The organism is Nostoc sp. GT001, assembly GCF_030382115.1.
Taxonomy (GTDB): domain Bacteria; phylum Cyanobacteriota; class Cyanobacteriia; order Cyanobacteriales; family Nostocaceae; genus Nostoc.
In genome coordinates this window covers 1,011,886-1,242,571 of the sequence record NZ_JAUDRJ010000003.1, presented here as the reverse complement: position 1 = coordinate 1,242,571, position 230,686 = coordinate 1,011,886, and the positions used below count along the sequence as shown (strand labels likewise).

Annotated in this window: 154 protein-coding genes, 1 other RNA gene and 8 pseudogenes (1 of these 163 cut by a window edge); 93 read left to right on the top strand and 70 right to left on the bottom strand. The window is 41.6% G+C overall.

Going from position 1 to position 230,686, the window contains the following annotated elements; translation table 11 throughout:
- Nucleotides 1–146 precede the first annotated feature (146 nt).
- The 3 genes from QUD05_RS08080 to QUD05_RS08070 all read left to right on the top strand — a co-directional run bounded on the left by QUD05_RS08080 (nucleotide 147) and on the right by QUD05_RS08070 (nucleotide 5,663).
- Nucleotides 147–644: a hydrogenase maturation protease gene (locus tag QUD05_RS08080; RefSeq protein WP_289799916.1), complete on the top strand. Its 498-nt coding sequence runs from the start codon at nucleotides 147–149 to the stop codon at nucleotides 642–644.
- A gap of 294 nt (nucleotides 645–938) precedes the next feature.
- Nucleotides 939–4,583, top strand: a complete 3,645-nt coding sequence (gene nifJ, locus QUD05_RS08075) for a pyruvate:ferredoxin (flavodoxin) oxidoreductase (protein WP_289795610.1) — start codon at nucleotides 939–941, stop codon at nucleotides 4,581–4,583.
- Nucleotides 4,584–4,631: 48 nt separating this feature from the next.
- A complete protein-coding gene (locus tag QUD05_RS08070) occupies nucleotides 4,632–5,663 on the top strand; it encodes a dihydroorotate dehydrogenase-like protein (protein ID WP_289795609.1) in 1,032 nt (343 codons plus the stop codon).
- Between the two features lie 66 nt (nucleotides 5,664–5,729).
- Here QUD05_RS08070 and QUD05_RS08065 read toward each other — a convergent pair whose 3' ends face one another.
- Both QUD05_RS08065 and QUD05_RS08060 read right to left on the bottom strand, forming a co-directional pair.
- Entirely contained in the window at nucleotides 5,730–6,656 is a 927-nt protein-coding gene (locus QUD05_RS08065) for a carbohydrate ABC transporter permease (RefSeq protein WP_289795608.1), read from the bottom strand.
- Between the two features lie 48 nt (nucleotides 6,657–6,704).
- Nucleotides 6,705–7,396, bottom strand: a protein-coding gene (locus QUD05_RS08060; protein ID WP_289794349.1) for an IS1 family transposase whose coding sequence is annotated in 2 segments (ribosomal slippage) — nucleotides 6,705–7,072 and nucleotides 7,072–7,396 — 693 coding nt in all. Because the reading frame shifts where the segments join, the coding sequence is not laid out codon by codon here.
- Nucleotides 7,397–7,587: 191 nt separating this feature from the next.
- Here QUD05_RS08060 and QUD05_RS08055 point away from each other — a divergent pair.
- The 3 genes and pseudogenes from QUD05_RS08055 (at nucleotide 7,588) to rtcA (ending at nucleotide 10,952) form a co-directional block, all read left to right on the top strand.
- The gene (locus QUD05_RS08055) at nucleotides 7,588–8,250 is read left to right on the top strand and encodes a GIY-YIG nuclease family protein (protein WP_289795607.1); all 663 of its coding nucleotides are present in this window, start codon (nucleotides 7,588–7,590) and stop codon (nucleotides 8,248–8,250) included.
- A gap of 162 nt (nucleotides 8,251–8,412) precedes the next feature.
- Nucleotides 8,413–9,759 (top strand): FAD-binding oxidoreductase, encoded by a 1,347-nt coding sequence (locus QUD05_RS08050; protein WP_289795606.1) that lies wholly within the window; start codon nucleotides 8,413–8,415, stop codon nucleotides 9,757–9,759.
- Nucleotides 9,760–9,904: 145 nt separating this feature from the next.
- A pseudogene (gene rtcA, locus QUD05_RS08045) lies at nucleotides 9,905–10,952 on the top strand (RNA 3'-terminal phosphate cyclase).
- Nucleotides 10,953–10,986: 34 nt separating this feature from the next.
- On the opposite strand, the pseudogene QUD05_RS08040 reads toward rtcA, so the two are convergent.
- Nucleotides 10,987–11,247: pseudogene (locus tag QUD05_RS08040) on the bottom strand (XisI protein); the annotation flags it as partial.
- 717 nt (nucleotides 11,248–11,964) lie between these two features.
- On the opposite strand from QUD05_RS08040, the gene QUD05_RS34325 reads away from it, so the two are divergent.
- The 4 genes from QUD05_RS34325 (at nucleotide 11,965) to QUD05_RS08025 (ending at nucleotide 20,851) form a co-directional block, all read left to right on the top strand.
- Nucleotides 11,965–12,300 (top strand): hypothetical protein, encoded by a 336-nt coding sequence (locus QUD05_RS34325; RefSeq protein WP_502911388.1) that lies wholly within the window; start codon nucleotides 11,965–11,967, stop codon nucleotides 12,298–12,300.
- Complete coding sequence (locus QUD05_RS08035) at nucleotides 12,261–15,839, top strand: ATP-binding protein (protein WP_502911387.1); 3,579 nt, start codon at nucleotides 12,261–12,263, stop codon at nucleotides 15,837–15,839. Before QUD05_RS34325 ends, QUD05_RS08035 begins: the two co-directional genes overlap by 40 nt.
- Before the next feature lie 779 nt (nucleotides 15,840–16,618).
- Nucleotides 16,619–18,838: an EAL domain-containing protein gene (locus QUD05_RS08030; protein ID WP_289795605.1), complete on the top strand. Its 2,220-nt coding sequence runs from the start codon at nucleotides 16,619–16,621 to the stop codon at nucleotides 18,836–18,838.
- A gap of 429 nt (nucleotides 18,839–19,267) precedes the next feature.
- Complete coding sequence (locus tag QUD05_RS08025) at nucleotides 19,268–20,851, top strand: mechanosensitive ion channel family protein (RefSeq protein WP_289795604.1); 1,584 nt, start codon at nucleotides 19,268–19,270, stop codon at nucleotides 20,849–20,851.
- Nucleotides 20,852–21,417: 566 nt separating this feature from the next.
- On the opposite strand, the gene QUD05_RS08020 is transcribed toward QUD05_RS08025, so the two are convergent.
- On the bottom strand, nucleotides 21,418–22,359 hold the full coding sequence (locus QUD05_RS08020) for an N-acetylmuramoyl-L-alanine amidase (protein ID WP_289795603.1): 942 nt from the start codon (nucleotides 22,357–22,359) through the stop codon (nucleotides 21,418–21,420).
- A gap of 582 nt (nucleotides 22,360–22,941) precedes the next feature.
- Here QUD05_RS08020 and QUD05_RS34320 point away from each other — a divergent pair.
- The 6 genes from QUD05_RS34320 (at nucleotide 22,942) to QUD05_RS07995 (ending at nucleotide 35,489) form a co-directional block, all read left to right on the top strand.
- Complete coding sequence (locus tag QUD05_RS34320; RefSeq protein ID WP_502911386.1) at nucleotides 22,942–23,760, top strand: DUF3479 domain-containing protein; 819 nt, start codon at nucleotides 22,942–22,944, stop codon at nucleotides 23,758–23,760.
- A complete protein-coding gene (locus QUD05_RS08015) occupies nucleotides 23,747–26,650 on the top strand; it encodes a cobaltochelatase subunit CobN (RefSeq protein WP_502911385.1) in 2,904 nt (967 codons plus the stop codon). Before QUD05_RS34320 ends, QUD05_RS08015 begins: the two co-directional genes overlap by 14 nt.
- 362 nt (nucleotides 26,651–27,012) lie before the next feature.
- The gene (locus QUD05_RS08010) at nucleotides 27,013–27,774 is read left to right on the top strand and encodes a hypothetical protein (RefSeq protein ID WP_289795602.1); all 762 of its coding nucleotides are present in this window, start codon (nucleotides 27,013–27,015) and stop codon (nucleotides 27,772–27,774) included.
- A 132-nt stretch (nucleotides 27,775–27,906) separates the two neighbouring features.
- Nucleotides 27,907–28,170, top strand: coding sequence for a PIN domain-containing protein (locus QUD05_RS08005; RefSeq protein WP_289799915.1), 264 nt, complete (start codon nucleotides 27,907–27,909; stop codon nucleotides 28,168–28,170).
- Nucleotides 28,154–28,378 (top strand): hypothetical protein, encoded by a 225-nt coding sequence (locus tag QUD05_RS08000; RefSeq protein ID WP_289799914.1) that lies wholly within the window; start codon nucleotides 28,154–28,156, stop codon nucleotides 28,376–28,378. Before QUD05_RS08005 ends, QUD05_RS08000 begins: the two co-directional genes overlap by 17 nt.
- A gap of 451 nt (nucleotides 28,379–28,829) precedes the next feature.
- On the top strand, nucleotides 28,830–35,489 hold the full coding sequence (locus tag QUD05_RS07995) for a hybrid sensor histidine kinase/response regulator (protein WP_289795601.1): 6,660 nt from the start codon (nucleotides 28,830–28,832) through the stop codon (nucleotides 35,487–35,489).
- On the opposite strand, the gene QUD05_RS07990 is transcribed toward QUD05_RS07995, so the two are convergent.
- From QUD05_RS07990 to QUD05_RS07980, 3 genes are all read right to left on the bottom strand, one after another.
- The gene (locus tag QUD05_RS07990; RefSeq protein WP_099101018.1) at nucleotides 35,478–35,717 is read right to left on the bottom strand and encodes a hypothetical protein; all 240 of its coding nucleotides are present in this window, start codon (nucleotides 35,715–35,717) and stop codon (nucleotides 35,478–35,480) included. The two genes, QUD05_RS07995 and QUD05_RS07990, sit on opposite strands and share 12 nt — an antisense overlap.
- On the bottom strand, nucleotides 35,710–35,922 hold the full coding sequence (locus tag QUD05_RS07985) for a hypothetical protein (RefSeq protein ID WP_289795600.1): 213 nt from the start codon (nucleotides 35,920–35,922) through the stop codon (nucleotides 35,710–35,712). The genes QUD05_RS07990 and QUD05_RS07985 overlap by 8 nt, the downstream gene beginning before the upstream one ends.
- A gap of 137 nt (nucleotides 35,923–36,059) precedes the next feature.
- A complete protein-coding gene (locus QUD05_RS07980; RefSeq protein ID WP_289795599.1) occupies nucleotides 36,060–43,172 on the bottom strand; it encodes an AAA family ATPase in 7,113 nt (2,370 codons plus the stop codon).
- 182 nt (nucleotides 43,173–43,354) lie between these two features.
- Here QUD05_RS07980 and QUD05_RS07975 point away from each other — a divergent pair, with 182 nt between their 5' ends.
- From QUD05_RS07975 to pstS, 3 genes and pseudogenes are all read left to right on the top strand, one after another.
- The gene (locus QUD05_RS07975; RefSeq protein WP_289795598.1) at nucleotides 43,355–44,095 is read left to right on the top strand and encodes a cytochrome c biogenesis protein CcdA; all 741 of its coding nucleotides are present in this window, start codon (nucleotides 43,355–43,357) and stop codon (nucleotides 44,093–44,095) included.
- 30 nt (nucleotides 44,096–44,125) lie between these two features.
- Entirely contained in the window at nucleotides 44,126–45,523 is a 1,398-nt protein-coding gene (locus QUD05_RS07970) for a cytochrome c biogenesis protein (RefSeq protein ID WP_289795597.1), read from the top strand.
- A 229-nt stretch (nucleotides 45,524–45,752) separates the two neighbouring features.
- A pseudogene (gene pstS, locus QUD05_RS07965) lies at nucleotides 45,753–46,833 on the top strand (phosphate ABC transporter substrate-binding protein PstS).
- 37 nt (nucleotides 46,834–46,870) lie between these two features.
- Here pstS and queF read toward each other — a convergent pair.
- The 5 genes from queF to QUD05_RS07940 form a co-directional block, all read right to left on the bottom strand.
- Entirely contained in the window at nucleotides 46,871–47,251 is a 381-nt protein-coding gene (gene queF / locus QUD05_RS07960) for a preQ(1) synthase (protein ID WP_194046690.1), read from the bottom strand.
- 128 nt (nucleotides 47,252–47,379) lie between these two features.
- A complete protein-coding gene (locus QUD05_RS07955; RefSeq protein WP_289795596.1) occupies nucleotides 47,380–47,781 on the bottom strand; it encodes a hypothetical protein in 402 nt (133 codons plus the stop codon).
- A 157-nt stretch (nucleotides 47,782–47,938) separates the two neighbouring features.
- The gene (locus QUD05_RS07950; protein WP_289795595.1) at nucleotides 47,939–48,325 is read right to left on the bottom strand and encodes a phasin family protein; all 387 of its coding nucleotides are present in this window, start codon (nucleotides 48,323–48,325) and stop codon (nucleotides 47,939–47,941) included.
- 25 nt (nucleotides 48,326–48,350) lie between these two features.
- Nucleotides 48,351–48,447: signal recognition particle sRNA small type (gene ffs, locus QUD05_RS07945), an RNA gene on the bottom strand.
- Nucleotides 48,448–48,484: 37 nt separating this feature from the next.
- Nucleotides 48,485–48,751, bottom strand: coding sequence for a YciI family protein (locus QUD05_RS07940; protein ID WP_289795594.1), 267 nt, complete (start codon nucleotides 48,749–48,751; stop codon nucleotides 48,485–48,487).
- A 203-nt stretch (nucleotides 48,752–48,954) separates the two neighbouring features.
- On the opposite strand from QUD05_RS07940, the gene QUD05_RS07935 reads away from it, so the two are divergent.
- Entirely contained in the window at nucleotides 48,955–49,506 is a 552-nt protein-coding gene (locus QUD05_RS07935) for a 2'-5' RNA ligase family protein (RefSeq protein ID WP_289795593.1), read from the top strand.
- Between the two features lie 385 nt (nucleotides 49,507–49,891).
- Entirely contained in the window at nucleotides 49,892–50,716 is an 825-nt protein-coding gene (locus QUD05_RS07930) for a peptidoglycan-binding domain-containing protein (RefSeq protein ID WP_289795592.1), read from the top strand.
- A gap of 287 nt (nucleotides 50,717–51,003) precedes the next feature.
- On the opposite strand, the gene cobO is transcribed toward QUD05_RS07930, so the two are convergent.
- The 3 genes from cobO to QUD05_RS07915 form a co-directional block, all read right to left on the bottom strand.
- Nucleotides 51,004–51,681 (bottom strand): cob(I)yrinic acid a,c-diamide adenosyltransferase, encoded by a 678-nt coding sequence (cobO, locus tag QUD05_RS07925; RefSeq protein ID WP_289795591.1) that lies wholly within the window; start codon nucleotides 51,679–51,681, stop codon nucleotides 51,004–51,006.
- A 355-nt stretch (nucleotides 51,682–52,036) separates the two neighbouring features.
- The gene (locus tag QUD05_RS07920; protein ID WP_289795590.1) at nucleotides 52,037–52,480 is read right to left on the bottom strand and encodes a GFA family protein; all 444 of its coding nucleotides are present in this window, start codon (nucleotides 52,478–52,480) and stop codon (nucleotides 52,037–52,039) included.
- Between the two features lie 138 nt (nucleotides 52,481–52,618).
- The gene (locus tag QUD05_RS07915; RefSeq protein WP_289795589.1) at nucleotides 52,619–53,887 is read right to left on the bottom strand and encodes a plasmid pRiA4b ORF-3 family protein; all 1,269 of its coding nucleotides are present in this window, start codon (nucleotides 53,885–53,887) and stop codon (nucleotides 52,619–52,621) included.
- Between the two features lie 193 nt (nucleotides 53,888–54,080).
- Here QUD05_RS07915 and QUD05_RS07910 point away from each other — a divergent pair, with 193 nt between their 5' ends.
- From QUD05_RS07910 to QUD05_RS07900, 3 genes are all read left to right on the top strand, one after another.
- Nucleotides 54,081–54,617: a nucleotidyltransferase family protein gene (locus tag QUD05_RS07910; protein WP_289795588.1), complete on the top strand. Its 537-nt coding sequence runs from the start codon at nucleotides 54,081–54,083 to the stop codon at nucleotides 54,615–54,617.
- Nucleotides 54,618–54,802: 185 nt separating this feature from the next.
- Entirely contained in the window at nucleotides 54,803–60,229 is a 5,427-nt protein-coding gene (locus QUD05_RS07905; protein WP_289795587.1) for a trifunctional serine/threonine-protein kinase/ATP-binding protein/sensor histidine kinase, read from the top strand.
- Nucleotides 60,230–60,661: 432 nt separating this feature from the next.
- Nucleotides 60,662–61,324 carry a nuclear transport factor 2 family protein gene (locus QUD05_RS07900; protein WP_099102184.1) on the top strand — a complete coding sequence of 221 codons (663 nt, stop codon included), beginning with the start codon at nucleotides 60,662–60,664 and terminating at the stop codon, nucleotides 61,322–61,324.
- A gap of 148 nt (nucleotides 61,325–61,472) precedes the next feature.
- Here the strand turns inward: QUD05_RS07900 and QUD05_RS07895 are convergent, their stop codons facing one another.
- Nucleotides 61,473–61,889: a (2Fe-2S) ferredoxin domain-containing protein gene (locus QUD05_RS07895; RefSeq protein ID WP_289795586.1), complete on the bottom strand. Its 417-nt coding sequence runs from the start codon at nucleotides 61,887–61,889 to the stop codon at nucleotides 61,473–61,475.
- A 203-nt stretch (nucleotides 61,890–62,092) separates the two neighbouring features.
- Between QUD05_RS07895 and QUD05_RS07890 the strand changes: the two genes are divergently transcribed.
- Both QUD05_RS07890 and QUD05_RS07885 read left to right on the top strand, forming a co-directional pair.
- Nucleotides 62,093–62,485: a carboxymuconolactone decarboxylase family protein gene (locus QUD05_RS07890; protein ID WP_289795585.1), complete on the top strand. Its 393-nt coding sequence runs from the start codon at nucleotides 62,093–62,095 to the stop codon at nucleotides 62,483–62,485.
- A gap of 55 nt (nucleotides 62,486–62,540) precedes the next feature.
- Nucleotides 62,541–63,356: an alpha/beta fold hydrolase gene (locus QUD05_RS07885; RefSeq protein WP_289795584.1), complete on the top strand. Its 816-nt coding sequence runs from the start codon at nucleotides 62,541–62,543 to the stop codon at nucleotides 63,354–63,356.
- Between the two features lie 3 nt (nucleotides 63,357–63,359).
- Here the strand turns inward: QUD05_RS07885 and QUD05_RS07880 are convergent, their stop codons facing one another.
- A complete protein-coding gene (locus QUD05_RS07880; RefSeq protein ID WP_289795583.1) occupies nucleotides 63,360–64,925 on the bottom strand; it encodes a hydantoinase B/oxoprolinase family protein in 1,566 nt (521 codons plus the stop codon).
- Between the two features lie 55 nt (nucleotides 64,926–64,980).
- Between QUD05_RS07880 and QUD05_RS07875 the strand changes: the two genes are divergently transcribed.
- Nucleotides 64,981–65,463, top strand: coding sequence for a GNAT family N-acetyltransferase (locus tag QUD05_RS07875; protein WP_289795582.1), 483 nt, complete (start codon nucleotides 64,981–64,983; stop codon nucleotides 65,461–65,463).
- A 5-nt stretch (nucleotides 65,464–65,468) separates the two neighbouring features.
- Here the strand turns inward: QUD05_RS07875 and QUD05_RS07870 are convergent, their stop codons facing one another.
- The 4 genes from QUD05_RS07870 to QUD05_RS07855 form a co-directional block, all read right to left on the bottom strand.
- Nucleotides 65,469–67,559: a hydantoinase/oxoprolinase family protein gene (locus QUD05_RS07870; RefSeq protein WP_289795581.1), complete on the bottom strand. Its 2,091-nt coding sequence runs from the start codon at nucleotides 67,557–67,559 to the stop codon at nucleotides 65,469–65,471.
- Between the two features lie 60 nt (nucleotides 67,560–67,619).
- Nucleotides 67,620–70,913 carry a leucine-rich repeat protein gene (locus tag QUD05_RS07865; RefSeq protein ID WP_289795580.1) on the bottom strand — a complete coding sequence of 1,098 codons (3,294 nt, stop codon included), beginning with the start codon at nucleotides 70,911–70,913 and terminating at the stop codon, nucleotides 67,620–67,622.
- Between the two features lie 152 nt (nucleotides 70,914–71,065).
- On the bottom strand, nucleotides 71,066–73,903 hold the full coding sequence (locus QUD05_RS07860) for an ATP-binding protein (RefSeq protein ID WP_289795579.1): 2,838 nt from the start codon (nucleotides 73,901–73,903) through the stop codon (nucleotides 71,066–71,068).
- Between the two features lie 519 nt (nucleotides 73,904–74,422).
- On the bottom strand, nucleotides 74,423–76,675 hold the full coding sequence (locus QUD05_RS07855) for a glycoside hydrolase family 65 protein (RefSeq protein WP_289795578.1): 2,253 nt from the start codon (nucleotides 76,673–76,675) through the stop codon (nucleotides 74,423–74,425).
- 433 nt (nucleotides 76,676–77,108) lie between these two features.
- Between QUD05_RS07855 and QUD05_RS07850 the strand changes: the two are divergent.
- A pseudogene (locus QUD05_RS07850) lies at nucleotides 77,109–77,297 on the top strand (zinc ribbon domain-containing protein); the annotation flags it as partial.
- Between the two features lie 157 nt (nucleotides 77,298–77,454).
- Nucleotides 77,455–80,091 (top strand): sensor histidine kinase, encoded by a 2,637-nt coding sequence (locus QUD05_RS07845; protein WP_289795577.1) that lies wholly within the window; start codon nucleotides 77,455–77,457, stop codon nucleotides 80,089–80,091.
- A 118-nt stretch (nucleotides 80,092–80,209) separates the two neighbouring features.
- On the opposite strand, the gene QUD05_RS07840 is transcribed toward QUD05_RS07845, so the two are convergent.
- The 6 genes from QUD05_RS07840 to QUD05_RS07815 form a co-directional block, all read right to left on the bottom strand.
- Nucleotides 80,210–80,371: a hypothetical protein gene (locus tag QUD05_RS07840; protein ID WP_289794484.1), complete on the bottom strand. Its 162-nt coding sequence runs from the start codon at nucleotides 80,369–80,371 to the stop codon at nucleotides 80,210–80,212.
- 195 nt (nucleotides 80,372–80,566) lie between these two features.
- Nucleotides 80,567–80,848: a hypothetical protein gene (locus tag QUD05_RS07835; protein WP_289795576.1), complete on the bottom strand. Its 282-nt coding sequence runs from the start codon at nucleotides 80,846–80,848 to the stop codon at nucleotides 80,567–80,569.
- A 119-nt stretch (nucleotides 80,849–80,967) separates the two neighbouring features.
- Nucleotides 80,968–81,375 (bottom strand): transposase family protein, encoded by a 408-nt coding sequence (locus QUD05_RS07830; RefSeq protein ID WP_289795575.1) that lies wholly within the window; start codon nucleotides 81,373–81,375, stop codon nucleotides 80,968–80,970.
- Nucleotides 81,376–81,574: 199 nt separating this feature from the next.
- Nucleotides 81,575–82,276, bottom strand: coding sequence for a helix-hairpin-helix domain-containing protein (locus QUD05_RS07825; protein WP_289795574.1), 702 nt, complete (start codon nucleotides 82,274–82,276; stop codon nucleotides 81,575–81,577).
- A gap of 24 nt (nucleotides 82,277–82,300) precedes the next feature.
- Nucleotides 82,301–82,642: an NINE protein gene (locus QUD05_RS07820; protein WP_289795573.1), complete on the bottom strand. Its 342-nt coding sequence runs from the start codon at nucleotides 82,640–82,642 to the stop codon at nucleotides 82,301–82,303.
- Nucleotides 82,643–83,421: 779 nt separating this feature from the next.
- Complete coding sequence (locus QUD05_RS07815; RefSeq protein ID WP_289795572.1) at nucleotides 83,422–83,817, bottom strand: hypothetical protein; 396 nt, start codon at nucleotides 83,815–83,817, stop codon at nucleotides 83,422–83,424.
- Between the two features lie 953 nt (nucleotides 83,818–84,770).
- Here QUD05_RS07815 and QUD05_RS07810 point away from each other — a divergent pair.
- The 7 genes from QUD05_RS07810 (at nucleotide 84,771) to QUD05_RS07780 (ending at nucleotide 94,984) form a co-directional block, all read left to right on the top strand.
- Nucleotides 84,771–85,085, top strand: a complete 315-nt coding sequence (locus tag QUD05_RS07810) for a hypothetical protein (RefSeq protein ID WP_289795571.1) — start codon at nucleotides 84,771–84,773, stop codon at nucleotides 85,083–85,085.
- A gap of 430 nt (nucleotides 85,086–85,515) precedes the next feature.
- Nucleotides 85,516–86,868 (top strand): histidine phosphatase family protein, encoded by a 1,353-nt coding sequence (locus tag QUD05_RS07805; RefSeq protein ID WP_289795570.1) that lies wholly within the window; start codon nucleotides 85,516–85,518, stop codon nucleotides 86,866–86,868.
- Between the two features lie 160 nt (nucleotides 86,869–87,028).
- Complete coding sequence (locus tag QUD05_RS07800; protein ID WP_289795569.1) at nucleotides 87,029–88,333, top strand: dihydroorotase; 1,305 nt, start codon at nucleotides 87,029–87,031, stop codon at nucleotides 88,331–88,333.
- Nucleotides 88,334–88,575: 242 nt separating this feature from the next.
- On the top strand, nucleotides 88,576–92,541 hold the full coding sequence (locus QUD05_RS07795; protein ID WP_289795568.1) for a PAS domain S-box protein: 3,966 nt from the start codon (nucleotides 88,576–88,578) through the stop codon (nucleotides 92,539–92,541).
- Between the two features lie 24 nt (nucleotides 92,542–92,565).
- Nucleotides 92,566–93,579, top strand: coding sequence for a response regulator (locus tag QUD05_RS07790; RefSeq protein ID WP_289795567.1), 1,014 nt, complete (start codon nucleotides 92,566–92,568; stop codon nucleotides 93,577–93,579).
- A 12-nt stretch (nucleotides 93,580–93,591) separates the two neighbouring features.
- A complete protein-coding gene (locus QUD05_RS07785) occupies nucleotides 93,592–94,671 on the top strand; it encodes a hybrid sensor histidine kinase/response regulator (protein WP_289795566.1) in 1,080 nt (359 codons plus the stop codon).
- 121 nt (nucleotides 94,672–94,792) lie between these two features.
- Nucleotides 94,793–94,984: a hypothetical protein gene (locus QUD05_RS07780; RefSeq protein WP_289795565.1), complete on the top strand. Its 192-nt coding sequence runs from the start codon at nucleotides 94,793–94,795 to the stop codon at nucleotides 94,982–94,984.
- Nucleotides 94,985–95,077: 93 nt separating this feature from the next.
- Here QUD05_RS07780 and QUD05_RS34315 read toward each other — a convergent pair whose 3' ends face one another.
- Entirely contained in the window at nucleotides 95,078–95,314 is a 237-nt protein-coding gene (locus QUD05_RS34315) for a DUF8820 family protein (protein ID WP_502911384.1), read from the bottom strand.
- A 683-nt stretch (nucleotides 95,315–95,997) separates the two neighbouring features.
- On the opposite strand from QUD05_RS34315, the gene topA reads away from it, so the two are divergent.
- From topA to QUD05_RS07755, 5 genes are all read left to right on the top strand, one after another.
- Nucleotides 95,998–98,649 carry a type I DNA topoisomerase gene (gene topA / locus QUD05_RS07775; protein ID WP_289795564.1) on the top strand — a complete coding sequence of 884 codons (2,652 nt, stop codon included), beginning with the start codon at nucleotides 95,998–96,000 and terminating at the stop codon, nucleotides 98,647–98,649.
- 402 nt (nucleotides 98,650–99,051) lie between these two features.
- Nucleotides 99,052–99,192, top strand: coding sequence for a hypothetical protein (locus QUD05_RS07770; RefSeq protein WP_012410890.1), 141 nt, complete (start codon nucleotides 99,052–99,054; stop codon nucleotides 99,190–99,192).
- Complete coding sequence (aroQ, locus tag QUD05_RS07765; protein ID WP_289795563.1) at nucleotides 99,167–99,664, top strand: type II 3-dehydroquinate dehydratase; 498 nt, start codon at nucleotides 99,167–99,169, stop codon at nucleotides 99,662–99,664. Before QUD05_RS07770 ends, aroQ begins: the two co-directional genes overlap by 26 nt.
- 79 nt (nucleotides 99,665–99,743) lie before the next feature.
- The gene (locus QUD05_RS07760) at nucleotides 99,744–100,688 is read left to right on the top strand and encodes an ADP-ribosylglycohydrolase family protein (RefSeq protein ID WP_289795562.1); all 945 of its coding nucleotides are present in this window, start codon (nucleotides 99,744–99,746) and stop codon (nucleotides 100,686–100,688) included.
- Between the two features lie 227 nt (nucleotides 100,689–100,915).
- Nucleotides 100,916–103,609, top strand: coding sequence for an HD family phosphohydrolase (locus QUD05_RS07755; RefSeq protein WP_289795561.1), 2,694 nt, complete (start codon nucleotides 100,916–100,918; stop codon nucleotides 103,607–103,609).
- A 5-nt stretch (nucleotides 103,610–103,614) separates the two neighbouring features.
- Here QUD05_RS07755 and QUD05_RS07750 read toward each other — a convergent pair whose 3' ends face one another.
- The 5 genes from QUD05_RS07750 to QUD05_RS07730 all read right to left on the bottom strand — a co-directional run bounded on the left by QUD05_RS07750 (nucleotide 103,615) and on the right by QUD05_RS07730 (nucleotide 105,879).
- Entirely contained in the window at nucleotides 103,615–103,950 is a 336-nt protein-coding gene (locus QUD05_RS07750) for a hypothetical protein (RefSeq protein ID WP_289795560.1), read from the bottom strand.
- 30 nt (nucleotides 103,951–103,980) lie between these two features.
- The gene (locus tag QUD05_RS07745) at nucleotides 103,981–104,151 is read right to left on the bottom strand and encodes a hypothetical protein (protein WP_289795559.1); all 171 of its coding nucleotides are present in this window, start codon (nucleotides 104,149–104,151) and stop codon (nucleotides 103,981–103,983) included.
- Nucleotides 104,152–104,462: 311 nt separating this feature from the next.
- Nucleotides 104,463–104,912 (bottom strand): DUF2442 domain-containing protein, encoded by a 450-nt coding sequence (locus QUD05_RS07740; RefSeq protein ID WP_289795558.1) that lies wholly within the window; start codon nucleotides 104,910–104,912, stop codon nucleotides 104,463–104,465.
- On the bottom strand, nucleotides 104,905–105,147 hold the full coding sequence (locus QUD05_RS07735; protein WP_289795557.1) for a DUF4160 domain-containing protein: 243 nt from the start codon (nucleotides 105,145–105,147) through the stop codon (nucleotides 104,905–104,907). The genes QUD05_RS07740 and QUD05_RS07735 overlap by 8 nt, the downstream gene beginning before the upstream one ends.
- Before the next feature lie 75 nt (nucleotides 105,148–105,222).
- Nucleotides 105,223–105,879 carry a TetR/AcrR family transcriptional regulator gene (locus QUD05_RS07730; RefSeq protein ID WP_289795556.1) on the bottom strand — a complete coding sequence of 219 codons (657 nt, stop codon included), beginning with the start codon at nucleotides 105,877–105,879 and terminating at the stop codon, nucleotides 105,223–105,225.
- Between the two features lie 333 nt (nucleotides 105,880–106,212).
- Between QUD05_RS07730 and QUD05_RS07725 the strand changes: the two genes are divergently transcribed.
- The 3 genes from QUD05_RS07725 to QUD05_RS07715 all read left to right on the top strand — a co-directional run bounded on the left by QUD05_RS07725 (nucleotide 106,213) and on the right by QUD05_RS07715 (nucleotide 109,325).
- The gene (locus tag QUD05_RS07725; protein WP_289795555.1) at nucleotides 106,213–107,166 is read left to right on the top strand and encodes a Rieske 2Fe-2S domain-containing protein; all 954 of its coding nucleotides are present in this window, start codon (nucleotides 106,213–106,215) and stop codon (nucleotides 107,164–107,166) included.
- A 70-nt stretch (nucleotides 107,167–107,236) separates the two neighbouring features.
- Nucleotides 107,237–108,592: a cytochrome P450 gene (locus tag QUD05_RS07720; protein ID WP_289795554.1), complete on the top strand. Its 1,356-nt coding sequence runs from the start codon at nucleotides 107,237–107,239 to the stop codon at nucleotides 108,590–108,592.
- Nucleotides 108,593–108,728: 136 nt separating this feature from the next.
- The gene (locus QUD05_RS07715) at nucleotides 108,729–109,325 is read left to right on the top strand and encodes a Uma2 family endonuclease (RefSeq protein WP_289795553.1); all 597 of its coding nucleotides are present in this window, start codon (nucleotides 108,729–108,731) and stop codon (nucleotides 109,323–109,325) included.
- A 73-nt stretch (nucleotides 109,326–109,398) separates the two neighbouring features.
- Here the strand turns inward: QUD05_RS07715 and QUD05_RS07710 are convergent, their stop codons facing one another.
- From QUD05_RS07710 to QUD05_RS07700, 3 genes are all read right to left on the bottom strand, one after another.
- Nucleotides 109,399–110,634 carry a DUF445 domain-containing protein gene (locus QUD05_RS07710; protein WP_289795552.1) on the bottom strand — a complete coding sequence of 412 codons (1,236 nt, stop codon included), beginning with the start codon at nucleotides 110,632–110,634 and terminating at the stop codon, nucleotides 109,399–109,401.
- A 152-nt stretch (nucleotides 110,635–110,786) separates the two neighbouring features.
- Entirely contained in the window at nucleotides 110,787–111,491 is a 705-nt protein-coding gene (gene ubiE, locus QUD05_RS07705; RefSeq protein WP_289795551.1) for a bifunctional demethylmenaquinone methyltransferase/2-methoxy-6-polyprenyl-1,4-benzoquinol methylase UbiE, read from the bottom strand.
- An 82-nt stretch (nucleotides 111,492–111,573) separates the two neighbouring features.
- Nucleotides 111,574–112,518: a response regulator gene (locus QUD05_RS07700; protein WP_289795550.1), complete on the bottom strand. Its 945-nt coding sequence runs from the start codon at nucleotides 112,516–112,518 to the stop codon at nucleotides 111,574–111,576.
- Nucleotides 112,519–112,826: 308 nt separating this feature from the next.
- Between QUD05_RS07700 and QUD05_RS07695 the strand changes: the two genes are divergently transcribed.
- The 12 genes from QUD05_RS07695 (at nucleotide 112,827) to QUD05_RS07640 (ending at nucleotide 126,863) form a co-directional block, all read left to right on the top strand.
- The gene (locus tag QUD05_RS07695) at nucleotides 112,827–113,915 is read left to right on the top strand and encodes a RuBisCO accumulation factor 1 (protein ID WP_289795549.1); all 1,089 of its coding nucleotides are present in this window, start codon (nucleotides 112,827–112,829) and stop codon (nucleotides 113,913–113,915) included.
- A gap of 475 nt (nucleotides 113,916–114,390) precedes the next feature.
- Nucleotides 114,391–115,164: an aquaporin Z gene (gene aqpZ / locus QUD05_RS07690; protein WP_289795548.1), complete on the top strand. Its 774-nt coding sequence runs from the start codon at nucleotides 114,391–114,393 to the stop codon at nucleotides 115,162–115,164.
- A 481-nt stretch (nucleotides 115,165–115,645) separates the two neighbouring features.
- Nucleotides 115,646–116,104 carry a MarR family winged helix-turn-helix transcriptional regulator gene (locus QUD05_RS07685; RefSeq protein ID WP_289795547.1) on the top strand — a complete coding sequence of 153 codons (459 nt, stop codon included), beginning with the start codon at nucleotides 115,646–115,648 and terminating at the stop codon, nucleotides 116,102–116,104.
- A gap of 52 nt (nucleotides 116,105–116,156) precedes the next feature.
- Nucleotides 116,157–117,494: an SCP2 sterol-binding domain-containing protein gene (locus tag QUD05_RS07680; RefSeq protein WP_289795546.1), complete on the top strand. Its 1,338-nt coding sequence runs from the start codon at nucleotides 116,157–116,159 to the stop codon at nucleotides 117,492–117,494.
- Between the two features lie 549 nt (nucleotides 117,495–118,043).
- Nucleotides 118,044–120,503 (top strand): ATP-dependent helicase, encoded by a 2,460-nt coding sequence (locus QUD05_RS07675; RefSeq protein WP_289795545.1) that lies wholly within the window; start codon nucleotides 118,044–118,046, stop codon nucleotides 120,501–120,503.
- A 331-nt stretch (nucleotides 120,504–120,834) separates the two neighbouring features.
- Nucleotides 120,835–121,557 carry a DUF8738 domain-containing protein gene (locus QUD05_RS07670; RefSeq protein ID WP_289795544.1) on the top strand — a complete coding sequence of 241 codons (723 nt, stop codon included), beginning with the start codon at nucleotides 120,835–120,837 and terminating at the stop codon, nucleotides 121,555–121,557.
- Nucleotides 121,558–121,792: 235 nt separating this feature from the next.
- Nucleotides 121,793–121,990: a 50S ribosomal protein L35 gene (gene rpmI / locus QUD05_RS07665; RefSeq protein ID WP_289795543.1), complete on the top strand. Its 198-nt coding sequence runs from the start codon at nucleotides 121,793–121,795 to the stop codon at nucleotides 121,988–121,990.
- Nucleotides 121,991–122,009: 19 nt separating this feature from the next.
- A complete protein-coding gene (gene rplT / locus QUD05_RS07660) occupies nucleotides 122,010–122,366 on the top strand; it encodes a 50S ribosomal protein L20 (RefSeq protein ID WP_289795542.1) in 357 nt (118 codons plus the stop codon).
- Nucleotides 122,367–122,378: 12 nt separating this feature from the next.
- Nucleotides 122,379–123,194, top strand: coding sequence for a transporter substrate-binding domain-containing protein (locus QUD05_RS07655; protein WP_289795541.1), 816 nt, complete (start codon nucleotides 122,379–122,381; stop codon nucleotides 123,192–123,194).
- Between the two features lie 76 nt (nucleotides 123,195–123,270).
- Nucleotides 123,271–123,795: a tetratricopeptide repeat protein gene (locus QUD05_RS07650; RefSeq protein WP_289795540.1), complete on the top strand. Its 525-nt coding sequence runs from the start codon at nucleotides 123,271–123,273 to the stop codon at nucleotides 123,793–123,795.
- Between the two features lie 174 nt (nucleotides 123,796–123,969).
- Nucleotides 123,970–125,952 (top strand): primary-amine oxidase, encoded by a 1,983-nt coding sequence (locus QUD05_RS07645; RefSeq protein ID WP_289795539.1) that lies wholly within the window; start codon nucleotides 123,970–123,972, stop codon nucleotides 125,950–125,952.
- Nucleotides 125,953–126,293: 341 nt separating this feature from the next.
- Nucleotides 126,294–126,863 (top strand): peptidylprolyl isomerase, encoded by a 570-nt coding sequence (locus QUD05_RS07640; RefSeq protein ID WP_289795538.1) that lies wholly within the window; start codon nucleotides 126,294–126,296, stop codon nucleotides 126,861–126,863.
- A 460-nt stretch (nucleotides 126,864–127,323) separates the two neighbouring features.
- Here the strand turns inward: QUD05_RS07640 and mutS are convergent, their stop codons facing one another.
- The 3 genes from mutS to dnaA all read right to left on the bottom strand — a co-directional run bounded on the left by mutS (nucleotide 127,324) and on the right by dnaA (nucleotide 132,586).
- Nucleotides 127,324–129,942: a DNA mismatch repair protein MutS gene (gene mutS, locus QUD05_RS07635; RefSeq protein ID WP_289795537.1), complete on the bottom strand. Its 2,619-nt coding sequence runs from the start codon at nucleotides 129,940–129,942 to the stop codon at nucleotides 127,324–127,326.
- Nucleotides 129,943–130,193: 251 nt separating this feature from the next.
- The gene (locus QUD05_RS07630; protein WP_289795536.1) at nucleotides 130,194–130,649 is read right to left on the bottom strand and encodes a tellurite resistance TerB family protein; all 456 of its coding nucleotides are present in this window, start codon (nucleotides 130,647–130,649) and stop codon (nucleotides 130,194–130,196) included.
- A gap of 554 nt (nucleotides 130,650–131,203) precedes the next feature.
- Nucleotides 131,204–132,586 (bottom strand): chromosomal replication initiator protein DnaA, encoded by a 1,383-nt coding sequence (gene dnaA, locus QUD05_RS07625; RefSeq protein WP_289795535.1) that lies wholly within the window; start codon nucleotides 132,584–132,586, stop codon nucleotides 131,204–131,206.
- 169 nt (nucleotides 132,587–132,755) lie between these two features.
- On the opposite strand from dnaA, the gene QUD05_RS07620 reads away from it, so the two are divergent.
- Nucleotides 132,756–133,997 (top strand): HhoA/HhoB/HtrA family serine endopeptidase, encoded by a 1,242-nt coding sequence (locus QUD05_RS07620; RefSeq protein ID WP_289795534.1) that lies wholly within the window; start codon nucleotides 132,756–132,758, stop codon nucleotides 133,995–133,997.
- A 91-nt stretch (nucleotides 133,998–134,088) separates the two neighbouring features.
- A complete protein-coding gene (gene def / locus QUD05_RS07615) occupies nucleotides 134,089–134,619 on the top strand; it encodes a peptide deformylase (protein ID WP_289795533.1) in 531 nt (176 codons plus the stop codon).
- Nucleotides 134,620–134,688: 69 nt separating this feature from the next.
- Here the strand turns inward: def and QUD05_RS07610 are convergent, their stop codons facing one another.
- Complete coding sequence (locus QUD05_RS07610) at nucleotides 134,689–136,380, bottom strand: NAD-binding protein (RefSeq protein ID WP_289795532.1); 1,692 nt, start codon at nucleotides 136,378–136,380, stop codon at nucleotides 134,689–134,691.
- Nucleotides 136,381–136,673: 293 nt separating this feature from the next.
- Between QUD05_RS07610 and QUD05_RS07605 the strand changes: the two genes are divergently transcribed.
- Nucleotides 136,674–137,774: a D-alanine--D-alanine ligase family protein gene (locus tag QUD05_RS07605; protein ID WP_289795531.1), complete on the top strand. Its 1,101-nt coding sequence runs from the start codon at nucleotides 136,674–136,676 to the stop codon at nucleotides 137,772–137,774.
- 356 nt (nucleotides 137,775–138,130) lie between these two features.
- Nucleotides 138,131–138,625, top strand: coding sequence for a hypothetical protein (locus QUD05_RS07600; protein WP_289795530.1), 495 nt, complete (start codon nucleotides 138,131–138,133; stop codon nucleotides 138,623–138,625).
- 763 nt (nucleotides 138,626–139,388) lie between these two features.
- On the opposite strand, the gene QUD05_RS07595 is transcribed toward QUD05_RS07600, so the two are convergent.
- The 3 genes from QUD05_RS07595 to QUD05_RS07585 form a co-directional block, all read right to left on the bottom strand.
- On the bottom strand, nucleotides 139,389–140,321 hold the full coding sequence (locus tag QUD05_RS07595; protein WP_289795529.1) for an alpha/beta fold hydrolase: 933 nt from the start codon (nucleotides 140,319–140,321) through the stop codon (nucleotides 139,389–139,391).
- 19 nt (nucleotides 140,322–140,340) lie between these two features.
- Nucleotides 140,341–140,847: a DUF4112 domain-containing protein gene (locus QUD05_RS07590; protein WP_289795528.1), complete on the bottom strand. Its 507-nt coding sequence runs from the start codon at nucleotides 140,845–140,847 to the stop codon at nucleotides 140,341–140,343.
- A gap of 80 nt (nucleotides 140,848–140,927) precedes the next feature.
- Nucleotides 140,928–141,833 carry a YihY/virulence factor BrkB family protein gene (locus QUD05_RS07585; protein ID WP_289795527.1) on the bottom strand — a complete coding sequence of 302 codons (906 nt, stop codon included), beginning with the start codon at nucleotides 141,831–141,833 and terminating at the stop codon, nucleotides 140,928–140,930.
- Between the two features lie 132 nt (nucleotides 141,834–141,965).
- Between QUD05_RS07585 and QUD05_RS07580 the strand changes: the two genes are divergently transcribed.
- Nucleotides 141,966–142,466: a hypothetical protein gene (locus tag QUD05_RS07580; protein ID WP_289795526.1), complete on the top strand. Its 501-nt coding sequence runs from the start codon at nucleotides 141,966–141,968 to the stop codon at nucleotides 142,464–142,466.
- 43 nt (nucleotides 142,467–142,509) lie between these two features.
- Here QUD05_RS07580 and thrC (QUD05_RS07575) read toward each other — a convergent pair.
- Nucleotides 142,510–143,602 (bottom strand): annotated as a pseudogene (gene thrC / locus QUD05_RS07575) (threonine synthase).
- A gap of 905 nt (nucleotides 143,603–144,507) precedes the next feature.
- Here thrC (QUD05_RS07575) and QUD05_RS07570 point away from each other — a divergent pair.
- On the top strand, nucleotides 144,508–144,702 hold the full coding sequence (locus QUD05_RS07570; RefSeq protein ID WP_194041136.1) for a hypothetical protein: 195 nt from the start codon (nucleotides 144,508–144,510) through the stop codon (nucleotides 144,700–144,702).
- Nucleotides 144,703–144,870: 168 nt separating this feature from the next.
- Here the strand turns inward: QUD05_RS07570 and QUD05_RS07565 are convergent, their stop codons facing one another.
- The gene (locus tag QUD05_RS07565; RefSeq protein ID WP_289795525.1) at nucleotides 144,871–147,228 is read right to left on the bottom strand and encodes a hypothetical protein; all 2,358 of its coding nucleotides are present in this window, start codon (nucleotides 147,226–147,228) and stop codon (nucleotides 144,871–144,873) included.
- A gap of 255 nt (nucleotides 147,229–147,483) precedes the next feature.
- Here QUD05_RS07565 and QUD05_RS07560 point away from each other — a divergent pair.
- From QUD05_RS07560 to QUD05_RS07545, 4 genes and pseudogenes are all read left to right on the top strand, one after another.
- A pseudogene (locus QUD05_RS07560) lies at nucleotides 147,484–149,151 on the top strand (iron uptake porin).
- 890 nt (nucleotides 149,152–150,041) lie between these two features.
- Nucleotides 150,042–152,327, top strand: a complete 2,286-nt coding sequence (locus tag QUD05_RS07555) for a sensor histidine kinase (RefSeq protein ID WP_289795524.1) — start codon at nucleotides 150,042–150,044, stop codon at nucleotides 152,325–152,327.
- The gene (locus tag QUD05_RS07550) at nucleotides 152,311–152,715 is read left to right on the top strand and encodes a response regulator (RefSeq protein WP_289795523.1); all 405 of its coding nucleotides are present in this window, start codon (nucleotides 152,311–152,313) and stop codon (nucleotides 152,713–152,715) included. Before QUD05_RS07555 ends, QUD05_RS07550 begins: the two co-directional genes overlap by 17 nt.
- A 149-nt stretch (nucleotides 152,716–152,864) precedes the next feature.
- Nucleotides 152,865–155,804: a S8 family serine peptidase gene (locus QUD05_RS07545; RefSeq protein WP_289795522.1), complete on the top strand. Its 2,940-nt coding sequence runs from the start codon at nucleotides 152,865–152,867 to the stop codon at nucleotides 155,802–155,804.
- 219 nt (nucleotides 155,805–156,023) lie between these two features.
- Here QUD05_RS07545 and QUD05_RS07540 read toward each other — a convergent pair whose 3' ends face one another.
- Together QUD05_RS07540 and thrC (QUD05_RS07535) are read right to left on the bottom strand one after the other, a co-directional pair.
- Nucleotides 156,024–156,299 (bottom strand): ubiquitin-like small modifier protein 1, encoded by a 276-nt coding sequence (locus QUD05_RS07540; RefSeq protein WP_289795521.1) that lies wholly within the window; start codon nucleotides 156,297–156,299, stop codon nucleotides 156,024–156,026.
- An 89-nt stretch (nucleotides 156,300–156,388) separates the two neighbouring features.
- Nucleotides 156,389–157,699 carry a threonine synthase gene (gene thrC / locus QUD05_RS07535; protein WP_289795520.1) on the bottom strand — a complete coding sequence of 437 codons (1,311 nt, stop codon included), beginning with the start codon at nucleotides 157,697–157,699 and terminating at the stop codon, nucleotides 156,389–156,391.
- 828 nt (nucleotides 157,700–158,527) lie between these two features.
- On the opposite strand from thrC (QUD05_RS07535), the gene QUD05_RS07530 reads away from it, so the two are divergent.
- From QUD05_RS07530 to QUD05_RS07505, 6 genes are all read left to right on the top strand, one after another.
- Entirely contained in the window at nucleotides 158,528–161,068 is a 2,541-nt protein-coding gene (locus tag QUD05_RS07530) for a beta strand repeat-containing protein (RefSeq protein WP_289795519.1), read from the top strand.
- A 171-nt stretch (nucleotides 161,069–161,239) separates the two neighbouring features.
- Nucleotides 161,240–161,803: a hypothetical protein gene (locus tag QUD05_RS07525; RefSeq protein ID WP_289795518.1), complete on the top strand. Its 564-nt coding sequence runs from the start codon at nucleotides 161,240–161,242 to the stop codon at nucleotides 161,801–161,803.
- Nucleotides 161,804–162,072: 269 nt separating this feature from the next.
- Nucleotides 162,073–163,509 carry a hypothetical protein gene (locus QUD05_RS07520; RefSeq protein ID WP_289799913.1) on the top strand — a complete coding sequence of 479 codons (1,437 nt, stop codon included), beginning with the start codon at nucleotides 162,073–162,075 and terminating at the stop codon, nucleotides 163,507–163,509.
- A complete protein-coding gene (locus tag QUD05_RS07515) occupies nucleotides 163,506–167,375 on the top strand; it encodes an Ig-like domain-containing protein (protein ID WP_289795517.1) in 3,870 nt (1,289 codons plus the stop codon). Before QUD05_RS07520 ends, QUD05_RS07515 begins: the two co-directional genes overlap by 4 nt.
- A 3-nt stretch (nucleotides 167,376–167,378) precedes the next feature.
- Nucleotides 167,379–167,570, top strand: coding sequence for a hypothetical protein (locus QUD05_RS07510; protein WP_289795516.1), 192 nt, complete (start codon nucleotides 167,379–167,381; stop codon nucleotides 167,568–167,570).
- The gene (locus tag QUD05_RS07505; protein ID WP_289795515.1) at nucleotides 167,567–170,533 is read left to right on the top strand and encodes a lamin tail domain-containing protein; all 2,967 of its coding nucleotides are present in this window, start codon (nucleotides 167,567–167,569) and stop codon (nucleotides 170,531–170,533) included. Before QUD05_RS07510 ends, QUD05_RS07505 begins: the two co-directional genes overlap by 4 nt.
- Nucleotides 170,534–170,645: 112 nt before the next feature.
- Here QUD05_RS07505 and QUD05_RS07500 read toward each other — a convergent pair whose 3' ends face one another.
- Nucleotides 170,646–172,370, bottom strand: coding sequence for a hypothetical protein (locus QUD05_RS07500; protein WP_289795514.1), 1,725 nt, complete (start codon nucleotides 172,368–172,370; stop codon nucleotides 170,646–170,648).
- 84 nt (nucleotides 172,371–172,454) lie between these two features.
- Here QUD05_RS07500 and QUD05_RS34310 point away from each other — a divergent pair.
- Together QUD05_RS34310 and QUD05_RS07495 are read left to right on the top strand one after the other, a co-directional pair.
- Nucleotides 172,455–172,547 (top strand): annotated as a pseudogene (locus tag QUD05_RS34310) (IS982 family transposase); the annotation flags it as partial.
- Between the two features lie 148 nt (nucleotides 172,548–172,695).
- Entirely contained in the window at nucleotides 172,696–173,685 is a 990-nt protein-coding gene (locus QUD05_RS07495) for a DUF1350 family protein (RefSeq protein ID WP_289799912.1), read from the top strand.
- A 236-nt stretch (nucleotides 173,686–173,921) separates the two neighbouring features.
- On the opposite strand, the gene QUD05_RS07490 is transcribed toward QUD05_RS07495, so the two are convergent.
- The gene (locus QUD05_RS07490) at nucleotides 173,922–175,028 is read right to left on the bottom strand and encodes a mevalonate kinase family protein (RefSeq protein WP_289795513.1); all 1,107 of its coding nucleotides are present in this window, start codon (nucleotides 175,026–175,028) and stop codon (nucleotides 173,922–173,924) included.
- Between the two features lie 384 nt (nucleotides 175,029–175,412).
- Here QUD05_RS07490 and QUD05_RS07485 point away from each other — a divergent pair, with 384 nt between their 5' ends.
- The gene (locus QUD05_RS07485; protein WP_289795512.1) at nucleotides 175,413–175,832 is read left to right on the top strand and encodes a hypothetical protein; all 420 of its coding nucleotides are present in this window, start codon (nucleotides 175,413–175,415) and stop codon (nucleotides 175,830–175,832) included.
- A gap of 246 nt (nucleotides 175,833–176,078) precedes the next feature.
- On the opposite strand, the gene argC is transcribed toward QUD05_RS07485, so the two are convergent.
- Entirely contained in the window at nucleotides 176,079–177,053 is a 975-nt protein-coding gene (gene argC, locus QUD05_RS07480; protein WP_289795511.1) for an N-acetyl-gamma-glutamyl-phosphate reductase, read from the bottom strand.
- A gap of 263 nt (nucleotides 177,054–177,316) precedes the next feature.
- Complete coding sequence (glpK, locus tag QUD05_RS07475; RefSeq protein ID WP_289799911.1) at nucleotides 177,317–178,852, bottom strand: glycerol kinase GlpK; 1,536 nt, start codon at nucleotides 178,850–178,852, stop codon at nucleotides 177,317–177,319.
- A 643-nt stretch (nucleotides 178,853–179,495) separates the two neighbouring features.
- On the opposite strand from glpK, the gene QUD05_RS07470 reads away from it, so the two are divergent.
- Nucleotides 179,496–180,185 (top strand): CPBP family intramembrane glutamic endopeptidase, encoded by a 690-nt coding sequence (locus QUD05_RS07470; RefSeq protein ID WP_289795510.1) that lies wholly within the window; start codon nucleotides 179,496–179,498, stop codon nucleotides 180,183–180,185.
- A gap of 28 nt (nucleotides 180,186–180,213) precedes the next feature.
- Here QUD05_RS07470 and QUD05_RS07465 read toward each other — a convergent pair whose 3' ends face one another.
- The 4 genes from QUD05_RS07465 to QUD05_RS07450 all read right to left on the bottom strand — a co-directional run bounded on the left by QUD05_RS07465 (nucleotide 180,214) and on the right by QUD05_RS07450 (nucleotide 189,503).
- The gene (locus QUD05_RS07465; RefSeq protein ID WP_289795509.1) at nucleotides 180,214–181,401 is read right to left on the bottom strand and encodes a PAS domain S-box protein; all 1,188 of its coding nucleotides are present in this window, start codon (nucleotides 181,399–181,401) and stop codon (nucleotides 180,214–180,216) included.
- A 1,391-nt stretch (nucleotides 181,402–182,792) separates the two neighbouring features.
- Entirely contained in the window at nucleotides 182,793–184,085 is a 1,293-nt protein-coding gene (locus QUD05_RS07460) for a thioredoxin domain-containing protein (protein WP_289795508.1), read from the bottom strand.
- A gap of 249 nt (nucleotides 184,086–184,334) precedes the next feature.
- Nucleotides 184,335–186,152, bottom strand: a complete 1,818-nt coding sequence (locus QUD05_RS07455) for a tetratricopeptide repeat protein (protein WP_289795507.1) — start codon at nucleotides 186,150–186,152, stop codon at nucleotides 184,335–184,337.
- A 183-nt stretch (nucleotides 186,153–186,335) separates the two neighbouring features.
- Nucleotides 186,336–189,503 (bottom strand): plasmid replication protein, CyRepA1 family, encoded by a 3,168-nt coding sequence (locus QUD05_RS07450; RefSeq protein ID WP_289795506.1) that lies wholly within the window; start codon nucleotides 189,501–189,503, stop codon nucleotides 186,336–186,338.
- Nucleotides 189,504–190,142: 639 nt separating this feature from the next.
- On the opposite strand from QUD05_RS07450, the gene QUD05_RS07445 reads away from it, so the two are divergent.
- The 3 genes from QUD05_RS07445 (at nucleotide 190,143) to QUD05_RS07435 (ending at nucleotide 192,343) form a co-directional block, all read left to right on the top strand.
- A complete protein-coding gene (locus tag QUD05_RS07445; protein WP_289795505.1) occupies nucleotides 190,143–190,565 on the top strand; it encodes a hypothetical protein in 423 nt (140 codons plus the stop codon).
- Between the two features lie 677 nt (nucleotides 190,566–191,242).
- On the top strand, nucleotides 191,243–192,058 hold the full coding sequence (locus QUD05_RS07440) for a hypothetical protein (protein ID WP_289795504.1): 816 nt from the start codon (nucleotides 191,243–191,245) through the stop codon (nucleotides 192,056–192,058).
- 126 nt (nucleotides 192,059–192,184) lie between these two features.
- Nucleotides 192,185–192,343 carry a hypothetical protein gene (locus QUD05_RS07435; protein WP_289795503.1) on the top strand — a complete coding sequence of 53 codons (159 nt, stop codon included), beginning with the start codon at nucleotides 192,185–192,187 and terminating at the stop codon, nucleotides 192,341–192,343.
- Between the two features lie 160 nt (nucleotides 192,344–192,503).
- Here QUD05_RS07435 and bchB read toward each other — a convergent pair whose 3' ends face one another.
- From bchB to QUD05_RS07420, 3 genes are all read right to left on the bottom strand, one after another.
- On the bottom strand, nucleotides 192,504–194,030 hold the full coding sequence (gene bchB, locus QUD05_RS07430) for a ferredoxin:protochlorophyllide reductase (ATP-dependent) subunit B (RefSeq protein ID WP_179073504.1): 1,527 nt from the start codon (nucleotides 194,028–194,030) through the stop codon (nucleotides 192,504–192,506).
- An 804-nt stretch (nucleotides 194,031–194,834) separates the two neighbouring features.
- A complete protein-coding gene (locus tag QUD05_RS07425; protein WP_289795502.1) occupies nucleotides 194,835–196,739 on the bottom strand; it encodes an aminotransferase class I/II-fold pyridoxal phosphate-dependent enzyme in 1,905 nt (634 codons plus the stop codon).
- 138 nt (nucleotides 196,740–196,877) lie between these two features.
- Nucleotides 196,878–197,996 carry a mechanosensitive ion channel family protein gene (locus QUD05_RS07420; RefSeq protein WP_289795501.1) on the bottom strand — a complete coding sequence of 373 codons (1,119 nt, stop codon included), beginning with the start codon at nucleotides 197,994–197,996 and terminating at the stop codon, nucleotides 196,878–196,880.
- Between the two features lie 404 nt (nucleotides 197,997–198,400).
- On the opposite strand from QUD05_RS07420, the gene QUD05_RS07415 reads away from it, so the two are divergent.
- Entirely contained in the window at nucleotides 198,401–199,795 is a 1,395-nt protein-coding gene (locus QUD05_RS07415) for an IS4 family transposase (protein WP_289794868.1), read from the top strand.
- Here the strand turns inward: QUD05_RS07415 and QUD05_RS07410 are convergent.
- The 5 genes from QUD05_RS07410 to QUD05_RS07390 all read right to left on the bottom strand — a co-directional run bounded on the left by QUD05_RS07410 (nucleotide 199,779) and on the right by QUD05_RS07390 (nucleotide 204,076).
- Complete coding sequence (locus tag QUD05_RS07410) at nucleotides 199,779–199,955, bottom strand: hypothetical protein (protein WP_289795500.1); 177 nt, start codon at nucleotides 199,953–199,955, stop codon at nucleotides 199,779–199,781. The two genes, QUD05_RS07415 and QUD05_RS07410, sit on opposite strands and share 17 nt — an antisense overlap.
- Before the next feature lie 208 nt (nucleotides 199,956–200,163).
- The gene (gene egtD, locus QUD05_RS07405; protein ID WP_289795499.1) at nucleotides 200,164–201,138 is read right to left on the bottom strand and encodes an L-histidine N(alpha)-methyltransferase; all 975 of its coding nucleotides are present in this window, start codon (nucleotides 201,136–201,138) and stop codon (nucleotides 200,164–200,166) included.
- Nucleotides 201,139–201,187: 49 nt separating this feature from the next.
- Nucleotides 201,188–202,003 (bottom strand): formylglycine-generating enzyme family protein, encoded by an 816-nt coding sequence (locus QUD05_RS07400; protein ID WP_289799910.1) that lies wholly within the window; start codon nucleotides 202,001–202,003, stop codon nucleotides 201,188–201,190.
- Between the two features lie 12 nt (nucleotides 202,004–202,015).
- Nucleotides 202,016–203,356, bottom strand: coding sequence for a transposase (locus QUD05_RS07395; RefSeq protein ID WP_289794346.1), 1,341 nt, complete (start codon nucleotides 203,354–203,356; stop codon nucleotides 202,016–202,018).
- Nucleotides 203,357–203,440: 84 nt separating this feature from the next.
- Nucleotides 203,441–204,076 (bottom strand): sulfatase-like hydrolase/transferase, encoded by a 636-nt coding sequence (locus tag QUD05_RS07390; RefSeq protein WP_289795498.1) that lies wholly within the window; start codon nucleotides 204,074–204,076, stop codon nucleotides 203,441–203,443.
- Between the two features lie 473 nt (nucleotides 204,077–204,549).
- Between QUD05_RS07390 and QUD05_RS07385 the strand changes: the two genes are divergently transcribed.
- On the top strand, nucleotides 204,550–205,251 hold the full coding sequence (locus QUD05_RS07385; protein ID WP_289795497.1) for a hypothetical protein: 702 nt from the start codon (nucleotides 204,550–204,552) through the stop codon (nucleotides 205,249–205,251).
- Complete coding sequence (locus QUD05_RS07380; protein WP_354666170.1) at nucleotides 205,151–205,537, top strand: helix-turn-helix domain-containing protein; 387 nt, start codon at nucleotides 205,151–205,153, stop codon at nucleotides 205,535–205,537. The genes QUD05_RS07385 and QUD05_RS07380 overlap by 101 nt, the downstream gene beginning before the upstream one ends.
- Nucleotides 205,538–205,599: 62 nt before the next feature.
- On the opposite strand, the gene QUD05_RS07375 is transcribed toward QUD05_RS07380, so the two are convergent.
- From QUD05_RS07375 to QUD05_RS07355, 5 genes are all read right to left on the bottom strand, one after another.
- Nucleotides 205,600–205,908, bottom strand: a complete 309-nt coding sequence (locus tag QUD05_RS07375; RefSeq protein ID WP_289795496.1) for a hypothetical protein — start codon at nucleotides 205,906–205,908, stop codon at nucleotides 205,600–205,602.
- A gap of 494 nt (nucleotides 205,909–206,402) precedes the next feature.
- The gene (locus QUD05_RS07370; protein ID WP_289795495.1) at nucleotides 206,403–206,780 is read right to left on the bottom strand and encodes a C6orf136 family protein; all 378 of its coding nucleotides are present in this window, start codon (nucleotides 206,778–206,780) and stop codon (nucleotides 206,403–206,405) included.
- Between the two features lie 53 nt (nucleotides 206,781–206,833).
- Nucleotides 206,834–207,397 carry a hypothetical protein gene (locus QUD05_RS07365; protein WP_289795494.1) on the bottom strand — a complete coding sequence of 188 codons (564 nt, stop codon included), beginning with the start codon at nucleotides 207,395–207,397 and terminating at the stop codon, nucleotides 206,834–206,836.
- 270 nt (nucleotides 207,398–207,667) lie between these two features.
- Nucleotides 207,668–208,342, bottom strand: coding sequence for a HupE/UreJ family protein (locus tag QUD05_RS07360; RefSeq protein ID WP_289795493.1), 675 nt, complete (start codon nucleotides 208,340–208,342; stop codon nucleotides 207,668–207,670).
- A 240-nt stretch (nucleotides 208,343–208,582) separates the two neighbouring features.
- Complete coding sequence (locus tag QUD05_RS07355; RefSeq protein ID WP_289795492.1) at nucleotides 208,583–209,317, bottom strand: SGNH/GDSL hydrolase family protein; 735 nt, start codon at nucleotides 209,315–209,317, stop codon at nucleotides 208,583–208,585.
- Between the two features lie 730 nt (nucleotides 209,318–210,047).
- Here QUD05_RS07355 and QUD05_RS07350 point away from each other — a divergent pair.
- The 4 genes from QUD05_RS07350 to QUD05_RS07335 all read left to right on the top strand — a co-directional run bounded on the left by QUD05_RS07350 (nucleotide 210,048) and on the right by QUD05_RS07335 (nucleotide 217,154).
- Nucleotides 210,048–211,433 (top strand): hypothetical protein, encoded by a 1,386-nt coding sequence (locus QUD05_RS07350; RefSeq protein ID WP_289795491.1) that lies wholly within the window; start codon nucleotides 210,048–210,050, stop codon nucleotides 211,431–211,433.
- A 582-nt stretch (nucleotides 211,434–212,015) separates the two neighbouring features.
- Nucleotides 212,016–212,297 carry a hypothetical protein gene (locus tag QUD05_RS07345; protein ID WP_094350381.1) on the top strand — a complete coding sequence of 94 codons (282 nt, stop codon included), beginning with the start codon at nucleotides 212,016–212,018 and terminating at the stop codon, nucleotides 212,295–212,297.
- Between the two features lie 104 nt (nucleotides 212,298–212,401).
- Nucleotides 212,402–213,574, top strand: a complete 1,173-nt coding sequence (locus QUD05_RS07340) for a TRC40/GET3/ArsA family transport-energizing ATPase (RefSeq protein ID WP_289795490.1) — start codon at nucleotides 212,402–212,404, stop codon at nucleotides 213,572–213,574.
- Between the two features lie 271 nt (nucleotides 213,575–213,845).
- A complete protein-coding gene (locus tag QUD05_RS07335; RefSeq protein WP_289795489.1) occupies nucleotides 213,846–217,154 on the top strand; it encodes a GAF domain-containing protein in 3,309 nt (1,102 codons plus the stop codon).
- Between the two features lie 772 nt (nucleotides 217,155–217,926).
- Here the strand turns inward: QUD05_RS07335 and dnaN are convergent.
- Nucleotides 217,927–219,069, bottom strand: a pseudogene (gene dnaN, locus QUD05_RS07330) (DNA polymerase III subunit beta); the annotation flags it as partial.
- Nucleotides 219,070–219,594: 525 nt separating this feature from the next.
- Nucleotides 219,595–220,797 (bottom strand): FAD-dependent oxidoreductase, encoded by a 1,203-nt coding sequence (locus tag QUD05_RS07325; protein ID WP_289795488.1) that lies wholly within the window; start codon nucleotides 220,795–220,797, stop codon nucleotides 219,595–219,597.
- A gap of 268 nt (nucleotides 220,798–221,065) precedes the next feature.
- Here QUD05_RS07325 and QUD05_RS07320 point away from each other — a divergent pair, with 268 nt between their 5' ends.
- From QUD05_RS07320 to QUD05_RS07290, 7 genes are all read left to right on the top strand, one after another.
- Nucleotides 221,066–221,776, top strand: a complete 711-nt coding sequence (locus QUD05_RS07320) for a pentapeptide repeat-containing protein (protein ID WP_289795487.1) — start codon at nucleotides 221,066–221,068, stop codon at nucleotides 221,774–221,776.
- 239 nt (nucleotides 221,777–222,015) lie between these two features.
- Nucleotides 222,016–223,491, top strand: coding sequence for a pentapeptide repeat-containing protein (locus QUD05_RS07315; protein ID WP_289795486.1), 1,476 nt, complete (start codon nucleotides 222,016–222,018; stop codon nucleotides 223,489–223,491).
- Between the two features lie 487 nt (nucleotides 223,492–223,978).
- Entirely contained in the window at nucleotides 223,979–224,218 is a 240-nt protein-coding gene (locus QUD05_RS07310) for a helix-turn-helix domain-containing protein (protein WP_289795485.1), read from the top strand.
- 4 nt (nucleotides 224,219–224,222) lie between these two features.
- On the top strand, nucleotides 224,223–227,357 hold the full coding sequence (locus QUD05_RS07305; protein ID WP_289795484.1) for a PAS domain S-box protein: 3,135 nt from the start codon (nucleotides 224,223–224,225) through the stop codon (nucleotides 227,355–227,357).
- Entirely contained in the window at nucleotides 227,354–227,830 is a 477-nt protein-coding gene (locus QUD05_RS07300) for a response regulator (RefSeq protein ID WP_289795483.1), read from the top strand. Before QUD05_RS07305 ends, QUD05_RS07300 begins: the two co-directional genes overlap by 4 nt.
- Entirely contained in the window at nucleotides 227,830–229,797 is a 1,968-nt protein-coding gene (locus tag QUD05_RS07295; protein ID WP_289795482.1) for a hybrid sensor histidine kinase/response regulator, read from the top strand. Before QUD05_RS07300 ends, QUD05_RS07295 begins: the two co-directional genes overlap by 1 nt.
- Nucleotides 229,798–230,371: 574 nt before the next feature.
- Nucleotides 230,372–230,686 carry the 5' end (the start) of a pentapeptide repeat-containing protein gene (locus QUD05_RS07290; protein WP_289795481.1) on the top strand. It continues 912 nt past the right edge of the window, so only the first 315 of its 1,227 coding nucleotides appear in the window; its start codon is at nucleotides 230,372–230,374; its stop codon lies off the right edge, out of view.

Sequence of the window (230,686 nt, the reverse complement as noted above, 5' to 3'; positions counted from 1 at the left end):
CAATAACTCTACTACATCGGCCCTCTCTCCTCATCCTCTTATTTTGGCTAAGGTATTGACAACTAAAAAGTATGTGTAATGTGATGGGCTACGCAGAGGCGATGTCTACGACGGTAACAGAGCGTTGGTCATTAAGCGTAGCCGAAATGAGCCGAAGTGCTGGCTACGCCTACGCAATTGGTTACGGTAACGAGTTGCGTAGTGATGATGGCATTGGTCCACGAGTAGCTAGGGCGTTGCAGCTATCGAATGTGAAATCTATTGCTGTCCACCAACTCACCCCCGAACTTGCCCAAGCGTTGGCTAATAGTGATTTGGCAGTATTTATTGATGCTTGTTTAGCGTCCGAAAATTCCCAGGTGCAAGTACAATCGCTCTTACCTAACTCTTCCAATGTTATCGCTGGACATACAGTCGATCCGCGATCGCTTCTAGCTCTAACTCAAGCTATATACGGTTATTGTCCGCCAGCTTGGTGGGTGACAATACCAGGAGAAAACTTTGAATTAGGTGAGAATCTATCACCTCTTGCTGAACAAGGAATAGAGATAGCAATTGATCAAATAAACCACTTAATCAAAACCGCGAGGAAAGAATTATGCATGAAGTTGGCAAAATCTAGAAAATTTCCTGCTGCGGATTGAAAAGGAAGAACCACTGCGATCGCATATTCAAAGTCTCAAAGTTTCTTGGCTCGATCCCTTTATATCATGTCCGCTTGATTACTTAACTAAACCCCAAGAACCCCACCCCGCCAAAGCTGCGCTTTGTCTCCCCTCTCCGCTTGCGGGGAGGGGTGCAATGACTGTGGAAATCATAACTAATTATGCGGACATGATATTAGTTCTTCACAAGTTTCTCAACTCCTTATTCTAATGTCAAAAGTAGGTTCAGGTTAATCATTACTAGCCCTTAGAGACTTTCGCAGGTGCAAGAAGATGCAGGACAAAACATTTGCAACCATAGACGGCAATGAGGCTGTTGCTCAAATTGTCTATCGACTGAATGAGGTTATTGCAATTTACCCAATTACTCCTTCTTCACCGATGGCTGAGTGGGCCGATGCTTGGGCTAGTGAGGGTAAACCCAATATTTGGGGTACTGTTCCCTCGGTAGTACAGATGCAGAGTGAAGGAGGTGTGGCTGGTGCTGTACATGGTGCTTTGCAAACTGGTTCACTGACAACCACATTTACAGCATCGCAGGGATTATTGTTGATGATCCCCAATATGTACAAGATTGCTGGAGAATTAATACCTACAGTATTTCATATTGCCGCGCGATCGCTAGCCGCGCAAGCTCTCTCTATTTTCGGCGACCACAGCGATGTCATGGCGGCGCGTGGTACTGGTTTTGCTATGTTGTGTGCCGCATCAGTGCAAGAAGCACAAGATTTTGCATTGATAGCAACACGAGCAACCCTAGAATCACGGATACCCTTTCTGCACTTTTTTGATGGCTTTCGTACCTCCCACGAAATTAACAAAGTAGAAACTTTAACAGAAGATGACCTGCGAGAATTCATTCCCGATGAATTAGTATTCGCTCATCGGTCACGCGCCCTCACTCCCGACAAACCAGTTTTGCGCGGTACAACACAAAACCCTGATGTCTACTTCCAAGCCAGGGAAACTGTCAATCCTTACTATCTAGCTTGTCCAGACATCACTCAGAAAGTCATGGATGAATTTGCCGCCATGACTGGGCGACAGTACCAACTATTTGAATACCACGGCGACCCAGCAGCCGAACGAGTTATTGTGCTGATGGGTTCCGGTTGCGAAGCTGTACATGAAACAGTAGATTACCTCAACGCCCGTGGTGAGAAAGTCGGCGTTTTGAAAGCAAGACTATATCGCCCATTTGATGCTATGCGATTTGTCGCCGCCTTGCCAGAAACTATCCGTACCATCGCAGTTTTAGACCGCACCAAAGAGCCAGGCGCATCTGGTGAGCCATTGTATTTGGATGTAGTCGCTGCTATCCATGAAGCATGGGAGCAGGGGAGCAGGGGAGTAGAGGAGAAATTAGAGTTAAATTCCCCCCTGCCCCTCTGCCCCTCTGCCCCTCCGCCCAAAATTCTTGGTGGTCGCTACGGTTTATCTTCCAAAGAATTCACACCAGCGATGATTAAAGCCATTTTTGATAATCTGGCTACGGCTGAACCAAAAAATCATTTTACTATCGGTATTAACGATGATGTCACCCACACCAGCTTGAATTATGATCCTGACTTTAGCATTGAACCAGACAATATAATAAGAGCTATTTTTTATGGTTTGGGTGCTGATGGTACAGTCGGTGCTAATAAAAACTCAATCAAAATTATTGGAGAAGAAACAAACAATTACGCTCAAGGCTATTTTGTTTACGATTCCAAGAAATCAGGTTCGGTCACAGTTTCTCATCTACGCTTTGGTTCACAACCGATTCGCTCGACCTATTTAATCAGTAAAGCTAACTTTGTTGCCTGTCATCAATGGGAATTTATTGAAAAATTTCCGATATTGAAAGACATCATATCAGATGGTACATTTTTGGTAAATTCTCCTTATGAAAAGGATGAAGTTTGGGATCATCTGCCGCCATCAGTACAAGAGCAAATTATCGAAAAGCATCTGAAATTTTATGTAATTAATGCCTATAAAGTCGCTCATCAAGCAGGCATGGTAGGAAGAATCAACACAGTAATGCAGGTTTGTTTCTTCGCCTTATCAGGTGTATTGCCACGAGAAAAAGCAATCGCCTACATCAAAAACTCCATCCGCAAGACTTATAGCAAGAAGGGCGACGAAATTGTGCAGATGAACATCAAAGCGGTAGATACTACATTGGATAATTTGTATGAGGTAGAGAATAGGGAATTGGGAACTTGTACTGAGCGCAGTCGAGGTATAGGGAATGGGAAAGAAAAACAATCTTCAATTCCTGATGCTGCACCTGCTTTTGTCCATGATGTTTTAAGTAAAATGATTGCCCGTCAAGGAGATGAACTGCCAGTTAGTGCTTTACCAGCAGACGGTACTTATCCTACAGGTACAGCAAAATGGGAAAAGCGTAATATTGCCCAAGAAATACCCGTTTGGGATACAGATGTCTGCATTCAGTGTGGTAAGTGCGTGATGGTGTGTCCTCACAGTGTCATCCGCAGTAAGGTTTACGAACCGCAGCAGTTAGAAAACGCACCATCAACGTTTAAGAGTGCCAATGCCAAAGACCACGATTGGACAGGTTTGAAATATACTATCCAAGTGGCAGCAGAAGATTGTACTGGCTGCGGTATTTGCGTAGATGTTTGTCCGGCGAAGAATAAATCAGAACTACGCCGTAAAGCGATTAACATGGAACCGCAATTACTATTACGGGAACCAGAACGGGAAAATTGGGATTTCTTTTTGAATATTCCCAATCCAGATAGAAGTCATCTGAAACTGACTCATATTAACCAGCAGCAAATGCAGGAGCCATTGTTTGAATTTTCTGGGGCTTGCGCTGGGTGTGGCGAGACACCTTATATTAAATTAGCAACACAGTTGTTTGGCGATCGCATGATTGTCGCCAACGCCACTGGTTGTTCTTCTATTTATGGCGGGAATTTACCCACTACCCCCTGGACGCACAATACCGAAGGACGCGGCCCAGCTTGGTCAAATTCGTTATTTGAAGATAACGCTGAATTTGGACTTGGTTTTCGCATTTCGATTGATAAGCAAGCAGAATTTGCCGCTGAATTACTCAAACAACTAACCACAGATGTGGGTGAAGAACTGGTAAATGGTATCCTCAATGCCGAACAAAAAGATGAAGCTGATATTTGGGAACAACGCGAACGAATTGTTATCCTGAAGCAACAGTTAGAAACAATTATCAGTAGTCAATCACCACTGACAAACAAAGCAAAGCAACTCTTAAGTATTGCTGATTACTTAATAAAAAAGAGTGTCTGGATTATCGGTGGTGATGGCTGGGGTTATGATATTGGATTTGGTGGACTAGATCACGTCTTAGCCAGTGGACACAACGTTAATATTCTCATTCTTGATACTGAGGTTTATTCTAATACGGGTGGACAAATGTCTAAAGCCACACCCAAAGCAGCTGTAGCCAAATTTGCGTCTGGGGGTAAAGTTGCACCTAAAAAAGACTTGGGTTTAATGGCGATGACTTACGGCAATGTCTATATTGCCAGCGTCGCAATGGGCGCACGGGATGAACACACTCTTAAGGCATTCCTAGAAGCTGAGGCTTATGAAGGACCATCGCTAATTATTGCCTACAGCCATTGTATTGCCCACGGTATCAACATGAGTACAGCAATGCAGAATCAAAAAGCTGCTGTCGATTCAGGTCAATGGTTACTGTATCGATTTAATCCAGACCGCATCAAACAAGGAGAAAACCCACTACAACTTGATTCACGCACACCAAAGTTACCGCTAGAGCAATATATGTATCTAGAAAATCGCTTCAAAATGTTGACTAAGAGTAACGAAGAAGTAGCACAGCAGTTACTTAAAGAAGCTCAAGCAGATGTGAAAACCCGTTGGCAAATGTATGAATATTTGGCAGCACGGCAACTATAGAATGCTGACTTAGTACTCAGAACTTAGCACTTTTTTATCGAGGTTGTTATGGATTTGACTACAACTTATTTGGGGATGAAATTGCGATCGCCTCTTGTTCCCTCTGCATCACCTCTCTCTGAGGATATTGATAACATTCAGCGAATGGAAGACGCAGGTGCAGCAGCAGTGGTGATGCATTCACTATTTGAGGAACAGTTGCACTTAGAACGTTATGAACTCCATCATCACCTCACTCACGGTACTGAAAGTTTTCCTGAAGCCTTGACTTACTTCCCTGATTCAATCAACTTTCGGGTGGGGCCAGAAACTTATTTAGAGCATATCTACAAAGCCAAGCAGAAGGTAGGCATTCCGATTATTGCCAGTCTCAATGGCTCATCCGTTGGTGGATGGACAAACTATGCCAAACAAATTCAGCAAGCGGGAGCAGACGCACTCGAATTGAATATTTACTATGTTCCTACCGATATGGAACTAACGAGTAATGAAATTGAGCAGACTTATATTGATATTCTTCGTGCAGTTAAAGCAGCAGTAATTATCCCTGTAGCAGTCAAACTCAGCCCCTATTTTACCAATATGGCAAATATGGCAAAACGTTTGAATGAGGCGGGTGCTGATGCTTTGGTACTATTTAACCGCTTTTACCAGCCGGATATTAACCTCAATCTCCTCGATGTTGAACCCAATGTGCTGTTAAGTACACCGCAATCAATGCGATTACCTCTGCGATGGATTGCGATTCTCTATGGTTGCATTCATGCTGATTTGGCTGCAACTAGCGGTATTCATCGGGGCGATGATGCTTTAAAAATGCTCATGGCTGGTGCCAAGATTACGATGCTTTGCTCGGTACTGCTACGACATGGGATCAACCAGATTCGAGTCATTGAGCAGGAAATGCGCGAATGGATGCAACAACACGAATACGAATCAGTACAACAAATGCAAGGAAGTATGAGTCAAAAGCATTGCCCAAATCCTAGCGCCTTTGAACGTGCCCAGTATATGCGCTCTCTTAGCACCTATAAACCTGAATGGAAAGCCGATCATGACACATCGTATTACTTTGGTTAGAGCAAACAAAAAAGTTATCGAATCGGATGATTTTTCTAAATTTAATATATTTAAATTAAGTCTATATTAAATTGTGATATCATCACCTTGCTGATTAATAGTTAATCGCAAAACTGACAATCCTAAAATTATCAAAAATAGCACCAGACCAATCGTGCAAGCATAGCTAATTTCCAAGTTATTAAAGGCTTGCTCATATAAATAATAAACAATCGTCTTCGAGCTACTGAGTGGGCCTCCTTGAGTCATAATGTAGACTTCTTCAAAGACTTTGGTCGCAGAAATAGCCGAAATTACCGCCACTAGTGCTAGATATGGCTTCATTAAAGGTATGGTAATATCCCAATGTTTGCTGATACCATCAGAGCCATCAATGGCTGCGGCTTCGTACACATCAGCGGGAATTGATTGCAACCCTGCTAAATAAATCACCATGTAGTAGCCTAATCCTTTCCACACGGTGACAGCCATGACACTGGCAAGAGAAATTGGTACAATGCCTAAGATTTTTGCTGGGCTAGTTAGCCAAGGAATACCTTCTGGAAAAAGACCTAAAGCTTTAAATAACTGATTCAGTAATCCGTTTTCTGCATACAGCCATTTCCAAGCTATTCCCGCAACCACCATTGAAATTACCACTGGAGTGTAGTACGCTGCTCTAAACCAATTCATTCCCCGCAATTTCTGATTTACCAAAATTGCCAGTACTAAGGGAGCAATTACTAAAATTGGTACTACACCTACAAGATATAAAAAAGTGTTTTCCAAGGTTTTCCAAAAAACTGCATCCTTCCAAAGCTTGAGAAAGTTGGCTAAACCTATCCATTGTGGCGGCTGGGCAATGTCTTCATAACTGGTAAAACTGAGGTAAAAGGCTTGCAGTGCAGGCCAAAAGACAGTTAACCCTAAAAGAACTAGGGCGGGTAATAAAAATAAATAAGGGGTAAGCCGTTGTTTAATGAACATCCAATTTTTAGGTATCAATTGATTCATAAGAAGTTTAATAGTTGTTTTTGCGGCGTTGCATAATGGCGGTATGAATCATACTGAAACTGGAACATCCCAAAACTTGAGATAGTGAAGTAGCAATCGAATCGAGTATTTCAGCATTTGTGCTGATTTGGAATAACATAGCGTTTTTCGATGCAATCGAGCGAGATAGTGGCGCAACCGGGTGTTTTCCCCCTCAACTCGTGTCATGTAAGTCTTGCTCACAATCTGGTCGCCCTCTGGAATAAAGCCTGGATAGACCAACCATCCATCCGTGACATAGAAATAGCACTGCCAAGTACCTACAATATCCCATAACGGTCGAAAAGTTTCGGCGCTATGGTCGCCCAAAACCCACGCTAAAATACCTTGTGTGAAGTGGTTCACTGCTGTCCAAAGCCAAACTTTGTTTTTTTTGAGCCGACGAACGTTTCTAGTTCATCGAGTTCGCCAACTTCTGGAATTGTCTCTGGATCATAAACATCAGGTAGCAGTTCTCCTACAAGTTTTACCCAAGTAATCAATGTCGTGTGATGCACACCTTTGACCCGTTCAATGCCACGAAATCCCATACCATTAACGTACATTTTCAGGCATTCCCGTTTCACTTCATCACTGTATCCTTGAGGTGGTTCGTACCGATCAATAAATTGGCGATCGCAATTACAGCAAATGTGATTCTGTTTACCTCTTTTATTTCCGTTCTTACGGATATGAGACGACCCACAACGCGGACATTCCATCCAGTTTTACCTCAATTCATACCGCCATTATGCAACGCCGTTTTTGCTTTGTCAGAATAAGAATTTGGAGATGTGAGTAGATTTAAGCTTCAATATTTTAAGGGCATTATTTGCTTGTGTAAGCATTGGCGTCGCCTCTCATAGAGAAGTTCGTCGTAGACATCGCTAATTAATAACTCGGAGAAACTGCAATGGAAACTCAGCACAATCCGCCAATTGAACATCAAAATGTCCCCATAAACCACCGTGGACTGCATGATTTTTTGTATAGTTCTGACAACGAACACACCGCCATTGAGGTGAGTATAACTCCTGAACTGGCAAACAATGGTACTGAAATCATTGAGTTTGAGGCTTGGAGTGTAGCTGCTCAGAACGCTAAAATTGCCGGAGTTTACGCAGTATTAGATGCAGAACGCCGCACGCAGTACATTGGCTATTCTCGGAATGTGTTGCTTTCCTTAAACAGCCATCTTCGCCAAAATGGCGAGCAAAGGTGTGCTTTTGTACGTGTGCAAGCATTCAAATTTCCCAAACGTCAAGAAATGGAAGATTTGCGAGATGCGTGGATAGCAGAACTCGAAAGTATGCCACCTGGTAATGCAAATGATGGCGGAATGTGGGCTAGTACGGTAGGTGAAGCGACTAAGGCGGTAATGTCAGAAGCCCAACTTCAAGCCTACGAGGAGAAAAAGCTAAAACTGCGGAAAGCAATGGCTGATACAACTCTTTCTAAAGAGTTAGAAACAATAGATGCGAGTGAAGCCGAACGTCAGCGTCAACTTGAAGCTGCTGTGAAAAACGATGACTGGAGTGTAATTATTGACGCACAGACAGAGGAAACTAAGTATTGATTTTTGTCTGCTTTGCGCTATCTGACTTTTTGAGTAAGTGGCATGAAAGTTCTGTGAAAGATGAGAGGATTTTAAAACGCAGAGGGGCGCTGAGGGAAGCGCAAAGGTTCGCAGAGGAGTGAATTCTTTGCGTTCCTCTGCGTTAAAAAATAAGGTATTGATATGATGACAAAATTAGACGCTCTGATTAATTCTCTAGAAGGCATAGAAATTATTACCGACTCTATCCAAGTCGCAAAATTATCCCAGGATTATCACACTTTTAGCCCTGTGTTAGTGTCGAAATTAGAGGGAAAAGTTGGGGATATCGTAGTGCGTCCCGCTAATGAAGCAGAGGTTTTAAAAGTTGCAGCTGCCTGTGCAAAACATCGTATACCTGTAACTGTGCGAGGTGCGGGAACTGGGAATTATGGGCAATGTGTACCGTTGCATGGTGGCGTAATTTTAGATATGACGCGGTTGCAAGAGATTCTTTGGGTAAAACCGGGAGTGGCGCGGGTAGAAGCTGGGGTGAAGTTGGCAGCTTTGGATAAAAAAACACGAGAAATCGGCTGGGAAATCCGTATGGCTCCTTCTACATACCGCACAGCGACAATTGGCGGATTTATTGCTGGGGGAAGTGGGGGTATTGGCTCGATTCAATATGGGTTACTAGGCGATCGCGGTAATATCTTAGCATTGCGAGTGATCACTGTAGAAGATGAACCCCGTGCGATCGCATTACGCGGCGATGATGTCCAAAAGGTAAATCATGCTTGGGGAATTAATGGCATCATCACTGAAGTGGAAATTCCTTTAGGGCCAGCTTATCCTTGGGCAGAAGTCATTGTCACCTTTGACGACTTTATGACAGCAGCAAAGTTTGGTCAGGCAATTGGCAATGCTGATGGCATGATTAAGAAGTTGATTTCTGTTTTTGCATCCCCAATTTCCCAATATTTTCACGCAGTACAAGAGTATATTCCTGAAGGAACTCACTCAGTATTTTTGATAATTTCTGAACCAAGTTTGGAATTCTTACCGACTTTGGTGCAGCAATACGGCGGCCAGATTACATATAAAAAATCAGCTGAGGAAGCAGCCAAAGGTACACATTTAGCAGAATTTAGCTGGAACCACACTACCTTGCTTGCCCGGAGTGTAGATGCTGGTATTACATACTTACAGAGTCTCTTTCCTAATGATGGCAATTTGCAATTAGTAGAGCAGATGTATAATTACTTCGGTGATGAGGTAATGATGCATTTAGAATTTTTTCGGGTGAATGGTGTCGTAGTTCCTGGCGCTTTGCAACTTGTGCGTTACACCACAGAAGAACGCCTCAATGAAATTATCCGCTATCACGAAGAACAGGGTGTGAGTATTGCCAATCCTCATACGTATATTATTGAAGACGGCGGTAGAAAAGTTATCGATCCTGAAAAGTTAAAATTTAAAGAAATAGTCGATCCTTATGGGTTGATGAACCCCGGTAAAAGCAAGGTTATTCAATTCCATACTCAAAATTAGCAAACTACAGAAACACATATCAGAAATTTCTCTGTATATTTGTGTAACTTAGCTCCAAAAAGCTAGTTGCTGGGCGTTTATAATTTGTGGTTTGATTTTAAGAGCCGTGGGGATAACCCAAAATCCAACATTCCAATAATCGCCCATGATTGAAATTGACGGTTCCTACGGAGAGGGAGGCGGACAAGTTCTTCGCACTTCCTTAAGTCTAGCCGCCATTACCGGCGAACCCATACGAATTACAGGCATTCGCGCTGGACGCAAAAAGCCAGGATTAGCAGCACAACATTTAACAGCAGTTCGGGCGGCGGCGAGAATTTGTAATGCCCAACTACGGGGTGATGCTTTGGGTTCAATGCTGCTGGAATTCATCCCAGGTAGTGCTGTGCAAGCTGGAATTTATACCTTTGATGTTAGTAAAGCACAACAAGGTGGTTCTGCGGGTGCGATCGCTCTAGTTCTTCAAACAATTCTCTTACCTTTGGCATTAGCATCTGGCAATTCCCTGGTGACACTAAAGGGTGGAACTCATGTGAACTTTAGCCCGACAGCGACGTACATTGAGCAAGTTTATCTGCCTATACTGCAACGCATGGGTGTAGAAGCCCAAGTCAAGTTAGGCGCTTGGGGGTGGTATCCCCAAGGTGGGGGTGAGGTAGAGTTACAGGTAGATGGCGGTGGTAAACTCGGTGGGATCGACTTGTTGGAACGGGGCGATTTACAACAGGTGCGAGGACTAGCAGTGGTGACGGAATTGCCTTCCCATATTCCGCAACGGATGGCGAATCGTGCGGAGAATTTGTTACGGTCAGCCCATTTAAAAGTTGCTGTACAGACTTTACGAGAAAGAGGTGTAGCACCTGGGGCGGGTATTTTTTTAACTGCTGAGTATCAGAATAGCTTAACTGGCTTTGGTGGATTTGGGCGTTTGCGATTGTCGGCGGAAACAGTTGCAGAGATTGCTTGTCAGCAACTGCTTGAGTTTCATTACACGGGCGCACCAGTGGATGAACATTTAGCAGATCAGTTATTATTGCTTAGCTGCTTTAGCTTCGCAAGAAAGTCATTATCGGGTGGCTGAAGTGAGTAGGCATTTGACGACGAATGCAGCAGTTATTGAACAGTTTGGGCTAGCGCAAATTATGGTAGATGAAGCTGAAAAAATAGTGTCAGTAAAGAGTTTGACTAGATAAAATAAGTATGTATATTTACTAACTCTTATGTGCTTCAACTAGCAGCAAAGTCAGTAAATTTTCGTTTGTATGGGGCTTTAAAAGCCAAAACTATATCTTGTTTAGGAACTCCAGCTTCTACTAATTCATTCGCCACTCCGATTTCGGTTCCATCGCGTTCGATCCAAATTTTGGCATCTTTAATTTCTACATAAATAATACAACCAAATATTCGCGTTAGCTCTTGCCAACCAATGTTCATAACTTGATAGCGATCGCGTTCAGTATCAAATAACAATTTGACTTCTGTCTGACTATTTGAGCGATTTTTGGCATGACTTTATTATGAAATATATCTTTAGCTGGCATACATATATTAAATTTATTTAACCACTACTCATACCATAAAGCGATCGCTGAGGAATATTTAGGACTTGGATAAAACCAAGTCTAGTTTTGAAATGCTTATTTTATGAACAGAGTTTTTATATTTGCGTACTCAAATAAATTTAGTAACTATTTTATATTTTTCAGTCTGATTTTATACTTAATTATTTTGCCTACTTAAATTTGAAATGATGATGTATCAAAAAAATATCTTACATCAGGTAATGTAAATTGATTTTTACTGCTTGTGAGAAATGCGGGTGGCTAACCTAAGCGTTTTTTTCTCACTTGTGAGAAATTCAGGAAGTCCCGTTTGCTTGACTTACAGCGTGCCAAACGCTTGTTTTATAGAGACTGTCTCCTGCCTTTCTTCGGAGATGTCTAATAATAATCGCCCTTGGTAGCTTGAAATATCGATGATATAAAGGAGACAATAAAAATAGCCAAAGTAAAAACTTGCCCCGAAAAGGCAATTTCAATGCTTTGAAAAGTCACAGCAAAGTTGACATCTCAAGCTGTATACGCTTTTGAATATCCTTTAAAATGACTGTTTAGAAGCGTCAAGGTCTAATTTATAGAGGATTTCTCCTAAAAGACAACCACCGATGTAGCCTGTAACCAACACATGACCAATCGAGAGGAATTAATGAAGAACGAGTCAACGTTAGCAAGCAATGCCAACGTAAATTTCCTGATCGGTGGAGGTGAAATGGGGGCTAGGATGCGAGAATACGATTGGTCAAAAACATCCCTTGGCCCGACACAGCAGTGGCCGCAGAGTTTGAAGACTGCTGTGCGAATTGTGCTAACTTGCCGTCAACCCATGTTTGTTTGGTGGGGTGAGGAACTAATTAACCTTTACAATGACGCTTATAAAACTATTATCGGCGGCAAACATCCAGCAGCGCTTGGACAGCAGGCTTCCTACGTGTGGCGGGAAATATGGGATCAGGTTGGGCTCGCGCCGAATCAGCAATGCTGAAGAATGAGGGTACTTACGACGAAGCGCTACTGCTAATTATGGAGCGCAACGGCTACCCAGAAGAAACCTATTATACTTTTTCATATAGCCCGGTTCCTAATGACCAAGGCGACACAGGTGGGATCATCTGCGCTAACACAGAGGACACGCAGCGAATTATCAGCGAGCGTCAATTGGCACTGTTGCGCGAACTAGCGGCGAGGACAGCAGACGCGCGGACATTTGATGAAGCCTGTACGCTAAGTGCGAGTTGCCTGGAGAGCAACCCTTACGATCTCCCTTTCGCAATGATTTATCTGGTCGATCCCGATAAGCAGGAAGTTTTTCTGGCTGGAACGTGCCGCATTGAGCAAAACCACGTAGCAGTTCCAGAAACAGTTTCTCTTGATGCTGATGGGGTTTGGCCCTTTGCGGAAGTGATCGGAACACATCAAGCCAAACTGATTTCCGATTTGGAAATGTCTTTTGATAGTCTACCTTGTGGCGTTTGGCAGCGATCGCCCCATCAAGCGATCGCAGTACCCATTGCTGCATCCGGTCAAACTGGAAAAGCTGGGATATTAATCGCTGGTTTGAACCCCTTCAGGCTATTCGATGACAATTATCAAGGATTCATCGATTTAGTTGCGGCTCAAATTGCCGCCAGTATCGCTAACGCCCAAGCTTACGAGGAAGAACGCAAACGCGCTGAAGCCTTGGCAGAAATCGATCGCGCCAAAACCGTCTTTTTCAGCAACGTCAGCCACGAGTTCCGTACCCCACTTACTTTAATGTTGGGGCCATTAGAAGACACCTTAACCAATTGTGCCACCCTGCTTCCAGCCAAAGAACGAGAGCAGTTAGAAATGGTGCAACGCAACGGACTTCGGCTGCTGAAACTGGTCAATAGCTTGCTAGATTTTTCACGTATTGAAGCCGGAAGGGTTCAAGCCTCTTATGAACCCACCAACCTTGCCACCTTCACAGCAGAACTAGCTAGTGTCTTTCGTTCGGCGGTAGAACGGGCAGGGATGCAGTTATCAGTTAATTGTCCTTCCCTGCCAGCACCAGTGTATGTAGATCGAGAGATGTGGGAAAAAATTGTTCTTAACCTGCTCTCGAATGCCTTTAAGTTCACGATGGCTGGAGAAATTGCGGTCAGTTTACAGTGGTCAAATGACCGTATCGAGTTTGCAGTCAAAGACACAGGAATCGGTATTCCAGCCGCAGAAATCCCCCACCTTTTTGAACGATTCCACCGCGTCAAAGGGGCGCAAGGACGAACTTTTGAAGGGTCAGGAATTGGATTATCACTGGTGCAAGAATTGGTGCAAATGCATGGTGGAACAGTTGATGTTACCAGTCTTCTCGGAGTAGGCAGTTGCTTTACTGTGTCAATTCCAACAGGATACGCTCATTTACCTCCAGACCGGATTAGTGCCCCGCGAACTTTAGCTTCAACTGCATTAGGTGCAACACCTTATTTAGAAGAAGCCCTGCGGTGGCTACCGGAAGAAGCAGGGGAGCAGGGGAGCAGGGGAGCAGGGGAGAAGGAAGTATTTTCCCTTCTGCCTCTGTGCCCTTCTGCTCCTTCTGCTCGGATTCTTTTGGCTGACGACAACGCAGATATGCGCGATTATGTTAAGCGGCTATTAAGTCAGCAATATGAAGTGGAATCAGTGCCAGACGGTTTAGCTGCTTTGGATTCTGCTCGTGAGCGTGTTCCAGACTTGGTACTGACAGATGTGATGATGCCTGGATTAGATGGCTTTGGACTGCTGCAAGCATTACGAGCCGATCCGCAGACGCAAAAAGTTCCCATCATTCTGTTGTCAGCACGGGCAGGGGAAGAGGCACGGGTGGAAGGGTTAGAAGCGGGAGCCGATGATTATCTGATTAAACCTTTCTCTGCCCGTGAATTGTTGGCGCGAGTAGAAGCAGCCTTAAAAATGGCTCGTCTTCGCCAAGAGGCAATGGAACGCGAGCAAGGGTTGCGAATTGAAGCTGAGGTCGCCAAAGCACACCTAGAGACTGTTATCGCTGGTATTCAAGACCAGTTCTTTGTGTTGGATCGAGAGTGGCGTTATAGCTTTGTCAATGAACAGGTAGCCGAAATTGTTGGCATCCCCAAGGAAGAGTTGCTAGGTAAGAGATTTTGGGAAGTTTTTCCCGATATGGTTAAAAGCGAGTTTGATACCCAGGTTCATCAGGCGATCGCCCAAAACACCGTTGTTCAGTTTGAATACTTTTATCCAGCTTGGCAGCGCTGGTTTGAGAACCGCGTCTACCCTTTTGCTGAAGGGGTAAGCATTTTTGTTACAGACATTAGCGATCGCAAAGCCGCAGAAGCCGAACGTGATCGCCTCCTGGAACTTGAGCAAGTTGCCAGAACTGAAGCCGAAAGAGCCAACCGAATTAAAGATGAGTTTCTGGCGGTACTTTCCCATGAATTGCGATCGCCTCTCAATCCGATTCTTGGTTGGGCGAAACTCTTGCAGACTCGTGAATTTGACGCCGCAGGGCTGAAGAAAGCGATCGCAACTATCGAGCGGAATGCTCAATTACAAGCTCAACTAATTGAAGATTTGCTTGATGTCTCTCGGATCTTACAAGGCAAGCTCAACCTGAAGATGTTACCTGTCAATCTAGTACTTGTGATTGAGGCGGGATTGGAAACAGTCCGTTTGGCAGCAGAAGCTAAAAATATTCAAATTCAGACGATGCTGGATGCTTCTTTCGGGCAGGTTTTGGGTGATTCTGGTCGTTTACAACAAGTTATTTGGAATCTCTTATCGAATGCCGTTAAATTCACTCCTGAAGGAGGAAAAATTGATATTCAACTAGAGTTCGTTGACGCTCAAGCTCAGATTACCGTCAGCGACACAGGTAAGGGAATCAGCTCTGAGTTTCTGCCTTATGTGTTTGAATATTTTCGTCAGGCTGATGGCACGACAACCCGAAAATTTGGTGGATTGGGGTTAGGGTTAGCAATTGTGCGACATTTGATCGAATTACATGGTGGTACGATTCAGGCAGAAAGTTTAGGTGAAGGGCAAGGAGCTATTTTTCGAGTTAGGCTACCACTAATTAAAAAAGATTTAACCCCAAAACAAGATATAGATGTTGCTGCATTAAATCCTTCTCCTCCGGCTGAAATTCTGGCAGGTATCCAAATCTTAGTTGTAGATGATGACGATGATACCCGTGACTTCCACACATTTGTACTAGAACAGGCTGGAGCAATGGTGACAGCAGTGACATCAGCAAAAGAAGCATTACAAATTTTGGCACAGTCAGAACCAGATATGCTGCTCAGTGATATTGGGATGCCAGATATGGATGGCTATATGCTGATGCGCCAAGTTAAAGCATTGCAGGTAAACCAAGCCAAACAAATTCCGGCGATCGCTTTAACCGCTTATGCCGGAGAAATCAATCAGCAACAAGCACTGGAATCAGGGTTTCAAAAGCATCTGTCCAAACCCGTCGAACCAGAGGAATTAATTAAGGAAATTGCAACTCTAATTGCTAGAAGTGGGCATGTCTATAGCGTTTCCTAATCACATGAGGTACATCTTAGCCTCCCTCCTCGCTTGCCTACGGTGTACACACAAGTCTATATCTTTCTTTATTAATGAATCTCGCACTGTGTTTTGATCCCGCCTCGGAATGAATTCCGAGTCTCATAGCCCAAGTCCACTGAAAGTGGACTGAATGAATTATTTAGTCCACTTTCAGTGGAGTTTCGCTATCAGCCCAGAACTTCAGTTCTGGGCGGGATATGGGTGGGCGTGACAGTTTCACTGTAGAGGATTTTTCGACTTGTGTGTACACCGTAGCTCGAAGAGCGGGGAGGGGTTCTTGTACCTCACTCAACCGAGAACCGCTATAAGTATAGGGGAGCCAATTTCCAATTCCCTCTCCCAAAATTGGGAGAGGGATTTAGGATGAAAGCTCATTGATTCATGGCTTAGTTTATTGACTTTTTTCAAAGATTTTGTTGTTTATTTAGGCAGATTGATTCTTAAAAAAGATATATTTACTCTGAATTAATCTAGCTAAAAGCTGTTCTTAATCTGGCTAATTTTGCCTTTTTTTGTAACTTAAATTGTTGAGCAAACTCCTTATTTGGTTGTTTAATTGCACAAAATATGTCGGCAATTACTTGAGTCCTCAGTATAAATTTTAGTATGTGCTGCTAAGTTGCTTACTCATCTACATTATTCGGTTTATTTAAATCATCAAATCTTTATGTATTTGAAGTATAGTTTATCTTTTACAGTAAAAATAGTGGGAATAATAGAATAAATCGGATTGAGCAAATTCAAATTATTTAGCTATGAGCCAAATATGTCCTATCTCCAAAACCTGTGCTTGTCGCAATATTGCACGCTGCCGGACTAAGGAAGCAGGTAGGCTCTTTCTCTGGTTCCCCGTTTCACATACCCTGATAAAAGTCATCTCCTACCTACAGCAGTTTTCCCTTAAGTATGAACTGATGCACGAGCGACCAGGTTTGAGTTTGGAGTGTAAACCCGGACAGTCTCTAGAAATTGCTCGTAATCTGGCCAAACTACTTGCACCAAGAGAATTAAAAGAGACGCAAGTTCTTTTCATGCAAGGCACTATCCAACCTCAACTCCATGATTTTAGTGACATAGCCTCATTACAACGCTTCATTAAGTTAAACCAATCAGATTGGTTAATTGATATGCTGGCAACAGAACGATTCACCAGTTACTTTCAACCAATTGTTTCAATTAACGATACATCGCAAATTTTTGGATATGAATCGCTCTTGCGCGGTCTGGATGAAGAAGGCAATTTAGTACTACCGACATCTATTCTGGAGTTAGCAACTGAAGCCGGACTTCTACCACAACTCGACCAAGTTGCTCGACTCAGCACAATCACTCAATTCAGCCGCCATCAAGTGAATGGTCACATCTTTATCAATTTTACACCAACGTCACTTTATGACCCAGCTTTTTGCCTACGTAGTACGGTAGAGGCTATTGATACTGCTGGAATTCCCCACGATCGCGTTGTTTTTGAAGTTGTAGAATCAGACAATCCTCAAGATTTAGCCCACCTCAAGGCAGTGCTTCAATACTACCGGAGTGAAGGGTTTTTAATCGCTCTTGATGACCTTGGCTCTGGCTATTCCAGCCTAAACTTGCTGCATCAGTTACGTCCAGACTTTATCAAGCTGGATATGGAGTTAATTCGAGATGTGCATCAAGACCTTTACAAAGCTTCGATTACCGAGAAGCTTTTAGAGATTACTCAAAAGTTAAATATTCAAACTGTTGCTGAAGGAATTGAGTGCATTGAGGAACTGAACTGGCTGCGAGAAAGAGGTGCAAATTTTGCTCAAGGCTATTTGATTGCTAAACCCAGTGCAGCGCCTGTGACTACAACCCCTTACTTTGAGCAAATCTTGTTAACTGTAGCATCGGCACACTCTCAGGAAGTTGAGCAGCGTGTCCAACACCAAAGCGAGTCTGAGCGAATTGTTGCGGCTGTAACGCAGCGCATTCGCCAATCATTGGAGTTAGACGAGATTTTGCAAACCACAGCAGCCGAAGTGCGACAACTGTTTGAGGTAGACCGAGTGCTGATTTACCAGTTTGAGCCAGACTGGAGTGGATTAGTCGCTGTAGAATCCTTAGCAGCAGGGTGTATGTCGATTTTTGGATTTCACGTCATGGACACGTGCTTTAAATCCACGCGTGCAGCTTACTATCAACAAGGTAACACCAGAGCGATCGCAGACATTGAAAATGCAGGTCTATCACCGTGTCATATTGACCTCCTTAGAAGTCTGCAAATTCGGGCAAACCTTGTCGTACCAATTTTGCAGCAAGAGCGTTTGTGGGGATTATTGATTGCTCACCAATGCCGTCAGCCCAGACAATGGCAGCAATCGGAGATTAACTTGTTTAACCAGTTAGCAGGTCAAGCTGCGATCGCTATTCAGCAATCAGAACTTTACCATCAATTACAACAAGCAAACCAGGAATTACAGCGCCTTGCCTGTTCCGATGGTCTAACCCAAGTGGGAAATCGACGCTGCTTTGATGACACGTTAAACACGCAGTGGCAATGGTTGGCACGAGAGCAAAGTTCGCTATCTTTGATTTTGTGTGATGTCGATTACTTTAAGCTTTACAACGATACGCATGGACATCTGGCAGGAGATGATGCACTCAGACAGGTTGCTAAGGCAATCTCTCAAACAGTTAAACACCCCGCTGATTTAGTGGCTCGTTATGGTGGAGAAGAGTTTGCAGTCATTTTGCCGAATACTGATATCGAAGGGGCCATTGCAGTTGCAAGAGATATTCAGATCAATGTTAGTGCATTACAAATGCCTCATCCCCATTCTCAGGTCAGTGAATTCATTACCCTAAGTCTTGGTGTGGCAACCATCACTCCTCATAGCCAATTATCTCCTGCAACCTTAATTGCTGCTGCTGACCAAGGACTCTACCAGGCAAAAGCACAAGGGAGAAATTGTGTGGTACAGATGGATTGTAAGAATGCTGATGCTAAATAATCCTCAGCGATCCTAAATGAGTTGTGAAAATGCGCGATGTCCAGATCCCCGACTTCTTCAAGAAGTCGGGGATCTAATTTTTCACGAATGATTTAGGATTGCTATATCAGCATCGCTTAAGTAAAGCGGCATCAATAATTAAAGGTTTGTAGTGAGATCAAATGAGGGCTGAAGCCCTCTCTTCGAGACGCTACGCGAATACTAAAAAATAATATCAAGATTTTTTACATTACTTAATTTACTTCAATTTATTCTCACTTACTTAGAGTTGGTGAAGATAAAACCAAAAGTGAATATGTGAATAAAATGTTAATGGCTTGACAAGTTATGATTATATGAAATAATAATCATCTATGTATAGAAATACCTTGATGCTATCAATATATTTTCATATACAACTGTTAAATTAATTCAGTTTTATGCTTATATATGAATGTATTAATTATTTTGGCTGAAGTCAGCCTGATAATCTTTATTTTTCTATTGCTGAACTGGGTTTTCAGCAAATTATTCAAGCTATTTACTAAAACCTTTATACCTAAAAGCGACAATAGAAGTATCAAAACCCTCCGCCGAAATATCACAGGGTTATTGTTACTTGCTTGTGTGGTGTCGTGCATTCTGATTGTGGGTGCTAATGGTTATCTAGTTTATCGGGGCGAAAACCTTCAGCAATACACACTCTTGTTGATTGAGCGTATCCCATCAGGATTTTGGGTGACACTAGGAATTGGCATAGCTCAGAGTATTGGCACTTTGATTTTAGCGGCGATCGCTCTGAAATTTCTCAAATATTGGCTGAAGGTAGCCAGCACTCGTACGAAGAACTTAGAAAAAAATACTGCTGACGATGAAAGTATTGATGCTTTCTTTAACGCCTTCCATGACAGAATCAGCAGTGGAATTTGGCTGTGGACTACCATCTTGTGTGCCCAGTTTCTCAAATTGCCAGCAACGGTTTCGGAATATTTGTACATTGCGTTGCGAATCTATCTAATAATTGCCGTTGGCTTGCTTATACTCAAAGCAGTTGCTGCGATCGTTGATAGCCTAGATGCTCTCAGCATCAGATACTCCAATCCCGATAACCTGCTCAGATTTTACGATCGCCTCCGACACCTGATACCTTTTTTCAAGCGCTGCTTGGAACTTGTGATTTATGTCTGCATGGCAACATTGGTAATTCAGCAGGTGCAGTTAATAGCTAATATCGCAACTTTTGGCCCGCGAATGATCAAGATAATCGGTATCATCTTCATTAGTCGCGTGTTGTTTGAGGTCGTTTACTTACTGATTGAAGAGGTGCTGTTCAAAGAGCAGAATCTAACTGATATTCAAACAAGTAGACGCCTGACCCTCGTTCCTCTGTTTCGTAGTTTCTTACAATACTTAATTTACTTTGGTGCTACAGTTTTCATTCTCTATGCCCTGAGTATCGATCCAACTCCTATACTTGCGGGTGCTGGTATTGTCGGCATCGCTGTAGGTTTAGGGGCACAAACACTAATTAATGATATTGTCTGCGGCTTCTTTATTTTGTTTGAAAATTACTACTTAGTAGGTGACTATATTGAAGCTGGGAAAGTTGAAGAGAAAGTTGTCGAAGGTATTGTCGAGGCCATTGAACTCAGAACCACTCGTATTAGACATCCTAATGGTCAATTGCAGATTATTCGCAATGGCGATATTGGCTCAATTACTAATTACTCCAAACAGTATATTTTTGCAGTAGTAGAAGTTGGTGTGCCTTATGATTCCAACTTAGCCCATGTGTACAAAGTCATAGAGGAATCGGGACAGCAGTTAAAAGCAGACTACCCAGATGTACTCGAAGCCACACAAGTGGATGGAGTTGAAAGCCTGGGAGAGTCTAACTTGTTGCTGCGGACATTGACGAAAGTAAAGCCAGGAAAGCATCTTCAGATTCAGCGCGTTCTTCGGAAGCTTTTTACGAATGCACTGCTGCGGGAAGGAATTGTAATTACCGTGCGCGCTGAAAGTGCCGAAGGTTAATTTGGCACTTTCTTTTATACATTAGATTAGGCAAATTTATAGTTATTAATATGATATAGAAAATAAATTTTAAGCCTAGTTAAAATGTGTTGATTTATACAAAAAATCAGTAATGATTGTTATAGGCTTGAAAAGCCCTTTACTTTTATACTTTGGCGAAACTTCACCGCCAAAAAAGCACCAGAGCGATAGGAAATTACTTGTTACCAAATGCGATTGATACTCATCAAATGCAAATCTGGTTAAGTTGAACAGATTCTTGTCAGCAGAATAGGTGATTTCCTACGCCCTGCTTATTTCTTTTAATTATTTTAGCTCAATGGCTTGAAGCGATATCAATGTTATCTTAAATGCTTTGGCAGTTTGTGCATTTGCCAAAGATGTTATGAACAAAATATGGTTGTAAGTTGCTAAAATTAACCCCTTCACTTATTAATTAGGCAAAACAGTTCTGTTAGCGGTAGTGGTGCGTTTAGCCCATTTTCAGTTCTGAGTAAAAAAGTCAGATTCCCAACTTCTTTACTCAGCACTACTACCCCAGTCTTTAGTCTCTAGTCCTCATCAGCCTAACCAATTAATTTCTGCCAGCTAGCAGGCCCGATAATGCCATCGGCATCTAAACCATTTTGCTTTTGAAAGTTTTTAACTACAACCTCTGTTTGCGGCCCGTAGACGCCATCATTCTCAACACCTAAACGGTATTGTAAGTATCTGACAACTGCACCACCAGCATGGTTTGGTCTGATAATTCGTTTTGCCAAAATTAGATTTATGGCATTCCATGTAGTTGCGTCAGCAATTCCAGTCGGCTTAACTCCGACAATAGTCTGAAATTTTTCTACGGCAGATTTGGTGTTAGCCCCCGTGAAGCCATCTTCCACTAAAGCCTTACTATTTCTATCGGTTATTTTTAGTCTATTTAAGGATTTTTGCAGTCTGAGAATAGTCGCATCTATATTCTCCTCTTCATCTGGTACAGGGTTAATAGGGGCACTTGGCAGTTTACCAGTTAAACCTTTGACAATTGCATTAGCCATTGCTTCAGGATTAAAAAGATTCATATCTTTTTGCGAATCGAGGAAGCAACATTCTATCAAGATAGCAGGCATATCTGTATTTTTCAGAACAAACAAGTGGGAACCACTCTTAACGCCGCGATTAAAAAATCCTAACTTGACGATTTCATCTAATACAGGTTTAGCGATTTTTCTCCCATTTTCGCTAGTTGCAAATACTTCTGTGCCATTAGCTTGCTTGTTAAAAGCATTAAAATGAATCGAGACAAAAATATCTACTTTACTGGCATTAGCTGTAGAGCATCTTTTTGAGAGTGAGTCACGGACTGTATTAGCACTACTTGGTCTACATACTACGACTTCATTTCCTAAAGCTCTTAATTTGGCTATAACTCTATTACCTACATCTATAGTTAAATTATCCTCGAATTTAATACCTCTAGCTCCTGTATCTGGTGGACAATTGTGCCCGCTATCAATTCCAAATTTCATGATTTCATCCTCAATTTACTCGTTTTTACACTAGTTCAAAACTCTTCTAATTATAGAGACAAAGCTTGGATAATAATTTTTTTGAATTACTGGTTAGCAATATCCGTCTTCTTTTAAGCATGACCACGCTGTTAGACCAAATAAATTTTTGTGCGAAACTGAACAGTAAATTATATGTGATAAAATCCACTAATTCAAAGGTATATTGTAACCAAAAACACAACCATTATAATTTATCAATATCGGGAATAACCAGTTAATTTTTGCAATAAATTGAAATGCAGCAATTGCCTTCATGATTCAGATAATAACGCTTTGTAAAAGTGGAAAGCCATGAGAAATATACTTAGTTAGATGCCCAAATCTCTAAACAGAACACACCTCTTGATGCGACTGTGGGCTTATAAAGTCTTCAGAGGCACGAGGGAGAAGGCAGAAAGAACCACGCTTAAAGGCAGTGGTGATAGTGAAGTTCTAACTCCTTCAAGGAACTACTGACCGGAATCTGTGGGTAGATATTTAACAATCAGCCTGAAAGCACGTTTAAAATTTAAGTAAAGAAATATTTCGTAGCTTACAGGCATGAAACGCATCGTCTTGATTGCTGGGTTTGAATCATTCAACGCTGACTTGTACAGAAAAGCAGCCTTTTTGGCTAACTCTCGCTGTCCTGAGTTGGATATTCGGGTATTTAGTGATCGCGATCTTACCAGCATTCGCACCGAGGTAGAAGCAGCACTTGATAACGCTGATGTGTTTTTTGGTAGCCTACTATTTGATTATGACCAAGTTGTGTGGTTGCGCGATCGCATTTCCCAAATTCCCATCCGTCTAGTCTTTGAATCAGCCTTGGAATTGATGAGTTTAACCAAATTGGGTGATTTTGCCATTGGCGACAAACCCAAAGGAATGCCCAAACCAGTTAAATTCATCCTCGACAAATTTAGCAACGGACGAGAAGAAGATAAACTCGCTGGTTACATCAGCTTCTTAAAAATTGGCCCCAAACTACTAAAATACGTCCCAGTGCAAAAAGTCCAAGACTTACGCAACTGGTTAATTATCTATGGTTACTGGAATGCTGGCGGTTCAGAAAACGTCGCTTCATTATTCTGGACACTAGCAGAAAAATACTTAAATTTAAAAGTCGGCGACATTCCCCCGCTAATTGAAACCCCCAACATCGGATTACTCCACCCCGACTATCAAGGGTTTTTTGAATCGCCAAAAGCATACTTAGAATGGTATCTTGTGGGGCAGTCGTCTCGCCTGCCATTGTCAAAGGGCGCGCAAGATGCCCACCCCACAAAACCTATTGTGGGTATTTTACTTTACAGAAAACACGTCATCACCAAACAACCCTACATTCCCCAACTAATTCGCAGTTTTGAAAAAGCTTGACTTAACTCCTTTGCCCATCTTCATCAACGGCGTAGAAGGACACGTAGCGGTACGAGATTTAATGACAACCGACCATGAAATTCAGCAACGACAACTAGGTAATATAGAAACTCCCTCACTATCTAGTGAAGCAGTTAAAGTAGATGCGATCGTCTCTACAATTGGCTTTCCTCTGGTGGGTGGCCCTGCTGGTTCAATGGAAGCTGGCCGTCAAATAGAAGTAGCAAAACGCATCCTCACTGCCAAAAATGTACCTTATATTGTTGCCGCACCATTATTAATTCAAGATATTTCCTCGTGGACGCGTCAAGGTATCGGCGGATTGCAAAGTGTAGTATTGTACGCCTTACCAGAATTGGATGGGGCTATTGATACCGTTCCCCTTGGTGGTTTGGTAGGCGAAAATATTTATCTAGTTCCCGAACGGGTGCAGCGATTAATTGGTAGGGTAAAAACTTGGGTGAGTTTGCGGCAAAAAACTGCATCTGAACGCAAAATTGCCATCATTTTATATGGGTTTCCTCCAGGTTATGGTGCTGTAGGCACAGCTGCATTATTAAATGTGCCGCGTAGTTTGCTGAAGTTTCTCCACGCACTTAAAGAACAAGGTTACACCGTGGGAGATTTACCAGATGATGGCGAAGAATTGATTCGCTCTTTAAAAGAGGCGGATGAATCTAATCCTCTTGTGGGGTGGGCATCTTGCCCGCCCCTAGAGAAAGATGCCCACCCCACAAGAAGCGTTAATGTTCGCACTCTAGAAAAATGGCTGGGATATTTGCAAACTTCCCGCATCGAAAAACAATGGAAATCTCTGACGGGAACTGGTATTAAAACCTATGGCGATGATTTTCAGATTGGTGGCGTGCAATTAGGCAATGTCTGGATAGGTGTACAACCACCTTTGGGTATACAAGGCGACCCGATGCGCTTAATGTTTGAACGAGATTTAACACCACATCCGCAATATGCTGCTTACTATAAATGGTTGCAAAATGAGTTTCAAGCTGATGCTGTAGTTCATTTTGGAATGCATGGGACGGTGGAATGGTTGCCTGGTTCTCCGTTGGGTAATACGGGTTATTCTTGGTCGGATATCCTGTTAGGAAATTTGCCTAATCTATATATATATGCTGCGAATAATCCGTCTGAATCGATGTTGGCAAAACGTCGCGGTTATGGTGTGTTGATTTCTCATAATGTACCGCCTTATGGTCGTGCAGGTTTATATAAGGAATTGGTGGCGTTGCGTGATTTGATTTCGGAGTATCGTAAAGATCCACAAAAGAATTATGTTTTGAAGGAAGGGATTTGTAAAAAAATTGTGGACTCTGGTTTGGATGCAGATTGTCCGTTTGAGGATGCTAAACGGTTGGGTATTGCGTTTACTCCCGAAAATGTGCGGATGTTTAGCAGTCATGCTTTTGATGATTATTTGGTGGAGTTGTATGGATATTTACAGGTTTTAGAAAATCGGTTGTTTTCTTCGGGGTTGCATACTTTGGGGGAAGCACCAAATGAAGAGGAATTGGCTTCTTATTTGGAGGCATATTTTGGGGAGGATGAAGGAGAAAGAGAAGAAGAAAAACTAATCAAAGACTTGTTGATGCAATCTACGGATGAGTTAACGAATTTGTTAAGGGGGTTGAATGGGGAATATATTCCGCCTGCGCCTGGTGGAGATTTGTTGCGGGATGGCGTTGGTGTGCTACCGACTGGGAGGAATATTCATGCTTTAGATCCTTATCGGATGCCTTCACCTGCGGCGTATGAACGGGGACGGGAAATTGCTCAAAAAATTATCGCCCAGCATTTGGATGAATATGGTAAATATCCTGAAACGGTGGCGGTGATGCTTTGGGGATTGGATGCAATTAAAACTAAGGGCGAATCTTTGGGGATTCTGTTGGAATTGGTGGGGGCTGAACCTGTTAAGGAAGGAACTGGTAGGGTTGTTCGTTATGAGTTGAAGCCGTTGGCTGAGGTTGGACATCCCCGCGTTGATGTGTTGGGTAATTTATCTGGGATTTTCCGGGATAGTTTTGTAAATATCATCGAATTGTTGGATGATTTATTTCAACGGGCGGCTGATGCTGATGAACCGGAAGATCGGAATTTTATTAGGAAACACGCTTTGGCTTTAAAAGCCCAAGGTGTGGAAAATGCCTCGGCGAGATTGTTTTCTAACCCGGCGGGTGATTTTGGTTCTTTGGTGAATGATAGAGTGGTTGATGGTAACTGGGAATCTGGTGAAGAGTTAGGCAATACTTGGCAAAGTCGCAACGTGTTTAGCTATGGGAGAGAAGATAAAGGTCAAGCTAGACCAGAAGTTTTGAATACGTTGTTAAAAACTAGCGATCGCATTGTCCAAGAAATCGATTCGGTAGAATATGGTTTAACGGATATTCAAGAATATTACGCCAATACTGGCGGTTTGAAAAAGGCGGCAGAAAAACAAGGCGGTAAGAAGGTTACAACCAGCTTTGTAGAAAGTTTCTCGAAAGATACTACACCCCGCAAGTTAGATGATTTGCTTAGAATGGAGTATCGCACCAAGTTGGTAAATCCCAAATGGGCGCAAGCAATGGCGAATCAAGGTTCTGGTGGTGCGTTTGAAATTTCCCAACGGATGACGGCGTTGATTGGCTGGGGTGGTACTGCCGATTTTACCGATGATTGGGTTTATGACCAAGCGGCTGATACTTATGCCTTAGATGCAGAGATGGCGGATAAATTACGCAAGGCAAACCCTGAAGCTTTTCGCAATATTTTAGGCCGAATGTTGGAAGCGCATGGGCGGGGTTTCTGGGAAGCTGATGGTGATAAGTTAAATAAGTTGCGCCAATTGTATGAGTTGACAGATGAAGAGTTGGAAGGGGTTGTGGTTTAATCCAGTATAAATACTGAATTAATATTTAAATTATCTAAATAGAATAATTAAACCAATTTATATGCAGAATACTTCCCTAAAGATAGGCTGTTTCTGTCTATATTTTTGTAATGATATCATGTCCGCATAATTAGTTATGCTACCCACAGTCATTGCACCCCACACGCCAGATGCTCCACTTGGGGAGACCCCATCGCCCTTGGCGTCTCCCCTTGGGAGAAGACCGCACTGGCTCCCCTTAATCCCCTCCCCGCTCTTCGGGAGGGGAGACAAAGCGTAGCTTTGGCGGGGGTGGGGTTCTTCGGGTTTAATAAGCAATCAAGTGGACATGATATGACACCAAACAAATATTATTCATAATTATGATTATCCAAAATTCTCTGAATATATCTACACGTCTTGAAGATGTCTCGCGCGAACTATGGCAATTTCTTGGTTCCTATGAATCTTGTATAAACGATCCAGCCAAGTGCAAGCACATACACCAGAGGCTTTCACACTTCAACCAGGCTCATTCAGACAACTCAGACCATATCTATGATGTTATCCAAGGCTTATCAAAAGGATTTTATCTGATTAAATCTGGCTTAGAATGGCACGAGCCATCTGTTGGTCATAGCTCAGTTGACAAACCCAATGATACACATAAAGCACGTGGTATTCAGTGGCGACTTGTGATGACCTGGGGTGGATTTGAAACAATTACAAAAACATTGCTATTGAAAAAAAGTAATGGAGGTCTGGATACAAAAAATATTAAAGATTTCACGGTTAAATGTGATTTAGCAAACAATTATAATCCATTAAATTCACCCGATTCAAAAAAAGTCAATCTTGAGAAGTGGCTTAATAGAAATCCATCAATTCAAGGAAAGAGCGCACTTGCAGATTTTCTCAGCCTTGGAAATGGAGATCAAGAAATCATCGAAAATTGGATAGTGAAATCTCAACCTGTTTCTAATTGGGTTGAAGCTGTAAGACTCGCGAAAGCACTGCGGAATGCAACGGCTCATGGCGCTCTTTCCGCAACTAAAGTTAAGGAATGGGGACTCCAAAAGCCGCTTCTAACTTTATCAGATAACCTGGCAGAAATTGTTGTGGCTGGAATGCAAAAGCTAATATAGTTATAGACTTGAAGTAAGGTCTTTGGGGTTAGGTATGGAAAATTCTTTTACTGCTGTATATGAACAGTTATACCATTTCTTTGGGAGGCTACGCCAAACCCTTTTAACTTCTAAGTCAAAAAATTACTCGACATTGCTAAAATTAAAGTTATTAATAGCACCTTCATTGAACATAGAGCCGCTGAACTTCAAAAATTAGGATTCTCCAGCTATGATGCCACTCACATTGCCAGTGCGGAAAGAAGTCAGGCTGATGTATTTCTCACAACAGATGACAGACTCTTCAAAAAAGCTCAAAAAAACTTTCAATTAATTAACGTATTGATTAATAATACCGTTCAATGGCTGGCTGAAGTAATACAAGCCGAGGAAAGTAATGATGAAAACCCAAAATGAAATTATTAAACAGGGCTACGATGCCTTAATCAATTCTCTAGGAGTTGCTGATACTATTCGGTTTATTCAATATTTCAGTCTGGGTAAAGGAGACTACACCAAAGAACGTCATCAATGGCTAGATGAAAAAACTTTGGCGGATGTATTGTTGGAAATTAAAGAATTACCCGAAGACGACGCTAATCAATATGACGAAATTATTGAATAGCGACTTAGAGAATATTTTAATTAAGATTGTAATGAGTCAAGTCGGCGGACAATAACGCATCCCTTATAATATTAAATCTTTATTTAATCGCGAATCGCGATCACTTCACCCAGTAATTTTATGCCTTTGATAGTTTGGGACGCATCACTACGTGTAGATTGAGGTATTTCCTAACCAAGCCCTCTTGCCTTGTCCGTTGAGAAATTTTAATTTCCCCCGTTATCATTAGAATGAGTACGTCTTACTGGTGCAAACCTCAGTATCAGTAACTACCAGGGAGATTCGACATTTAAATAACTACGTACTTCAAGCTAATCAAATTACCAAAGATTTGTTGCTATGGTGAGTACCAGAAAACTTAAAAACACTAATGAGAGTTAAAATCAACTTTCTGCTTTGAGAAAGTCTTCTTTAAACACAAAAACCTACTAAATTTTTTAGAGATCAGGCTATGGCAACCGAACAGTTAACTAGAGACAGCGACAATCTAGATTTAAATCAGCTACTAAGAACGCTGAATGCTGTTAAACAGGGTGACTTTTCTGCTCGGATGCCCATAGACCATACTGGTGTAGCAGGGAAAATCGCTGACACGCTCAATGATATTATTGACCAGAATGAGCGGATGGCGGCCGAACTACAACGGATTGGTAATGTTGTCGGCAAAGAAGGCAAAATTGCCGATCGCGCCTCTCTTGGAGATGTTCGCGGATCTTGGTCAGATTGTGTGACTTCTGTCAATACTCTGATAACAGATTTAGTTCAACCAACAGCTGAAACTACTCGTGTAATTCGGTCAGTTGCCAATGGTGACTTATCCCAAACGATCGCCACAGAAATCGACGGCAGACCCCTCCAAGGTGAGTTTCTCCAAACTGCTAATATTGTCAACACGATGGTAGAACGGCTTGGTTCCTTTGCATCGGAAGTTACCAGGGTTGCGCGTGAGGTGGGAACTGAGGGTAAGTTGGGTGTCCAAGCCGAAGTCCAAGGTGTAGCTGGCACTTGGAAAGATTTGACTGATAACGTTAACTTGATGGCGGGAAATCTCACCGGACAAGTTCGCAACATTGCTGAAGTTGCAACTGCGATCGCAAATGGTGACTTATCCAAAAAAATCACTGTGGATGTGAAAGGCGAAATTCTGGAGTTGAAAAATACCGTCAACACGATGGTGGATCAACTGAATTCCTTTGCATCGGAAGTAACGCGGGTGGCGCGTGAGGTGGGAACTGAAGGTAAGTTGGGCGTGCAAGCCGAAGTTAAGGGTGTAGCAGGGACTTGGAAAGATTTAACCGACAACGTTAACTTGATGGCAGGGAATTTGACAGCCCAAGTCCGTAACATTGCGGAAGTGACAACGGCGGTAGCGAATGGCGACTTATCTAAGAAAATCACTGTTGATGTCAAAGGCGAAATTTTAGAGTTGAAAAACACCGTTAACATCATGGTGGATCAACTGAATTCCTTTGCATCGGAAGTAACAAGGGTTGCCCGTGAGGTGGGTGCAGAAGGAAAATTAGGCGGTCAAGCAGAAGTTCGAGGGGTAGCGGGTACTTGGAAAGACCTTACCGATAGTGTGAATTTCATGGCGGGAAGCTTGACGGCACAGGTGCGGAATATTGCGGAAGTGACAACGGCTGTGGCAAATGGCGATTTATCTAAGAAAATTACTGTCGATGTTAAAGGCGAAATTCTGGAGTTGAAAAATACCATCAACACAATGGTGGATCAACTGAATTCCTTTGCATCAGAAGTAACAAGAGTTGCGCGGGAAGTGGGAACTGAAGGGAAGTTGGGCGTACAAGCAGAAGTGCGGGGAGTTGCGGGGACTTGGAAAGATTTAACTGATAACGTTAACTTAATGGCGGGTAATCTCACCGGACAGGTGCGAAATATTGCCGAAGTTGCGACTGCGATCGCAAATGGCGATCTATCTAAAAAAATCACCGTCGATGTTAGAGGTGAAATTTTTGAACTCAAGAATACCATCAATATCATGGTGGATCAACTTAGTTCCTTTGCGAGTGAAGTAACACGAGTTGCGCGTGAGGTGGGAAGTGAAGGAAAACTGGGCGTGCAAGCTGATGTGCGCGGTGTCGCTGGTACTTGGAAAGATTTGACTGACAGCGTGAATTTCATGGCGGGAAGCTTAACGGCGCAGGTGCGGAATATTGCCGAAGTGACTACGGCGGTTGCAACAGGCGATTTATCCAAGAAAATCACTGTGGATGTCAAAGGTGAAATTCTGGAGTTGAAAAATACCATTAATACAATGGTGGATCAACTGAATTCCTTTGCCTCAGAAGTAACAAGGGTTGCCCGTGAGGTGGGAAGTGAAGGGAAGTTGGGCGTGCAAGCAGAAGTGCGCGGCGTAGCTGGGACTTGGAAGGATTTAACTGATAGCGTGAACTTCATGGCGGGAAGCTTGACAGCACAGGTGCGAAATATCGCGGAAGTGACTACGGCGGTTGCAACAGGCGACTTATCCAAGAAAATCACTGTGGATGTGAAAGGTGAAATTCTGGAGTTGAAAAATACCATTAATACAATGGTGGATCAACTCAGTTCCTTTGCAAGTGAAGTGACGCGAGTTGCCCGTGAAGTGGGAACTGAAGGGAAATTGGGCGTACAAGCGGAAGTAAAAGACGTTGCCGGGACTTGGAAAGATTTAACCGATAGCGTAAACTTCATGGCGGGAAGCTTGACGGCACAGGTGCGGAACATTGCCGAAGTGACAACTGCGATCGCAAATGGTGACTTATCTAAGAAAATTACTGTTGCTGTCAAAGGCGAAATTCTCGAACTCAAGAATACCATCAATATAATGGTGGATCAACTCAACTCCTTTGCATCGGAAGTGACGCGGGTGGCGCGGGAAGTGGGAAGCGAAGGTAAACTCGGCGTACAAGCAGATGTGCGCGGCGTAGCTGGAACTTGGAAAGATTTAACTGACAGCGTGAACTTCATGGCGGGAAGTTTAACGGCACAGGTGCGAAACATTGCCGCCGTCACTACCGCCGTAGCTAATGGCGACTTATCGAAAAAAATCTCCGTTGATGTCAAAGGTGAAATTTTAGAGTTGAAAAACACTGTTAATACAATGGTGGATCAACTCAATTCCTTTGCAAGTGAAGTCACAAGAGTTGCGCGTGAGGTAGGAACTGAAGGTAAGCTGGGCGTACAAGCAGAAGTTAAAGGTGTAGCCGGCACTTGGAAGGATTTAACCGACAGCGTAAACTTCATGGCAGGAAGTTTGACGGCACAAGTGCGGAACATTGCCGAAGTTACCACGGCAGTAGCAAACGGCGACTTATCCAAGAAAATCACCGTTGATGTGAAAGGTGAAATTCAAGAACTTAAAAACACCATTAATACAATGGTGGATCAACTAAATTCTTTTGCATCGGAAGTTACCAGGGTTGCCCGTGAAGTGGGAACGGAGGGTAAATTAGGCGTGCAAGCTTACGTCAGAGGAGTTGCTGGAACTTGGAAAGATTTAACTGACAACGTTAACTCGATGGCAGGGAACCTCACCGGACAAGTTCGCAACATCGCGGAAGTTACCAAGGCGGTAGCGAATGGCGACTTATCTAAGAAAATTACCGTCGATGCCAAAGGCGAAATTTTGGATTTGAAGAACACTACCAACACGATGGTAGATCAACTCAGTTCTTTTGCATCGGAAGTAACGCGGGTGGCGCGGGAAGTGGGAACTGAAGGGAAGTTGGGCGGACAAGCGCAAGTCCAAGGTGTGGCGGGGACTTGGAAAGATTTAACAGATAACGTTAACTCGATGGCGGGTAACTTAACGGCACAAGTACGCGGTATTGCCAGAGTTGTAACGGCGGTTGCTAACGGTGACTTGAAACGAAAACTAATGTTAGATGCCAAAGGAGAAATTGAAACCTTGGCAGAGACAATCAACGAGATGATTGATACCCTAGCGACATTTGCCAATCAAGTAACCACAGTAGCAAGGGAAGTGGGAATTGAAGGGAAGTTAGGCGGACAAGCGAGAGTCCCTGGCGCGGCTGGGACTTGGAAAGATTTGACAGATAATGTGAATGAACTTGCTGCTACATTGACCACCCAGTTGCGAGCGATCGCAGAAGTTGCTACAGCTGTAACTAAAGGTGATTTAACTCGTTCAATCGCCGTCGAAGCATTAGGCGAAGTGGCGATACTCAAAGACAACATCAACCAGATGATTGCCAACCTGCGGGAGACAACGCAGAAAAACACCGAACAAGACTGGTTGAAAACTAATTTAGCCAAGTTTACTCGAATGCTGCAAGGGCAGCGAGACTTAGAAACCGTATCTAAACTAATTCTCTCAGAACTCGCACCCTTGGTAGGAGCGCAACACGGCGTATTCTTCCTAATGGAGTCTGGGGAAAATACACCGTATTTGAAACTAATTAGTAGCTACGCTTACCGCGAACGCAGACATCTAGCTAACCACTTCCACTTGGGTGAAGGTTTGGTGGGACAATGCGCTTTAGAAAAAGAGCGAATTCTGCTGACGGATGTACCGAACGATTATGTCAAAATTGCCTCTGGTTTAGGAGAAGCCACGCCCCTGAATGCCGTGGTGTTACCTGTACTTTTTGAAGGACAGGTGACAGCAGTGATTGAATTAGCATCCTTCCGCCGCTTTAGCGAAATTCATCTAACATTCTTCGACCAGCTTACCGAAAGTATCGCGATCGTTCTCAACACGATCGCAGCATCGATGCGAACTGAAGAATTACTCAAGCAGTCGCAATCTTTAGCTGAAGAACTCCAAACCCAACAAAGCGAACTCCGCGAAACCAACAAGCGCTTAGAACAACAAGCCCAATCACTCAAAACCTCTGAGGATTTACTCAAAGGACAGCAAGAGGAACTGCAACAAACCAACGCCGAATTAGAAGAAAAGGCAGAGTTATTGGCGATGCAGAAAAAAGAAGTCGAGCGCAAAAATCGCGAAATTGAACAAGCAAGACTGTCTTTAGAAGACAAGGCTGAACAACTCGCCCTTTCCTCAAAATATAAGTCAGAATTTCTCGCCAACATGTCCCACGAACTGCGGACACCGCTAAATAGCTTGTTAATTTTGGCGAAATTGTTGACAGATAACATCGATCGCAACCTCACCAGCAAGCAAGTCGAATACAGCCAAACAATTTATTCAGTAGGTAATGATTTGTTGACGTTAATCAATGACATTCTGGATCTCGCTAAAATTGAATCTGGAACGATGTCCATTGACATGATCCCAATGCCATTGGCAGAGTTGGGTGATGTAATTGAGCGCACCTTCCGGCAAATTGCTCAGAGCAAAGGACTTGCCTTTACAATTGAATTCACTCCCGAATTGCCAAACACCATCTATTCAGATGTCAAACGCTTACAACAGGTGTTGAAAAATCTTCTCTCCAACGCTTTTAAATTTACAGAGCAAGGGGAGGTACGCTTACGGATTGCGGTGGCGAAGCTAGGGTGGAGCAACGACAACGAAACCTTAAATCGTGCCCAGCTTGTAATTGCCTTCTCAGTCAGCGATACAGGCATTGGTATTGCCCCCGAAAAACAGAAAGTGATTTTTGAAGCATTTCAACAAGCCGATGGCTCTACCAGTCGCAGATACGGCGGTACCGGATTGGGCTTATCAATTAGCCGCGAAATCGCCCGTCTCTTCGGCGGCGAAATTAAACTCATCAGTCAACCCGGTGAAGGTAGCACCTTTACATTCTACTTACCACAATTGAGTGCTATTAGCGATAGCGGGGCGTTGCTCCCGTCACGAGTGCTGAGTGCTGAGTCTAGATCGACACTCCCCACTCCCTACTCCCCACTCCCCACTCCTCACTCAGCATGGGCTGAACGCCCCGCTACCGCTAACAGCACTCAGCAAGCACTCATAAATGACGATCGCACTACTATAGAAAGAGGCGATCGCGTCTTACTCATTGTCGAAGATGACGTTAATTTTGCCCGTATCCTGCTAGATATGGCGCAACAACAAGGATTTAAAGTGATAACTGCCCAAACTGGCAGTACAGGTTTGATGCTAGCGCAGCAATTCCAGCCTTCAGCCGTTTTACTAGATATCCGGCTGCCAGAAATGGATGGTTGGACGGTATTGGATCGTCTGAAACATGACCCGAATACCCGTCACATACCCGTACATATCATGACTGTTGAGGAAGGCAGACAACGCGGTTTGCAACTAGGTGCGATCGCATATCTGCAAAAACCTTTAACCAGCGAGACAATATCCGAGGCGTTGACCAAAATCAAAGGTTTTGTTGAGCGCCAAGTGAAAAATTTATTGGTAGTGGAAGACGACGACGCTCAACGGCTGAGTATTGTTGAGTTGATTGGTAACAGCGATGTTTCAACCACTGCTGTGGCTGACGGTGCAACTGCTCTAGAAGCTATTCGCACCCAGCATTTTGATTGCCTCGTCCTCGATTTAGGCCTACCCGACATGACCGGCTTTGAACTGATTGAGCAGATAAAGCTTTTACCTAACGGTAAAACTTTACCAATTATTGTTTACACAGGTAGAGAAATTAGCAAAGCTCAAGAAACAGAACTCAGACGAATTGCCGAGACAATCATTATTAAAGATGTGCGATCGCCCGAACGTCTCCTCGATGAAACAGCATTATTTTTACACCGAGTCCAAGCAAATTTACCTGAACCGAAGCGCCAAATACTTGAACAACTCCATTCACAAGACTACTTACTCACTGGTAAAACAGCGCTAATTGTAGACGACGATATGCGGAATATCTTCGCCCTCACCAGTATGCTAGAGCGTTATCAAATCCAGGTTTTATATGCTGAAAACGGCAGAGAGGGAATCAGTCTGTTAGAAAATACACCAGATATTGATGTCGTTTTGATGGACGTAATGATGCCAGAAATGGATGGTTACGAAACAACACGCATGATCCGCCAAAACGAGCGATTTAAATCTTTGCCGATTATTGCACTGACCGCTAAAGCCATGCAAGGCGATCGCGAGAAGTGTATTGAAGCCGGCGCATCAGACTACATTACTAAACCCGTAGATACTGAGCAATTGCTGTCGCTGTTGCGTGTTTGGCTATATCGTTGATACTACTGTAAAACCTTTACTGCATTTTTGAATTAACAGCCAACGGTCAGAGTCTTTGTCCAGTGCTGGCTTGAGACGAAAATTAAAAACATCCTCCCACACTTCTACGCCGTGAGTAGAGGCAAAATCAATCTCAAGCTCTTTAAAACGTGGGTAGTCCCGTTCGCCAATCGCTGTCAGCATAGGAAGTAAGGCGGTTAACGGTATTTGGGTTGCTGTCTCAGTCATCTGGGTAGTCCTCAAAAATACAAATTATTGGTAGAGGTTCGTCTTCTGTGTCGATTATTTCGACTAATCGTTTACCTGTGTTTCTGGCTATTCTTTTACAGCGTTCCTCGGATGCTGCTGCTGACTCTTGCCTAGTTTCTTGGAAGGGGTCAAATTTACCCTGAGAGCGCCTTATACCCTCGTTTGGCTGTTTTTCTTGGGTCAAATTACCTCCTTATTTTGTTGTACATGATCACTGACCTCCTCTAGCAGGATCAAGCCCTAACTGAACCTTATTGACTTTTAATCGGTTAGAGTGAAGGAATTGACTCTGCCAAAATTGTAACCTGCTATATTCCACCATCATGCCAAATCGGGAACCAATGACGCGATCGCTTTCACCAATTCTTCTGGATCTACAGGCTTAGAAATATGCTGTTGAAATCCCACAGCGATCGCTTGCTGATGATCCATCTCACCAGCATAAGCAGTTAAAGCGATCGCGGGAATTGTCCCTCCTTGCTCTGGTTCCAGACTTCTGATCTGTCGCATCAGCATATAGCCATCCATTTCTGGCATCCCAATATCGCTGATAATTAGATTTGGCTGGGATTGACTCAAGGCAGTTAAAGCTTCAATGGCTGAGGCGACAACGGTAACAGTTGCACCATATTGCTCCAGCATGAAGGGCAAAAATTCTCGCATATCTGCATCATCATCCACCACCAGAATCTCTAAGCCAGACAGGGGCGAGGACTGATCCGCCACCAGTGAGGAGTTATCTTTTGCATCCTTGATTTTTTTGCTTTCATCCTGTAAGTATGGAAGTCTGACGATGAAAGTTGCTCCTTGTGCTTCGCCCAGACTTTCTGCTTGCACAGTCCCCCCGTGAAGTTCTACGAGATGGCGGACGATCGCTAATCCTAAACCTAAACCGCCAAATTTTCGAGTTGTCGCCCCATCTGCTTGACGGAAATAATCAAAGACATAAGGTAAGAACTCAGGTGCAATTCCTTTCCCTGTGTCAGTGACGCAGACTTGTGCCTGTGAACCAACTTGCTCTAATTTAATTTTTACCTGTCCACCGATGGGAGTAAACTTAATCGCATTAGAAAGGATATTCCAAATGACTTGTTGTAGTCGATTGGCATCACCTAAAACTTCCCCAGCACCAGATTCAAGACTTGCCTGAATCTGGATAGACTTAGCTTCCGCTGATAAACGCACTGTCTCAATGGCAGCTTCAATTACTGATACCAAATTAATCCGGCCGAAGTTGAGGTTAAGTTTACCCTGAAGGATGCGGGAAACATCCAGCAAATCTTCAATTAATTGAGTTTGTAACTTGGCATTACGCTCAATGGTTTCGAGGGCGCGATCGCTTGTTGCTTGATCGAGCTTGCGGGTTCGCATTAGTTTTGTCCAACCCAGAATCGGGTTGAGTGGTGTTCTCAATTCATGAGATAGCACAGCGAGAAATTCATCTTTGATGCGGTTTGCTGATTCAGCAGCGTTTCGTGCCGTTAGTTCGGCTTCATAAAGATGGGCACGAGCGATCGCTTGGGCGCATTGTTGAGCAACAGCCAAAATAAATGCTTGATCTTCTTCACTGAGTTGTTGAGGCTGGGTAAATCCCAAACTTATACCGCCAACTGCCCAACCTTCTACCATCAGTGGAATAGAAATCCAGGCATTAAAATCATATTGGGCGTAAATTTCTGCTAAATGTGGGTAACAAGCTACTCGATTTTCTGTTGGTTGTGCCCAAATAGGTTTCCCAGTTCGCACCGCTTCTGCTAAGGGAGAGGGTGAATCGATGGCAAAAGTACGCCAAGCGTCTATCAAATCCTGCTTATAGCCAACCGCCCGCACAATTTCTAGTTTAGTTTTACTTTCATTCACCAAGGCGACAAGGGCAGAACTGGCTCCCAAGGCAGCCATGCTCTGCTCTACAATCACATCAGAGACTTGGGCTGGTGTTAGGGATTCTGAAAGAGCAGCCGTGATGGATTGAAGACGGGCAATGCGCTCCAATGCTCTTTCTGCGGTTTTTTGTGCTTGTTGCGCTTCTTGGTAAAGGCGGGCATTATCAATGGCGATCGCCGCTCGATGGGCAATATCCTCCGCTAATGACAAGTCAGCCGTGCCATAACGACGTTCTGATTCAGCGTTTACAAAGGAAATGGCACCAAAAATTCTTCCACGTGCCATTAATGGTAAAACTATACAGGAATTTAAACCAAGTTCACGTATAATATGCAGATGTTCTGGATCGGGGATGGCTCTTGCTAGCAATGCATCTGAGATTTCAGTTATCATTTCAGCTTGTCCAGTACGCAAAACTTTCGGCACGCCTTCCTGTGCATTTAAATCTCTGGGATAACGTTGATAAAGTTCCCAGCCTAGTCTCACTTTCTCTGGATCGCGGTGAGCAACTGCTACCCGATTAATTGATTGGTTGTCTTGCAGCAGATCAACGCCGCACCAATCGGCAAAGTAAGGCACAACCAAATTAGCCACACTTGCCAATGTACTTTCGTAATCCAGGGAAGAGGCGAGGGTTGCACTGACTTGAGCCAAAAACCCGGCTCGTTGCTGATCGGCTTCTGCTTCGAGCCGGGCGGTTTGCTCTTGAATCAGTTGAATACGTTCAGCTTCAGATTGTTTGCGATCGGTGACATCAAGCACAACACCACTCATGTGTGTGGCAATACCCGCTTCATTGAAAAAGGCTTTTCCCCGACAGGCTGCGTAGCGAATACTGCCGTCATCTTGAATAATTCGATATTCTAAATTATGCTCCACGCCTTCGTTAATTGCCCGACTCAATGATTGAGCCAGCAATCCGCGATCGTCTGGATACAGACGAGCTAAAAGTGCTTCAGAAGTGCCAGCAAAGGTTTCCGGTGTTAACCCAAATAGTTGATAAATCTGCTCATCCCAATCAAAGCGATCGCTGGCAATATCCCAACTCCAAACACCAATTTGGGCAGATTTCAATGCCAAGCTGAGTTGTGCTTGGCTGTCTTCTAAACCTTGATAAAGACGAGCATTTTCTAGAGAGATGGCAATTTGAACTGTCAATATTTCCAGTACAGAAAGTTTTTCTTTTGTAAAGGCACTGGAGATCAGATTGTTTTCTAAATATAAAATACCAAGTAATTTTGACTGACGGGCAATCGGCAAACAAAGTACAGATTTAGGTTGCTTTTGAATTACATATTCGTCTTTAGAAAACAAATTTTGCTCAGTGGCATTGTGCAAAATCACTATCTCGTGAGTTCGCTGGACATAATTCAGCATTGATTGAGGAATTACCTGTGAAATTTCACCCTCTAATACAAGTCGAGAAACATTGAGCTTTTCTGCTTGGGGATTAACTTTAGCTTCTACTTCAATCACCAGATTTTGATCGTGTTCCAGCAACAAATAACCAATTTCTGCTCCTGCTTGCTCAATGACAATTTGCATTAATGTCTTCAATAAACGCGAAAATACAATTTCACTAGATATAGTTTGAGAGGCTTTAACTACTGACAAAAAGTCTAAATGCTCACCTGTGGTAATAAACGTTCCGTTAGAGACAAGCTGTTGTTGTAGCAATAGCTGAGGATAGGATTCTTCTAAGTGCTTGACTTTAGCAAATGCCTCCCAACGCATATAGGCATTTTTAGCTGCTTCCAAGTAGGTTTTGGCAATTAGTTCAAAATCTCGCTCCAAGTAAAACTTAGCAGCTAGTTCATTAGCTAAAGCTTCGTATTGTACAAATCCCTGCTCACGGGCTGAAGCAATTGATTGTTCATACAGACGCATTGCTGCCAATTCTCTACCTTTGATGCAAGCTATTTCGGCAGCTACTAACTGAGACTTATGTAAAAAGTTTTCAGGGCAGTGATTAGCCCAATATTGCAATTGCTGCTGATGAGATTCTAGGGTTTGCAAAAACTTTTCTTGCTCTTGAAAAGATACTGTTGGATAAAGAGCCGTTAGAGTTAGTGAGTAATACAAAACATAATCTGTTTCAATTGGTAACGCTAGTGTCGTAACTGGAAAATTTGTTAATTCTAAGGCACAATTCAGCGCCTCTGTATACTGTCGATATGTAAAAAATATGATTAACTTGATAATGTGATAAAAAATAATCCCACTGACAAAACCTGCATCTGTAATAATAGACAACGCCTGTGATTCATCAAAATAATCACTACTCAGAGTCAGATTATGGTGAGTCAATCCCCGCAGATTCATCAGTAGCATTTGCTCTAGCCTGATTGTCTGATAGACGGCATCATGTTTAGACTGACGAGCGAATGCAGTGTATTTTTCTAGAGATTTATATGTATCTGTAAGTGGATAGCCTAACTGGATAATTTGCCACGAGCCTTGATAGCCGTTATAGTTTGCCATCGTCACATCACCTGCTTCTACACAGCCGATAAATCCGCGCTCTAAAAAGGTAATATCACTAGCAATATGCTTACACCAAACGTTGATATGACTTCCATGAATGTGTAGAACAACTCCTTGAAGTTTCAAGTCATGCAACTTTTCATTCAATTGAATTGTCATCTCGGAAAATGCATAACCTGTAGGAATATCATGGAAGATGGAAACTAACAACATGGCGTACATGCTGTAAGCAAAACAGGAATCTTCCGTATTCCCAAACTTGAGTGAGTAGTTAACAGCTTTAAGTACAACTAACGGAAAGATATGGGGTTTACCAAGATAGGTAGGTGGGCCCAAAGTGGTTAATAGACTAATCAGTGTCTTAATATTTTGATCTTGGATAACTGGAGCATTAATTAAATCAGAGACTTGTCTATCATTTAAATTTATTAATATCTGGTTTTTCTCAATCGCGATCGCACTTTGCACTTCCTCATTTGTATTAGGTAATGTCACCCCAAAAAGTTTTAAAGCTTTTAATCCTAATATCAGTGCCTCTTCATATCTACCTGCAACTTGGTAGAGTCTGATTTGCAGCATATAAATATTTGATTTCTCTACATGAGATTTTGCTTTCAGCAATAGTAACTCAAATAATTCTTCCGCTTGTTCTAAATTCCCTGTTAAAAATTCACACTCAGCCTGTTCCCTAAATAAAGTAAATGTTTGGTCATATTGTTCCATCCAGGCATTTTCAGCCAAAAGATTTATGGCAACGCTAAAAAATCTTTTCGCAGGAGTGTAAGCTGTGGAAGCTTTTGCCTTTTTGCCAGCGATTAAATTTAATCGTACTAATTGATCTTTTTCTGTTTGTTCAATAATCAGATCCACGGCGAGATTTAGTTGATTGACTAGATCAAAAATTTGCTCGTTCACTTGTTCAGCATTCGCATTCTTCAGCAAAAGCTGCCCAATCTTCAGATGAACAGCCGATTTGGATTCATCGGCAATTAAGGCATAAGCCGCTTGTTGAACTCGGTCATGGTAAAAACGATAGTTTTTATCAACACTTTCATCTGACTCGATAGAAATAATTAATCCTCTTAAAATTGCTTCAACAAGTGCATTTGCCGTTTCTTCAATAGATTGTTCGCCAACTAGTGCCAAAACTTCTAAATCAAAGCGATTACCGATGCAGGAGGCTAATTTAAGCACCTGTTGAGTTGCAAGTGGCAGTTTTTGCATCCGCTCAATTATTAGATTGACAATATTATCTGTAATACCTTGAGCTTCAATCTCAGCTATATCCCATCGCCACCCCCTCTTACTTCCACCATTGCTAAGGGATTGAAGATGGTCAAAATTCAGTAGATTCTCTTGATGCAGCGTTTTGAGAAATTCATTGACAAAGAAAGGATTACCATCAGTTTTTTGGCTAACTAATTTCGCAAGGGATTCTACTTGCTCTGCTGAACTATGTAAGGTATCAGCAATTAACTGATTGACATAGACAAGATTCAACGGTGTAAGCAAAATTTCAGTCGTTCTTGCTCCATACTGACGAACCTTCTCTATCATCAAATTGAAGGGATGTACAATATCCACTTCGTTATTTCGATAGGCTAAGATGAAGCAGAGATATTGGATATTAGAGCCAGCAATAATAGTTTGAATTAAATTCAAAGTAGCGGTGTCTGCCCACTGCATATCATCTAAGAAAACAGTGAGTGGATGCTCTTTTTGAGCAAAGACGCTAATAAAGTTTTGAAACACCAAGTTAAAGCGATTTTGAGATTCGGCAGGCCCCAACTCTGGTATATGAGACTGTTCTCCAACAATTAGTTCAACTTCTGTAATTACATCTGTGATTAGCTTACCATTGTTCCCTAATGCTGCTTGTATGCGCTTTTTCCAGGTAGCAAGTTGATCTTTCGGCTCAGTTAAAATTTGGCGCGCGAGTGTTTGAAAAGCTTGAACAATTGTGGAATAAGGAATATCTCGTTTATACTGATCAAACTTACCAGAGATAAAAACCCCACGTTCTCTAACAATGGGCTTGTGAATCTCCTTCACAAGAGTTGATTTACCAACGCCAGCATAGCCAGAAACTAACACAATTTCTGGTTTACCTTGATTAACAACTCGCTCAAATGCTTGTAAAAGCTTGGCAATCTCTGGTTCTCGCCCATACAATTTTTGAGGAATTTGAAAGCGTTCTGAGATATCTTGCTCACCCAAAACAAAGGATTGAATTTCTCCAGTTATCTCCAATTGCTTTAAGCATTTTTCCAAATCAAATTGCAAACCTAAAGCGCTCTGATATCTCTGTTCTGCAACCTTCGACAGCAACTTCATGATAATCTCACATAGCATTTGGGGAATATCAGAGTTGAGCTTGCTTGGGAATAGTGGAGATTTGGCAATGTGACAATGCACCCACTCTAAGGGGTCTTTACCTTGAAATGGTAGCTGACCTGTGAGCATCTCATAAAAGGTGATTCCCAGAGAATACAAATCGCTGCGATGGTCAATTCCTCGATTCATCCGCCCAGTTTGCTCAGGTGATAAATAAGGTAGACTGCCTTCAATGCGACTGGAACTGCTAACTATTTGCTGTTGGTATGGAATGAAGGCAGCAATTCCAAAATCGGCAATTTTGACCTGATTAGTTTCGAGGTTAATTAAAATATTTTGCGGCTTAATATCCTTGTGGACAATGTGATGAGTGTGGATTTGTGCAAGTTTGCTAGTAATGTGAATCGCAATCTTCAAAAACGGCACAGGCTGTTGAAATTGGTCTAGCAATTGATCGAGCGATCGCGCCTGAAAATCCTCCATAATTAAATAAGGGATTCCCTGGTGCATCTCTAAGGCGTAGGCTTTGACTGCTGCTGCGCTATTTAACCTTTGTGCGATCGCATACTCATGTTTGAGTTGTTCGATATTATTGGGTGTACACTGTTCTGGACGTAGCCCTTTGATAATTACCGGGCGCTGTTCTTTAACCTTAATTCCACGGTATATGACTGCTTTTACCCCTGCTTTTAACAAAGTGACAATCTGAAATCCGGGTAATGCAATCATCATGCCAAACACTCCAGCCGTGCTTCTTCAGGGATAATCCGAGCTTAATTGTATTTTAAATACATTTCTTTGGGCAGATGAAATTTAGATGATATTGGGTTTGGATAATTTGGTTATCCTGACTCAAAAACCAAAACTAAGCTACAATTCAAGCAGAGTAAGCATTTCCCGCTCAGAGACTCCCCATGTTTGATAACCTGCAAACCCAAATTTACCAACTAGAACAATTTGCCAACATCGTCGTTTCTAACCAACTAACACACCTTAGCGTGGTAAGCGTTGGTATCATCTTTGCCGCTGGCTTGCTCACTAGTCTCACACCTTGTATGCTTTCGATGCTGCCAATTACCATTGGTTACATCGGTGGTTATGAAGCTAAAAGTCGCTTACAAGCAGCTGCCCAATCAACTTGGTTTGCTTTAGGTTTAGCAACTACATTGGCAGGGCTAGGAATTATAGCAGGTTTGGTCGGAAAAGTCTACGGTCAAGTGGGGATTGGTTTGCCGATTATCGTCAGCATTATCGCTATTCTCATGGGGCTGAACTTATTAGAAGCACTGCCTATACAATTTCCATCCTTGAATGAAACGAATTGGATTTCGCCAGATTTGCCAACAGGATTGCGTTCCTATTTACTGGGACTGACTTTCGGCTTAGTCGCATCCCCTTGTAGCACCCCTGTTTTAGCGAGCCTGTTAAGTTGGATTGCCAGTACACAAGACTTAATTTTAGGCGCTGTTTTGCTACTTTCTTATACAGCCGGTTATGTAGCACCATTGATTTTGGCGGGTACTTTTACAGCTTCCATTAAAAAATTACTAGAATTGCGTCGCTGGTCTGGCTGGATTAACCCAGTTAGTGGGGCACTATTGGTAGGATTCGGTGTATTTTCCTTAATTTCTCGGATTCCCCTTGGCAGTTTTTAATATCAATACCTTTGTTAGCTTTTACACCTAATGACTTTAGAAGATTCAGCGTCCAAAGAATTAAAATGGTGGGCGATACCTGGGCAGTTCTTACGTCAAGAGCTTTTGCCTGTACTGACCAACTTACGATTAGCGATCGCACTACTGCTATTGATTGCAATCTTTAGCTCTACAGGTACTGTCATTGAGCAAGGTCAGTCACCCGCATTTTACCAAGCCAACTACCCAGAACATCCAGCTTTATTTGGTTTCTTAACTTGGAAAGTAATTCAGGTAGTTGGATTAGACCATGTATATCGTACCTGGTGGTTCCTAGCATTACTCATCTTATTTGGCACTAGCTTAACTGCTTGTTCATTTACGCGTCAGTTGCCAGCCTTAAAAGCTGCCCAGCGCTGGAAATATTACGAAGAACCACGACAATTTCAAAAGCTAGCTTTAAGTGCAGAACTAGATACTGGTTCCCTAAATTCCCTCAGCGAAATATTACAAAAACACCGCTATAAAATTTTTCCAAATCAAGAAAAAGAAAATCTCCTTTACGCCCGCAAGGGAATAGTTGGACGCATCGGCCCAATTATCGTTCATATTGGCATCGTCGGTATTTTGCTAGGGGGAATTTGGGGGGCAATGACTGGGTTTCTGGCTCAGGAAATGGTTGCTAGTGGCGATACATTTCAAGTGACAAATATTGTCGATGCTGGCCCTTTAGCCGCAAAAATCCCGAAAGATTGGTCTGTGCGCGTCAATCGTTTTTGGATTGATTACACTCCATCTGGTGGCATCGATCAATTTTATTCAGATATGTCTGTCTTGAATAATCAGGGAAAGGAAATTGACCACAAGAAGATTTTTGTCAACGAACCTCTGCGCTATCATGGCATAACTTTCTATCAAACTGATTGGGGAATTGCAGGTGTTCGCGTCCAATTTAACAACAGCCCAATTTTTCAGCTACCGATGGCACAATTGAACACCAACGGTAACGGGCGGATTTGGGGAACCTGGGTTCCGACTAAACCGGATTTAAGTGAGGGTGTCTCTTTGTTGGCGAAAGACTTGCAAGGGATGGTATTAATTTATGATGCCACTGGCAAACTTGTTGATACAGTCCGCGCGGGGATGTTCACCGAAGTTAATGGCGTGAAGCTGAAAATTTTGGATGTTATTGGTAGCACTGGCTTACAAATTAAAGCCGATCCAGGCATCCCAATTGTTTACACAGGGTTTGGCTTGCTCATGCTGGGTGTAGTGATGAGTTACTTTTCCCACTCACAAATATGGGCATTGCAAAAAGGCGATCGCTTGTATGTAGGTGGCAAAACTAATCGCGCTCAAGTTGCCTTTGAACAAGAAGTTTTAGAGATTTTAGATCGGCTGAGTTCACAGCCAAAAGGTGAGGAGAAAGAGGCGGCGATTGAAGTTTAAACGCAGAGGGGCGCATTCGCATTAGCGAAGCGGTAGCGACGTTAGGAGCGTCAGCGTCTCGCAGAGAAGGAAATCGCAGAGGAACGCAGAGGATTACTTTGCGTACCTTTGCGTTAACCTCCGCGTCCCTCTGCGTTTCAAAGTTATTTACAATTAATTACGCCCACACACACGCCTACAAATTGAAATTACTAGAGGTATTTATTAAAAATTGGAACAAAAAATTTCTATGTCTGCCAAACTTCAATCTCAGGGACGGGTTTGCCTTCTACCTTTAATCGCTATCTTGTTGAGTATTGCTTCTTGCGCTGGCGAGCAAAAAAACATAAAGCGTGTTTCCCTTGTTGGTACTGGGGCAAGTTTTCCCGCACCTTTGTATGAGCGCTGGCTTTCAGATTACAACCAGCGAAATCCCAATATACAAATTAACTATCAAGCTATAGGAAGTAGTGCTGGAGTGCAACAGCTCATCGACGGTACTGTGGATTTTGCAGCTAGTGATGTGGGAATTACAAGAGAACAAGCAGCCAAGATCAAACGGGGAGTCATTGCTTTGCCAATAACTGCTTGGTTCTATTGTGCTGGCTTATAACCTCACAACAGTTTCACAGCAGTCGCCTCAAGTCAATGTGCCACCTGCTCTCAGGCTACCACGCCAAGTTTACTTAGATATATTTCTCGGAAAAATTACGAATTGGAATCATCCTAAAATAGCCGCAGCTAATCCAGGGGTAAGTTTGCCCGATTTACCAATTCAAGTTGTCCACCGAACTGATGGTAGTGGAACTACAAGCGTGTTTACGCAACACCTAAGCGCCATAAGTCCAGAATGGAAAAGCAAAATTGGGGCTGGTAAATCGATAGCATGGCAAGTGGGAGTTGGTGGAAAGGGTAACGAAGGTGTTACCGCCCTGATTCAACAGATACCAGGAGCTATTGGCTATGTAGAATACATTTATGCCAAACAAAATAACCTTCCTGTGGCTACTTTAGAAAATAAATCTGGTAATTATATTGCGCCGACACCAGAATCTGTAGCACAAACTTTAGAAGCAGTGAAATTACCAGGTGATAACTTGATTGCTTTTATCACCGATCCTACAGGTGCCGAGTCCTATCCCATTGTCACTTACAGCTGGCTTTTAACGTATCACCAATATCCAAACCGAGTCAAAGCTCAAGCACTGAAAAACTTTGTGAATTGGGCTGTGATTGACGGGCAAAAATCCAGTTTGGAACTTGGGTATATTCCTTTATCAAAAAAAGTTGTGCTTCAAGTGCAATCTGCCGTGAAGAAAATTGCTGAATGAAGCTGATTAATGCCATCTGCGCTCATCAGCAATGATGTTACTTTTGGTGACGCACTTCAACTACAGTATGTACATTACCGCGAGGCGTGAAATCTGCTTTCACCGTGACTTCCAACGGATCGCAAGCAGCCACAAAATCATCTAAAATTTGATTGGCAGATTCTTCGTGGGAAATATAGCGATCGCGGTAACTATTAATATAAAGTTTGAGCGCCTTCAATTCCACTACCCGTTCATCAGGCACATAGCTAACATAAATTGTCGCAAAGTCAGGATAGCCGGAAAACGGACATTTACAAGTAAATTCCGGTAAAGTAATGTTAATGTCATATCGCCTCCCCACACGCGGATTCGGAAAGGTAATTAGTTTACCTTCTGCAATGTCGCGTTCGCCATACTTCATTTCTTGGTTTGTCATTTGTCATTTGTCATTTGTCATTAGTTATTCTACTTATCTTTACGTCCTTTTAGTAATTTTGTAGCTTGTTAACTCCTAACTCCTAACTCCTAACTCCTAACTCCTAACTCCTAACTCCTAACTCCCCCTCAATACTCTTCCTTCTCCCAGTCTGGACAATGCTCATCTTCACAACCGTGGGGATGCATAGCACAAACTAATAAATTACCACCATAAACTTGACCGTGGTAATGACTACAACCAACACAGGCAGGATTTTTTTCAGATGTAGGTTCAACTGAATAAGGAAAACCCGGATCTACATCTGCTACAATGTCTTCCAGTTCCCAGTAAGCTTCTAACATCGGTTCAGCCAAATCCTGTAGATACTGATCGACTTCCGTAACAATATTATTGTGTACTTGCTCGCTGACTTCTTCCGTTAGCTCAAAAAATGCGTCTACCACTTCACTCATTCCCAGGAAGAAGCGCTCTACTTCATCAGCCACCGTTTCGACGATTTCTACTAAATCTTTTTGCCACTGTTCCATAAACTTGACACCTTTGCAGGCTATAAACAGGACGCTTTGTGTTATTTGGCTTGAAGCACTAAAATACACACTAGGCAATGTATCTTATCAAGTTTTTATCCGAAGTGTCATGTCAAAATGCCACTTATTACTTAATATTGCGCTCAAACAATGCTTTTTATCGATCACGTTGCAATCGTTTTAACTCGTCTTGCAGCTTTAGCACTTCATCGCGCAATTTATCTACATTCTCATCATTTGACGCTTCTTTGACCGTTGGCTCTTCATCTTCCTCTAAAATTTCAATGCGGCGAGGTTGAGAAGGAGGCGTTTCTGGTGATGTTTCAACAGATGGTTGGGCTTGTTGGGCTTGCTTCATCATGTCCTCAACGAAGCGGCGGGCTTCTTCTGTGTTCATTTCGCCCTTTGCCACCATTTCATCTGCCAGTTTTTGGACTTGCGATCGCACTTCGGCTAATTTTCCCCCTGCTTTCTCACCTGCGTAAGAAGCTAATCCAACACCGAGGTAAAAAGCTTTTTGAACAATATCTCCAAAACCAGGCATTGTTGCTGAAGGCTCCTAAAAATAGGGCGACCCGGAGACTACGCCTACCACAAGCCTCCCGTGTTGCTGCTACCTTCCGGTTCTGACAAGATTTGGGTGTTGCGATCGCATAGATCCAGGTCTTCAATAACCATAACATGAAAAGTCAGTAAGTGTGTGTCATTCCATAACAATTCGCCATTCATAAAGCTGATAGTTGACGCAGCCGTGTTTTACCAAGGGATCATCAGCCACAATCGCTTCCGCTTCCTCCTTTGAGGCTGCCTCAAACAGCAACATCCCGCCTCTTTGCTCCACCCAATAGCCTGTTCGCGCTTTGTGTCCTTTAGTAATCAATTCCCGAATGTAAGCTTTGTGAGCAGGTACATATTGGTCAAAGGTAGGTTTATCGACTTTGCCCTCTTCAATTTTTACAAACCACGGCATCGGCTTCTTAACTCCAGTTACAACAGACAGCCTACGTAAAGTACCCAGTGCTGATTCAGAGTATCAAATACAATAAATCTTAATTGAAGTGCGTTATGGCTTTAGCCTAACGCACTGCTATATCTGTAATATCCTTTGAGCGTTTGCCGTTCAATACTCAACAGCAATGATTTCATAATCCAAAATCTAAAATCCAAAATTGAATGAGCCGTTTTTTTGTCGCCCTTTTACCACCACAAGATATTCAAGACTACGCCAACGAGATTAAGCAGTATTTTGCCGAGCGCTATACTAGTAGCGGAGCGTTAAAGTCTCCGCCTCATATTACCCTGCAACCGCCTTTTGAATGGGCAGATGATAACTTGCCAGTGTTAGAAGCATCCTTGAAGGAGTTTGCCAGTGAACAACAGCAAGTAGCAATTACACTAAAAGGGTTTAATGCCTTTGCGCCTCGTGTCATATACATTAATGTCGTCAGAAGTCAAGAGCTTTTAACTTTGCAAGCTGATTTAATGGCTTATACAGAAAGCAACTTGCAAATTGTTGACAAGGTTTCTAAAACCCGCCCTTTTGCACCCCATTTAACGGTTGCATTTCGGGATTTAACAAAGCAGAATTTTAAAGCTGCTTGGCCAGAATTTGAAAATCGTCAGTTGCATTTTGAGTTTACTGCTGACAAATTAACCTTGCTGCTTCACGATGGGAAGCGCTGGAATATTAACCGGGAGTTTGCTTTTTTCTCTGGTAGTAATTGAGCGATGTTTTTGCGATGGCCGTTGGCGCTGTTTGAGATTGGAGCTACCTTGACGATGATATCCAATAGACTTCTTGCATAAGTCGGGAAAAGGGCAAGGGGAAGGGGAAAAGGTTCTGTATTGTCCCCTTCCCCTTTAACCTTTACCCTTTTCCCCCTCTTGCAAAAAGCACTTTTGCAAGAGGTCTAATATTTACCTGAAGCCTTTTGTAAAATTGTCTGCGGACATCTGTGTGTCCGTAACACGTAGTATCATTAATAGTTGAGAATAAGCGATCGCATCTCTTTCTTTTTCACTCTCTGTAGTCGCATACGTCGAACGTCTCAAAGAGTTGCAGCTTGTCGTCACACATCGCTTAACCTTCGGAACGCCTTGCAAATAAGAAATGTTAGATTTATTTATTTCTACTTACCTAATTTTTGTAAAACAAGATACATTAAATGGTAGTTTAATCGCAAAGGAACCAAAAAGTATGGCCGTTAGTAGCCCTGAAGTCATCCGTCATATATTGATCGGATTGGGATATTTAGCTCCTGAGATTGATCCTAAGCCGGATCTCACTAAATTTGCTCCCTGGAAGCGGAATAACAACTCTTTGACAGACGATCCTACTGAAGAAGCGATTAAAAAGTTTCAGAAACAGTATTCACAAAAACTTGTGGTTAATGGTAATGCTGATGCAGAGACTCGAACTGTCATGGAAGAAACAGTCAAAGGGCTTCAGAATAGATTGAAGTTTCACGGTTTTGCAACCAATGCCGAAATTCCAAAAGATTTGCCTTTTTATGGCCCAGCTACTTATACAGCAGTCAAGAAATTTCAGAAATCTCAGGGTTTAACTGAAAATGGGATTGCTACTATTGAACAGCGGCAAATTCTACAGCAATCTAGTCTGACAGATAAGCCCAAACCTCAGACACAAGTAAAGCTGATAGATTTGTATTTCCAATTCAAAAAAAATCCTCAAAATCCTTCTTACATTGCAGCGTTAAATAACTTACAACAAAATCTACCCAAGGACGTTTTACACAAAGTTACTAACAAATGGAGGGGGACAAACGATCAAAATCCTGAGATTGTCAAGCTGACGAATGTTTTTACTTATTATGATGACAATAATGCAAACCATCGTGATGCACTAAATCACTTACAAAGTCAGATTACCCCAGCCATCTCTCAAGCATTTTTAAGTCTTTGGAATAAGAAGTAACAAAGGGAACTTACAGTAGAATTCAGAATTCAGAATTCAGAAGTAAAACTTTGTACCTCATAATTAGTTATGCTAACCACAGTCATTACACCCCACCCCCAACCCCTCCCCGCAAGCGGGGAGGGGAGACAAAGCGTAGCTTTGGCGGGGTGGGGTTCTTTGGATTTAATAAGCAATCAAGCGGACATGATATGACATACGAGAATTAAAAACCAGATTTCTGAATCTCTGCTGAGTCGGAAACCTGGTTTTTTAACAATTCTGAATTCTGAATTCTGAATTCTGATTTAATATTCAATTCCCGGTTGTGCTTTCACACCTTGATCGCGGAAAGGGTGCTTAACTAGGGTCATTTCAGTTACTAAGTCAGCACGCTCAATTAAAGCAGGTGGTGCGCCTCTACCTGTGAGAATAACGTGTTTGTTAGCGGGTTTTTGTGCCAAACCGGCTAAAACGTCTTCTACTGGTAAATAAGCCATTTTAAGGGCGATATTGATTTCGTCTAACAACACTAGATGAAAGTCTGGGTTGCGGATGTATTCTAATGATTTTTCCCAGGCGGCGCTAGCTTTGTCAAGATCGCGATCGCGGTCTTGAGTTTCCCAGGTAAATCCTTCGCCCATTGCATGAAATTCTATCTGGTCTTCCCAATAACTGAAGACCCTTTTTTCGGAAGGTTCCCAGCTACCTTTGATGAATTGGACGATCGCTACTTTATACCCATGACCGAGCGATCGCAACACCATCCCCAAAGCCGCAGTGGTTTTACCCTTACCGTTACCAGTATTTACAATAATTAATCCTTTTTCTGGTACAGCTTCTGCTATGCGCTTGTCTTGCACTTCTTTGCGTCGCTGCATTTTTTTGCGGTACTGTTCATCAGTCAGAGATGAAGACATTACCTCATCAATCAAGCGTCCAATTTCTTGGTCTGGGTTCAATTCTCGCGGTGTATCGTTTTTCATCAAGCTTGTCTAGAAATAACTGTTAAAAGTGTTGAAAATGAACCAAAATCGCCTTACTTATCCAATTTCACTTACATTACTTGATTGAAAATATCCAGTAATTTTTCATGTGAAATATTAATAGTGTGTTAGCTTTATTAATGATTTGCAGACAAGTGGAACTATATATGATACACAAACTGAACTTATAATTTGAGTTTACTATTACTGTTTTAAATAATCTAATATGTTCATTAAAGCATTTTACCAGTAAAATTTTATGATTATTATCTTCTTTAGTACAGTAATGAGTTAGATACTTTAAGTATCATAAGTATGATGTCTAATATCATGAGTTATGCATTTATGGATGTTGTTATTTCCATTTTTCCCATAAAGCCTGCGTATCTTCTGGTTGCCCGTCATAGTTGAGCAATTGGTCTGAAATTATCACCCATGACTGGGCACTGCGTGTCCAAATGTTACCTACTGGGCGTAACCAACTGGTATCATCTAAGGTTCCAGCTTTGACATTGATAGTATTTGGATTGTAAGTTCTTTCATGGAACAATCGCGTTCCGCAGTCGCCACAGAATAGGTTATTAACCTCACGTCCGCTATCATTTTTCCGAGTCCAAGATTTCGGTTTTCCCTGAACAATTACAACAGCATCTCGTAGTACTGTAAGAGACATACCAAAGGCACTGGACGATTGTTTTTGACACTCTTTACAGTGACATAGGTAAAGTGTTAACGGTTCGGCATTAATTTCATAACGAATCTGTCCACATTGACAACCTCCAGTATATGGAAGGCTCACAGGTTTTATCTCCTAACAATTTGTATCACCTTATTGTAACTAAAACTATCTCAATCTTAAAGCGGGTTTTAATAGACAGAAACAGAAAATATGAGAATATGAGAAACTTTTCATTATCTAAACTTTCCTAAATCTTTCTCATTCTTCATATTCATCCGATTCATCATCCTCACTCCAATACTGTTGAGGTGCATTTCCGTGGACTTCTAAAATCTTCGGTTTTTTGATTTTGTGATCAGGTGGATTAATTGCTTCTAACTGCACATCAAATTTCCAGTTGTCACCAAAATCATAAAGATAGGTCATTTTACCACCCGGTTCTAAAGATAAATCACCAATCTGCACTTGGTCAGCAAATGGGGGCGTTTCCATATAGGCATGACCAATTTTTATGATGCGACCAAAATGGTCTTTATAACTAAACTCATACAGATGATCGTAATCAAAGTCAAAAGCATCAAGAATTATCTCTGCTAGCCAGCTTAATGGTTTTTTTGCTGGTATGGCAATGCGTCGCCAAGCCTTAAAAAGAGATACTTTGAAAATATAAATACCATCGGTGAAGCCTTGCTTAGGAACAAGTAAATTATGCTTCCATTCTGGAAAAAATGGTTGAAAATGTGACTGTAATTTTCCAAAACTCACATTCACATCATCCTGTAATTCTCCTCGTATCCCCAATGGAAAAAGGAATTGCAACAGAGCATCACCAAAGGGTAAGCGTTGTAAACTAGTAATACGCCACCCCTTGCCTTCTTGTGGTTTACCATGTTTGATAAATAAAAATCCAAATAACTCTAACAGGGCAACATTATGCAGTCCGGGGTAATAACTAATATTGTTTTGATCTTCATATTTAGGAAATTTTAAACCTTTATCTGGAACGCGGGGCCAAAGTTGAATACATCTAAATAAATTACCTAATGAATCTTGATGTTCACCCAAAACTTCGTTATTTCCCCAAATCAACCAAGCTTCTAATAAGTTGAAATAACGTTCTGTTAGATTGAGGCTTGACCATGATTGCAAAGTTGCTGCATCTAAAACTAAAACCTGCTTCTTCCCTTGGGATCTAATTTGGGCTATTCCAGAACTGCGTAATAACAGATATAGTCCATTAATGTAGGGGTATGATTTCTGTACGGGGCGTTTGAGTTTAGTTTCAATTGGGTGACTTAACCGAGAATTAACTTCTGATAGGACTTTTAGCGGTAGAAGGTTATTAATACTACTAACTTCCACTCCGTTTGGTTGCAAGAAATCTATCAGAGTTTGAAAGTCATGCAAAATCGTACCGGGTTGATTTTCATCAATACTGAGTTCTTGTAGGAGTTTTTGTTGTGACTCTGTTAAGGAAGGCAGTTCAGGATTGAGTGTGCGTTCTAGTCGCGCAAATAAATCTTCCATAAATAAAAATTCTAAATTCTCAATTCACAATTTAACCTTCTGTTTAACCTGTTTTCTTTATACTATGACTACGAAGTTCTCCTGATAAACATTGACCTGCCAAGTGTCACAACAGGACTATTAACACCGTAAGTTTAATGAAATGTGAATGATAATATTTTCACCTTCTACTTGACAATCCCAGAAATTTGATATGAATAGTAACACTCGCCTACAGATGATTTTAGCTGATACACGTATTAATACAGTATTACCTGCGATCGCTCAACTAAATCTACCTAACTGGTGGTTAGCCGGGGGTGCAGTCCGAAACACCGTTTGGTCTTCAATTTTTGGCAATGACTGTGGATTAATTATTAAAGATTTCGATATTGCATTCTTTGATATAGAGGGGAACCGTTCTCAAGAACTAGTGGCAAAGGCGACTCTCACAGAACAATTTCCTGATGACGAGTTTGATGTCAAAAATCAAGCCAGTTTTGCTCGTTGGCGTCTTGGTAGCAGACCTTATACTAGTACAGAGGATGGCATCGCAGATTGGCTGCACACCGCTACTGCTGTGGGAGTTCGACTAAATGCTCAAGGACAATGGCAATTTTTCACACCTTACGGGTTGGATGACCTATTTGGTGGCATTATTCGACCTACGCCAACGCATACTCATAATTTGGATGCCCATAATAAGGCATCTGGATTTTTACAGAAGTGTCCTTATCTGCGGTTGGCGTAAAAGTTACAGTCAGATTTTAACCGCTAGTTTCCATTACCAAGAAATAATCGCTTTTTAATTTACAACCCTTGGATACCGAAGCGCAATGTTAATAATTTTCTAAGTACTGGGAATAATTAAACTAGAACCCCTTTCACGATAGAACAGGGATGATGCTAATTTTATAACTTTACAGGCAAAAATCAATGCCAAATCTTACTGGATACCAAATCAACTCGACTCTCCACGAAGGAATCCAAACAATTATTTATCAAGCACAAACGCCAAAGACGCAACAGCGAGTTATCCTCAAGCTGCTTAAAAATGAATATCCGACCCTTGAAGCCTTTACTCGCCTTAAAAATGAGTATCAAATTCAGCAAGGTTTAGACCATCCCAATATAGTTAAAGCTATCAGTCTAGAAACCTTTGAAAACCGGGTGGGATTATTGTTAGAAGACTTTGGTGGTCAGTCTTTATCTCAACTGCTCCAAACAAAAAAACTTGACTTAATTAACCATTTAAAAATTGCTATTCAACTGACTAAAGCTTTAGATTATTTGCATAATAATCAGATTATTCATAAAGATATCAAACCTAATAACATTATAATTAACTCCCAGACAGGTATTGTTAAACTCGCTGACTTTGGTATAGCCTCCCGTCTCAATAAGGAAAATCCCCAATTTAATAACCCGAACTGCGTTGAAGGCACACTTGCCTATATGTCTCCTGAACAAACTGGGAGAATGAATCGCATTCTTGATTATCGTACTGACTTTTATTCTCTTGGTGTGACTTTATATGAAATGCTCACTGATAAAACACCATTTGTTAGCCAAGACCCCCTAGAAGTAGTTTATAGTCACATTGCAGTTCAAGCGAGAAACCCACAATCATTAAATTCACAAATTCCTACCGCCATCTCTGAGATTGTGATGAAGCTGATGGCAAAAAATGCGGAAGACAGATATCAAAGTGCTACAGGATTATTAGCAGATTTAGAATCATGTATTAAGCAGTTAGAAACTAAGGGAATTATCACTGATTTTGTGCCAGGTCGTTTGGATATATTGAGCCAGTTATTAATACCTCAAAAATTATATGGTCGTGAAGAACAAGTTAATGAACTTTTAGCTGCATTTGAGCGAGTGACATCTGGAACTAGTGAAATGATGCTAGTTTCTGGCTATTCTGGGATTGGCAAATCAGTTCTAGTCAATGAAGTTAATAAACCCATTACTCGCAGACAAGGGTACTTTATTTCTGGTAAATTTGACCAGTTAAAACGGAATATACCTTATGCTTCTTTAATTCAAGCCTTTGCATATTTAATGCGCTATTTGCTGACCGAGAATAATGAAAAAATAGAAATATGGCGTAGTAAAATATTATCAGCTTTAGGGACAAATGGAAAAGTTATTACTGACGTAATTCCAGAAGTAGAATTGATCATCGGGACACAGCCGGAAGTTGCCCAAATTGGGGCAACAGAATCACAAAATCGTTTCAATCATGTTTTTAAAGAATTTATCCAAGTTTTTACTCAAAAAGAACACCCATTAGTCATCTTTTTAGATGATTTGCAATGGGCAGATTCAGCTACTTTAAATCTAATTCAACTGCTCATAACTGATACAGACAGCAAATATTTTTTATTTATTGGGGCATATAGGGATAATGAAGTTAGTTCAGCACATCCTTTAATCCAAAAGATAGAAGAGATTAAGAATAGTGGCATGGTTGTTAATAATCTTGTATTGCAACCCTTAAATTTAGGCAATGTAACTCAGCTAGTTGCCGAAACTCTTCAAAAAATAGAGGTGAAGCAGGATGAACAAACAGAAGTCTTTAATCAAGAAATTATTAAACTAGCTGAGTTAATTTGTAATAAAACAGGTGGAAATCCATTTTTCATAACACAACTAATTCAGGCACTTCATCAAGAAAAACTGTTAACGTTTGACTTTGCTAATGCTAAATGGCAATGGAGTCTAGAGGATATTCAAGCAATTGGAATCACCGATAAGAATGTAGTTGAATTAGTTGCCAGCCGAGTTGAAAAACTACCACAGTTCACTCAAGATGTTTTAAAATTAGCAGCTTGTGTGGGTGACAGATTTAGTTTGGATGTTTTATCGATAGTCAATGAAAAATCACCTTCTTTGACAGCAAATGATTTACACTCAGCTTTGCAAGCGGGATTAATTCTGCCTTTAAGTGAAGCTTACCGCATTCCTTTAGTTTTTAATCAAGAAGAAGCGGTTAATTTAAATTTCGACACTTCACGGGTGGGTTACAAGTTCTTGCATGATAGAGTACAGCAAGCAGCATATTCCTTAATTCCAGAAGAACTTAAGAAATCTACTCACCTGAGAATTGGGCAATTGCTTCTTAAAAATATACCTAAAGAGGAAATAGAAGCTAATATTTTTGATATCGTCAATCAGTTAAATGTAGGTATTGTTAACCTGATAGAGCAGTCTGAAAAAACTGAATTGGCACGATTAAATTTAATTGCAGGGCGAAAAGCTAAAGCTTCTACAGCTTACGAAGCTGCTCTTAAATACTTCACAAATGGGATAGAGCTTTTAAATATAGACGCTTGGCAAACGGAATATACCTTAACCATTGGTTTATATGAAGGAGCCGCAGAGGCAGCCTATCTGGGCGGTGATTTTGAGCAGATGCAAAAATGGGCTGAGGTGGTGCAGCAAGAAGCAAAAATTCTTTTAGATAAAGTGAAAGTCTATGAAGTACAGATTATCGCTTCTATCATTCAAAGCAAGCAATTGAAAGCTATTCAAACCGCAGTATCAATTCTGCAATTGTTAGGAATAAGTTTTCCAGACGAACCGACATCAACTGATATTCAACAGGGGATGGATGAAATTGCTGTTTCTTTGAAAGGGAAAGCCATCGCAGATTTAATTAATTTACCATTAATGACCGATCCTAACAAGATTGCAGCTATGAGAATATTAATGGGAGTTCTCCCTGCGGCTTTTCAAACTGCTCCGGCAATGATGCCAATTATTGTTTGTAAAATGGTCAATTTGTCCTTAAGGTATGGAAATACAGCTGTATCTGCTTATGGTTATAGTCTTTATGGATTACTTCTTTGTGGAGTTCAAGGAGAAATTGATTCTGGCTATAAATTTGGAAAATTAGCTTCACGTCTGGTGTCACAATTTAATGCTGAAGAACTCAAGGCGAAAATTCTGACGGTTGTTAGTGCCCATGTTATGCATTGGAAAGAGCATATTAGAGAGACATTAACATCATCAATGTCAGGATATTCTAGTGGTCTGGAGACTGGAGATTTAGAATATGCTGGTTATTGTGGTTACATTTATCCCTATCATTCATTTTGGCTGGGTAAGGAACTTTGGGTTCTAGAAAAAGAACTGATAGCTTATTGTGATTCGCTGAAAAAAATCAAGCAACAAGTAGCTTTCACTTGGAACTCAGTGTATTTGCAAACAGTTCTGAACTTGAAAGGAAGTTTTGAAAATGTGGACTGTTTAATTGGAGAAGCTTACGACGAGGAAAGTATGCTGCCAATTCATCAGCAAGTAAATGACCTTTACACAATTAACCACTTATTTGTTAATAAGCTAATGCTCTCTTACATATTTGGGGAGTATTTTAAAGCTGTGGAAAATGCTGCGATCGCAGAAAAATCTTTAGGTGGTGTTACAGGCTTGTTTGTTGTTCCAGTGTTTTATTTTTACGATTCTTTAGCCCACTTAGCAGTATATCATACTGCTAAAGAGTCTGAGAAGCAAGCTATTCTAGAAAAAGTCCAAGCTAATCAGCAAAAGATGGAACTCTGGGCTATTCATGCTCCCACCAATCACTTACACAGATTTTATCTCGTCGAGGCAGAACGGTATCAGGTTTTGGGTCAAAAGCTTGAAGCAATGGACTATTATGAAAACTCGATTGCCAAATCTCAAGCAAACGGTTTTCTCCAAGAAGAAGCTTTAGCCTATGAGTTAGCTGGAAAATTCTATCAGTCTTTAGGTAAAGAATTAATTCATCAAACTTATATAACTAAAGCCTATTATGCCTATATTCGTTGGGGTGCGATCGCTAAAGTTAAACACTTAGAATCAAAGTATGTTTTTCTAGTAGGACAAACTACTACCATAGAAAACACTAGCTCAAAAATTGATACAACTCATATTACCACTAACACTACTACCAATAGCAGCTTGAGCGATTTTCTAGATTTTAATGCATTCATCAAGTTTTCACAAGCGATTACTAATGAAATTGTTTTAGAAAATCTACTGGGTAAGTTGATCCAAATTTTACTAGAAAATGCTGCCGCACAAAAAGCAGTGCTACTCTTACTTAAAGAGAATCACCTGTATATTGAAGCTTCTGGAAATGCTACTGACGATGTAGTGACGGTTTTACATTCTATTCCTGTTGAAACCTATCAAGATTTACCGCTGTCTGTAATTAATTATGTTCTTAGAACTCAGCAATATATTGTGTTAAATGATGCAATAGTTACAGAGCCTTTTAATTTTGACATCTATATCCAAAAATCTCAAACAAAATCAATCTTTTGTTTGCCCATTATGTACCAATCACAGCTGACTGGTATTATTTATTTAGAAAACCAGTTATCATCAGGAGCTTTTGTTCTAGAAAGGGTAGAGGTATTAAAAGTCTTAGTTTCTCAAATGGCTATTGCCATAGAAAATGCCAGCTTGTACACAAAGTCGCAAGACAAATCTAAGGAATTAGAAGAATCGATAAAAGATTTACAAGAGGCACAACTACAACTTATCCAAAGTGAAAAAATGTCTTCTCTGGGTAATTTAGTTGCAGGTGTAGCACATGAAATAAATAACCCCATCGGTTTTATTACAGGTAGTATTGCCCAAGCAAAAGATATTGTTAAAGATTTAATAGACTATCTGCAACTGTACCGAGAAAAATTCCCCAATCCTGGCGCTGAAATTGAAGAAAAAGCCGAAGAGATAGATATAGATTTCCTGATAAAAGATTTACCTAAAATGATTGATGGTATGACAGTGGGGACACAGCGCATTCGTAATATTAGTACCTCTCTCCGTACTTTTTCTCGTGCTGATACTACCTCTAAAGTGTTAGCTAATATCCATGAAGGTATTGATAGTACTTTGATGATTTTACAACATCGTCTGAAAGCTGATCATAATCGTCCAGCAATTAAAATTATTAAGAATTATGCAGATATCCCATTAGTAAAATGCTATTTGGGACAATTAAATCAGGTATTTATGAATATTATTGCTAATGCAATCGATGCTTTAGAAGAAGCAAATATCGGCCGTGATTTTTTAGAAATTGAAGAAAAGCATCCTAATATTATTACTATTGAGACTTATCTACAAGTAGATAATGACATGGTGGTAATTAAGATTCAAGATAATGCCAAAGGAATGCCTGAAGAAGTAAAATCCTGTATTTTTGAGAATTTATTTACTACCAAATGTGTAGGAAAAGGTACGGGATTAGGATTATCTATTAGTCGGCAAATTATAGTTGAAAATCATGGTGGAAATTTGACTTGTGAATCAGTTTTGGGACAAGGGACACAATTTATAATTTCTATTCCCATTTTGGGAGAATAAGGAACTTTTGATAGTTGTAGCCGCAGAATCTCACCTTCTCCAAGCAGTTGAGGAGCATATCACAAATTTTGTAGGATTGCTAGAGTAATTTTATTTAATTTCTGAAAATTGGCAAACTGAAATTCATTTTGCTGTTAATCGAAGTATGTAAGTGCTAACTTTATTACTTAATCAAATCAACACAAACTTAGTTACAATTAACACTTGTATCTCATTGATTAACTGTTATAACTAATTGTATACATCAATTCTTGTACATACTAGCTTTGTAATTTACTAGAAAAGAGCTTTTCTAGCAGATATAAAACATAATTGCTAGCAAAATATGCAAGCATATTGCCAGTTTTCATAAGCTAAAAATTATTAGCCTAAACTTTAGTTTGTGGGAAAGTACAAGATGCGAAAATCATAAATAATTAAGGAAGTCATCTTGTGGAAAAAAGAAGAGAAAATGGGGGAATAGTTTCAAAGGCTATTTCGTTCCTGTTAAATCGTATAACCTTGATTGTGCTTGCAGTCACTCTTGTGTTGTTTGTTGGAGGTAAGTTTGAACTAGCAAGTGCGGCTCAACCTAACGCAGAACTAGAAATTCAAAAATTAACATCCTGTTACGCTCTGGGAACTGACGCTATTGGTAGAGGAAATCTCCAAGAAGGAAAAAATATTTATCGGGATTGTTTTACTCAAGATTCAGTCCTCACCGCCATTTTTCCTGATGGGGCAACTCAAACAAATTATGGGACAGATTCTTGGGCAGATTTTGTCTATTCAGTATTTCAAGGAAATGGTTATACAGCTACTCAACACTTGATGGGTACAATAAACATTTCAGTTCAAAATAATCAAGCAACGATGACTTCTTACCTCCATGCGACTCACAAACGCTCGGAAACCAGCATTGATGTTGCTAATGGCACTTATGAAGATCAAGTCGTCAATAGAAATGGACGCTGGAAAATTCGTAATCGTACCCTTAAACTCATCGATTTCTTGAATCTCAGTTCGCCAACTACTGCTTCTTCAAGCACTAATGCCCGAAGTGCTAACTCCTCAGCTACCTTTGTCAGACCAAATATACCTCGTTTAAAAGAATAATTCTTGAGATTGGAATAACACTAATACGGGTTGGATAAGTATTCTTTACCTCCCTTATGACCGGAAAAAAGGGGTGAATTAAAATATTCACACCCTTTTTTATTTGCCACTTGAGTAAAATATAGTGCAAGATAAACAACCTTTGCAGTCAGTCTTTATTCTGCTTGATATATGAATAGAGAAGTTCGCGATCGCTCCGAGGATTTACAATTAAGCATGGACTATTCCCGTGACTTCGATTACTTACAATAACTACAGTAATGCCCATGCGGGGACAAACTCCTAAACAACTGGTGCTAACTACTCGAAAATCACCCCATAATCCCTCAAACTTTAAACGAGATTTCAACCAATTCTCTAAGGCTTCGGAAGCGGTTGAGCCTAACTGCTCGTTTGCACATTGCGAACACACAAGCACCAAAGCAGACTCCCATCGGGGAGAAACGGTTGGAATAGAAGTTTCTAATCGAGTATTTCTTAGAGGCGATGGTTGCTGAGAATTGGATGCAGACCTCTTGAGGATACGTTTGAATAATGCTTTAATACGCTGTAGGAATTTTTTCATGGACTACCCCACCTATTTCTCTGACAAGATAGTGTAAATTTCCTGTTTAGTCTGTTCTAGTAGATCGCCCAAGAAATGCTAGTCTATGCCAAGTCGTTTGTAGACGGTATGTCAAAGGGACATGATCTTACTATCTTTAATTGCAACTCAGTATTACAATCTAGGGGTTCCCACTCGCTGGGGAAACTATATGGAATTAAAACATGACTAAGCTGATTGAATACGAAGATGCCAGCGACGAAGTACGTGCAGTGTATGACGACATCCGCGTTACACGTCAAAATGACTACATCAATAACTTTTGGAAAGCCATAGCCAACCATCCTCCCACTCTGCAACGAACGTGGCAAGCGTTAAAAGAAGTGATGGTTAGCCCTGGTGAGATCGATCCACTGATGCGCGAACTGATTTATATTGCTGTGAGTGCAACGAATGGCTGTGAGTATTGCATCGCCTCGCACACAGCGGCAGCGCGTGCCAAGGGTATGAATGATACTATGTTCGGGGAACTAATGGCGATCGCAGCTACTGCCAATATGACCAATCGCCTGGCCAATGGCTATCAGATTCCGGTGGACGAGAAATTCAAGACGTAGGAGTTTAGTCTTGTCTATCCCTACTTAAAAATAAGGTTTAGCAGAATCATTTACTATGCCCAAGGTTCAGATTAACGGGATTGATTTGTTCTACGACATTAAGGGAACGGGTGAGCCTTTACTATTAATAGCTGGCTTTCTTTGCGATCATGCTTATTGGTCGCTGATTATGCCATCGCTGGTTTCGCAGTATCAAGTCATTCGCTTGGATAACCGAGGTATGGGGAGAAGTTCTGCTCCCGAAAACCCCTATAGTCTGAAGCAGATGGCTAGTGACGTTGCAGCATTGCTCGATCGCATCGGAATCGATAGGGTGCATCTAGCAGGTCATTCAATGGGTAGTCAGATAGCCCAAGAGTTAGTGTTAGCACACCCTGAAAAGGTAAAAAGTCTGATGCTACTCTCATCTTTAGCAAAAGGTGATGCATTATTCAACAGCATCATTGAGACTTGGGGCGAACTTCCTAGTAATGTAGACCTAAAACTTTATGAAAAAGTCATATTGCCCTGGATATTTACAGATGCGTTCTACTCAATTCCTGACATGATTGAAGGTCTGATTGAATTTGCGATCAGATATCCTTTCCCACCTGCAACTCATTCACTCTATCATCACAGCCAAGCCATCCTTAGTAGTGACACAATAAACCGCCTCCAACAAATTCATTGTCCTACCTTAGTTATGGTTGGTAAACAAGATATTCTCACTCCGCTAAAGTTTTCTCAACAACTTGCTCAAGGTATTCCCAATGCCGAACTTGTAGTCATCGAACGTGGTGGTCACGGCTTCTTGATTGAGTCGCCGGATGCTGTGGTTGCAGCCATGCTCAATTTTCTGGGGAAGTTGAAGCCAGCTTATAGCAATTTTTGATTCTTAAGAGAATTTACCAAAGCCTCCGCCGCCAGGAGTTTCTATTACAAAAATATCTCCCGTTTTCATCTCTACTGTTGCTGTACTGTCTAAATTTTCTTCAATTCCATTCTGACGTTGTATCCAGTTTCTTCCGACTTTTCCTGCTTCCCCGCCATTTAATCCAAAGGGAGGAACAAGCCGATGACCAGAGAGAATATTAGCTGTCATCGGTTCTAGAAATCGAATGCGGCGGACAACTCCATTACCACCCGAATATTTTCCTTTGCCACCGCTGTCAGGGCGAAGACTAAAGCTTTCTAATAGTACAGGATAACGGGTTTCTAAAACTTCTGGATCGGTCAAACGAGAGTTAGTCATGTGAGAATGAACGCCATCAGTGCCATCAAAATTAATTCCTGCACCAGAGCCGCCGCAGATAGTTTCATAATATTGATATTGCTGATTACCAAAAGTAAAATTATTCATAGTTCCTTGAGAAGCAGCCATAACACCCAAAGCACCATATAAAGCATCGACAATGGTTTGAGAAGTTTCGACATTACCCGCTACTACTGCGGCTGGATAGGTTGGGTTGAGCATACAGCCAACCGGGATAATAATTTCTAAAGGATTAAGACACCCGGCATTGAGAGGAATATTATCATCAACTAAAGTACGAAATACATATAAGACTGCTGCTTGAGTTACAGCTTTGGGAGCATTGAAATTACTATTTAGTTGTAGAGAAGTTCCTGTAAAATCGATGGTAGCACTGCGGTTTTCTGGGTGAATCGTTACTTTAACTTGAATTTGTGCATCATCGTCCATTTTATAAGTAAACGAGCCATCCTTGAGAACTGCGATCGCACGTCTAACCGACTCCTCAGCATTAGCTTGCACAAATTTCATATAAGCTTGAACAGTATCAAGGCTGTATTGTGAAACCATTTTCCGCAGTTCTTGAACTCCTCGTTCATTGGCGGCAATTTGTGCTTTTAAATCAGATAGATTTTGGTCAGGGTTCCGAGCCGGATAAGTATGATTTGAGAGATGCTGTTTGACTGCTGATTCTCGAAAATTTCCCTCTTCAACTAAGAGAAAATTATCAAAGAGAATTCCTTCCTCTTCTACTGTGGTACTGTGTGGAGGCATAGAACCGGGAGTAATTCCACCAATATCTGCTTGGTGTCCGCGAGAAGCAACAAAAAATAGGGGGGTAGGGAATAGAGTATTTTCACTACTTTCCAAAAATACAGGAGTAATTGCAGTTACATCAGGAAGGTGGGTTCCGCCATTATAGGGGTTATTAGATAGATAGACATTTCCTGATTTTAGAGTCTCGCCTTTATCATTAATTAAACTGCGAACACTTTCACTCATTGAGCCTAAATGTACAGGAATATGGGGGGCATTTGCTACTAATAACCCAGAAGAGTCAAAAATAGCACAGGAGAAATCCAGTCTCTCTTTGATATTCACGGATGTGGCTGTGTTTTGTAACACAATACCCATTTGTTCGGCGATAAATTGATAGAGATTTTTGAATATTTCTAAACGGACGGGATCTGGTTGCATTGCTGTGTACATATTTTACTCTTATTCTTTGCTATCATTATCTACCAAAGTGATTTCAAGTAGTCCAATGAAGATTCGCTCTGCTACACCTGATGACGTATTACTAATTTTTTCCTTTATCCAAAAAAAGTCTGAGTTTGATAGAAACATTGGTGCTTATTCTGGTGTACTTCAAGTTACTGAAGATAAAATACGTAAAACAATTTTTGGAACAGTACCTTTCTCTTACGTTTTATTTGCAGAAACCTCAGAGCGTGTGGTTGGGTTCGCTTTATATGGATTTAGATACTCCTCTTTTGTAGGACAACCAAGTATCTGGCTTGATGATTTATATGTGGATGAAGATATGAGAAGTCAGGGAGCAGGAGCCGCGTTAATGAGTTATTTAGCTCAAGTTGCAAAGGATCTTAACTGCACTCATCTTGCTTGGAATGCTGATGTTCGCAACATCCGCGGACTTTGTTTTTATAATAAGCTAGGTGCAAAAATTACGGAGCAAAAAGGTAATCGCTGTTTTTTAACATGGACACCACAAATACTTATTGTATAAGCGGTTTATAGATGCTGTAGAATTAAATGATTGTCCTCAGTTAATCTCGCTTGCCAGTTAGGCTCAACTACAATTGTACTAATTTTTTCGACAACGATCGCAGGACCATTAATACTATCTTCTGATTGTAAATCTTCTCTTCGATATACAGGAGTATCGTGCCATCTATTAGCAGTAAACATCCTTACAGCCTCAACAGATACGGGCGCTTCACCTAAAGGGCGAGTACGAATCATTAGGGGTTCTTCTGGAGTATCCATCTTCTGAATTACTTCCACTGAAGCGGATTCGACAATTAATGTTTTCTCTAATTGAATGAAACCATAGCGGGATTTATGTTCATCCTCAAATTCTTGCCGCATTAATACCACATCATCGGCAAAGTTAACGGTTAAACTAGAATTAGTTCCTTCATATTTTAAGTTGACTTTCTGAACTCTTTCTGTTTGAGTATTAGCTTCATTTATTTCACTTCTAGCTTGAGTTTCTAAATCTTCCATTAACTGCTGTAATTTAGGGATTAATGCTTGAGTTAAAGCTTGTTCAACTCCTCCTTCTCTAATTGCTCGCACATCAGCTAATCCCATTCCGTAAGCAGAGAGAACTCCCGCATAAGGATGTAAAAATATTGTTTTCATTCCCAAAGTATCGGCAATTAAACAAGCAACTTGCCCACCTGCACCGCCAAAACAACAAAGCACATATTGACTGACATCATAACCGCGTTGCAGACTGATTTTTTTAATTGCATTCGCCATATTTTCCACTGCGATCGCAATAAATCCTGCGGCTACTTGTTCGGGAGTACAATCATTTAATGTAGCGGCTTGAATGTCTTGGGTTAATTGGGTAAATTTTTGAATAACAATATCTTTATCTAAAGGTAAATTACCATCAATGCCAAAAACTGAAGGAAAATATTGTGGGTGAATTTTACCTAACATGACATTGGCATCAGTAACCGTTAATGGCCCGCCACGTTGATAACAAGCCGGGCCAGGATTTGAACCAGCAGATTTAGGGCCAACACGATAACTAGAACCATCAAAAAAGAGAACTGAACCACCACCAGCAGCAATGGTATTAATTGCTAATACAGGAACTCGCATTCGCGCCCCAGCGATTTCCAAATCTAGTTGTCGTTCATACTCTCCTTTAAAGTGGGCAACATCTGTACTTGTCCCTCCCATATCAAAGGTAATAACTAACTCAAAACCTGCCCTTTTACTAGTTTGAACTGCGCCAACAATACCGCCAGCCGGGCCGCTTAAAATACTATCTTTTCCTTGAAATTGTTCAGCTGCAACTAAACCCCCGTCAGATTTCATAAACATTAATTTGACGTTGGGTAACTGATTCGCTACTTGGTTAACATAGCGGCGCAGAATAGGAGTTAAATAAGCATCGACTACTGTTGTATCTCCCCGGCTAACCAACTTCATTAAAGGACTAACTTGATGGGATACAGATATTTGGGTAAAGCCGATTTCTTGGGCAAGCTGGGCTATTTGTTGTTCGTGTTTAGGATAGCGATCGCTGTGCATAAAAACAATAGCACAACTCCGAATTTCTGCATTGTAAACTGCTTGTAAGTTCCTTTTGACTTGTTCAATATTTATCGGTACTAATTCATTCCCTTTAGCATCATAACGTTCATCTATCTCAATCACCTGTTCGTAAAGCATCGTCGGTAAAATTATCTGGCGAACAAAGATGTTAGGACGGTTTTGATAGCCAATTCGCAGCGCATCTTGAAACCCTTTAGTAATCAGAAGAACAACTCTGTCTCCTTTCCTTTCTAACAGAGCATTTGTTGCTACTGTTGTCCCCATTTTTACCACTTCTATGGCTTCAGTAGGAATGGGTTCGTTGCTAGCAATACCCATGATATCTCGAATACCTTGGATGGCTGCATCTTGATATTGTTCGGGATTTTCTGAAAGTAGTTTGTAGACTATAATCCATTGCTGATTAGGCAGAGGGACAATTAAAAAACGTTCGGGATGTTTTGAAAGTCTATCGATAATTGCTTGATTATTAGTAACAGCAACAATATCTGTGAATGTACCACCACGGTCAGCAAAAAACTTCAACATTACTCTGTTTCCTGTATAATCATAAAAAATTAGGAAATAGCTCTAAATATCTGTTGTCAATTAATATTCATCTACAAATTGAGGATGAACCCACAGAAATTCACGGCGTTTGTTTTGCACCCGCACTAGACCACCAAAACTAGGATCTTTTTCTTTCAATAAGGCGTGTAATTCTCGCAAAATCGAGCCTTGAGCGCGGATTGCATCGCCTTCCAAGAATGAGGCATCGCTCTTAGACTTTCCAGCCAAAGCCATATCACTTCCCTTTAAAGTAGACTCGATGCTTTTCTGTCCCAAATCGAGTTGTTCTTCAATGGCTTTGTAGGTGGTATCATCCAGTATAAATTTAGTTGCCGAACCTGCCACAGGTAAGACTAAGCTCAAAGTTCCAGTCAAAATTCTGAGATAGGGGACTGCCTTAGTGAACCACTCACGCGGCAAGTCTAATTCATAGACTCCCTTTTTCTGCTCATTGGGATTTAAGGCTGGAAGTGGTTGACGTGCGTGTTCGCACCAGAGGGTGAGTTGAAACTTCGCACTAATCCATTTGGGGCGATCGAAAAATTTCGGATCGATAGGCTTAAAGCTAAACAGGCGCGGGCCGTCTTTTGCTTCATCGGTGAGCATCTGCATTAGTTCTGCAAACTGCTGATCGACCTGGCTTAAAATGGTACGTTGCTCTTGAGATAATACCTGAAAACGTGCTTGATCTAGGCGATCGTACATAACCAAATCTTTGCGGATGACGTTTAACTCGTCTTTCACAATGTATCGGAACTGCTCAATGCCAATTTCTTGGGATGGGGGTTGAGCAGTTGGCGCATTATTCAGCAATTGATCGATGTTTTGCCATTCGCCACACCCGGAAATGGGACACGGGAATTCATGGCGATTTTTCTTTTTGCTTTCAATTAGTTTTTGTACCTCAAACAGTCCGTTTCCAGGGGCATTCATGCTGCAAGGTGCAATGCAGGGAACCATCACATTACAACGCAATCCTTCCCAGAAATTCTCGACTAGCCATTTAATCTCTTCTGTAAGATAGGACAGAAACCTTTCGGGATAAGCTGCCCGTACTGTAATTTTTACATCAGTGCCAACATATTCCAGCAATGCCCGACCGTTGTAATCGTTGTCAAGCATTAAGCCCCGTTGCCAGTGGATGCTGTTTTCGTAATTAGCCCGCCCCAGTGAGTATTTGTGCAACCGGACAATCAACTGGTAAAATAATCCTTCTGCAACTGCAAACTGTCCACGACTATCCACAATGCGGCAGATTTGCACCTGTTGTCTGTCTCCCGCTTCCGGTTGTTCTTCCCAATTGGGTAATCGCTCCGGGCGTGTGTCGGGAACGAGTTGAGCAATGAGGCTGGTATTGCTAGGTTCTGACGGATCGAAAACCACTTTGTAGGATAGATCAAAGCGTTCCATCAGCCGCAGAAAGATTGGATGCAACTTTGAGGGGTAGCCTTCTTCGCCTGCAAATGGCGGATGGCTCCACAACTGACTGAGATGCTCAAATTCCACCAAACCGTTGCGTTTGCGTGTCGTTTCATCATCTAGCACGAAGCTGATCGCTTTTGCCAACCAGTCGGGTTTGAGGATGACGATATCGCGTAGTGTTGGGTCGTAATGGTAATGGATGAAATGCCCTAATATATGGGAGATGCGAAGGAACAGTTCTGCTTGCTTATCATCGATTCCCTCTTTAGCGCAGATGGCAATGACATCATTGTAGGGGAGATAGGCTTTGTCACTTGTCTGTAAGGTTTCCCGCACCCGTTGCCACTTTGCTGGAACGGAACGCCCCATTTCGGGAAGAGATGCAGCGACACGAGCAATAGTATCTTTTAATTCTGCAATCCCAGTGCAATGCGTCGTATCCTGGTTGGGTTTGCTGTCTATATGGAAGAAATCGATTACCGTATCTTTGCCGAATTGAGCGAGAATTTCTTGTTTGTCAATGTCTGGTTGTCGCTGTCCGGGGCCGCCGTGGGTTGCAACTACTAACACCTTCGCATCTGGTTCTCGATTTTTGATCAGCGTAATCCACTCTTTGACAAAGCCCTGCTGGGGCCCTTCCCGTGGCTTCCAGATCACCAGATACACGGCTGGCGCACTGAAAAACAACTGGTGCGTCGGTCGATAAACCCTTTGACCGCCAAAATCCCAACCATTGAGTGATATCTCTGTGCCACTATTGGGATCGGTGACGATTACAGATTTAATTTCAATCCCGTGAGTCGTGGGGCGACCATCCACCCATTCATCTCCCCGCAATGCACCCAACAGACAACTCTTGCCCACCTCACCCTCGCCAACTAGGATCAGTTTGGCTTCATTCAGAGTTATCTGTTCTTCTGCCTTTGCCCGCAGGTATTGCAAAACACTTTCTGTGCCTTGTTTATAAGCGGCTGCAAGGTCAGGGTTAATAGGGTTGTTTTCGAGGTAAAGCCGTTGCAACTGAGTTAGGGATGCGATCGCTTCTGGCAGTTGGGTCAATTGGTTGTTACGGAGGTCAAGCTGTTGCAACTGAGTCAGGGATGCGATCGCTTTTGGCAGTTGGGTCAGTTGGTTATATAAGAGGTTAAGGGATTGCAACTGAATCAGGGATGCGATCGCTTCTGGCAGTTTGGTCAGTTGGTTATTGCGGAGGTCAAGCTGTTGCAACTGAGTCAGGGATGCGATTGCTTCTGGCAGTTGGGTCAGTTTGTTGTAGGAGAGAGAAAGCTGTTGCAACTGAGTTAGGAATGCGATCTCCTCTGGCAGTTTGGTCAGTTGGTTACTGGAGAGGGAAAGCCGTTGCAAGTGAGTCAGGGATGCGATCGCTTCTGGCAGTTTGGTCAGTTGGTTATTGCGGAGGTCAAGCTGTTGCAACTGAGTCAGGGATGCGATCGCTTCTGGCAGTGTCGTCAATTCGTTGTTGTTGAGGTTAAGGGATTGCAACTGAGCCAGGAATGCGATTGCCTCTGGCAGTTCAGTCAGTTGGTTACTGGAGAGGTTAAGGGATTGCAACTGAGTCAGGGATGCGATCACCTCTGGCAGTTGGGTCAATTGGTTGTAGAAGAGGTCAAGCGTTTGCAATTGAGTCAGGGATGCGATCGCTTCTGGCAGTGTCGTCAATTGGTTGTCGGAGAGGTCAAGATTTTGCAACTGAGTCAGGGATGCGATCGCCTCTGGCACTTCCATCAGTTCGTTACCGGAGAGGTCAAGCTGTTGCAACTGGTTCAGGGATGCGATCGCCTCTGGCAGTGCCGTCAGTTTCATGTTGCTGAGATCAAGTTCTATTGCTCCCTCTTGCCGTGCCTGTTCAATACGCTGCTCTGCTTCCCAATAAGCTCTATCTCTTGCCATGACCAAATCCTTTTTCTCACTACCAAAATCGGAGTAATAGCCAGACTTTTTCTAGGTAACAGCCTATACAGGTGGTTTAGCCAGAAAATCTCAGCCTAACATTCTAGCAACGTCAAGGGTGAAAATTTAACCACGTCAAATAATATTGACAATTAGATAGGTTGTTGATTTAACGGAATTACAATTACAAATTCTGTCCCCTTTCCAAGAGCAGAAATACATTCTAATTTTCCCTGATGTTTTTGGGTGATAATCTGATGACTAATAGATAAACCTAACCCAGTACCTTTATTAACTGGTTTAGTCGTAAAAAATGGTTCAAATAATTGTTTTTGTACCTTTTCTGGAATGCCTATCCCATTGTCGCCAATACGAATAACTACCTGATTTTCGCTCGTGAGTTGAGTCTGAATGTGTATCTGGGGAGTAGAAAGCGCTTTTTCCCCTACTTCCCACTCCCGTTCGGCTTCGCTCACGGCAAGCCCATTTTCTACTGCCTCTTCTAAAGCATCGATCGCATTTGCTAAAAGATTCATAAATACTTGATTCAGTTGTCCAGCATAACATTCTACTAATGGCAGGTCGCCATATTCTTTAATCACCTCAATTGCTAGATTGGTAGAAGATTTAGGTTTGAGGCGATGTTCCAAAATCATTAATGTATTATCTATACCCTCATGGATATTCACAGCTTTCATCTCTGTATCATCTAAGCGGGAAAAGTTTCGCAGAGATAAGACAATTTCTGTGATTCGTTCCGCACCAACTTTCATAGAAGTTAGCAAGTTGGGCAAGTCTGCAATCAGAAAATCTAAGTCGATTGCTTCTGTTTGTTTTTGAATTTCCGTTACTGGATTAGGATAGTTTTGCTGGTATAGTTGCAACAGTCTCAACAAGTCTTGGATATATTGATTGGCATAGCCGACATTGCCAGAAATAAAATTGATTGGGTTGTTGATTTCGTGCGCTACACCTGCTACTAACTGCCCCAAACTCGACATTTTTTCACTATGCACCAATTGAGATACTAGCTGCTTTGCTTCTTGACGCAATTGTGCTTCTGAATATCGCAATATCTGCTCTGCTTGTTTGCGCTGGGTAATGTCGTGGAGAATGACGACATATTCCTGAAAATCCTGATGGGGTCTATCTGAGATGGAAACTTCCAGAGTTCTGTTTTTCCCATTGCCGATTAAAATTTGTTCGCTACGCTTTGTCCACTGCTCTGGATAGGAGACTAATGCAGGTAGCCATTTGTTAAGGTGATTTCCCCGCAACTCAGATGGGTTAACACCAAAAAACGATTCGGTGGCTGGGTTAGCTTGCCGGATAATGCCTTGATTATCTACGACTAAAATCCCATCCTGGGCAACAGTAAACAAGTGTTCGGCAGCTTCTCTGGCTTCTGCGATCGCTACCACTTGCGGTAAACTTGTCCAACAAGCGATCGCTACTCCTACAAATGCCACGCTCATCAGTAGCACCACAAATATATTCTCACCGCCCGCAGTTGCCACATTATTAAGTTTGACGCCAAATAACCAGCCAACTCCCACGGCGCTGCACAGTAAAAAAATCAGGATGCTCACTTGAAGAATTACTGAATCTTTGATAATGACTACAGGGCGGGTACGATATCGTCGCATCCACCAACTAGGATGGAATGCAGGGAAGTCTACACCGCGAATCACTGCATCTATGCCCATGACAGCAATGGGAGATAATAACCCAATTAGCAAGTTAAGCCAACCCCAGGCAAATCCGCCTACCAACAGCACTACAACTTCTAACAGCAGAATAGCTAGAGATATGCGGGGGAACAAAACTTCCGGGCGATCGCGCCGCAACCAAAGCCCCAGATGCAGTAACATAAATGAGACAAACCAACCGATGTTACCAACAGCGACGATTCGCGCCACATCTCCCCAAATCAGATAGATTAAGCACAATACCAGTGTCAATGTCAATGCTGGGACAAACACACCCCGACGGGAGACAACGGAAAATACTGGCGAAATATGGTTATCTAAAGCCAGTTGATACAAAATTCGCGGGCAATTAGAAACCACCGTTGCCGAACCGAGTAGACAAGCTGCTACTAGCAAAAAAGAAATACTGATACCAGCGAATCTTCCCCAAAAGGGCTGGGAAGCAGCCACAAGATTCAGAAAAGCATTGTCTTTAAGATTGGGATTTGTTGCTAATCGCATTACTACCCAAGAACCCCCCAAAAAGATGGGTGGCATCATCCAAGCGGCAATGTCTAGAAAGCGCAGCGTTTGAGTTGGGTTGCGGCTATCGGCAACAAAGGAAGAAGCTGTTTCACAGCTGTAGGTTGCATAAGTGACAAAAAAGAACCACTTTGCCCAATCCACGAAGCTCAAAGATGACCAACTGCTAGGAAAAAACCCAGGACTAACGGGAGAAAATGTTAACCAGCCAAGACCTTGCACACAGAAGGTCATTAGCAATCCAAAGGCTGGAATGACAAAAAACAAATGTAAAATACTCAGGGCGCGAGTCCCACTAAACGCCACGATAAAAGGTAAGAGTGTAAAGCTAATATCTAGAAATATCTCTGGACAGGCAATACCCAGCGGCTCCAAATTTACTTTAATTAAGTCTCTGAGTACGATTGTATTAACTGAGAGGTAGGAAACCCAATTGAGGAGATATCCAATTGCTGCATAACGAGCTAGTCCTGGGTAATTTTGCAGTAGCTTGGTAGCATAGTTAGGTGTTCCTCCAGCTACATTGATGAAATGTATACCTAAGCGTTTTACCTGATAATTAAGCAGCATTCCAAAAATCACCGCAGGTATCCAAACAAAAATAGCTTGGGAACCTAGAGCAGCATGAATCGCTGGAACCAATGCTGTCCAAGAAATATGAGCTGTCAAACCAAAGCCCCAACTTTCAACAGCACTCAAGCTTCTAGTTAAGCGAGGGTAAGAAGATTGGCCCAATGTGGAATGAGCAAAGTTGGACATGATTAGCAGTGTTCGGTGGGATACTGTAATTAAGCTTATTAGCTAGAGTTCCCATCTACTAAATCTTCTGAACAAAAACTTTTTGTCAGGAATCATACTTAGGTGTTAGGGACTTCCAACTAAAAAAATATCCCATCGCTGTCTAGGCAGGGGAGCAGGGGGCAGGGGGCAGGGGGAGAAAGAAAAATATTATCTGAGTAAATTGGATAATTTATTTTCTGGAAGTCCCTTAATACATCTACTCCTAGATAAAATTCACCTTTAGGGATCTGCGGGTTAATAGTGTCCCAGCCAGGAGGGTTTCGACACTTCGACTGCGCTCAACCCTCAGATGTCGAGAGTTGAGCGCAGTCGAAACTCGGTTTATTGGTACTTTATTTTCACGCAAGTCCCTTACAACATCAGTGTTTATTGCCCTCATCCCCCAACCCCTTCTCCCAATTTGGGAGAAGGAGAGCTAATTTCAAAGTCCCTCTCCCAAGGTTGGGAGAGGGATTTAGGGTGAGGGCAAGAAATCACTTAGCTAATTTTCGAGCGTGTATCTGCCAAGGCGGGAACTTTGACTTCTGTTTCGGCTTGTAAGTCAAAGTCATACCACTCGTTACGCCATTGCAGACGAAACTTCAAACGTGTCCAGTTAGGTGGAAGGTTGGGACAGGCAACGGGGCCAAATTGAGTCATCCGAATGCCGCCAAACCCAAAAACTACCGCTTGCCATACTCCTCCAGCACTGGCAGCGTGAATTCCTTCGGCTGCATTCAGTCTCACATCCTCTAAGTCTACCAAGGCCGATCGCAGAAAGTGGGTATAAGCTTCGGTTGGTTGATTGAGGTCGCAAGCTAAGATAGCGTTAATGGCTGGGCCTAATGAAGAACCAAAACTGTGGTCGGTGCGTTGGTTGTAATAGTCCCAGTTGGTGGCGAGGGTGTTATAGTCGTAGCGATCGCGCAGTAAATACAAGAGCATCAACACATCTGGCTGTTTGAGAATCTGCTTTTGGCTGGTGGCTTCAATTCCCAATAAACCTTGCAGAGATTTGCTGCGCGGTTCGTAATCAGCAAGGTTAACGTCTTCTAGCTGGAAAAATCCTTCAAATTGTTCAATTAAACCAGTTTGAGCATCTTCATTCACAAATAGACGCTCTTGGATTTCCGCCCAATGGTGCAGACGCTCTGTAGTTAAGTTGAGTTTTTGCACTAGTTCTGCTGAAGTTTCAGGATAAGCTTGTTTGAGCCAGTCCCACAGCGCCAAAGCTGACTGCAAATGCCACTGTACCATGAGATTGGTGAAGGCATTATTATCGACGCGATCGTGATTTTCATCGGGGCCAATTACATCTAGGATGTCATAACTGTGGCGCTCTTGGTTCCACTGCACCCGACTTTCCCAGAACACAGCCGTATCAAGAATAATTTCTGCGCCATAATCGCGCATCCAGTCATCATCGTTGGTAGTCTGCCAGTAGTGCAAAATTGCATAAGCGATATCTGCGGTGATATGCACTTCAATGTCACCGCACCAGATGCGGATTAATTCACCGTTGGGAGCCGGAACCCAACGCGGAGTTACTTCATCGCCAGTAGTGGCACTTTCCCAAGCATACATCGCTCCTTGATAACCAGCTTCTTGAGCTTTGCGTCTCGCTCCTGGTAAGGTGTGGTAACGGTAGGTGAGCAAGTTACGCGCTAGGGCTGGTTGAGTTAAGGTGAGGAAAGGCAGGATGAATATTTCTGTATCCCAAAAGATATGTCCGCTATAGGCAAAACCGGAGAGGGTTTTGGGAGGAATGCTCACGCTGTCATCGTGACGCGGTGTTACAGCTAGTAATTGGAAGAGATTGTAACGGACGCTCAATTGAGCCAAGCGATCGCCTTCTATTATAATGTCACTGTCTTGCCACACTTGCTCCCATGCAGTAATGTGAGCTGCCAATAGGGTAGTATATCTGGGTTCATCAGCAAGTCGTTGTAAAGCAGCAGCAATGGGGATTTCTGTCTCTCGTGAAGTAAACAGGGTGACAATCTTTTCTACAGTTACCGTTTTTCCGGGATATAACTCTAAGGTGGTTGTCAAAGTGGGAGAACTTGAAGCATTTTCGACGTTCACGCGTGCAGTCTCGTCACCATCTACCACTAACTTAGCTGCCATCCCAAGTTGAATATTTGAGTGGAGAGTTTTACTGTTGAGCCAGATAATCTGATTTATGCCACCTTGGTTTAAGGTTCGCCAATGTTTAACGCCTTGGGTATATGGTTCGCTATCAAATCCGGCTTCAACGGTAATTTCACCCTCAAAGTCTACCGATGTAATTTGAGCGCGAATCGCCAAAACGTGTTGGTCTGCTAAACTGGTGAAACGCTCGAAGTGAAAATCTAGGGTATGACCACTAGGACTACGCCAGCGTACATCACGGCTAACTAAACCTAAGCGTAGATCGAGCCGACGTTCGTAGTTAAGAATTTCACCACTGTCCATACTAAAGCGAACGCCTGCAACTTTTACCACCAATGGCAGCCAGTTGGGACAGTTGACTAGTTCGGTGTGAGCAATTGTCACATCATCATAAACACCGTGGATGAGTACGCCTGGAAAATCCTGTGGATACCCTTCCTCAAATGTACCCCGCACTCCTAACAACCCATTACCAAGAGTAAAGACGGTTTCTTTGTGATGTAACTGCGTCGGGTTAAACTCCGTTTCAATAACGTTCCAGTCAGTATTGTCAATTAATTGCTGATTTTCTTGAGAATTGTGAGTGGATACGTTGAGCATGAGTGATAAAACCTATGTCTTGGGGGTTGCTGTGGGCAGAATGCAATAAAATTAGGAGCAATCTTTAAGTGATTGACTCCTTTTCTTGAGCGCCTAGACTGGAAGATTGTCTGAACGCCAAAAAACACGCTTCTGATAACAGTAACGCTTCAAATTTCATCTGTCTACAGTTAGATTTATTCAAAAATACCAGTTATAACTCATAAATCTTAACTAGCTACGAATTGATTCGGCTTTTCATCAATTTCTTTCATATTTATAATTAAGACAAAAAAGCGATAAATCGCTTTTTTGTCTTTGTGATGGACGTTAGTCATATTTTGGCTGGTAAAATCTACAGTGCAGTTAAGTAACGTTTTGTTCTTTTACCAAAGAATTGGGTCTAAAGCCCCGTCGTTCTACGACGGATTTTTCTTGATTATGTACAAGAACTCATAAATGTCACCATTGTGGGTTTGTTTTAGACAGAGACTGGAACGCCGCTCTGAACATACTTGGACTTGGACTTCGTACCGTGGGGCACACGGGAACGCTTAACGCCTCTGGAGACATCGACCTCTGCATTGGTGGGGAAACTCCTCAATCTAAGCCGAGTTGTGGAAAGAGGAAACCCAAAGAGTAATCTTTGGAATCCCCGACCGTTTACGGTGGGGAGGATGTCAACAGAAGTGGTATATTGGCACTTGACCCGACCGAGTACAAACTATGCATAAGCCCACAGGACAGCAAACTAGAGGTGTTGTACTCAGTAATACAGGACAGGAAGGGAAAGTGGGCAAATGAATAAAAATACTGGGCAAGGTAATGTTTTTTCTTTGTTTAAAGGCGTACCTCTAAGTCGCATTTTGGTAGCGTTGTTTCTGCTGCAAATCTTGCTAGCTGTGGGATTGACTGCATACTTATCAATCGGCAATGGGCAAAAGGCAGTCAATGAGGTAGCTAGCGAATTACGTCATGAAGTTGGCAATCGAGTTGAGCAGAATTTACAGACTTATTTAGCAACGCCGCGTCAGGTACTACGCAGTAATCAAAATGTGATTAACATGGGGTTGCTGAAGATAGAAAATCTTGCAACCTGGGAGTCATACTTAATAGAGCAATTAAAAATTTTTCCCGATGCGTTGGCAATAACTGCCAGCAATGAACAGCAAGAATATCTAGCGGTAGAGAAGCTCAACGATCGCCAATCTTTACTTAAAAAAGCCGATAAGTCAACTGGGTACGACCTCTACACTTACAGAATTGACTCTCAAGGTCAACGTACTCAATTACCAGAGGTAATCAAAAACTATGATGCGCGATCGCTTCCTGATTATCTCACAGCAGTTACCGCTAAAAAATTCAGCTTTAGTCAGATTTTTACACCCCGCACTGAACCAACACTTTTAATTAGTGCTTCTCTTCCCATCTATAACTCCCAAGGGGAATTACTCGGAGTCAACAGCACTCTCACTCACTTATCACAAATTGGGGATTTGCTACAAAACATCAAAGTTGGCAAGTCTGGGCAGATTTTTATTATGGAGCGATCGGGGCTATTAGTTGCAAGTTCTACAACCGAAGAACCATTCCGCTTTCAAAATGGTAAGCCCATTAGGTTGAAAGCTTCCCAAAGCGGGAATTCTTTGGCTCAAGCAACCGCTAAATACTTAAAAACTAAATTTAATAACTTTGACCAAATTCAAAGTTTACAGCAACTAGATTTTTTCTTTGACGGCAAACGACAATTTTTAGAAGTTAGACCCTTCGATGGCGAAACAAATGTCAACTGGTTGATAATCGTAGCTGTCCCAGAAGCAGACTTTATGGGACAAATTAATCGCAACATTCAAACTACCATTTTTCTCTGTTTGGGAGCGTTGGGACTAGCGATTATATTGGGGATTATCACCGCTCAGTGGATTACTGTGCCAATTTTGTACTTCAGCACGGCGACAAAAGATTTAACTGATTTTACCAACAGCGAAGACTCAGTGGTGAAAGTGCAAGGCATTAAAGAATTAGAGGTGCTGGGTGAAGCTTTGAATGAAATGGCGCAAAATTTACGCCAAACCTTTACTACACTGATTAGCAAAAATAAAGATTTAGAACTGCAAGTTAAGCAGCGAACTCAAGAATTACAGCACGAGGTTGAAGAACGCTATAATAGTGAACAAAAACTGGGGCAGCATCATCAAGTACTCACAGAATTGGCAAATCACAAAGTGGTTTTTGAAGGAAATTTAGAAACCGCATTCAAAGTTATCATAGAAAAAGTAGCCAATGTCTTAGAAGTAGAGCGAGTGAGTGTATGGTTATTCAATAGCGATCGCACCAAGCTACAATGCATAAGTCTCTATGAACGTAGCAATCAAAAACATTCAGCAGGTTTTGAACGCAACCTTGCAGATTATTTAATCTACTTTAAAGCTTTGGTGGCTTCTCGTACCATTGCCGTCTCTGACACTCGTACCGATCCACGGGTACAAGAATTATGGGATAAATTGCTCGAACCAAATAATATTGTATCCCTAATTGATACCAGTCTTTGGGTTGGGGGCAAAATGGTGGGAACAGTATTATCTGAACAGGTTGATATTCCCCGGAAATGGGAACTGAGCGAGCAAAACTTCATTAGCTCAATCGCGGAAATTGTCACTCTAACTTTAGAAGTAGGCGATCGCAAACGCGCAGAATCCGCTCTACGTGAGGCTAAAGAAATCGCCGAAGTCGCAAATCGTGCTAGAAGAACCTTTTTAGTAAACATCAACCACGATCTGAGGAATCCTTTAAACTCAATTCTGGGAATCACAGAGGCACTCAAAGATCAAGTGTACGGCCCTGTAAGTGAAGAACAGCGCCAATCGCTAGATATGCTCGAATCTAGCGGTAAGAACCTATTAGAATTAATTAATCAAATCCTTGATGTTACTGACACCGAATCTAGCAAAATAGAACTGCAATTAGCTGCTACTTCAATTCAAGGAATATGTGACTTCTGCTTGAGTTTTGTCAAAGATTTAGCCTTCCAGAAAAATATCCGGCTGAGGGCACAAATACCTGAAGAACTCGAACCGATCCAAGTCGATGAACGCCGCATTCGCCAAGTATTTATCAACTTATTGACTAATGCAATTAAGTTTACTAAAGAAGGAGGCGAAGTCTGGATTGAAGCCCAGCCAAGTTCCACCAATGAATATATCTTTATCAGTGTGGTAGATACTGGTATTGGGATGCTTTCTGATGACCTTTTTAAATTATTTCAACCTTTTGTGCAAGTTGAAACTGCCTCTAACCATCGTTCTTCAGGCACGGGTTTAGGATTAGTAATGGTGCAAAAAATTGTCGAGTTGCATGGTGGAACTGTCCACGCCGAAAGTCAGTTAGGCAAAGGTAGTCGATTTACTGTCAAGCTTCCTTGGAAAAAGGCGGGATAATCGAGAGTCTAAGAGGTTGTTTGAAAAGTGTTTGGCTATGATTTTAAGTACTTCTAGATCCCCCCTAACCCCCCTTAAAAAGCAGGGTGGATTAATTGTCGGGAGAGAAAAAGTTTTCTCACTCGACCATTGGACTCACAGGCATTGGGCAAAAGGAGTCGGAGTGGTCAAATAGCGCATCAAAAATCATTTGAAGTTGGTTAGCCATCAGCCTTAACGCTTCGGGAAGAGTCCGACAATTTAACTGACGAGCCAGGGAAACTAAAAACTGTCTGACCATCGCCCAATTAGCTGGTGAAAAACCGCCAGTATGAATACAGTTATCTTCATTTAAAGTTACATCCTTGACCCAATGAAGTTGATTTTCAATTGACCAATGACCACGAATAATCTCCGCGAATTCTGAAGCTGAATAATTTCAGCTACTTAAATAAAAGTGTTGTTCATGATAGTCAACAATCTGGCGACGACAATTCTATCCTTGAGGTCGAGTTCCATATCTGTTAACCTCAATTAAACTTTTAGCGCCAACCCAATCAGGTAGTGACTCAAATGGAATTGGATAGACTTTGACTTGACGAGTAGTCTTTCGTCCATGTAAATTTTCATCATGGTAATTGGTATCGATAGCGATTGAGGATTCAGCTAGCTCAGTAGCTACTTTCAGGAGATTTGGCTGGTTTCTTTTAATAGTAATAATGTAGTCATTTTCTCCCTCGATAATCAGCTCAACAGTTTTTTTGGCAATGTAGTGCATCGGCTGTAATCACGATATGATGCCCATAAAGCTTTTTAATTAGCTCTTCTACCACACTAATCTCACTGTTTTTGTTATTTTCCATAGCTTGATGTCTGATTACCCATCCTTGCTGATGACTATAAACTGAAAACTGAAACGATACTCACAAAGTTTTGATAGGATTGATTTCCCCCGGTTACAGTACTTTTAATACATTTCCCATCGATGGCAAATAATTCTTTGAAATTAATTGGCAAACTCTTTTCTGCCCAGACGTTAAACAGTTCAGCTAATATCTGAAAATCAATTGACATCATAATATTTCTGAATGTTGATGCTGACGGAAATTGAATATCTGGAGATAAATCTAATAATTTGATTAGAGATAATCGATGATTTTTTGTGAACTCAGCTAAAGGTTTATACCCCCAATATCCTGTACAACTACCTAACAAAACTATAGTTAGTATTATCCAAAGTCTATGTCTAATACCTCTAGCATGTCGATAATCGGGAACCCCTTGGATTGCTTCGATTAAATTCATTCCTAACTTTCCTCTGGGAGAACCGTGTTTTTCTTAAGGAATCATCCTTCTATGTTATATTTTCTCTCTCGACAATTAATCCACCCTGCCTAACCCCCCTTAAAAAGGGGGGAACTGGAATTAAAGTCCCCCTTTTTAAGGGGGATTTAGGGGGATCTAAAACTTTTTGTTACCGAGAAGAGGACTTTTCAAACATCCTCTAAGCGATGTGACGATAAGTATTAAACGGTAATCCAGTGCGTTGCTTCACATCAATCAATGATTTATACTCACCTCGTTGCTGCCTTTCGGCAACAATTTGTTGTGCGATCGCGCCATCTAATCCACAGGTAATTAATTCATCAGTGGAATATGTGTTTAATCGTTTCCAAGAAAAATCAGCTTCTTTTTTGTAGTTGTAGCTAAAAGTAATCAGTGGTGTAATTCGAGTTATTTGCTTTTCAGGAACTCCGGCTATTTCTATTAACTCTTCTGCATGAGTAAAAACATATCCCTCATTCAGCAATGATTCAATATTATTTGCATAAACTATCGGCAGCCCTAAATAATTAACTAATTCGTGTTTAGAGCATTCATTAATATCTATTTTATCACGAGTCCTTGCAACTAAATTTGCTAGCTCTTGTTCTTCAGGAATTGGTAAATTCTTTGGATAGGTTTTGACTAAATAAGATTTCTTGAGATAGAAGGCAGCACCAATTTGAGCCATCCAGACAGCAACCGCTAAACCATTTGCCGATAAAGCTAAAGCTAAAATAGAGGTGCTAATTCCTATAACAACCCAACTTTTAGTCTTAGATTTATAACCTGCGTAGGCAATGGCAAATCCCCCCAATGTCGGAATTAATGATAACCACACCCAAGCAGGAGTTTGTTGAAACCAAGATTTAGATTGTGACACGGTAAATCAACCGATGATTTTAATTTACAAAGATTTCAGAAGCTTTTGCCGCTTTTCTTCATACTCTTCTGCGGTAATTATCCCAGAATCAAAAAGATTTTTTAAATCAGCTAATGCACTAGTTGCATCCTTTGCAGATACGGCTCCACCTGTGCTTGCTATGCCTTGATTATACTTTGTATTGAATTCGGTATCTGACATCAAAAGTAAGATAAAGAACTCAACAAAGGCTATTAAAGATGGAATACAAGTCCAAAAAAACAATAAGTACAAAATACCTGCTACATTTTGTCCTAAATAAAACTTGTGAATTCCCAGCCAGCCACCAAAAAAGCAAAGTATAATTGCTGTAGATTTAGTCTTCATAACGTTTACTTCCTTAATTAACTCTAATAAATATCTATTGGCATACAATATAACCAAACTTTTTGACCTTTTTTTGATTATTTATCTATTTTGCTAGTGAGTTTTGCCGTCAAAAAATAAATGACGATTATACATAGCTGACATTCCATTAAGACTAAATATCCTTTAACTATGTAATTTAAATCTAGATTGGAATTGAAATAAAAAATCAGAGAACCAATTGCTAGATATGAAACTAAACGCAACTGAGGTAATTTGAGGTTTAGTCTTTGGTTATTTAAGTCGCTCATTAGTGGATAAAGTTATGTTGAGCAATATTTGCTGATAAACAATCTATCGGTTATTACCGATTATTACAAACTTGTTTGGTTTAACAGATATTGACTGTTATTTAAAGCTAATCTTAGTTAATTTTTATCTGTTAAACCTCACGAATTTTACCGACTTTACTTATAGTTACATCAATAGAGTTACGTAAAGTTTCTGATGACTAAAGTAAAATACACAGCCGAAAAAATTACTTATGAAATGTTTTGGCTGGCTGTCTCATTTATTCTGGCTTTTGAGAGGATGTTTGAAAAGTCTTTTTCTTGGTAACAAAACATTCTAGATCCCCCTAAATCCCCCTTAAAAAAGGGGGACTTTGAAAGGTTTCGCCCCCCTTTTTAAGGGGGGTTGGGGGATCAATAAGTGCCTAAAATCACAGCCAACCACTTTTCAAACAACCTCTGAATTCTGACTCCTGAATTCTTACGTGCAGATTTAAGTCTGAGGCGCTTTTATACAGTTGTGGCACTCTTAGTATTTACTTCCTCTGAAGTCGCTTTCAAGCGTGTTGCTGTGCTTTTACGGATGCGATCGCTTTTGCGAACACCACCCGCCATCTGATATTCATAGCTGTCTTTGCCGTATTTAAAAGCAACTCCAAGGAGCATTTTTTCCGTCAAGTCGCTCAAAGTTGTTTCCAAATCCTTCATCTCATTTTTGTAAGAGTCAATCAAAGCCAGAGTAGTATTATAAGCTTCTATTTTGCTACGATACTGCTGAATTATTTGTGTGATATTTTGCAAGTTGCGAGCATCCCCAAAATCCATACTCGGATCAATTGCTTTGAGTCCAGACATTCTCAATTCAGCTTTTTCTAGAACGCGATATGTACGCTTTTGACGAGGCATAATTATCTTATTTATATTGTGTTCTAGAACTAGCTTGCCTTACTTCAGCTTAAATTTGGTTGAGTAAAATCCACAAAATTGGTGTTTAATGTAACGATAGACTCAGCAATATCCACTAAAAATATGATGTTTGTAACGAAAATTGTAGTGGTGGTAACTAAACTCGTAACATTGTAACGAAAATAATCATGTTTGTAACAAAAATCGTAGCGTTAGTAACTATACTCATTATTTTAGTAACAAACTCGTAATATTGTAACGAAAATTATCATGTTTGTAACAAAAATTGTAGTGGTGGTAACTAAACTTGTTATTTTAGTAACTTAAAGCGCGATGTTAGTGGCGATGTTTAGTAACGGCAATTGGTTTCAATTCAAAAAGCGTAGATATCACACGCAATATATTGAGAAAGTAATGCTGAACTCTGCAAAATCCGTAACGCTGAGTAGAATATAGGTTTTTTAAGTTAATTACGGAATTTAGAACAGGAATGATATTGATTAGCGATCGCTTGTATCATTGCGTTAGTGGAGTGATTAATATATCTCAACGAACTTAGGTGCGATCGCTGTTCAATTAATACTGTGCTAGTTTAAAAAAAATAGTGCAAAAACTTAATCAGTATGACCAGTGCGATCGCTATCCTGTGACACTGATAATAAAAGTAAACGACTAAAAAAGGGAATGCGGTTGTATCTGTTGGCATCCCTGGTTTCATCCTGGCATATCTCAACGGACTTAAGTGCGATCGCTAAAAAACTTAATCAGATAACCTAACTTCTCAATAAATGCCAAAGCTATAACTTGTTAAGACCTAAAACAGCCAAAATAATTGACACGCTAAGTATATACGCAATACAATTATTATAGTTGAATCTAACAATAGAGTTAATCAAAATACTTTTCCCAGAGAATAATAGACAAGCAATATTCAAATAATTTGGATAAAACAAATGAACGCCAAAATTATTGCTTTCTTAGGGATTACGGCAGCCTTTGCAAGCTTAGGAAGCCAAGTTTACGCTCAATCACCAGCATCAAACTCAAATCCCGGACAATATAGATTAAGTGGTGATTCTCTACTTGGAATTGATAAGAAAACAGCCCAAGATGACTTTAGGAGTTTTTTTGAGCAAACTAATCCAGCAAGTCTTTCCAACAATAATAGAAGAGAAAATAATAAAACTCCAGCCAAAATCCGCTTTAACGAATCATTATCACAGCCAGACACTTCAGTTTTCTTAACACCTAGCTCAGTCAGACAGTGACAATGATGGATTGCAAGTACAGTTAGATATAGGGAGAGAATAAGCAAGTATAAAGGCTGAGGTTGTAGTTTTAATTAATTATGCCTTGCCCAAAATCTTTGCTAATAATCTTTTAAGTTTCAATTAGTAAGGTAAACAAGTTCGTAGTAAGGACTTTAGTCTTTAATTTTTTAAGCACTAAAGTCCTTACTACAAACTTTTCATTACTAGCTTAGATATTGTACTAGGCACAATTACTCTTCTATTTCTACTTAAATCAAAACAGCTTTAATTAGAAAACATCGTTCAGACAACGGCAGTTTTAGCCAATCATCCTGTCTCCTCTACCAGAATAAAATTTTGCACCTGACTTAATCTGCCTTCCTGAGTCGATAATTATGCAATCGTTTTGCAGTAAAATTAATCGTCAAGATAAGAGGAGGGCTTTGAGATGACTCGTGTCATCATTGTGCGCCACGGTCAAAGCGGTTATAACACCGAGCGGCGTATCCAAGGACGCACTGATGCGTCAACATTAACCGAAAAAGGTCGTAATGATGCAAGTCTTGTAGGCAAAGCCCTCAGCAATATCTTATTTAATGCGATTTACAGCAGTCCCTTACAACGAGCGAAACACACAGCAGATATTATCCATAATGAGTTAGCTACTCATGCTAAACAATCTGCTGTAGTTCAAGTTTCTGATTTGCTGCTAGAAATCGACCTACCTTTATGGGAGGCATTGCTAACTTCTGAAGTCAAGCAAAAATTTGCTGAAGACTATCGCACTTGGCATCAACACCCCGACGAACTGCGGATGCTCCTTAATGATGCACAGGGGACAAGAGAACATTTTCCCGTTCTTGCTTTATACGAACAAGCACGGCAGTTTTGGCAAGAAATTTTGTCCCAACATCAAGGCGAAACCATTCTCATCGTGGGACATAACGGAATCAATCGCGCTTTGATTAGCACAGCGTTAGGCATCCCTCCCAGTCGCTACCACTCAATACAGCAATCTAACTGTGGCGTCACCGTATTAAATTTCGCTGGAGGATTGGGCGAACCAGTCCAGCTAGAATCCTTAAATCAGACGCAACACACCGGAGAAACTCTACCTTCATTGCGACCGGATCATCAAGGAGTACGATTGTTGCTAGTGCGTCACGGTGAAACCGACTGGAATCGCCAAACCCGGTTTCAAGGTCAAATTGATGTCCCCCTCAACGACAACGGTAGAAAACAGTCGCAAAAAGCAGGTGAATTTCTTCAAGAAGTAGCAATTGATAATGCTTACAGTAGCACCATGCTGCGCCCTAAAGAAACAGCAGAAATTATCTTAAAACAACATCCAAATGTAAAGTTAGAATTGCAAGATGGTTTAAGAGAAATCAGTCATGGTCTTTGGGAAGGAAAATTAGAAACAGAGATAGAGCAAGAGTTTCCGGGAGAATTGCAGCGATGGCGGCTGATACCAACGCAAGTGCAAATGCCTGAAGGGGAGAATTTGCAACAAGTGTGGGAGCGCAGTGTTGCAGCTTGGCAATCAATTCTGCAAGCAGCATCAAATAATCAATTCAAAACTGTATTAGTAGTAGCCCATGACGCTACTAACAAAACCTTGCTTTGTCACATTCTGGGTTTATCGCTGGAAAACTTCTGGAGTTTTCGCCAGGGTAACGGTGCAGTAAGTGTCATCGACTATCCTGCTGGAATCGATGGTTTACCAGTACTGCAAGCGATGAATATCACCTATCACTTTGGTGGAGGCGTACTAGATAAAACAGCAGCGGGAGCGTTGTAAAAAAGTTATGAGTTAGGAGTTAGGAGTAAAAAATTATGAGTAATGAATAAAGTTAGAAGCGATGAGCAAGGAATAAATAACTCATAACTCATAACTCATAACTCCTAACTCATAACGCCTAACTCCTAAATTTATTCTTAACTCATAACTAAAGACTTTTATGACTGAACTGCTGCAAAAAGTACGAGTGATTGACCCTGTTTCTGAAATCGACGAACTCTTTGATGTGCTGATTGCTGATGGTTATATCCGGGAAGTGGCTTCGCACATTTCTGACATCAGTTCTGATACTCAAATCAGAGATTGTCAGGGATTAGTTCTCGGCCCTGGATTAGTGGATTTGTACAGCCACTCTGGCGAACCTGGCTTTGAAGAACGGGAAACCCTCTCGTCTTTCTTACAAGCTGCTGCTGCTGGCGGCTTTACTAGAGTTAGCATTTTACCCGATACATCCCCAGTTATTGATAACCCTGCGCTTGTGGCACAGTTGCAGCAGAAGAGGGCAGAGGGGCAGAGGGGCAGAGGAGCAGAGAAGAGTTTGTCTCCCCTGCACCCCTGCACCCCTGCTCCCCTGCTTCATATCTGGGGTGCAATCACCGTAGATGTTGCTGGGAAGCAGATGACGGAATTGGCAGATTTAGCGTCGGCTGGAGTTGTGGGTTTTACTGATGGTAAACCTTTAGAAAATTTGGCGCTGGTGCGGCGAGTGTTAGAGTATCTCCAGCCGTTGGGTAAACCAGTCGCATTTTGGCCTAGCGATCGCCAGTTAGCAGCAAATGGTGTAATGAGAGAAGGGACAAATGCTCTCCGTTTTGGTTTACCCCCAATTCCCGCCAGCGCTGAAACAACTGCGATCGCAGCTATGCTGGAATTGGTGGCAACCATCGGCACACCAGTCCATATCATGCGTGTCTCCACAGCTCGCAGCGTGGAATTAATCGCCTCAGCTAAAGCCGCTGGTTTACCCATCACCGCCAGCACCACCTGGATGCACCTTTTACTTGATACTAAAGCAGTTAAGAGTTATCACACCAGCCTGCATTTAGACCCGCCTTTAGGTAATCCCAGTGATATGGCGGCGTTGCGTGCAGGGGTACGCACGGGTGTAATCGATGCGATCGCGATCGATCACACACCCTACAGCTACGAAGAAAAAGTCCAAGCCTTTGCCGAAGCGCCTCCAGGAGCAATTGGTTTAGAATTAGCACTACCTCTTTTATGGCAATATCTCGTTGAAACTGAGGAATTTACAGCTTTAGAATTATGGCGGGCATTGAGTACCAATCCAGCAGAGTGTTTAGGGCAAAAAGTAAGTGCGATTCTACCTCATCAACCAGCGGAACTTACTTTATTTGATCCTCAGCAAACTTGGAAAGTTGAACGGAAAAGTCTTTATACACTTTCACAAAATACACCTTGGTTAGGACAACAGTTGAAGGGTCATGTTGTGCAAATCTGGTGTTAAAAAAAACGTACTGAAGACTACCGAATATACAGCACTTCCAGCTATTATGCAATACAGACCGCCAGCCAGGGAATAGAATTCCCTGTCTAATGGTACAAGTCCTCTAGAAGAGGACTAGAAAAACTTGGGTTAAATTCAAGAATCTCCGGGCTGAAGCCTAGAGAGTGTCAAATCAGGCTATTGACACGATGGTATCGAGGTATAATTTTTTTGAAACGCGATCGCGTTTGTATTTATAACTTATGAGTCATCCTTCTTGCCTCACGATCTTGCTGATTGATGATTGCGCTGAAGATCGAGAAGCATATCGTCGCTTTTTGGAGCAAGACAGCCTGTATACCTACCGCACTTTGGAGTTTGAGACACCAACGCCAGCACTGAAATGGTGTCAACAGGAGATACCAGATATCATTTTGCTGAATTTTTTGTTACTCGATGGCGATGGGCTGAAGCTTATTCAGCAGTTTCGAGAATCCCATAGCAATACTCAAACTGCTGTAATTATGCTGACAGGACAAGGGGATGAAATTACTGCTGTCCGTGCGATGACAAGTGGTGTGCAAGATTATCTGGTTAAAAAGAAACTTACGGCTGAAGTTCTTCAAGGTGCAATTCATCATGCCATTGAACGGATGGATTTGACTCGACAGTTAAAACAAAGTCGGGAACAACAACAACTGATTGCTGCGATCGCCTTACGGATTCGTCAGTCTCTTAAACTAGAAGAGATTCTGCGTACCATAGCAACAGAAGTACGGCAGTTTTTGAAAGCAGACCGAGTAGTTGTCTATCAATTTCAGCCGGATATGAGCGGTACAATTGCGGCAGAGTCAGTGCTTCCAGGTTGGACAGTGGCTTTGGGACAGCAGATTTTGAACACCTGCTTTCAACAGGGAGCCAGAAGTGATTATTGCCAAGGGAAAAAACGAGCAATCGACGATATTTATCAAGCTGGCTTAACTAATTGTCATTTGCAACTTTTAGAACAATTTGAAGTCAAAGCCAATTTGGTAGTACCTATTTTAGTCAAAGAGCAATTATGGGGATTATTAATTGCTCACCAATGTAGTGCATCTCGCCACTGGCAATCAGTAGAACTAGATTTGTTGGATCAACTAGCGGTGCAAATAGCAATTGCCATTCAACAGGGAAGTTCTTATGAGCAACTACAGGCAGAACTGGCAGAACGCCAACGGACAGAAGCAGCGCTCAAAGCCAGTGAAGATAAACTTAAGCTTACCCTGAATTTTGCTGGTATTGGCTATTGGGAATTGAACCCAATCACCAATCAAATATTTGCTAGTGAGAACGCAATTCGCTGTTTTAGTTCCGATCTGAGTGATGTGAACTGGACTTATGAAAAGTGGCTTAATCAGTTATATCCAGAGGATCGAGAATGGGTTGAGCAGGAATTGAGGCAGGCGATCGCCACACAAACCGATTATGCTGTGGAATATCGAGTTGTCTGGCAAGATGGCAGCATTCATTGGGTATCGGCAAAAGGACGGGGAGTTTACGACGCAACCGGACAATTGCTGCAAATGCTAGGCGTGCTAATGGATATCACAGAACGCAAGCTCTCAGAGGCGGAGCGGCGACGCACCCAAATGCTGCGAATTGAATTACGTCTTTTAGAACAGATACTCGAAGTAGTTCTAGCAGGTTACTGGGACTGGGATATTCCCGGCAATCAGGAGTACTTGAGCTTAACCTTTAAGCAGATGTTTGGCTATGAAGATCATGAGTTGGCAAATACACCTGAGAGCTGGCAACGCTTGATTTTTCCAGAGGATTTACCAGGTGTTTTGGAACTTTTTGAGCAACACGTCCAAAGTCGTGGACAAATCCCCTTTTACAATGAGGTGAGATACCGACATAAGGATGGTTCTATCGTTTGGGTCATTTGTTCCGGTCGTGTTATTGCCTGGGATCGAGACGGCAATCCCTTGCGGATGATTGGTTGCCATGTTGACATTACACAACGCAAACAAGTAGAAGCTCAATTATTAGCGCTCGCTAATTTGCAACAAGCTATTTTAGATGGTACTGACTATGCCATTATTTTTAATAACTCAAATGGCATCCAAATTTTCAATGCAGCTGCTCAGAAAATGTTAGGCTACACAGCAGATGAGGTTATTCAGCAAATAAATCCAACTACATTTCACGACCCAGAAGAACTCAAACAAAGGGCAGCAGAACTCTCGTTAGAATTGGGTAGGGAAATTACACCCGGAAAGGATTTTTTTACTATCGTCACTCAAGACGGAAGCACTTATGAAAACGAATGGACTTACATTCGTAAAGATGGCTTTCGTTTCCCCGTATTTCTGTCGGTGAAAATCCTTCAGGATCTAGAAGGACAGAATATCGGATTTTTGAGTATTGCCAAAGATATTACTCAGCAAAAACAAATAGAAACAGCCCTTCGAGATAGCGAACTCCGTTATGCACATCTGGCAGAAGCTGCTCCTGTAGCTATTTTCCGGCTAGATGCCGTTGGTAAATGCATCTATGTCAACGATCGCTGGAGTGAGATGACTGGCAGACCAACACAGGCAGCATTGGGGGTGGGGTGGATACAGGCTTTGTACCCAGAAGACGGAGAGCGTTTGGGGAGGGAATGGTCTCTAAAATTTGAGCAAGGATATGTAAATCCAAAGGAATTTTATCAGAGTGAGGGTAGGCATCTACGCCCAGATGGCAGCATCAACTGGTTTTATGTCCAAGTGTTACCCGAAATCAACACTAACGATACCATTATCGGCTACATTGGCACACTGACAGATATTAGCAAACGCAAACAAGCAGAAGAGCAACTGCATCAACTCTCCGAACGGCTAACTATAGCAATCGGCTCTGGAGGATTTGGTATTTGGGAATATGATTTCGTCCAGGCAATGCAGATTTGGGACGATCGCATGTACGAACTGTATGGATTGAGCAGCACTGATTTTAACGGTTCTTTTGATGCTTGGTTAAACTGTCTGCATCCAGACGATCGCCTTTATATGCTAGGAACCATAGAGCAAGTTCTGCAAGGAAAGCAAGAATATAATGTCGAGTTCCGCATTGTCCAGCCGAGTGGAGAAATTCGTTATCTGAAAGGCTATGGTATTCTCAAGCGTGCCCAGCAGGGTGAGCCTATACGGTTAATTGGGGTTAATTATGATATCAGCGAACGCAAACAAGCCGAACAGGAACTCATCCACAATCGGGATTTGCGAGAAGCAATTTTTAACGAATCTGCCGATGCGATATTTTTGGTCGATCCGCAAACCCTGCTCACCCTGGATTGTAATCGGCGGGCGGTAGAACTGTTTGAAGCGGTTGACAAAGCTGAATTGATCGGTATCAATGGGCAGGTACTCCAGCAGCGTCCATTCACTGCCAGCGAAACGGATGCGATCATCAGAGATATGCAGTCAAAAGGTTTATGGAGCCGAGAGATTGAATATATTACTCTTCAGGGTAGGATTTTTTGGGGAAACATCGCAGCGAAACCGATTACTATCGCCGGACGTACCATGAATCTAGTACGGATCACTGATATCAGCGAACGCAAGCAAACTGAAGCACAACTGCGACAGACTAACGAGCAGCTTGCTAACGCCAATATGGAACTTGCCCGCGCCACTCGCCTCAAAGATGAATTTCTCGCAAACATGAGCCATGAACTGCGAACACCTCTTAATGCGATTTTGGGTATGTCAGAGGGCTTACAAGAAAGTGTATTCGGCTCCATTAATGAAAGACAAGCAAAAGCGATCGCCACTATTGAGCGCAGTGGCAGACATTTACTAGAACTAATCAACGACATTCTAGACTTATCTAAAATCGAATCTGGCAAACTGGAACTGCAACTAAGTGATGTTTCTGTTAAGAGCCTGTGTGATACCAGCCTTGCTTTTGTCAAACAGATGGCTTTGAAAAAAAGTATTCGTCTTAGTACTCATATTTATGACAATATTGGCAGCATCCAAGTAGACGATCGCCGCTTGCGTCAGGTACTCATCAACCTGCTAAGTAACGCTGTCAAGTTTACGCCAGAACGGGGATGTGTAACGCTAGAAGTCCGGCTGGAGGGAGCAGGGGGGCAGAGAGGCAGGGGGGCAGGGGAGCAGGGGGGCAGGGGGGCAGGGGGAGGGGGGGAAGTAGATTCTGCCTCGTCTTCCCCAAATCTTTGCTTTCATATCACTGACACCTAGGCATCGGTATCGCCCCTGAAGAAATTGGCAAGCTGTTTCAGCCTTTTATCCAACTTGACAGCAGCCTTAACCGCCAATACAGTGGCACTAGGTCTAGGTTTGGCACTGGTACAAAAAATTATTAACCTACATGGAGGAACCGTCTTAGTTAACAGTGAAGTTGGAAAGGGAAGTTGTTTTACCGTCCGCATTCCCTACCATCGCAGCGACAATCTTCTAAGAACGCAGGTAACTACTTCATTACCCAGCTATCCCTTACTTGTTGAAAATGCTCAAGTTTTGATTATCGAAGATTCTGTGGCGGCGGCCGATCAGATTACTCGTTACTTGAGCGAGATGGGAATGCAACCCATCATCTATTCTCAAGGTGAAGGAGCCGTAGAAGAAGTTTTGCGAGTTCAACCTGCTCTAATCATTCTCGATCTGCAACTACCAAACCTATCGGGTTGGGAGGTACTAAATCAACTCAAGATCAACCCAAAAACTAAAGATATTCCAACGATCATCATTTCAGTTGTGGATGAGCATAGCAAAGGACTGGCTCAGGGAGCATTTGAATATCTGGTCAAACCCATTACCCGCGCTCAACTTCAAGTAACTATAGAGAAACTACAACATCCTGCCCGTTCTAACTCGCCAAATTTAATTGTAGTGCCAGAAGTCTTTCTGGACGATCCTTTGATTTTGCTGGCAGAAGATAATCAACCAAATATTGATACGATGTCCGCCTATCTTGAAAGTCGAGGGTATCATCTGATTTTGGCAAACAATGGACAACAAGCTATCGATCTTGTCAGAGTTCAACGCCCTGACTTAATTGTGATGGACATTCAAATGCCGGGAATGGATGGGTTAGAAGCAATCCGCTGCATCCGTAACGATCGCCAATTTGTGCATATTCCCATAATTGCACTAACGGCATTAGCTATGCCTGGCGATCGCGAAACTTGTTTAGCAGCTGGGGCTAATGAATATTTGACCAAACCCATAAAACTTAAACAGCTTGTAACCACAATTCAACAACTTTTAGGAAGGTAGTGGAAATTCTCGATGGATAGTCAACCCTCTATTTTAGCGATCGATGATGAACCCGATAACTTTGATGTTATTGAAACTTTGCTGGATGGTGAAAACTACCAGCTATACTACGCTCCTAGTGGTCAACAAGCTCTAAACCGCCTCGATAGTTTTCAGCCCGATCTGATTTTATTAGATGTGATGATGCCCGATCTTGATGGGATGGAAGTCTGCCGACGCATCAAAGCCGATCCACAATGGCAAGCAGTGCCGATTATTATGGTGACAGCATTAACCGATAAAGAAGATTTGGCTCGATGTCTGGCGACGGGTGCAGATGATTTCATTAGTAAACCCGTTAATGGTGTGGAATTACGAGCCAGAGTTCATTCCATGTTAAGGATTAAGCAGCAGTACGACAGTATGCAAGTATTGCTCAAACTGCGAGAAGACATGGTAAACATGATTGTGCACGATCTGCGAAATCCACTTACCAGTATTGTTTTAGGCGCAGAGATTTTGCGGTTGTCAGGTTTGTCACCTGAACAACAGCAAGGCAAAGTCGATCAAATTTTAGTTGCTGGACAACAACTGCAATCGTTGATCGATAGCTTGCTGATCATGGCAAAGCTGGAATCTGGGAAAATGGTTCTCAACTACACAGAAGTAGACCTTTGTGCGCTTTGTATGTCAGCATTGGCAGATATTGAGGCGATCGCTAATCAAAAGAACCTCACCCTGATACGTGAACTACCCGAACCTGGTGGCATTTTTGCAGTAGATGCAGTTATCTTTCGTCGAGTGCTGGATAATTTGCTCTCCAATGCCATTAAGTTCTCCCCGTCCAAGTCTCAAGTTACCCTACGGGGAGAGTATTTAGCAGCAGGTGGTGTAAAAGTGCAAGTCGCTGATTCTGGTTCAGGAGTAAGTCTGGAGTTACGACAAATCATTTTTGAGAAGTATGAAATTGGAACTCCGATACCAGAAATTTCGCAAATTGGTTTAGGATTGGCTTTCTGCAAAATGGCGATCGAGGCACATTCTGGTACAATTACCATCGAAGATAATTATCCAAATGGTAGTGTCTTCACTGTACTACTCAAAAATGAATAATTAACTCTCAATTTACTGCATTTAAGAATTTATAGTATGCCCTTTCTGCTAATGTGACATCTAGCATGAATGGATTGTCATTACCTTGAAATTTAGCGATCGCACGACATTAACATCTAACATGACAAGCCCTTTAGTGAGAATAGAGGCACATCCACAGGAAGCAAAACGACTAATAGGAATAAATTACGAACACTTTTTAGCATTAGTAAGTTTAGCAGAAGAAAGACATAAGGAGAAACAAGTTGAAATCGAAAAAAATAGAATTCGTATCATTGCTAATATCTGTGAATGGAAACCACAGATGTCATAAAAAGAAGGAATATGTCTGTATTTAGTATATCTCAGACAAAAGCCAATTTTTGAGATGTTGGGGTTACTGTTTGATGTCTCTAAAACGAAAGTACTAGTTACCTTTGGGAATAAAAATAGCTTTATGCTCCTCATAAGCTAGCAATACTGACCCTGAAATAAAACGTAAATAAAATGTGCCATATTTTTCATTTAATTCCACTTTTTTNNNAGTAATTCGATGTTTATCTCCCGTAATTTCCCCNNNTAGCAAAGTTAAATGAAGTATTTTTTGTTCTTCAAGCTGCTGCACAGGTAGTAAGATAACATCACCTTGACGAATTGGTTGCATGGTTTTGCTTTCCTGACATGGGTACAAACCCCACTTCGCTTTTGCTCTCAAGTTTGATTTAATTTTGGCACAAGCTTTATTAGAGTGGGGCATTGTGTATTAGACCTGCCCTGAAAATAAGGCAGGAGGCAGGAGGAAAATACATTTTCATTGTTCCTTATGAGCGCAGCTCATGGAGTCTCTTGCAACAATGTATTTTTGCACTCTTAGGGAAAAGGGTAAAGCTTAAAGGGAAAGGATTTTGAGTTTCTTTACCCTTTTCCCCCGCCCCTTATCCCCGGAGGAGACCCCACCTTCCCCTTTACCCCGACAAATGCCAAGAAGTCTATTGATTGGGCACAAGAGGCAGAGGGGCAGAGGGAAAAACTGACTGCAACTTACTTCTTCTCTGCTTCCCACTCTCCACTCTCCATTCCCCAATTAAAGAATATTTTGAAAACTGTAGTCGCCAATTATGCGTTAGATAAGTTAAAGATTGAAATAGCTGGAAATTCAGACCCAGCGTATCCTCATTTATCCTCTGGGACAGACTGGGCATTAAGTTCAGCGGATTTTCTCCCAAGCAGGCAGTNNNTGTGAGGATTAAATCACTGCCTAAGCGTGACCATTTATCTTGACAATTTGCAAAAATTACCTCAACTTGACTGTTTAGCTTACTAGCTCTTCTTTTTATTGAAATTTCCATGTCAACTCTCGTCATCGTCGAATCTCCAACCAAAGCTCGTACCATTCGCAACTACCTGCCAGCAGGCTATCGGGTGGAGGCGTCTATGGGTCATGTACGTGACCTACCCCAGTCGGCTAGTGAAATTCCTGCTGCCGTCAAAGGGGAATCATGGGCGCAGCTAGGGGTAAATGTGGACGCCGACTTTGAACCGGTATATGTTGTCCCGAAAGACAAAAAGAAAATCGTCACCCAGCTCAAAGATGCCCTCAAAGATGTAGATGAACTGATTCTGGCAACGGACGAAGACCGGGAAGGTGAAAGCATTAGCTGGCATTTATACCAATTGCTGAAGCCGAAAGTTCCGACTAAGCGGATGGTGTTTCACGAAATTACCCAAGAGGCGATTAAAAAAGCTCTGAAAAACTGCCGCAATATTGATGAGCAGTTGGTTCGCGCCCAAGAAACGCGGCGGATTTTAGATCGGCTTGTCGGCTATACTCTGTCTCCTCTACTATGGAAAAAAATCGCCTGGGGATTATCTGCTGGGCGAGTGCAATCTGTAGCCGTGCGGCTTTTAGTCACTAGGGAACGCCAACGCCGCGCTTTCCATGAGGGTACATACTGGGATTTGAAAGCTAGTTTGTCAAAGGAAAANAACCCCTTTGCTGCCCAGTTGGTGACACTGGGAGGAACCAAAATCGCTAACGGCAGCGATTTTGACGCCACGACCGGACAAATTACCGCAGGTCGCAATGTCTTGTTGCTCAATGAAGAACAAGCGGTAGCCCTCAAAGAACGCCTAACCGGGAAAACCTGGAATGTTAACGACATCGAAGAACGCCCTGTGACGCGCAAACCGTCGCCACCGTTCACCACCTCGACGTTGCAACAAGAATCTAACCGGAAACTACGCCTTTCAGCCCGTGACACAATGCGGGTTGCCCAGAATTTGTACGAGCAGGGGTATATTACCTATATGCGGACAGATTCGGTACATTTGTCAGATCAAGCGATCGCAGCTGCTCGCAGTTGTGTAGAAAAGCTTTACGGTCAACAATACCTTAGTCCCCAACCCCGGCAATACACCACCAAATCCAAAGGCGCACAAGAGGCGCACGAAGCAATTCGTCCAGCGGGTAGCAGCTTCCGCACCCCTCAAGAAACTGGTTTGGGCGGTCGAGAACTTGCCCTTTACGATCTGATTTGGAAGCGGACTGTTGCCTGTCAAATGGCTGATTCCCGGCAAACTCAAATTACCGTGCAATTGCAAGTCGAGGATGCTGGATTCCGTTCTTCTGGCAAACGGATTGAATTTCCAGGATACTTACGTGCCTACGTTGAAGGTTCAGACGACCCAGAGGCAGCACTGGAAGACCAGGAAGTAATTTTGCCGAATCTGAAAGTGGGCGATCATCCAAATTGTACAGAGCTAGAAGCAGTTGGGCACGAAACCCAACCGCCAGCTAGGTACACCGAAGCTTCTTTGGTGAAAACATTAGAAAGCGAAGGTATCGGTCGTCCCAGTACCTACGCCAGCATCATTGGCACAATCATCGACAAGGGTTATGCCCATTTGGTGACTAACGCTCTCATTCCCACCTTTACTGCTTTCGCCGTCACCGACTTGCTGGAAAAACATTTCCCAGACATTGTTGACCCCAGCTTCACCTCGAAGATGGAGCAAACCCTCGATGACATTGCCCTAGGTGAAGCGAAATGGCTGCCCTACTTACAGCAATTCTATCTGGGAGATAAAGGGCTAGAAACCCTGGTAAAAGAACGGGAAAGTCAAATTGATGCCACCAAAGCTAGAACTGTAGAACTTGAGAATCTAGATGCCAAAGTCCGCATTGGTAAATATGGTCCTTATATTGAAGTCGAAAATGGTGAAGGAGTTATCACCGCTTCAATTCCCAAAGACCTAACGCCAGCTGACCTCGACCCCAAGCAGGTAGAAGTATTGCTGCGGCAAAAAATCACCGGCCCTGACCAGGTAGGCCGCCATCCCGAAACTGGCGAACCAATTTATGTAAAAATTGGCGCTTATGGGCCTTATGTGCAATTGGGTGACAAAACCGATGAAAACCCCAAGCCGAAACAAGCCTCCCTACTCAAAGGTGTCACCCCAGAAACCGTTACCCTGGAAATGGCTGTTGGTCTGTTGGCACTACCCCGAACATTGGGAGTTCATCCAGTTACTGGCGGCAAAATCCAAGCAAGTTTGGGACGCTTTGGTCCTTATGTGGTTCATGACCAGGGTAAGGAGGGAAAAGACTACCGCTCCCTGAAAGCTGCTGATAATGTATTGGCAATTAGCCTAGAACGTGCATTGGAATTGCTATCTGAACCCAAAAAGGGACGCAGTTCCACCAACAGCAAGTCCAAGGCAGCCTTACGCGAATTGGGTACGCATCCAGAGGACGGGGAAACAATTAACATCTACGATGGTCCCTATGGCCCTTACATCAAGCATGGCAAAACTAATGTCAGTATCCCAGAAGGTCAAACGGTAGAAGATATAACCCTAGCTGAGGCGTTGAACTTGTTAGCAGCTAAGGCATCGACCGGAAAATCGACTCGCAAAACAAGTAAATCAACGACTTCCAAATCTAAGTCAACAGCTAAATCCTCAACGACCGCTGCAAAGAAAAAGGGTACAGAAGGCTAGTGGTAAGTCAAACAATTTTGGATTTTAGATTTACGCTAGCGTAGCGTTAGCGACGGAGGAGTGTCTTTTAGATTTATTTCGCTCATAACGGGCGAGGCATAAAGCCTAAAATTCTCTTAATCCAAAATCTAAAATCTAAAATTCCTACTCAATAGTCTATCTAAAGTCCAATTTTTAACTCTTGACCCTTGATATCCATCCTTGATAGGATACAGTTCAGTAGGTTCAAGTGTGATACTCTAAAAAGTAAGGGAAAACACAACGCTAAATTTTAGAAGTGGCTTATGTCCCAAATGCGGGATTGTGTATCAGCCCGATTGGAAGCCAGAGGTGCGAAAGTATGTTTTTTTCTGCGTACCTGTTAATCAAAAATTGAGGTAGTATCTCAGGAGCGGTCAGTTCATGGACTATATAGAAAAGGTGCTGGAAAAGCTTAAGGAATTAGCTCGTAGGCTAATTGAAAGCCTATTAGGGCCAGAGGCTGAACCGGAACCGGAACTGATTCCGATTCCTGTAAATGATCGCTCGCGCCGTCGCCACTAACCCCACAGTGGTAAACCCGACGTTGCAACCCTTAAGTATTCTGGCACTGCATGGGCCAAACTTAAATTTACTAGGACAGCGAGAACCAGGAATTTATGGTTCGTTGACACTAGCCGAAATTAACCGCCTGTTAGAAGAAGAAGCATTCAAATTACAGGCGAAAGTTTTTCCTTTGCAGTCAAATAATGAAGGAATTTTGGTAGATACTATTCATGGCGCGTTAGGGCAACATCAGGGAATTCTGATTAATGCAGGAGCGTACACCCACACAAGTGTGGCATTGCGAGATGCGATCGCTGCTGTTAATTTGCCCACGGTGGAAGTACATCTGAGTAATATTTATCGCCGGGAAGAATTTCGCCATCATTCTTATATCGCCCCAGTTGCGATTGGCCAAATAAGTGGTTTTGGCGTTCAAAGTTACTTATTGGGCTTACAAGCTTTGATAGATCATTTAAGAGTTAGGAGTTAGAAGTTAGGAATTGGTAGTTGGTAGTAAAGTCAGGAATTAGTAATATTTCATTAACTCCTTACTTTTAACTACATAATTTATGCGTTACTCTCCTATAAGTCGGTTTAAAGGAACTTTGCTCGGAGCATTACTGGGGGGAAGTTTAGCTCCTAGTGGTAAAGTACACTTTGAGAATTACCTAGATTTAGGCAGAATGGCGGTTCTGGGTATCCAGAGTTTGATTGCGTTAGGTAGGTTAGATTTAGATGATTGGATAGAGCGTCAGCAAGAAGAATCTGCTCATTCAGCCGCAACTGATGACATCTCAATAAGAATAATTATTGCCACATTACCAGTAACACTCTTTTTTCACGAAAATCCAATTAAGCTCCGACAAAACTTGCTGCGTGTACTAAAAATCTGGGAGGATGATCCAGTAGTCAGGGATGGAACACTAGCAGTAGGATATGCGATCGCTCTTGCCCTAAATGAAAAACTCGACCCTCTAACTCTTATCCCACAAACAATTTCTTTTATCGGAGAAACACCGACATCAATACCAAAAAAATTATTAAGAGTCCAGAATTTATTAAAGCAAGGGGTTGGATTATCAACGGTGCAAGCTGAGTTTGCTAAAGAAGAAAAGCTCAGTAACACTATTGCTATGGCATTTTACTGCTTTTTGAGTACCTTAGAAGACTTTCGCCTGACAGTTTTACAGGCTACTCACAATGACAATCCTCAAGTGCAAGATGCTACGCTTCTAAGCTCACAGGCTACAGGTGCAATTACTGGTGCTTTATCGGGAGCATATAACGGTACAGGTGGAATTCCTGTAAATTGGCAAGTCTTGCTCTTGCGGAGCAATTCTCCAGTATGGGGACTAACTAGCTTTTCCCAAATGTTAGAATTGACCGATGCATTTGTGGGAGTGTGGTCAGGAGTGTATAATCTTACCTTAAACCCAAAAGAGTTAACAGAGGAGGGATGTGAGGTGGCTTTGCTTTCAGTTTACGCAGCTCCTCGCGTTATTCGGTCGCGTTAATCTTAAATTAACCAAATAAGGGGTTAAAGGTAGGCAAACTTCCGCCACAGTTGTATTAGTCTCATATACTAGAATTTTTCAGTAAACCCTTGGACTGATTCTGTAGCTAGGTATTGTGGCAAATCAGCAATAAAAAAGCCCCGCCACCGACTTGCAGCCGCAGATCGAACTTTCCTGATGATTGTCTTTTTTTGAACTATCAAAGTCGGCAATTGCAGGTAGAGATAATGAAAATGCATAAATTTTTGCAGTTCTTGAACCAGCAATTGACTCACTGGCGGCGACAGTACAAAACACTACGCCGAAAGGGAAAATTAATGAGAAGTCCCAAAGGTAAAACCCATAGAAGGGAACTTCTAAGGACTATGCTCAAGAATGTATTCCTGTTTTTATCAAAAACCAATGAGAAAAGCGAACGCCGAAAACAAGAAAGAGCGCTAAGGTTAAAGGCAAAATCGGTTAAAACTAAGAGTAGCATTTATGCAGTTGGTTTAGATTGGGCATATAAACAGCGTTACTCAGTGATTTTAGCGATCGCTGTAGTGTCCCTCACAGGTATTATTGGGCATAAATTATACAATCAGACTCAACTTCAAGTAGGACATCCCGCACCCCAAACGATTACAGCACCTTACACAGCTAGCATCGAAGATCAGAAAAAAACCGAAGCCGAGCGCAAAGCCGTCAGTACAAACTCCTTACAGGTGTTGATGCTTGATGCGCGAATCAACGAAAAAATCAACGAAAATTTGCAACAACTTCTAGATGATGGCAACGAAATTCGCGCTGTCGCTGGAGCTTTTCCTTTTTTCGATCCTGTAGTTTTATCCATCTCTACCCAACGTTACCTCCGCTCTTGTTCTGAGTCGGAATGGCAAGCACTGCTATCGGCTGTAGAAAATAGTAAAAATCAGCAGCAGAAGGGAATCGGACAAACCACCCCAGCTGCACCCAATCAGAAACGCCAGCCGCGCATCATATCCAAATCTGATTCCCAGAATCTAGAAAAGACACAACCAGTAGATTTTTCTCAAAACACTGATTTTACTCAAGCTGTAGCAGAACTAGAATCTTACCGCCTCACAACTTCTGAGAAAAGCTTGTCCTTAGTGATTGCCGAAATTTCCCAAACACGTCAAAGATATATCCAAGCCACTGCCAAACTTTTAAAGTTAGAGACTGTTAGCCCCGAAGCAGTATATGAAGAATCTCTACTTTTGGATTTATCAGATGTGGAATGGGAAAAAACCCAAATGGGAATCCATGAAAGTATAGAGCGGATTCTCACCCAAGGCATCCCACAAGGACTGCCAAAAAATATCTTGCAAGATGCGGTGAGTTTACAATTACAGACCTTTGTACCAGAATCCGCTGAAACTTTGGCAAAAAATCTGTTGTTAGCTGTACTCAAGCCGAATCTGCAAAAAGATGAAGAACAAACCAGACAAAATGCTCAAAAGGCGGCGGCTGGTGTGCCACCCGTGATGGTGAAAGTACGGCAAGGTGAGGTAATTGTCAAAAAAGGAGCGCAGATTACTGCATGGAACTTTGAGGTGCTGGAGCATTATCGCCTGATTCGCCGGGAGGTAAAGTGGCAGGAGTTGGTGAAGTTAGGAGGTGTGATTGCGATCGCTATTGGCATTTTTGTTTGGGTAGAACGCCATATTGATTACGAATTGCGACAACGCGATCGCCTGTTGGTGTTGTTGCTAACTCTGAGTGTGCCAGCAGTAATCGTCATCGGATTGCCCTATACCACCTGGAGCGCCCTTGGTTTATTGTTGGGAAGCTTTTACGGCCCCACTTTGGGGTTGACAGTTGTCGGCCTGCTGTGGCCGATATTAGGCATTAGCTTGGATATGAGCAAGGCTGCGCTTTTAGCTGGTGTTGGGGGAGGAATATTAGGTAGTTACATTGCCCAACGATTGCGATCGCGTGAAGAGTTGGCTTTATTAGGTGTTGCGATCGCCTTAACTCAGGGTGGTATTTACCTGCTTGTTAAAATCTTAATTGGTCAAGTATTTGGTTCAACCTGGTATATTGTTTTCCAAGAAGCGGGATTATTTGCCTTATCCGGCTTAGGGTGGAGTATTGTCGCCTTGGGTTTAAGTCCTTATCTAGAAAAAGTTTTTGATTTAGTTACCCCAATCCGTTTAGCAGAACTGGCGAACCCTAACCGCCCTTTATTAAAACGACTTGCGACTGAAACTCCGGGAACTTTTCAACATACGTTGCTTGTGGCTACTCTTGCTGAAGCTGCTGCCAAAGAATTAGGATGCAATGTTGAACTAGTCAGGGCTGGGACACTATATCACGATATTGGCAAAATGCACGACCCTCTTGGCTTTATTGAAAATCAAATGGGGGGGCCGAATAAACATGATACTGAGATTAAAGATCCTTGGAAGAGTGCAGAAATTATCAAAAAGCACGTAACTGAAGGGTTAGTAATGGCGCGTAAACACCTTTTACCTACGGCGATTCAAGCTTTTATTCCAGAGCATCAGGGAACGATGCTGATTGCCTATTTCCATCACCAAGCCCAGCAAATGGCTCAGTCAGATCCAAGTTTAACTGTAGATGACGCAGACTTTCGTTACGATGGGCCAATTCCCCAATCACGGGAAACCGGAATTGTCATGTTAGCAGATTCTTGCGAAGCGGCGCTGCGATCGCTGCAAGCATCGGCTAAATCTGTGGGAGAGAAGCGATCGGTTAAAGATGTCTCCACTGAACAAGCTTTAGCAATGCTGAATAATATTCTACGTGCCAAATGGCAAGACAATCAACTCGTTGATTCAGGACTAAAACGGGAAGAGATGTCACAAATTGCTCAGATATTTGTGGATGTTTGGCAACAATTTCATCACAAACGGATTGCTTATCCTAAGTTGAAGGCTAATGGTGCTGCGCGAAAGTAAATAATTTAAACGTTAAATTTTTTCTTTAAAATCTCTCTAAGTATATGGCTTGATCGCTCTACAAACTCTTGTTCTGTTTCATTTTCCTGTGGCTTACCTATTTGTTCGCTCAGAGAAGATATAACCTCATCGCTTGTAGCATAATTGGCAACACCTTTACTAAATTCCGTTGCTTTTTGTGTATTGGCAAGTCCATACGACAATCCAATTGCAGATGATAAAACTTGTTGAACGTTACCAGCTACGATTGTTGAAAGTTCTTGGGTTGTTGAAGATTCTTGCGTAGCGGCAGTGTCGGATAGTTGTTTTGGATTTTTATAGAAATCCTTAAAGTTACTCATTTATCCTCTCAAATATTTTTATGAGTTTTACTATTCTTTGTAGTATCTATAGTATTTTTTGAAAACTTCTACAAAGCTTGAGATGATAGCATCAATAATTTCTTCCTTGATTTCATCTGATAATTCATCCCAAACGGAAAATAGCCAACTTACAATACCTCCAATAAGTGGAACTAAAATTGGAACTAAAAACCAGAACATTGATTTTACCCTGAATACATCTTTGAACTGAGAAAGTAGTATACACGTTAATTCAAGTCTCCTTTGGTTAGAAACACCTCAGAAGAATCACGGTTTTTAATAAAATTATTCGTAATGAATTCAGTATTACAACCTATGATTATCTCAAAGAAACGCTTGTGGTATCAAAATTGTAATTTTGACACCACAAGCGTTTCTTAATTTTTGCTTTTTACTTGTTAACAAGTTTCAATTTTGCCGTTGGATTTTCCGATAATCCCAAGGCTTCTTTAATCCTGGCTACTTTATGGTCACTGAAGTGAGTTAATACATCAAGCTTCATCAGTAGACAGTACAATTTCTTTTGCGGGGCGATCGCCCTTTGTACCATTTAGTCGAGATGCCTCAGATTTTGCAGCAGAAGTTGAGCTTCCACCTTTTCTAGCAAGTTCAGCCATCCATTTTTTAGTTCCAAATATTCCGTTCATCAAAGCAGGAATACTCAAATCTACATCTAGGGTTTTCCAGTGTAATCCTTCACCAGAAGGTGTTACCTCTACTTCTGCTAAGTCCTTGATTGAAGCATCCGCCAGTCCTTCTCCTACCTCGGAAGGGAACCCAAACATACATTTGTTAGACAAGAAAACTATAATCATTCCTAAATAAGCGTCATAAAAAGCACGAGTAGCCCGTGGTTCAGATGTGGCGATCGCATCAGAGTTTGCTCTCGCATTGGCTAGCTTTTCTTTTAATTCTTCTGTAGCCGCAATCTTTTTAACCATGATATTCTCGCCACTTTTTTAGTAGTTCCAATTGGTGATCAGCAACTAACTGTAAAGCTTTCACCGCATCTTTATCACTCATTCCTGGGGATACCCAAGCCCACTCTGGAGCTAGGTTTTCATCTCCTTGNATTTTTGCCTCTCCGCCCCCTTTTAAAACATGGACATGAGCAGGAATATGATCGTTAAGGTAGATACGAACCTCAAAACCGCCTTTTCTTAAGATTGTTGGCATTTAATATCTTAATTTTATCAGACAGAACCTAAGCGCTTGGGTTTCTCAATAGATTGAGTACCCAATATTCAATCCCTAATCCTCACTACGTCGCACACCAGCCAAGATAAAATTAACTGCTGCTTGAGTATGCTGCTCAATCATTTCTGGACTTAGCAGTTGCAAATCGGGTCTAGTATGCTTAATATTTTCGTAAGCGTTGAAGTACATATTACAAACCCCAATAATATGCAGGGTGGTGAAAAATGGATCGAGTTGACGGAAACAACCTTCCGCCATCCCCCGCTCTAAAATCTTGATGAGATAGCTAAAATTTTCTTGCCAATTCCCCTCTTTAAAATACTTCCCCTGATTTTGGTTTGCTTCTTGGAACCAAAGCATTCCTCTATGCGGGTGAGCAGCTTCATAAGCGATCGCTTCTTTGACAAGCAGTTTCAAGGCTTCCTCTGGTGGTAACTGATCCAAATTTAGCTGCTCAAACCCTTCGTGCATTTCTACCGCCGGACGTTGCAGAACTGCTTTATATAGCCCTTCCTTGCTCTGGAAGTAGTAGTAAATCATCGCTGTGGTGACACCTGCACCTCTAGCGATCGCCCCTGTCCGCGCTCCTTGAAGTCCATTTCTGGCAAACTCCGCTTCCGCCGCATCGAGAATCTGCTTTTTCGTCGCTTCTGCATCGCGCACCTGACGCGGCTTTTTAGATGAGAATTTTGACTGCGTTGAACGACTCACATTGCTCCATCAGCATAACGAAAATATATTAACTAAAAACTTGGTTAGTAGTTGACATAGAAGATGAAATTTATTAAGTTAATATTAACTAACTAAATGATTAGTTAATTATATAACTTGTCCATGCAGTAGCCGAAGTTAGCCGAGCAAATGCCCGGTAGTATTAACTCGTCTATTGCAGACAAGACTTTAGTTATCCCAATTTACATTAAAAAGAGTGATGTAGAACAGGCGACACCAGCTTGTCTACAACTTTGAAGTTTCAAGATTGCGTTACCTTTTGCTAACGCATCTAGCAACTTTTCAAAAAATTATCAAGATTTTGGAGGAAAAATGGAACCAATTTTACCTGGTGCGCCTTGGTTAATCGCGCACAAATCTATATTGGGAGTGAATAAACCAAATAAAATCACATTAAATGGACAGGATTATGTTATTTGGCAAAACCAAAAAGGCGAAGTGTTTGCCCTTGATAACATCTGTCCGCATATGCAAGCACCCTTATCAAATGGCTGGGTTTGCCAAGATAGAGATACTATTGCTTGTCCTTTTCATGCACTAGAATTTGATGGGCAAGGTAGGCTACAGCAAGGAGAGAAAAAGGACAGTCAGCCAATTACAAAAGAATTAGAGCTAATTATTAGCAATGATTGCATCTGGACTTATGGTGGATTTGAGCCAAGATTACCTATTCCAGATTTGCATCAAAAAATTGTCGATGAATACGAGTTCATTGGAGTAACTGGGGTTAAAAGTATTCAGGGTGAGTTTTTGACTAACCTGATGGTTAACTATGACTATAATCACCAAAATGGTACTCATAAAGAATTATTTAAAGTTACATATTGTAATGTAAGTTCTTTTGAAGAAAAAGGATACTATGCCACAGTAAAACAAGAACTGAAGAGAGCCAATAACACGCTAGGAGAAATTATCAAAAATCCTATTTTGGGAATCTTTCCTAAAACACTTTCTAACACACTAGAATACGCATTTCCTTCAACTACAGCTTTTTTTGCTAAAACGCCGATTGGTGATATTACTCAAGTTCATATTCTCTACCCAGAAACAGACAAAATCACTAAAAATTTTATTTTGATGTATGCCAAAGTTGTCAATCCTTTGATGAAATTTCTGTTTAAAAACTCAGTTTTACAAGCAGCAGCCACTGTTATTGAGCAAGATACAAGTGCTGTAGAAAGTTTGTATCCTCGACAAAAAGCAAAAATTAGATTGCCAAATGAAGAGATTATGTTCTACGCAGAAAAACTCTACCACAATTGGTAATTTTGATTTGCAAAGCCTAACTGCCCTTTACAATTAAACTGTAGCTAATTCCTGCTGGAGGTACTCAAATATGCGGCAGCTAAAATCAGCCGAGGAAATGCCTGGTAGTTATGGCTTGCCCATCTTGGGGGAGACTTTAGAAATATTTCGGGATTTAGAGTTGTATCTATGGCGACGATTCCAGCAGCATGGTTCAGTTTTTAAGACGAGGGTCATGGGATACAAACGTGCTTATTTAATTGGCCCTGATGCTAATCGGCTGGTGCTGGTAGAACAAGCTGAAAATATGTCGTCGCGGATCGGTTGGTATTTCTTAGAATCAACATTTGGCAACAATATTTTATTACAAGATGGGGAAGAACATCGCCTAACTCGTCGCTTGATGTATCCAGCATTTCACGGAAAAGCGATCGCTACATACTTCGACACCATTCAAAATATTGTGCAAGACTTCCTCAAAGATTGGGGAGAGCGAGGAACGATTTCCTTAAATTCTAGTTTCCGCCAGCTTACTCTGATAGTTGCGACTCGCCTGTTTTTGGGAAGTCAGAACAAGAGCGAAGTTGAGCAAACCAGTCAGTGGTTTACACAACTGATAGATAGCAGTATGGCAATATTGAAATGGAATGTCCCTTTTACCTTATATGGTCGCGGTCAAAACGCTAGGGGTAAGTTAGTGGCTTTCTTGCGTGAAGTAATCGCCCAACGTATCGAGCAAGGTAATTTAGAAGAATCAAAAGATGTTTTGGGATTACTGCTAGCCGCTGTTGATGAAGACGGCAATAAATTGAGCGAAGCACAGATAATCAATGAGGCACTATTATTACTATTTGCTGGACACGAGACAACAGCCTCATTGCTGACTTGGGTAATCTTTGAATTAGGTAATCACCCAGAATGGCGAGAACGACTGCGCCAAGAACAATTAGCAGTTGTGGGAAATAATTCCCTTAACCTGTCCCATCTCAAACAACTTCCGCAGTTAACAAATGTCCTAAAAGAAGTTGAACGGCTCTATCCGCCAGTGTATGCCTATAATCGTGGTGTCCTCAAAGATATTGAGTATGGAGGCTATCGCATCCCTGCTGGTTGGTTTGTGACTATCTCACCCATGCTGACTCACCGTTTACCAGAACTGTATACCGATCCCGATAGCTTCGACCCCGATCGCTTTGCACCACCTCGTGAAGAAGATAAGAAACATCCTTTAGCACTAATGGGTTTTGGTTATGGTTCGCATAGTTGTTTAGGCATGGAATTTGCCCAGATGGAAATGAAAATCGTGCTTTCCACACTACTTCGTCATTATGACTGGACAGTAAAACCAGATTATTCTGCGATCGCTCCAGTTCGTCAACCTTCTAAAGTTAAAGATACTCTACAAGCATATATTGAGCCTTTGAATAGCAAGCTAAATTCTTACTAGTGCTACGCTACAATTAGCAAGCTTGAGAGACAACTATGACCGAAAACGACTCATGATACAACCCCCCCAAATTTATTTATGGGGATCATTAATTTTGAATTTTGAATTTTGAATTTTGAATTCGGAGCGAAGCGACGTGACTGCCCTAATTCTGAACCTCAGCCCCACCATTGAACTAACAGATGAGCAGTTCTTCCAACTGTGTCAGAATAATCGAGATTTGCGACTTGAGCGCACCGCAGAGGGAGAATTAATTATCATGCCACCAACTGGATGGGAAAGCGGAAATCGAAATAGTAGACTTACACAGCGTTTAGGTAATTGGGCTGACGCTGATGGCACAGGTTTGGCTTTTGATTCTTCTACAGGTTTTAAACTCCCCAATGGTGCAAATCGCTCTCCAGATGCATCCTGGGTGAGTCGCAAGCGATTAGAAGCTCTGAATCCAGACCCCGACAAATTCCTACCACTCGCTCCAGATTTTGCGGTAGAATTACGCTCTGCTTCAGACAGCTTAAAGACTGTGCAACAAAAAATGCAGGAGTATATTGACAACGGTGTGCGTTTAGGCTGGCTGATTGACCCCCAGAATCAACAGGTGGAAATTTACCGTCCAGGACAGGAAGTTGAGATTCTGCGTAGGCGTAGCCCGTCGGAGACATCGCCTACTAGCTTATCAGGAGAGGATGTATTACCAGGGTTTGTCTTGGATTTAGCACAGATTTTGAGTTAAGCGATCGCTCAATTTCACTCATTTCAAAATCGGCAGAACTTGCAACTCTAATTTAATACAAATTTGCAGAAAATTAATATTGACTTAATACTAAAAACACTGTTTGCAATAACCCAATAACAAAACCTAAAACACCACCTAAAGTCACAATCGCTTGCAATTCATTTTTCACAATTCCTTCAATAGCAGCTTCTAAATCAGCAGGTGAAGTTGATTTCACCCGGTCAACTATCACTTGATCTATTGACAAAATCGGAATTGCTTGCGCAACAATTGCTTCTAAATCTTTTTCCAAATACTTCTCTAAAATTAGAGCCAATTCTTGACTCATGACTTCTAAAGAAGTACTGACAACTGGTGAAGTACTAACACGATTCAGTAGTACTACAGCAATATTTTCCCAATCAACAGAATCAGTTAATCCTTGTAAAAAATCGCTGCCACTATTTTGTAAGTAATGACGGACACTTTCACGGGTGGTTTTTCGGAGTTGGCGAACCGTCCCCATTGGCAAGTTTTGTAATGATAAATTTTGCAGTAATTTCCGAATGCGATCGCGAATCTGCAAATCTTGAGTCAATTCCTGCAAGCGACTATTAGCAGCCTCTTTTTCATCCAAACAAAAAGTCCGTAAGCGTGTAAGAGTATTACGTAAGCCAAACAAATTTGCTACTACCCAATAAGTCCCGCTGGTTTTTTCGCGGAAGCCTTCATCGATAATTTGAATCGTGCGGTCTGTCAAAAAATCAACTATTGTTTGGCGTAAAAGATCCGGCGGTAAAACTACTTGCAACAACCAATCAGCAAGCCTTGTAGCTTGTTCTTCACTCAGTTGAAATTCCAGCAATATCTGGTCAAAAATTTGATTTATCTGCGCTTCTAAAAAATCTTCACGCCGCGCTAAAACCTTAAGCAACCGTGGCAAAGATTCCCCTAGTAAATCCCGCAAAATACCCGCTACAATTTTGGCACTTTTCTCGTTTTTATCTGTTTTAATTTGTTCAATTGCTAACTGCAACAACCAAAGAATTGCTGATTGCACGCGTTCTGTTTGCAACAAACGCCGCGCCAGATTTTGCAATTCTTCCGGTGTCAAAAGTGACCCCATGATTGTGTTAGAAATATTCAAAGCCAAACGTTCCTGGTTGCGGGGAATCAATCCAGGGGTGAAGGGTACTCTTCGTCCAGCAATGTAAATTGCTCGGTAAGGACGGAACAACATTTTGATGGCTATATCATTTGTGAAATAGCCAATAATTCCACCCAGTACCGGGGGAGACACATAAAGCCAAAGATGAGACCAGTCCAAGGGAAGAATTTAAAAAGTTAGGAGGTTAGAGCTTAGTGTTAGGAGTTAAGAGTTAACATTAGAGACGCGATTAATCGCGTCTGTACAAGAGTTAAGAGTTAGGAATGATAAATTTTAAATGAGAATTTATCACTACTCATAATTCATAACTTTTAACTAATAACTCCTAACTTACTAAGCACTAGCACTCCCATCATACCGTTCGCAATGGGGTAGTGTGTGGCAACTGCAAAACCAACTTGATGAGCTAACTCTATTTGCTCTTTACCGATGGGAAAACGATCTAAGCTGGGACTGATGTAAGCATATTCTTCTTTTAAGCCTAAATAACTGGCAACTGGCACTACAAAACTGTCCAGATACAACTGCTGAAAAGCGCGTAGCTGAGGATTACTCGGTCGATGAAAGTCTAAAATTGCGGCTTTAGCTCCCGGTTTCAAAACCCGGTATAGCTCTTGGAGACTGCGGGGAATATCTTTAACATTTCTTAAACCATAGCCCATTGTTGCGGCATCAAATTGGTTGTCGTCAAAGGGTAAATTGAGGACATCAGCTTCTACCCAGTTGATAGCAGGTTGCGGGTACTGCTTTTGGGAGCGTTCTCTAGCGTTTTCTAGCAGGTTTGGGGAAAAATCTACTCCATACACCTGTCCTATTGCTCCGATACGCCGTGCCAAACGTAAAGCTAAATCACCACTACCGCAACACAAATCTAATGCAGTATCTCCTGGTTTAGCTGCACTCCATTTTACTGCCATTTCTTTCCAGATTCGATGCTGTCCCAGACTCAACCAATCGTTTAATTGGTCATAAACTGGAGCAATACGGTTAAAAATGGACTGAATTTCGTTAGTCATTGGTCAATAAGTCATTGATCATCAGTCATTCGTCATTTGCCAAAGATAAAGGACAAATGACTAATGACAACTACACAATACCTTAATGAGAGTGACTACTAGTCAGAGCGATCGCCACCAGTTGTGCTGATAAATTAATTAGCACTAATTCATCTTCTCGCAAAGTGCAAGGTTGTTTCCACTGGAGCGACAATACACCCAAAAGTTGATTGCGGTAGCTAATTGGGATCACTAAATGTGCTTGCACACCCGTATTTTGGTAGTGAATCGCATCAACTAATTTAGTGTCTTTAAGTACATTTAAGGAAACTTGCATTTGTCCCGTGGCGATCGCTTCCCTGGTTAGTGGATCTTGAGATAGCCAATTTTCTATTGTACCTGTGTCGCTGTAAGTTCCTTGAGTTGCAACCAGAGTATTTCCATCTGTAAGTTGTAAAATACAGCCGTCTGCTCCAAAAGTTTCACTCACAGCTCTAGCAATGGGAGCGAGAGTTTCTTCTAAGCTAGAAGCAGCTTGAGTTACCTGTACCAAAACACTCAGCAGCGCCATTTGAGCATGAGCACGGCGTAATTCTTCTGTACGTTGCTTGAGCAAGTCATAGGTTTCGGCTGCTCTTTGTACCACTGCCTTTAGTTCCCCTGGGTCCCAAGGCTTGGTGATATATTTGTAGACTTGCCCAGCATTAATTGCTTCTACCAAGTCTTCTATATCAGTAAATCCAGTGAGAATTATTCTTACTGTATCGGGAAACTGAGGTACAGTTTTGCTGAGAAATTCAGTTCCTTTCATTTCTGGCATCCGTTGATCGGAGATAATCACCGCTACCTCCCCTTCTGTTGCCAAAACTTGTAGAGCGTTCACCCCACTATCAGCTTTCAGAACATTAAAGTCGCGTCGAAATGTGCGATAAAGTAAATCTAGATTATCTGGCTCATCGTCAACTACCAGTATTTTCAGCTTTTTTGGTCGTTCGAGAGTCATAACTTGAGATTGGACTTTATCAATTTCGAGATTGGGTTTATCCATAAGATTTTCCTTTAAATATTCACTCTCTTGTTATATTCCATACCAAGTTTAGTTGAGAATAGCCGAAGAGCGCCAAGGGTTTATACTGAGTTATTTTGCATATTTGAGAATGCTAATAGTGAGCGCTACAGAGAAAATTTATTTGCCCAAATATCTGAATTAAAAATGTTGCGCTAGAAAAACCAACTAAATTAGCGAAACTATGGCAGTTTTGATCGTGGATGAGGTGTAGGTCTGGGTATAGATTAAAATAAGACTTGCTCATGAGGTATTAATTAACCTCTCAAGTTGAAGCTCGCACTCCGATTATGACTGATTTACCACCCAACACTCAGAATCCCGAAGATAATGCTAACAATGATGTAGCACAAGAGTTATTCCGAAAACTGAGGCAAAAACAAGGCAACTGGGTGGAATGGGGAGCCGCGATCGCCTCGTTGCTAAAAACCGGTTTCAACCCCCAAGAAATTTTTGAGGCGACTGGATTTGAGCCGATTCAACAAAATCAGGTGGTTGTTGGTTCTCAAGTTTACAATTCTTTGGAAAAGTTTGGAGTATCGGCAGAAACGCGATCGCACTATACTACACGTGGCAGCGATGTTTTATACGAGCTACGTTTACTTACTCAAGAAGAACGCGCCGCCGCCGCCGAACTAATCTTCGTCCACAATGTTGATGCTGATGAGGCACGAGATATAGCAAAAGCCCTGAAAGAGTTCTCTTATTACCGCACTTTACCAGAAGGATTTTCTGCCCATCCTGGGGATGCGGTTGCTCACCAAGTTTGGAAACTGGCACGCCAAAATGCAGATTTGCAACAGCGATCGCGCCTAATTGCCAAAGGTTTGCGTTTTGCTCACACGCCAGGTGCAAGGCAAAAAATCGAACAGTTACTAACTGATTTTACTACCGTTCCCCAGCGTCCAGCGCCAATTTTACCGTTTTACCGCCTGGAATTTGAAGAACAGTTACCCCGAATCTTGCCTGTAGTAGGCGAGTTGCCATTATCACGGCAAGACTTGCAAGCTGTGCCCATACTGACAGAAATTGAACCATTTCGCCTGGTTAAGTTTTCTGGAGAGCAAGCTTGGGTTCCCTTACCAGGTTGGCAAGTGCTATTGGCGGCAGAAGATCCAGTAGTGATTTTAGCGAATAGCGATCGCTTCCCCATCCAAACCCAAAGCCAAACAGGGCCAGTCGTAGTTGTGATAGATCGTGCCCAACGAGAATGGGATGCCTCCAGCTATTTTGTCGTTGAAAATGGTGGTGAATTAGATTTTCAATGGTTTGAAACTGAGCCAGAAATTCCTTTATTAGGACAAATTATTATCATCGTGCGTCCTAAGAAAATTCTGGATGAAGAATTAACTAAGGATTCATGGCAGATTGACGAATAAATTCAATTTTAGACGAGCTAACTGCGTAACACTCCCACGCCAGAAGGTGTGGGAGTGTTGAAGATTAAACTAACTGGAGCAAAAATTTCAACAAGGTTGAGTTAAGGAAAATCGGAGGTTGGCTTGAAGAACTAAATCCAACATTGTTTGGTCATTTGTTGGGTTTGTCTTGATACCATTACTAGATAAGCAAGCTACGCAGTTTACGGTTTTTGAAGCTAAGACCAACCGTATTGCAGCAACTATATTATGAGATCAAAATTATTAAAAAATTAAGTATTTTTCTTATTATTTTAAATTTTACTGTATTTTCATATCTTATCACCGCAATTAACTATTGAGAAAAAATTCCTATTTTTTTCAATTTAGTTTCATCACAAAATAAAGGCAATAGATTTTCTGTTGACAGCAATGACTTAAACATTGTGTAACGTAACTATCACTCATTTGTAGCGGAACAAGGAATTTTCCAAAAATGTCTCTCACAAAACGTTGCTTGGCAGAATTTATCGGCACATTTTGGCTTGTTTTAGGTGGCTGTGGTAGTGCTGTTCTAGCCGCAGCCTACACAGCAGATGCTGCAAAAATCAGCGAGAATACTTCTTTTCCATTAGGTATTGGATTAGTAGGTGTATCTTTGGCATTCGGGCTTACTGTCCTTACAGGGGCTTATGCTTTTGGTCATATTTCTGGTGGTCATTTCAATCCAGCTGTTTCCTTTGGACTGTGGGCAGGTAAGCGCTTTCCGGGGTCTGACTTACTACCTTATATCGCCTCTCAAGTAATCGGTGCAGTTGTTGGTGCGGGCATTATCTACCTGATTGCTAGCGGCAAAACTGGATTTGCCCTAAGTGGCTCCAACCCACTGGCTACCAACGGTTACGGTACTCATTCTCCAGGTGGTTACACGCTGTTTGCTTGCTTCATTAGTGAAGTTGTGATGACTTTCATGTTTCTGCTGATTATTCTGGGGGTGACTGATAGCCGTGCTCCTAAAGGATTTGCACCACTGGCAATTGGTTTTGGACTCACTTTAATTCACCTGATTAGCATTCCTGTAACCAATACCTCGGTTAATCCTGCCCGTAGTACTGGAGTTGCTCTATTTGCAGGTGTAGAACTCTTTTCACAAGTTTGGCTGTTCTGGATAGCTCCGATCTTGGGAGCTATTTTAGCAGGATGGTTGTACGCAGCCGTCTTTAGTGAATCAACTGTGGATGAACGGCAAAACGTCAAAGAGCTAGTGTAAAAGTCATTTTCTGTACAATTTGCCCCGGTATTTCTAGCTTTTATCGGCAGTTCATCAATGTTCAGTTGAAGTTGCGTAGGTGCAATCCACATTATATTGGTGTCAACTTAAGGCGAAACAACTCGTCCGTCGGGAATTTCAATTCCCGCCTCATAGATAAAGTCATCTGAAGATGACTAAATATCGCCAAAAATCTCCAGTCTACTTCAGCAGACTTAAGCTATTAGCTTGAAAATTTATTCCCTGGCGGGTGACAAAGCCAACAGTTAAGTTATTTCCAGCTTAAGTTGACACCAATGCCCACATTAGTCATCGCTTGACATTTCGTTTTGAGATTCCTTAATAATCCTCCGACTTAGAGAGCAAATGAACCAAGCAAAGTTTGTTTTGTCGGGGGATTATTAATTTTATTTCTAGCAGAAACGCTTAGATCGCCGTCTTAGTGCTTGACAGGATAATTAAGTGTATATACACTTAATCTATGCAAGACCAAACTACTCAATTAGCTCTACTTAAAAAAGTTGCAGCTACCTGTACCTGTTTTAATCTCCGCAAAGCATCTCGCACAGTTACACAACTTTTTGATGAGATTTTGCAACCAAGTGGGGTTTTGGCTAACCAGTTTACCTTGCTGACTGCAATCAACTTAGCTGGCTCAGTAACAATCACGCGCCTAGCTCAAGAATTAGTTATGGATCGAACCACGCTGACACGTAACCTCAAACCACTAGAAAAGCAGGGATTGCTCCAGATTCAGCCAGGACAGGATCAACGGATGCGGGTGATCAGTTTAACAGATAAAGGACAAGCCGCTTTGTCCGAGGCTTTACCTCTATGGGAGGTAGCCCAAACTCGTGTATTAGAACAATTAGGGCAAGAACGATGGAGTACTTTGTTATCAGGTTTGTCCGATACTGTATCCTTGCTGCATAAAGGCTAATTTTTTTCTCAAAAAGGTGTATATACACATATTTCTGAATTAGGAAACCTCTATGTCTAAATTTGACGATCATCCAACTGTCAGACAGTATCGCGAGCAAAGCACTATCGATGATTCCACGATCGCTTCTCCTTTAGATGCTGATTGGCTACGTAGTTTGTGCTTGGAGCTAGGAGCGGATGATGTTGGCTTTGTAGAGATTGATCGCCCAGAGATTGCTGCTCAACGCCAGGATATTCTTGTAGCTTTTCCACCGACGAAGACACTAGTTAGTTTCGTGTGTCGCATGAATCGGGAGAATGTTCGTAGTTCAGAGCGATCGCTAGCTAACGTAGAATTTCACACTACAGGCGATGAAGTCAACCAAATTGCTCATGAGATTGTTGCTACCCTTGAACAAAAAGGAATTCGAGCTTTAAATCCAGCAATGGGTTTTCCAATGGAAATGGATCGCTTTCCAGGGAAAATTTGGGTTGTTTCCCACAAACCTGTAGCTGTAGCCGCAGGTTTAGGTCACATGGGGATTCACCGCAACGTTATTCATCCCAAATTTGGCAACTTTATTTTACTTGGGACGATTTTGATCGAAGCTGAAGTAACTAAATATAACAAACCAATTGACTATAACCCCTGCCTGGAGTGCAAATTATGTGTAGTAGCTTGTCCAGTGGGAGCTATTGGTGGTGATGGACATTTCAACTTCTCAGCTTGTTACACTCACAATTATCGAGAGTTTTTGGGAGGATTCACCGATTGGGTAGAAGATATTGCCGAAAGTAAAAGTGCCCATGACTACCGTCAAAAAGTGAATGATTCGGAATCAGCATCAATGTGGCAGAGTCTTGCTTTCAAATCAAACTATAAAGCAGCTTATTGTGTAGCTGCTTGTCCAGCTGGGGAAGATGTAATTGGTCAATTTTTGAGGAATAAGAAAGGCTTTGTTAAAGAAGTAGTCCGACCCTTACAAGATAAAGAAGAAACTATTTATGTTGTTCCAGGTTCCGATGCCCAAGATTACGTAGCGAGAAGATTTCCACACAAAAAAGTAAAGCAAGTTAGCAACAGCCTTCGCCCTAATTCTATTCAAGGATTTCTTTCCGGGTTGCCTCTGGTATTTCAAAGGAATCAATCAGTAGGACTGGATGTTATTTACCATTTCACATTCACTGGGAAGGAACAATGTCAGGCGACAGTCATAATTAAAGATAAGACAATTCAGGTGGAAAATAGTCATATTGGAACAGCCAATATTCACATTTCTGCCGACAGCCACACCTGGCTTCAGTTTCTAGCCAAGGAACAGAATATTGTTTGGGCGCTAATCAGGAGGAAGATCCGCGTTCGAGGATCGTTACGTTTACTTCAGGCTTTTGGAAAATGTTTTCCCTGATGAATTACTGTAATCGAATATTTACCAAGTTTTTGTCAGGGTTTGTAGTAAGCACTTTAGTAGTTAAAAAATAATGCCTGAACTTCTAACTACGAAATAACTTACTAATCCAATCAAACTAGACAGACTACTATCAACAATTTAGTAATTTGAGATTAATAATCACCTAATACCAATTTTTTATGAAGCTGCATAGAATTCGATCCCCCCTTAATAAAGGGGGAACTGGAAAAACATCTATCAAAGTCCCCCTTTTTAAGGGGGATTTAGGGGGATCAAGATATGTGCAACTTCACATTAAATTGCTATAAAATTATTTATATATGTGATTTTGAATTAAATCCAAAATCTCACATCTCAAATTTTATAAGAAGAATTCAGAACTCAGGAGTCAGAATTCAGTATGAATTCTGTACGAGTGGGTGATGAATATTGGTTAAAACCTCGCCCCTGGTGGGCGAAACTAGGATGAAATTTTTTTCACTAATTTAAAACTCTATCCCTTCATGGGTAGAGTATTCTGAATTCTGAATTCTGACTCCTTTTTATATGTCCGACTCTAAATTTACTATTCCTGTTGTTCAAGAATTACTTGACTCAGAATTGTCTGAGCGATCGCCTATTGCTTCTTTGCAGGAGAAAATTCTCGCAATCCGCAACAGTCTCCGCCCTGGACAGCAGCAAATGGCTGATTGGCAATCTGGGCCTTTGGCGATTTCAGCCGTTCCTGGTGCAGGCAAATCTACCGGAATGGCGGCGGCGGCGGCGATCGCGATCGCCCGTCAATATGAGCGTTCATCTTCCCGCCGTCAGTTGGTAGTCGTTACTTTTACTCGCTCCGCTGCTGCCAATATTAAAGCGAAGATTCGGAAATTTTTAAGAGATGATTTATCCCTACCTCAGACGGGATTTTTTGTCTATACCCTACACGGTCTAGCGTTGAACATTGCCAACCGCCATTCTGATTTATCGGGTTTGCAATTAGAAAATGTCATATTAATTACACCAACCCAAAGTCACCGCTTTATCAGAACTGCTGTAGAACAATGGATTGTAAATAATCCAGATGTATATTTGCGGTTATTAGAAGGTCATCAATTTGATGGAGAAGAGACAGAAAGGTTGCGTCGTCAATCGGTGCTGCGAACAGAAGTTTTACCAGAATTGGCTAATACAGTAATTCATGAAGCAAAAAGTTCTGGGATATCGCCAGAATTGTTGCGGGAGTGGAGTAAACAAACCACAGACGAATATGCAATTTTAAGTGTAGCGGCGGGGTTGTACGAGCAATATCAAAACTTGATGCGATCGCGTGATTTTATCGATTACGACGATATGATTTTAGCCGCACTACGCGTTTTAGAAAACGACAGTGCCCGTCACGTTGAGCAAAACCAAATATTCGCGGTCTTTGAAGACGAAGCCCAAGATTCTAGCCCTCTTCAGACGCAGCTATTAGAAATTTTGGCAAGTAATGGGGGAGAGGCAGGGGGCAGGGGGCAGGGGGCAGGGGGCAGGGAGAGAATAATAACTCCTCAATCATCAGTCATCAGTCATCAGTCAACACTCAATTTAGTGCGAGTTGGCGATCCTAATCAAGCAATTAACTCTACCTTTACTCCAGCCGATCCGATTTATTTCCGGCAATTTTGTGAAGAGTGCGATCGCATCGAACGATTGGCAACGATGGATCGAGCTGGTCGCAGTACTAAAATTATCATTGAAGCTGCTAACTTTGCCCTCAAATGGATCAATAATCAGTGGTTAGCAACAACCAAAACCAACAACAAACAACAGATTCCTGATAACCGACAAGTACCATTTCGCTTGCAGACAATTCGCCCTGTGGAAGTTGGCGATCCGCAAGCTAACGCTAACCCCGCACCCGTAGGACAAGGATTAGAACTTTATACACCGCGCGATATTCATCACACCGTTGAATTGTTATCTCAAAGGGTGATTGAGTTATTTGGTGAAGACCCAGCAAAAAATAGTGCCGCGATTTTAGTCAGAGAAAATCGCCAAGGACGCTGGCTAGGAGAGGCTTTAGCACCTGTGTGCAAAGAGCATAAAATTACACTTTATGATGTGGGAGAACGCGATCGCCGTTCCCATGTTCCCCAAGAAATTTTGGCATTATTGCAATTTTGCGATCGCCCCCACTCCCCCGATTATCTCAAAGCCGCCCTAGAAGCCTTAGTCCAGCGCCAATTAATTCCTACTCAAGACCTCAACGCCCTTGCTAGTCTACCAGAAGAATTTTTGTATCCTAGTCCACTAGCAGCACCCCAATCAGAAACAGTACAAAAAGCTGCTCGTTTGTGTCGCAATTTACTTCGCGCCCGCTTAGAACTGCCTCTTTATCAGCTAATTTCCTTTCTCGCCTTGACCTTAAATTACGACCAAGCAGAATTGGCAACTGCTGACAAACTCGCAGAACGGGTTAACCAGCAGATAGCTGGCAATAGTTCAATGAGTGGGATGCTTTCAGCCTTAAGTGAAATCGTCAGTTCTGAACGGTTTGAACCAGTGGAAACCGAGGATTCGGAAGAACGTTACACCCGTCGTGGTCAACTGACGATTATCACTATGCACAAGGCTAAAGGGCTAGATTGGGACTATGTGTTTCTTCCCTTTCTCCACGAAAACTTGATTCCTGGCAGATTTTGGGTTCCTCCCCAAAGCCAGTTTTTAGGCGACTTTACCTTATCAGAAGTAGCCCGCGCTCAAATTCGCGCTACTCTCCACGAAGAATCTACCATACCGGATGTTAGTCAGGCATGGGAGGTGGCAAAGAATTTGAAAACATCTGAAGAGTATCGTTTACTCTATGTTGCCATGACACGAGCAAAGCTGCTGTTGTGGATGTCTGCGGCGCAGAAAGCCCCCTTTACTTGGAGTAAACCGGACAATTTACAAGAACAAGCGCCTTGTCCGGTGTTTCCAGCATTAAAACGCCAATTTCCTGAATGTGTGGTGAATTTAGCGGCAATGAGCAAACAAGTATAAGGGATGGGACATTGGATATTGGGCACAAGAGGCAGAGGGAAAAAACTTACTGCAACTTCTCCTCTGCTCCCCCGGTTACTGAGCGTAGCCGAAGTTATGCTTTCCTCTCCCCCACTCTCTATAAGGAAACTGAATTAAGAGTGCAACGTCAAACAAATTATGATTCAATTGCGATATTATCCAATACTTCTTGGTTAGGCATCTTTAATTTGGAATTGGGTTTTGGGAAAAGGTTACTGGGTTTGGGTTAAAGCTTTTTTCTTTTCTCTTTCCCCCTTAACCGAGAAGTATGGGATATTATCCGTTCAATTTTTAACAATCAATATATATTATGAAATCAATCACCCAAGCATCTGCCGTAATTAAAAGCACCTTCAAGTCACCCAGAGGAATTTTCTTGACGCTGGTGTTGACAAGCTTGCTATCTTGTGGGTTCGGACTCATTGAAAATAATTCCGCTGGTGCTATTCCTTACCCAGAAGGCACTCAAGTATCCCAATCCCAAGCAAACGAGTTACCGAAAGCGATCGCTAATAAAATTTTACGAAATGCGTCCAGGAATTCCGGCTTGCGTAAACGGGAATTAGAGATTACCCAAGTCACATCGAAAACCTTTAGTAATCCCTGTGTGTTCAAATTTGGAGAAGTTTGTACTAGGGAATACAACCCCATTGAAGGCTGGGAAGTAGTTGTCAAAGTCCGCCAAGATTCGTGGACTTACCATGTCGATAAATCTGGAAAACAAATCATTTTAGATCCCAAAGTGAGTACTTCACAAACATTGCCAAAAGCGATCGCAGATGCAATTTTGAGCGATGCCTCAAGCCGTTCTGGGGTGGGAATTACTGATGTAAAAATTACTCAGGCTACACCAAAAACCTTTGGAAATCTCTGCCAATTCAACTTTGGCGAAGTCTGCACCCAGCAGTACGACCCCGTGGAAGGTTGGGAAGTGATTGTTAAGGTTAAAGAGCAATCTTGGACTTACCATGTGAATAAATCCACTTCGCAAATAATTTTAGATCCCAAAGCTAACGCCACTGAAAAAAGTTAAATAAATCAATGGCTTTGGCTTTTTTCCATATCCTCATTCCGTGCTTTGACCATCAAAGCACGGATATAGTCATTTTTACCATTGGTATAAGCTTCGCGATCGCTCCGAAAACTTGTAGCCAAGTCGCGTTTTAGAACTTCGTAGCGATCGCCGTTGGCTAAATCCTTTATTTAATTGCAGTTATAGCAATTTTAATAGTATATAATAATGGATCGTGTCGAATCAAAGCCAGACCATGCCTAAACTAAAGACTCGTAAAGCCGCGGCAAAACGATTCCGTGCCACGAGTAGCGGTAAAATCGTCCGTCGTAAAGCGTTCAAAAGCCACCTTTTAGAACACAAATCTTCTGACAAAAAACGTGGTATGCGTAAGAGTGCGCTTGTACACGAACGCGACGAACTTAACGTGCGCTTGATGCTCCCATATTTGTAAGTATTTTAGGAAATAAGTTATGACTCGGGTAAAACGCGGTAATGTAGCTCGCAAACGCCGCAATAAAATTCTCAAACTAGCTAAAGGTTTTCGCGGTTCCCATTCAACTCTGTTTAGAACTGCCAACCAACAAGTGATGAAGGCGCTACGGAGTGCCTACCGCGATCGCAAAAAGAAAAAGCGCGATTTTCGTCGCCTCTGGATTACCCGTATCAACGCTGCTTCCAGGCAACACGGCTTGAGTTACAGCCAGTTGATCGGTAACTTGAAAAAAGCTGATATCCAACTAAATCGCAAGATGTTGGCGCAATTGGCAGTCCTCGATCCAGCTAGTTTCGGCAAAGTTGCTGAATTGGCACTTCAAGCTAAAGGATAAAGGTGGTGAGGGATGTATAACAGATGTAACAGACGGCAAGCAATTACTCGGTTACATCTGGTATTATCCGCCACTATCTTTTGGCTTTTTTGCTTTTCTCTAGTAGGGACGGGATTAACTGCATCTGCTGCCGAAATGTCAGAAATTCAGCAGCGGGGCTATTTAAATGTTGCCGTTAAAGATAACTTGCGTCCCTTGGGATTTAAAGATGACAACGGGAATTTGCAAGGCTTAGAAATTGACTTGGCCAAGCGTTTGGCAACTGACTTGGTTGGTAAAGCCGAAGCTGTAAAATTTCAACCTGTAGCGAATCGCGATCGCCTGTCTGTAGTTTTAGACAAGAAAGTTGACTTTGCGATCGCTAGAGTCACAGCAACCGAGTCACGCGCCCGCATAGTTAGCTTCAGTGTTCCCTACTATTTGGATGGCACTGTATTAGTTACAAAAGATGCCTCTGTGCAGCAGTTGAGCGATTTGTCTAAACAAAAGATTGCCGTACTCAACAACTCCAGTACCATTGCTCAAGTGCGGTACTATCTGCCAAACGCCGAGTTAGTAGGAGTGGATTCCTATAAAGAAGCGCGAGAGGAAATAGAAAATAATGCTGCTGTAGCCTTTGCCGCAGATGCTAGTGTTCTCAGCGGTTGGGTGCAACAATATCCTCAATATCGGCTACTGCCAACTAAGTTATCAACTGAACCCTTATGTGTAGTAATGCCCAAGGGATTGCAGTACGATGAGTTTAGACGAAATGTGAATCAAGCGATCGCTCGTTATTTAGAAAAAGGTTGGCTCCAGCAACGCTCTCAATATTGGGGTTTACCGTAAATTGGTCATTAGTCATTAGTGAATAACAAATGACAAAAGACAAATAACAAACTTTATAATATTTGTATTTGCAGCAATGGATAACAGTCTAGCCGTTGTTTATCTCTCAATTTTGGTGGTTATACTCACAATTGCAGCCGTGAGTGTGTTTCGCCAGATTTTCAAAACTCGCAAGGTTGAAGGCTCTTTTGCAAGATTGCGAAAGAAATTAGAGAAAGAAAAGGGTACGACTCAAGAATATTATGAGTTAGGCAGTATTTATTCAGAAAAAAAAATGTACTCTCAAGCGATCGCGCTACTTCAAAAAGCTCTCAAAGCTGCTGAAGAAGAGGGAGAAGAAGATATCGCCCCCATTTACAACGGACTCGGCTATATTTATTTTACCCAAGAGCAATATGACTTAGCAATTCGTCAGTACAAAGAAGCTCTCAAATCTAAACCAGATTACGTAACAGGATTAAATAATCTCGGTCACGCCTACGAGAAGAAAAAATTAACGACTCAGGCGTTACAAAGTTACGAAGAAGCACTCAAATTGGCTCCAAATAACCCTATTGCTAAACGTCGTGCTGAATCTTTACGCCGTTTGGTTTCTGCGTAAGATAATGTCCAGGTAATTAAGCATAATACCCGGAACCCCACCCCGCCATAGCTGTGCTTTAGCAGGGTGGGGTTATTTTATTATAATTAATTTCGCTTTAGCCGCTTAATTTATCGGTTTTCAATCTTAGGCTTGGAAATAGATAACTATAAGTCTTTTGTAAAAATGTAAAAGATGATTAAGCGGCTAAAGCGTTTTTTATGGCTATCTATTGCGATCGTTTCCATCATTTCTATCTCAATCGGATTAATGGAAACATTGATAGCTCAACAGCCTTCTATTTCACATCCTCTCACTTCGCTAACTGAGGTAGAAATTAGCACAGCTGTTTTAGTCATTCAAAAAGAAAAAACTTTGAGCGAAATGGCAGCTTTTCCACTTATTGCTTTACAAGAACCAGATAAAAAAGAAGTTCTAAATTTTACACCGGGTAAAACTTTTGGGCGAAAAGCTTTTTTGGTAGTCTATGAACGTTCAGAAAACAAAACCTTTGAGGGTATCGTTGACCTGACAAGCAAAACCTTAAGTTCTTGGAAAGAAATAGCGTCTGTGCAACCTGCGATCGTTAATTCAGAATATGAACTAGCAACTCAGATCGTTAAAGCCGATCCCCGATGGCAAAAAGCGATGCAAAAGCGGGGAATTAACGATTTTAATCAGGTCAAAATTAGTTGGTGGTCTCCAGGAATCCTCAGTCAGCAGGAAGAAGCAACAGGCAATCGTCTTTGTCGCGGCTTATCTTACTACAAAGGTAAAGGCTGGAACTATTACGGTAGTCCCATTGAAGGAGTCTTAGCAACAGTCAATTTGAACACAGGTAAAGTTGCCAGTTTTATTGATAGAGGAAACGTCCCTTTCTCTAAAGAAAATTGGAATTATGATACCAAATCCTTGGGTAAATTACTGTCACCACTTAAAGCATTGAAGATTCTCCAAGCTAATGGTAGAAGTTTCCAGATCAAAGACAATGAAATTAGCTGGCAAGGTTGGAAGTTTCGCTATTCAATGCATCCTCGTAATGGATTAATGCTTTATCAAGTGACGCATAAAGACGGGGAAAATATTCGACCAGTTTTATACCGCGCTAGCCTCTCCGAAATGGTAGTACCTTATGGCGACCCTAAGCCTAGTTGGTCGTTTAGAAATGCCTTTGATGTAGGGGAATACAACTTAGGTTTACTAGCAAATACGATGGAATTAGGTAAAGAAATTCCTGAAAATGGCTTGTTACTAAATGCTGTATTTGCGAATGAGCAGGGAGAACCTTATCAAATACCAGGGGTTATCGGTATCTATGAGCGCGATCGCGGAATGCTGTGGAAACACTATGAGTATAATACTCAGCGTAATGATGTCCGTCGCGGTCGAGAATTAGTGATGAAGATGACGGTAGCCATTGATAACTATGATTACAGCATCAATTGGATCTTTCACCAGGATGGGACTTTGGAAGTCCAAAATGAATTAACGGGTATCGTATTGACGCAGGGAACGGCTGCCCAAAAGCAATCTGATGATGATTCCTATGGTCGATTAATTGCTCAGAATATCTTTGGAGTAAATCATCAGCACTTTTTCAATTATCGCCTAGATTTCGATGTCGATGGTCAGGCGAATTCTGTGATGGAAATGAATGTGAAAGCTTTACCGATGGATGAGAAAAATCCTTTAGGAAATGCGATCGCACTTTCAGAAACCCCACTAGCCAAAGAAACGGCTGCTGTGCGCGATTTGGATATGAAAAGCAGTCGGGAATGGATGATTGTTAGCGCAGACAAAAAAAATGCTCTCGGTGCTGCACCTGGATATATGCTGATGCCTGAAGGAAACTCGATATTTTTCCCTGTGGAAGGCTCAAAAATCCGCCAAAGGGCAGAATTTGCGACTCATCACGTATGGGTAACAAAATATAAACCTACTGAACTTTATGCTGGCGACGATTATCCCAACCAAACTCAACCCGGACAGGGTTTACCAAAATATATTGCAGACGATGAAGCCTTGATGGGTGAAGATATTGTACTGTGGTACACAATGGGCGTAACTCATATTCCGCGATCGGAAGATTGGCCTGTGATGCCTGTTCACCGAGTTGGCTTTAAGCTAGTCCCTAGAGGATTCTTTAGCCGGAATCCAGCGATAAATTTGCCAGAGTAAAATATTTGTTGGCTCAAGTTTCCTTACTAAAAGGCAGGAGTTAGGAGGCAGGGGGCAGGAGGTTAGGAGTATCAATTAAAACTTTAGTTCTGGGTTTAGAGCCACGTTTAAAGAAAAAATTATACTCAGACGTGCAGCGCGTTCGCGCAGCGTCTCGCAGAAAAGTATAAAGCATCCTTGCTTCAATCCCACTATAAGGGTGGGTTCCTCCTGCCTCCTGCCTCCTGCCTTCGACCTCCTGCTTCCTGAATTCAGGTTTTTTTCATGTCTAAAGGCGGTAACTTGAATGCTGATAGACTTATATAGTTCAAATACTGGCACTAGTTAAAATAGGATATCTAATGAACTTTCCAGAAATTAATATTCCCGGTGATGGAACACTGCACGCTCGTTTAATTACTTCCTTGGGTGAAATTGTAGTTCGTTTAGAAGAAGAGCGAACTCCTAACACTGTCAAAAATTTTGTCGGTCTAGCAACCGGAACAATCGACTGGAAAGACCCTAAAACGGGTCAATCTGGTAAGGGAACTCCAGCTTACGATGGAGTTCGCTTTCACCGGGTCATCCCTGATTTTATGATTCAGTGTGGCGATCCTCTGAGTCGTTATCTAGATACAGCTAACCGATGGGGTACTGGTGGGCCAGGATATCAATTTGAAGATGAGTTTCATCCTGAATTGAGACACACTCGTGCAGGTATCTTGTCGATGGCGAATGCCGGACGCGGTACTAATGGTTCGCAATGGTTCATTACAGAAGCACCAACACCTCACCTTGACAACAAACACAGTGTTTTTGGTGAAGTTGTCCAAGGTCTAGATATAGTTAGCAAAATTGCTAATGTGCCTACAACTAGAGATCGTCCAAATCAAGAAGTGGTGTTACAAAAAGTAGAAATTTTTCGGCAGTAATTAACACCTCAGTTTGTAGTAAGCACTTTAGTGCTTAGAAAATAAGGACTAAAGCCGCATTTCTCACAAGCTCAAGGCGTTTGATGGAGTAGAGGAGAAGTAATGAGTAATGAGTAATGAGTAATGAGTAAGAAGTTATTACTTATTACTTCTTACTTCTTACTTATTACTTCTTACTTCTTATATCATGTCCGCTTGATTGCTTATTAAACCCGAAGAACCCCACCCCCGCCAAAGCTACGCTTTGTCTCCCCTCCCCACTTGCGGGGAGGGGATTAAGGGGAGCCAGTGCGGTCTTGGGGTCTCCCCAAGTGGAGCATCTGGCGTGTGGGGTGCAATGACTGTGGTTAGCATAACTAATTATGCGGACATGATATTACTCATTACTTCTCCCCGGCACTTGCGCAGGCTTTAAGAGGTGTGGTGAGAAATCCGGGTAAAGTCCTTACTACGAACTTGCTTACCCATCGAGATTTTGCAGTCCCATCGCAATCTTACTGTGTTTTTCAATTTGTCCCATCACTTGTTTTGCCCGTTGAATAACTACGGCTGGTAAACCCGCCAATCTTCCCGCTTCAATTCCATAAGACTTATCAGCACCTCCTGGTTGAACTTGGTGCAAAAAGATAATTTGGTCGGGTAATTCTTTTACCGTCACCTGATAGTTAGCTACATTCGGGATAATGCTAGCCAGTTCATTTAACTCATGATAGTGAGTAGCAAAAATTGTGCGCGATCGAATATCAACTGCTATATATTCCGCCACCGCCCAAGCAATGGAAAGACCATCAAATGTTGCTGTCCCGCGACCAATTTCATCTAATAGTACCAGCGACCTAGATGTGGCATGGTTGAGAATATTTGCGGTTTCATTCATCTCCACCATGAAGGTAGATTGACCAGTTGCTAAATCATCTACTGCGCCAACACGGGTAAAAATGCGATCGCATATTCCCAATCTAGCAAACCTCGCTGGTACAAAACTACCAATCTGCGCCATTAACTGAATTAATCCCACCTGACGCAAATAACAACTTTTGCCACTTGCGTTTGGCCCGGTGAGGATGATTAAGTCAGGGAATTGGGAGTGGGGAGTGGGGAGTGGGGGAATTTCTTCTTCACTACTGCCTACTCCCGATTCCCTACTCCCTAATTGAGTCGAATTCGGTACAAAGAAACCCGCAGGTAAAGACTGTTCCACCACTGGATGACGCCCATCAACTATGTTTATCTCCCTTCCTGACAACATTTCGGGACGACAGTAACCTTGATGCACCGCCAATTCAGCCAAACCACACAACACATCTGCCGCCGCCACTGCACGAGACAGATTGCGAATTACTTCCGCCTCTTGTGCTACCTCTTCCCGCAACGCTGTAAAAATCTCATATTCCAACTGATTTAAATCATCTCGCGCCGTCAGAATCCGGGCTTCCCGTTCCTTTAAATCTGGGGTGATGTAACGTTCCTCATTGGTCAGGGTTTGCTTGCGGATATAATTAGCGGGTACTTGGTCAGCTTTGGTGCGAGAAATACTGATATAATAACCAAAAGTTTTGTTAAATCCTACCTTCAGTGTCGAAATTCCTGTCTTAGCTCTTTCATCAACTTCCAAGTTGGCAATCCATTGCTGGTCTGCTTCTACAGTTGCCTTCCTTTCATCCAATAGGGGATTTACACTGGGGCGAATTAATCCACCTTCTTTAATTAGTATGGGTGGCGACTCTACAAGATGTGCGTGTAACTTTTGTGCCAATTCTTCCAATACACTTGGGACTTTCTGCAAAGCTTTCAGGAAGGGAGAACGCGTCTCAACTACTAAATTGGATAATTCCGGTAAGCGTGAGAGGGAATCTGCCAAAGCTACTAAATCTCTAGCATTCGCTGTACCAGAACCCGCCCTTCCGGTGAGGCGTTCCAAATCATAAATTTGGCGCAATAAATGCCGCAAATCTTGACGCAGGGGCGTATTTTCCATCAATTCTTGGATGGTATCTTGCCGCGCCCGAATGCCTTTAATATCGAGTAGGGGTTGCAATAACCACCGCCGCAAAGCCCGCCCACCCATTGCTGTACTAGTTTTATCTAACGCCCAAAGTAGGGAACCGTGAAAAGTGCCATCTCGGACGGTTTGGGTAATTTCTAAGTTACGGCGGGTTTGATTGTCAACAATTAGATAGTCGGTGACAGTGTAGCTGCGGAGTCTTTGAAGAGTGACAGGGTTTTCTTTTTGAGTATCTTCCAGGTATTCTAGAAGACCACCAGCGGCGCGGACGGCAAGGGGAAGATGATCGCAACCAAGTCCTTCGAGCGATCGCACCTTAAATTTCTGCAATAATCTAGGTCTAGCTTCACCTTGAGAAAATGGTACTTGCGATCGCAAACTATAACAAAATGATGGTGGCAAACACTCAGGAAGATGTGGCGAAGTTTCTCCCGGACGCAGCAAACTACCCAAATCCGGCGCATTTGTCGGAACTAACACCTCCGAAGGTTGCAAGCGCATTAATTCTTGAGTCAAATGTTCTAAATCGCTACCTTGAGTAGTAAGAAATTCACCAGTAGAGATGTCTGCATAGGCTAAACCCCAATGATTTGCGGCAATGACTACTGCTGCTAAGTAATTATTGCGACTGGATTTGAGCATTCCTTCTTCTAGCAAAGTGCCGGGTGTAAGAATGCGCGTTACTTCTCGCCGCACCAATCTCCCAGCCGCTTCAGAAGCATCTTCCACTTGGTCGCAAATTACCACTGCGTAGCCTTTTTCTACTAGCATCGTCGCGTAGCGTTCCCAAGCGTGATGCGGAACACCAGACATCGCCACCCGTCCCTGTTCCCCAGCTTGCTTACTAGTGAGAACTAATTCCAATTCTTGTGCTAGTTTGACAGCATCTTGGAAATAGCATTCAAAGAAATCTCCTACCCGATACAGCAATACCGCGTGAGGATATTTATCCTTCGTCTCGACATAATGCAAGTACATTTGACTTAGCTTACTGCGATCCACCTGTAGATGGTCAGAAATAAAAGTACTTGCATCGGGTTTGGTAGATGGAGTTTCGGAGTGAGAGGCGGTCATAGATGCTATCGAGTTACGCACGGAAATTCCACAATATCCGATGATAACGTGATGTGAAAGTTGAATGGCGATCGCTCAAGGATATTTTACTTTTATCTGAAAAATGTTAATTTTGATACAATGCAAAATTCCCAACTTCTTCATGAAGCCGGGAATCTGAACAACTTAATACAAACAAAATTATTTCATATTCTAAATTAGCAACCCCAAATTAAAGATGATAAATGACTGAGATTGCAAGTCAAAAAATATTACTCTTCTTCCTCTTCTTCTCCGAACACTGCGTCTATAAGTTCTTGTGCGCGTTCGTCTGAAATATTTAAGGCTTCTTGAAGTTCAGAGATATAATCTTGTTCGCTTTCGGGTACTTCTTCGTCAATCCCTACTACTAAGATAGCTGTGATGTATGCAGCTTCGCGATAACCTCTATTGGGTAAGGATTCGATAGACTGGGCGATTAAATCTTCTGGTTCTTCTTCTTCAATCAAGCTGACGACTTTTTCGGTCAATTCTTCAAAGTCTTCTTCAGAGTAATCTTCAAATAAGTCAACCCGACCGAGAAATTCACTCAAAGCATATTCTTCTGTGGAAGAAATACCTTCACAATCAGCCGCAGCAGAAAACAACCCCAGAATTGCGATCGCCACTTCTGGTTCTAGAGCAACTGAACTAACACTACGGCCTTTTGGCAAGTTGCGTTTAGACATAATTATCCTCTAAAAGTTACGTGATATTTCAGGAAGTCATATTTTGCGGTTTCTCATGCTTCCTCGATTTATGATTCCCAAAAGAATGCAGAAATATACATTGGGATGAATCTTTTTTTCATAAAAAATACGCAGATAGTAGATTTATCTGCGTATAAAAACGGTTAAACTACCTTAAGCGACTCATCCCATTTATTATTTGATGGGTAAATAAGTTTGTAATAAGGACTTTAGTCCTTGATTTGAGCGCTAAAGCGCTCACTACAAACTCAGCAAACTTAACGGATTACTAGAAAACTCCACAATTTCTATTGCAATCATAGTTAGGCAAGTTTACCTTGTGGAAAACTTGTGGAAAAACCTAGCTAATTTTCCACAAGGTAATTATACTCAATTAAATTTTCACTGTAGAATATCAAGTTTTCCCCAGTTTTTTGCACAATCTAAGTTAAATTTAATCAATTTTTATACGTTACTTAATATTCTTGACTAATTCTTCACCCGTCAAAGCTCATAATTCAGACTGCTGCTTGTGGAAAACTTAAAATAAATCTTCACGATGGTTTTTGAGAACGGCTAGTCATATTGATGCGATCGCTCAGTTGGCGGATGGTTTGTGCTAAAGTGCGATCGCTCTCCTGGAGTTGATTAATTTTATCGCAACTATAGATTACCGTTGTATGGTCTTTACCACCAAACTCCTCGCCTATTCTTGGCAAACTCAAAGCGGTGTGTTGGCGCATCAGATACATTCCTAGTTGACGCGCCCAGCTAATCTCTCTTCTTCGTGAGTTACCTTTAAGGTCATCTATTGAAACATCAAAGTTATCCGCCACAACCTTTAAAATTGCTTCTGGGGTAGCTGCCATTTTTTCATTAGGCGGTTCTAAAACTGGTGTGATATTTTCCACCGTCATCGGTAAACCCCAAATAGAAATATAAGCCACCGCCCGAATTAAAGCTCCTTCTAATTCTCGAATATTAGAAGTGTAGTTAGAAGCAATATACTCAATCACGTCGCGGGGAAGACTAATATTTTCATCCTCAGCCTTTTTCTGTAAAATTGCCATTCTCGTTTCTAAATCCGGCTTTTGGATATCGGCAATTAAGCCCATAGAAAACCGAGAACAAAGACGTTCTTGCAAGCTAGGAATTTGATTAGGCGGACGGTCGGAAGCAATGACAACTTGTTTACCAGCTTCATGTAGAGTATTAAAAGTATAGAAAAATTCCTCTTGGGTATATTCCTTCCCTTCCAGAAACTGAATATCATCAACTAATAAAACATCAGCCGCTCGGTAATGCTCTCGAAAACTTTGCATACTATCCTTACGGATGGCTGTAATTAAATCATTAGTAAACTGCTCAGTAGAAACATAAAATATTTTACAATTAGGAGAAATTGCATAGCGATAATGACCAATAGCTTGCATCAGATGAGTTTTACCCAAGCCGACACCACCGCATAAAAATAAAGGATTAAACTCTTTACCCGGAGATTCTGCAACTGCCAAAGAAGCAGCATGAGCCATGCGATTGTTAGCACCAACTACAAATCGCGAAAAGACATATTTAGAGTTTAAGTCAGTAGTTTTATGATTGTGATTAGCTACAACTTCAGAAATACTGCTGGAATTTGGTGATTCCCAAGCAACCTCTCGTTCACTAAAATGAGAAACTTCATCACCTTGAGCAACCGTAATGTAAATTCCCACGGGATGACCGAGAATATCTTGGACTACATGAGCAATAGTATTGATGTAATACTTCTGTAACCAATTACGAGCAAATGGGTTAGGAGTGCGGATAACCAAACAATTATTTTCTAATCGCTCTGCACTAGCAGTTTTGATCCAAGTTTCAAAGGTAGGTCGGGATAGTTCAAGCTTTAGGCGCTCTAGTACCTGACTCCACAGACTTTCTATGGGAATTTCCATTATCCACCACCTTTGCTGCTAATCGTCACAATAGAAGAGAAAGCACTAATTTAGCATTGAGACACGCTAGACCTAAAATAAGCTTTTAAGTTGTAACCATTTTGGGACATACATACCCAGTAGGCAAGATCCTAACACCCACTGACTGACAAGGGAGAAGCAACGACACATGAAGATAACAAACCATCACTCAGCACCCAAAAAGATTAAAACCAGGGGCTTACCCCAGAGGTTGTGGATGCTCTCATATGGGGTAGCAGTGGTGTTCCTGGGGAGCTGCTCTCTTCTACCTGCTAGGACTGTTGATAATCAGCAAAGCGATACTCAAGCCCAAAACACAACAGAACCTAATCCGGTAATTGTCCCCCCGCAGATTTTCTCTTCGTCTGGAGATCCTAATTTTGTCGTGAAAGTAGTGCAACAGGTGGGGCCTGCGGTAGTTCGTATTGATTCTTCCCGAACAATCACTTCTCGCGTACCAGACGAATTTAACGATCCATTTTTCCGGCGGTTTTTTGGAGAGGGAAGTCCACAGCCTAGACAACGGGTAGAGCGGGGTAGTGGCTCTGGATTTATTATTAACTCTTCTGGTCAAATTGTTACCAACGCCCATGTGGTAGATGGTGCTGATAGAGTGACTGTTATACTCAAAGATGGCCGGACTTTTGATGGGAAAGTTTTGGGTGAAGACCCGGTAACAGATGTGGCAACGATTAAAATTGACGCTAATAATCTGCCAACTCTAGCTGTGGGTAACTCCGATACCTTGCAACCAGGAGAAGCAGTAGTAGCTATTGGCAACCCGTTAGGCTTGAATAATACCGTCACTTCTGGAATTATTAGTGCCACAGGTCGTTCTGGTAGCGATATTGGTGCTAGTGACAAGCGGGTTGATTACATCCAAACGGATGCTGCGATTAACCCTGGTAATTCTGGTGGGCCATTGCTTAATGCTCGTGGACAGGTAATTGCGATGAACACAGCTATTATTCGCGGCGCTCAAGGTTTGGGATTTGCTATCCCTATTAACACTGTACAAAGAATTGCCCAGCAATTAATTGCTACAGGTAAGGTGGATCATCCTTATTTAGGTGTCCAGATGGTGACACTGACACCAGAAATTAAAGAAAAAATAAAAAATGGAGCAGGCGATCGCTTAAATCTTACAGCAGATGAAGGCGTTTTGCTGGTTGAGATTGTGCCGCGATCGCCTGCATCTATAGCTGGACTACGAGTCGGCGATGTGATTAAAAGCATTAACAGCCAGCCTGTTACTAAAATTGAAGAAGTACAAAAGCTAGTAGAAAAGAGCAAAATTGGTACTAAATTACCCATAGAAGTGGAACGCAATGGGCAAATTGTCCAAGTAGGAGTTCAACCTGCTCCTTTGCCTGTGAGACGTGAAGGATAATACTTGTCATTTGTCATTGGTCATTTGTAAATAGTTCTTCTTCCCCTGCTCCCCTGCCCCCTTACTCCCCATTACATAAAGGAGCTTTATCATGACTGAATTAGCGCCGATAATTCAATTAGGCAATCCAACATTGCGCCAAAAAGCTGCTTGGGTTGAAAATATTCAAGATGAGCAGATCCAAAAATTAATTGAGGACTTAATCGCCACTGTTGCCAAGGCTAACGGTGTGGGAATTGCTGCGCCTCAAGTAGCACAATCCTATCGTTTATTTATTGCGGCTTCCCGTCCTAATGCCAGGTATCCCAACGCCCCGGAAATGGAACCTACTGCTATGATTAATCCCCAAATCATTGCTCATTCAACCGAAGTTGTCAAAGATTGGGAAGGTTGTTTAAGTGTTCCAGGAATTAGGGGGTTAGTTCCTCGGTATAAATCTATTGAGGTGGAATACACAGACTCTCAAGGCAACTTACAAAAACAAGAATTAACAGATTTTATCGCTCGGATTTTTCAACACGAGTACGATCATCTCGACGGTATCGTATTTGTCGATCGCCTAGAGAACACTCTCGATATGATTACTGAGCAAGAATACCAACAACGAGTAGTTAACAAATAAATGGGAGTGGGGAATAGGGTGAGCAGGGGAGCAAATAAGAATATTTTGTATATCTTAATTACGAATTATTTAAGCGTGTGATTCGCAAACTTGTTCGCCCCGCCACAATTGATATAGCCGCGTCGCTGGCATAGTCATATATAAAACATCACCATCACTGAGGTTAGTTTCTAATAAATCCCAGCCATGAAGAGTTTGGTGATTTGTTTCTACGTATAAAGGTACACAGTCAGCAGAGATTGCTACATCTTTCACCCACTGACCGCAAAAGACGTGTGAAGTTGTAATCACAGTCGCAAAAGCCACCCAAAGACTATCCGCTGTGATGCCATTACCAAGGATACGCCCCCCTAGTGCAGCGGCAGCAAAAGCTGGGGCTGCCAGTTCAGCCGGACTCAGTACAGCCTCGAAGCCAAATAGCTGTTGCGCTATCCCAGCAAAATCAGGATCGGCATAATGAACAATCACCGGAATGCTGGGTGTTAAACCTTTGGCTTTGAGGGCAATTTCCAGGTTGGTAGCATCATTGCTAGTAACAGCCAGCACTGCGGCGGCAGAGTTTATATTGCTGGCTTTGAGTATTGTGCGGAAGCTGGCATCTCCCTGAATGACGGGAATACCCAGTTCGCGGGCGGTGTTGATATATTTATTGTTGGAGTCGGGTTCAACTACTACAACTTCATGTCCGCTGGCGTGGAGTTGTTGGACAATTCTCACCCCAATACCACTCAAGCCACAGACAATGTAGTGCGATCGCTGGGGAATTCGGGCTGCATCCCAAAATTGCTTAAAGCGGCTTCCTAAGACAAAATCGGTGAGCATGGCATACCAAATACCAATTACCACTGCTCCAACCAGCATCATTACAACAGTAAATAACTTAATACTGTTAGGAGCATTTTCTACTACTTTGTCATTACCACCCGCTCCTGTAATCATGCCTACAGAAAAATATAGAGCATCGACAGGAGACAAACTCAACTCAGCCGACATATAGGTGAATGTAGCGATCAGGATCACCGCTAATAGGACAATAGCACCCACTACTACCGATCGCCCATGTTGCTGAAACTGCTGAAGATTAGTCATAACTTTCAGCAGTTTTTTAATCAACGATCTCCGGGGAGAACGGATGCGGGGTTGTGTACCAATAATTATGCGATCGCCTACTTGGATTTCTTGGCCAGATATGACAGCTGATACCAAATCCATCTCACCTTTGACTGGCAAGTAATAAATTAGCATCCGCGATCGGTCTTCCCACAATTCACTCAACCTTCGGCCCTTCCAGAAGTGGTTTTCATGAATGTATTCTTCGTGAATTGGCCAAGTTTGCTGAAATAATTTTATTTGTCCGATCGCTCTGTTTCCCAGCGCTGCAAAGGTAAATACGGGTGCTGCTAATCCGACAACACTCATACTCAAATGGTCTGGCAAACTTTGATCTAGGCGCTCTCCTAAATTTGTATTATAAAAACGGTTGATAATCCGAATCTGGGGATTCAGCACCCGCGCTTGCATCATAATAGATAAATTCAGAGCATCTTTAGATCCAGCGATGACTAAAGTGTGCGCCTGTTGAATTCCTGCTGCTGTCAGGGTAGAAGCTGCTTGTAAATCTCCAACAATCACATCTCCTGCTGTTTCGCCAGAGATAGATTGGTGATGAATGCCAACAACGAAGGCTCCCTGATGTCTCAGCAGACGAAAGGTTTTATATCCGGTACGTCCTAAGCCACAAACAATAATTCTGGGTTTCATGAAACGGCAGCATCTTTTACGGGTAGGGCTGCATTTCTAGTTAGTTATCAATATTGTTGCCCATTCTCCTGGAATATTACTGTAGCTGACAACACGATTGTTTTAATTGGAGGCGGGGAGCAGGGGAGCAGGGGAGCAGAGGCAGGGGGCAGGAGGCAGAGGGAAAAACTTACTGCAACTTCTCTCCTGTTCCCCCTGCCTCCTGCCTTCCTCAATAAAATAATCTAGAAAAATATGGCAATTTTTGTAGGTTGTGATACGCTATCTGCTTGAGAAGTGTGGAGGAACCGAAAATGACTAAGCTGCGGGTGGGGTTACTGTTTGGCGGTCGTTCGGGAGAACATGAAGTTTCGATCAAATCAGCTGGGGCGATCGCTAAAGCCTTAAGTGCAGGGGAAAATGCTAACAAGTACGAAATACTGCCTTTTTACATCCAAAAAGATGGCCGCTGGCTGGCTGGAGAAGCACCCGAAAAGGTTTTAGCAAGCGGCAGTCCGTTACTGGAATCTCAAGAATCAACATCTGAGGGAAATCTGACATCTAACCCTCAAGCCCAAACCCTGAGCAAGTGGCAATCTCCCTCTCAAGTTGCCCAAGTAGATGTTTGGTTTCCCATCCTCCACGGCCCCAACGGTGAAGATGGAACGATTCAAGGGTTACTCACCTTGATGCAAGTCCCCTTCGTCGGTTCTGGGGTTTTAGGTTCGGCAATGGGCATGGATAAAATTGCCATGAAAATTGCCTTTGAGCAAGCGGGATTACCACAGGTAAAATATAAAGCGGTAACTAGATCCCAAGTTTGGTCTAATCCTTGCGTATTTCCGAAACTGTGTGATGAGATTGAGGCAGCGTTAGGTTATCCTGCTTTTGTCAAGCCAGCTAATTTGGGTTCATCGGTGGGTATTGCCAAAGTGCGATCGCGCCCAGAATTAGAAGCCGCTTTAGATAGTGCTGCCAGTTACGATCGCCGACTAGTTGTAGAAGCTGGAGTAGTCGCTAGAGAAGTTGAGTGTGCCGTTTTAGGTAACGATCAACCCCAAGCCTCTGTCATTGGAGAGATTACTTATGACAGCGATTTTTATGATTATGAAACTAAATATACTGAGGGTCGGGCAGATTTACTGATCCCTGCACAGCTTCCAGATGCGATCGCTCGTCAAATTCAGGACATGGCTTTGCAAGCTTTTGCCGCTGTTGACGCTGCTGGGTTAGCAAGGGTAGATTTTTTCTATGTAGAAGCAACACAAGAAGTATTTATTAACGAAATCAATACGTTACCAGGCTTTACTGCAACGAGTATGTATCCCCAACTCTGGGCTCATAGTGGAGTCTCCTTTCCAGAATTAGTCGATCGGTTAATTCAACTTGCTCTTGAAAGGCATTCTCCTAGCTGACAGAATAAATCAGCAAACTGATTTCCGATTATTACGGCAAAAAGTCACAATAAATACAGAACTTTGGCAAAATTTAGCCAGATTTTGTAGCTTAGGTTTTACAAAAAAGCTACTAAAATCTCAACTTTGTTACGGATACCTGATGCTTGACTCCTCCAGTACAATTTATTGACTAGAGGGGTACAAATCTGAAAGTAATCATGGAAAAAAGTCAGAGTGTACAGCGCGAGCGAACCCAATTAAAAAGGGCTACTCCAGAGCTGACAAACAGGAAATCGAGACTAAGAAACAGCTCGAATGTTCTGATATATCTGGTTGCACATCATCCTTGGCTATTGTTGACTGGGTGTTTAGCCATGTTTCTGGGAGGTGGCACCTTTGCCTTATATAGCTTAGGTAATGCTGGCCCCGTGCCACAAGAAGAACCAGAAAAAATCCCAGTTATAGTTGAAGAACCAATCAGTCCCCCGTCTGAGAATAGCAATCCTACACCTTTATGGATGATTGCTGCGATCGTTCTCAGCTGTGGTGGCGGTTCCTTGCTGATTTTCCGAATGCTTAACCGCACCAAGCAACCGCAAAAAGTTCAAAAACAGGTTAATCGCCATCAGGTACGCTTGGCACAGAAGCATCACCAAAAATTGGAACCACATCTTCCCAAGAGTCAGCCAATTTTTGTGCCACAGCCACAACTAATGCCCCTTATGCAGATGCAACCTAAAACAAAGCATCTGGTAACTGTTCTCCCAGCAGAACACAAGCACCACCTGGATACGCGCACAGAACCTTTAGCAGACTTGATGGATCTTCGTAAAAATAGTTCATTGTCTGCTATTTTACGCCAGTATTAATACTACGGTAAAGTAAAACCCCGTTAAATTAACACTTTTTGCCAATTAGCTTGGTTTAGATTCCCGACTTTCTCTAAGAAGTCGGGAATCTTGTTATATACGAATAATTTATTTGCTATATAGCGGTTTAACTGCTTTTAAAAAGTTATATATGAGCAATTAGGAAATTTAAAAACTTGCCAAAATGGCAACNNNCTTTTGATGATTCAAGTTAAATTGTATGAAGATAAACGACTTCAAGGGTTTGATTATCAGGGACTACCACCTCAGCAAATTCCTTTNTGTAAAACACTATTTACTAAGTGGGTTACAAAAACAAAAAGCTATCTATAACAATTATTTGCCGAGTATTTATCTCAGTAAATAAATTCAATAATCAGGTTTGGCATTTGCTGCAACAGGAATATTCAATGCGTACAGGCGTTGTTGTTGAACTACGCATTAGCCCCCTAATGGGTAACGTCTGTATACATTCCTGTTCACTTCAGCAGCAAATGGTAGAGTGGGAGTCTGAAAGCTAACTGATATGCTTCCTCCCACTCTCTTTTTATCGAAACAGAATTCAGAAGTTAGAATTCAGGAGTCAGAATGAATTTTGTGCAACTGGTATATAGCGTAACAGTAATACTCTTGCTCAGAATTAAGCTACGCGTAGCGTCTGTCTGCAACACGCTGCGCGAACGTAGAGAGCACTTGAATCACCGGATTTAAAAGCCCTACTAAAAGATTACTGAATTCTGAATTCTGGCTTCTGAATTCTTCTTTAGAAGTTAGTATCTTGTAAAAACTCAAGAATCGTTTTATTCAACACCTCAGAAGCACCAGTTGAGGCATCATGACAACAGTTAGATAAAATCTGTAATTTGGAATTGGGGATATGTTGATGTAATTTTTTACCATGACTAGCAGGAAACCAACTATCTTGCTCACCCCACAAAACTAGTGTAGGACACTTAATTGCACTCAGATTATTTTGAATTTTGGTGAGCATATTTGGCTTATTTGCTTGCCAATTCTCGATTTCTCGCGCCGCTATTTGTAACTCTTCGGCAACTTTTGCGATCGTACCAGGCAATTCAGTAAACGGGTAAGTTATCCAATAGATATCTTCCTGCGTCAAAATTGAGGGATCGAATAATACCCCACGTCTTTCTATTGCCATAACTTCTCTAAATAGAGGTGCAAACAAATATGTCAGACGTAAGGAGTCAATTGTTTGCATTACTTCTAAGGGTGTTTTGGCAAGCAGCCACATAGACCAATGGGGTAGCTGTTCGGCAAAAACAGGTACGTTTACTACTATAAGCCGTCCGATTAACTGCGGATTTTCTTGAGCAAGAGCAAGGGCAACTAATCCCCCCAAAGATTCTGCCACAATCACTGCGGGTTCATCACATAATGCCTGAATAATTCTTTGAAACTCAATAACTTGATGACCGTTGTGTTCTTTACGAGATAATGGTTTTTCTGAAAAACCAAAACCTTTGGCATCAAAACAAATTACTCGGTAATATTTAGATAATGCTGCTACACTGTGGCGCCAATTGTAGCTCCAACTCCCCATACCATGTAATAAAATTAGCGGTTTACCTTTACCTTTTTCGCCATAAGCAATTTGTATAGGATAACCTTTAGCATCACTAATAACTAAACTTTGCCGCCCTTTGGGAAAAGTAGCTTGCCACCAATCTTTCATTCTTTTATCAATAAACAATTTAACCGCCTGTAAAGGCGCTCCACAAAATTCTAATTAGGATCACGGGCAATGCTACTAAGACAATGGAAATTAGCAACAGTCCAGCCAAAACGGCAAAGATAAACCACCGATCTGCACTCTTTTGCTCGCTGGGAAACTTTAAGTATTCTTCCAAGAGCTTGATATTATTAGTGTTAGCTCTCCAGGCAAAATCAAAAAAGTCTCCCAAAACTGGGACAGCGCCTACTAAACCATCAATGATTATATTCAAAACCATTTTACCTAGAGTGGCTCTAGATACGCCTAGCCGTGCTGCTTCTAGAATGATGTAGCTAGAAAACATTATTCCCAAAAAATCACCACCAATCGGTATGAGTCCTAAAATTGGATCTAAACCAAAACCAATCTTTGTGCCAGGAATGGTAATAACATTATCCAGCAGCCGACTTAACTGACGCAGGCGCTTCAAGGTGGGTGCTTTGGCATCAGGTTCAATCATCGGAAATCGAGGAGGAGAATCAGGCATGGAGGCGATCGCTAACTTTGTATTGAATCGTTAGATATTTTACTCCCCTACTGAGCTTTTGCAATCATTTTCTCAGGTATTTACGAATAATATTTTACTTTCGATTGCGGTTGGGCTTTTAAGCGCATATCTTCGCCGACGGTTACGTTCAACTGATCGCCAATTAACAGAACAGCAGCGCTCATTGACAGCCAGAGCATTAAAACTATCACAGCCCCTACAGCACCATATACTTTATTATAATTGCCAAAATTCGCCACATATAACCGAAATAGAGCAGACAACATTGCCCAAAAAACAGCCGCTAAAATTGCTCCAGGCATCATCGGCGTACCTGAATTCCATTTGCTTGGCCCATAGCGATAGACAAAGCCAAAGGCGACAGCAACAATGCTTAAAGATAAAGCCCAGCGTAACAGTAGCCAAAGATGCAACAAAAATATCAAAGAACTATTTTCGCGCACTACTATTCCCAAAAGCCAGTCGCTAGTAAACACTGAGAAAGAAGCCAATACTAAAAGCAACATAGTACCGACTGTTAATCCCAGAGAGACAAGTTTGGCTTTCCAAAAGGGGCGGATGTTTTCTGGAGAAATTTGATGGATTTGATCGAGGGCTGTCATTGCGGTACTCACCGCCCCCGAAGCAGTCCAAATTGCTAATACAAAGCTTAGAGAAAATAAACCACTGTTTTTGGAATTAGTAATTTCTGCGGTAGCAAAATCACGAATCAGATTCAGGGCTTGTTCGGGTAGGACTTGACTTAGTTGTGCCGCCAGTTGTTTAAAGGTATTTTGTAAAGATTCTGCCAATAAGCCAATGGCTGTGATGATAGCAAGAATTGCTGGAAACAGGGATAACATGGCATTGAAGGCGATTTCTGAGGCGAGTCCTAAAAGTCGCCTTTCGATTGTCCTGGAAAAAGTTTTTTTAATCGTGCGCCAATTGAGATGGCGAAAAAAGCGAAAAAAACGAGGCTTTGGCATAATTTAGAGTTAAAACTGGTTGGGTTTATTAACTACTGTGCTAAATTTTGCGTAGCGATCGCATCTATCTTTCTACCGCAAGAATACCGAGTGGGAAGTGGGGGAGAGTTCCTAACTAATGACTATTAATCTATGAATGAAGATTTAACACAACAGTGGTTGACAGAAATCCAGGTAATCAAAGAGCAGATGGCACAGCTGCAACACGAGCGCGATACTGCTTGGGAAAGTGCCCAAAAATGGCGTCAGCTTTACAACACAGAAGCAGAACAACGCCGCACAGATGCCCAACTTTCCCAACAGACGATCGCCTCCCTCAAGGCAGAACTGCATAAACTCCAAGGTTTTGAAATAGATACACTGGCTGCTGGGACACCAGTAGCGATTCAACAAGAAATAGAACAGCTAAAATCTGTGGAAGACTTGCAAGCTAAACTTATCGCCGCGATTAAAGAACGCGATCGCCTCTTGCAAGCTTTGAAAACCGAGCAGGACAATCACGCCCAAAGCCGCAATAACCTGACTACTGCCTTGGGTGATGCTATTGATAGCTTGGCACACGAACGAGCAGGGGCAGTGAGCAGGGGAGCAGGGGAGCAAGGGAGCAGGGGAACAGGGGAGAAGTTGCAGTAAGTTTTTCTCCTCTGCCCCTGTGCCCCTTCCCATACCCAATGCCCTAAAATCCCATTGCCTTGGCGACTGCGCCCAATTCTGCCGCAATACCTTGTTGAAATTGACTGTGATTGTGTTTAATGGCTGTATCTGGGTCTTTTAGACCATTGCCTGTAAGAACACAAACGACTGTCGCACCTGTGGGAACTTGGTCTTTCACCTGCAACAACCCGGCTACAGAAGCGGCGCTAGCAGGTTCGCAGAAGATACCTTCTGATGCTGCCAAAAGTCGATAAGCGTCGAGAATTTCGGCATCGGTAACGGCGTGGAAATTTCCCTGACTGGCGGTTTGGGCTGCGATCGCTAATTCCCAACTTGCAGGGTTGCCAATGCGAATTGCTGTCGCTAGGGTTTCGGGATGCGCCACTGGCTGACCATGTACTAAGGGGGCTGCTCCTGCGGCTTGGAATCCCATCATCTTCGGTAGGCGATCGCACTTTCTAGCTTGATGATATTGACAAAATCCCATCCAATATGCTGTGATATTCCCCGCATTTCCCACAGGAATACATAACCAGTCTGGTGCATCACCCAATGCATCGACAACTTCAAAGGCTGCTGTTTTCTGTCCTTCTAGGCGGTAGGGATTGACCGAATTCACCAAAGTAATTGGATAGCTTTCGGCCATCTCGCGGACAATTTCTAGCGCTTGGTCAAAATTACCTTTAATTGCCAATACTTCTGCGCCGTACAACAACGCTTGAGCTAACTTGCCCAGCGCCACATAACCGTCGGGAATCAATACAAAGGCATTCATGCCTCCCCGTCTGGCATAAGCGGCGGCGGCGGCTGAGGTGTTGCCCGTGCTGGCACAAATGACTGCTTTTGCCCCTGCTTCCTTGGCCTTGGAAATTGCCATAGTCATCCCCCGGTCTTTGAAGCTACTAGGTGGGATTCAGACCATCATATTTTACAAAAACCCTTACTTGTCTGCCAATGCGCTCTGCGATCGCTGGCGCTGGTATTAGAGGTGTGTTGCCCTCCAACAGAGTGACAATCGGTGTTTCTTCGCTGACAGGCAAGTATTCGCGATAGGCTTCTATCAGTCCGGGCCAGGGTTGGCGATGAGATGTAGCAACAGACAGGCTCAAAGTCACGGGATTTAAAATTTCTTAATGTAAGGATTGGATATTTAGAAAGGGTAGGATCGGGAAGTGCAAAATGGTAAAGAGGAAGAAAGTAGATTTTTCGTTACCACGTTGCCCGTTCAGAGTTCCCTAATCCCAAAGAATCTTGTTAAGAATATTATTTTTTGTGGTGCAGGCGTTTCACTTGCTATTTTATTTAGAACGTTAATTTATCATAAACCGCCACGGCGACCTTCGGTTCAACAAATTAGCTTAGAGGATACTGACGAGGTGAAAAATCATCTGTAAATCTATAGGATTCTTTATTTAACTTTTGAAGAAGACTCAGTACGTATCTATCCTTTTTTCTATTCCCTGTTCCTTATTCCCTATTCACAGGCTTGCCTCATAACTCCCTGAAGTTCTGATTCCTCCGTGGTTAAAGCTGCTTTTATTGCCTTCGTTTAGTCAAGTATATCGGTGGATTTTCCTACTCTATTCGCTTAAGTGAAGACAGGAAAAATACTTAAGAGGCTGTCTCTTTTTGAGAATATCCTTCTACCTTCCTTTCTATGAGATACTGCACTAAGTGTAAGTGCTTCGCCCTACGTTTTTTCATAATTTCGCGTAATTCTTGATATAGTCTACATATAATTCCTTGCGTAAATTCCCTAAAAACGGCGATAATCATTTGTACAGTCATAATTGACAGACTATAAATTAACTATTCCTAAGTACGGTCTGGTGGAAAGAAGCTTTACACACTTGGGTCAGTGTTTTTTTGGAACACAACCATTTTAATCACCGTCTTTTATGATTGAACCCAAAATCCATTAGAGTAATTGATTGAAAATATACAATACTTTAATAAAGCTTAAAAGAGCATTATTATAATATTTCTAATGGTGTGAGTTAAATAGTGGATTTAATTAGCGATGCCTACTTATTTATCTAGTGTTTCTGATCGCGAATCCCAGACTGCCTGGGTCAGTAAGTTAACCAAGTCTTATTATCAAGACGATCAGCAAGCTAAATTGATGCATTTACAAGCAGAGGTAGACTCTCTGTTGCAGCAATTGGAAAACTTAAAGCACCAACGTTTAGCCGAAACCAACCAAAAAGAAGAATAAGTCCGTCTTCTAGATAGCGATGTCTACGACGGGTGGTTCCTGAGCGCAGCCGTACCACTTCGTGGAAGCAAGCTACGCGCAGCGTCTCCGACAGGAGAAGGGCTACGCCTACGCTTTTCCCTCTTTAATTTAAATTTGAGTAAAGGGGAAATTTGAATCAGGGGTGCGTTATTCAAAGCGCTGATTTTTCTCTGACCAGCGCCTCAAACTGTAGTTATGAGCATTTTCTACCAGTAAAGCTAAGGATTGCACCCCTGAAAGCTTGGCGATCGCAGAGAGTCTTTGTAAGTAATTTCCTGTAAAATCAGTGTAAATGACTTTATTTACATCAGACAAAATTATAGTCCGGTCACGGCGTTGCTTAGGGTTTTCTCCCTGAATTTCAGGTGTCGGCTGATTTAAGGACGCTATTGCTTCTGGTGAGATAGTCAGTATTATTTCTGATTGAGCGTTATTTGTTAAATCAATCACTTGAACGGGCCAATCACCCAATTTTTCCTGCATCTGTTCAAAGCTAGGAATAGCACCAGCTGGAACTTCATCGGATTTTTGTAAAGATTGCCACAGACTCGATAGCATTACCTTCACCCCTTGGGGATTTTGTTGATGCAGTTCTCGTAGAGTAATAGGAGATGGTTGCACCCATTCCAGTGCTGCATTGGTCAAAGCTAAAGGCTTGGGTTGGAGAACATCGTTTTGATTATCTGGAATTTTTGGGCTAGCAGCTAATAGGCGCAAAACTTTACCCTGTAGTTGCACCGCTTTGATAGCGGCGATAGTAATTTTTTGTTCTCCATTTGGCAACCAGACTACAATCTGGATTTCCGAGTCAGAAGTGATTCCCAAAGTTTTCCAGAAAAATTTGGCGGCGTCAGTTTTCGGTGGGTTGAAATTCTCAAAGGGTAAATTTAGCCAGCGTTTCCCGTCATTAAATGCACTCACCTCCACCTGATACCAAACTTGGTTATCCGTAAGTTTCAAATCTATTGGGGAATTTGGTTGCAACCATTCGGCGTTGGTAACTTGAGTAATTGGTTGCACCGTACCAACAATCTGGCTAGGGTGAGTAGAGGATATTTGCGATGTACCCTCACCATTGAGTCTTGCCAACAGACTTTGAATATAGTCAAGATTCTCTTTTGTAATTTTTGGTTGCGCCTTTAACCAAGAATTAGCATGTCCTTCTCCCCGCTGAACTGCTAAAATCAACGCGAACCAAGCTTGCACCTCTCGTCTATTTGGGTTTACCTGCAACGCTGCTGTTGTGCGATTCCACAATCGTTTTTCATCAGCTTTGAGTAGGGTCGCAATTTCTTGGGCATTATGTGGCGACGCTTCAAACACCTGTAAAGCTCTCTCCCAGCGGCCATCAATCAAATCTGCCAGCACTTCTTGACTAGGACTTGCCCAAATTTTCTGGGCTTGGGTTTTAGTCAGTTGAGAATGCAAGCGAATCAAATCCATTTGCGCTTGCGCCGCTTCTGGTAAAACTCCTTTGCGCTGTTTCTTGACAAATTTCAACCATTCAAAGGCTGGTGTCCACAATCCACTACGGGCAATTGACAGGGCATTTTGGTATCCAGAATCCTTGAAGGATGATGATTTGAGGCTGATTGCCTCCAATTGAATTGGTTTGAGGAATAACTTCAAAGGTTTGACTTGATAAACCTGTAAGTGCGGTTCTAAACCTACTGTTTGATCCACAACTAACTCTTTTGTACCATCACCAGTTACCTGCTGCCATTTGGGTAATTGTCCATTAGGACTAGTCCAAGACAACATTTGTAGTAAATTTGTGCGTTCTGGATTGTAGTATACGACGTAACCGTAGCGGATAGAACCAGTTCCTTGTTGGCGTTTACCCCGCAAATCAAACCAAACCCCTGATGATGGTGTCTTACCTTCAAAGCGTTGCACTTCAGTTAAAGGTAGGGGAATACTGATATCCTGGGGTTCGGATGTCCCATCAAGTAAAGAAGAAATCAAAAAGGATTCATCTGGGCCAGTTATAGGTAATTGAGTCGCTAGATAATAGTAATTTTCTGACTGAGATTTAAACTCTAACTCAACTGATCGCTCGTAAACCCTGAGTTCCACCAGTTCTTCACAATCAGATTGACAATTAGCACGTTTTTGAAAAACTGGTAGTAAAAATGAGGTTTTCACATCCTGATGTAAAGGCAGAGTTTCCCCAAATATTTGGTTTTTTTTACTCAAATCGAGTTGAATTTGTTTGAGAGTTTTGGGGCGTTCGTGTTTACCAAGGGGGATTTGTGCCCATGCAGGTAAAATTTTATTTAGCCAGCTTACCTCGTCTGGATTGAAGATGAAGAGAACACTAATCCAGGCAAAAGCCATAACTAGACCAGCACTACTTAAGATAATTGCGATCGCTAATATTGATGACAACCAACTTCCTCGTTTTAGCTTTTTCTGAGGTTTTTTAACGACGCGTTTTATCGCACCAGCACGAGGTTGATTTGGTTTAGAGGCTTTTGGCTTCAGCTTGCGTGAACGATTTGCCATAGATTCGGGATTAGAGAATTGAGGATTAGGGATTGAGAAACTCTTTCCTAGTCCCCAGTCCCCATTCCCCAATACCCTGTTATACTCGCCCTTTCAAAAGTTGCCCAGAAGCATTAAGTCTAATTTGGGACAAAATCCGTAAATGTCCCCATGTGAACCCTAGACAATCGGGAATACACTCTTCACTTAAGTATGTGAGCAGAGTGTAAAAAATTGAAAGGTAGACTTATTAGCCGCAGTCATCGCAAAACCTGGATGCTCGCATGGTTACTAATTGCGGGAGTAAATGGAGTTGCACAAAAAGCATTAGCACAAGAGTACATCAATCCAGAAACTACTCAGGAGATAGGAGTTAAGGGCGATAATATTATTCCCTCATCCTCCTCCCTCTCCCCAGAAGAACCGATGACCCAAGTTACATCGGTATCTCAACTCAAGGATGTACAACCCAACGATTGGGCATTTCAAGCCTTGCAATCTTTGGTAGAACGTTATGGTTGTATAGCTAGGCTATCCAGATAGCAACTATCGCGGTAATCGCGCCTTAACTCGGTATGAATTTGCTGCGGGTGTAAACGCTTGTTTAGATAGAGTCAACGAATTAATCGCTACAGCCACCAGCGATTTAGTCACTCGCGAAGATTTAGCAATATTACAAAAATTACAGTCAGAATTTGCCCCTGAATTAGCAACTTTGCGGGGTCGTGTCGATAATTTAGAAGCCAAAACTGCTGAAATTGAAGCCAACCAATTCTCAACAACAACTAAACTCAGTGGACTACTGATAGTTGGCATTCAAGGACGAACTAACAATCGTGGTGATGTTAATCCTAGAGATGGACAAAAGGATACAGATGATGCCGGGACAAATATTAATGTTATTTCCCTGGCACAGCTGTATTTAACTAGTCAAATCACTCCCAGTAGTTACTTGTTTACAGGTCTTTTAGATGGTAAAGGAAAAACTACACCTAGATTTACCAATAGTGTTTCTCGAAATGATGTTTTACTTGGCTACGAATTTCCTACAGATAGCTTGATTGTAAGTGACCTAAATTTTCATTGGCTGGTGACAAATAAATTAGCAGTAATGGTAGGAACAGAAGGCGTAAGTATGCCAGCTGCTTTCCGAGCCCCAATCGGGTAGAAAGTGCTGCAACAGGGCCATTATCTTATTTTGCCCAAAGAAACCCAATTTTAAATATGGGATATGGTCACGGTGGTATAGCTATTGATTGGCAATTTGCTAAACGCGCTAGTTTGCAGGCTATTTATACTAGTTATAACCCAGGAAATCCCGGTAAAGGTAGCGGTTTATTTGATGGAACCACCACTACCGGTGTGCAATTACTGCTGACACCAACCGATACTCTAGATTTAAGTTTGTATTACGTTAATAATTACGCTTCTGATGGTTGTTTGCTAACCTTTGTTGGTGATGAATGCTTAACTACAGTTAATACCACTACCGGGAAATCAGCACCGCTACAAACTAACGCCGTGGGTGCAACTCTTACTTGGCAAATTTCTCCCCGTATTAGTGCGGGTGCGTGGGGTGGTTATACTAAATCTTATATTCCTGGGCAATCTGGAAGTGTAGAAACGACAAATTATATGGTGTTTATGAATTTCCCTGATTTATTGAAGAAAGGAAATTTAGGAGGAATTTATGTCGGTCAACCTCCTAAAATTACTAGTAGCAACTTACCTGTAGGGAATAATGTCCCTGATTTTATCAATACAGGTTTAGGACGAGCAGGTGGACAACCAGGTACTACCACTCAAATTGAGGCATTTTATCGTTTTCAGTTAACAGATAATATTAGCATTACACCAGGAATAATTCATCTTATCCAGCCTGGTAATACACCAGATAGTGACTCAGTTACTATCGGCATTCTACGGAGTACTTTTACTTTTTAATTTTAGTTTCACATAACAGTAAGCTTCTGTGACTTCCTATAGATGCGCTGTAAGCCAACGCTCAGAACTTTGGGAGACACTGAGATTCATTTATTGAAAATATTTTTAAATGAATTAAGCGATCGCCTAAAAAGTCTCGATAAGTGGGACAGTTCGTCGCATATTATTAAAACTTATTTTTTTGTAATAACTATTGTTAAAAATTTATATTTACTTACATATACTGTATAAATCTTTAAACCTAAATCTTGCTTTATTACCTATTCGTAGATAAAAAATTTAATTTAAAGCATGATTGTGAGTAGAAGCAGCCAGTTTTTGTTTGGCTAATCTGTCAAAAACGCTTCTATTTTGGCACTTAACATACCCTTTGGATGGGGTTGATTATGAAATAAAGTATAGCCTCAAATCCAGTTAAAATCCGTAAAAATATTGATATTATGCTGAAAATGTCTTAAAATGCCTGAAACCATTTCCCTGTTTAGATCGCTGAGTTTGATATATGGAAAGTTTTCGCATAATAAATTCGCATAATAAATAGTTAAGTGGCTGAGGTTACTAATAAGGGTGTAGCTGCAATGTTATTTGCGGAGCAAGTAGCGTTACTTAGGCTTACTTATTTGTGACTAATTACCTAGATTCAATTAGAGTTATATGAATTTATACCCTATTCTAAAAATTCCTAATTTTTTGAGTAAGTAAAGTTTGCTTAAAAAACTTGATTTATCGTCATATTTTTAAGCTTTTTAGAACAAATTTTATTAGTGGGATAGGTTTATGAAACGTAATACATAGTCTTATTTCTGTTCAAGAATGATTTTTGGGTTGTTGGTTTTAGGCATAAAAACTTGAATGCACTCTAGAAAGAAATTCGTAATGGAAACAAAAGAATGGCAAGCATTGAAGACAGCAAGTATTTTAAGAAATCTTCTAGCGAAATATTGAGATATTTAAATGATTTGTCACAAAGCTTAATTTCAACCTCTGCTGATGAATTACTCCAAGCCCTTCCTGAGAAAGTTTGTGACCTTTTGTCTGTTCCAATATGTATTCTGTGGAACAAAGAGCAGGATAAGCCAAAGTTTAAAGTGATAGCTACTTATGGAGAAGTAGATGATAAGTACAAGAGAATTGAAATGGATTTGGGACATCCAGGAGTACAGTATATTTTGAATAGAGATAAAGTCTTGTCTTTGGTCAATGTAAATGAAGCAACTTTTAGATTGGCTGATATTGATGAACTCAATAAAAGACGGTGGATCTCTTTTTTAAGTATTCCATTAAAGATTGAAAGCGAAATTGTTGGTATTCTTGATGTATTTACAAAAGATACTCGCCACTTCAATAATTCTGAAAAAAATTTATTTAATATACTGGCAAACTTTGCTTCTTTATGCATTCAAAAAAAATATTTTGTCAAAGGCAAAAAGGAAATTTATGATGATAGGGAAAAACTTCAGGATCTGACAGCTATTATGCTTGAGATGACAGCGACTTCTGAAGCTAATGAAGTTTGGAGCTTATTAAGAAAAGGAGCATTGAAGCTGGTAGGCTCAAAGCCACGAATATGGATTGGTCGTTTAAACCATCAAAATGGCAAATTTGAGTCAGTAGAGTTAAATAATACTTCAGAGCTTGAATTTGGCATAGGTATTACTAATAAAGCACTCATCGAAGGAAAAACAATTATAGCTAATGATGTTCTGAGCGATGAATGGTCAAAAACTTATCATAAACGTTGGTCAGATACGCGATCTCAGATGTCTGTTCCTATATTAATAGATAAAGTGCCAATCAGAGAAAATTTAGAAGTCAAAACAGGTTCTAAGCGGATTGGCATATTAAACATTGAAAGTTCAAAAATTGATAATTTCCCTGAGACATATCAAAAGCGTCTCTTATTATTGGCACGTCATACTGCTCTACGTCTGGAAAGAATTGAATTCTATAATAAATTGGTGGCTATTCGGGAAATTGAAAGGGAAATTACTAAGGCTCAAAATTTTGATGAAATTATAAAAATTGTCATTAAAGGTATTACTACAATTCTTGAATTCACTTGGGTTAATATTTCCCTAATTAATTCAGATCGAACTAGCATTAAATCTGATTATATATCTGGGCTTCCAAAAGATAAAAAGGAAGAGTTTAAGAAAATGGCTTTACATAATCTAGATAGTGACGATATTCAAGCCAATATTGTACGAAATAAACAAATTAAAGTACCTGATAACGATGATCCAGGACTAGATAAAGAAATTTTTAAGAAGTTTGGACATGAAGATATTATCAGAGTTTTCATTCCAATGATTGAGCCTTTGAATAACTTAGTCATAGGGACTGTTGAAGCTGGTTACAAAAGAGAATATAGACAGCATATTTATGAGCAAGATGTTCAAATACTTAAGGGGTTTGTTGAACATGCAGTTCATGCTATTGAACGTAGAAAATCAGGGCTGATTGATAGAATTACTCATGAGCTAAAATCTCCAGTCGTAGGTATAAGAAGCCATGCTAGCTTTCTTCAGAGGCGTTTTAGTGATATAAATTTAGCTCCTAGTACTATTGCAATAAAGTTTGAAGATATCCTAACTGATTGTGATTTACTTCTTTATCAAATTAGACAAATTGAATACTTTTTGGGTAGGAGTTACTCTGAAAAACCTAAAGTTGAATCAGTTATTGTTTTTCGAGATATTGTTGTTAAAACAGTTAACCAGCTTAAACCTATTTTAAATGAGTATGGTTTACATGTAAAGGGTGTAAGATATGAATTTGGTGATGCTGCTAGGATGGCAATACTTACAGATAAGGTTATGTTAAATCAAGTAATTTATAATCTTTTGATAAATGCAATTAAATATGCTGAAAAAAATCCAGGGCAATTCAAAATATTATTAGAGGCAAGTGAGTATAAAGAAAACCTGATGATTAAATTCAAAGATTGGGGAATTGGGATTGTAGAAGACGATGTAAATAAGATATTTGAAGAAGGATTTCGATCTTTGGACGCAATTAAAAAAGTAGGAGGATCGGGATTAGGATTAAGCATTTCTATAGCGATTATCCAGCAACTAGGAGGAAGCTTAAAGTTAGTCAACAACTCAAAGCCGACTGAGTTTCATTTGATTCTACCAAAAATATTTAAGGAGGCTCCAAATGATTCTTTTCGTTGATGATGAAAGAAGAAGAATGGATAGTTATGTTCAGGATTTAGTTTTATCTGGACACGAGGTTGAATTTAAGTCAGATGTAGACTCGGCGTTAGAGTTTTTTGCCAAGAACCAGACACAAATTAAACTTCTTATCTTAGACATCATGATGCCAACAGGAGAAAGTTTTGATGACGAGCAAACACATTATGGTCTAAGAACAGGCATTGCATTTTATCAGAAGATAATAAAAGAAAATCCTTATTTACCAACCATCATATTTACTAATGTTTCTGACGAAAATTTAGCAGAGGAAATTAGTAGAGACAGCAATGTTTTGTTTTGTCAAAAAGATAATTTTCTCCCTTTTGAGCTTGAAAAAGAAGTCAGAAAAATACTAAATATTGAATAAATAAGGACTTACACACGGACTACGATTTTATATCATTAAGGACGAAGCAAATTAATCATAAAGGCTTGGGTTTTCGTCACAATTGGATAAGTCCTATAAATATAACATCATCGACTGGTGAAAATTAAGCTGGAAAGGAAAATTGAAAAATGGCAAGTTTGAGTGTGTTTCTTGATTGTGTCAGTAATTTTGAAAGAGAATTAAAAAATCAGTTTCAGAAAATTAAATCGGATCTTGAACCAAGCGAAAGGAAAAGTTTAATTAAACAAGTTGAGTTGGATCAAGTTAAAAAAAGTGAATTGATTGGGGAATTAAGAAATGGTATTATTCCTGAAATCAGTAATGTTGACCCTTCGACAGAAAATATCAGCGATATTGAAGAAACTGTTGAAAAAATAAAAGAACTTGAACAATTTATTCCTCAAGGGAAACAAAAAGATTTGGTACGTGAAATTGGGACATTACTGAAATCGGATATCGAATCAGTTGAGACATTAAGTAATACGATTGATTTCAGCAATAATGAACAGCTAATTAGTGAGTTGCATGATTTACGCAATAAAGGTGAAAGAATCTGGAGATTAACACTTCTCATAACTCCTGCTGACGAAAAAGAATTTCAGGCTGTTATCATGTGGGCAGCTGAACGGGGAGGAGAATTAGAGTTAGATAAACTACAGAAATTAAAGGGAAATTTACCCTATAATTCCCCCAAAATTCAGCAGTTACTTAAGTATGCCCGACACAGAATTGAAGAAAGACTTTGGGGGAAGGAAGGAAAATACCGAGTTTTTTCCTCCAAAAATGAGCTAGAACGTTTTCAAAACGTCCGAATTGTTAAGAGCTATCCAGCATTCACAATTGTTTCAGCTTCGATGGTAGCGATTAATAATATCAAGCAGTTCTTTCCTGTAGAGCGGTTGAAGTTTTCGGAAGCACCTAACCCTAGCCCTGGATATTCCAATATGAGAGATCAAGTAGTGCGGTTTAAGAATCCAGTCCTTGAAAGCTGGAAGCAAAAAATAGAAGAGATAGGTGCAAAGATTTTGCAGCCTTTGAGCCGTTTAGAAATTGTTGTATCTGTTCCCAGCGAAGATATTATTAACCATATCAGGAGCTTTGAGGAAGTTTCTCAAGTCACACCCTATGTCCCGAAAATTCGTGTTCAACCCCAATATCTTCAAAATTTAGGTCAATCAGCGACGAAAGAGGCGATCGCAACAGCTAGATTAAAAGCAGCTCAAAATCCTCCCAGTTCTCAAAATCGAGGCATTCCTCTTCCAGGTATCCTAATTGCCAATTTCTTTACTCAAGAAGATCGCGATCTTGCTGCTAAAAATTTAGAGCCTCAAGGAATTCGCGTTGCCGATCAACCTGGAACAACTAAGCTGATACTCGATCTAAGTTCAGACAATAATGCAATAGATTCCCTCAAAATCATTGCTAATCAAATAGGATTAAAATCCTTAGAAGAAAAAGTCATCCCAAAATTGTTCAACGAAAAAGCTTGTCATATAATTGGCAGAGGTGTTATACCCTCTAATCCTACGCCAACGATTGGTTTGACCGGAAAAGGAGAAATAATTGCTATTGCTGATACAGGATTAGATACAGGAGAATCTGAAACACTTCATCTTGACTTTCGTGAAAGAGTTAGGTGGATTAACAGTTACCCAATACAATCATCTCTAAATTCCTATATTCTCAATCCTGGAGCTGACGACGGAGCATCTGATATATATACAGGACATGGAACTCACATCGCAGGGACTGCATTAGGAAACGGAGAGCAAGCAAAAAAGTTAGGAATTTCTTCTATTCCTGCTGGTATGGCTACAGATGCTCAATTGATTTTCCAAGCAATTGAGCAAACACCTAAGTGGAATCCTGAATATCAACTTTTCTGGCTGAATTCCTATTATCAAAATCCCCCTGAGTCGGGGTTATTCGGTATTCCTGACGACCTCAAACAACTATTTGAGGACGCTTATGAGAGAGGTGCAAGAATCCATTCAATTTCATGGGGTGGGGGCGAACCAGGAAGCTATGATGACAGATGTAACGATCTGGATCTATTTGTTTGGGAACACAAAAATTTTTTGGTGCTAGTAGCTGCTGGAAATGATGGCAAACATCGTTCTTCTGACACACCAGCAATTGAACAAGGAAGTGTGAGTCCTCCAGGAACAGCTAAAAATTGTTTGACTGTTGGAGCATCTGAGAATAATCGTAATGGGCAATTTTCTCATACTTATGGTGATTGGTCGCCAAACGACTTTCCTCATCTTCCCTTCAATTCTGACGGCATGGTTGATTCAGTAGACGATATTGCGGCTTTTAGTAGCCGTGGCCCATGTCAAAATGGTCGCCGACACCCTGATGTAATTGCTCCTGGTACATTTATCCTCTCGACTCGATCCTCTCAGATTGCCAGCAATAATTTTGCTTGGGGAGCTTATCCTTCTGCTAAAGAGCATTACATGTACTTGGGAGGAACCTCAATGGCAACTCCTATGGTCGCTGGATGTGCGGCATTGGTGAGGCAATATCTGCGAGAGAGGCATCAGCCGTCTATTACTGATCCAAGCGCTGCTCTAATCAAAGCTGCACTAATTCATTCCGCAACTTATATTAATTACCGCTTTGCCCATCCATCGTCTAGACCTTACGCTGATAATGAACAAGGGTGGGGAAGGATCAAGCTACAACAAGTTTTAAATCCAGCAGAACCGACGCAGGTACTTTTTATTGATGAAGCGAATGGTCTGAAAACAGGTGAGAAAGCTGAGTATAAACTACAAATTTCTGATAGTCAGGTTCCCTTAAAAGTAACTCTTGTTTACACTGACTACCCAGGAGAAGATTTAATCAATAATTTAAACTTAATTCTCTACCATCCTAACAGCACATATCTCCTTGGTAATGATTTTGAAGGTGAGGGCATACCAGATACAGTTAATAACGTAGAAGGGATTATTGTTGAAACTCCTGAGATTGGTGAGTGGAGAATTGAGGTTATTGCTGAGGTTCAACAGGAGCAGCAAGATTACGCCTTGGTAATCTCTGCTGGAGGATTGGTAAGAATCTAATCTGAATGTAAACGATCTTTATACAGGCTCCTTCTATTTTGAGTTGTAGAGTAGGTCAGTCAAAAGCTAAAAATTCCCAGGAATTATTTTATAGTTGCCGTTAAAGTCATTTACAAAAGTTTTCGATATACTGAATTTGCAACCAATAAAAATAAGCCTGCCACTCGCGGCAAGCCTAGATGTATTCATTTACTAAATTCTAGGTAGATGTTTTCAGGATTAACCACCAGCAACAGCAGGAACAATACTGACTTCATCGCCATCTTTTAAGGTTGTGTTTATACCATCTAAATGGCGAATATCTTCGCTATCGACGTAAAAATTTACAAACCGACGTAGCTTACCTTGTTCATCGCACAACCGGGATTTAATGCCAGGAAAGCTTTGTTCTAAGGAATCTAACAATTCAGCAATAGTGTTACCGCTGGATTCTAAAGTAGCTTGATTATTAGTAAAACTCTGAAGAGTCGTAGGAACTAAAACTTTTACAGCCATAGAAGTAAAAAGTGAAGAGTGGAGAGTTAGGAATAAAGTTCAGAGTAAAGAGTTATGAATACAAAAAACTCATAACTCCCAACTCCTAACTAAACGAGGACTTGTTGCCATTCCAAGCGATCCAGAGTACGCGATCGCTCTAGCGCACGTTCAAAACTATCGAGTTTCGCATCAATAGTCAAGGGTTCGCCAACATAGCCTTGGACTGCTTCTTGGGTTTTCAAACCATTACCGGTGATGTAAATCACGGTAGTTTCATCTGGATCGATTTTGCCAGCTTCTACCAGTTTTTTCAGCACGGCCACGGTTGTACCACCAGCCGTTTCTGTGAAGATGCCTTCGGTTTCTGCCAGCAACTTGATGCCATCAATAATTTCGGCATCATTGACTGATTCAATATTACCACCAGTCTTCTGAGCTAACTCTACAGCATAAATTCCGTCTGCTGGATTGCCGATCGCTAGCGATTTCGCAATTGTATTCGGTTTAACTGGCTTAATAAAGTCGCGTCCTTCTTTGAAAGCTTGGGCGATGGGTGAACAACCTTCAGCTTGAGCGCCGCTAAAACGGACGCTCTTGTTTTCTACTAAACCAACTTCGACAAATTCTTGGAACCCCTTATAAATTTTTGTAAAGAGCGAACCAGACGCCAAAGGAGCAACTACATGATCGGGTAGTTCCCAGCCTAGTTGTTCTGCAACTTCAAAACCTAGCGTCTTAGAACCTTCAGAATAATAAGGACGTAGATTAATATTGACAAAACCCCAGCCATGTGTGTTTGCAACTTCCGAACAGAGACGATTGACTTGATCGTAGTTGCCTTTGACGGCCATAAGGGTGGGACTGTAGATCAAGCTACCGAGAATTTTACTAGCTTCTAAATCTGCGGGGATGAACACACAGCAGTCTAAACCAGCATGAGCCGCGATCGCAGCTGTAGAATTTGCCAAATTACCAGTGCTAGCACAAGAAACAGTAGTGAAACCTAACTCCCGCGCTCTGGATAGAGCAACTGACACCACCCGATCCTTAAAGCTCAGGGTGGGCATATTCACGGCATCATTTTTTATATAAAGCTTATTTAGACCCAGGCGACGGGCAAGACGGTGGGAACGAACTAGGGGAGTCATACCAGTTCCCACATCTATAACATTGTCAGTTGCGACAGGCAAAAAGGGGCGGTAGCGCCAAATTGAATTAGGCCCAGCTTGAATTGTTTCACGAGTGACAGTCAGACGTAGGGCGTTGTAGTCATATTTGACTTCTAACGGGCCAAAACATAACTCACAAACATTACTGGCTTTGAGTTCATATTCCGCACCACATTCCTTACACTTCAAGGCTTGAAAGTAGGCAGTGCTGGTTTGGGTTTGGGTTTGGGTTTTTATTGCCTGAGTCATAAACTAGCTTTCCCTGTTTGTCTGTCACTTGTCGCCTGATACTAACACGAGCAAAAATACCAGTCAAACATACCCGACAAAAAATGTCGGGTATGTTTGGTATTGAGAGGAATGATTCTTGTAAAACTTTAATACTAGTAATCTCTATTTTTAGTATTTACACGCATATCTTTAATGTTACGAAAAAANNNAATAGATTTACTTTTTCAGCATTAACACGGNNNATTAATATGATTAAATCGCATTTTTTTATGATTAAATCGCATTTACTGAAATTGCTATCCTATTTAAGCGATCTAGATCGCTTAGTTAACTTTCATTTTTTTGATCTAAATGACTCTATAGAGCAGTATATATTTCTGACAACAAAAACTCAAAAGCATTTGATTATATAAGTTTTAGTCTTTTTAGCGTCTTATTAAACCACTAAAATTGCTATGTGTGTTGCCAAAATAAAGTTAATTTTCCAGCTTTGATGCGCTTATTCACAGCTATAGAAGTTACTTATTTATACGGAAGATTTTTTTTGCTTTAAAAGCTACATTACTATTTATATCTATAACTAAGCAAAATACAGTAATAAATTACACATATTTGCGATTGCCAGCTTTGATTCTCAAGGGTAAGCATAAAACAACTAGACAAGTTATTTCTGGTTATTGTCTCAATATCATTTCCAAGGAGTGTCAATAATTTAACTCCTTAAATATGCATTCCCAAAACTTCAACGTTTTGGGCAGCCATAAATCGGTAATTCCTTAAAAGGAATTGCCGAACTTTATCCTGTCTCAAAATCTGAGATACAAGTTCAGCAAACAAACTACTTCTATGGTAAATCGAAATCAATCTGTAAATAAGCAGCATAAACTTTACCAATTTCTAGTAGCAACAGCATTATTAACTGGTAGCCTTTTCCAATTTCTTGCACCCGTATTAGCTGACGGAACGACTGCGGGTACATCTATCAGTAACACTGCAACAGCGACCTACGAAGATCCCAGCAGTCCAGGGACAACTATAAATGCCACTTCTAATACTGTCGTTGTCACCGTGGCAGAGGTTGCTGGTATCACTGTCAGTGCATCTGGTGTAACAGATGCAACTTCTAGCCCTACTAATACAACAGTCCAAGTTGGTGACTTACTCATCTACACCTACACTTTGACGAACGTAGGTAACGACCCCACCCAATTTCGGATTCCTAACTTAGCTACAACAACTGGGCCAGGTACAGTTTCTGGTACATTACCAAATGGTGGTGTAGCTAATAGCTTACAATACAGCATTGACGGTGGTCAAAACTGGCAAAATATCACTAGCACTGAGGTATTCACACCCTCGGTTTCGCCTGGTGGTACGGTATTGGTGCGTGTGCCAGTTACAGTACAGGCTGGCGCTCAAACCAATGACATAATTACCGTTACCCTTGGTAATACTCCTGGTAATGCTCAAAATCAACTACGGAATCCTGATGGTGGTGACGTTTATACCGCAGATAACCCTGATGGTAGTGTTGTTGGTGAAGTAGCTGGCGCACCAGCTAATGGTACGCGGGAAGCTAGCGCCACCAATCAAATTCAAGTTGGTTTAACGGTAAAAACCTACACTTTAGCCACTATTCTCAAGATTCGCAGTGGCTATAACAATGCTGGCACCACTCAAATTACAGATGACAAGCTGACCTATGATTTGAGTTTACGAGTTGAGTCCAACGATCCCACAGGACAGGGAATTACGCCAGCAGCTCTGACGGGTACAAGCATCAATGTTAATGGTGTTGCTGGCACTTATATCTTGGTTTCTGATGCGATTCCTTTGGGCACAGATTTGGCAGCAGCACCAACTGCGCCTCCTGGTTGGCAAACTGTCTACACTACCACTCCAATTGGAACTAATGCTAATACAGCGAGTTGGACTACGACAGCACCACCCTTGGCCTCAGTCACGCGCGTTGGTTTTATCAATAATCCAGCAATCATTACTTCTATCGCTCCTGGTACAACGGTGAATGGCTTCTCGATTCAGCTAGCCGTTGAATCAACTGCAACTTCACCCTTAACCGTCGCTAACATTGCCCAATTATTTGGTCAAACACCCAGCAGCAATTTCCCCGTATACGACGAATCCGGCGACCAAAATCCCAGCAACTACGAGGGTCCACCAGGGAATATGACACCTCCTACGGGTACAGATACCAATGGTGATGGTGTTCCCGATACTCTATTGGCTGGCAACGTTGATGATGGCTATATTATTACTCCAACAGCTCCAGAGACTGGAACTGACACAGGTAACAACAACACTGGTGATGGTACACCAGGAGGTGAGGCGAACGTCTTCACAGTGCAAGCGCCTATTGCTTCAGCGTTACTCAACGGGCCGCAAAATGCCCCAGATGCTACTGGGCCATCAGGTTTAACCAACGATGACTTCACTAATAAATCTTCCCTTGTTCCTGCTGGTACAGCACCTGGTAGTACACTCGATCCACAATCAGTTGGCTTCACCAATACAATTAAGAATAGTGGTACTGACTCAGGTGTCTTGAAGATAGAGCCAACGCCACCAGCAATTCCAGGAGATTTACCGAATAATACGAAGGTGACTATTACTTACGGTAGTCAGTCTGCTGTCTATACCTATAATAATGGAGCATTTACAACACCTGGTGCAGCAATTACAATCCCCAACGTTGCTCCTGGTGCAAGTATCAACTATGGTGTGGAAGTTGATTTACCTCCAGGTACGCAGTTATCTACTGATATTAATAGAGGCTTCCCAGTACCCATCACTGCTTCGATTGACAATTACACGACGGACACCAACGGTGATGGAATTAAGGATACTGGCAACGATAATATCTTTGATTCATCTAACATCACTATTGATCGCGTTTACACTGGTTTCCTAAAACTGCTGAAAGTGTCGCGAGTTTTACAAGGAACTGGGCCTGTAATCCAGGGAAATGATGGCACATTAAGTATTGATCCAAAGAAGCCTGCACCAGGAAACATTATTGAGTACCAAATTCAATACACAAATATTTCCGATCCTCAATCTGGAACCGGTAATGTGATTTTGAATGCTAACAATGTTGTGATTACTGAAGATGGTACGCAAAGCCCTAATAACTGGGCATTAGACAACGATGCCAGTGGTCAAATTGATACTAGCAACATTGTTGGTTCAGCTAAGGATTCTGGAACTGCAACCATTCAATTCTTCAGTGGTAATCCAGCTACTAGCTCTGGCATTGACCAAACTGGATTTACGGCAAACACTGATGTTACTAAGTATGTGGATACTGTAACTGGCACGATCGCACCGGGTATTCAAAGAACATTTACCTTCCAACGCAAGGTGAACTAATTCGTTGGGATTGAGGACTCTGAAGTTCGCAGACTTAAAGAATCTGCGAACCAATTGACCTCACTCCCCAACCCCAAACAGCAAGCAAATAGGAGAGTGACTTTTTCTTAGCAAAAGCTGGGAAAGATAAGTCAACAATTCACATTCTGGAATTTTTTTGAGGTTATTTATATGAAGCGTGTTTCTCTTGCAGGTTTAGGAGCATTCGCTCTCATTGCTACAGTTCCATTTGTCGGTCAAATTCCGGGAATCGCAAATATATGGCATTCAGAAAGTGCTGTTGCTCAGAATATCAAAACTCAAGGGCAAATTCAATTGCGTTTAGAAGCAGAAAAGCAAGTGATGGCAAAGGATCACCAGGGTAAGCAAAGCCAGAAATGGGAACCTTTAAAAGGTCAAGTTGTGGTGCAGCCAGGAGATGTATTGCGATATACCTTGAGTGGCGAAAATAAGAGCGATCGCCCAGTGAAGAATTTGATATTCAATCAACCTATTCCGAAAGGAATGGTCTACGTGCTTAATTCTACCAATGTCGCTAAAAATGCCAAAGTCATTTATAGCATTGATGGTGGGCGTAGCTTTGTCGAAAATCCGACTGTTAAAGTTACTCTTCCTGGCGGCAAAGTGGAAACAAAACCAGCCCCAGCCATTGCTTACACCCATATCCGTTTGCAGATTCCATCTCTCGCAGCCAAAACAACACTTAAGGCAACTTATCAAACCCAAGTGCGCTGATTAACACGCCGCCTTGCTCACTCAGACAAGAGCCGCAATGAAGAATATTTTCAGATTCCATCTGGAAACGAGATTTTAAAAGAGTTTTAGCTTAACTGGATTTCCCAAAATAAATAAGTGCTTTTATTAACAACAAGCTTGATATTTCAGAGGAGATGTGGTAAGTGAACCGTCCTCAAAACCAAAAGCAAATTACTTCTAGCGGTAGCTGGTGGCGACGGTTAACAGCTACTGTTCTTCTGGGAAGTTTTTTGCATACTACTATATCTATGCCAGCGATCGCGCAACAGACTAACAATCTGGTTGCGTCTTTGCCATTAATAAATCAAGCTACTTATACTTATACAGATTCTGGTAGTAATTATCAATATCAAGGAAGTTCTGAGCAAATTAATGTTAGTCCTATCCCCTTACTCGATCCATTAGGACGGATTTTAGGTTGCGCTGGGACAATTTTACCTGACTATACAGGTTTTTCAGTTGGGGTCTACGAACCCAGTTCTAGCGATCCAACGGGGACAGAATTGGGCAGTTTGGTTGCTTTGACTCGAACAGAGTTACCAGATATTCCTAATAACAACGTTCCTGGTGGTAAATCGCCGAATACTGAGAATAGTAATCCCTACTTTGTTACGAATAACCCTGCGGGTGTCTACAATTTCCTACTCGATCCGAATAAGGGTCAAACCGCTCCAGGTAGAACCTACATTTTTGTAGTTAATCCACCACCAAATTCTATCTATAAACAGCGGCGGGTCAAGATTGAAATCCTTGCTAACAATAGCACACAAGATAATGGTGTCGTGCGATATGTCGCTACTTCTTTAGATGGTCAACCAATCAGTCTTACAGGTGAAACCAGGCTAGAGCAAACAGTTGTTTTAGTTCCCAACGCAGAAACAGTGGGACTGGATTTATTAGCCTTTGAATTCACCACAAATTTGTGTCAAGCCAATCAGTTACAGATTATCAAAACAGGCGATCGCGCTACTGCTGAACCTGGGGATACGGTAATCTACCGCCTGTCGGTAAAAAATCTCGCTGATGCTGGTTTGAATAATATATTTGTCACCGACAACCTACCTTTAGGATTCCAATTCTTGCCGAAATCGGTGCAAGGAGAGCTAGATGGTCAACCAGTCGCGATCGCTTCAGAACGCAACGGTAACACAGTGACATTCCGCACAGATGTAACAATTTCCCCAGAGAAAGTCTTGAATATTGCCTACGCGGCTCAAATAACAGCCGATGCATTGCGTGGTAATGGTCGCAACACTGCGATCGTTAATGCTCAACGGGCTGATAACCGTTTTAGTACTAAGGATGGTCCCGCAACCCACCAATTGAAAATTCGTCCAGGAATCGTTTCTGACTGTGGCACGATTATCGGTCGGGTGTTTGTTGATAAAAACTTTGACGGTGAACAACAGCGTGGTGAGCCTGGAGTACCCAATGCAGTGATTTTTCTGGAGGACGGAAACCGCATCACTACAGATCCTAATGGTTTGTTCTCCTTAGCTAATGCCTTACCTGGATACCACACGGGTGTACTAGACCTTAGCAGTGTCGGGGGTTACACCCTAGCTCATAACGAAAAATTCCGCGAACGAAATAGCCAATCTCGCTTGGTGCATTTAGAGCCTGGTGGCTTGGTACGCATGAACTTCGGTGTAACCCCAACATTTCAGGAGCCAGTCAAGAAATGAAACCCAGACTGCACTGTATAACTACATTTAACCTGAGATTGATGGGGGCGATGCCAGTAGTAGCTCTCAGCCTTGTTTTGTACCCAACAATTGTCAAAGCAGAAATCACTAGTGAAAATCTCCTTTTCCCTGATTCACCTTCGCAAGCAGAAAAGAGTGTCGAAGATCCTGATTTTTCAGCGCATCTGGAAAACCTCTCTTCTTCTAGGGGAGAGGCTTTAAATTCTCCACCTCTCGAATTTTCTTCAACTTCTTCAGCATCGGCTCCTAAAATTCCAAATGTCCAGCCAAGTGAAACAGAAATACAACCATTTCAACCAGAAACTTCTGTAGATTTGTCTAGAGACTTAGGCAAAATAGCGGGAATAGAGGACAGGAATGATGAACATACTGAAACACTGCTTCATGCTTCTCCAACGGAAATACAACCATTTCAACCAGCAACTTCTGTAGGTTTGCCTAGAGGATTACGCAAAATTGCAGGAGTAGAGGACGCGGGGACAAAGGGACAAGGGGTGAATGAAAATCTTCCCGTGTCCCCCACTGTCCCTATATCTACAGCAATCAAAATCCTGACTCCGACGGCTGACAGTGTTGTAGATGTCCAAGCTAGCACAGTGATTGTGCAGTTTCCCGCTGGTAGTCAAGTGGAATTGCGGGTAAATGGCGCGTTGGTAGACCCTTCTTTAGTGGGACGGACGGAAACTGATGCTACCACCAATTTAGTAACGCAGACATGGTATGGTGTCTCGTTAAAAGAAGGTGCAAACACCATCTCTGCACAAGCTGTTGGAGGAACAGAACCCTCTGTAACAGTGCAAGTCGCAGTCCGGGGAGCGCCGCAGCAATTAACTTTAGAAACAGCTGAGTCTCGTATTCCAGCAGATGGACGTTCTACGGCGACAATTCGGGGTCAATTCATCGATGCAAGTGGAAATCGCTCGAATCGTGATGCTGTTGTCACCCTCATACCCACTGCTGGGGAGTTGGTCGGGAAAGACTTCAAACCTGATGAACCCGGATTTCAAGTGGAGGCGAAAGCAGGGCAATTTACAGCGACGTTGCGATCGCAATTAAAAGCCGAAACTGTGACAATTCGCGCGATCGCAAATGATCTAGAAGCCTTCACCCAACTACAATTTGAAACCTCACTGCGTCCGAGTTTAGTTACTGGAGTAATAGATTTACGTTTGGGTGCTAGAGGTACAAATTATTATGGCAGTTTCCGTGATTTCCTCCCTCCTGACAAAAACAACGGAACCCAATTAGATTTCCATTCAGCGATATTTGCCACTGGTGCGATCGGAGAATGGTTATTTACAGGCGCATACAACAGTTCTCGTAACCTCAATGAAGATTGCAACTGCGATAATCGCCTGTTTAGAACTTATCAATTCAGCGAGCAAAACTATCCTGTCTACGGCGATAGCTCAAAAGTTGATGTAGTTGCTCCTTCCATTGACAGTGTATTTTTACGTTTTGAGCGTNNNACTCGTACCCCTGGCTCCGATCCTGATTATGCGATGTGGGGTGACTATAACACAGAAGAATTTGCGCGGCGATCGCAGCAATTTACTTCTATCACTCGTCAACTCCACGGTTTTAAAGCTAATTACAACTTAGGAAACCTACAAATTACAGGTTTCTATGGCGATCGCTTAGAAGGATTTCAACGGGATACTATTGCTCCCGATGGTACTAGTGGTTATTACTTCCTCTCTCGCAGACTATTACAAGCAGGTAGTGAAAATGTCTTTATCGAGTTAGAAGAACTCAATCGTCCTGGGACTGTATTAGAACGCAAACAACTTAACCGAGGACCAGACTACGAAATCGACTATGATCGCGGTACTTTATTATTCCGCGAACCGATTCTTCGTACCGATATCGATCGAACCGGACAAGTATTGGTACGTCGGATTGTTGTTAGCTATCAATATGACAGCGAAGACTCTGACGGGAGCATCTATGCTGGTCGTTTGCAATATAACCTTTCCCGCAAACTTAACCAAGAAAGTTGGATAGGAGCAACTTACGTTCAAGAAAATCACGGGGTGCGCGACTTTCAACTCTACGGTGCAGATGCACTGATTGCTTTGGGTGAGAACGGTAAGTTAATTGCAGAATATGCTCATTCCACGAATGATTCTGATGTTGTGGGAAAAGTTAGAGGTGATGCGTATCGTTTAGAAGCTGAAGGAAAGATTGCTAATGGGATTCAAGGTCGTGCCTATTATCGCTTTGCTGATACGGGTTTTGCCAATAATGCCACTATCAGTTTTGTCCCAGGACAAACTCGTTATGGAGCGCAGGTTACAGCTAAACTCACCTCAACTACCAACGTCAGAGCGCAATACGACCACGAAGACAATTTTGGGATTGCTCCCCAACCCCTAGATACCTTTGAAGAACTGTTTGCACCGCGTTATGAGGCGATACCTGGGAGCAAAGTTGATAATTCACTGACGACAATTTCCGCTGGGATTCAACAACGTTTGGGTAAAGCTACTCTGGATGTGGATTGGATTCATCGTCGTCGGGAAGACAGAATTCTCGACAGTGCTTTGAGTAGTAATTCTAATCAACTGCGTTCGCGTTTTTCAGTTCCTCTAGCTAAAAACCTGACCTTCCAAGCCCAAAATGAACTCAGCTTATCTTCCCAAAAAGATACTGTTTACCCAGACCGTACCATTTTGGGGTTGAATTGGGCAGTAATTCCTGGTGTCAACGTCAGTTTGGCTCAACAGTATTACAGTAGTGGTCAATATTCGGGTAATTCCATTACTAGCTTGAGTGTCAACGGCGAACACAAACTCGGATCGGATACTACCTTGACCGGTCGTTACTCAATTTTGGGTGGTGCTAACGAAATGACTACCCAAGGTGCAATTGGTATAAATAACCGCTGGACTATTGCTTCGGGATTGCGGCTGAACGTTGCTTACGAACACGTATTTGGCAACTTCTTCGGACGCACGGCGGCAGGTCAACAATATGCCCAACCTTACGCCTTTGGTCAAGCATCATCTGCGATCGGGTTTGATGGTGGCGATAGCTACAGTGTGGGTCTGGAATACAGTGATAATCCGCAGTTTCAAGCCAGCGCTCGTTACGAACATCGTTCTTCTTCTGGAGGTAGTAATACAGTAATTACCGCAGGTGCTGCGGGTAAAATTTCTCCGGCTCTCACCGCTTTAGTACGTTATCAACAAGCTGGTTCTTCCAATCAAAAGCTTTCAGGATTGGGAGATACTGCTAATCTAAAACTGGGTTTAGCCTACCGCGATCCCAATAGCGATAAATTCAATGCTTTATTGCGTTATGAATATCGCAAAAATCCATCAACCATCCCTGACACTATCCTGTTAGGAAGTGGTACGGGTTCCCAAGACCATACTTTTGCTTTAGAAGCGATTTATGCTCCTAACTGGCAATGGGAATTCTACGGGAAGTATGCGTTGCGTAACAGTACCTCTTACATAGCTAACGATTTAGCTGGTACTAGCACGGTAAATCTGGGTCAATTACGCGCTACCTATCGTTTGGGATATAGCTGGGATTTGGTGGGTGAAGCTCGTGTAATTAGTCAGTCTAGCTACAGTGAGACAGGCTTTGTTCTGGAAACAGGCTACTACCTCACGCCTAATCTGCGCGTTTCGGCTGGTTACGTCTTTGGTAAAGTTGATGACCGAGATTTTTCTGGCACACGTTCTGCGGGAGGCGCGTATTTAGGCTTTACGGTTAAGCTCAACGAATTGTTTGACGGCTTTGGGCAACAAAAACCTGTAGCGCGCCAGCCACAGGAATCGGCGATGAAAACTTTGGTAAATAGGCTGAAGAGAGGCGCGAAATTATTTAGGAATTAAGCAATGAAATCTTTATTTAAAAGTTTAACAGTGATCGCAGCAGCGAATCTAAATGGTAGATTATCGTACACATTGGGCAACCTAATAGACGGAGAAGGCGCTATTAATCCTCAGTATGGAATCTCTGAACATCCCATCAATGCGGTAGTGCCATTGTCATCCACTTCAAATCAGGAGCTAGTGAAGTATCAATGAGCCTACTTTTAAAACATCTTTTAGCGGTCAATAACAACCAGCCCAACCGTTATAAAAAACTACTAAGTGGCCTTGCTCTATTACTGTGCTACCTGAATTTTGGAATACCATCTGCTCAGGCTGAAGGTAGTCGTACCCTTTATCCCAATAGTGCCTCAGTTGGCAGTAGCAGAGCTAACTTAGAGTGGCGTACTGATACTTATGGCGGTCTTGTGCTGCGACGAACTTTACTAAAAGTCTATGCCAATAAAGATGAGTATATTCTTTTAGGCTCCAGCGCAGTTGGGGTAAATAATGGTAATGTCCGTGTTTACAACCCCGGTCGTGTCGGTGGGAGTATTGGCAGTGAAACTGTTCCCGGCACACCAGATTTTGTGTGTACTTCTCAACCTGGGCGGGGCTTCATCTCAACTCGCCAACAGGAGTTAAATGGCCCACGTGCTATTTCTGGCGGAGGTAATCCCAATGGCTATATTCCCTGCTACTACCAAGCTCCATCAACTGGAGTTTATGACATCGTTTTCTACGGGCCTGATGGGGGTAACTCTTCTACTAATGCCACTCCTACTGGTGAAATTGATTTGAGTAGTGGTAACAACTTTAACGATCAACAAAAAACTAGTGTAGCAGCTTGGGATGTAACGGTACGTAGCAGCGATCAAACTTCAACAACTGACTTGAACGGGCGGTTATTCAGCTATTATCTCGCTCTTTTTACTGGCAATAACGGTCGATATCTCAACTTCCCAGTTTATCCAGTCACCACAGATGGTTTCCGATATAAAGTAGAACTCAGAGGCACAGATCCTAACGGATTCGTTCTCTATGGTAATCAAACTGGCTTTTTTGATAGTGACGGGATATCGCCTCTCTATCACGACATACTAGGGGCGGATAGTCAGCTAGCAAATCCCCAAGGTGGTGTTAGCTTGGCTCGTCCCCAATATGCTACTTTTTTGAACTCCATCGACACCAACGTGCTTCCATTTGTTGAACGTTACAAACGAGACGGCACTTTAGAGGGAACTGGTATTCCCCTTAGCCCAATTATTCCTGCTGTTAGTAATTTACAATTCAACGGCACTGTTGTGGGAAATAACAGTTCATTTGGTACAGGCGGTACTTTGAACTTTGACAGCAATGTTACAGGTACTTACGAACTGGTTATCAGCCGAGACGGCAGCAATTTTGATCCTACCAACTCTCAAAACCGTCTTTTGCGAGGGATTATGACCACAACAGGACAGCAAGCAGTTAATTGGAATGGTAAGGATAACAGTGGCAATTTTTTTCCGGTTGGTAGTAATTACAAAGTTAGTGTCAGAACTTTTGGAGGGGAATATCACTTTCCCTTACTGGATGCGGAAAACAATTTTACTGGTGGCCCTACTATTACAATGCTGAATGCCGCTAATCCTATAGGTAATAGTAGAGGATTTTACGACGATCGCAGTTATAAAACCATCGGTGGAACTCAAATTGGTACGGCTGGTCAAGTACTCTGTGGTATTAATCCACCAAACCCAGCTTTCAGTGACCCAATTAACGGCTTTGACACCGCCAGCAATGACCGGAAATTTGGTCAGAATGGTAACGCTGGTAATGCTGGTACATCATGCAATGGCTCTTTTGGAGATACCAAAGGGTTGGATTTGTGGACTTATTATCCTGGTCAAACTCAACCAACCCCATTAAACATCATTGATATAGTTTCAGCAACTGTTGGCAAAGTCATCATTAATGAAGTTTTGTACAACGAAACGGGTACTGCTACTAACACTAACGATGAATTTATTGAACTTTATAATCCATCTACATCAACTGTAGATTTGAGTGGTTTGAAGTTAGCAGATGGACACCTGACTGCTAATGATAATGATAGTACTAACGGCTTTACTTATACATTTCCTAACGGCACAACCTTACAAGCAGGCCAATATGCTGTAATTTGGATTGGGAATAACAACGCCAATCATCAAGCCACAGCAGCAGCTTTCCAGGCTTGGTTGGGACAAACTCCCAAACTCAACAACTTGGGTGATGATATCTGGTTGTACGATAGCCAGAATAAAATTATTGATTATATCGCTTATGGCAGTGGTAATGAAATTAATACACCTCCTGCGAGTGTTCTCAATCTTTGGGAAAATACTTATCAGTCTTCTCTCGTTGGGGCTACTACTGGACAATCTATCAGCTTAACTCCCAATGGGCAGGATACAAATGCTAGTGCTTGCTGGGAAGCAACTACTAGTAATAACGCCAGCACACGTTGTTCAAACTATCTACCAACTAGAGACACTGATACTACAGGTAGTCGTGTTACCAGCGTCGGCGAAAGCAATAACGGTGCTACTGCTGTGAATGCAAAGCTTTTGTTAATTAAACGCATCACCCGCCTCAATAACCAAGATTTAACTGATATTGTGGATGGTCGCAGTGACGTTGCTACTAATGCCAGTAACTATGTACCAGAACCATATGCTACTGATGATAGCGATCCTAAATGGCCTGCTGGCTACTTGCGAGGATTAATTAATGCTGGCACTGTCAAACCGGGAGATGAATTGGAATACACTATCTATTTTCTTTCCAATGGTCTTGGTAATGCAACTAATGTGAAATTCTGTGACTTAGTTCCAACTAATGTTAATTTTATTCCCACTACTTTTAATGGCATGACTCCTAATGATGGTGGCTTACCAGGAGCAGATCGAGGAATTGCCTTGGCTATTGGTTCCACTACACCAACGCTTTATCTGAGTAATGTAGGAGATAGCGATCGCGGGTATTTTTATACAGCTAATGACTCAGGTACACCATCATACTGCGGTACTAACACCAATGGGGCAGTAGTGGTCAATATTACAGTCCCCAGTTTTCCCAATCTACCCGCAGCTACTGGATCTGGCACACCAGCGAATTCTTATGGTTTTGTCCGCTTCCGCGCTAAGGTGAAATAGTTTTAACCACAGCTAAGTAAGTAGACATAATTAAATATAAAATAAACTCCTAGTTTGTAGTGAGCGATTTATCGCTCAGGCCCACCATATCAGGGTTTTAGCGGAGAACACCTTATTGACAAGGCTGTTCGCCAGGTTGGAGCATAAAAATCTGCTTGTAGGCTTGGCAGTTCTCAGCCACAACCATTTTTTGTTGGGGATGTGTAGGTGCTTCTCTTCCCCCTCTCCACTCATTATCACCATCGAGAGTCTGGATAAAGCCCAACATAATGTTTGACTCATTCAGCCGGGAACTACTCCCTAAATCTGTCAATAGCTGATTCACACCATCTTTAGTGACTAGTATTAGCTTGCTGATTGTCGCCGTATTATAAGCAGCAGGAAATTGTTGGTAGTCAAACGATTCTGAAGGATTGGTGTAACCTGAATCGTTAATCCGCAGATATTTTTTGTTGAATGTTTGCAAGTTCACATTTTCTCCAGCACCTTGAGAAAACACCTGATCAAAATACCTTTCTGGGTTTTCTAAATATGCTTTTAGCTCATCTATACTCATACCAGTGGCACTCTTGACAATGGCATCATAAATATTAGCTTTCAGTTGTTTGATAGGGGCAGCTAATGGACCCAGAACATCACCAATAATGCTACTAAGTTTGCTAGCTAATGCCGCAAACTGTCCCACAGCATCTGGTGCGCCAGACATTGATATCAAGTGATTGTTGACGTAATTTTGCAGAATAGTTTTAGCTTCTTCTACTTTCGCTTTGCGATCGGGGTTAAAAAACAGCGCCTTAGCAACTTGGTCACTAACTTGAGACCATGCTTTCAAACCACTGTTGATATCTTCACGCCAATATTCTTTGTAAGTTACTGTTAAACCATTAGCAGTCACATAAGCACCTTTTTGTACCTGAATTGCTGCTGCTTCAGCATATAGTTTTGTGGCACTACAAGAAAAATCTAGGGCTTTGCAGGCTTTGGCTTTGCGAACTTTATCGTCATAGCGTCGGTCATAGTCTGACTTCGCAGCATAATAAGCATCGATATCGCGTTGCAACTTTGCTCTCAAGGTAGAGTAAATGCGTGGTATGGATAACTCAGTTCCGCCGCCTCCTGGTTTCAAAAGTATTGTGTCTAGATATGAACCAGGTTTGGCATCGATCATGTTGTCATAGATGAAGTCTTCAACTCCGGTAATACTAGCGTTGAAAAAATTAGCGTTGAGTTCTTGCTTATTCAAGCGCTTATCAACATATCCTTCTACAAGAATGTGTTTAATTGCATTTCCTGGTGGTGCAATTACAAAATGACCACCACTAAAGTTATTGATGAATGTGTGACCATACATATCTCCCGCTGCATGGGTGAGATAACCAGTCACAAATGCTTTTTTCTGTGGTGTATTGTTACCTGGAGTATTACTAAGGTTCCATAGATATTTTAGCCACGTGCCAGATCCACCAGCTATTCCTGTGTCGTTTGGAGATGGGTGAATCACCTGCTGACCAGTGAGGATATCTGGGTATGCATCCGGGCCTAATATGCCTGCACGGTATTGTGCTGGGTACGCCTTCAGTGCAGCCAGAATTGTAGGATCAACCGGATAGTCTCCTAGTTTGGAGAGAACTTTTCCATTTTGATAGTCAACACGATAAATAGTGACTTTGCCATCATCAAGGGCATCATTGAGTGCCTGTTGACCGAGGTAAACATGGGTAGTTGGCTTCCACGCCAAAGCAGCCTGTGGACAAGCTAACATTCCCAGGAAACTTGCAGCGATCGCTAATCGTAAATATCTCTTACTTAAAGAGATTACGTATTTAGTTATTGTCATATTTATTACTACTTATTTCGGTAGATATGGAAGTGAATCATATCAAATAATTAGGTGTTTTTAACTATCCGATTTATTAAGAAATTATTAATTTGTAACTGTGGTGAATTACTAGCTTTCTCATTAACTCCAGCAGATACAGATGATCGTAAACCAGTGCCAGATATCACTAAGGACTTTAGAGTTTCGGCTGTACAGTAACGAAGCGATCGCAGCTTGTTCACCGAAGCATCTCAGTTTTGTAAAAATATCTTTTGAATAATCCGAAAAGCAGCAACTTCAGTTTGGAGATTCAGCATATACCTACAAACAAGTTATGGTAAATATGAATCTAAAACTGAGATTTAAACCAGTTTCTCACAGTTGGGTTGCTCTACATCCAAAGCCTAAAGGGGTAATTCAATTTATTGCTGGGGCTTTCTTTGGTACATTTGGCCCTATGCTTTTTTATCGTTATCTGCTTCAATCTCTATTTGAGCAGGGATATACGATCATTCTTTTGCCATTTAATTTTACTTTTAACCATTATGTAGAAGCTGGTTTTCTCATGAGAGAACAGTATGAAATTTTGCCAGAGCTTGTGAAAATGGCAAGTGTTGCAGGATATGATTATGAAGCCTATCTAGATGATAAAAACTTTTCTTGGATTGGACATAGCCTTGGCTGTAAATATATCTCGCTGTTAGAAGGATTTACTGCTCTACCTCCAGATGTTCAAGAGAGAGAACAGTTTATTCGGAAGCTACTATCTAAAACTTCCGATGAGTCACAGATAGAAAGCGTGATTGCAGACATTAACATTCTCTTTAATGAACTAACGCGAAAAAGTGCTGAAGTTAAGAAAATAATTTACACTTATGTGCATAAGGATATCAACATTAATAGTGTCTTCATTAAAGGACAGGTTTCTATCCTATTAGCACCTGCTATTGCTGACACAGGGAGCGCAATTCGTCCTCAATTTTTAGCGGATGTCATCGACAATCTTGGTTGGGGTGTGAAACCAACTGTTGAAGAAACTCAGTATTTAATTAAGGATAGTGGGCTATTTAATATCATGGGTTTAGTCTGTTTTAAATCAGACAATATTGCTAAATCAACCTGTGAATGGTTTACTAATACTCTACAAAAGCCACCTGAAGATTTTCGTAAAACTGTAGCAGGCGGACATTTAAGACCCCTAGGGATTCAGCTAGCTAAATATGTCGTTAATCTTTTTGATAAACCGTTAATTGAATCAGTTCAAGAGCGAAACAAAGCATTTGAGCATAATGTAATTCAATTGCTTGAAGAACTGAAAGAAAAATCAAGATAATGGGCATTGGGCATTGGAAGAGGCAGAGGTGCAGAAGATTTTCTTTAAGAATTGGGGGAGCGATCGCGTTTCTACAGTTACAGGAATTGCAAATCAAACTAATTTTTTAGTCCCATCATTAACTATCAGGACTTACGCAAACAAAAATTTCTAAAAAGCTTAATTTATCGAACCGCCATCCATCTCTATGAGAGGCTTCCGCCAACGCGCAGCGTGTCGCAGAGGCGGACGGTCTTTTAACAAACATCCCCATGCTGCTTTTCGTCCTCAGCTAAGTCAATCATAGGAGTTGGTAGTCTTGAAATAGTTAACTGTAACGCTTGCATTTGAGGAAAATCACGCTTAATAATTTCGATAGCTTTTCTTTGACTATCTTGATTTTTAACAATCAGTTGTGCAGTGCCATCCCCCTGAGAACCTACGCCTTTTCCTCCGAAGATATAAGGTTTAAGTGGCTCGTGATGGAGAAGCAAATGTAGCTTTTGTGCAGTTAATTGCTCAGGACAAGCTGGAACTACGTGTAGATCAAATTCCGCTTGAGCTTTTGTCATTAAAGCTCCAAGAAGTTGGGCATCTCCGAGTTGTATTGCTTCAACTGCTGCCTGGGTAATTTCAGAGCTAATAGAACCAAAATATTTTTGAACATTTTGCTCTATTGAATTAGTAGCAAAAGGATAACACTGATTCAATCGTCTTAGTATTTCTTGTGTGTTTTTGGTACCGCCGAGATCGACAATCACAAAAAACAAATCTTCACTCACTTTCAATTCGAGTAGGTCGATTTTTTCACCATCAAATATCATCAATATTGGGCGATTTCCATATGCACAAGCCTGATCCATACGGCCACAAAGGCTAGGAGTAGTTCTTTCTCCTAGATAGGCAAACTCCATTTCTGAACGAATTGTCATCTTCAAGTCATACACACGATTAAAAGACCGAGCAATCAAAACGCAAAAGGCAGCACTCGAAGATAATCCCTTTTGGATAGGTAAGTCGGTTAGATAATTATCAACCTCAAGTCCGCCACCAACATTATAGTGAGTCAGAATTTGATATGCTGTACCAGCAGCATAACTAAAAAAACCACCCTTTGCCGCTATGCGTTTCAGGGTATTAGATTCCATAGGTAATATCAACGGTTCATAACTCCTGCCATCATTGAGAGAAGTGCGAATAATTAATTCAGTAGAATTAGGTTTGACCGAGGCATAAATTCCTTGATTAGTACCAACAATTAAGGTGTAGCCCTTTTCGATAAGAGGATTGACACTGCGATATTCTCCTGCCCAATCGCTGTGTTCTCCGAACAAACAAAGACGGCCTGGAACAAAAATTCTCATTTTAAGTTTCCTGTTATTAATCGAGGTATATTATTCTGATTAACTTGAATAAACAACATACCATTCATCACTGCAATAGCTCACATCAGCAAAGTTTTCGGCAGTCTTGGGAGACGATGGACTACTCTCCATCTAGTAAAGCGATCGCTCTTTGAGGAAAAACTTTTTGGTTTACTGTTTTTTAGTTAATGTGTCAGTTTAATTATTGTCCACTCAGTAAATACAACAAGCTTTAGGCTAAAATTACGTTGTTAGTAAGTGCAATTATCCAAATATCCTTATTTTAGATAATATTGCTATTGTCTAAAATCAGGAATACGAGGATTAGCGATCGCACTGAAATTTGGTTTTTCACCGAACATAAGATTTTTAGAGGGTACTACCATGCAAAATATGCTAAAACGCTCATTCCTACCTGGATTGATGGCTGCTACTTTAGCTGGTACTGGCTTAATCCCGGTTCAACCTGCTTCTGCTGATGACCGAGTTATTAATAATGCAGCCATTGGAGCCGGGGCAGGTGTATTAAGTGGGGTTGTAACAAATTGTGGTTCCGTATTAGACAATGCTTTTAAAGGTGCTGCTGCTGGTGCTGCTGTTAATGCTGCTAATGGTGCAAGAAGCAGCAGAGCCAGAAGAAGAAACGGACGTTTACCTGTTCAAGATATCGGTGTAGGTGCTGGTGCTGGTGTATTGGCAGGTGCAATTTCTGGTGGTTGTGGAACTACCTGGAAAAATGGTGTCAATGGTGCTGCGGCTGGTGCTGCGGTTCATTTATTAGATAAAAGACCCAGAAGAAGATAATCTGTCATTGATAACTCGTCATTTAGTCTAGACAAAAACTGGAAAACAAAGCTTCACAACTCTTTTGGTTATCGCATTCTCTCAAAGGGAGAAAACAGGGTTAAATTTAAATATTCAAGCGACGCGGAGGGGCAGAGGAGAAAACTTACTGCAACTTCTCCTCGCTCACTGAGCGTAGCCGTTGGCGCAGCCTCTCGTAGAGAAGTGCTGCTCCTCTGCCCCCCTTTCCCATTCCCTAACCCTTTTTCATGACAATCCCAACTCTTCTGGAAAACCGAGCATGATGTTTAGGTTTTGGACTGCGGCTCCTGATGCGCCTTTACCCAGGTTGTCAAGACGAGCAACTAGCAAGACTTCTTTGGTGATGTCATTAGCAAATACAAAAACCTGAACAATATTGGTATTATTCAGTGCGATCGCATCCAGAAATGTTCCGTCTCTCAGCAGTGTAGAATCTTGGAATGGAGCAACCTGCACGAACTTTTCACTTTGGTAGTAGTCAGCGATCGCTTCATAGATAACCTTACCTGATGGTGGATTATCTAAACTTCCCAATGGTAAAGGTATCTGTACTAACATCCCCTGCTCAAAATCTCCCACGGCTGGTACGAACAGCGGCGGTGATGCTAACCCTGAATACTGATGCATTTCTTTGACGTGCTTATGCCCAAACTGCAAACCATAGATGCCATAAGGGTAGAGTGATTCTGCTCCGGCTTGCTGCTCGTGGAAGCTATGATACTGTTTAATCAAATTCTTTCCGCCACCAGAGTAACCTGACACTGCATTAACAGTGATGGGAAAGTTACTGTTCAGGATTCCTTTAGCAATTAACGGACGGATACAAGCTAAAAATCCTGTGGGATAACAGCCCGGATTGCTGACAAACTGGGCACTGGCGATTTTCTCTCGCTGTCCTGGATTTAGTTCTGGGAAACCATATACCCAATCCTTAGCCGTGCGATGGGCACTACTAGCATCAAGGATCTTAACCCTAGTATTACTAACTAAGCTAACAGCTTCGCGGGCTGCATCATCAGGTAGGCAGAGGATGATAATATCAACAGCATTGATTAGTTTGGTTCGCTCATTTGCATCTTTACGTTTAGATGCTTCAATGCTAACTAGCTCGATATCATCCCGTTGGTTCAGGCGTGAGTAAATTTGTAAGCCTGTGGTTCCCGATTCCCCATCAATAAAAATCTTCGGTTTAGTAGTCATGCGCTTTTTATTATATGGAAGTGATATTTTGACAAAGTAAGAGTTATTTTAACGATCGATCTTTGAATGAAATTAACCTGCTTTCACCATCTACACCAAAAAGCTCAGAATTGGTTCGATAGGAGGAAGAAAATAATCCATTAAATCAATTGCGACTGTTTGTCCCTCTAGTTTCAGAAATCGCCATTGGGTTCCAATGCTTACAGTACCGTAAAAAACTGCTGTTAAGGTTTGTTCTCTGGCTTGGTTGATTTTTTGATCGGTTACTCCTCCCAAGCTAGAGTACGTTTCACTGCTTTTTGCCAAGTACCAAATTTGGACAAGGAGAAATCACTCTTCGGCTCAAACACACGTTCAATTTGCCGTTGTTTTGCCAATGATTCATAGCTCTGCCAAAATCCTACAGCTAAACCTGCCGCAAATGCTGCACCCTGAACGGTTGTATCGCGCATTATCGGACGTTCAACTGGAATACCTAACACATCAGCTTGGAACTGCATCAAAAAATTATTCTCACAAGCACCACCATCTACGGTTAATCGTCCAACTAGAGTACTGCTAGATGCGTTAATTGCTTGCACCACCTCCAGAACTTGATAAGCGATCGCTTCCAGCACAGCGCGAACTAGATGCTCTGGTTGTACACTGGCGGTAATGCCGAAAAAAGCTCCCCTGGCGCTCATATCCCAGTAGGGTGCGCCCAGTCCACTAAATGCAGGTACAAAATAGACTCCGCCATTATCTTTTACCTGATTGGCCATAGCTTCAGTTTCAGCAGCAGTTTTAATCAGCTTCAGGCGATCGCGCAACCATTGAATACAAGCACCACTAGTAAACATACTACCTTCTAGGGCATAGCCGACATCTAAAGTATCGCTGGTATTTGCTTGCGTCCATGCCACTGTCGAAATGAGTTGATGGTGCGTAGGCGTAGCCCCTCGTAGAGAACGCACAATTTCCGAACCTGTGTGAGCAACTAAAAAGCTACCAGTACCATAAGTACATTTCATCAAACCGGGGCGATCGCAGCCATGACCAAATAGAGCCGCTTGCTGATCCCCCAAGATAGCAGTAATGGGAATTTCAGCACCCAACAAAGTCGCATCAGTGACTCCAAATACTCCTAAACTCGGCTGAATCTGGGGCAAAATATGCGCTGGAATTTGAAACAGATCCAGTAAAGTCTCATCCCATTCACAGGTTTTGAGATTCATCAACATTGTACGGCTGGCGTTGCTGTGGTCAGTGGCGTGGACTTTTCCACCTGTAATATTCCACAGTACCCAGGTATCAATAGTACCTGCTAAGACATTATTCAGGTCAACATCAGTAACATTGTCTAATAGCCATCTGAGTTTAGTAGCTGAAAAGTAAGCATCAATGATTAATCCGGTGCGATCATAAATTTCGTCAGCGTAGCCTTGCTCTTGTAACTGGTGGCAAAGGGGAGCAGTGCGGCGATCTTGCCAGACGATCGCTTTATGGAGTGGTTTACCAGTAGTTTTGTCCCAAATCAAACAGGTTTCGCGCTGTACAGTTAGTCCCAAAGCTGCGATCGCTGATGGTATAATCTGGGCATTTGCAATTGCGGTTTTCATCACCCAACAGGTATCCTGCCAGATTTGTTGAGGGTCATGTTCTAACCATCCTGGCTGAGGATAATACTGAGTTAATTCTTTATATGCTTGCCCAACAATCTTGCCGTCTGCGTTAAATACAAAGGCGCGGTTGCCTGTTGTACCTAAATCCAGTGCTAAAATGTAGCCCAATGATAGAGTTTTTTTGCCAAATGTGTGCATAGCCGCTTTTAATGTTGCGTAGGCGTAGCCCAACCTAGGCATCGCGATTTTAGTAATACGCCTTCAATCACATATACATTATTTTGGGTACATTTTGAATTCCCTGTTTGGATAGCGTTACGTCTCTGTAAGTTTAAAAACGCTACAGTTTTACGCAAAGTTGTACTTAGCACAATGGGTATTGATGTCCGCCTCAAATCCCAGACCTTCACAACGTTGTAAGACACTGTGAATTTTAATTATGTGTTAGTAAATCAGCATAGTAAATCATTATCAAAATGCTGCGTTCAAAAGAATCTTATACACAAATTCATAGAAGTTTTAGGATTAAATTTATGTGTCAATATACAAAGTGTCACTTTATTCAAGTCTGATTATGATACTCATGTTTTATAGTTTGCATATAAAAATTAATAGTAAACCAATACGTTCACCAAGATTTGAAAAATCATCAAGACAAAAATTGCCGTCTCTACAATAATTAGTCTTTTGTAGAGACGGCGATTCATCGCGTCTCTTGCCTTAACCAACAGTATTAATAGTAAACCTGGTTGATATAGATTTTATTACAAGTAATCATCCTAACTTGATATAAAAACTATGGATTTTAAAATAGATGTGGTCTAAAAGTTAAAACCATCCCATGCTAAAAGCTAACCAAAATCAAAATGCACTACTAGCTCTGTTGTTACTTGTGCCAGTTCCGAGTATTGGTATTACAACTCAACTATATATACTCCCTGGCTTTCAAGGACATTTAGTAGCTTTATTAGCTAAAATCTGGTTGTTAGTACTACCCATTATTTGGTTATTATTTGTTGATAAAGAGAATTTAAAATTTGAATATCCTAAAAGACGCGCTTTATTGGCTGGAGTCGGATTAGGGCTATTGATGCTAGGCATCATCTTGATTGTTTATTGGCTACTGGGAGCAAAATGGATAGATGTTGAATATGTTCGCGATCGAGCAACACAAGTTGGATTGAACAGTTTTGTGATTTACTTAGTAGGTGCAGTGTATTGGATATTTGTCAACTCTTTGCTTGAGGAATTTGTCTGGCGTTGGTTTGTTTATCGTAAATGTGAAATTTTGGTATCAAGTCCTTTAGCTGTAATACTGTCCGCACTGTTTTTTACGATTCATCACGTTGTTGGTTTGGCAGCTTACTTCGACTGGCGTGCAACAACGTTATGCTCATTGGGGGTATTTCTAGCAGGAGCGATTTGGTCATGGTGCTACTTAAATTATTCCTCAATCTGGCCCGGATACATCAGCCATGTTTTTGCAGATATAGCAATTTTCCTGATTGGCTGGCAACTTATCTTTGCTTAAGAAAAATGTAAAATTTACAGCGAACTAATTAATCAACATCTCTCAAGATAATATGTTTTTTGAAATCAAAACTGATTATACCTTCTTCTTGTAATTTACCCATCAATCGTGTAATTGTTACCCTGGTGGTGCAACAGGCGCTAGCAAAATCTTCGTGAGTAAAGCGAACACTTAAACGAGTTCCCTCTGGTACAGTTTCACCCACTTCTCGTTTCAAAAGTTGTAATAGATGGTGCAAGCGTTCTTGTACCCGTCGTCTTCCACAAATGACCAAAAAAGATTCTGTTTGCTGTAATCGCTGATTAATTTTTGGTAAAAGCGTATGGCTCAGTGTTGGAGAAGCTGCTATCTCTGTCGCGTAAATTGACACCAACTCAACATCAGCAAGAGCTGTTGCTTGATAAATGTTTAAAGATGTCAAACTAGAACCAAAAACCATTCCTGCCGTTGCCAATCCTATCAGCACTTCTTCACCCGTTTCACAGTAGGTAGTGAGTTTGACTAAACCTTGAGAAACATACCAAATTACTAATGGGTTGAGGGGAATAGTTTCTCCTCTATCATATTTATGTATGGGGCGTAGTTTACCGCCGTAGGCATCGCTAAAGATGTGACTGTCGTCCTTGACTATTGTTGATTCTAACTGCTGGCGCTCAGTAATATTACGCAGCATCCAGCGCAAAGAGATTGCCTCACCTTGGTGATTGCGGATAACTGCCACTGTCAAAGCCGCATCAAAGAACTCGCCATAACGTTTTTGCAAACGTACCAATAACTCTCTAGCTCTGTCTGATTGCGATAGCTGCATCAGTTCGTTGCGAATTTGCTGACGTTCTTCTAGAAGGACAAAGTTAACTATTGATTTGCCCACTAAAAAATGCTTTGAAACATTCAACAACTTAGCTGCGGAGAGGTTAGCTTCTTGGATGATTCCTTCTGTATTAGTCACTAAATAGCCGTCTGGCGCCAACTCGAATAAATCTTGGTAGTGTTGGCGTTCTGCCTCTAGCCAATTTCGTGTTTTTATTAGTTCCTCGTTTTGCTGATAAAGTTCCTCCGCCGCTAATTGTACTATCTTTGAGGTGTTATAGAGTTCCTTAAAAGCTAGCGGCAGCAGATCCGGGGAAATCCAAGGTAGTACACTAGCAGTTTCGTATAAATCTGCTAAACGCTTGTGCAATACTTCTGCGCGTTGGATAAATTTTTCTATGTTCACTTTAAATCTCCGCTACTTGCTTGCAGAGGTGGAGCAAAAAAATCTACTAGGTAAATCCTTAAAAAAATTGCAGCATTCCTAATTTTATTGAGTGATAAATTGAACTGGTTATTGAACTTATAAAACTACATTTATTTGAGGTTTTTGACAATTTATATACCACAGTCGCTACAGATGGGCTAGTTTTTAAATGACACGTTTAGCATTCAACCTAGATGCTCAAAGTAAATTGAATCTAGCAAATTTTAAAGTGTCCATTGATAACTTTTGCTACCCAGATGTTTTTTATAATAAACTTTACGGTGTTTTGCTAAGTATTACTTCTACCTTTGGTGGGAAAACTCTGTAAATTCAGCTAAGGAACTTCCAACAAATAAATTATTCAATCTTGTGGGGTGGACATCTTGTCCACCCTTCGCTTGGGGCGGGCGAGACGCCCACCCCACAATAAGTAGTTGAGTATTTTTATTTTTTTATTTCGAGTTTCCTAATACGAGCGCCAAATCTCCCATTCTAAGATTATGCTAATTTTTGACTAAACTTATAAGCCAGTCAAAATGATGACTAGCAAAGAAATTAGATAAGATATCACAGTCGGAAAACCCTGCATCTCAACTTTAATTTCTGAGTATCATTGTTTAATCCATTTTGTCATTCCCCCAATGAATTATTTAGTGCTAATGATAATTGTTTCCATTGTTACTAAGAATAACTGATAAGACTTTCCCCAACTTCCATCACAGGAGTCAAGCAACTACTACTAAAGGCATAGAATCTAAGTTAAGTTTGTTTGTGATTCTGAATACGTTGTCTATTCATAAAATTCACAACAAGATTCCCCAAGTTATTTAAGGAGTTGGGAACTAAAGCCTTTTGATTTTCAAATTCATTATGGAACTATCTGGCACAGATAACGAGTAATATCATGTCCGCTTGATTGCTCATTAAACCCGAAGAACCCCACCCCCGCCCCTCCCGAAGAGCGGGGAGGGGATTAAGGGGAGCCAGTGCGGTCTTCTCCCAAGGGGAGACGCCAAGGGCGATGGGGTCTCCCCAAGTGGAGCATCTGGCGTGTGGGGTGCAATGACTGTGGTTAGCATAACTAATTATGCGGACATGATATAAAACTAGTGAGAACAAGCAATAGTCGAACTCGTATATCTAGAATTGCAAAGATAGATATTAATAAGTTAAAAATATTTGTATACAAAAGCACGTATTAACTTAATAATTATCCGCCTCTTTAGTTAGAGGATAAATGAAGTAGTAAGCTGGTGTAATTTAACAATGCGTAACAGCTAATCAACGCGCAAGTTATGAGGAGTGATGGGTGAGGTGTCAATGCTATAAAATCTCATCACTCCTTTTTACTTACATCAGTTTATGAGCTACTAACGAATGCCATCATTATCAATGGCGCTGTAGCTATCGCTGGGAAAAAGCCCCAACCAAGGGTCAGAACTAGGAGTTAAAAATAGTTGTCCGTATACTTGTTCATTAAGCGCTTCCACACTCCTTGTTTGCTTACCCTGCATAAACCATTGATGAATTTGGCTGTGCAGCATATATTCATTTCTGACTGTATCTAAAGCCATTGTGGCTTCAAAATTTTTCACTATTATCGGCAAATTATCTTCTGGAGTGTTGACAGACTGAGACTTTTTAGCTTTGATTAGAGAAATGCTGTTTTGATCTAGCTTGACATCGGCAGCATAGAGTTGAGCGATTTTGTCCCAAACTTTCTGGTCAGTAATTTCAGCTAAGGCGTTTTGATTTCGTTCAGCACCAGACTGGAGAGCAGTTAGCATTGGCGTTTCAACTCTCATTTTAGAAACAGCTAGAGAGCTTGCTATTTCTGCTGTCGGTGGTTGACTGGGATTGCTGGGAATTTCTACCAACTTCGGGGGAGACTGGATACCTAGGCGGGATAAATCTGCAACCCATTGGGCTTGGATAGAATTTAAGCGATCGCTGTGGTATTTTCTTAAATAAGACTCGCGATCGCTTGGTGTAAGTTTACTGTAATTTTTTACTGCTAATTCAGCCTGCTGTAGCTGTCGCAAAAACCCTTTGGGACTATATAATCCTGGAATAGCATCAATTGGACGACCCGATGCATCCAATACATAATGAATGCTATTGCCTGTAATCGTTCGCTCCAACTTGCGTCCGTCGCCAAAATCAATAGTTACTTTGGGTACAGGGCGCACTGATTGCCAATGCAAAATAAAGCGGTCTTGAAGTAGCTTAGAAATTTCAACATTCGGATACAGTGCTACCCTGAAGAATCTACTATTGGCACAACTCAAATCTTGATTCAGCCTACCCAATAACCGCAGAGATAGAATAGGTTTACCACTGGTTTTAGCAGCAGCTTTGGCTTGTTCTATATCAGTGTACCAATACAAACGAGAGGCGTAACAGTCCCGTTGTTGACAAAGTTCGTCTAAAGCTAGCCGAAGTGCAGGGGAAGGTAGAGCTGCTCCTGAAGAAGCGGTATTTAACGTCTTAGCATGGGATTTAAGAAATACTTCTAACCCTTTTGGGCCCTGTTTCCGAAGTACAGAAACTTCTTGAGATAGCTTGGAGGTTTCAGCTACAGGAGTTTGAGCATCAGCTATCTGCAAAAAACCGAAGCTGACTAGGATGAGTGCGAAAGGATATTTGAAGGTTCTAAATTTCATATATTTTCAGATATTTTCAAGAAAAATAGGGGGTGTGAGTGGGGAGCATCTGGTTTTGGCAACAACGAACAGAAAGAATTTGGTTGATACTCTCAAAATTCCACTGTTAGCCAGAAATTTTAATCCTAGCTTATCGCCTTTCTCATGGCTTATATAAAAGTATTTTTTTATACAACAAAACTAATAATACAAAAATGTTTACGACAAATCACCCCGTCTAAATTGCACTGTTAGGCGGGGTGGGGTTCTTCAAAGCTGTTCAATTAGTTCAATAATTTGTTGGTAATACTGGATATTTCCTTCTTGATAATACAAGTCTGCGGATTTCTGGAAATCCGCAATTGCTCCTTGAGAGTCTCCCAAATTCCGGTAGACATCTGCCCGAAGGATGTAAGCTGAAGCCCAATTCGGCTGACGCTGTAAGGCTTGGTTTAAGTCTGTAAGCGCTCCTTGTAAATCTCCCAACAGAGAACGGCTACGACCCCGATTGTACCAGTCTTCGGCAAAGCTGGGGTCAAGCGCGATCGCTCGACTGTAATCTTCTATTGCGTGTTGATAATCTTCTAGGGCATAGCGAGCATTGGCCCGATCGCTGTAAAATGCAGCAGATTGGGGATTTATTTGCAAAGCTTGGGTGTAATCTGCGATCGCACTTTCATATTCTTCTAAAGCGTAGTGGGTAGAACCCCGGTTGTAATATGCTTCAATTAAATCAGGATTAATTTTTAATGCTTGATTATAATCTGTGAGCGCTCCTTGTTCATCCCCCAAAAGACGACGAGCATTTCCCCGATTGCAATACGCTTGGGAAAAATCAGGAACAAGCTTTATCGCTTGAGTGTTATCATCAATTGCTCCCTGTAAATCTTGTAGAGCTTCACGAGCAATACTCCGACCATAATAAGCTGCGGCTAAGTTATCATTAATTTGCAATGCTCGATCGTAATCTTTAATTGCGCCTTTATGATCTCCTACAGAACGACGAGCCGCCGCGCGATCGCAATATCCTTCTGCTAAACTAGGATTGAGTTGTAATAGGCGATTGCTATCTTCAATTGCACCTTGATAATCTCCCAATCGCCGACGAGCGTTTGCCCGAAAGCCGTATACTAAAGCTAGAGTCGGGTTTTCTTGTAAAGCTTGGTCATAATCTGCGATCGCACCCTTGTAATCTTCAAGATTACTACGAACCAGACCACGCTCACAATAAGCTTGCACATCATCAGGATTCAGATTTAATGCTTGGTTAAAGTCTTCAATTGCTTGATGATAGTTTTTGAGGTGAGCAAGCACCAGACCACGATTATAGTACGCTCCGGCAAAGTTAGGATTGATTTCTAGGGCGCGGTTGTAATCTGCGATCGCATTTTGATAATCTGCTAAAGCGTAGTGGGCATTACCTCGGTTATGATAAGCCTCCGCCAAGTTAGGATCTAATTGTAATGCTTGGTTATGGTCAGCGATCGCTTCCTGATAATTGCCTAAAATCTGGTGAATATTACCCCGATTGCTGTAAGCTGCGGCAAAATGGGGATGCCATTGTAAAGCTTGCTGAAAATCTGCGATTGCCCCTTGATGATCGCCACGTTCAAAACGAGTTACGCCGCGATTATGATAAGCATTAGCAATATCAATATTGATATTATCAGCTAATTGGGTACTCATTTCGATTGTTTGGATATAATCTGCGATCGCTTTGTCGTAGTTTTCCAAAGCAAAGTAGGCATTTCCACGGCTGTGGTAAGATTGCGCCAGATTGGGATCGATTTGTAATGCTACGTTATGATCTGCGATCGCGCCTTGATAATCGGCTAAAAAGTAACGAGCATTAGCCCGGTTGTAATACGCTATGGCAAAATTGGGATTGATTTCGATGGCGTGATTGAAGTTAGCGATCGCAGTGCGATAATCTTTGAGTTGACCACTTAAAATCAGCCCTCGATTATGGTAAGCTTCGGCATAATCAGGATTTAGCTTGATTGCTTGGGTGTAAGCTGCGATCGCGGCTTGATACTCCCCTTGTAGATTATGCTTTAATCCTTGGTTGAAAAAATCTTCCGCATTCATATAATTTTTTTGGCTTTTGACATTATCTAGCCTAAAGCATCAGGATTGTTAACGATATATTTTGAAAATTATTCCAATTAGGCAAAGACCAATGCCCAAAACCCAATTGTAGAGACGCGATTTATCGCGTCTTGAAATACCAATCATCTACACTTTGCAATTCTCACAAATAATTCAGGATTGCTATATCGCTGATAACGGAAGAGTAGGCATAGACACCATCTGGTTAGCCTTTTCAGACTTCGTTTGCATAATTTCAAACTTCCAGTCTGAAGAATAATCAGGCAATTCATAACCAACACTCTTAACATGAGCCAACATTAACTCATCTCGTTGATGCCAAACAGCAAATATTTTCTCCCTGCCATCATATAGAGTTTCTAAATCAATTTGATAAACCTCATTAACTCGTTTCAGCTTCAAACCCAACAAATTTAACAGTCGACCGAGTATTTTTATTGCTGAAACCTGCTCTTTCTCACCGACTAAATTAATACCAAGCGCTCTTTTAATATGCTTACTATGCTGGAAAGCAATATTTTTCAGCAATATCAAATCTGTGTCGTTTTCATTAAATTCGCGTTTTTCTTCGAGAAACTGAAGCATTCCTAAAGCTCTCATAGCTTCAACCTTGAGCGTATAAGTTTTTAAATCTGGGAGAAAAACTTTCCCTTCACCCCAAGACAATTGCTGATGCCACTCTTGCTCATCTCTAACGTGAAAATATTCGCTTTCGTGAGTTAAATAATAGTGGATTAATAACTGACGATAATATCCTTGTTCATCCTGCAATTTCAGCCAAGGAGTAATTTCTACACCATATCTTTGTCTAAGAACATATTTATTAATTTGGTTGCGTTCTCCATCCGTTAGGGAATGCTTAACTAATAACTGCTCATACTCCACATAATCAATATCTTTAGCATTAGCTACAGCAGATGCTACCGATAATTGATTCTGCTGCTTAATTTCTTTAATTTTACGTTTAATTTCTTTAGCTTTTTGACGGCTTTGTGCCCAATCTTTTTGAACTTTAACAATTTCTAAAATTAACCTTTTGCGGGTAGCTAAATCATCGGCATCAGTTGCCAAAAATGCCAGACGTAAATCTCGAATAATATTATTGTGAACGGCATTACTCCGCACCTGAATTTGATGCCCATCAGCAATCAAACCATCTTGCATTGATTGTCGGTAAAGGCGAATAGAAGCATTTACCCTTGCAGATAACTTTGCCCAAGTTCGCAAATGAATTGGGTCATAAACTAAGGGTAAATCCACATCTATTTTATGTAGGGGACTCAGCAAAGCTAAGTTTTCTTTTTGATTTTCTTGATACCAATCAGATAACAAGCGATAATTTGTACTCCCACTACCAATTAGACCAATACCTCGTTTAGCACACCAGACAACACGCGGTACATCATCCCGGACTCTTGCTAACGCTTGTCTTGCTTCCGAGTCAGGAATTACCCCTTGAAAAATGCCATAAACCCGGTCGAAATGTTGGACATCAATACTAATTCCTGTACCAAGACTAGGGGTAACAAAAACGCCGTCATATTCAGAGATTTTTTGGTTAATAGCTGCAATAAAATCAACTGCTGCGTGTCCAGGTGTGTTTGTAGTGTGACTACTAACTACTAGAGTTTTAGGAAATTGTCGCCGTAATTTTTGTAGCCGTTCTTTCAGATAACGTTCAATTGTTTCACAACTATAACGCCCAGCCCGACTATCGGTAGTAACATAACATTTACGTCCAGCGAGTAAATCCAATTCTAGTTGGTGAATTAGCGGTGTTGGGTTCGGTGAATCATAAAAAGTTATATCCCAACCTTGTTGAGGCTTCCACTGATTGAGAACTACCCAAGGTGTTAATTTAATTCCTGCCAATCCCTGCAAATATTCAAGTGAAACATCTGATAAATCAGCATCTTGGGCAATTACCAATCCCCCACTAGTTAAAACTGTTGCAATAAGTTGCTGGAATAGTTTTAAGATTTTTACCCGCTTATGCTTACAAGTATTACTATTTAACAGATGCCATAAAGATTGCTCCACTTCATCTAAAATTACTATTGCCCCGCGCCAATTTTCCGGGTTAAGTTTCCAAATAGAATCAACACACAATCCTAGGGATTGCGGAGGAAAGAGAGAGCGGAGGATAGGAGGAGCAGGGGTAAGTGTTTTATTAATCTTTTTGTCGCCATCTTCTTTATGCGTTCCCCATTGAATACCAATTTTTTCACATAAGAATCGTCCAAGTAGGATTCTGTGAGTAATTAACAAAACGGGTTGATTTCTACTTTTTGCTTGTTGAACAACGCCTTGTAATGCCGTAGTTTTCCCCGTTCCTTTCGCTGATTTGACTCCTACTAATCCAGAGGTGGGGAAAGGTATCTCACCTATATAAGGACGGTTGAAGGTAAGTGCCGCAGGAAGGCTTAACTCGGTGTGGGGTTTGGTTTGAGCAAGATAAATTTCTAAATCAACACTTTGGCGATAAACTTTATCGAAACTATTTGCACCCTTAGCAACAATAAACTCATCAACTCCTTTTTCTATTCCTGGAAGTTCGATGACTTTTACAGGGCAATTTTTTTGTTGGAATAAACAGCCAAGTTGAGAAATAGCATTATTTACAGCAGCAATTGTCTTGGATTGAGTTTCAAAATCAAAGCAAATGTAAAAACTGCGCTTTGTAATTGCAAACGCAGCTAAATCGGGAATTAGCTGACGACGGGTAACTTTACCAAATTCATCTTTCACAACCCGATAACCACTGGTAATTCCGGGAATGGCAATGGCTACATATCCTTGCGTCAACAACGTAGCTGCTTTCTTCACACCCTCGCAGATAATGAGGGGAATGTTCTGTTGCATCACCCATTGCCAAAAGCCTCTAGCTTCGCCATCAGGAGTAATGGTGATATTGTCGGGCATGACCAGATTGTAACGCCCAGCGACTTGCTGCCACACTTGCAACGTTACCCGCAAACAAAACACCCGCGTTGGTGTGCTGGGGGGATGCTCGTACTTGATGGATTTGCCATTGTGGTTTTGTCGGGGTTGGTTTGGCTTAAAGCATCCCCATTCCATCATTTGCCAATTATTCAGAGGGTCTAGTCCAGAACACCACCAACCACCTTCTGTGATGTGAGCATAACGCTGTAACCATCCGGCTTTCACCATTCCGGTATTGGTGCGGGGGAGTAGCTCAGAAATCAACAGGTACTCATAAGCTGTTACACCTTGGAGCGACCTAAAATTGAGATGCACTAAGTGTAAGTCTATACCACTACTCTTGACTAATTCTTCAAGGTGTTGGGGGTGTAAATAGTGCAGATGCATAGGGAAAGGCGCGAAGGGAAGACAATGAGATTAAAACAGTAACACGCATCTGCTTTTTTTAAATACGCGAGATTGCGAGGCTTTTGGGAGCCTTTTTTTACTTCGTTGCCGGAGACACATCGGTTAGAACTGTAGTGGGTTATTCTGCCTATTAGATCCCCAAAGTAATAATTTTGTATTGTGATATTTGTTCGCTTTTAATTTTTATTTATCAGTAAATTTCTGCGATCGCACTATAACATCGCTATAAAGTAATATCTTCATATACTCCAGCAAAAGCTTTACACTGAGCATCCACTCTGTACCACGCCTGTAACCTCTCTGAATGAATAAAGACAAAAACGCTCACGGCTCCAAAGGTTTGAGATAGTCTNNTTAGTGTTAATTTTTCTTTGCAATCGCAGCTAATACAGATAACTTGACGTAAAACTTTTACCCCAGTAGCACGGTAACTTCTCAAGCTGATTGGAGGTAAAATAAACAACAACTTTTAAAATAAGTTCAATCTGCTTTATAAACCCTTTGCTTTTAGTTGCGAATGTAGGAAATATGGCTTTGTACTTTTTCATTTTTCCGTGTGTTTGTTTCATCACTGGCTATTTTTTATTCAAAAATAGAAATAATGAAATCTCACATTTAGTGACTGTATTTGCAGCTATCAGCCTGATTGTGGGTTTAATGTTAGCTCCTTGGCAGATTTTACTTCTACTATTAACTCTTATTCTTATCAGTACAAGCTACGAGTATTATACAAGCAAAGTAGTCAGCAGGGAAACACAATATACACAACAGCCAGTTCCCAAATCGGAACCAGATTATCACTTAATCTACCGTGGAGCTTCCTATCGTCATGACCTCAATGGCAAATTAGATGGGGAAATCACACCATCAGTAACCCATAAGTTGAGCTTTCGAGGATGCACTTATTTTGTTAGCGCCGATATTAATGCCCAATCGACTGGAATCATTACACCACAAGCAACTCATAAGTTGAGCTTTCGGGGAAGCACCTATTCTATAAATAGAACTACACACAGAGATATTAAAGAGCAAGGTAGTTAGAAACTTGGTGCAAGTCTCTGAAAGTTTACATTTTATTGGCTCATACCTTCCAAATCCAAGAGGCGATGTCTACAATAGGCTATGACGATCGCTAATACTACACTATCAATGAGGTACTAAGTGATTTCTCACAAAAAACATACCCAGGTTGACGAGTTTCGACTTCGCTCAACTCTCGATCCTTTAGTTGGTTGAGCGGAGTCGAAACCAACGGCGACGGTAGATTTATTAACGGAAATTGCCTTAGTGCTATTTATGCCAAATTCTGCTGTAGCACCTACAATTTAATGTAATTATAAGACTTCATGCCCAGCAATATGCGATACCAGTGTAGAGCCTAGCAGCGATCGCACATCCTCGACTATTGTTTACTGAACTCAATACTGTTTAATTATGCGATCGCTATAAATCATAACCATTTTAAGAAATACCTAATACATATACTTTGATAAATGGTATTGATATATGGCTTTGTCAAGATTCCTAGACGGACAAATAATGTTAAAAAATAAGAAAATATTCTCGAAACTACTGTTGACAAAGTTTATTTTTTATATGAGGGGAGTGGAACTTCCTTGGTAAAAGAGATATCTAGTTAGTTTGATTCTTAACTATTCACTCCTTGGGGAGGCGGTTAGTCTCCAGAAATAGACAACATATTTTTAACCTGTAAAATTATGTGGAAATCAAAGTTAATATTTAGATTAGTACTGTCGGCTGCGGCGATCGCCACTAGTGTGCAACTAAATTCAGCGAGTGACTATGCTATGGCTCAAAATGCATCTTCCACTCCAACTGTTGAATCTGGGCAACAAAATCAAGCTTTAGAAGATGCCAAGGTTGCTATGGCAGGGGTTGGCATAGGAGCGATCGCAGGCTTACTCATTTCTGGTTTATGGTATCAGAAACGTCGTTACCAAAAAATCCAGTCACGTGCCAAAATAAACCGCTTTCGTGAAGAGTTTCTCTGCGGCTCTTTAGCAGATTATTACTTATCTAATTCTAAAGCAAATTCTTCACCTACAAATTCTCGGAAAACTTTACCAACACCCACTAAAGAAGAATCCCCTACTTCTGAGGAGACTTTAGTAACGCCAACTAAAGAAGAAATATCCGATCCCTCTACTTCTGAAACAAATAATCTAGCAGCAGAACCTACGCCAGCTAGAGCATCTAATTTCTTATCTGACTCCTACCACAAGTTAATCGAGGAAATTGTTAATAGCGCCCTCAATGGTCAAATCAGTTCTAAAGAGTATATATATCGCCAATTAGTAGAAATTGTGAGTAGTGGTAATGGTGAAATCTTTGAACGCTGTTTGAGCGATCGCTTGCATTCTACCCAATCTGAACTACATAAAGTAATAAATTCTCCGAGTTTATTCCAAAAAGAGGCTCCTGAGTTAAAGAAAGCCCGTTTAAATCGTACTTTGAAGGTATTACAAAGTATTCAAGAGGAATGGGAAAGAGTCCAAAAACAAAAACTAAATTAAGCTTTAGTTAACCCAACTGTGCAACAAATTCTCACGGACTGAAAAGCAAGAAGCTTTTCAGTCTTGTTACAAAACCGAACTAACATTATTAAATTTAATCGTTTCGCTGGAACATCAGCGAAACGATTGACGTTATCTCAATCATTTAAACAGGAAAGTATCTCCGAATTCGATCCAATTTTACCTTTACTAGGTACATTGAAATTTGATAAATCTGATGTAGGAGAAAACCACGATCAATATCTCCAGCAAACTTTGCAGCAGGAGTTAATAATTGACGAATAAAGTTTTTATAGATACATCTGGGTGGGCTAATTTATTGATTGCAACTGAATCCTACCATGAACAAGCTGGCTTTATTCGTATGCTGAAGTCAGAATAAGTAATAATAAAAGGCATTCCTTAAGATATGCCCTTTATTATTAAAAATCTCTAACCCGTTAACCTACGCCCCAACAGCTTCCTTCGCGGCGTACAACACCTCAGCATTGATTTCTTTGAAACCGCGATCGCGCGCAAATTTTTCAGTATTACGCTTCACTTTGCCGCGAACAAATCCCGGAATCTTATTCAATTCTGCTTGACCATCTTTTGTCCAATTCAAATCAGAATCAGCAGAAATTCCTCTAGTAATAACTTCTTTGGTATCATGACCACCGAAGATTTCTAACAGGTGATCTTCCATTCCCAAAGTGAAGGAATTGTAGATCAAATCTGTAATCTGATTCGTCCCTTCATAACCCATAAATGGTTTGTAACCAATGGGGAAGTTTTGGACGTGGATTGGTGCAGCAATTACGCCACAGGGAATATCTAAGCGTTTACCAACGTGGCGTTCCATTTGCGTGCCGAAAATGGCAGAGGGTTCGACACGAGCGATCGCATCCCCAATTTCCCCATGATCTTCAGAAATTAGCACTTCATCGCAATACTCGCTAACTTGTTCGCGGAACCAATCGGCATCATATTTACAATAAGTACCAGCCCAAACAACATGAATCCCCATTTCTCGCGCCAGAATCTTGGTAATAGCGGCGGCGTGGGTGTTGTCACCAAAAACCACAGCTTTTTTGCCAGTCAAGTTTTGACAGTCAATCGAACGGGAGAACCAAGCAGCCTGAGAGACATGGAGGGTTTGCTCATTGATGAAGTTTTCATAGTCAACTTCTGCACCTTGAGCGTTAATTACCTGCTGAATCTTACGAATACAACGGGCAGTTTCCACTACACCCATTGGAGTAATGTCTATATAAGGTGTGCCAAATTGTTCTTCCAGGTAACGAGCTGTAGTCAAACCGAGTTCGCGGTAAGGCACCAAGTTAAACCAGGCTTGGGACATCTTTTTCAAGTCATTTACCGAAGCACCTTCAGGAATTAAGGTATTTACCTCAATTCCCAAGTCAGCCATCAGGCGTTTGAGTTCGGTGCAGTCGTGATTATTGTGGAAACCGAGGGTGGTAGTACCGATAATGTTAACCGAGGGTTTTGCTGTTTTCCCCTCAGCCAATTCGCCGCGCTTCCGAGCTTTTTCAATGTAGTATTGGACGATTTGATCCAAAGTGCGATCGGCGGCTTGTAGTTCATTGTAGCGGTAATGGTTCACATCCGCCAGCATTACATCTCCTTTCGCTTCCAACTGCGCCCGTTCGACAAAATTGTGCAAATCCTCTTGCAAAATGCTGGAGGTGCAGGTGGGAGTTAACACAATCAAATCTGGGTGTTCTTCGGCATCCTTGCGGACGATGTTATCTACTACCTTTTCTTGGGAGCCGCGTGCCAAAACGTTGCGATCGACGACACTGGTTGTCACCGGAGTAAAATCCCTCTCCCGCGATAGCATAGAGCGCATGACGTTAAAGTAGTCATCGCCAATGGGGGCGTGCATGATCGCATGAACATTTTTAAAAGAACTAGCGATTCGCAGAGTGCCGATGTGGGCTGGGCCAGCATACATCCAGTAAGCCAATTTCATGTTTGTGTCTCCCTTTAAACTCAAAATAACTAAGTAAGTGGGCGTAAAAAATATAAGATAGAGCTTACCACCAACCCCTTCGGTGCGTAGTTTACCTCCGTAGGCATCGCCCAGCGTGTCGTTGCTAGAGAAGGGGAGAGGTTTGGAGAGAGGTATTATCTTTAATTCAGCCCATTTACTTATAAGTGCTTGATTATTAAATCGTTTCTGATTTTCTCAAACCTGCTGGCTGAAAAAAAATAAGGTTTGTTGCGGGTTTTCTGGGAGGCGATATGGCTGAAATCTATTTACTGCTTGGGATACAGCTATCAATTTCAACAACATTGCTGGTGATTTTGTAAAAAAATCTTAATGTTCCGGTAAATTTGTTTATTAATCTCTCATTCCCTGGAAACAGAATTACTTTGTTCTGCTTGCCCCTGTCCCTGAGTTTGATTAGCGATCACTTTCTTGGAAGAAAATTCATTTTGTGTGCAACAGGCGCGGCGGAACAAGCACCTTCATGAGAGACTACCGCCTCAACATCACAATCCTGGTTTTCAGCCAATAACGGAGCAGGTTGACTTGGTATAGCATCCACAAGCGCTAGCGTCATGCAGACCATTGCCACAAGCAAGTCTTCTAGTTCTGACACGCTTTCAATACGTTGAGACGACGCGCCTGATTCATATTTTGATTCAGCAACGCCTTATGGTGTGACTAATTTGCTGTTATGGCACGATGAAACCAATTTATTATAAAGTGTATTAAACCTAACACTCTCCGTCTCTGGTGTTAGGTTTCTTTACCTTACCTTAATTTCATCTACAAAATATTCTGCTTCCGCAAAATCACTAGTTCGTGGTTACAGCTTTGTAATACACTGATTCTTGTTTTTAAAATTTCTTGCCACATATTTATTGCACAATAATTTTTGATAGGTTTGTAATAAAACTCATCATCTTCTATTCTGAGAACAACAGCAAAAATACCACCTGGCTTGAGAATCCGAATCAGTTCTTCAAAGCTTTCTAAAGGAACTTGATTGCGAGTAAAAACCCCAGTTGATACTAAAGCATCAAACGTATTATCAGCAAAAGAAAGAGTGCTACCCAACTCTTCCAGATGCAAAGCTTTGTATATATCTAGGTCTTTTAATATGTCTAAAGACTGTTGGCTAATATCAAGACCTTGGAGATTTTTTGAACCGTAAGAACTGAGTTCTCGACCTAATAAACCTGTACCACATCCAATGTCTAAAATTAAATCGTCTTTCTTTAAATATGATATTAAAGTGTAAGCAACATGGTTGAGTAAAATCGTCCAACCGTTATCGTAATGTTCCTGGTCATAAAATGATACCCAATTATCATATTTTCCTCTTACTTCTTCGATATTTTCAAAGTAGTCTGTTAATCCATTTGGATAATCTTGACGATTATCTTCTCTCAGTATTTTATAGATAACATCTTTGATAATATAGCCTATTAAATTGAGATCATCGAAATCAAAAGTTGATGGCAATCTGATATCGCAAGCCGAAGAAATAATAGATTCAGTTTTCTCTAGATTGGGTAGTTCTGTAAATGAGTATTGCCAGTTTTTGTAATAGCGAGAATTATCGTCTCTTCCAAAAATTTGGATTGCAACACCCCTCTTGCTAGTTTGTTGAACAAATTTATCGACCTGTGCTGAAGTTAATCCCAAAAGATTAAATTGCAAACTGTCAGGCGCAGGCTTAACTTGTTCTAAAGGCAAGGGAATATAAATATTCCTGACAGAATTAAGAATTTCTACTAACCGATCATACTTTTGTCTGTTTTGAGATATTTTGTTTTCTAAAAATTTTATTTGAGGTCTTAAGACAGAAGCAGTTAGGTTATTCATTCTCAAACTGAAATTGGGAACATAAGGCTTCAGTTTTTCAAATATATTGTCATCCAATGGACGAGCAAGATGTTTCTTATATAATTTTTCGTAAGAACCAGCTGCCAGAATACAATAAGCTGCCAATTCTTTGTTATTGGTGGCAATCAATCCACCTTCACCAGAGTTAAGTAATTTATAACTTTGGGTACTAAAGCAAGCAATTGCCCCATGATATCCTACTATTTTTCCATCCCATTCCGCACCTAGACTATGAGCGCAATCTTCTATTAAATAAATTCCCGCTTCTTCACAAATATTCTGAATAGTATCTAAATCTGATATATGTCCTCGCATATGGGACAAAACAAAAAACTTTGCGTCTGGATGATCTTTTATCTTACGTTTTAAATCTTCAATATCAATTAGATATGCAGAGTTACACTCCACGTAAATAGGGACTCCACCAGCATGAACAATACTACTAGGAACTGCTGTAAAAGTAAAACCATTAGTTAATACTTTATCTCCATACTTGACCCCACCTGCTTTCAGGGCTAAAAAGATAGCACTCCCACATGAATTAACTGCAATAACATACTTGTGTTTCGTGTAAAGACTAAACTCATATTCCAGCTTTGCTACTTCAGTTGCCAATTGATCATCTTGATCGTTTAATTCATCATAATTACTATAATTGCTCAAATCATCTGAAAAATTATAACGATAAAGTCTTCCCTTTTGCATCAATTTTATTGCTTGTTCAATACCTTCTTGAGGAATTGCGTCAGGAGTTTTAAAGCTTTTATTAAATTTAATCACTGATTTTTGTTCGTCTGTTGTTGGGATAGTATTAAATTTCATTGTGAATCATCTCCTGAAGTATAAGTTTCCAATTATTTGAATTCAAGATTTAGGCAAACAATAGCTTAAACCCTGATTTTCCGGTAGAAGCTATTCATCAACTGCCTCTATCACGTTCAGTCTTGCGTAGGAATTTTTTCAATTATTACTGCCTGCCATACTCTGTTTAAACTTTTCCGGGCTGGTTTCTAATTCCACATAGAAGAAATCAATTCCCTCTTTTTGTAGCAATTCTAATATTGCTAGATTTAAGTTTTTCTCAGCATCAAAATAGAGATTATCATCATTCACGAATGCCATCACTTCAATGACACGGGCATTATTTTCAATTTTTTTAAACCGAACCGTACATGATGGAGCAAAACCAGGAATAATTTTAGGCATTTCTTGAATAGCATCACAAATTTTGGCAGTTTGCTGTGCTGAGACACCATCAATTTTCAAAATTAAATTAATTCCCCATATTAATTCTTTGCCAGGATTTTGTGACCAATTTTCAACTACTCCAGAAATCATTTTAGAATTGGGCATTTTCATAATTGAACCCCACTTAGTTATATGCAGGGTTGTGGTTCTGAATCCAATATTGAGTACCTGTACAAAACCATCTACTCCTGATACTCCCACCCAGTCACCTTCTCGATAGAGATTATCTGAGTAGATAATCAATGTACAAAACCAGTCATAGACAATATCCTTTAACAGCAAACCTAAAGTGATACCAGCACCACCTAATAGACCAACCAATGCAGCTGCCGATTGTCCTAAAAATATCTCACTTACCTTGATTGCCAGTACAATAATTGCTGCTGATTGAAAAATCTTCGGCATCAAAGGTCTGAGCAATTCATCAAGCTCAGTTTCAGTATGTAGCACTACGTTGGCTATTAACTGACCCAAAATAGAAGAGCTTCGGTAAACAATGTATGCAACTATAAACACAACTATTAAGTTGAGTGTCCTACCAATTGTTTGGCTTAGTTCAGTCCCTAAATTCTCTGCCAGAATTTCTTTAATTAGCCAAAATGCACCAATCTGAATCAGCCAACTTAAAGAAGGCTTGATGACTATTATAAATTCATCATCAAGTGTACTTTTGGTTTTGCTAGTAAAACGCTCAATGCTCTTAATAACGACCCCAACAAAAAATCGTCTCAACAACTGTGTTAGCGTTAGGATAACGATAACAGCAGCAATTTTGGCAACGGGTATGCCAGAGTAGTTGATATTTTTCAGCGTGTTCCAAAGTGCTTCCATCTATTTCTTAAAAGGTAAATGAGTATTTTTTGATGTCAATCAGGAAATGGAATAGTTTCTGAATTATGCTAGATGAAACATATTCATGAACAAACAGATGCCACTTACTTAAGCATTGAGAAATGACTAGAACTACTGATATACCGCAGGATGAGGAATGCCCACCCGCCTTAAGTAAGTGCCATACAACTATAGTTAGTTATTAACTAACGCTGAATATTCCCCGCTATAGTTAGTAAATTCAGTCTTTGATCTGCGAATCTTAGATAGACGAATTTGCCAATCGGAAACCTGCTCGTAGGTAAGGTGATGAGTATTGCAAGTCGGTGTCCATAGCCCTCCCCAAACACCTTGTCATTACCAACATCTTTTAAAGTGAGGTAGGGATGTAATAGAGTCAGAGTATGAAGTTGAAAAATTTCACAGACCTCAATGCTTGGGCAGTTGAGCAATGGGGAGATGCCGAATTAGGGGATACTCGTCGTACGCAAAGAGCGATCGCTATCGGTGCAGCCATAGCTGCCAACCCGCAAGGGAGTTTACCAGATATGATGCAAGGCTGGAATGAAATTCGTGCTGCGTACCGATTATTTGCGGAAGACGATGTAACTCATAAGGCATTAATTCAACCTCACATCACGGAGACGAAACAAAGCGCAACTGAAATAAAATCCAATGTTGTTTTATTCATCCAAGACACAACAGAACTAGATTATACTCATCATCGGCAAGTTAAGGGATTAGGGCATATTGGAGATGGCAAAGGTAGAGGAATGATGCTACACACGTGTTTAGCAGTAGTACCGTTACCTTTGAATCCACAAATTTTGGGATTGGCAGGACAAATACCTTGGCTGCGTAGTCAAAAAAAGGACAATGACAACACGTTGGTGGAAGCGCTACCAGAACTATTGAGAACAGATGGTGAAGGGGAAATTTGGGCAGAGATGGTGGAATCCATCGGCACTGCACCAACACCACAAACTGGGTCAATTTGGGTAAGTGTCGGAGACAGGGGGAGTGATATTTTTTCTTACCTTCGACGAGCCAAAGCTTTGTACTGGCACTGCTTAGTACGAGTCACTCAAAACCGAGTGATTACTAAACCTGATGCCACCAAAGGGTATCTCAAGGCATTTGCTCGTTCTTTACAACCAATGGCGGAGAAAACTGTTGTTTTGCGTGGGCGCAACGGAGAACCCAAACGTCAAGTTAACTTACAAGTAGCTTGGTCTCAATTGACAATTCAACCCCCAGCAATTGGCTGTGAAAGAAAACAACAGCTAATAGATGGTTGGTGTATTCGTTGTTGGGAACCAGAAGGAGATTTAGAATGGATTCTATTTACCACTGTTGCTGTAAATGCTCGTGAGGATGCCCTCATGCAACTAGATTGGTATGCTACACGTTGGTTAATTGAAGAGTATCATAAGTGTCTCAAAACTGGTTGTGCTGTAGAAAAACGTCAATTGGAGTCAGCTTCATCACTGGTAAGGTTACTTGGCTTTTTTGCTATAGTTTCAGTCAGATTATTACAGTTACGCCAACTTAGTCGCAGCAATTCCCAACTGAAGGCACACGAGTACATACCTACAATTATGTTAAAAGTCTTAGTTGCTCGTCTTGGGTTGACAAATTGTGAGTTGACTTTGGGTGAATTCTTTTTAGCGATCGCTCGTTTGGGTGGTTTTCTTGGCCGCAAATCCGATGGTCTACCTGGTTGGCAGACCTTATGGCGAGGCTGGTTGCGATTACAGGATATGTGTTGGGCTGCTGATTTTATCACCCAGTCAGTTTAAAAGATGTTGGTAATGACAAGCCCCAAACACAGGGGTCTTCAAACTGCAACAAACCTAACTTGCGTAAGTTCTGGGATTGGGGAGTTCCTGGCAAGGGGGCTATGCTATACACAGCAATCTGAAATTCCAATTCCTGGTTAATCTCTACGAGTTCATCCACGAGTCCTGAGATCGCTTCCTCAAGATGTAACAAGCTATCGTGGAATATTTATTAGCTACTACTGTCATAAAAACTCCTTACATTGTGTATCATTAATGCTTAAGTTGATTAGCATTCATTAATGAATGAATCATAAGCTTTGTAAGTTAAGGTTTAAAGCCTAATTTACGGAGATGTCTATTGAAATTAAACTTTGAAAAAGCAAAGTTTAAGCTTGACAAAGAATTAGCCCAAACCACTGCCTGGGATCTATCCAAACTTTCACGGTCTTCAGTCCGTGTGTCTCCAGTTGTTTTTGCATATTTACTAAATCAAACTTACGAGAAATTTCGGTGATAATGCTCTCTCCGTCTGCAAAGCAAACTTGTAATTCTAGGGCTTGTAGAGATACCTCATGAGTCTTTTGACAATGTAGATACATCTCAATTTGGGCATCACTTTGATTATAAATAGCTTGGTGAGTGAATAAATTGAGATCAAAATTACCTTGGAAACGCCAATTTAAATGGGAAAGCACATTTAAGTTAAAAGCAGCTGTTACTCCCTGACTATCGTTATAAGCTGGCTCTAAAATTTCCTTCGGTTTTTGTAAATCAATTCCTAAAAGGAAGTAGTCACCTGCTTGTAAAGCCCTGGTAATTTGGCTTAAAAATTTATCACATTCTCGTGGGTTAAAATTACCAAGAGAACTGCCCAAGAAAAAAATCATCCGTGATGATGCAAGTGTTGTTTCTAGCTTCGTCAAGGCTTGTTCGTAGGTTCCTATTAATCCCTCAACAAATAAATTTGAATATTTTTGTTGTAGTTTTAGTACGGTAGATTTAAGGATTCCATGACTTACATCGATGGGTACATATCTACAGTAATTGGCATTTTTTTGGTAAGCATCTAGCAAAAATAGAGTTTTTGTAGAACTGCCACTCCCTAATTCTACCAGTTCGCAAGCACCTGTTATCTGAGCTATTTCATCAGCATATTGGTGCAAAATCCATGCTTCTGTTCGTGTTGGATAATATTCTGGTAATTCACATATTTGTTCAAAGAGTTCTGAGCCGTAATCATCGTAAAAGTATTTAGGGGGTAAGGTTTTAGGACTTTGAATTAATCCTTGAATTACATCTTCACCTTCATTGTTTAGAGCTTGATAATGCTCATTAAGAATTTTGAGAGATGTTGCTAGCATTATTTCAATATTTTTCGTTTTGAATTTAAGTATTTAAACGGAAATGGTATTAGGCGTGGGTAGGTAAAGGGCAAACAACGGTGCGAAAACCAATGTGATTTGTGGAGGTATCAATATCTTCTGGGTGTCGGGCGGCGGGACGGTAGCGGGCGCAGTAGTTAGGCGCACAGAGGAAAGACCCTCCTTTGAGGACTTTACGTGGTTTCCGCATTGAGGGTAATATTTTTTGGTCATAGCTATCTTCTTCTGTTCCCCCTTGAGGATTTTTGGGGGTGCAGCAAGCTTTAGCCGGATTTTCTGGATGTTGCTCTCGATACCAATCTTTCGTCCATTCCCAGACATTGCCAATCATGTCATAAAGTTCATAGCCATTAGGAGGATAGCTACCAATAGCTTCTGTCCCTGGCGGTTGGGATTTGAGATTTTCTGAGGGAAACCTTCCTTTCCAGATGTTTGCCATGAGCTTACCATTGGGCATAAATTCATTTCCCCAAGCAAATGTCGCTCCTTCTAAGCCACCTCTAGCTGCTAATTCCCATTGAGCTTCAGTAGGCAATTCTTTTCCTGCCCATTGAGCATAGGCCAGAGCATCTTCATACACGATATGCACTACTGGATGATTTTCTCGATTTTTAATAGAACTATTTGGGCCTTCAGGATGTCGCCAGTAAGCACCAGGGACATAATGCCACCAGCATGAAGTTTGGGGATTTACAGGGCGATCTGGTTTAATAAATACTGCTGACCCTGGTACTAACATTTCGGGAGTAGCGTCAGGATAGTGTTCGGCTTTGGGGGGCTTTTCAGCAAAGGTGATGTATCCTGTTTCTTTGACAAATTTTTGAAATTGTTTATTTGTGACAATACCTCTGCCAATTTACGAGGGTTCAACGCCAGTGGAAACGGGATGAATACGTCCTAAAGAAGTAAGCTTGGCAAAAATCTGGGTTAATAAAATAGGCTCAGGGATTTCGGGAAGCATTTTTAACATTTCACGAACATATCGAAAACCACGATGGTAAGCCTTAAGGTCAATAATGCCAGAACCGGGATTGAGTTGCTGGAAATCAGCGAGAAGATGGTGGGATAAATTGACCATAAAAAATGCTAAATTAGAAGCATTAGTCACGGCAGTTTGGCTCAGGTTCATAAAATCTTCCAATCCCCAAAACTGCTTGGCATCCCTAAAATTAAACTCGATTTGGAAACGGAGTTTGTAATAGTCGATAATTTTTTCAAATGACAGAGTTAGGTCGCTAGAAAAAATAATTACATGGCTGCAAGCATTAGTTTTAAGATTGGTTTTGACCAAAATCACTACATTGAGAGCTTGGGCAAATTCTTTGTGAATAAGAGTGGCTTGATAAATATCAGTTTGAATATCATCCTCAATAGCACTTTTACATAAGTATTTGTCAGGTATATTACGATAGTCTAGCTTATCACCGTATTTACGACGAGAGCGCTTACTGGAGTCAGGATTTTCATAAGGGAAGTATAATGCTGAATCATGGCGCAATTTGGAAATTATCTGCAAGTTGACAAGACGTGCCATCTGCAAAGCATTGTTGTTACCAAAATGACCATCTACTACCAAGTAGGTGAGGGAAATAGAGTTAGCTAATAACTTGAATAGTGAACCAATCATTTTCTGAATTAGTATTAATTCAGATGTTAATATCACTTCCTTTTTATTTTTGTTTTTACTTCCTTTTGGTCGTCCACGCCCACGCTTTTCTTTTTTGTTTGGTTTTTCGATTGTCGAGGTACTTTTTGTTTGAGTATCTTTCTTTATTACCTGTTCTATCTGAATCGGAAACGAGTGCCTCTGTTCAACACTCACTAATGATAATACAAAGAAAGATAATCCTGATATCGGTTTATTGGCTAGGCTAGAAAAGAATCTATCTAATCCATAAGTCTTTTTACCCGATTTACTGACTACAACTTCATCTCCTGCAAGCAAATATACCTCATTCGCACGGAACAAATGCTTGCGGAAAAATAGCCAAAACAATGTAGCCCAAGGTATTACTGTATGAAAAAACCGCAACATCGTCCGATAACTACCACCAATGCCTGCCCAACGGGAAATTCCCAACATCGTGACTCGTCCGCTCATCGCTAACATAGCCAGGATTATCTGGTTCAATTGCCGCATCGTCGTAGCGTTTATCTGCGGTAGCAAGCATTGTAGCAGTGATAAGATATCGGACATGGGCTGATTGTAGTTTTTGAGTTGTCGTTGTGAGAGACAATAACTCTACTACATCGGCCCTCTCTCCTCATCCTCTTATTTTGGCTAAGGTATTGCTACTAAGTCTTTTGATAGATGATAGCCGTTCTCCCTATCCCTCATATCCGGTCCATAAGGAGGCTCAATCAAGTGATTGTCATAAACGAGGTCGGGATACCACTGATCAGTTTCTCCACCCAAAAATCCGTAATATCGCTCAAAACCACGTCCTAAAGGCCAGTTACGCTTACTGGCAGCCATATTTGCTTCTTCTTCTGGTAATAAGTGCCATTTACCAATAGCGAAGGTATTATATCCTCGTTCACCTAATACTGCTGGAATTAGGGCGTTTTCAAAGGGGATGCGACCATTATTTCCGGGGAAACCAGAAGTAGCTTCCTCAATACAAGACATTCCGTTACTTGTAGCGTTACGTCCATTTAGTAGAGATGAACGAGTGGGAGAACATAATGCTGTGGTATGGAAGTTGGTATAAACTAAACCTTTTTTAGCAATACGGTCTAAATTGGGCATCTTAATTTTGCCCCCAAACATTTCCCATGCACCGAATCCTGTATCGTCAATGACGATGTAAAGAATATTCGGTGAACCTTTTGGGGCTTTTGGTTCTGCGTAAGGTTCCCAATCTGGAACAGAATCTCGAATGTCGAGAGCGATCTTACCGTTGAATTGTTTAGTCATCAAAAATCCTTTGCACTACTTATAGGACGAAAACACTGTAAATTTAGACTACTAGCGCACATTCAAAATGTTTCAGCAGAGGAGTCTTAGATTCACCAAAGCGGATTATTGAGTTTTAGGGATCTTAGAGGATGTTTGAAAAGTTCTCTTATCGGTATCAAAAGTTTTAGATACCCCTAAATCCTCCTTTTTAAGGGGGTTAGAGGAAATATAAAGTGCCTAAAGTTACAGAGAAATACTTTTCAAACATCCTCTTGGTGTACTTTTATACTTTTATGTACGAATGTTTATTTCCGGCTTACTAAAACAAACATATAGCAATCATGCAGGTATATGACATCCATGAGCATTCAAAAATTTCAACTTTTGCATATCTAAATAAACACCATTAGAGAGTGTATGATGCCATATATGTCTTGAAAGCTGGCTAAAACTCACGATTACGTGATTTTATTCAACCATAATCCAAATCTATGTCTGTCATATCAAACAACGACTCTCACCCTAAGCCTCTGGTGATTACTCGTCAGTTTAATGATATTGATGCTTATGCTGAAGCTATCAAGCCATTGAATGTTACTAGCAACCAGTTAACTCCAGGACTTTTTGTGGGGAGTATTAATTTTGCAGACTTTAGGGGTCTGAAGTTTACCCAGGTTAATCATAATCAAGGCTTTAGAGCAGAGGGGCCAAAGTCTCCTCGTGACCTCACATTTGCGATTTCACTTAAATTTGGAGAAACACAGGTACTGTCTCATGGTTGCCCGATTAAAAAACAGGATATATTTGGGTTTGATCGGGAGCGAGAAACCGATATTGTTACAAAGAAAGACGCTCATATCGTTATGGCAAGTGTTGACTTGCTGATTTTTCAGTCCCTAGCTGAACAAATGGGATACGACTTGGGTGAAAAGTTTCTCAAGCAAAATTTAATCCGTTTGCATCCCTCCTCATTACGCCATTTGAGGGCTTACTATCAGCAAATAGCTCAAATGTTGATCGAGGAACCATCATTATTAATGCAGACACAGATGCAATCCCTGATCGTGGAAGATTTTTTGCCACTGCTGATAAATACGCTGGGAAAGAGCGCACTGCAAAACCGAGCACAGTCCAAAAACTTTTCAGCGTTTCTCCCTTGTCAAAAAAGCCGAAGAGATTACAAAGTTCTGTAGCGATCGACCTCTAACCCTAAAACAACTGTGCGACGAATTAGGAACTAGCAGTAGCGCCTTATATTATGGCTTTCAAGATATTTTTGGTTTAAGTCCAATGGCTTATTTGAAAATTCAAAGGCTCAATGGGGTACGCCGCACTTTGAGAGATTCTTATTCTGAGATCACAACAGTGATGCAGGTAGCACACCAGTGGGGATTTTGGAACGCTGGACACTTTAGCAAAGATTACAAAGAAATGTTTGGTGAGTTGCCATCAGAAACACTACGAAGTCATGCTTTTTGATGAAAAGCCTTATAGAAAAGCAATTCTCATTTTGAAAAAAATCAGATTACTGAGAGTGATCGCTACCCCTCCCAATCAACCAATACCCCATCAACACAAGCAATCCCCCACTGCGGATACTTCACCACCAATTTCTTGATCACAATCTGCAAAGCAGGATCATCCCAACACTCATGCAAGTACTCGAAACCCGGATTCTGCCCCAAATTAAGAGCCACTTTCAGTTTCTGCATACGCTCTGATCGCGCATTTGCCCTCGCTACAATCGCCTGATGCGACCATCTTTCAGGATTTGGCACGGGTGCGGCGGAACGAGTGCCTTGGGTGGAGCTTTTTACTTCAACACCAGATACTTGGTTTTCTACTGACAAGCAAGCAGAATAACCTTGTTCTACTTGCCCCTGTGTTTGATTAGCGATCGCAGAATTTAGAGAAAATTCATTTTGGGCAACAGGCGCGGCGGAACAAGAATCTAAGTTTTAGCGATCGCTGATTTTTGATCCGACTTCACAAAATCGCGTTGCTCCCTTCCCTGGTCGCTTGCGTTTTTACCTAATTCGCTAAGATGTACACAAGCTCATTTTCACAACAATTATGGTGAAAACACCCTCCCAGATTTGGACAATTCCTCATAGGGAAAGTATCTTATACAAATTCTGTAGTATATATAGTTAATTCAGCAGATATTTCAGGATTTTTTGTACCCATCATAATAATTAATGGCTTTCGTTGTTACATCATAGTGTGATAGGAAGACTTAAGTCCTGATTTTGTTTGCGTAGTATCTCGTCAGAGAGGACTAAAGTCCTCACTACAAACCATGAAGATTTTGACGGTAATTATATTATTTTAATTATCCACTTTTTCAAGAGAAAAAATGCTGCTTCACCACATCTAAGCGTGAACAGTTCCAATAATCGATATGGGAAATAATCAAACCATCAGAGTTAAGACCTAATTCACTCCAACCAGGAATAGAGATCCGTGGCTTCCAGGGAAGAGGAGTATTCCAACTGAGTGTCCACTCAGTTTTTATTGTGTCTCCTAAACGTTGAATATTATGTAAGTCCATCTTGGGATTTAAAAACCAAGTTTGGATAAAATTAATCATTTCTTTGTAACGTTTAACACCACGAAATTTATTCAGCGGGTCTTGAAAATAAACTTCTGGGGCATAAATGCTGTAAGTTTGATTAATTGGGAATCTTTGATAGTCTTCTTTGAGTATTTTAATGATATCCATGATAAATAAATATATCTGTAAATTGGTTTAATATCAAAACTTAAAAATAGAAATTAACCCTCATTCCATAAACGTTCTAACTGACGCCGCCAAGCAGTTAGGACTTCTTCTCGCCCTTGTGAAGTTTGATTTATTTCGCCCATCATTCCTTCAGCGTAAAAACGTTCTAAGCTTTGCATGGTAGCTTGCAGAGATTGTCCTTGCTGTTTTGCTGCCTGAATAATTTGCCGGATGCGGCTTTCAACTAGTTGATTAAAGACATTATCTAATCTAGCCTGATGTAGAGATACAAGTCGGTTGATTGCATTGGACAAATCTGCACTCACTAAAGTATCACTGTGATGTTGAAATACTCCCCAAATTACCCCTTCATACAAAGCGTAACGTACTTCTTGAGTATCATCAAAGTTGGCTTCTAGAAACTGTTCTAAAAAGGGTTGGGCTTCTTGGATGGGCAGAATAGGCAGTAAAACTCGCAGCCAAGTATTATCTTCGGAAAGCAGCACCAACAGCCGAAAAGTAGAAGTGTCTACTTGCCACGATCCGGGAGCAGTCGTAGCAACAGCCGATGTGTCAAATAACTCTGTGAGCGTACCCGCAATTTCTTCAGGTGTCATAACCTTATATTTATATCTAGCCTCTAGATTAGCGCAGAGGTGCATCAACTTATTCACTAGAATAGACTTCTTGGCATTTGTCCGGAAAAGGGGGAAAGGTTTGTTATTTTCCCTTTCCCCTTTAACATGCACCCTTTTCCCACCTCTTGCAAAAAGAACTTTTGCAAGAGGTCTATTGCTTGTTTATCCAGTCTGAAAACACAGTGGGGGCGCACAGCTATGTGTACGCCCCCACGAATGAATGTATTCCACTGTATTGAAATATCTGATTTAAATAAGCGAATTGCTCAAAAATACGATGCCGATCGCACACAAAGCAAAACCAGCAAGGCTGATTTTCCAGGGTAAAATTCGGTTTATTTCTCCCATACCCATCCCAACACCAATTTCTCTAGAACTCATGGCAACGGCAAACAGAGTTAAGGTAATACCTAGTATATAGGCAACTACTGATATCGTTCCTGCACTAACAATAGATTCAGCATTAGCGTAACCCTGAAATAAACCAGCACTGATGCCCATCAGAGCAAGCACCAGAAAGTTTAGTTGATTTGGCATCATCAGCATAGTACCAAAAACAATGGTAGAAATGGCGATCGCTATTTCTGTGCCTGGTAAATTTAGCTGAAATATATGAATTACAATGCCCAAAACTGTTGCCAAGACAAAACATCCAGTGATCGCAGCACCACGAACAAACACAGATGAGAGTAAGCCAATTGCAACAATACCAACTAAACAATTTAAACTAATTACTGGATCTGCCAATCCCCAGACAAAGGCTTCCCAGGCGTTAGAGATGTTATGGTCAAATGGTGTTCCACTCAATGAACTCAGTAAGCTAATTAAAATTAAAGCTGCGATCGCCCCAACATGGCAATCCATCAACTTTGAGGTCTTAAGTTCCCCCCAAGCACGGGATTCTGATAATTGAGTCTTGAACATCGCTATATACCAAATTAGTTTTTAGGTAATTTATACTACCCACCTACCCCAAAAAACTAACGTGGTAATTACCCTAAATCGTACTACCTTCATAAAGTTATGTAAAGCCGCAGTTGTAGAAAAAGCACTGAATACAGCAATTCGAGCAATCTCTTAGGCTAGTAGATAAAAAACTTTGCAATTAAGTGCATATTTTCTTTTTTATAAATTCGCTAATTAAATATATATAAAAGGTTATCTTTATATTTTTATGACGATGCTATAAACCAAATTTTTAATGATTTGGGCATCTGTTTTACTTAAACTTTCCAACTCAATTCTATTGTTTTCTTGTGGGTTACTAGAATCGCAACTACATATACGACGACTCAAGCCTACGGGACTATTCTCGTAAAATGTTGTATAGAATACACACGCTGCGACATACGATCCAATCGGACTAGGGTGGCTTTTATCGGAACTGTAAAGGTTTAATTTCGGATTTGCTTCTTGAACTTTTTGCCAAGCTATTCCCACAGGTGCAACTTTAGCTTTCAGTTCTTGAGCAATGTTCATGTAAGCATCAGTCAATATCTGTTGCGTTTCTGGTTGATTTTGCTTTGCCCAAGTCAAGTAAAACACTGTTTGGGAATTAACTCGCTTAATCTCAGCATCAAACAGAGTAGCGTACTTGTACATTTCCTTGGGATTAGTAATTGGTAAAGTACTTTGCTCTTGCAGTACTACGTAATCCCATCGTTTTGCTTTCAAAAGTCTGAGTGCTTTACCACGTTTCCAGTGGTTTTGAAGTGTAGCTCCACCAATCACAACCATTTCAGTTTCTAACTTTTTAGGTTCTTTTCCTGAAGCAGCCAACTGTTGTGTTAACCAAGGAAGATCGTTGAAATATGTATAGCTGTTGCCAATAAATAAAACTCTGATTACCTGCTGTTCAGCTACGGGGAAAGAATTTGTCTGAATCTGCCTTGCTAGCATTTGAAACAAGGCAATCATCAGAAAGAGGAATAAACATACATATACTATGTTGATTATATTGGTGTTGCTCATCATCTCTAAAACCTTTGGAGTATAACTTATTCTTGGACAAGATTTTTTTGGCAATAGTTCTGGTTATTGATGAGTATATGAAAGTTTTTCCCAAGATATTGCAAATTTTCCCTGCTGCGACTGGTTTGTTGTGAAGGTGGTACAACTTTGCTGGGTGACACTATATGCAATTGATAAATTTCCCTGCGCGGCTAATCTATACTCACTCTGTGCTTTATCTAAATCTTGTAACTGATCATAATTTATTTATGGTGTGAGCCGGAACTGATAAATCAATATGCACGATGTTGTGAAATTATCAGGCAGGATTTTTTTATGAACTTTTATAAAAAATTGGCTGGCTCTGCATAAAACTTGTGCGTCCAGCGTAAAGTAAACAGGTACTAGCTTGATGAAAATGAATTGTCGTTTACTTGATCTGGCATTGCCTAACCGTTGTTTAGAAACTACTGCTGATTATTATTCGCCAGAAATATTCTCTTAATCCCAATGGGAAAATCGTGGACAGCAGAATAATGAATAATTGCTTACCCCGAATTTTTGATTAGATACGAAAACTTTTCAAACTGCTGAAATTCTGACTTAAAAAATTCTTCTTCAAAGAGTAAGACTTTCAGGGTTTAAAACTTGATCGCACACAATCGCGGAAAATTATATTATGTCCAGACTAATTGTTTCTTTACCCCCATTCTTAGGCACTTCTGGTTCCGATCTAGTGGTGGGACAAGAGGATAACGCAATCCCAGCAATTGGAATTGAGGTTCTAAAAAACGGAGTCATCGATACTCAAGCAGGTAACGATACTATCGAGGGTAGTGGCACTGGCGGCGACGACACTGACGCTGGTGGCACAGGCACAGGCATTGCTAACAGTGGCATCATCAATGCAGGGAGTGGAGACGATACGATCTCTGGCACAGGCAGTGGTGGTTCCGGGTATAGAAACTTTCAACCTGGTACAGGAATCTCTAACACTCAGGGTGGTTACATTAATGGAGAAGACGGAAAAGATTTGATCAAGGGAACCGGAACGGGAGGTGACGGAAATGGTGGAATAGGCCTCCAAAACACTCAGGATAGCCGCATTGATGGAGGATTTGGGGATGACTCTATCGAGGGAACTGGAAGTGGAGTATTTGAGGGGAATGCTATAGGAATCTCTAACACTGAGGGCAGCAACATTAATGGACGAGAAGGGAACGATTCCATTAAGGGAACTGGAACTGGTGGAACTAGTAGTACTGGAGGAGAAGGTACAGGTATCTTCAACAGTGGTGGTAGCAACATTAATGGAGAGAAAGGAAACGATTCTATTGTTGGTATCGGCAAGGGGAGTGATGCAAGCGAAGAACCTTTTAGATCGTACTATGCGGGTAGGGGTATAGGCATCTCCAACAGCAAGGGTAGCACGATCGCTGTTGGGCAGGGAAACGACTATCTCTCTGGCACAGGCACAGGCGGTGCAGGGTTCTACGCTGATGACCCTTTTGGGCAAGGGCCAGTGGAGCTTGCACCTGGTGTAGGTATAGGCATTGTTAACAGTGGCACAATCAATTTAGGCGATGGCAACGATACCCTCATTGGCAGTGGCATTAGTCAAGGCACAGGTATTCTTAATACTGATGGCATTATTTATCAAGGGGCAGGAGATGATATCCTTACTGGCTATGGCGCCAGCGTTGGTATTCAAGGCGGCACGATTGATGGCGGAAACGGTAAAGATGAATTCAAAGCCCGTCGAATTGATGCTAACGGTAATACTGTTTTAGACCAAGAGGGCGCTATTGCCGATGTCTTGATTAAGGGTGGAGGTGGCGACGACATATTTGATGTTGGTTACGGTAATGCCACGCTCGATGGTGGATCGGGATCGGATAAGCTAATTCTGTCTAATTTCAAAAGTGATTATATTATTACGGGTACAGGCAGCCCCAACAATTACACCATTAAGCGGGATCAATTTACCTTGAATGTCTTGAATGTTGAGGAAATTGCCTTTAGTGGCGTTCCTCTACAGCAAAATGTACTTGGGACAGTGAATTAAGAATTTCCAACAAATAAATTATCCAATCTTGTGGAGTGGGATGAGGGCTTGATAACCGCAGCAGTCGGTTATCTCAAGTGCAACAAGAACACTTCACTTTTTGTAGTGCTAAAAATTACCCAAAGTTAGCACTACAAAGAGTAATATCATGTTCGCTTGATTACTTACTAAACCCGAAGAACCCCACCCCACCAAAGCTACGCTTCGTCTCCCCTCCCGAAGAGCCTATGGTGTACACACAAGTGCTTTCCACATACGTTTCAACTCTTTTATCCACATTTTTGTCAGATGTCAGAGTTAAGCTGTCATACTTACCGATATTCCGCCCAGAACTAAAGTTCAGGGCTAATAGCTGAAGTCCACTTAAGTGGACTGAATAATCAATTTAGTCCACTTAAGTGGACTTGGGCTATGAGACTCGGAATTTATTCCCAGGCGCGATGGGAACGCAGTGCGAGATTTATTAATAAAGATATGGCTGCGACAAGACTTGTGTATACACGGTAGCCCTACCGGGGATTGAAACAAAATCCCTCAATACTTTAGAGTTAATAATAAACTCAACTTCAAAGCGCGATCGCAATGACTGATAAAGAACTCAAACATCTAATTGAGAGTAATGCTAAAACAGTCCAAGCTATGTTAGATGAAATGGCGGAAGCACGACAAGAACGCCAAGAACTCCGAGAAGGAATGCTTCAAATCCAGAATGCAGTAGCACAATTAACGAATATACAAGAGAGAATAACCAATCTACTAATTTCTATTGATGGTGATCGCCCCACAATTCTTAAAAAACTCTCAGCACTGGAAACTAAGCTCGATCAGTTATTGCAGCAAAACCCAACGGATGAGTTAGGGTAAACACTCATAATAATGCCTAGACGTGTTGAAACAACATTTATTTTCCTTAAACAGTCGATAATGTAAATAAATGTAAAAAAATCTCAGGCAGGATAAAAGCATCTATGCGTGTAATTTTAATGACTGGTAAAGGCGGCGTGGGCAAAACTTCCGTCGCTGCTGCAACTGGGCTGCGTTGTGCGGAACTAGGCTATCAGACGTTGGTTTTAAGTACAGATCCCGCCCACTCCCTTGCAGACAGTTTTGATATGGAACTGGGACACGCACCCCAAAAAATCCGTCCAAATCTGTGGGGTGCTGAACTGGATGCGCTGCAAGAACTGGAGGGAAACTGGGGTGCTGTGAAACGTTATATTACCCAAGTTTTACAGGCAAGGGGTTTAGATGGCGTACAAGCGGAGGAATTGGCAATTTTACCAGGGATGGATGAGATTTTTGGTTTGGTAAGGATGAAACGCCATTACGATGAAGGTGAGTTTGATGTTTTAATTATCGACTCAGCCCCCATAGGCACAGCACTGCGTTTGCTGAGTTTACCTGAAGTCGGTGGCTGGTATATGCGCCGTTTCTACAAACCATTTCAAAACATCTCGGTAGCACTTCGACCCCTAGTTGAACCTTTGTTTAGACCAATTGCTGGTTTTTCGCTACCTGATAAAGAAGTAATGGATGCACCTTATGAGTTTTATGAACAAATTGAAGCTCTGGAAAAAGTATTAACAGATAATACTCAAACCTCAGTGCGTCTTGTCACTAATCCCGAAAAAATGGTGATTAAAGAGTCACTTCGTGCCCATGCTTATCTGAGCTTATATAACGTTGCAACAGATTTAGTCGTGGCGAATCGGATTATTCCAAGTGAAGTTCAAGATCCATTTTTCCAACGTTGGAAGGAAAGCCAGGAGCAATATCGCCGAGAAATTCATGATGATTTTCACCCTCTGCCTGTGAAAGAAGTTCCCCTATTTTCTGAGGAAATGTGTGGATTAGCTTCATTAGAACGCCTGAAAGAAACTCTTTATAAAGATGAAGATCCAACTCAGGTTTATTACAAAGAAACAACTCTTAGAGTAGTGCAAGAGGAAAACCAATACAGCTTAGAACTTTACTTACCGGGTATTCCTAAAGACCAAGTTCAACTCAGTAAAACTGGAGACGAATTAAACATTACTATTGGCAACCATCGTCGTAACTTAGTTTTGCCACAAGCCTTAGCAGCACTACAACCAGCCGGAGCAAAGATGGAAAATGACTATCTAAAAATCCGCTTTGCTTAGAACACACGAGTTTAATTTTGTTGAACATTAGTCTGTCAACAAAAAGTTAAAACTAAAAAGCAAGAAATTTCTCTTGTAGCTAGTACAGACGCAATCTTTTTAGCGTCTGTTTTTATGATATTTTGGTGAATTTTAATAAAAGCCAAAAAAATATTTTTATTAATGATTTGACCGTAGTTTTACTGAAGACAAAATGATGAAATAAATTTCACAATGTCTTTAGATTTAATTATGCCAGTTTTCAAATTATTAATTTATTTTGCTATAAACAATGACCTCTAATCCTGAACAAGATTTGCCCTTATGTAGCGATGAAGAAAGTTTACTACGCCGCATTACAAACCGTATCCGACGCAGCTTAGAGTTAGAAGAAATTATCACAGTGACAACAGCAGAAGTGCGATCGCTATTAAAAACTGATCGAGTGATGATTTACAAATTTCATCCCGATGGTAGTGGTCAAGTGATAGCTGAATCGATTAATAAAAATTGTTTGCCGTCGCTACTGGGGTTAAATTTTCCCTACGATGACATCCCATCCGATGCCCGTGAACTATTTATCAAATCACGGGTGCGTTCTGTTGTGAATGTTGAGACTAAAGAGATTGGTCAAATTCACCTGTGTGACTTGGATAATGGAGAAACTATCTCAGAGGAGATCCATTACCGCCCTGTAGACCCATGCCATATTGAATATTTGACGGCAATGGGGGTAAAATCTTCTGTAGTAGCGCCTATTCTCTATCAAGAGCAACTTTGGGGGTTGCTAGTTTCTCATAATTCTGAAGCGCGTTTGATTTCAGAATATGAGCTAGAAGCAATACAAATGGTAGTCGAGCAGCTGTCAATAGCGATCGCTCAAAGTACCCTTCACACTCAAGTTCGCAAAACAGCCGAACGAGAAGCGATCGTTAACCGCATTGCTACCCTACTACATTCACTACCAACAATTGTCTTACAGCCAGCCCTAGAAGCGGCTGTTGCTGCCTTTGACGGTGTTGGTGGCAGGCTTTGCATTAGAAATGAAGCTCTTGATTTCCACAATGGCAACGTCACCAGCTTAACAGAATGCTTAATACCAGGAAATACTTGTATCAAGCTTTATATCTGTGGACAGCAACCTGTAATGCCAGAACAAACTATATATCCACTGATCGAGCAGTATAGTGTCTGGCAAGAATACTACAAGTCTAGTAAATACGATGTTTGGGCGATTTCAGATATATATAACACTCCTGGCTTGCGAAGTTTACAAGTCGCTTTTCAACCAACTAAAATTCGCAGCGTGTTGATGATCCCACTCCAGTATCGTCAGCAGTTGTTGGGCTACTTAAGTATTTTCCGCAATGAAGTAGACATAGAAACTTTATGGGCGGGGCAGCATGAGAGCGATCAAAGACAACTGTACCCCCGACGATCTTTTGAGGTTTGGCGCGAATCTAAAACAGCACAAGCTCAAAAATGGACAATTGAAGAGATTGAACTGGCTAGAAACCTTGGTAAACATTTTGCTTCAGCAATCCAGCAGTATGAATTGTACCAACAAGTGCAAACCTTCAATGAAAATTTAGAAAAACAAGTTAGAAGACGCACCGCTGAGTTACAACGCACAGCTGAACAAGAACAAGCTGTGTTTAAAGTTATTGCTGAGATTCGAGAATCTTTAGACACAAATACGATTTTTCAGACGACAACTAAAGAAGTTTGTCAATTAATCAAAGCCGATCGCGTTTCTGTTTATCGTTTCGATTCTAGTTGGGGTGGTGAATTTGTCGGGGATTTCGAGGCTGCTAGTCCATACTGGTCGAATGAGTCGGAACTGGGTATTAATACAATTTGGAATGACACCTATTTACAAGATACAGAAGGAGGACGTTACCGCCACAATGAAACATTTGCAGTCGATGACATTTACAAGATGGGGTTTACTCAGTGTCATATCGACAATCTAGAGCAGTTTCAAATTCACGCTTTTGTGCTTGCGCCGATTTTTGTTGGGCAAAAACTTTGGGGTTTGCTGGCAACTTATCAACACACTGGCCCCCGGCAATGGAAAACTTCTGAAGTCAATTTTCTCAGTCAGATTGCGGCTCAAATGGGCGTAGCACTTCAGCAAGCTGATTTACTCACTCAGACACAACAGCAGACATTAGATTTGCAACAAGCAGCAGAACAACAACGGGTATTGTTTGAAGTTGTGGCGAAAGTTAGGGAATCTCTCGATCTAGATGCGATTTTTCAGACAACTACTCAAGAAATTTGTAAATCATTACAAGCAGATCGAGTTGCAGTCTACCGATTCGAGGCTGATTGGAGTGGTGAATATATCGCCGAGTTTGTGGGTGATAGTTGGATAAAGTTAGTAAATTCTAATACTAATACAGTTTGGCAAGATAGCTATTTACAGGAAACCCAAGGTGGGCGATATCGTCACAATGAAACCTTTGCAGTTGATGATATCTATGAAGTTGGCCACTCTCAATGCCACGTTGCAGTTTTAGAGCAAATTCAAGCAAGAGCTTATGCGATCGCACCTATATTTATCGGGCAACAGCTATGGGGCTTATTAGCAGCTTACCAGAATTCTGCACCCCGCCATTGGGAAGCTTCGGAAATTAAGTTTATTACTCAAATTGCCAATCAGCTTGGGGTTGCACTCCAACAAGCGCAATTACATAATCAAACCAAAGAGCAGACTCAAAAGCTGGCTCAAGCTTTGCATGATTTACAGCAAACTCAAACCCAACTGATCCAAACTGAGAAAATGTCCTCATTAGGTCAATTGGTAGCTGGTGTAGCTCACGAAATTAATAACCCGGTGAACTTCATTTATGGCAACATCAATCATGTCAACGATTACACTAAAGATTTACTTGGTATATTAGACCTCTATTTGCAAAATGCTCCCAACCCTAGCTCTGAGATTCGCGATCGCGCACTTGATATCGACTTAGAATTTATCATTGAGGATTTGCCCAAAACTCTATCTTCCATGAAAATTGGGGTCGATCGCATCCGGCAGATTGTCTTGGGTTTACGGAATTTCTCTCGCCTTGACGAAGCAGAAAAAAAACCAGTTGATATTCATGAGGGTATTGATAGCACCTTGCTAATTTTGCAGCATCGCTTGAAAGCAAAACCAGAAAGTCCAGCGATTCAATTAGTCAAAGAATATACTAACCTTCCTTTAGTAGAGTGTTATGCTGGGCCGCTAAATCAGGTATTTATGAATGTTTTAAGCAATGCGATCGATGCTTTAGAAGATTACACGCAATCTCAATCAAAATCTCATAGCAGTCAAATTACTATCCGTACTGCTCTTGGAGAACTTGAAGGCAATATCAAGAGCGTAGTAGTTCGCATTGCAGACAATGGGCCAGGAATACCCGAAGCTTTCAGAGCAAGAATTTGCGATCCATTTTTCACAACTAAGCCAGTGGGAAAAGGCACTGGCTTGGGTTTATCAATTAGTTACCAGATTATTGTAGATAAACATGGTGGTGTGTTGAAATGTGATTCTCAGCCGGGGTTAGGTACAGAATTTTGGATTGAAATTCCGATTAAACAAATTCGTCATTAGTCATATCATGTTCGCTTGATTGCTTATTAAACCCGAAGAACCCCAACCCGCCAAAGCTGTGCTTTGTCTCCCCTCCCCGCCTGCGGGGAGGGGGTTGGGGGTGGGGTTATTTTATTATGGGTAATTTGCCGGACATGATATCATTTGTCATTGGCAAAGACTTTTACCTTTAGCTAAACCGTATTGCTCGATCTCTGACTTTTTGAAGAAGTTGGGGATCTAAATCAGGGTTAAAAGACATTTCATTCTAGAGTAATATCATGTCCGCATAATTATTTATTCTAATCACAGTCATTGCACCCCACACGCCAGATACTCCACTTGGGGAGACCCCATCGCCCTTGGCGTCTAAGACCGCACTGGCTCCCCTTAATCCCCTCTCCCCGCTCTTCGGGACTACGGTGTACACACAAGTCGAAAAATCCTCTACAGTGAAACTGTCACGCCCACCCATATCCCGCCCAGAACTGAAGTTCAGGGCTGATAGCGAAACTCCACTGAAAGTGGACTAAATAATTAATTCAGTCCACTTTCAGTGGACTTGGGCTATGAGACTCGGAATTCATTCCGAGGCGGGATCAAAACACAGTGCGAGATTCATTAATAAAGAAAGATATAGACTTGTGTGTACACCGTAGGCTCTTCGGGAGGGGAGACAAAGCGTAGCTTTGGCGGGGGTGGGGTTCTTTGGGTTTAATAAGCAATCAAGCGGACACGATCTAATTGGATTTTTACTTGATAAATAACCTCTAACTTCTAAGTTGCACCTAAGCATAGCTAAATAGGTCATTTTCAAAGCTCCCAATGGTGTAAAAATCACTGGAGTTAAGCTTTGATTTAAATGCATTTGAATTTCTGAAGATGGTAACTCTTTTAAGCCTTCCATCAAATATTTAATGTTAAAGGCAATCTCGATATTTTCACCAGAAATTTGTGCTGGCATCGACTCTCTACCACTGCCCACATCTTGAGCTTCACAAGATAAGGTAATTTCTTGGGCTTCGCTATCAATACTGAGCTTGACAATATTATTTTTTTGATCGGCTAACACAGCAATCCGCTCCAATGTGCTGACAAATTGTCGCCGTTCAATTGTCACTTGTCGCTCAAATTGGCGCGGAATTAATTGTCGATAAGCAGGATATTGCCCTTCTAATGTGCGACTAGTCAAGCGTTGGTTTTGCCATGCAAACACAACTTGACCTTGATCGAAATATAAAGCTACGGGTTCATCTGATGAAGCGCTATGAGCTAACATTCTTTGGAGTTCGCGTAACGCTCTCGCTGGTACTGTCACTTCTAGTTGACTAGTTCCGCCTAGAGGACGCTCGTTGCTAGTTTCTACGACTGCTAGGCGATGTCCATCGGTAGCTGCAAATTCTAGGGTGTCTTGTTTAACTGTTAAATGCACACCCGTGAGTACTTGCTTGGTTTCATCAGCACTCGTAGCAAACAATGAACCGCGTAATCCTTCAATTAATGCAGTGGTGGTGAGATGGATTACTTCTGTATTTTCAATTACAGGTAGTTCGGGAAACTCTTCTGGCCCCATTGCTCGGACTTGGTAATGTCCACTCTTGGGTGTGAGTGTAACTATTAAACCTTCTCCCCCGGATGTTGCACCTGTCAAGGCTGATTCATCATCGAGAGTGATTTCGCCTTCTGGAAGACGAGAGGTGATATCTACAAGTAATTTAGCAGGAAGTGCGATCGCACCACTTTGCCATACCTCTGCGTTAAAACTGGTGCGGATTCCCAAACTGAGATCGAAGGCTGTTAAGCTTACTTGGTTAGTTTCAGCATCCGCTTGTAACAGCACATTGGCAAGTACCGGATGAGTTGGCCGTGAGGGGACTGCACGACTAACGAGTGAGAGGTTTGTACTGAGATCGCTTTGGGAGCAAACTAATTTCATAAGTCAGATGCAGCTAGTGAAAGATATCCTAACATCCTTATGTTTATAGGCGATCGCTGCTGAGTAGTAAAAAGCAACCAACAAACTTGTATCTATCAAAATCGTAGAATAATAGGTCATAATTCTTGTTTCTTTCTCACAGAGTAAGCAAAAGCGATCGCTTCTACGCTTCAAACTGTAACAATTTAAACACTTGCAACACATGTTCTTCCATGTATAAGTTTTAGGCTGGAAACTCGCTCAGGTGGACTTGTGTATACACGGTAGCCTTAAAAAGGGGGGAAAGGGTAACTCGACTTGTGTGTACACTGTAGCCGCATTTCTCACAAGCTCAAGGCGTTTGATGGAGCAGAGGAGAAGTAATGAGTAATGAGTAATGAGTAAAAACTTCTTACTTCTTACTCATTACTTCTCCCCGGCACTTGCGCAGGCTTTAAGAGGTGTGGTGAGAAATCCGGGTGTAGCCGCTTGCGGGGAGGGGTGCAATGACTGTGGGAATCGCAACTAAATTATCCAGACATGATATTATTCAAAGCGAAAGCGTTCCATGAAGCGGCGGTCAATCCAATCTTTGTAATGCCACAAGAGTTTGTGAGGTGGTAAAGTGAACATACCTTTTGTTGCAATAGCTCTTCCATTTCCCGTACCAATTAAACTCAAATATTGTTTCTGTGGTACATAAGGTTTGAGCGACTTACCTAATAAAATTCCCTGTAAATTCTCAAACAAAGGTTTACCTTGCTTAACAGCAAATACCCCAGCTTTCGGACGTGGATGATTTACCATTGTAGCAATATCACCAGATGCAAATACCCGCGGGTGCGTTTGAGATTGCAATGTGTCTTCTACCAAAATAAAACCTTGCTCATCAGTTCCTAGTCCAGCGTTTTTTAACCATTCGGGTGCTGATGCTTGTGTTACCCAAAAAATTTTATTGCACTCTACTGTCAAACCAGATTCACATTTAATTTCAAATACTTCTTTAGCTTCATTCTGGGTTGTAGGTGCAATTTTACACACAGTTTCTCCCAGATTTAACTTAATACCTCGGTCAGTTAAAACTTGCTGAAGTTGATGCCGCACTGATTGATGATAATTAGGCATCAGTTCTTGTCCGCGTTGGAATAAATGAATTTCTAGGTTTTGAATAGGTTGTTGAGTTTCATGCAAAATCCGATGTAAATAAGATTGCATCGATAGCGCCAATTCTACACCGCCCGCGCCACCGCCTACGATCGCAATCCTAATTGGTTCTTGAGGATTTTTACTTACGGCTGCAATTAGTTCATACCAATGCTCTAATAGCTGCGATACTGGTTTAGCTGCGATCGCATATTCTGCCGCACCTGATACAGACAGTATGGCTGGAGTGCTGCCAATATCAATAGACAGCACATCAAAATCTACCGCAAGTCCGTTAGCACAAAGAACTTTGTTGTTTTTTAAGTCAAGGTCAACTACCGTGTCAATATACAATTGTACTTGAGCAAAGTTCGCCAAGGGTTGCAAGTCAATATGGCATTCATTGTGGCTGTAAAATCCGGCAATATGTCCTGGTAACATCCCAGAGTAGGCTGTCTCTGATGCTGTGGTAATCAGTATCAAACGTACTCCTGTTAACGGTTTGATACCGAACATTTTTATAACAATAGCATGGCTGTGACCGCCACCAATTAACACCAGATTTTTAACTATTGGTTGCATATTTTGCTGAGTTGTAATAGTCATTTTTAGTTAATCAATAATTATAAATAAGTCAAGAACATCATGACGAGAGTTAATTTTAAGTGAAGACTAAAGACTGGCGAACATAAATAATGATTGGGAATGGTAAGAGTATGTATGCTTATGTCTACTTTTTCAAAAGTTATATTTTCATTTTATTGGTTCCATTAGAATGTTCAAGTATTGGCTATGGATTAAACAATAGCAAATACTAATACAATATTCAATAAAAACTGGGGATTTAAATTTGTTTTTATTAATTACTAATGCTATGAAAAATATTTCATCAAAAACTCCTATTCAGCTATCAAAAATATTCCTGCGGATACCAGTTTTCCAGGAAAAAGTTAAACAGAATCAGCATCATTCTCTAAAACGACGCTTAATAAGAGCAAGCGAACAGCTAGGAAATAACACTATAGAAATCAGTCTAGCTATAATTAATGATTTAGAACAAATTGCCTATAGTTATCCACAGCACCACTGGAGGGTCGTAGACATTCTTACTACTTTTGTACGAAAAAATGCTCCTCATATGCCCCAGAAGGAAGTAACGAGTAACCTGTCAACAAAAATTCGTGTAGATATTCAAGCCGCCCTGACTGTTATTGCCAGAAGAGATGCAAACAAAGACCCAGTAAATAAGCAACTTGATTTGAGCTTCACGGATATGAGAGGAGCAAACTTGAAAGGGGCGAATCTACAACAGACAAATCTCTATCAAGCTAATCTCGCTGGAGCCAATCTCTATCAAGCTAATCTAGCGGGGGCAATACTTAGTGCAGCTAATTTAGAAGGAGCTAATTTATATCTAGCGAACTTAGAAGGAGCAATCCTTAGTGCTGCCAATCTAGAGAAAGCTAACCTTTCTGGAGCTAACCTGCATCGTGCTAGTTTATATCTAGCTAGCTTGCATGGAGCAATTCTATATAACACCATACTTGATGGAGCAAACCTCAGAGAAACCAAATTTTCTGAGTAATATATATCCGCTTGAATGAAAAGTTTTTTCCCTATTCCTATCCCCTACTCCCTATTCTCAGCGTAATTTGTAATTCTTGTAGCGCAAGCGTTTCTTTGTGTCGTGATGTAAAAGTATATTCGATATAATTCCCTAGTTCAATGAGTGTTTTGACACCTATTATAAATTTCTGCTAAATGCTATACTATTTTTCCTAAACATCTAAGTAATAATTCTAGGTTGTAAGGAAAATTTTTACCATGTCTTCTAAAAAGACAGACGCTCTTTTGAATTGGTTGATAACTTTAACAGCTGTATTTGGCTGCTCGTTGACTGTAATTTTCTTCGCCTTGTCCAATATTAAAGAATTGTCAATTCAAGAAAAAATCCAGTATAGAAACCAAGCTTTAACAACTACTGCAATAGTTTTTTTGGCATCGGCAGCAATGTTTAATACTTATTATGCAGCAAGGCGTGCCCAAGCGATGCAGAAGAGTGCGATCGCATCTGAGAAAAACTTAGAAATTGGCTTGCAAAACGCCAAACTCAATCAAGACAGATTGATTGCGGAGCGCTTTATGGGCGCAATTGCCCAGCTTGGACATGAAAAGGTGGAAACCCGAACAGGTGCAATTTATGCTTTAGAAAGGGTTGCTCAGGATTTTCCTCAAGAACACTGGACAATTATGGAAATTCTCACAGCCTTTGTGCGAGAGAATGCACCCATCCAGCACGTAAAAGGCGAGCAACAACAGCCGGAATATCAAGGAGTAATTTACTCAAGTCGGCGTCGAGGTGGGTCGCGTCCGACACCACAGTTGGAGCAAAATCTCCATGAAGAATTCCCCAAAATACGCACCGATATTCAAGCAGCCCTGACTGTTATTGGTAGGCGTAATTTACTTGAAGACCCAAAAGATCAAAAACTTGATTTACGTAACACCGACATTAGACAAGCAGACTTGCTAAAAACCAACCTGCAACAAGCTGACCTGCGTGGGGCTGACTTGAGTGGGGCTGACCTGCGTGGGGCTGACTTGAGTGGATGTGACCTGAGTGGCGCTAAACTCATTAGGTCGATTCTTTATGAAACCAAATTAATAAAAGCTAGTTTATATGGAGCCAACCTTTGTTGGGCTAACCTGAATCGTACTAATCTCTCTGGAGCCAACCTGCGTTCAGCCAACCTCTCTGGTGCAAGTCTGCGTGCTGCTAATTTACAAGGGGCGAACCTTTATAAAGCTAACTTGCAACAAGCGACCTTAAAAGTCGCTAACCTTTCTGGAGCAAAGTTGTTTTTAGCTAATTTGCAAGGAGCAAAATTGGGTAAAGCCAACCTGTACCAAACCGGTTTGATTGGTGCTAACCTCTGTGGGGCTAACTTAAATGGAGCTAACCTTTCTGGGGCTAATTTGAATGCAGCCAAACTCCACCAAACAGAAGTTTATTTTGCCAACCTCTCAGAAGCTAGTTTAACGGAAGCTGACTTATATCAGGCTAATCTGATTGGAGCAAACCTCTATAGGGCAACCTTTTATCAAGCTAACCTAACTCAGGCAAACATGATGGGAGCTAACTTTTCACAAGCTAACCTCAATGATGTCAAACTGGAAGGGACTATTTTGACAGGAGCGAAAAACTTAGAGTTACAGCAGATTAGAGAGGCACTTGGTGATCGCACCACTCGCCTACCTGATTATATCGAAGCACCCGCACACTGGCGGCAATTGGGTTAAGCGATCGCAGCATCATTAGTTATTTGGGCGTATTCTACCGTTTTCGTTTTACCAGGAAACAAAATAGAAATTGAAATTCCAGAAGCTGAAATAGGCGATAGCGTTGATGTGTTTGTGATTTTATCAGAAAAATCTAAACCAAAACATCATTCTGTACTCGACATTATAGAAGAAAGCCGTAGGAGACACCCTTCTCGAACTGCTGAGGATATAGATAGACAACTACAAGAAGTTAGTAGACCAAATTAAACTCATTATTCTGGCGATCGCACAACCATCCTACCGAAAAATCTTCATCTACCCAAACATTACAAAGCTCAAGTTTCATCCTTAGATACTGAAACTTAAACCTTTTAGCTTCATAATTGAACCTTTGAACTCAAACAGTTCAGTTAGAGACGAAAACAGAGAAAATATTCTCTAATTAAGGGATAATAAAGAGGACACCTGTCTTACGCCAATTATCCTATGGGGATAAAATACAGAGATGTCTGTAACAAAGCGGCTGGAAATTTTAGATTTAATTCGGGAACTTCGTCAGCAGCTCAATCTTTCTCAGAAACAGTTTGCTGCTAAAGTAGGAGTCTCCTTCAAAACAGTCAACCATTGGAAGAATGGGCATACAGTCCCTTCATGGATAGCGCTAAAACTAATAGAAGAAATGTTACGGAAGATGGGTGAACCCGGCAAAAGACTGCTAAATCAGTATTTTCCAGAAGCAGAGTAGGGTTATGAGTCGTAAGGCGAGGGCATCTGAATCCCAAAACATCTTTTCTGGCAATAGAGAGAAGGGCGCATTCATCCGGGAGAAACTCCTGCACTATGGTGTTGCTTTCCTATCCGTTGCCTTAGCACTGCGGGCAACTCTACTACTCAATCCATATCTTACTTCAACGCCTGGGGCGCTGTTTTTTGGTGCGGTGATGGTGAGTGCCTGGTACGGGGGCTTAGGACCAGGGTTACTTGCAACCCTTTTGTCTACTTTTGCAGTTAATTACTTCTTTTTTAAGCCACTCTATCCGCAGAACATTACAGATCCGAATATTTTAGTTCCCTTGGTAGTGTTCATGCTGACAGCAGGGTTAATCAGCTGGCTTAATGAATCACACCGCACAGCCCAACGGCAAGCTGAGGCGAATCTGAAGTCACTACGCGAAAGCGAGGCTCGATTTGGTCGCTTAACAGAATCCAATATTATTGGGGTAATTGTGGCCGACCTCAACGGCTTAATTGTTGAAGCCAATGATGCCTTTTTAAAAATGCTCAATTATACCCGCGAGGATTTGCGCTCTGGTCGAATCCGCTGGGGGGAGATTGTTCCACTCGAATATATTGAGGTGAGCGAGCGAGGGATTCAAGAACTGACAATTACTGGGAGTTGTAAGCCCTTTGAACAGGAATACATCCGCAAAGACGGCTCTCTAGTTCCTGTTCTACTTGGTTTTGCTAAACAGGGAGACCGGACAATCATTGGTTTTGTTCTTGACTTGAGCGAACGCAAACAAGCCGAAGCAGAAGCCCAGCATCGCTCCCACCAAGCAGAAGTTGCTCAGAGCATCCTGCAAATGCTCCTAGAACACGTCCCAGAGGGAATTACGATCGCTGGCGGCCCCCCTGATTTCCCAATCATCGCTAACAGCAAACTCGCGCAAGAGCTTTTGGGTAGACCAAGTGAATCTCTCGTTGGCATATCTTCTGAGTCTTATGTTCAGCTCTACGGTCTGTTCCTAGCTGATGGTGTAACGCCCCTTACCTTAGAGCAACTACCTTTATACCGTGCTACGCGCTATGGCGAAACGATCTGCGATGAAGAATGCATCATTGAACGTCCAGATGGTACTACAATTACAGTGATCGCCAATGTCGTGCCAATTCGCGATTCCCAAGGTGAGATTATTGGTGCCATAGATTGCTGGCGCGATATCACCAACCGTAAACTCATAGAAGAAGCACTGCGCCAACGAGAAACAGAACTTCGTTTAATTACAGATACGCTGCCAGTTCTGATTACCTTTGTAGATTCAGAACAACGCTACCGCTTCAACAACCGAGCATATCAAGATTGGTTTGGGCATTCGACGGTAGAAGTTTATGGGAAACATCTTTGGGAAGTATTGGGTGAATCTGCTTATGAAGTGCTTCGTCCTTATGTGGAACAAGTGCTAGCAGGAGAGCAGGTTACTTTTGAAAGTGAAATTCCTTATAAAGATGGTGGGACACGTTACATTAATGCCATTTACATTCCCCAATTTAATAGACAGGGAATTGTTGAAGGGTATGCGGCGTTAATCACTGACATCAGCGAACGGCATCGGGTAGAAGCTGCGTTGCGCGAAAGTGAATCGCGATTTCGCCAGATGGCAGACATTGCTCCCGTACTGATTTGGATGTCCGGCACTGACAAACTTTGTAACTACTTTAATAAACCCTGGCTAGATTTTACCGGGCGAACTCTGGAGTCAGAGATGGGCAATGGGTGGACTGAAGGTATTCATCCTGATGATTTTCAGCGTTGCTTGGATACATATACCAATGCTTTTGATGCCCGACAAAAATTTCAAATGGAATATCGCCTCAGACGCAATGATTACGAATACCATTGGGTTTTTGATACTGGTGTACCTCGGTTTGCACCAACGGGGGAGTTTCTCGGCTATATCGGCTCTTGTGTTGATATCCACGATCGCAAGTTAGCAGAAAAAGCGCTACGTGACAGTGAGGAGCGATACCGAATTTTAACCGAAGTCTCACCACAGGCTATTTGGATGGGCGATGTCTACGACGGGCTACGCCTACGCAATGGTGGTATTACCTATTGCAATCAATACTGGTTAGATTTCACCGGACTGACAATGGAGCAGACCACTGGCTACGGCTGGATTTATGCCATTCACCCCGATGACCGCGATCGTGTCTTTAAAAGTTCGATGCAAGCTATTGCTAACGCGACCAATTACGAAATAGAAGTTCGCTTCCGTCAAGTTTCTGATGGTAGCTATCGTTGGCATATTGTCCGGGGTTTACCATTTCGAGATCAAAGCGGACAGATTATCAAATGGGTGGGCATCGCCAGCGACATTCACGATCGCAAGGTTGCCGAAGCCGCCTTGCAACAACTCAACGAAATGCTAGAGCAACGAATTCAAGAGCGCACTGCCCAACTCGAAGCCGCCAATAAAGAACTCGAATCCTTCTCTTACTCAGTCTCTCACGACTTGCGGGCACCGCTGCGCCACATCGCCGGATTTGTCGAATTACTTCAGAAGCGCCATAGCTCAACAAGCTTAGATCAAACAAGTCAGCGCTATTTGAAAATAATTGCCGAAACTGCCAAACAGGCAGGAATACTAATCGATGAATTGCTGACATTTTCTCGGATGGGGCGCACCGAAATGCGCTACACCAAACTCAATATGGAGGAATTGGTAGAAGAAGTAAAACGCGACTTGATTGCAGAAACTCCAGGACGCACAATCCATTGGCAGATAAAGCCACTGCCAGAAGCGCAGGGCGATCCCTCCATGCTGCGGCTGGTGCTTCGTAACCTGATAGGCAATGCCGTAAAATATACCCAGACTCAAAACCCAGCAGAAATTACTGTTGGAAGTATTGACAATGAAAACGAAGTTGTCTTTTTTGTACAAGATAACGGCGTAGGCTTTAATATGCAATATGTACACAAGCTATTCGGAGTATTTCAACGCCTGCATAGCGACCCACAATTTGAAGGCACTGGTGTTGGATTGGCAAACGTGCAACGCATTATTCATCGGCATAATGGTCGAGTTTGGGCAGAGGCTGTAGTTGGCAGTGGCGCCACCTTTTATTTCTCGCTGCCTAAATTATCCCAGAAGGAGAGTAAATGAAAGAACTGAAGCGAATTCTGCTAATTGAAGACAGTGCCAACGATGCAGAGTTAATCCTAGCCGCTTTGTCAGAAAACCATCTCGCCAATGAAGTAGTGGTAGTACGTGATGGTGAAGAAGCACTAGATTATCTTTATCGCCGGGGGTTGTTCCGGTTGCGAATGGAAGGATATCCTGTTGTTGTGCTACTCGATTTGAAGCTGCCTAAAGTCGATGGGTTAGAAGTGCTGGCACAACTCAAATCTGACGCTGTAATGCGAGTAATTCCCATCGTGGTACTGACTTCTTCCCGCGAGGAACCGGATTTAGTTCGCTGCTACGAGTTAGGGGTGAATGCTTATGTTGTGAAGCCAGTAGATTACCATGATTTTGTCGATTCTATTAAGGGTGTCGGCCTATTTTGGGCAGTACTCAATCAGCCTCCTGTTGGTGCTTTACCGCCAGCGCCTCATCCTCAAAAGGAGAGCAACTGATGAATGTCCTGCGTTTCCTCCTTTTGGAAGACAGCTTGTTAGATACAGAGCTTGCCCAAATGATATTAACCGAAGGGGGAATTAATTGCGAACTGATCCGAGTCGAAACTGGTGCTGATTTCCTCGCGGCTTTGGAAACAGAGGCTTTCGATTTAATTCTTGCCGATTATGCCTTGCCCTCTTTTGATGGAATTTCTGCCTTGGAAATTGCCCGGAATCGTTGTCCTGAGATTCCTTTTATCTTTGTCTCTGCCGTACTGGGTGAAGAATTAGCGATCGAAGCTTTGAAGAACGGTGCAACCGATTATGTATTAAAGCAACGACTAGGGCGGTTAGTTCCCTCGGTGCAACGCGCATTGCGGGAAGCTAAGGAGCGGCGTAAGCGCAAGCAAGCAGAGGAGTCTTTACAAAAGAGTGAAGCCAAGTATCGCCGAATTGTTGATACCTCTTATGAGGGAATCTGGATGATTGACTCCAAAACCCGAACAGAGTTTGTGAATCAGCGGATATCTCAGATGTTAGGTTATCCGGCAGAAGAAATAATCGGTCGTTCTATATTTGATTTTATGGATCTGGCTGATGATATCGCAGATCGAGAGAAACTGGGGTGGTTCAAAGGAGAAGAGAGCGATCTCAAAGAAGGGCGATTGCTTTGCCAGGATGGTTCGTACATCTGGACACTGATTTCTGCAAGAGCGATTTTGAACGAACAGGGTGAGTGTTTAGGTGCGATCGCTATGCTAACTGATATCACCGATCGCAAACGCAGCGAATCAGAACGCGATCGCCTTTTACAACTAGAGCAAATAGCTAGGGCGGAAGCTGAGGCTGCTAACCGCATCAAAGATGAGTTTTTGGCGGTACTTTCTCATGAATTGCGATCGCCTTTGAATCCGATTCTCGGTTGGGCAAAACTATTGCAGAGCCGGAAATTTGACGAGGAATCGCTCAACAAAGCACTAAAAACTATTGAGCGCAATGCCAAATTACAAGCTCAACTAATTGAAGACTTACTAGATGTTTCTCGCATCCTCCAAGGCAAACTTAGCCTCAACACGATCCCAGTCGATCTGGTATCCACCATTGAAGGCGCAATAGAAACAGTGCATTTGGCAGCAGAGGCTAAAACTATTCAGATTGAGACAATGCTCGATCCAACTGTGGGGAAAGTTTTGGGCGATTCAGCCCGCTTACAGCAAGTTTTCTGGAATCTTCTCTCGAATGCCGTCAAGTTTACTGAGACTGAGGGAAAAGTAAATGTGCGATTGGAGCGCATCGACGCTCAAGCGCAGATTACTGTCAGCGATACAGGTAAAGGCATTCACCCTGATTTTCTACCTCATGTATTTGATTATTTCCGTCAAGGTGATAGTACAACAACTAGAAGATTTGGTGGATTAGGGTTAGGTTTAGCGATCGCTCGTCACTTGATTGAGATGCACGGCGGAAGGATTTGGGCTGAAAGTCTTGGCGAGGACAAAGGAGCAATCTTCACTGTGAGATTGCCGCTGATCAAAGACAGTGCAAAAATCAAGGATGACACAAATACTGATTCCTCAACTGCCGTTTTTTCCTCCTCTCCCCTCATGGGTTTACAAGTGCTGGTTGTGGATGACAATGATGATACCCGCGACTTTTTCAGCTTTGTGCTGGAACAGTTTGGTGCGATCGTCACCGCAGTAGCATCAGGATATGAAGCATTACAAGCGCTAACCCAGTCAAAGCCAGATATCTTACTCAGCGATATTGGGATGCCAGAAATGAACGGCTATATGCTGATGCAACAGGTGCGGACTCTCGAAGCAAAAGTCGGAGCAAAAAAGATACCTGCGATCGCTCTGACTGCTTATGCAGGCGAAATAAATCAGCAATACGCACTAAGAGCAGGATTTCAACAGCACATTGTTAAACCTGTAGCACCAGAGGAATTGCTTGTGGCGATTTCTAACTTAGTCCAATCTACTTAGGGTTTGCGATTAATCTGAGTAATTGAACTGGCTTAAGGTTACAGATTTTAAACTATTCTTCACAAGTAATATGGTCTTTTTAATTGCCTGGAATACTCCGGGTAATCCAGAAAAATGTTGTGCCCCAACAGCGTGTTGATACAAAAAGTTTATTCTCTTGTCAAAAATTTATCTCACCCTATTGACATTACTTTTCAAGTAATTGAACTATACTACTTTTCATTCCCCGTCTGGATTGTGGGCTAAATACCTGAAAATTTTATCAAATAAATCTGAGTCAAAAAGAGTGTAGAGATATAGCAGTACTAAGTCTCTACAAGGTTTCTGGATACAGCATATTTAATTTCACCAGATATCTAATCATTCGTGAATAATCAGAACCCTGGCTTCTCTAGAAAGTCAAGGGTCTTGTTCCTCACAAATGATTCAGGATTGTTATATAGATAATTTTTATATAGTGGATTTAAAGGTTCGCCAATTTTATCCGTGTTTGTACTCTATCATAACTTTACGGATACTCTTAGAATCAACCTAAATTTACTTCCGTAAGGAGTCGGATATGAAGACTTATGACATGTCTTTCATAAAGACCAATGGACTCACGACTTTGTTGGCATTTGTCTCAGTTATATTTATTTTATCATTCACTCTAATTATATTATTTTTTGAAAATATTCAAGGATTTTCAAATCAAGAAAAAATTGAATACATCACTCAAGCATTAACAACCATTGCCATCATTATTGGGGGATTGGCATTAATTCTTAATGCTTACTATACCTCTAGACTCTCTCTGGATGAGAATCACAGCTTGTTAACGCAACTGCTGGCTGGAACAATAGCTTGGGATAACAATATAGTAAATTGTATCAATCAGACACAACTAACT

Bases quoted from the DNA above. Each gene is read 5' to 3' on its own strand.
- QUD05_RS07415 (WP_289794868.1), top strand. From the start codon at position 198,401: ATGAAGTTGAAAAATTTCACAGACCTCAATGCTTGGGCAGTTGAGCAA.
- QUD05_RS08010 (WP_289795602.1), top strand. From the start codon at position 27,013: ATGATTATCCAAAATTCTCTGAATATATCTACACGTCTTGAAGATGTC.
- QUD05_RS07990 (WP_099101018.1), bottom strand. From the start codon at position 35,717: ATGACTGAGACAGCAACCCAAATACCGTTAACCGCCTTACTTCCTATG.
- argC (WP_289795511.1), bottom strand. From the start codon at position 177,053: ATGACTACTAAACCGAAGATTTTTATTGATGGGGAATCGGGAACCACA.
- QUD05_RS07680 (WP_289795546.1), top strand. From the start codon at position 116,157: ATGTCTAAATTTGACGATCATCCAACTGTCAGACAGTATCGCGAGCAA.
- rpmI (WP_289795543.1), top strand. From the start codon at position 121,793: ATGCCTAAACTAAAGACTCGTAAAGCCGCGGCAAAACGATTCCGTGCC.
- QUD05_RS07875 (WP_289795582.1), top strand. From the start codon at position 64,981: ATGAAGATTCGCTCTGCTACACCTGATGACGTATTACTAATTTTTTCC.
- QUD05_RS07580 (WP_289795526.1), top strand. From the start codon at position 141,966: ATGAATGAAGATTTAACACAACAGTGGTTGACAGAAATCCAGGTAATC.
- QUD05_RS07885 (WP_289795584.1), top strand. From the start codon at position 62,541: ATGCCCAAGGTTCAGATTAACGGGATTGATTTGTTCTACGACATTAAG.
- QUD05_RS07325 (WP_289795488.1), bottom strand. From the start codon at position 220,797: ATGACTATTACAACTCAGCAAAATATGCAACCAATAGTTAAAAATCTG.
- aqpZ (WP_289795548.1), top strand. From the start codon at position 114,391: ATGTCTCTCACAAAACGTTGCTTGGCAGAATTTATCGGCACATTTTGG.
- QUD05_RS07820 (WP_289795573.1), bottom strand. From the start codon at position 82,642: ATGAAGACTAAATCTACAGCAATTATACTTTGCTTTTTTGGTGGCTGG.
- def (WP_289795533.1), top strand. From the start codon at position 134,089: ATGACTGAATTAGCGCCGATAATTCAATTAGGCAATCCAACATTGCGC.
- QUD05_RS07395 (WP_289794346.1), bottom strand. From the start codon at position 203,356: ATGTCCGATATCTTATCACTGCTACAATGCTTGCTACCGCAGATAAAC.
- QUD05_RS07785 (WP_289795566.1), top strand. From the start codon at position 93,592: ATGGATAGTCAACCCTCTATTTTAGCGATCGATGATGAACCCGATAAC.
- QUD05_RS07495 (WP_289799912.1), top strand. From the start codon at position 172,696: ATGAATCTAAAACTGAGATTTAAACCAGTTTCTCACAGTTGGGTTGCT.
- QUD05_RS07350 (WP_289795491.1), top strand. From the start codon at position 210,048: ATGTCCAGACTAATTGTTTCTTTACCCCCATTCTTAGGCACTTCTGGT.
- QUD05_RS07805 (WP_289795570.1), top strand. From the start codon at position 85,516: ATGACTCGTGTCATCATTGTGCGCCACGGTCAAAGCGGTTATAACACC.
- QUD05_RS07450 (WP_289795506.1), bottom strand. From the start codon at position 189,503: ATGCATCTGCACTATTTACACCCCCAACACCTTGAAGAATTAGTCAAG.
- QUD05_RS08050 (WP_289795606.1), top strand. From the start codon at position 8,413: ATGATGACAAAATTAGACGCTCTGATTAATTCTCTAGAAGGCATAGAA.
- QUD05_RS07335 (WP_289795489.1), top strand. From the start codon at position 213,846: ATGACCTCTAATCCTGAACAAGATTTGCCCTTATGTAGCGATGAAGAA.
- QUD05_RS07385 (WP_289795497.1), top strand. From the start codon at position 204,550: ATGTCTGTCATATCAAACAACGACTCTCACCCTAAGCCTCTGGTGATT.
- QUD05_RS07610 (WP_289795532.1), bottom strand. From the start codon at position 136,380: ATGAAACCCAGAATTATTGTTTGTGGCTTAGGACGTACCGGATATAAA.
- QUD05_RS07880 (WP_289795583.1), bottom strand. From the start codon at position 64,925: ATGTACACAGCAATGCAACCAGATCCCGTCCGTTTAGAAATATTCAAA.
- QUD05_RS07655 (WP_289795541.1), top strand. From the start codon at position 122,379: ATGTATAACAGATGTAACAGACGGCAAGCAATTACTCGGTTACATCTG.
- QUD05_RS07855 (WP_289795578.1), bottom strand. From the start codon at position 76,675: ATGCTCAACGTATCCACTCACAATTCTCAAGAAAATCAGCAATTAATT.
- QUD05_RS07485 (WP_289795512.1), top strand. From the start codon at position 175,413: ATGCAAAATATGCTAAAACGCTCATTCCTACCTGGATTGATGGCTGCT.
- QUD05_RS07320 (WP_289795487.1), top strand. From the start codon at position 221,066: ATGAAAAATATTTCATCAAAAACTCCTATTCAGCTATCAAAAATATTC.
- QUD05_RS08065 (WP_289795608.1), bottom strand. From the start codon at position 6,656: ATGAATCAATTGATACCTAAAAATTGGATGTTCATTAAACAACGGCTT.
- queF (WP_194046690.1), bottom strand. From the start codon at position 47,251: ATGACAAACCAAGAAATGAAGTATGGCGAACGCGACATTGCAGAAGGT.
- QUD05_RS07810 (WP_289795571.1), top strand. From the start codon at position 84,771: ATGAACGCCAAAATTATTGCTTTCTTAGGGATTACGGCAGCCTTTGCA.
- QUD05_RS08020 (WP_289795603.1), bottom strand. From the start codon at position 22,359: ATGAAATTTGGAATTGATAGCGGGCACAATTGTCCACCAGATACAGGA.
- QUD05_RS07455 (WP_289795507.1), bottom strand. From the start codon at position 186,152: ATGAATGCGGAAGATTTTTTCAACCAAGGATTAAAGCATAATCTACAA.
- QUD05_RS07675 (WP_289795545.1), top strand. From the start codon at position 118,044: ATGTCCGACTCTAAATTTACTATTCCTGTTGTTCAAGAATTACTTGAC.
- mutS (WP_289795537.1), bottom strand. From the start codon at position 129,942: ATGACCGCCTCTCACTCCGAAACTCCATCTACCAAACCCGATGCAAGT.
- QUD05_RS07550 (WP_289795523.1), top strand. From the start codon at position 152,311: ATGATTCTTTTCGTTGATGATGAAAGAAGAAGAATGGATAGTTATGTT.
- QUD05_RS07570 (WP_194041136.1), top strand. From the start codon at position 144,508: ATGCCTACTTATTTATCTAGTGTTTCTGATCGCGAATCCCAGACTGCC.
- QUD05_RS07640 (WP_289795538.1), top strand. From the start codon at position 126,294: ATGAACTTTCCAGAAATTAATATTCCCGGTGATGGAACACTGCACGCT.
- QUD05_RS07440 (WP_289795504.1), top strand. From the start codon at position 191,243: ATGTGGAAATCAAAGTTAATATTTAGATTAGTACTGTCGGCTGCGGCG.
- dnaA (WP_289795535.1), bottom strand. From the start codon at position 132,586: ATGGAAATTCCCATAGAAAGTCTGTGGAGTCAGGTACTAGAGCGCCTA.
- QUD05_RS07980 (WP_289795599.1), bottom strand. From the start codon at position 43,172: ATGATGATTGCATTACCCGGATTTCAGATTGTCACTTTGTTAAAAGCA.
- QUD05_RS07930 (WP_289795592.1), top strand. From the start codon at position 49,892: ATGTTAGATTTATTTATTTCTACTTACCTAATTTTTGTAAAACAAGAT.
- QUD05_RS07840 (WP_289794484.1), bottom strand. From the start codon at position 80,371: ATGGTCAGACAGTTTTTAGTTTCCCTGGCTCGTCAGTTAAATTGTCGG.
- QUD05_RS07955 (WP_289795596.1), bottom strand. From the start codon at position 47,781: ATGGAACAGTGGCAAAAAGATTTAGTAGAAATCGTCGAAACGGTGGCT.
- QUD05_RS07845 (WP_289795577.1), top strand. From the start codon at position 77,455: ATGAATAAAAATACTGGGCAAGGTAATGTTTTTTCTTTGTTTAAAGGC.
- QUD05_RS08035 (WP_502911387.1), top strand. From the start codon at position 12,261: ATGGGATCAGGTTGGGCTCGCGCCGAATCAGCAATGCTGAAGAATGAG.
- nifJ (WP_289795610.1), top strand. From the start codon at position 939: ATGCAGGACAAAACATTTGCAACCATAGACGGCAATGAGGCTGTTGCT.
- QUD05_RS07605 (WP_289795531.1), top strand. From the start codon at position 136,674: ATGACTAAGCTGCGGGTGGGGTTACTGTTTGGCGGTCGTTCGGGAGAA.
- QUD05_RS08025 (WP_289795604.1), top strand. From the start codon at position 19,268: ATGAATGTATTAATTATTTTGGCTGAAGTCAGCCTGATAATCTTTATT.
- QUD05_RS07470 (WP_289795510.1), top strand. From the start codon at position 179,496: ATGCTAAAAGCTAACCAAAATCAAAATGCACTACTAGCTCTGTTGTTA.
- QUD05_RS07305 (WP_289795484.1), top strand. From the start codon at position 224,223: ATGAGTCGTAAGGCGAGGGCATCTGAATCCCAAAACATCTTTTCTGGC.
- QUD05_RS07620 (WP_289795534.1), top strand. From the start codon at position 132,756: ATGAAGATAACAAACCATCACTCAGCACCCAAAAAGATTAAAACCAGG.
- bchB (WP_179073504.1), bottom strand. From the start codon at position 194,030: ATGAAATTGGCTTACTGGATGTATGCTGGCCCAGCCCACATCGGCACT.
- QUD05_RS07565 (WP_289795525.1), bottom strand. From the start codon at position 147,228: ATGGCAAATCGTTCACGCAAGCTGAAGCCAAAAGCCTCTAAACCAAAT.
- QUD05_RS07600 (WP_289795530.1), top strand. From the start codon at position 138,131: ATGTTTCTGGGAGGTGGCACCTTTGCCTTATATAGCTTAGGTAATGCT.
- QUD05_RS07420 (WP_289795501.1), bottom strand. From the start codon at position 197,996: ATGGAAGCACTTTGGAACACGCTGAAAAATATCAACTACTCTGGCATA.
- QUD05_RS07505 (WP_289795515.1), top strand. From the start codon at position 167,567: ATGAGCCTACTTTTAAAACATCTTTTAGCGGTCAATAACAACCAGCCC.
- QUD05_RS07935 (WP_289795593.1), top strand. From the start codon at position 48,955: ATGAGCCGTTTTTTTGTCGCCCTTTTACCACCACAAGATATTCAAGAC.
- QUD05_RS07460 (WP_289795508.1), bottom strand. From the start codon at position 184,085: ATGAAATTTAGAACCTTCAAATATCCTTTCGCACTCATCCTAGTCAGC.
- QUD05_RS07425 (WP_289795502.1), bottom strand. From the start codon at position 196,739: ATGAAATTTAATACTATCCCAACAACAGACGAACAAAAATCAGTGATT.
- QUD05_RS07860 (WP_289795579.1), bottom strand. From the start codon at position 73,903: ATGTCCAACTTTGCTCATTCCACATTGGGCCAATCTTCTTACCCTCGC.
- QUD05_RS07360 (WP_289795493.1), bottom strand. From the start codon at position 208,342: ATGTTCAAGACTCAATTATCAGAATCCCGTGCTTGGGGGGAACTTAAG.
- QUD05_RS07315 (WP_289795486.1), top strand. From the start codon at position 222,016: ATGTCTTCTAAAAAGACAGACGCTCTTTTGAATTGGTTGATAACTTTA.
- QUD05_RS07525 (WP_289795518.1), top strand. From the start codon at position 161,240: ATGAAGCGTGTTTCTCTTGCAGGTTTAGGAGCATTCGCTCTCATTGCT.
- QUD05_RS07500 (WP_289795514.1), bottom strand. From the start codon at position 172,370: ATGACAATAACTAAATACGTAATCTCTTTAAGTAAGAGATATTTACGA.
- QUD05_RS07310 (WP_289795485.1), top strand. From the start codon at position 223,979: ATGTCTGTAACAAAGCGGCTGGAAATTTTAGATTTAATTCGGGAACTT.
- QUD05_RS07685 (WP_289795547.1), top strand. From the start codon at position 115,646: ATGCAAGACCAAACTACTCAATTAGCTCTACTTAAAAAAGTTGCAGCT.
- QUD05_RS07700 (WP_289795550.1), bottom strand. From the start codon at position 112,518: ATGGATAAACCCAATCTCGAAATTGATAAAGTCCAATCTCAAGTTATG.
- QUD05_RS07510 (WP_289795516.1), top strand. From the start codon at position 167,379: ATGAAATCTTTATTTAAAAGTTTAACAGTGATCGCAGCAGCGAATCTA.
- QUD05_RS08000 (WP_289799914.1), top strand. From the start codon at position 28,154: ATGAAAACCCAAAATGAAATTATTAAACAGGGCTACGATGCCTTAATC.
- QUD05_RS07490 (WP_289795513.1), bottom strand. From the start codon at position 175,028: ATGAGAATTTTTGTTCCAGGCCGTCTTTGTTTGTTCGGAGAACACAGC.
- thrC (WP_289795520.1), bottom strand. From the start codon at position 157,699: ATGACTCAGGCAATAAAAACCCAAACCCAAACCCAAACCAGCACTGCC.
- egtD (WP_289795499.1), bottom strand. From the start codon at position 201,138: ATGCTAGCAACATCTCTCAAAATTCTTAATGAGCATTATCAAGCTCTA.
- QUD05_RS07915 (WP_289795589.1), bottom strand. From the start codon at position 53,887: ATGGAAGATTTATTTGCGCGACTAGAACGCACACTCAATCCTGAACTG.
- QUD05_RS07555 (WP_289795524.1), top strand. From the start codon at position 150,042: ATGGCAAGCATTGAAGACAGCAAGTATTTTAAGAAATCTTCTAGCGAA.
- QUD05_RS07830 (WP_289795575.1), bottom strand. From the start codon at position 81,375: ATGAATTTAATCGAAGCAATCCAAGGGGTTCCCGATTATCGACATGCT.
- QUD05_RS07780 (WP_289795565.1), top strand. From the start codon at position 94,793: ATGACAAGCCCTTTAGTGAGAATAGAGGCACATCCACAGGAAGCAAAA.
- QUD05_RS07725 (WP_289795555.1), top strand. From the start codon at position 106,213: ATGGAACCAATTTTACCTGGTGCGCCTTGGTTAATCGCGCACAAATCT.
- QUD05_RS07995 (WP_289795601.1), top strand. From the start codon at position 28,830: ATGGCAACCGAACAGTTAACTAGAGACAGCGACAATCTAGATTTAAAT.
- QUD05_RS07530 (WP_289795519.1), top strand. From the start codon at position 158,528: ATGGTAAATCGAAATCAATCTGTAAATAAGCAGCATAAACTTTACCAA.
- QUD05_RS07720 (WP_289795554.1), top strand. From the start codon at position 107,237: ATGCGGCAGCTAAAATCAGCCGAGGAAATGCCTGGTAGTTATGGCTTG.
- cobO (WP_289795591.1), bottom strand. From the start codon at position 51,681: ATGAAAAACGATACACCGCGAGAATTGAACCCAGACCAAGAAATTGGA.
- QUD05_RS07670 (WP_289795544.1), top strand. From the start codon at position 120,835: ATGAAATCAATCACCCAAGCATCTGCCGTAATTAAAAGCACCTTCAAG.
- QUD05_RS07755 (WP_289795561.1), top strand. From the start codon at position 100,916: ATGAAAATGCATAAATTTTTGCAGTTCTTGAACCAGCAATTGACTCAC.
- QUD05_RS07940 (WP_289795594.1), bottom strand. From the start codon at position 48,751: ATGCCGTGGTTTGTAAAAATTGAAGAGGGCAAAGTCGATAAACCTACC.
- QUD05_RS07545 (WP_289795522.1), top strand. From the start codon at position 152,865: ATGGCAAGTTTGAGTGTGTTTCTTGATTGTGTCAGTAATTTTGAAAGA.
- QUD05_RS07815 (WP_289795572.1), bottom strand. From the start codon at position 83,817: ATGCCTCGTCAAAAGCGTACATATCGCGTTCTAGAAAAAGCTGAATTG.
- QUD05_RS07645 (WP_289795539.1), top strand. From the start codon at position 123,970: ATGATTAAGCGGCTAAAGCGTTTTTTATGGCTATCTATTGCGATCGTT.
- QUD05_RS07520 (WP_289799913.1), top strand. From the start codon at position 162,073: ATGCCAGCGATCGCGCAACAGACTAACAATCTGGTTGCGTCTTTGCCA.
- QUD05_RS07970 (WP_289795597.1), top strand. From the start codon at position 44,126: ATGACTTTAGAAGATTCAGCGTCCAAAGAATTAAAATGGTGGGCGATA.
- glpK (WP_289799911.1), bottom strand. From the start codon at position 178,852: ATGCACACATTTGGCAAAAAAACTCTATCATTGGGCTACATTTTAGCA.
- rplT (WP_289795542.1), top strand. From the start codon at position 122,010: ATGACTCGGGTAAAACGCGGTAATGTAGCTCGCAAACGCCGCAATAAA.
- QUD05_RS07770 (WP_012410890.1), top strand. From the start codon at position 99,052: ATGGACTATATAGAAAAGGTGCTGGAAAAGCTTAAGGAATTAGCTCGT.
- QUD05_RS07695 (WP_289795549.1), top strand. From the start codon at position 112,827: ATGACTGATTTACCACCCAACACTCAGAATCCCGAAGATAATGCTAAC.
- QUD05_RS07760 (WP_289795562.1), top strand. From the start codon at position 99,744: ATGCGTTACTCTCCTATAAGTCGGTTTAAAGGAACTTTGCTCGGAGCA.
- QUD05_RS07895 (WP_289795586.1), bottom strand. From the start codon at position 61,889: ATGAAAAAATTCCTACAGCGTATTAAAGCATTATTCAAACGTATCCTC.
- QUD05_RS08070 (WP_289795609.1), top strand. From the start codon at position 4,632: ATGGATTTGACTACAACTTATTTGGGGATGAAATTGCGATCGCCTCTT.
- QUD05_RS07390 (WP_289795498.1), bottom strand. From the start codon at position 204,076: ATGACTAAACAATTCAACGGTAAGATCGCTCTCGACATTCGAGATTCT.
- QUD05_RS07370 (WP_289795495.1), bottom strand. From the start codon at position 206,780: ATGGATATCATTAAAATACTCAAAGAAGACTATCAAAGATTCCCAATT.
- QUD05_RS07585 (WP_289795527.1), bottom strand. From the start codon at position 141,833: ATGCCAAAGCCTCGTTTTTTTCGCTTTTTTCGCCATCTCAATTGGCGC.
- QUD05_RS07345 (WP_094350381.1), top strand. From the start codon at position 212,016: ATGACTGATAAAGAACTCAAACATCTAATTGAGAGTAATGCTAAAACA.
- QUD05_RS07890 (WP_289795585.1), top strand. From the start codon at position 62,093: ATGACTAAGCTGATTGAATACGAAGATGCCAGCGACGAAGTACGTGCA.
- QUD05_RS07905 (WP_289795587.1), top strand. From the start codon at position 54,803: ATGCCAAATCTTACTGGATACCAAATCAACTCGACTCTCCACGAAGGA.
- QUD05_RS07300 (WP_289795483.1), top strand. From the start codon at position 227,354: ATGAAAGAACTGAAGCGAATTCTGCTAATTGAAGACAGTGCCAACGAT.
- QUD05_RS08030 (WP_289795605.1), top strand. From the start codon at position 16,619: ATGAGCCAAATATGTCCTATCTCCAAAACCTGTGCTTGTCGCAATATT.
- QUD05_RS07745 (WP_289795559.1), bottom strand. From the start codon at position 104,151: ATGTTCTGGTTTTTAGTTCCAATTTTAGTTCCACTTATTGGAGGTATT.
- QUD05_RS07835 (WP_289795576.1), bottom strand. From the start codon at position 80,848: ATGCACTACATTGCCAAAAAAACTGTTGAGCTGATTATCGAGGGAGAA.
- QUD05_RS07540 (WP_289795521.1), bottom strand. From the start codon at position 156,299: ATGGCTGTAAAAGTTTTAGTTCCTACGACTCTTCAGAGTTTTACTAAT.
- QUD05_RS07975 (WP_289795598.1), top strand. From the start codon at position 43,355: ATGTTTGATAACCTGCAAACCCAAATTTACCAACTAGAACAATTTGCC.
- ubiE (WP_289795551.1), bottom strand. From the start codon at position 111,491: ATGACTAACGAAATTCAGTCCATTTTTAACCGTATTGCTCCAGTTTAT.
- QUD05_RS08055 (WP_289795607.1), top strand. From the start codon at position 7,588: ATGGAAACTCAGCACAATCCGCCAATTGAACATCAAAATGTCCCCATA.
- QUD05_RS34325 (WP_502911388.1), top strand. From the start codon at position 11,965: ATGAAGAACGAGTCAACGTTAGCAAGCAATGCCAACGTAAATTTCCTG.
- QUD05_RS07365 (WP_289795494.1), bottom strand. From the start codon at position 207,397: ATGACACCTGAAGAAATTGCGGGTACGCTCACAGAGTTATTTGACACA.
- QUD05_RS07595 (WP_289795529.1), bottom strand. From the start codon at position 140,321: ATGAAAGATTGGTGGCAAGCTACTTTTCCCAAAGGGCGGCAAAGTTTA.
- QUD05_RS07295 (WP_289795482.1), top strand. From the start codon at position 227,830: ATGAATGTCCTGCGTTTCCTCCTTTTGGAAGACAGCTTGTTAGATACA.
- QUD05_RS08080 (WP_289799916.1), top strand. From the start codon at position 147: ATGAGCCGAAGTGCTGGCTACGCCTACGCAATTGGTTACGGTAACGAG.
- QUD05_RS07950 (WP_289795595.1), bottom strand. From the start codon at position 48,325: ATGCCTGGTTTTGGAGATATTGTTCAAAAAGCTTTTTACCTCGGTGTT.
- QUD05_RS07355 (WP_289795492.1), bottom strand. From the start codon at position 209,317: ATGCTAGCAAGGCAGATTCAGACAAATTCTTTCCCCGTAGCTGAACAG.
- QUD05_RS07795 (WP_289795568.1), top strand. From the start codon at position 88,576: ATGAGTCATCCTTCTTGCCTCACGATCTTGCTGATTGATGATTGCGCT.
- QUD05_RS07910 (WP_289795588.1), top strand. From the start codon at position 54,081: ATGAATAGTAACACTCGCCTACAGATGATTTTAGCTGATACACGTATT.
- QUD05_RS07630 (WP_289795536.1), bottom strand. From the start codon at position 130,649: ATGTCTAAACGCAACTTGCCAAAAGGCCGTAGTGTTAGTTCAGTTGCT.
- QUD05_RS07590 (WP_289795528.1), bottom strand. From the start codon at position 140,847: ATGCCTGATTCTCCTCCTCGATTTCCGATGATTGAACCTGATGCCAAA.
- QUD05_RS07870 (WP_289795581.1), bottom strand. From the start codon at position 67,559: ATGTTGAAGTTTTTTGCTGACCGTGGTGGTACATTCACAGATATTGTT.
- QUD05_RS07340 (WP_289795490.1), top strand. From the start codon at position 212,402: ATGCGTGTAATTTTAATGACTGGTAAAGGCGGCGTGGGCAAAACTTCC.
- QUD05_RS07750 (WP_289795560.1), bottom strand. From the start codon at position 103,950: ATGAGTAACTTTAAGGATTTCTATAAAAATCCAAAACAACTATCCGAC.
- QUD05_RS07740 (WP_289795558.1), bottom strand. From the start codon at position 104,912: ATGGTTAAAAAGATTGCGGCTACAGAAGAATTAAAAGAAAAGCTAGCC.
- aroQ (WP_289795563.1), top strand. From the start codon at position 99,167: ATGATCGCTCGCGCCGTCGCCACTAACCCCACAGTGGTAAACCCGACG.
- QUD05_RS07650 (WP_289795540.1), top strand. From the start codon at position 123,271: ATGGATAACAGTCTAGCCGTTGTTTATCTCTCAATTTTGGTGGTTATA.
- QUD05_RS07800 (WP_289795569.1), top strand. From the start codon at position 87,029: ATGACTGAACTGCTGCAAAAAGTACGAGTGATTGACCCTGTTTCTGAA.
- QUD05_RS34320 (WP_502911386.1), top strand. From the start codon at position 22,942: ATGAAACGCATCGTCTTGATTGCTGGGTTTGAATCATTCAACGCTGAC.
- QUD05_RS07865 (WP_289795580.1), bottom strand. From the start codon at position 70,913: ATGGCAAGAGATAGAGCTTATTGGGAAGCAGAGCAGCGTATTGAACAG.